220 protein-coding genes, 2 tRNA genes, 2 pseudogenes and 1 riboswitch (2 of these 225 running past the window's edge) are annotated in these 216292 nt (G+C 61.6%); of the genes and pseudogenes, 136 read left to right on the forward strand and 88 right to left on the reverse strand.

What is annotated here, in order from left to right; translation table 11 throughout:
* The 4 genes in view from QMO80_RS14480 to QMO80_RS14495 are tightly spaced (at most 9 nt apart) and all read left to right on the forward strand, a layout consistent with a single transcriptional unit that may run on beyond the window.
* A protein-coding gene (locus QMO80_RS14480; protein ID WP_283197193.1) for an NAD(P)H-dependent glycerol-3-phosphate dehydrogenase crosses the window boundary here: on the forward strand, positions 1-76 show its 3' end. Its footprint begins 908 nt before the window's first position; only the last 76 of its 984 coding nucleotides appear in the window; the start codon falls outside the window, past its left edge; the stop codon is at positions 74-76.
* 9 nt (positions 77-85) lie between these two features.
* Positions 86-379, forward strand: a complete 294-nt coding sequence (locus QMO80_RS14485; protein ID WP_283197194.1) for a YciI-like protein — start codon at positions 86-88, stop codon at positions 377-379.
* 3 nt (positions 380-382) lie between these two features.
* A complete protein-coding gene (locus tag QMO80_RS14490; RefSeq protein WP_049733437.1) occupies positions 383-814 on the forward strand; it encodes an EVE domain-containing protein in 432 nt (143 codons plus the stop codon).
* On the forward strand, positions 811-1464 hold the full coding sequence (locus tag QMO80_RS14495; protein WP_283197195.1) for a methyltransferase: 654 nt from the start codon (positions 811-813) through the stop codon (positions 1462-1464). The genes QMO80_RS14490 and QMO80_RS14495 overlap by 4 nt, the downstream gene beginning before the upstream one ends.
* Here QMO80_RS14495 and QMO80_RS14500 read toward each other — a convergent pair.
* The gene (locus tag QMO80_RS14500; RefSeq protein ID WP_283197196.1) at positions 1461-1967 is read right to left on the reverse strand and encodes a hypothetical protein; all 507 of its coding nucleotides are present in this window, start codon (positions 1965-1967) and stop codon (positions 1461-1463) included. The genes QMO80_RS14495 and QMO80_RS14500 overlap by 4 nt on opposite strands.
* 313 nt (positions 1968-2280) lie before the next feature.
* On the opposite strand from QMO80_RS14500, the gene sdhC reads away from it, so the two are divergent.
* The 18 genes from sdhC to QMO80_RS14590 all read left to right on the forward strand — a co-directional run bounded on the left by sdhC (position 2281) and on the right by QMO80_RS14590 (position 20685).
* A complete protein-coding gene (sdhC, locus tag QMO80_RS14505) occupies positions 2281-2676 on the forward strand; it encodes a succinate dehydrogenase, cytochrome b556 subunit (protein ID WP_064841476.1) in 396 nt (131 codons plus the stop codon).
* 10 nt (positions 2677-2686) lie between these two features.
* Entirely contained in the window at positions 2687-3067 is a 381-nt protein-coding gene (sdhD, locus tag QMO80_RS14510) for a succinate dehydrogenase, hydrophobic membrane anchor protein (RefSeq protein ID WP_003567272.1), read from the forward strand.
* Positions 3068-3074: 7 nt separating this feature from the next.
* Complete coding sequence (gene sdhA / locus QMO80_RS14515; RefSeq protein ID WP_283197197.1) at positions 3075-4916, forward strand: succinate dehydrogenase flavoprotein subunit; 1842 nt, start codon at positions 3075-3077, stop codon at positions 4914-4916.
* Positions 4917-4934: 18 nt separating this feature from the next.
* A complete protein-coding gene (locus tag QMO80_RS14520; protein ID WP_049733450.1) occupies positions 4935-5714 on the forward strand; it encodes a succinate dehydrogenase iron-sulfur subunit in 780 nt (259 codons plus the stop codon).
* 337 nt (positions 5715-6051) lie between these two features.
* Positions 6052-6564, forward strand: a complete 513-nt coding sequence (locus tag QMO80_RS14525; RefSeq protein WP_012559213.1) for a protease inhibitor Inh/omp19 family protein — start codon at positions 6052-6054, stop codon at positions 6562-6564.
* A gap of 80 nt (positions 6565-6644) precedes the next feature.
* Positions 6645-7808, forward strand: a complete 1164-nt coding sequence (gene zapE, locus QMO80_RS14530; RefSeq protein ID WP_283197198.1) for a cell division protein ZapE — start codon at positions 6645-6647, stop codon at positions 7806-7808.
* 178 nt (positions 7809-7986) lie between these two features.
* Entirely contained in the window at positions 7987-8949 is a 963-nt protein-coding gene (gene mdh / locus QMO80_RS14535) for a malate dehydrogenase (RefSeq protein ID WP_003543522.1), read from the forward strand.
* A 36-nt stretch (positions 8950-8985) separates the two neighbouring features.
* Positions 8986-10179, forward strand: coding sequence for an ADP-forming succinate--CoA ligase subunit beta (gene sucC / locus QMO80_RS14540; protein ID WP_283197199.1), 1194 nt, complete (start codon positions 8986-8988; stop codon positions 10177-10179).
* A gap of 19 nt (positions 10180-10198) precedes the next feature.
* Positions 10199-11101, forward strand: coding sequence for a succinate--CoA ligase subunit alpha (gene sucD, locus QMO80_RS14545; protein ID WP_064840977.1), 903 nt, complete (start codon positions 10199-10201; stop codon positions 11099-11101).
* A gap of 168 nt (positions 11102-11269) precedes the next feature.
* Positions 11270-14254, forward strand: a complete 2985-nt coding sequence (locus tag QMO80_RS14550) for a 2-oxoglutarate dehydrogenase E1 component (RefSeq protein WP_283197200.1) — start codon at positions 11270-11272, stop codon at positions 14252-14254.
* 15 nt (positions 14255-14269) lie between these two features.
* Entirely contained in the window at positions 14270-14578 is a 309-nt protein-coding gene (locus tag QMO80_RS14555; protein WP_283197201.1) for a YciI family protein, read from the forward strand.
* 40 nt (positions 14579-14618) lie between these two features.
* On the forward strand, positions 14619-15884 hold the full coding sequence (gene odhB / locus QMO80_RS14560) for a 2-oxoglutarate dehydrogenase complex dihydrolipoyllysine-residue succinyltransferase (RefSeq protein WP_283197202.1): 1266 nt from the start codon (positions 14619-14621) through the stop codon (positions 15882-15884).
* 79 nt (positions 15885-15963) lie between these two features.
* Positions 15964-16713 carry a DUF4241 domain-containing protein gene (locus QMO80_RS14565; RefSeq protein ID WP_283197203.1) on the forward strand — a complete coding sequence of 250 codons (750 nt, stop codon included), beginning with the start codon at positions 15964-15966 and terminating at the stop codon, positions 16711-16713.
* Positions 16710-17240, forward strand: a complete 531-nt coding sequence (locus QMO80_RS14570; RefSeq protein WP_283197204.1) for a hypothetical protein — start codon at positions 16710-16712, stop codon at positions 17238-17240. The genes QMO80_RS14565 and QMO80_RS14570 overlap by 4 nt, the downstream gene beginning before the upstream one ends.
* Positions 17237-17989, forward strand: coding sequence for an SDR family oxidoreductase (locus QMO80_RS14575; RefSeq protein ID WP_283197205.1), 753 nt, complete (start codon positions 17237-17239; stop codon positions 17987-17989). Before QMO80_RS14570 ends, QMO80_RS14575 begins: the two co-directional genes overlap by 4 nt.
* A gap of 19 nt (positions 17990-18008) precedes the next feature.
* Positions 18009-18647 (forward strand): LysE family transporter, encoded by a 639-nt coding sequence (locus tag QMO80_RS14580; protein ID WP_283197206.1) that lies wholly within the window; start codon positions 18009-18011, stop codon positions 18645-18647.
* A 26-nt stretch (positions 18648-18673) separates the two neighbouring features.
* On the forward strand, positions 18674-20080 hold the full coding sequence (lpdA, locus tag QMO80_RS14585; RefSeq protein WP_283197207.1) for a dihydrolipoyl dehydrogenase: 1407 nt from the start codon (positions 18674-18676) through the stop codon (positions 20078-20080).
* A gap of 104 nt (positions 20081-20184) precedes the next feature.
* On the forward strand, positions 20185-20685 hold the full coding sequence (locus tag QMO80_RS14590; RefSeq protein ID WP_283197208.1) for a cytochrome b: 501 nt from the start codon (positions 20185-20187) through the stop codon (positions 20683-20685).
* Positions 20686-20697: 12 nt separating this feature from the next.
* Here QMO80_RS14590 and QMO80_RS14595 read toward each other — a convergent pair whose 3' ends face one another.
* The 3 genes from QMO80_RS14595 to QMO80_RS14605 form a co-directional block, all read right to left on the reverse strand.
* Positions 20698-21780 carry a TraB/GumN family protein gene (locus QMO80_RS14595; RefSeq protein WP_283197209.1) on the reverse strand — a complete coding sequence of 361 codons (1083 nt, stop codon included), beginning with the start codon at positions 21778-21780 and terminating at the stop codon, positions 20698-20700.
* 165 nt (positions 21781-21945) lie between these two features.
* Entirely contained in the window at positions 21946-23022 is a 1077-nt protein-coding gene (locus QMO80_RS14600) for a TraB/GumN family protein (RefSeq protein WP_283197210.1), read from the reverse strand.
* Positions 23023-23168: 146 nt separating this feature from the next.
* Positions 23169-24104 (reverse strand): tyrosine recombinase XerC, encoded by a 936-nt coding sequence (locus QMO80_RS14605; RefSeq protein WP_283197211.1) that lies wholly within the window; start codon positions 24102-24104, stop codon positions 23169-23171.
* Between the two features lie 139 nt (positions 24105-24243).
* Here QMO80_RS14605 and QMO80_RS14610 point away from each other — a divergent pair, with 139 nt between their 5' ends.
* Both QMO80_RS14610 and QMO80_RS14615 read left to right on the forward strand, forming a co-directional pair.
* Positions 24244-25194 (forward strand): GNAT family N-acetyltransferase, encoded by a 951-nt coding sequence (locus tag QMO80_RS14610; RefSeq protein WP_283197212.1) that lies wholly within the window; start codon positions 24244-24246, stop codon positions 25192-25194.
* Positions 25195-25207: 13 nt separating this feature from the next.
* Positions 25208-25690, forward strand: a complete 483-nt coding sequence (locus QMO80_RS14615) for a GNAT family N-acetyltransferase (RefSeq protein WP_283197213.1) — start codon at positions 25208-25210, stop codon at positions 25688-25690.
* A gap of 6 nt (positions 25691-25696) precedes the next feature.
* Here the strand turns inward: QMO80_RS14615 and QMO80_RS14620 are convergent.
* Positions 25697-26626: pseudogene (locus QMO80_RS14620) on the reverse strand (dihydrodipicolinate synthase family protein); the annotation flags it as partial.
* Positions 26627-26839: 213 nt separating this feature from the next.
* Here QMO80_RS14620 and QMO80_RS14625 point away from each other — a divergent pair.
* From QMO80_RS14625 to QMO80_RS14660, 8 genes are all read left to right on the forward strand, one after another.
* A complete protein-coding gene (locus QMO80_RS14625) occupies positions 26840-29056 on the forward strand; it encodes a primosomal protein N' (RefSeq protein ID WP_283197214.1) in 2217 nt (738 codons plus the stop codon).
* A 78-nt stretch (positions 29057-29134) separates the two neighbouring features.
* Entirely contained in the window at positions 29135-29524 is a 390-nt protein-coding gene (locus QMO80_RS14630; protein WP_283197215.1) for a DUF4345 family protein, read from the forward strand.
* A gap of 255 nt (positions 29525-29779) precedes the next feature.
* Complete coding sequence (locus tag QMO80_RS14635) at positions 29780-30346, forward strand: F0F1 ATP synthase subunit delta (RefSeq protein ID WP_283200189.1); 567 nt, start codon at positions 29780-29782, stop codon at positions 30344-30346.
* Positions 30346-31875, forward strand: coding sequence for a F0F1 ATP synthase subunit alpha (gene atpA / locus QMO80_RS14640; protein WP_003589851.1), 1530 nt, complete (start codon positions 30346-30348; stop codon positions 31873-31875). Before QMO80_RS14635 ends, atpA begins: the two co-directional genes overlap by 1 nt.
* Before the next feature lie 28 nt (positions 31876-31903).
* Positions 31904-32788 (forward strand): F0F1 ATP synthase subunit gamma, encoded by an 885-nt coding sequence (locus tag QMO80_RS14645; protein WP_283197216.1) that lies wholly within the window; start codon positions 31904-31906, stop codon positions 32786-32788.
* Between the two features lie 23 nt (positions 32789-32811).
* Positions 32812-34248, forward strand: coding sequence for a F0F1 ATP synthase subunit beta (gene atpD / locus QMO80_RS14650; protein WP_283197217.1), 1437 nt, complete (start codon positions 32812-32814; stop codon positions 34246-34248).
* Positions 34248-34487 carry a hypothetical protein gene (locus QMO80_RS14655; protein ID WP_283197218.1) on the forward strand — a complete coding sequence of 80 codons (240 nt, stop codon included), beginning with the start codon at positions 34248-34250 and terminating at the stop codon, positions 34485-34487. Before atpD ends, QMO80_RS14655 begins: the two co-directional genes overlap by 1 nt.
* On the forward strand, positions 34487-34894 hold the full coding sequence (locus QMO80_RS14660; RefSeq protein WP_283197219.1) for a F0F1 ATP synthase subunit epsilon: 408 nt from the start codon (positions 34487-34489) through the stop codon (positions 34892-34894). The genes QMO80_RS14655 and QMO80_RS14660 overlap by 1 nt, the downstream gene beginning before the upstream one ends.
* Before the next feature lie 142 nt (positions 34895-35036).
* Here QMO80_RS14660 and QMO80_RS14665 read toward each other — a convergent pair whose 3' ends face one another.
* From QMO80_RS14665 to QMO80_RS14690, 6 genes and pseudogenes are all read right to left on the reverse strand, one after another.
* On the reverse strand, positions 35037-35774 hold the full coding sequence (locus QMO80_RS14665) for a sugar transferase (RefSeq protein WP_283197220.1): 738 nt from the start codon (positions 35772-35774) through the stop codon (positions 35037-35039).
* Positions 35775-35941: 167 nt separating this feature from the next.
* The gene (locus tag QMO80_RS14670) at positions 35942-37162 is read right to left on the reverse strand and encodes an acyltransferase (protein ID WP_283197221.1); all 1221 of its coding nucleotides are present in this window, start codon (positions 37160-37162) and stop codon (positions 35942-35944) included.
* Positions 37163-37228: 66 nt separating this feature from the next.
* On the reverse strand, positions 37229-38239 hold the full coding sequence (locus QMO80_RS14675; protein ID WP_283197222.1) for an ABC transporter substrate-binding protein: 1011 nt from the start codon (positions 38237-38239) through the stop codon (positions 37229-37231).
* A gap of 68 nt (positions 38240-38307) precedes the next feature.
* Positions 38308-39120 (reverse strand): ABC transporter ATP-binding protein, encoded by an 813-nt coding sequence (locus QMO80_RS14680; RefSeq protein WP_283197223.1) that lies wholly within the window; start codon positions 39118-39120, stop codon positions 38308-38310.
* Entirely contained in the window at positions 39117-39923 is an 807-nt protein-coding gene (locus QMO80_RS14685; RefSeq protein WP_283197224.1) for an ABC transporter permease, read from the reverse strand. Before QMO80_RS14685 ends, QMO80_RS14680 begins: the two co-directional genes overlap by 4 nt.
* A gap of 11 nt (positions 39924-39934) precedes the next feature.
* Positions 39935-40051: pseudogene (locus QMO80_RS14690) on the reverse strand (HMP/thiamine-binding protein); the annotation flags it as partial.
* Positions 40042-40155, reverse strand: a riboswitch (TPP riboswitch). It overlaps the preceding pseudogene by 10 nt.
* Positions 40156-40419: 264 nt before the next feature.
* On the opposite strand from QMO80_RS14690, the gene soxR reads away from it, so the two are divergent.
* The 10 genes from soxR (at position 40420) to QMO80_RS14740 (ending at position 51549) form a co-directional block, all read left to right on the forward strand.
* A complete protein-coding gene (soxR, locus tag QMO80_RS14695; protein ID WP_283197226.1) occupies positions 40420-40896 on the forward strand; it encodes a redox-sensitive transcriptional activator SoxR in 477 nt (158 codons plus the stop codon).
* A 95-nt stretch (positions 40897-40991) separates the two neighbouring features.
* The gene (locus QMO80_RS14700; protein ID WP_283197227.1) at positions 40992-41762 is read left to right on the forward strand and encodes an SDR family NAD(P)-dependent oxidoreductase; all 771 of its coding nucleotides are present in this window, start codon (positions 40992-40994) and stop codon (positions 41760-41762) included.
* Positions 41763-41865: 103 nt separating this feature from the next.
* A complete protein-coding gene (locus tag QMO80_RS14705) occupies positions 41866-42207 on the forward strand; it encodes a helix-turn-helix transcriptional regulator (protein ID WP_283200190.1) in 342 nt (113 codons plus the stop codon).
* A gap of 68 nt (positions 42208-42275) precedes the next feature.
* The gene (locus QMO80_RS14710) at positions 42276-43169 is read left to right on the forward strand and encodes a LysR family transcriptional regulator (RefSeq protein ID WP_049733485.1); all 894 of its coding nucleotides are present in this window, start codon (positions 42276-42278) and stop codon (positions 43167-43169) included.
* A gap of 135 nt (positions 43170-43304) precedes the next feature.
* Positions 43305-43784, forward strand: a complete 480-nt coding sequence (locus QMO80_RS14715; protein WP_283197228.1) for a formate dehydrogenase subunit gamma — start codon at positions 43305-43307, stop codon at positions 43782-43784.
* Positions 43781-45337, forward strand: a complete 1557-nt coding sequence (locus QMO80_RS14720; RefSeq protein WP_283197229.1) for an NADH-quinone oxidoreductase subunit NuoF — start codon at positions 43781-43783, stop codon at positions 45335-45337. Before QMO80_RS14715 ends, QMO80_RS14720 begins: the two co-directional genes overlap by 4 nt.
* A 162-nt stretch (positions 45338-45499) precedes the next feature.
* Positions 45500-48379 (forward strand): formate dehydrogenase subunit alpha, encoded by a 2880-nt coding sequence (fdhF, locus tag QMO80_RS14725; RefSeq protein ID WP_283197230.1) that lies wholly within the window; start codon positions 45500-45502, stop codon positions 48377-48379.
* Positions 48380-48647: 268 nt separating this feature from the next.
* Positions 48648-49475: a formate dehydrogenase accessory sulfurtransferase FdhD gene (fdhD, locus tag QMO80_RS14730; RefSeq protein WP_283197231.1), complete on the forward strand. Its 828-nt coding sequence runs from the start codon at positions 48648-48650 to the stop codon at positions 49473-49475.
* The gene (locus QMO80_RS14735; RefSeq protein WP_283197232.1) at positions 49465-49710 is read left to right on the forward strand and encodes a formate dehydrogenase subunit delta; all 246 of its coding nucleotides are present in this window, start codon (positions 49465-49467) and stop codon (positions 49708-49710) included. The genes fdhD and QMO80_RS14735 overlap by 11 nt, the downstream gene beginning before the upstream one ends.
* Positions 49711-49890: 180 nt before the next feature.
* Positions 49891-51549 (forward strand): OFA family MFS transporter, encoded by a 1659-nt coding sequence (locus QMO80_RS14740; protein WP_283197233.1) that lies wholly within the window; start codon positions 49891-49893, stop codon positions 51547-51549.
* Positions 51550-51634: 85 nt separating this feature from the next.
* On the opposite strand, the gene QMO80_RS14745 is transcribed toward QMO80_RS14740, so the two are convergent.
* The 4 genes from QMO80_RS14745 to rocF all read right to left on the reverse strand — a co-directional run bounded on the left by QMO80_RS14745 (position 51635) and on the right by rocF (position 56540).
* Positions 51635-53413 carry a PAS domain-containing methyl-accepting chemotaxis protein gene (locus QMO80_RS14745; protein ID WP_283197234.1) on the reverse strand — a complete coding sequence of 593 codons (1779 nt, stop codon included), beginning with the start codon at positions 53411-53413 and terminating at the stop codon, positions 51635-51637.
* 289 nt (positions 53414-53702) lie between these two features.
* Complete coding sequence (locus QMO80_RS14750) at positions 53703-54179, reverse strand: chemotaxis protein CheW (protein WP_003567163.1); 477 nt, start codon at positions 54177-54179, stop codon at positions 53703-53705.
* Positions 54180-54375: 196 nt separating this feature from the next.
* Complete coding sequence (gene rocD / locus QMO80_RS14755) at positions 54376-55575, reverse strand: ornithine--oxo-acid transaminase (protein ID WP_283197235.1); 1200 nt, start codon at positions 55573-55575, stop codon at positions 54376-54378.
* Positions 55576-55604: 29 nt separating this feature from the next.
* Positions 55605-56540, reverse strand: a complete 936-nt coding sequence (rocF, locus tag QMO80_RS14760) for an arginase (protein ID WP_088936545.1) — start codon at positions 56538-56540, stop codon at positions 55605-55607.
* Positions 56541-56662: 122 nt separating this feature from the next.
* On the opposite strand from rocF, the gene QMO80_RS14765 reads away from it, so the two are divergent.
* On the forward strand, positions 56663-57100 hold the full coding sequence (locus QMO80_RS14765; RefSeq protein WP_172599238.1) for an Lrp/AsnC family transcriptional regulator: 438 nt from the start codon (positions 56663-56665) through the stop codon (positions 57098-57100).
* Between the two features lie 195 nt (positions 57101-57295).
* On the opposite strand, the gene QMO80_RS14770 is transcribed toward QMO80_RS14765, so the two are convergent.
* The 3 genes from QMO80_RS14770 to QMO80_RS14780 all read right to left on the reverse strand — a co-directional run bounded on the left by QMO80_RS14770 (position 57296) and on the right by QMO80_RS14780 (position 65807).
* Positions 57296-63397 carry a translocation/assembly module TamB domain-containing protein gene (locus QMO80_RS14770; RefSeq protein WP_283200191.1) on the reverse strand — a complete coding sequence of 2034 codons (6102 nt, stop codon included), beginning with the start codon at positions 63395-63397 and terminating at the stop codon, positions 57296-57298.
* A gap of 54 nt (positions 63398-63451) precedes the next feature.
* Positions 63452-65380, reverse strand: coding sequence for an autotransporter assembly complex family protein (locus tag QMO80_RS14775; RefSeq protein WP_283197236.1), 1929 nt, complete (start codon positions 65378-65380; stop codon positions 63452-63454).
* Between the two features lie 169 nt (positions 65381-65549).
* A complete protein-coding gene (locus QMO80_RS14780) occupies positions 65550-65807 on the reverse strand; it encodes a YMGG-like glycine zipper-containing protein (RefSeq protein ID WP_064840936.1) in 258 nt (85 codons plus the stop codon).
* A 91-nt stretch (positions 65808-65898) separates the two neighbouring features.
* Here QMO80_RS14780 and QMO80_RS14785 point away from each other — a divergent pair, with 91 nt between their 5' ends.
* The 8 genes from QMO80_RS14785 to QMO80_RS14820 all read left to right on the forward strand — a co-directional run bounded on the left by QMO80_RS14785 (position 65899) and on the right by QMO80_RS14820 (position 74841).
* Positions 65899-66084 (forward strand): hypothetical protein, encoded by a 186-nt coding sequence (locus tag QMO80_RS14785; RefSeq protein ID WP_283197237.1) that lies wholly within the window; start codon positions 65899-65901, stop codon positions 66082-66084.
* A gap of 50 nt (positions 66085-66134) precedes the next feature.
* On the forward strand, positions 66135-67349 hold the full coding sequence (hemA, locus tag QMO80_RS14790; protein ID WP_283200192.1) for a 5-aminolevulinate synthase: 1215 nt from the start codon (positions 66135-66137) through the stop codon (positions 67347-67349).
* 321 nt (positions 67350-67670) lie between these two features.
* Positions 67671-68663 carry a LacI family DNA-binding transcriptional regulator gene (locus QMO80_RS14795; RefSeq protein WP_283200193.1) on the forward strand — a complete coding sequence of 331 codons (993 nt, stop codon included), beginning with the start codon at positions 67671-67673 and terminating at the stop codon, positions 68661-68663.
* Between the two features lie 47 nt (positions 68664-68710).
* Complete coding sequence (locus tag QMO80_RS14800) at positions 68711-69949, forward strand: sugar ABC transporter substrate-binding protein (RefSeq protein ID WP_283197238.1); 1239 nt, start codon at positions 68711-68713, stop codon at positions 69947-69949.
* 74 nt (positions 69950-70023) lie between these two features.
* Positions 70024-70941, forward strand: a complete 918-nt coding sequence (locus QMO80_RS14805) for a carbohydrate ABC transporter permease (protein ID WP_283197239.1) — start codon at positions 70024-70026, stop codon at positions 70939-70941.
* Positions 70938-71801, forward strand: coding sequence for a carbohydrate ABC transporter permease (locus QMO80_RS14810; RefSeq protein ID WP_283197240.1), 864 nt, complete (start codon positions 70938-70940; stop codon positions 71799-71801). The genes QMO80_RS14805 and QMO80_RS14810 overlap by 4 nt, the downstream gene beginning before the upstream one ends.
* Positions 71802-71821: 20 nt before the next feature.
* Entirely contained in the window at positions 71822-73744 is a 1923-nt protein-coding gene (locus QMO80_RS14815; RefSeq protein WP_283197241.1) for a glycoside hydrolase family 127 protein, read from the forward strand.
* Between the two features lie 11 nt (positions 73745-73755).
* Positions 73756-74841 (forward strand): ABC transporter ATP-binding protein, encoded by a 1086-nt coding sequence (locus tag QMO80_RS14820; protein WP_283197242.1) that lies wholly within the window; start codon positions 73756-73758, stop codon positions 74839-74841.
* Between the two features lie 3 nt (positions 74842-74844).
* On the opposite strand, the gene dxr is transcribed toward QMO80_RS14820, so the two are convergent.
* Positions 74845-76035, reverse strand: coding sequence for a 1-deoxy-D-xylulose-5-phosphate reductoisomerase (gene dxr, locus QMO80_RS14825; protein ID WP_283200194.1), 1191 nt, complete (start codon positions 76033-76035; stop codon positions 74845-74847).
* A gap of 352 nt (positions 76036-76387) precedes the next feature.
* Between dxr and QMO80_RS14830 the strand changes: the two genes are divergently transcribed.
* Both QMO80_RS14830 and QMO80_RS14835 read left to right on the forward strand, forming a co-directional pair.
* Positions 76388-77038: a hypothetical protein gene (locus tag QMO80_RS14830; protein WP_283197243.1), complete on the forward strand. Its 651-nt coding sequence runs from the start codon at positions 76388-76390 to the stop codon at positions 77036-77038.
* Positions 77039-77113: 75 nt separating this feature from the next.
* Positions 77114-77404 carry a BON domain-containing protein gene (locus tag QMO80_RS14835; RefSeq protein ID WP_283197244.1) on the forward strand — a complete coding sequence of 97 codons (291 nt, stop codon included), beginning with the start codon at positions 77114-77116 and terminating at the stop codon, positions 77402-77404.
* Positions 77405-77437: 33 nt separating this feature from the next.
* Here the strand turns inward: QMO80_RS14835 and QMO80_RS14840 are convergent, their stop codons facing one another.
* Positions 77438-77590 (reverse strand): hypothetical protein, encoded by a 153-nt coding sequence (locus tag QMO80_RS14840; RefSeq protein ID WP_165503973.1) that lies wholly within the window; start codon positions 77588-77590, stop codon positions 77438-77440.
* A 105-nt stretch (positions 77591-77695) separates the two neighbouring features.
* Positions 77696-77959: a hypothetical protein gene (locus QMO80_RS14845; RefSeq protein ID WP_283197245.1), complete on the reverse strand. Its 264-nt coding sequence runs from the start codon at positions 77957-77959 to the stop codon at positions 77696-77698.
* A 166-nt stretch (positions 77960-78125) separates the two neighbouring features.
* On the opposite strand from QMO80_RS14845, the gene QMO80_RS14850 reads away from it, so the two are divergent.
* On the forward strand, positions 78126-78644 hold the full coding sequence (locus tag QMO80_RS14850) for a DUF2937 family protein (protein ID WP_283197246.1): 519 nt from the start codon (positions 78126-78128) through the stop codon (positions 78642-78644).
* Positions 78645-78692: 48 nt separating this feature from the next.
* Here the strand turns inward: QMO80_RS14850 and QMO80_RS14855 are convergent, their stop codons facing one another.
* From QMO80_RS14855 to QMO80_RS14875, 5 genes are all read right to left on the reverse strand, one after another.
* Positions 78693-79640, reverse strand: coding sequence for a hypothetical protein (locus QMO80_RS14855; RefSeq protein ID WP_283197247.1), 948 nt, complete (start codon positions 79638-79640; stop codon positions 78693-78695).
* On the reverse strand, positions 79637-80713 hold the full coding sequence (locus tag QMO80_RS14860) for a DUF3696 domain-containing protein (RefSeq protein ID WP_283197248.1): 1077 nt from the start codon (positions 80711-80713) through the stop codon (positions 79637-79639). The genes QMO80_RS14855 and QMO80_RS14860 overlap by 4 nt, the downstream gene beginning before the upstream one ends.
* Complete coding sequence (locus tag QMO80_RS14865) at positions 80710-81897, reverse strand: DUF262 domain-containing protein (RefSeq protein ID WP_283197249.1); 1188 nt, start codon at positions 81895-81897, stop codon at positions 80710-80712. Before QMO80_RS14865 ends, QMO80_RS14860 begins: the two co-directional genes overlap by 4 nt.
* Before the next feature lie 451 nt (positions 81898-82348).
* A complete protein-coding gene (locus tag QMO80_RS14870) occupies positions 82349-83584 on the reverse strand; it encodes a site-specific integrase (protein WP_283197250.1) in 1236 nt (411 codons plus the stop codon).
* Complete coding sequence (locus QMO80_RS14875) at positions 83585-84124, reverse strand: Arc family DNA-binding protein (protein ID WP_283197251.1); 540 nt, start codon at positions 84122-84124, stop codon at positions 83585-83587. It lies immediately after the preceding gene.
* 119 nt (positions 84125-84243) lie between these two features.
* Between QMO80_RS14875 and QMO80_RS14880 the strand changes: the two genes are divergently transcribed.
* The 10 genes from QMO80_RS14880 (at position 84244) to QMO80_RS14925 (ending at position 88166) form a co-directional block, all read left to right on the forward strand.
* Positions 84244-84435 carry a DNA-binding protein gene (locus tag QMO80_RS14880; RefSeq protein WP_283197252.1) on the forward strand — a complete coding sequence of 64 codons (192 nt, stop codon included), beginning with the start codon at positions 84244-84246 and terminating at the stop codon, positions 84433-84435.
* Positions 84436-84509: 74 nt separating this feature from the next.
* Positions 84510-84767 (forward strand): hypothetical protein, encoded by a 258-nt coding sequence (locus tag QMO80_RS14885; protein WP_283197253.1) that lies wholly within the window; start codon positions 84510-84512, stop codon positions 84765-84767.
* A complete protein-coding gene (locus QMO80_RS14890) occupies positions 84764-85015 on the forward strand; it encodes a hypothetical protein (protein WP_283197254.1) in 252 nt (83 codons plus the stop codon). Before QMO80_RS14885 ends, QMO80_RS14890 begins: the two co-directional genes overlap by 4 nt.
* Entirely contained in the window at positions 85012-85233 is a 222-nt protein-coding gene (locus QMO80_RS14895; protein WP_283197255.1) for a hypothetical protein, read from the forward strand. Before QMO80_RS14890 ends, QMO80_RS14895 begins: the two co-directional genes overlap by 4 nt.
* Positions 85234-85247: 14 nt before the next feature.
* The gene (locus QMO80_RS14900; RefSeq protein WP_283197256.1) at positions 85248-85556 is read left to right on the forward strand and encodes a hypothetical protein; all 309 of its coding nucleotides are present in this window, start codon (positions 85248-85250) and stop codon (positions 85554-85556) included.
* Positions 85556-86296, forward strand: coding sequence for a hypothetical protein (locus QMO80_RS14905; protein WP_283197257.1), 741 nt, complete (start codon positions 85556-85558; stop codon positions 86294-86296). Before QMO80_RS14900 ends, QMO80_RS14905 begins: the two co-directional genes overlap by 1 nt.
* A 151-nt stretch (positions 86297-86447) precedes the next feature.
* The gene (locus tag QMO80_RS14910; protein WP_283197258.1) at positions 86448-86894 is read left to right on the forward strand and encodes a hypothetical protein; all 447 of its coding nucleotides are present in this window, start codon (positions 86448-86450) and stop codon (positions 86892-86894) included.
* Positions 86891-87328 (forward strand): hypothetical protein, encoded by a 438-nt coding sequence (locus QMO80_RS14915; RefSeq protein WP_283197259.1) that lies wholly within the window; start codon positions 86891-86893, stop codon positions 87326-87328. Before QMO80_RS14910 ends, QMO80_RS14915 begins: the two co-directional genes overlap by 4 nt.
* Positions 87325-87615 (forward strand): hypothetical protein, encoded by a 291-nt coding sequence (locus QMO80_RS14920; protein ID WP_283197260.1) that lies wholly within the window; start codon positions 87325-87327, stop codon positions 87613-87615. Before QMO80_RS14915 ends, QMO80_RS14920 begins: the two co-directional genes overlap by 4 nt.
* 2 nt (positions 87616-87617) lie before the next feature.
* Complete coding sequence (locus QMO80_RS14925; RefSeq protein WP_283197261.1) at positions 87618-88166, forward strand: hypothetical protein; 549 nt, start codon at positions 87618-87620, stop codon at positions 88164-88166.
* Positions 88167-88205: 39 nt separating this feature from the next.
* Here the strand turns inward: QMO80_RS14925 and QMO80_RS14930 are convergent, their stop codons facing one another.
* The 3 genes from QMO80_RS14930 to QMO80_RS14935 form a co-directional block, all read right to left on the reverse strand.
* Positions 88206-88778 (reverse strand): hypothetical protein, encoded by a 573-nt coding sequence (locus QMO80_RS14930; protein ID WP_283197262.1) that lies wholly within the window; start codon positions 88776-88778, stop codon positions 88206-88208.
* Between the two features lie 1135 nt (positions 88779-89913).
* On the reverse strand, positions 89914-90006 hold the full coding sequence (locus QMO80_RS33005; protein ID WP_303659926.1) for a YHYH domain-containing protein: 93 nt from the start codon (positions 90004-90006) through the stop codon (positions 89914-89916).
* Between the two features lie 213 nt (positions 90007-90219).
* Entirely contained in the window at positions 90220-91122 is a 903-nt protein-coding gene (locus tag QMO80_RS14935; RefSeq protein ID WP_283197263.1) for a hypothetical protein, read from the reverse strand.
* Positions 91123-91322: 200 nt separating this feature from the next.
* Here QMO80_RS14935 and QMO80_RS14940 point away from each other — a divergent pair, with 200 nt between their 5' ends.
* The 23 genes from QMO80_RS14940 (at position 91323) to QMO80_RS15050 (ending at position 114108) form a co-directional block, all read left to right on the forward strand.
* Positions 91323-91559: a hypothetical protein gene (locus QMO80_RS14940; RefSeq protein WP_033182850.1), complete on the forward strand. Its 237-nt coding sequence runs from the start codon at positions 91323-91325 to the stop codon at positions 91557-91559.
* 114 nt (positions 91560-91673) lie between these two features.
* On the forward strand, positions 91674-92147 hold the full coding sequence (locus tag QMO80_RS14945; protein WP_283197264.1) for a terminase small subunit protein: 474 nt from the start codon (positions 91674-91676) through the stop codon (positions 92145-92147).
* Complete coding sequence (locus QMO80_RS14950; RefSeq protein WP_283197265.1) at positions 92113-93684, forward strand: terminase; 1572 nt, start codon at positions 92113-92115, stop codon at positions 93682-93684. Before QMO80_RS14945 ends, QMO80_RS14950 begins: the two co-directional genes overlap by 35 nt.
* Positions 93684-95768, forward strand: coding sequence for a hypothetical protein (locus tag QMO80_RS14955; RefSeq protein WP_283197266.1), 2085 nt, complete (start codon positions 93684-93686; stop codon positions 95766-95768). Before QMO80_RS14950 ends, QMO80_RS14955 begins: the two co-directional genes overlap by 1 nt.
* Before the next feature lie 18 nt (positions 95769-95786).
* Entirely contained in the window at positions 95787-96098 is a 312-nt protein-coding gene (locus tag QMO80_RS14960; protein ID WP_130707573.1) for a hypothetical protein, read from the forward strand.
* A 35-nt stretch (positions 96099-96133) separates the two neighbouring features.
* Positions 96134-97210, forward strand: coding sequence for a hypothetical protein (locus QMO80_RS14965; RefSeq protein WP_283197267.1), 1077 nt, complete (start codon positions 96134-96136; stop codon positions 97208-97210).
* Positions 97211-97229: 19 nt separating this feature from the next.
* Entirely contained in the window at positions 97230-98204 is a 975-nt protein-coding gene (locus QMO80_RS14970; RefSeq protein ID WP_283197268.1) for a phage major capsid protein, read from the forward strand.
* Positions 98205-98226: 22 nt separating this feature from the next.
* The gene (locus tag QMO80_RS14975) at positions 98227-99012 is read left to right on the forward strand and encodes a hypothetical protein (RefSeq protein ID WP_283197269.1); all 786 of its coding nucleotides are present in this window, start codon (positions 98227-98229) and stop codon (positions 99010-99012) included.
* A gap of 10 nt (positions 99013-99022) precedes the next feature.
* On the forward strand, positions 99023-99187 hold the full coding sequence (locus QMO80_RS14980; RefSeq protein ID WP_283197270.1) for a hypothetical protein: 165 nt from the start codon (positions 99023-99025) through the stop codon (positions 99185-99187).
* Positions 99188-99247: 60 nt separating this feature from the next.
* Positions 99248-99814 (forward strand): hypothetical protein, encoded by a 567-nt coding sequence (locus QMO80_RS14985; RefSeq protein ID WP_283197271.1) that lies wholly within the window; start codon positions 99248-99250, stop codon positions 99812-99814.
* Between the two features lie 15 nt (positions 99815-99829).
* Positions 99830-100528, forward strand: a complete 699-nt coding sequence (locus tag QMO80_RS14990; protein ID WP_283197272.1) for a hypothetical protein — start codon at positions 99830-99832, stop codon at positions 100526-100528.
* On the forward strand, positions 100525-102348 hold the full coding sequence (locus QMO80_RS14995; protein WP_283197273.1) for a hypothetical protein: 1824 nt from the start codon (positions 100525-100527) through the stop codon (positions 102346-102348). Before QMO80_RS14990 ends, QMO80_RS14995 begins: the two co-directional genes overlap by 4 nt.
* A complete protein-coding gene (locus QMO80_RS15000; RefSeq protein WP_283197274.1) occupies positions 102345-102743 on the forward strand; it encodes a GNAT family N-acetyltransferase in 399 nt (132 codons plus the stop codon). The genes QMO80_RS14995 and QMO80_RS15000 overlap by 4 nt, the downstream gene beginning before the upstream one ends.
* On the forward strand, positions 102727-103734 hold the full coding sequence (locus tag QMO80_RS15005) for a tail fiber domain-containing protein (RefSeq protein ID WP_283197275.1): 1008 nt from the start codon (positions 102727-102729) through the stop codon (positions 103732-103734). Before QMO80_RS15000 ends, QMO80_RS15005 begins: the two co-directional genes overlap by 17 nt.
* Positions 103734-106148, forward strand: coding sequence for a lytic murein transglycosylase (locus QMO80_RS15010; RefSeq protein ID WP_283197276.1), 2415 nt, complete (start codon positions 103734-103736; stop codon positions 106146-106148). Before QMO80_RS15005 ends, QMO80_RS15010 begins: the two co-directional genes overlap by 1 nt.
* Positions 106149-108170 carry a hypothetical protein gene (locus tag QMO80_RS15015; RefSeq protein WP_283197277.1) on the forward strand — a complete coding sequence of 674 codons (2022 nt, stop codon included), beginning with the start codon at positions 106149-106151 and terminating at the stop codon, positions 108168-108170.
* Positions 108171-108441: 271 nt separating this feature from the next.
* A complete protein-coding gene (locus tag QMO80_RS15020) occupies positions 108442-109797 on the forward strand; it encodes a hypothetical protein (RefSeq protein ID WP_283197278.1) in 1356 nt (451 codons plus the stop codon).
* A complete protein-coding gene (locus tag QMO80_RS15025) occupies positions 109797-110153 on the forward strand; it encodes a hypothetical protein (protein ID WP_283197279.1) in 357 nt (118 codons plus the stop codon). Before QMO80_RS15020 ends, QMO80_RS15025 begins: the two co-directional genes overlap by 1 nt.
* Positions 110154-110724: 571 nt before the next feature.
* Complete coding sequence (locus tag QMO80_RS15030; RefSeq protein ID WP_283197280.1) at positions 110725-110979, forward strand: hypothetical protein; 255 nt, start codon at positions 110725-110727, stop codon at positions 110977-110979.
* Positions 110954-111418 carry a lysozyme gene (locus QMO80_RS15035; protein ID WP_283197281.1) on the forward strand — a complete coding sequence of 155 codons (465 nt, stop codon included), beginning with the start codon at positions 110954-110956 and terminating at the stop codon, positions 111416-111418. Before QMO80_RS15030 ends, QMO80_RS15035 begins: the two co-directional genes overlap by 26 nt.
* Positions 111419-111586: 168 nt before the next feature.
* Entirely contained in the window at positions 111587-111793 is a 207-nt protein-coding gene (locus QMO80_RS15040; protein ID WP_283197282.1) for a hypothetical protein, read from the forward strand.
* A 6-nt stretch (positions 111794-111799) separates the two neighbouring features.
* Positions 111800-113659 (forward strand): hypothetical protein, encoded by a 1860-nt coding sequence (locus tag QMO80_RS15045; RefSeq protein ID WP_283197283.1) that lies wholly within the window; start codon positions 111800-111802, stop codon positions 113657-113659.
* Between the two features lie 20 nt (positions 113660-113679).
* Entirely contained in the window at positions 113680-114108 is a 429-nt protein-coding gene (locus QMO80_RS15050; protein WP_283197284.1) for a DUF1515 domain-containing protein, read from the forward strand.
* Positions 114109-114633: 525 nt separating this feature from the next.
* On the opposite strand, the gene QMO80_RS15055 is transcribed toward QMO80_RS15050, so the two are convergent.
* Together QMO80_RS15055 and QMO80_RS15060 are read right to left on the reverse strand one after the other, a co-directional pair.
* The gene (locus QMO80_RS15055; protein WP_283197285.1) at positions 114634-115008 is read right to left on the reverse strand and encodes a thermonuclease family protein; all 375 of its coding nucleotides are present in this window, start codon (positions 115006-115008) and stop codon (positions 114634-114636) included.
* Positions 115009-115035: 27 nt separating this feature from the next.
* Positions 115036-115536: a hypothetical protein gene (locus QMO80_RS15060; protein ID WP_283197286.1), complete on the reverse strand. Its 501-nt coding sequence runs from the start codon at positions 115534-115536 to the stop codon at positions 115036-115038.
* Positions 115537-115704: 168 nt separating this feature from the next.
* Here QMO80_RS15060 and ligD point away from each other — a divergent pair, with 168 nt between their 5' ends.
* On the forward strand, positions 115705-116778 hold the full coding sequence (ligD, locus tag QMO80_RS15065; RefSeq protein WP_283197287.1) for a non-homologous end-joining DNA ligase: 1074 nt from the start codon (positions 115705-115707) through the stop codon (positions 116776-116778).
* 16 nt (positions 116779-116794) lie between these two features.
* Here ligD and QMO80_RS15070 read toward each other — a convergent pair whose 3' ends face one another.
* The 3 genes from QMO80_RS15070 to QMO80_RS15080 all read right to left on the reverse strand — a co-directional run bounded on the left by QMO80_RS15070 (position 116795) and on the right by QMO80_RS15080 (position 118603).
* A complete protein-coding gene (locus QMO80_RS15070; protein ID WP_283197288.1) occupies positions 116795-117124 on the reverse strand; it encodes a hypothetical protein in 330 nt (109 codons plus the stop codon).
* A 537-nt stretch (positions 117125-117661) separates the two neighbouring features.
* Positions 117662-117940, reverse strand: a complete 279-nt coding sequence (locus QMO80_RS15075; protein ID WP_283197289.1) for a CopG family transcriptional regulator — start codon at positions 117938-117940, stop codon at positions 117662-117664.
* A 366-nt stretch (positions 117941-118306) separates the two neighbouring features.
* Positions 118307-118603: a hypothetical protein gene (locus QMO80_RS15080; RefSeq protein ID WP_283197290.1), complete on the reverse strand. Its 297-nt coding sequence runs from the start codon at positions 118601-118603 to the stop codon at positions 118307-118309.
* 212 nt (positions 118604-118815) lie between these two features.
* Between QMO80_RS15080 and QMO80_RS15085 the strand changes: the two genes are divergently transcribed.
* On the forward strand, positions 118816-119670 hold the full coding sequence (locus QMO80_RS15085; RefSeq protein ID WP_283197291.1) for a hypothetical protein: 855 nt from the start codon (positions 118816-118818) through the stop codon (positions 119668-119670).
* Positions 119671-119759: 89 nt separating this feature from the next.
* Here the strand turns inward: QMO80_RS15085 and QMO80_RS15090 are convergent, their stop codons facing one another.
* The 3 genes from QMO80_RS15090 to QMO80_RS15100 form a co-directional block, all read right to left on the reverse strand.
* Positions 119760-119978: a hypothetical protein gene (locus tag QMO80_RS15090; RefSeq protein ID WP_283197292.1), complete on the reverse strand. Its 219-nt coding sequence runs from the start codon at positions 119976-119978 to the stop codon at positions 119760-119762.
* Positions 119979-120154: 176 nt separating this feature from the next.
* A tRNA-Arg gene (locus QMO80_RS15095) sits at positions 120155-120231 on the reverse strand.
* Positions 120232-120284: 53 nt separating this feature from the next.
* Positions 120285-121448, reverse strand: coding sequence for a M20 aminoacylase family protein (locus QMO80_RS15100; protein WP_283197293.1), 1164 nt, complete (start codon positions 121446-121448; stop codon positions 120285-120287).
* Positions 121449-121621: 173 nt separating this feature from the next.
* Between QMO80_RS15100 and QMO80_RS15105 the strand changes: the two genes are divergently transcribed.
* The gene (locus QMO80_RS15105) at positions 121622-122755 is read left to right on the forward strand and encodes a D-alanyl-D-alanine carboxypeptidase family protein (protein ID WP_283197294.1); all 1134 of its coding nucleotides are present in this window, start codon (positions 121622-121624) and stop codon (positions 122753-122755) included.
* Between the two features lie 24 nt (positions 122756-122779).
* Entirely contained in the window at positions 122780-123988 is a 1209-nt protein-coding gene (locus QMO80_RS15110) for a GTP-binding protein (protein ID WP_283197295.1), read from the forward strand.
* 40 nt (positions 123989-124028) lie between these two features.
* Here the strand turns inward: QMO80_RS15110 and QMO80_RS15115 are convergent, their stop codons facing one another.
* From QMO80_RS15115 to QMO80_RS15140, 6 genes are all read right to left on the reverse strand, one after another.
* A complete protein-coding gene (locus tag QMO80_RS15115; RefSeq protein ID WP_283197296.1) occupies positions 124029-124988 on the reverse strand; it encodes a hypothetical protein in 960 nt (319 codons plus the stop codon).
* Between the two features lie 87 nt (positions 124989-125075).
* Positions 125076-125300, reverse strand: coding sequence for a sulfurtransferase TusA family protein (locus tag QMO80_RS15120; RefSeq protein WP_049732413.1), 225 nt, complete (start codon positions 125298-125300; stop codon positions 125076-125078).
* Between the two features lie 5 nt (positions 125301-125305).
* Positions 125306-126553, reverse strand: a complete 1248-nt coding sequence (locus tag QMO80_RS15125) for a murein L,D-transpeptidase family protein (protein ID WP_283197297.1) — start codon at positions 126551-126553, stop codon at positions 125306-125308.
* Positions 126554-126789: 236 nt separating this feature from the next.
* Positions 126790-127743 (reverse strand): acetyl-CoA carboxylase carboxyltransferase subunit alpha, encoded by a 954-nt coding sequence (locus QMO80_RS15130; RefSeq protein WP_283197298.1) that lies wholly within the window; start codon positions 127741-127743, stop codon positions 126790-126792.
* 62 nt (positions 127744-127805) lie between these two features.
* A complete protein-coding gene (xerD, locus tag QMO80_RS15135) occupies positions 127806-128759 on the reverse strand; it encodes a site-specific tyrosine recombinase XerD (RefSeq protein ID WP_283197299.1) in 954 nt (317 codons plus the stop codon).
* Positions 128760-128764: 5 nt separating this feature from the next.
* The gene (locus tag QMO80_RS15140) at positions 128765-128941 is read right to left on the reverse strand and encodes a hypothetical protein (RefSeq protein WP_167347748.1); all 177 of its coding nucleotides are present in this window, start codon (positions 128939-128941) and stop codon (positions 128765-128767) included.
* A 148-nt stretch (positions 128942-129089) separates the two neighbouring features.
* Here QMO80_RS15140 and QMO80_RS15145 point away from each other — a divergent pair, with 148 nt between their 5' ends.
* From QMO80_RS15145 to QMO80_RS15155, 3 genes are read left to right on the forward strand one after another with little or no spacing between them, the layout of a single operon-like run.
* Complete coding sequence (locus tag QMO80_RS15145) at positions 129090-129680, forward strand: shikimate kinase (RefSeq protein ID WP_283197300.1); 591 nt, start codon at positions 129090-129092, stop codon at positions 129678-129680.
* Positions 129677-130807 carry a 3-dehydroquinate synthase gene (gene aroB, locus QMO80_RS15150; protein WP_283197301.1) on the forward strand — a complete coding sequence of 377 codons (1131 nt, stop codon included), beginning with the start codon at positions 129677-129679 and terminating at the stop codon, positions 130805-130807. Before QMO80_RS15145 ends, aroB begins: the two co-directional genes overlap by 4 nt.
* Complete coding sequence (locus QMO80_RS15155) at positions 130807-132117, forward strand: HlyC/CorC family transporter (protein WP_283197302.1); 1311 nt, start codon at positions 130807-130809, stop codon at positions 132115-132117. Before aroB ends, QMO80_RS15155 begins: the two co-directional genes overlap by 1 nt.
* Before the next feature lie 42 nt (positions 132118-132159).
* Here the strand turns inward: QMO80_RS15155 and QMO80_RS15160 are convergent, their stop codons facing one another.
* The gene (locus QMO80_RS15160) at positions 132160-132444 is read right to left on the reverse strand and encodes a BolA family transcriptional regulator (RefSeq protein ID WP_283197303.1); all 285 of its coding nucleotides are present in this window, start codon (positions 132442-132444) and stop codon (positions 132160-132162) included.
* Between the two features lie 102 nt (positions 132445-132546).
* Between QMO80_RS15160 and QMO80_RS15165 the strand changes: the two genes are divergently transcribed.
* From QMO80_RS15165 to QMO80_RS15185, 5 genes are all read left to right on the forward strand, one after another.
* Positions 132547-133164: a J domain-containing protein gene (locus QMO80_RS15165; protein WP_283197304.1), complete on the forward strand. Its 618-nt coding sequence runs from the start codon at positions 132547-132549 to the stop codon at positions 133162-133164.
* A gap of 309 nt (positions 133165-133473) precedes the next feature.
* Positions 133474-134466 (forward strand): cobaltochelatase subunit CobS, encoded by a 993-nt coding sequence (gene cobS, locus QMO80_RS15170; RefSeq protein WP_283200195.1) that lies wholly within the window; start codon positions 133474-133476, stop codon positions 134464-134466.
* A gap of 12 nt (positions 134467-134478) precedes the next feature.
* Complete coding sequence (gene cobT / locus QMO80_RS15175; protein WP_283197305.1) at positions 134479-136380, forward strand: cobaltochelatase subunit CobT; 1902 nt, start codon at positions 134479-134481, stop codon at positions 136378-136380.
* Between the two features lie 16 nt (positions 136381-136396).
* Positions 136397-137407, forward strand: coding sequence for an esterase-like activity of phytase family protein (locus tag QMO80_RS15180; protein ID WP_283197306.1), 1011 nt, complete (start codon positions 136397-136399; stop codon positions 137405-137407).
* Between the two features lie 54 nt (positions 137408-137461).
* Entirely contained in the window at positions 137462-138028 is a 567-nt protein-coding gene (locus QMO80_RS15185) for an adenylate kinase (protein ID WP_283197307.1), read from the forward strand.
* Positions 138029-138034: 6 nt separating this feature from the next.
* Here the strand turns inward: QMO80_RS15185 and QMO80_RS15190 are convergent, their stop codons facing one another.
* From QMO80_RS15190 to QMO80_RS15200, 3 genes are all read right to left on the reverse strand, one after another.
* A complete protein-coding gene (locus tag QMO80_RS15190) occupies positions 138035-138670 on the reverse strand; it encodes a VUT family protein (protein WP_283197308.1) in 636 nt (211 codons plus the stop codon).
* 110 nt (positions 138671-138780) lie between these two features.
* The gene (rpmB, locus tag QMO80_RS15195) at positions 138781-139080 is read right to left on the reverse strand and encodes a 50S ribosomal protein L28 (protein ID WP_003589938.1); all 300 of its coding nucleotides are present in this window, start codon (positions 139078-139080) and stop codon (positions 138781-138783) included.
* A 7-nt stretch (positions 139081-139087) separates the two neighbouring features.
* The gene (locus QMO80_RS15200) at positions 139088-139324 is read right to left on the reverse strand and encodes a hypothetical protein (RefSeq protein WP_283197309.1); all 237 of its coding nucleotides are present in this window, start codon (positions 139322-139324) and stop codon (positions 139088-139090) included.
* Between QMO80_RS15200 and QMO80_RS15205 the strand changes: the two genes are divergently transcribed.
* Both QMO80_RS15205 and QMO80_RS15210 read left to right on the forward strand, forming a co-directional pair.
* Positions 139323-140099, forward strand: coding sequence for a DUF3108 domain-containing protein (locus QMO80_RS15205; RefSeq protein ID WP_283197310.1), 777 nt, complete (start codon positions 139323-139325; stop codon positions 140097-140099). The genes QMO80_RS15200 and QMO80_RS15205 overlap by 2 nt on opposite strands.
* A gap of 31 nt (positions 140100-140130) precedes the next feature.
* Positions 140131-141018 carry a DMT family transporter gene (locus QMO80_RS15210; protein ID WP_283197311.1) on the forward strand — a complete coding sequence of 296 codons (888 nt, stop codon included), beginning with the start codon at positions 140131-140133 and terminating at the stop codon, positions 141016-141018.
* Positions 141019-141020: 2 nt separating this feature from the next.
* On the opposite strand, the gene QMO80_RS15215 is transcribed toward QMO80_RS15210, so the two are convergent.
* Both QMO80_RS15215 and gloB read right to left on the reverse strand, forming a co-directional pair.
* A complete protein-coding gene (locus QMO80_RS15215; RefSeq protein ID WP_283197312.1) occupies positions 141021-141443 on the reverse strand; it encodes a cupin domain-containing protein in 423 nt (140 codons plus the stop codon).
* Positions 141443-142213 carry a hydroxyacylglutathione hydrolase gene (gloB, locus tag QMO80_RS15220; RefSeq protein ID WP_283200196.1) on the reverse strand — a complete coding sequence of 257 codons (771 nt, stop codon included), beginning with the start codon at positions 142211-142213 and terminating at the stop codon, positions 141443-141445. Before gloB ends, QMO80_RS15215 begins: the two co-directional genes overlap by 1 nt.
* Before the next feature lie 53 nt (positions 142214-142266).
* On the opposite strand from gloB, the gene QMO80_RS15225 reads away from it, so the two are divergent.
* The 4 genes from QMO80_RS15225 (at position 142267) to QMO80_RS15240 (ending at position 145583) form a co-directional block, all read left to right on the forward strand.
* Positions 142267-143043: a class I SAM-dependent methyltransferase gene (locus tag QMO80_RS15225; RefSeq protein WP_003589943.1), complete on the forward strand. Its 777-nt coding sequence runs from the start codon at positions 142267-142269 to the stop codon at positions 143041-143043.
* A gap of 90 nt (positions 143044-143133) precedes the next feature.
* A complete protein-coding gene (gene hisC / locus QMO80_RS15230) occupies positions 143134-144231 on the forward strand; it encodes a histidinol-phosphate transaminase (RefSeq protein WP_283197313.1) in 1098 nt (365 codons plus the stop codon).
* A complete protein-coding gene (locus QMO80_RS15235) occupies positions 144228-145154 on the forward strand; it encodes a prephenate/arogenate dehydrogenase family protein (protein WP_283197314.1) in 927 nt (308 codons plus the stop codon). Before hisC ends, QMO80_RS15235 begins: the two co-directional genes overlap by 4 nt.
* A gap of 9 nt (positions 145155-145163) precedes the next feature.
* A complete protein-coding gene (locus QMO80_RS15240; protein ID WP_283197315.1) occupies positions 145164-145583 on the forward strand; it encodes a GNAT family N-acetyltransferase in 420 nt (139 codons plus the stop codon).
* Between the two features lie 12 nt (positions 145584-145595).
* Here the strand turns inward: QMO80_RS15240 and QMO80_RS15245 are convergent, their stop codons facing one another.
* Complete coding sequence (locus tag QMO80_RS15245; RefSeq protein WP_283197316.1) at positions 145596-146612, reverse strand: DUF2125 domain-containing protein; 1017 nt, start codon at positions 146610-146612, stop codon at positions 145596-145598.
* A 50-nt stretch (positions 146613-146662) separates the two neighbouring features.
* On the opposite strand from QMO80_RS15245, the gene QMO80_RS15250 reads away from it, so the two are divergent.
* The gene (locus QMO80_RS15250) at positions 146663-147193 is read left to right on the forward strand and encodes a gamma-glutamylcyclotransferase (RefSeq protein ID WP_283197317.1); all 531 of its coding nucleotides are present in this window, start codon (positions 146663-146665) and stop codon (positions 147191-147193) included.
* A gap of 2 nt (positions 147194-147195) precedes the next feature.
* On the opposite strand, the gene QMO80_RS15255 is transcribed toward QMO80_RS15250, so the two are convergent.
* The 4 genes from QMO80_RS15255 to ftsE all read right to left on the reverse strand — a co-directional run bounded on the left by QMO80_RS15255 (position 147196) and on the right by ftsE (position 150641).
* Complete coding sequence (locus QMO80_RS15255; RefSeq protein WP_283197318.1) at positions 147196-147993, reverse strand: 1-acyl-sn-glycerol-3-phosphate acyltransferase; 798 nt, start codon at positions 147991-147993, stop codon at positions 147196-147198.
* Between the two features lie 198 nt (positions 147994-148191).
* A complete protein-coding gene (locus QMO80_RS15260; RefSeq protein ID WP_183855654.1) occupies positions 148192-148908 on the reverse strand; it encodes a YdcF family protein in 717 nt (238 codons plus the stop codon).
* Between the two features lie 67 nt (positions 148909-148975).
* The gene (locus QMO80_RS15265) at positions 148976-149989 is read right to left on the reverse strand and encodes an ABC transporter permease (protein WP_097629648.1); all 1014 of its coding nucleotides are present in this window, start codon (positions 149987-149989) and stop codon (positions 148976-148978) included.
* Positions 149982-150641, reverse strand: coding sequence for a cell division ATP-binding protein FtsE (gene ftsE, locus QMO80_RS15270; protein WP_003567051.1), 660 nt, complete (start codon positions 150639-150641; stop codon positions 149982-149984). Before ftsE ends, QMO80_RS15265 begins: the two co-directional genes overlap by 8 nt.
* Positions 150642-150847: 206 nt before the next feature.
* Here ftsE and QMO80_RS15275 point away from each other — a divergent pair, with 206 nt between their 5' ends.
* The 3 genes from QMO80_RS15275 to QMO80_RS15285 all read left to right on the forward strand — a co-directional run bounded on the left by QMO80_RS15275 (position 150848) and on the right by QMO80_RS15285 (position 152738).
* A complete protein-coding gene (locus QMO80_RS15275) occupies positions 150848-151498 on the forward strand; it encodes a hypothetical protein (RefSeq protein WP_283197319.1) in 651 nt (216 codons plus the stop codon).
* Positions 151499-151633: 135 nt separating this feature from the next.
* Positions 151634-152176 (forward strand): hypoxanthine phosphoribosyltransferase, encoded by a 543-nt coding sequence (hpt, locus tag QMO80_RS15280; protein ID WP_003567049.1) that lies wholly within the window; start codon positions 151634-151636, stop codon positions 152174-152176.
* Between the two features lie 202 nt (positions 152177-152378).
* The gene (locus tag QMO80_RS15285; RefSeq protein ID WP_003567048.1) at positions 152379-152738 is read left to right on the forward strand and encodes a response regulator; all 360 of its coding nucleotides are present in this window, start codon (positions 152379-152381) and stop codon (positions 152736-152738) included.
* Between the two features lie 459 nt (positions 152739-153197).
* On the opposite strand, the gene QMO80_RS15290 is transcribed toward QMO80_RS15285, so the two are convergent.
* The 4 genes from QMO80_RS15290 to argH all read right to left on the reverse strand — a co-directional run bounded on the left by QMO80_RS15290 (position 153198) and on the right by argH (position 159045).
* Positions 153198-155873 (reverse strand): TIGR02302 family protein, encoded by a 2676-nt coding sequence (locus QMO80_RS15290; protein WP_283197320.1) that lies wholly within the window; start codon positions 155871-155873, stop codon positions 153198-153200.
* Between the two features lie 165 nt (positions 155874-156038).
* On the reverse strand, positions 156039-157307 hold the full coding sequence (gene lysA, locus QMO80_RS15295) for a diaminopimelate decarboxylase (RefSeq protein ID WP_283197321.1): 1269 nt from the start codon (positions 157305-157307) through the stop codon (positions 156039-156041).
* Positions 157308-157318: 11 nt separating this feature from the next.
* Positions 157319-157513, reverse strand: a complete 195-nt coding sequence (locus tag QMO80_RS15300) for a lipoprotein (RefSeq protein WP_003543301.1) — start codon at positions 157511-157513, stop codon at positions 157319-157321.
* A 131-nt stretch (positions 157514-157644) separates the two neighbouring features.
* Positions 157645-159045, reverse strand: coding sequence for an argininosuccinate lyase (gene argH, locus QMO80_RS15305; protein WP_283197322.1), 1401 nt, complete (start codon positions 159043-159045; stop codon positions 157645-157647).
* Between the two features lie 38 nt (positions 159046-159083).
* On the opposite strand from argH, the gene QMO80_RS15310 reads away from it, so the two are divergent.
* Complete coding sequence (locus tag QMO80_RS15310; protein ID WP_283197323.1) at positions 159084-159746, forward strand: TlpA disulfide reductase family protein; 663 nt, start codon at positions 159084-159086, stop codon at positions 159744-159746.
* Between the two features lie 182 nt (positions 159747-159928).
* Here the strand turns inward: QMO80_RS15310 and QMO80_RS15315 are convergent, their stop codons facing one another.
* From QMO80_RS15315 to QMO80_RS15345, 7 genes are all read right to left on the reverse strand, one after another.
* Entirely contained in the window at positions 159929-160810 is an 882-nt protein-coding gene (locus QMO80_RS15315; RefSeq protein WP_018069239.1) for a 3-hydroxybutyryl-CoA dehydrogenase, read from the reverse strand.
* Between the two features lie 207 nt (positions 160811-161017).
* Positions 161018-161947, reverse strand: a complete 930-nt coding sequence (locus tag QMO80_RS15320) for an electron transfer flavoprotein subunit alpha/FixB family protein (protein WP_283197324.1) — start codon at positions 161945-161947, stop codon at positions 161018-161020.
* Positions 161948-161970: 23 nt separating this feature from the next.
* The gene (locus QMO80_RS15325) at positions 161971-162732 is read right to left on the reverse strand and encodes an electron transfer flavoprotein subunit beta/FixA family protein (RefSeq protein WP_283197325.1); all 762 of its coding nucleotides are present in this window, start codon (positions 162730-162732) and stop codon (positions 161971-161973) included.
* Between the two features lie 164 nt (positions 162733-162896).
* Positions 162897-163694 carry a rhomboid family intramembrane serine protease gene (locus tag QMO80_RS15330; RefSeq protein WP_283197326.1) on the reverse strand — a complete coding sequence of 266 codons (798 nt, stop codon included), beginning with the start codon at positions 163692-163694 and terminating at the stop codon, positions 162897-162899.
* Between the two features lie 32 nt (positions 163695-163726).
* On the reverse strand, positions 163727-164305 hold the full coding sequence (locus QMO80_RS15335; RefSeq protein WP_283197327.1) for a cob(I)yrinic acid a,c-diamide adenosyltransferase: 579 nt from the start codon (positions 164303-164305) through the stop codon (positions 163727-163729).
* A gap of 583 nt (positions 164306-164888) precedes the next feature.
* Positions 164889-165092, reverse strand: a complete 204-nt coding sequence (locus QMO80_RS15340; RefSeq protein ID WP_064840887.1) for a twin transmembrane helix small protein — start codon at positions 165090-165092, stop codon at positions 164889-164891.
* Between the two features lie 14 nt (positions 165093-165106).
* On the reverse strand, positions 165107-165940 hold the full coding sequence (locus QMO80_RS15345; protein WP_283197328.1) for an SDR family oxidoreductase: 834 nt from the start codon (positions 165938-165940) through the stop codon (positions 165107-165109).
* Positions 165941-166016: 76 nt separating this feature from the next.
* On the opposite strand from QMO80_RS15345, the gene QMO80_RS15350 reads away from it, so the two are divergent.
* Positions 166017-166940, forward strand: coding sequence for a YihY/virulence factor BrkB family protein (locus QMO80_RS15350; protein WP_054182497.1), 924 nt, complete (start codon positions 166017-166019; stop codon positions 166938-166940).
* On the opposite strand, the gene gluQRS is transcribed toward QMO80_RS15350, so the two are convergent.
* On the reverse strand, positions 166905-167786 hold the full coding sequence (gene gluQRS / locus QMO80_RS15355; protein ID WP_283197329.1) for a tRNA glutamyl-Q(34) synthetase GluQRS: 882 nt from the start codon (positions 167784-167786) through the stop codon (positions 166905-166907). The genes QMO80_RS15350 and gluQRS overlap by 36 nt on opposite strands.
* On the opposite strand from gluQRS, the gene QMO80_RS15360 reads away from it, so the two are divergent.
* On the forward strand, positions 167785-168477 hold the full coding sequence (locus tag QMO80_RS15360; RefSeq protein ID WP_283197330.1) for a DNA-3-methyladenine glycosylase: 693 nt from the start codon (positions 167785-167787) through the stop codon (positions 168475-168477). The two genes, gluQRS and QMO80_RS15360, sit on opposite strands and share 2 nt — an antisense overlap.
* A 111-nt stretch (positions 168478-168588) precedes the next feature.
* Complete coding sequence (locus tag QMO80_RS15365; protein ID WP_004671754.1) at positions 168589-169146, forward strand: HNH endonuclease; 558 nt, start codon at positions 168589-168591, stop codon at positions 169144-169146.
* 10 nt (positions 169147-169156) lie between these two features.
* Here QMO80_RS15365 and QMO80_RS15370 read toward each other — a convergent pair whose 3' ends face one another.
* Positions 169157-169672: a disulfide bond formation protein B gene (locus QMO80_RS15370; RefSeq protein WP_283197331.1), complete on the reverse strand. Its 516-nt coding sequence runs from the start codon at positions 169670-169672 to the stop codon at positions 169157-169159.
* Between the two features lie 145 nt (positions 169673-169817).
* On the reverse strand, positions 169818-170408 hold the full coding sequence (locus QMO80_RS15375; protein WP_283197332.1) for a YqaA family protein: 591 nt from the start codon (positions 170406-170408) through the stop codon (positions 169818-169820).
* Between the two features lie 251 nt (positions 170409-170659).
* On the opposite strand from QMO80_RS15375, the gene QMO80_RS15380 reads away from it, so the two are divergent.
* Positions 170660-170944, forward strand: a complete 285-nt coding sequence (locus QMO80_RS15380; RefSeq protein ID WP_283197333.1) for a hypothetical protein — start codon at positions 170660-170662, stop codon at positions 170942-170944.
* 174 nt (positions 170945-171118) lie between these two features.
* On the opposite strand, the gene QMO80_RS15385 is transcribed toward QMO80_RS15380, so the two are convergent.
* Entirely contained in the window at positions 171119-172867 is a 1749-nt protein-coding gene (locus QMO80_RS15385) for a cation:proton antiporter (RefSeq protein ID WP_283197334.1), read from the reverse strand.
* A gap of 213 nt (positions 172868-173080) precedes the next feature.
* Between QMO80_RS15385 and QMO80_RS15390 the strand changes: the two genes are divergently transcribed.
* Together QMO80_RS15390 and QMO80_RS15395 are read left to right on the forward strand one after the other, a co-directional pair.
* Entirely contained in the window at positions 173081-173365 is a 285-nt protein-coding gene (locus QMO80_RS15390) for a hypothetical protein (protein ID WP_064840878.1), read from the forward strand.
* Positions 173366-173533: 168 nt separating this feature from the next.
* A complete protein-coding gene (locus tag QMO80_RS15395) occupies positions 173534-173821 on the forward strand; it encodes a hypothetical protein (protein WP_085738536.1) in 288 nt (95 codons plus the stop codon).
* 196 nt (positions 173822-174017) lie between these two features.
* Here the strand turns inward: QMO80_RS15395 and QMO80_RS15400 are convergent.
* Together QMO80_RS15400 and QMO80_RS15405 are read right to left on the reverse strand one after the other, a co-directional pair.
* Positions 174018-174102 (reverse strand) — tRNA-Leu (locus tag QMO80_RS15400).
* Positions 174103-174226: 124 nt separating this feature from the next.
* Positions 174227-175522, reverse strand: coding sequence for an MFS transporter (locus QMO80_RS15405; protein WP_283197335.1), 1296 nt, complete (start codon positions 175520-175522; stop codon positions 174227-174229).
* Between the two features lie 127 nt (positions 175523-175649).
* Between QMO80_RS15405 and QMO80_RS15410 the strand changes: the two genes are divergently transcribed.
* The gene (locus QMO80_RS15410) at positions 175650-176228 is read left to right on the forward strand and encodes a TetR/AcrR family transcriptional regulator (RefSeq protein WP_283197336.1); all 579 of its coding nucleotides are present in this window, start codon (positions 175650-175652) and stop codon (positions 176226-176228) included.
* Between the two features lie 83 nt (positions 176229-176311).
* Here the strand turns inward: QMO80_RS15410 and QMO80_RS15415 are convergent, their stop codons facing one another.
* Entirely contained in the window at positions 176312-177292 is a 981-nt protein-coding gene (locus tag QMO80_RS15415; RefSeq protein WP_283197337.1) for an aldo/keto reductase, read from the reverse strand.
* Between the two features lie 235 nt (positions 177293-177527).
* On the opposite strand from QMO80_RS15415, the gene QMO80_RS15420 reads away from it, so the two are divergent.
* Positions 177528-179159: an AMP-binding protein gene (locus QMO80_RS15420; RefSeq protein WP_283197338.1), complete on the forward strand. Its 1632-nt coding sequence runs from the start codon at positions 177528-177530 to the stop codon at positions 179157-179159.
* On the opposite strand, the gene QMO80_RS15425 is transcribed toward QMO80_RS15420, so the two are convergent.
* The 3 genes from QMO80_RS15425 to secA form a co-directional block, all read right to left on the reverse strand.
* Positions 179156-180433, reverse strand: a complete 1278-nt coding sequence (locus QMO80_RS15425; protein ID WP_283197339.1) for a GNAT family N-acetyltransferase — start codon at positions 180431-180433, stop codon at positions 179156-179158. The two genes, QMO80_RS15420 and QMO80_RS15425, sit on opposite strands and share 4 nt — an antisense overlap.
* Positions 180434-181849 (reverse strand): lipopolysaccharide biosynthesis protein, encoded by a 1416-nt coding sequence (locus QMO80_RS15430; RefSeq protein WP_283197340.1) that lies wholly within the window; start codon positions 181847-181849, stop codon positions 180434-180436.
* A 179-nt stretch (positions 181850-182028) separates the two neighbouring features.
* Positions 182029-184746: a preprotein translocase subunit SecA gene (secA, locus tag QMO80_RS15435; protein WP_283197341.1), complete on the reverse strand. Its 2718-nt coding sequence runs from the start codon at positions 184744-184746 to the stop codon at positions 182029-182031.
* 245 nt (positions 184747-184991) lie between these two features.
* Here secA and QMO80_RS15440 point away from each other — a divergent pair, with 245 nt between their 5' ends.
* The 4 genes from QMO80_RS15440 to mutT all read left to right on the forward strand — a co-directional run bounded on the left by QMO80_RS15440 (position 184992) and on the right by mutT (position 188546).
* Positions 184992-185873 (forward strand): peptidylprolyl isomerase, encoded by an 882-nt coding sequence (locus QMO80_RS15440; protein WP_012559103.1) that lies wholly within the window; start codon positions 184992-184994, stop codon positions 185871-185873.
* Positions 185874-186092: 219 nt separating this feature from the next.
* A complete protein-coding gene (gene argJ, locus QMO80_RS15445) occupies positions 186093-187334 on the forward strand; it encodes a bifunctional glutamate N-acetyltransferase/amino-acid acetyltransferase ArgJ (protein WP_283200197.1) in 1242 nt (413 codons plus the stop codon).
* Positions 187315-188121 carry an N-acetyltransferase gene (locus tag QMO80_RS15450; RefSeq protein ID WP_283197342.1) on the forward strand — a complete coding sequence of 269 codons (807 nt, stop codon included), beginning with the start codon at positions 187315-187317 and terminating at the stop codon, positions 188119-188121. The genes argJ and QMO80_RS15450 overlap by 20 nt, the downstream gene beginning before the upstream one ends.
* Positions 188118-188546 carry an 8-oxo-dGTP diphosphatase MutT gene (gene mutT / locus QMO80_RS15455; protein ID WP_283197343.1) on the forward strand — a complete coding sequence of 143 codons (429 nt, stop codon included), beginning with the start codon at positions 188118-188120 and terminating at the stop codon, positions 188544-188546. Before QMO80_RS15450 ends, mutT begins: the two co-directional genes overlap by 4 nt.
* Before the next feature lie 107 nt (positions 188547-188653).
* Here the strand turns inward: mutT and QMO80_RS15460 are convergent, their stop codons facing one another.
* The 5 genes from QMO80_RS15460 to QMO80_RS15480 form a co-directional block, all read right to left on the reverse strand.
* Positions 188654-189613, reverse strand: a complete 960-nt coding sequence (locus tag QMO80_RS15460) for a sugar phosphate isomerase/epimerase (RefSeq protein ID WP_283197344.1) — start codon at positions 189611-189613, stop codon at positions 188654-188656.
* Positions 189610-190614, reverse strand: a complete 1005-nt coding sequence (locus QMO80_RS15465; RefSeq protein WP_283197345.1) for a Gfo/Idh/MocA family oxidoreductase — start codon at positions 190612-190614, stop codon at positions 189610-189612. Before QMO80_RS15465 ends, QMO80_RS15460 begins: the two co-directional genes overlap by 4 nt.
* A gap of 109 nt (positions 190615-190723) precedes the next feature.
* Positions 190724-191647, reverse strand: coding sequence for a sugar ABC transporter substrate-binding protein (locus tag QMO80_RS15470; protein WP_283197346.1), 924 nt, complete (start codon positions 191645-191647; stop codon positions 190724-190726).
* A 101-nt stretch (positions 191648-191748) separates the two neighbouring features.
* A complete protein-coding gene (locus tag QMO80_RS15475; RefSeq protein WP_283197347.1) occupies positions 191749-192759 on the reverse strand; it encodes an ABC transporter permease in 1011 nt (336 codons plus the stop codon).
* Positions 192759-194333, reverse strand: a complete 1575-nt coding sequence (locus tag QMO80_RS15480; RefSeq protein WP_283197348.1) for a sugar ABC transporter ATP-binding protein — start codon at positions 194331-194333, stop codon at positions 192759-192761. Before QMO80_RS15480 ends, QMO80_RS15475 begins: the two co-directional genes overlap by 1 nt.
* Before the next feature lie 160 nt (positions 194334-194493).
* Between QMO80_RS15480 and QMO80_RS15485 the strand changes: the two genes are divergently transcribed.
* A complete protein-coding gene (locus QMO80_RS15485; RefSeq protein ID WP_369685911.1) occupies positions 194494-195528 on the forward strand; it encodes a LacI family DNA-binding transcriptional regulator in 1035 nt (344 codons plus the stop codon).
* A 104-nt stretch (positions 195529-195632) separates the two neighbouring features.
* On the opposite strand, the gene QMO80_RS15490 is transcribed toward QMO80_RS15485, so the two are convergent.
* The 3 genes from QMO80_RS15490 to QMO80_RS15500 all read right to left on the reverse strand — a co-directional run bounded on the left by QMO80_RS15490 (position 195633) and on the right by QMO80_RS15500 (position 198089).
* Entirely contained in the window at positions 195633-196541 is a 909-nt protein-coding gene (locus QMO80_RS15490; RefSeq protein ID WP_283197350.1) for an MBL fold metallo-hydrolase, read from the reverse strand.
* Positions 196542-196664: 123 nt separating this feature from the next.
* Positions 196665-197273, reverse strand: coding sequence for an NAD(P)-dependent oxidoreductase (locus QMO80_RS15495; protein ID WP_283197351.1), 609 nt, complete (start codon positions 197271-197273; stop codon positions 196665-196667).
* A gap of 30 nt (positions 197274-197303) precedes the next feature.
* Complete coding sequence (locus tag QMO80_RS15500) at positions 197304-198089, reverse strand: DsbA family protein (RefSeq protein WP_283197352.1); 786 nt, start codon at positions 198087-198089, stop codon at positions 197304-197306.
* A 59-nt stretch (positions 198090-198148) separates the two neighbouring features.
* Here QMO80_RS15500 and QMO80_RS15505 point away from each other — a divergent pair, with 59 nt between their 5' ends.
* The 3 genes from QMO80_RS15505 to QMO80_RS15515 all read left to right on the forward strand — a co-directional run bounded on the left by QMO80_RS15505 (position 198149) and on the right by QMO80_RS15515 (position 199703).
* Positions 198149-198949: a LysR family transcriptional regulator gene (locus QMO80_RS15505; RefSeq protein WP_283197353.1), complete on the forward strand. Its 801-nt coding sequence runs from the start codon at positions 198149-198151 to the stop codon at positions 198947-198949.
* Between the two features lie 198 nt (positions 198950-199147).
* On the forward strand, positions 199148-199465 hold the full coding sequence (locus tag QMO80_RS15510) for a hypothetical protein (protein WP_003582564.1): 318 nt from the start codon (positions 199148-199150) through the stop codon (positions 199463-199465).
* Positions 199466-199535: 70 nt separating this feature from the next.
* Entirely contained in the window at positions 199536-199703 is a 168-nt protein-coding gene (locus QMO80_RS15515) for a Flp family type IVb pilin (protein WP_283197354.1), read from the forward strand.
* 54 nt (positions 199704-199757) lie between these two features.
* On the opposite strand, the gene QMO80_RS15520 is transcribed toward QMO80_RS15515, so the two are convergent.
* Positions 199758-200642: a methyltransferase domain-containing protein gene (locus QMO80_RS15520; RefSeq protein WP_283197355.1), complete on the reverse strand. Its 885-nt coding sequence runs from the start codon at positions 200640-200642 to the stop codon at positions 199758-199760.
* A 77-nt stretch (positions 200643-200719) separates the two neighbouring features.
* On the opposite strand from QMO80_RS15520, the gene QMO80_RS15525 reads away from it, so the two are divergent.
* The 4 genes from QMO80_RS15525 to QMO80_RS15540 are packed head-to-tail and all read left to right on the forward strand — an operon-like array spanning position 200720 to position 203079.
* On the forward strand, positions 200720-201496 hold the full coding sequence (locus QMO80_RS15525; RefSeq protein ID WP_283197356.1) for a ComF family protein: 777 nt from the start codon (positions 200720-200722) through the stop codon (positions 201494-201496).
* Positions 201497-201528: 32 nt separating this feature from the next.
* A complete protein-coding gene (grxC, locus tag QMO80_RS15530; protein ID WP_003590021.1) occupies positions 201529-201786 on the forward strand; it encodes a glutaredoxin 3 in 258 nt (85 codons plus the stop codon).
* Between the two features lie 10 nt (positions 201787-201796).
* Complete coding sequence (locus QMO80_RS15535; protein WP_283197357.1) at positions 201797-202654, forward strand: carbon-nitrogen hydrolase family protein; 858 nt, start codon at positions 201797-201799, stop codon at positions 202652-202654.
* The gene (locus QMO80_RS15540) at positions 202651-203079 is read left to right on the forward strand and encodes a DUF1178 family protein (RefSeq protein ID WP_283197358.1); all 429 of its coding nucleotides are present in this window, start codon (positions 202651-202653) and stop codon (positions 203077-203079) included. The genes QMO80_RS15535 and QMO80_RS15540 overlap by 4 nt, the downstream gene beginning before the upstream one ends.
* Before the next feature lie 4 nt (positions 203080-203083).
* Here QMO80_RS15540 and QMO80_RS15545 read toward each other — a convergent pair whose 3' ends face one another.
* The 3 genes from QMO80_RS15545 to ubiG all read right to left on the reverse strand — a co-directional run bounded on the left by QMO80_RS15545 (position 203084) and on the right by ubiG (position 204461).
* Entirely contained in the window at positions 203084-203383 is a 300-nt protein-coding gene (locus QMO80_RS15545; protein ID WP_283197359.1) for a type II toxin-antitoxin system RelE/ParE family toxin, read from the reverse strand.
* A complete protein-coding gene (locus QMO80_RS15550; protein WP_283197360.1) occupies positions 203380-203652 on the reverse strand; it encodes a type II toxin-antitoxin system ParD family antitoxin in 273 nt (90 codons plus the stop codon). The genes QMO80_RS15545 and QMO80_RS15550 overlap by 4 nt, the downstream gene beginning before the upstream one ends.
* A 62-nt stretch (positions 203653-203714) precedes the next feature.
* Positions 203715-204461, reverse strand: a complete 747-nt coding sequence (gene ubiG / locus QMO80_RS15555) for a bifunctional 2-polyprenyl-6-hydroxyphenol methylase/3-demethylubiquinol 3-O-methyltransferase UbiG (protein WP_283197361.1) — start codon at positions 204459-204461, stop codon at positions 203715-203717.
* Positions 204462-204759: 298 nt separating this feature from the next.
* Here ubiG and QMO80_RS15560 point away from each other — a divergent pair, with 298 nt between their 5' ends.
* From QMO80_RS15560 to clpB, 6 genes are all read left to right on the forward strand, one after another.
* Complete coding sequence (locus QMO80_RS15560; protein WP_283197362.1) at positions 204760-206034, forward strand: aspartate kinase; 1275 nt, start codon at positions 204760-204762, stop codon at positions 206032-206034.
* 89 nt (positions 206035-206123) lie between these two features.
* Positions 206124-208391: a phosphoenolpyruvate--protein phosphotransferase gene (gene ptsP, locus QMO80_RS15565; protein ID WP_283197363.1), complete on the forward strand. Its 2268-nt coding sequence runs from the start codon at positions 206124-206126 to the stop codon at positions 208389-208391.
* Positions 208392-208420: 29 nt separating this feature from the next.
* Complete coding sequence (gene prfA, locus QMO80_RS15570; protein WP_283197364.1) at positions 208421-209500, forward strand: peptide chain release factor 1; 1080 nt, start codon at positions 208421-208423, stop codon at positions 209498-209500.
* Positions 209497-210357, forward strand: coding sequence for a peptide chain release factor N(5)-glutamine methyltransferase (gene prmC, locus QMO80_RS15575; RefSeq protein WP_283197365.1), 861 nt, complete (start codon positions 209497-209499; stop codon positions 210355-210357). The genes prfA and prmC overlap by 4 nt, the downstream gene beginning before the upstream one ends.
* Positions 210358-210700: 343 nt before the next feature.
* Entirely contained in the window at positions 210701-211432 is a 732-nt protein-coding gene (locus QMO80_RS15580; protein ID WP_283197366.1) for a DUF4167 domain-containing protein, read from the forward strand.
* Positions 211433-211680: 248 nt separating this feature from the next.
* The gene (gene clpB / locus QMO80_RS15585; protein ID WP_283197367.1) at positions 211681-214281 is read left to right on the forward strand and encodes an ATP-dependent chaperone ClpB; all 2601 of its coding nucleotides are present in this window, start codon (positions 211681-211683) and stop codon (positions 214279-214281) included.
* A gap of 82 nt (positions 214282-214363) precedes the next feature.
* On the opposite strand, the gene QMO80_RS15590 is transcribed toward clpB, so the two are convergent.
* Positions 214364-216292: the 3' portion of a M23 family metallopeptidase gene (locus QMO80_RS15590; protein WP_064840847.1), read on the reverse strand. 12 nt of this gene lie beyond the right edge of the window; only the last 1929 of its 1941 coding nucleotides appear in the window; its start codon lies beyond the right edge, outside the window; the stop codon is at positions 214364-214366.

The following is a 216292-nucleotide window of genomic DNA, read 5'->3' on the forward strand; positions in this document are numbered from 1 at the left end:
CGCCATCATCGACGGCAGGCTCGATATAGCAGAAGCGATCGAGCAGCTGATGACGCGCCCAATCACCACCGAATAGGAGACAGACATGCTTTTCGCCCTTCTCTGCAAGGACAAGCCGGGCCATCTGAACGTGCGCATGGAGACGCGTCCGACGCATCTCGACTATCTGAACGGGCTGAACGCCGCGGGCACGCTGAAGATCGCCGGCCCGTTTCTCGATGACGAGGGCAAAGCCTGCGGCAGCCTGATCATCGTCGAAGCGGAGACGAAGGAGGCGGCGCGGGCGCTTGCCGATGCCGATCCCTATGCCAAGGCCGGGCTGTTCGAAAGCGTCGAGGTCAAGGCCTATAACTGGGTCTTCAACAAGCCGGAGGCGTGAGGCATGGCGCACTGGCTTTATAAATCCGAACCCGCCTCCTGGTCCTGGGAGCAGCAGAAGGCTGCCGGCGAAAAGGGCACGGAATGGACCGGCGTACGCAATTATCTGGCGCGCAACAACATGCGGGCGATGCAGATCGGCGACAAGGGCTTCTTCTATCATTCCAATGACGGGCTGGAGATCGTCGGGATTGTCGAAGTTTCCGCCCTGTCGCAGCCCGATTCCACCGCCAAGGGCGACCCGAAGTGGGATTGCGTCCATATTCGCGCCGTCATGGACATGCCGAAGCCGGTGACGCTGAAGGATGTCAAGGCGAGCGAAAAACTCGCCAAGATGTCGCTCGTCACCTCCATGCGCCTTTCCGTGCAGCCGGTGACGGACGACGAATGGGCCGAAGTCTGCCGCATGGGCGGGCTGGACAATCCGCCGCGTTGAAAACCGATCCCGAAGCCTTCATCCGCGCCAATACCAGCGTGATGGCGCCGCCGCATGTTCCGGAGATTTCGCTGCATCTGGCAAGCGAAGCCCATGAACTCTGGCTGAAGACGGAGGAGGAGCTGGAGGCGATCGGCCTGCCGCCGCCCTTCTGGGCTTTTGCCTGGGCGGGCGGCCAGGGACTGGCGCGCTATATCCTCGATCATCCTGAGATGGTGCGCGGCAAGCGCGTGCTGGATTTCGCCAGCGGCTCCGGCCTCGTCGGCATAGCGGCTGCGATGGCCGGCGCCCTTGAAGTGACGGCCGCCGATATCGATCCCTGGACGGAGAGCGCGATCCGGCTGAATGCCGAAGCCAATGGCGTTTTCCTCGGATTTACCGGCGCCGATCTGATCGGCAGGGTCGTCGATGCGGATATCGTGCTTGCCGGCGACGTCTTCTACGACCGCGCCTTTGCCGACGCCCTCATTCCCTGGCTGTCGCGGCTGACGGCGGAGGGCAAGCTGGTTCTGGTCGGCGATCCCGGCCGCAGCTATCTGCCGCGGGACCGGCTGGAATTCCGCGCGGTTTACGAGGTGCCGGTGACGCGGGCGCTGGAAGACAGCGAAATCAAGAAGACGACGGTGTGGCGGTTCGGCTCAAGATCTTAGGGCCGGATGACGCAGACATTGGCCTCGTAGGTGCAGGGGTCGTCCTGGACGGCCACGTCGATGACCTTTGCCTTCGGGGCCGTCGGCTCGGGCCGTGCCGCCGGATAATATCCGTATCCATTGCCGCCGACATACGTCCCGCCATCGACCTGATAGGCATAGGAGCCGGCATAGGTGTCGCCGCCGTCGCCACCCGGCGGCTGGGGTGCGATGATGATCAGGCCGCTGCGAGAGACGCGATTGGTCGCCGCCGACGAAAACTGCTTCAAGAACGGCATCCGCTCTCTGTGGTGCCCGCGGCCATAGGCGCTGTCGAAACGGATGCCGCGATCGCGCCAGCCCATATGTCGGCCGAGAAACAACCCGTTGTGAAAGGCGTGGCGATGGCCAACGACGCGTTGATCAGCGAAGCGATGATCAAAACGGCGCTCGCCGGCAGTGGCGGGGAACACGGCAAGTGCAGACAGGGCAAGCAGGGCGACTGCGGATAGACTGCGAAACATGGACGCCGGCCTCCGGAATTCCGATCGTTAACAAATCGTTAACGCCAGATTGCGCCAAAAGCGGCAGCTTGTCCATGCGGCTCGGAAGAACGGCATAAATATTGAGCTGAAAACACCAGTTTCGCTGGCCTGCAAATTTCGTGGTAACCCGAATCGATTAAATTAAGGCAAGACAGCGATTGTGCTTGTCGTCGGCGTTTTCGGTGATTAAACGTCGCAATTGATGCAACGCACACAGAGAATTTGTCGTTCGTGTGGTTGACTGAGCATGCTCCGAAATCCGGGAGCGCAGAGAAGCCGCCGCGAGGTTCTGATGGCGAACGTGACAAATAACCGGCCCCTGTCGCCGCATTTGCAAATCTACAAACCTATTCCCACCATGGTCATGTCCATCGTCCACCGCATTACCGGCGGTGCGCTCTATGTCGGCACGCTGCTGGTCGCCTGGTGGCTGATCGCGGCGGCAAGCGGCCAGGGCTCCTATGACTGGGCCAACTGGGTGCTCGGCAGCCTTCTCGGCAAGCTCGTGCTGCTCGGCTATACTTGGGCGCTGCTGCACCACATGCTCGGCGGCTTCCGCCATTTCATGTGGGATCTCGGCTACGGCTTCGGGAAGGAATTCTCGACCAAGCTCGCCATCGCCAACATCGTCGGGTCGCTCTGTCTGACCGTGCTGGTCTGGGTGATCGGCTTCCTCATTCGCTTCTGAAGGTCCTCTCATGGATATGCGCACCCCCCTCGGCAAGGTTCGCGGGCTCGGCTCCGCCAAGGACGGCACGGACCATTTCTGGCGCCAGCGTCTGACGGCCGTCGCCAATGTTCCGCTCATCCTGTTCTTCCTCTTCTTCATGATCGCCTATGCCGGCGCGCCCTATGCGGATGTGGTCCGCGCGCTGTCGAACCCGTTCGTCGCGGTCGTCATGGGGCTGATGGTGATCTCAGGCGTCATCCACATGAAGCTCGGCATGCAGGTCATCATCGAGGATTATGTGCATGGCGAGTTCGGCAAGATCGCTCTACTAATGCTGAACACCTTCTTTGCGATCCTGATCGCCGGCCTCTGTCTCTTCGCCATTCTGAAAATCGCATTCGTAGGATAAGCTCGCTATGGCACCGACTTCACCCGCCCAGAACGGCAAGGCCTACAAATATGTCGATCATTCCTACGACGTGATCGTCGTCGGCGCCGGCGGCGCCGGCTTGCGCGCCACGCTCGGGATGGCCGAGCAGGGTTTCCGCACGGCCTGCATCACGAAGGTATTCCCGACCCGCTCGCACACGGTCGCGGCCCAGGGCGGCATCGCCGCGTCGCTGCGCAACATGACGCCCGACAGCTGGCAGTGGCACCTTTACGACACCGTCAAGGGGTCCGACTGGCTCGGCGACGTCGATGCCATGCAGTATCTGACCATGGAAGCGCCGAAGGCGGTCTATGAGCTCGAACATTACGGCGTGCCGTTCTCGCGCAACGAGGAAGGCAAGATCTACCAGCGCCCGTTCGGCGGCCATATGCAGAATTACGGTGAAGGCCCGCCGGTGCAGCGCACCTGCGCCGTTGCCGACCGCACCGGCCACGCCATCCTGCACACGCTCTACGGCCAGTCGCTGCGCCACAACGCCGAATTCTTCATCGAGTATTTCGCGCTCGACCTGATCATGTCGGAAGACGGCAGCCGTTGCACCGGCGTCGTCGCCTGGTGCCTCGACGACGGCACGATCCATCGCTTCGCCTCCAAGATGGTGGTGCTGGCGACCGGCGGCTACGGCCGCGCCTATTTCTCGGCGACCTCTGCCCACACCTGCACCGGCGACGGCGGCGGCATGGTGGCGCGCGCCGGCCTGCCGCTGCAGGACATGGAATTCGTCCAGTTCCATCCGACCGGCATCTACGGTTCGGGCTGTCTGATCACCGAAGGCGCACGCGGCGAAGGCGGTTACCTCGTCAACTCCGAGGGCGAGCGCTTCATGGAGCGGTACGCGCCGTCGGCCAAGGACCTTGCCTCGCGCGACGTCGTTTCGCGCTGCATGACGCTGGAGATCCGCGAAGGCCGCGGCGTCGGCAAGAACAAGGACCACATCTTCCTGCATCTCGACCACCTCGATCCGGCCGTGCTGCATGAGCGGCTGCCGGGCATTTCCGAGAGCGCCAAGATCTTCGCCGGCGTCGACGTTACCCGCGAGCCGATCCCTGTTCTGCCGACCGTTCACTACAATATGGGCGGCATTCCCACCAATTATTGGGGCGAAGTGCTGAATGCCGACAGCGCCAATCCGGAGCGGATCATTCCGGGCCTGATGGCTGTCGGTGAGGCCGGCTGCGCCTCGGTGCACGGCGCCAACCGCCTCGGCTCCAACTCACTGATCGACCTCGTGGTCTTCGGCCGCGCCGCTGCGATCCGCGCCGGCGAAGTCATCGACCGCGCGGCGCCGATCCCGCATCTCAACGTCGCTGCCTGCGACAAGATCATGGACCGCTTCGACGGATTGCGTCACGCCAGCGGCGGCACGCCGACGGCGGAACTGCGCGAGAAGATGCAGCGCGCCATGCAGGAAGACGCGGCCGTCTTCCGCACGCAGGAATCGCTGGAATCCGGCTGCCGGCGCATCTCGGCGATCTGGCAGGAAATGCGCGATATCAAGGTCACCGACCGCTCGATGATCTGGAACTCGGATCTTGTGGAGACGCTGGAGCTGCAGAACCTGATGGCCAACGCCATCACCACGATCTACGGCGCCGAAGCCCGCAAGGAGAGCCGCGGTTCACATGCCCGCGAGGATTACACCGAGGGTGCATTCGCCGGCCGCGACGACGTCAACTGGCGCAAGCACACACTTGCCTGGGTCGGCGAAGCCGGCGACGTCAAGCTCGACTACCGCCCGGTTCACACCCAGCTGATTGCCGAAGGCATCGATCCGTACAAGATCGAGCCGAAGGCTCGCGTGTACTGATCTCAAGAGGAACCTGGTATGGTTGAACTCGCTCTCCCCAAGAATTCTCAGATGCGCGAAGGCAAGGTCTGGCCGAAGCCGGCGGGTGCGACGAACACCCGCGAATTCCGCGTCTACCGCTGGAGCCCGGATGACGGGCAGAACCCGTCTATCGATACTTTCTATATCGATGTCGACGATTGCGGCCCGATGGTGCTCGACGGTCTGCTCTACATCAAGAACAAGATCGACCCGACGCTGACGCTGCGCCGTTCCTGTCGCGAGGGTATCTGCGGCTCCTGCGCGATGAATATCGACGGCACCAATACGCTCGCCTGCACCAAGGGCCTCGACGATATCACCGGCGCGGTGAAGATTTATCCGCTGCCGCATTTGCCTGTCGTCAAGGATCTGGTGCCCGACCTCACCAACTTCTACGCCCAGCATCGTTCGATCGAACCCTGGCTGAAGACGGTGTCGCCGGCGCCCGCCAAGGAGTGGAAGCAGAGCCATGAGGACCGGCAGAAGCTCGACGGCCTCTATGAATGCATCCTCTGCGCCTGCTGCTCGACCTCCTGTCCGAGCTACTGGTGGAACGGCGACCGCTATCTCGGTCCGGCCGTGCTGCTGCAGGCCTATCGCTGGCTGATCGATTCCAGAGACGAGGCGACCGGCGAACGTCTCGACAATCTTGAGGACCCGTTCCGCCTCTATCGCTGCCACACGATCATGAATTGTGCGCAGACCTGCCCGAAGGGTCTCAACCCGGCCAAGGCAATCGCCGAAATCAAGAAGATGATGGTCGAGCGCCGGGTCTGATCAGCATGCATGCCGATGGTTGAAGAGACGGCTTCGATCCCGGAGGCGTTTCGGAGACCAGGCCGCGCAGCGCCTCGGTGCCGGTGCGCGCGATATTCCGGGATATTGCGGGAGTTCGACCGGGATCCGGACAGAGATCGGCGCGCGCAACACCTTGCTGACAAATTCTATGTGCAGGAAGTTTTGCAGCGGGACAGTTGAACTGTATCGTTTTTCGGTTAGTTGTTGTCACGGGCAATTTATGCCGTCCGACTTGATTAACCAAAGCGAGTTACGATAATCGGACTTGTCTCACGCCGGTTTCTCTGCGGCGCTGGCCGAACTCAGGAGTATGATGATGCAATTGCGATATGCGATGACAGGTCTGGTGGTGGCTCTCGCGCTAGCCGGTTGTCAGCGTACGGCATATGATTACAACTCCAGCCCGAATGCCGGGCCGGCGCCGTTGACGGCGCAGCCGGTTCCCTCGGTGCAGGGCGGGCAGCTTCCGCCGGTCAACAATTCGCAGTTCCCGGCGGCGCCGGCCTCGACGGCACCGATGCCCGGTGCGCAGTCCGGTGCAATGGCCGCGAATGCACTCGATGTCACCAAGGAATCGATGGTCGGAAGCTGGCGCGTCAATGGCAGCTGCGACATGTTCCTGACGCTGACCAATCTCGGCAGCGGTTCGCGCGGCGGTACGCGCGGCTGCGTCGGCGAGCTGACGGCGATGGGCTCCTGGGAGGTTGCCGGCAAGCAGGTGCTGCTCAAGGACCGCTCGGGCAACCAGCTCGGCAGCGTCTACAAGACGGCCGACAACCGCTTCGAGGGCCAGACCAGCACGGGCCAGCAGATCAGCCTCAGCCGGTAAACCAACCGGCGGTAAAAGAAACCGGCGCGGTAAACGATCCGGCGGGCCTCCGCCGATGACTGACAGGCGGACATGCCCTCATGCAACCCATGCCGGACTACGCGCTCAGCGTCTGCGAACAGCTTAAAGCGCTGACCGCCTCGGGCGCGCTGCAGGTCGATTCCGCCCAGATGGACGTGGCAAAGAGCCTCGACCGGGTGCTGGCCGGGCTGAAGCAGCGGCGGCCGGCGGCAAAATCGAGCGCGCTCGGCTGGCTGTTCGCCGCCAAGAAGAAATCCGCCGTTGGCATCAAGGGGCTTTATATCCACGGCAGCGTCGGGCGCGGCAAGACCATGCTGATGGACATGTTCTTCTCGATGGCGCCGTGCCGGAAGAAGCGCCGCGCGCATTTCCACGAATTCATGGCGGATGTGCACAATCGCATCGCGGCGCACCGGCTGAAGCTCAAGAACGGCGAGACGAAGCAGGCCGATCCGATGCCGCCGGTTGCCGCAGCCCTTTACGAGGAAGCGGAACTGCTCTGCTTCGACGAATTCACGGTCACCGACATCGCCGATGCGATGATCCTGTCGCGGCTGTTTTCCGAGCTATTCGCGCGCGGATGCGTGCTGGTCGCGACCTCGAATGTCGAGCCCGACAATCTCTACACGGATGGTCTCAATCGCGGCCTGTTCCTGCCCTTCGTCGCTCTTCTCAAGCAGCATGTCGACGTCGTCACCCTGGATTCGCCGACCGATTACCGGATGGAAAAGCTGAGCAGCCAGCCGGTCTATCTGGTGCCGATCAACGACCATAACGACATGGCGATGGATGCGTCCTGGACGCAGGCACTGCACGGGCGCAAGGCGCAGCCGCTCGATATTCCGATGAAGGGGCGCGCCATCCATGTGCCGCTCGCCGTCGATCGCATGGCGCGGTTTTCCTTCGCCGATCTTTGCGACAGACCGCTCGGGGCGGCCGATTTCCTCGCCATCGCCGAGCGCTTCGATATGGTCTTCCTCGATCACGTTCCCTTGCTGGGGCCGGAAAAGCGCAACCAGATCAAGCGCTTCATCATTCTGGTCGACACCTTCTACGATCATGCGGTGCGGCTTTACATTTCTGCGGCGGCGATGCCGGAGGAGCTTTTGGTGCACCGACGGGGCACCGAGGGTTTTGAATTCGACCGCACCGCATCGCGGCTGTTTGAGATGCGCAGCGCCGAATATCTTGCGCTGCACCATGAGAAGCGCGCCGCAGAGTAACAATCCGGTGACATAATATCTTACGTTTACGTAAGAATTTTTATATCTAAACGATTGAAAATGCTGCATCAAAAATAATGGATTGCCATTTTTAGGCTTTGGGTCTATGCGATTGCGTCATTGAGCGGTGCCTTGCTGCGTGTCGCTCGACGAATTTGATCGCAAAGGAAACAGCGAAATGGCGCGTAACAAGATCGCACTCATTGGTTCTGGCATGATTGGTGGCACGCTGGCGCATCTCGCCGGCCTGAAGGAACTGGGCGACATCGTCCTCTTCGACATTGCCGACGGCATCCCCCAGGGCAAGGGTCTCGATATTTCCCAGTCCTCGCCGGTCGAAGGCTTCGACGTCAACCTGACGGGCGCCAGCGACTATTCCGCGATCGAAGGCGCTGACGTCTGCATCGTCACCGCAGGCGTTGCCCGCAAGCCGGGCATGAGCCGCGACGATCTTCTCGGCATCAACCTCAAGGTCATGGAACAGGTCGGCGCCGGCATCAAGAAATATGCCCCGAATGCCTTCGTGATCTGCATCACCAACCCGCTCGACGCCATGGTCTGGGCGCTGCAGAAGTTTTCCGGTCTTCCGGCCAACAAGGTCGTCGGCATGGCCGGCGTTCTCGACTCCTCGCGCTTCCGGCTTTTCCTCGCCAAGGAATTCAACGTGTCCGTCCAGGACGTCACGGCCTTCGTTCTCGGCGGCCACGGCGACACGATGGTGCCGCTCGCCCGCTACTCGACGGTCGGCGGCATTCCGCTCACCGATCTCGTCACCATGGGCTGGGTCACCAAGGAGCGCCTCGAAGAGATCATCCAGCGCACCCGTGACGGCGGCGCCGAGATCGTCGGCCTGCTGAAGACCGGCTCGGCCTATTACGCCCCGGCCGCCTCGGCGATCGAGATGGCCGAATCCTACCTCAAGGACAAGAAGCGCGTTCTGCCCTGCGCGGCTCACCTCAGCGGCCAGTACGGCGTCAAGGACATGTATGTCGGCGTTCCCACCGTCATCGGCGCCGGCGGCGTCGAGCGCATCATCGAGATCGATCTCAACAAGACCGAGAAGGAAGCCTTCGACAAGTCCGTCGGCGCCGTCGCCGGTCTCTGCGAAGCCTGCATCAACATCGCGCCTGCCCTCAAGTAGTTGCTGGGCTGAAGTAATCGAAACAGGGATACACCCATGAACATTCATGAATATCAGGCCAAGGCTCTGCTGAAGGGCTATGGCGCGCCGGTTGCCGAAGGTGTGGCTATTCTCAAGGTTGAAGAAGCCGAGGCTGCCGCCAAGTCGCTTCCCGGTCCGCTTTACGTGGTCAAGAGCCAGATCCATGCCGGCGGCCGCGGCAAGGGCAAGTTCAAGGAACTGGGCCCCGATGCCAAGGGCGGTGTGCGTCTCGCCAAGTCGATCGACGAAGTGGTCGCCCATGCCAAGGAAATGCTCGGGAATACGCTGGTGACGGCGCAGACCGGCGAAGCCGGCAAGCAGGTCAACCGCCTCTACATCGAAGACGGCGCCGACATCGCTCGCGAGCTCTATTGCTCGCTGCTGGTCGATCGCTCGGTCGGCCGCGTGGCTTTCGTGGTGTCCACCGAAGGCGGCATGGATATCGAGGCTGTCGCCCATGACACGCCGGAGAAGATCCAGACGATCGCCATCGATCCTGAGACCGGCGTGACGGCTGCCGACGTTGCTGCGATCGTCAAGGCGCTCGCGCTCGATGGCGCTGCCGCCGAAGATGCCAAGTCGCTCTTCCCGGCGCTTTACAAGGCCTTCAACGAGAAGGACATGGCGCTGCTCGAGGTCAATCCGCTGATCGTCATGAAGGACGGCCGCCTGCGTGTTCTCGACGCGAAGATGTCCTTCGACGGCAATGCGCTCTTCCGTCACGACGACGTCAAGACGCTGCGCGACGAAACCGAAGAAGACGCCAAGGAAATCGAGGCCTCGAAGTGGGACCTCGCCTATGTCGCGCTCGACGGCAACATCGGCTGCATGGTCAACGGCGCGGGCCTTGCCATGGCGACGATGGATATCATCAAGCTCTACGGCAAGGAGCCGGCCAACTTCTGCGACGTCGGCGGCGGCGCCGGCAAGGAGAAGGTTGCTGCGGCTTTCAAGATCATCACCGCAGACCCCAAGGTCGAAGGCATTCTCGTCAACATCTTCGGCGGCATCATGAAGTGCGATGTCATCGCCGAGGGCGTCATTGCCGCGGTCAAGGAAGTCGGCCTCAAGGTTCCGCTCGTCGTGCGCCTTGAAGGCACCAATGTCGAGCTCGGCAAGAAGATCCTGAACGAGTCGGGTCTGGCGATCACGGCGGCTGACGACTTGGACGATGCGGCCAAGAAGATCGTCGCGGCGATCAACGGCTAATTTTGAAGGATCTGAAAGAATGTCTATTCTCGTCAATAAAGACACCAAGATCCTCGTTCAGGGTCTGACCGGCAAGACCGGCACGTTCCACACCGAACAGGCGCTCGCCTATTACGGCACGCAGATGGTCGGCGGCATCCACCCGAAGAAGGGCGGCGAAACCTGGACCGGCGCAAAGGGCGAAAGCCTGCCGATCTTCGCGACCGTTGCCGAGGGCAAGGAAAAGACCGGCGCCGACGCGACCGTCATCTATGTTCCGCCGGCCGGTGCTGCCGATGCGATCATCGAGGCGATCGACGCCGAGATCCCGTTCATCACCTGCATCACCGAAGGCATCCCCGTCATGGACATGGTGCGCGTCAAGGCGCGCCTCGACCGCTCCAAGTCGCGCCTGCTCGGGCCGAACTGCCCGGGCATCATGACGCCGGAAGAATGCAAGATCGGCATCATGCCGGGCTCGATCTTCCGCAAGGGTTCGGTCGGCATCGTCTCCCGTTCGGGCACGCTGACCTATGAAGCCGTGTTCCAGACCTCCAATGAAGGCCTCGGCCAGACGACGGCCGTTGGCATCGGCGGCGACCCGGTCAAGGGCACCGAGTTCATCGACGTGCTGGAAATGTTCCTGGCCGACGCAGCCACCCAGTCGATCATCATGATCGGCGAAATCGGCGGCTCGGCAGAGGAAGACGCGGCGCAGTTCCTCAAGGACGAGGCCAAGAAGGGCCGCAAGAAGCCGATGGCCGGCTTCATTGCCGGCCGCACGGCGCCGAAGGGCCGCACTATGGGCCATGCCGGCGCCGTGGTTTCCGGCGGCAAGGGCGACGCGGAATCGAAGATCGCGGCGATGGAATCGGCAGGCATCAAGGTGTCGCCGTCTCCGGCCCGCCTCGGCAAGACGCTGGTTGAAGTCCTCAAGGGCTAAACCAACCTATACCCCGGGCGGAGGAGCGGCATCTGCGCTTCCGCCCGGTCTTCGGCACGAGACAGGCAGATGCGCCGCGGACAGGCGGCAATGGGAATGCGGCAGCCGGCGATCGAGCCGGCAAATTCATCAAAGTCAGGAGGCGGACGGAAGCGTCCGCATATCACCATGGCACGGCAAGAAGCCAACGAGCAGTTTCAGATCACCTCGTTTCTGGATGGCGCCAACGCTGCCTATATCGAGCAGCTTCACGCGCGCTACGAAGAGGACCCGGCATCGGTCGACGATCAGTGGCGCGCCTTCTTCAAGGCGCTGGAGGAAGATCCCAGCGATGTGAAAAGGGCGGCCAAGGGGGCTTCCTGGCGCAAGAAGAACTGGCCGATCCAGGCCGGCGGCGACCTGGTGTCGGCTCTCGACGGCGATTGGGGCATCGTCGAAAAGGTCATCGAAACCAAGGTCAAGGCCAAGGCCGAAGCGCAGGGCAAGCCCGCCGACGGCGCCGATGTGCTGCAGGCGACGCGCGATTCCGTGCGCGCCATCATGATGATCCGCGCCTACCGCATGCGCGGCCACCTGCATGCCAAGCTCGACCCGCTCGGAATCGCCGCTTCGGTCGACGACTATCGCGAGCTGTCGCCGGAAAATTACGGCTTCACCTCAGCCGATTACGACCGCAGGATCTTCATCGACAACGTGCTCGGCCTGGAATACGCGACCATCCGCGAGATGATCGATATCCTCGAGCGCACCTATTGCTCGACGCTCGGCGTCGAATTCATGCATATCTCCAATCCTGAGGAGAAGGCCTGGATCCAGGAGCGTATCGAAGGGCCTGATAAGGGCGTCGCCTTCTCGGCTGAAGGCAAGAAGGCGATCCTCGCCAAGCTGGTCGAAGCCGAAGGTTACGAGCAGTTCCTCGATGTCAAGTTCAAGGGCACCAAGCGTTTCGGCCTCGACGGCGGCGAGTCGCTGATCCCGGCCTTGGAGCAGATCCTCAAGCGCGGCGGCCATCTCGGCCTCAAGGAAGCCGTGTTCGGCATGGCCCATCGCGGCCGCCTCAACGTGCTGTCCCAGGTCATGGGCAAGCCGCACCGGGCGATCTTCCACGAGTTCAAGGGCGGCTCCTACGCACCCGACGAAGTCGAAGGCTCGGGCGACGTCAAGTACCATCTCGGCGCCTCTTCCGACCGCGAATTCGACGGCAACAAGGTCCACGTCTCGCTGACGGCAAACCCGTCGCACCTCGAAATCGTCGACCCTGTCGTCATGGGCAAGGCCCGCGCCAAGCAGGACATGAGCGCCACGGTATGGGATGGCGACATCATTCCGCTGTCCGAACGCGCCAAGGTTCTGCCGCTCCTGATCCATGGCGACGCCGCCTTCGCCGGCCAGGGCGTCATTGCCGAAATCCTTGGCCTTTCCGGCCTGCGCGGCCATCGCGTCGCCGGCACCATGCACGTCATCATCAACAACCAGATCGGCTTCACCACGAACCCGGCCTTCTCGCGTTCGTCGCCCTATCCGTCCGACGTCGCCAAGATGATCGAGGCGCCGATCTTCCACGTCAACGGCGACGATCCGGAAGCGGTGGTCTATGCGGCGAAGGTCGCGACCGAATTCCGCATGAAGTTCCACAAGCCTGTGGTGGTCGACCTGTTCTGCTACCGCCGCTACGGCCACAATGAAGGCGACGAACCGTCCTTCACGCAGCCGAAGATGTACAAGGTGATCCGTGGCCACAAGACCGTGCTGCAGCTCTATGCGGCCCGCCTCGTCGCCGAGGGCCTGCTCACCGAAGGCGAAGTCGAAAAGATGAAGGCCGATTGGCGCGCCCATCTTGAGCAGGAGTTCGAGGCCGGCCAGCACTATAAGCCGAATAAGGCCGACTGGCTGGACGGCGAGTGGTCGGGCCTGCGCGCCGCCGACAATGCCGACGAGCAGCGCCGCGGCAAGACCGCCGTGCCGATGAAGACGCTGAAGGACATCGGCCGCAAGCTGTCCGAGATCCCGGCGGGCTTCACCGCACACCGGACGATCCAGCGCTTCATGGAAAACCGCGCCAACATGATCGCCACCGGCGAGGGTATCGACTGGGCGATGGCCGAAGCGCTCTCCTTCGGCGCGCTCTGTGTCGAAGGCAGCAAGATACGCCTGTCCGGCCAGGATTGCGAACGCGGCACCTTCTCGCAGCGCCACTCGGTTCTCTACGATCAGGAAACCGAGGAACGCTATATCCCGCTCGCCAATCTTTCACCGACGCAGGGGCGCTACGAAGTCATCAATTCGATGCTTTCGGAAGAAGCCGTACTCGGTTTCGAATATGGTTACTCGCTGGCCCGCCCGAATGCGCTGACGCTCTGGGAAGCGCAGTTCGGCGATTTCGCCAACGGCGCGCAGGTGGTCTTCGACCAGTTCATCTCGTCGGGCGAACGCAAGTGGCTGCGCATGTCGGGCCTCGTCTGCCTGCTGCCGCATGGCTATGAGGGCCAGGGTCCGGAACACTCCTCGGCCCGCCTCGAGCGTTTCCTGCAGCTCTGCGCTGAGGATAACATGCAGGTCGCCAACGTCACGACGCCGGCGAACTACTTCCACATCCTGCGCCGGCAGCTGAAGCGCGACTTCCGCAAGCCGCTGATCCTGATGACGCCGAAGTCGCTGCTGCGCCACAAGCGGGCGGTCTCGACGCTTGCCGAAATGGCCGGCGAATCCGCCTTCCATCGCCTGCTCTGGGACGATGCCGAGGTGATCAAGGACGGCCCGATCAAGCTGCAGAAGGACAACAAGATCCGCCGCGTCGTCATGTGCTCCGGCAAGGTCTATTACGATCTTCTCGAAGAGCGTGAAAAGCGCGGCATCGACGACGTCTATCTGCTGCGTGTCGAGCAGCTCTATCCGTTCCCGGCAAAGGCGCTGATCAACGAGCTGTCGCGCTTCCGCAATGCCGAGATGGTCTGGTGCCAGGAAGAGCCGAAGAACATGGGCGCATGGTCGTTCATCGACCCCTTCCTCGAATGGGTGCTCGCCCATATCGATGCGAAGTACCAGCGCGTCCGGTACACCGGCCGTCCGGCCGCCGCCTCGCCGGCGACGGGCCTGATGTCCAAGCATCTGTCGCAGCTCGCCGCATTCCTTGAGGATGCACTGGGCGGCTAATACAAGGGGGGCGCAATGGCTTATTTCTTTCTGAGACTGCTGCCGCCGCGCCCCACTTTCCCGCATGACGGAACGGACGAGGAAATGGCGGCGATGAAACGCCATGTCGAATACTGGCACCGGCACGCCCTTGCGGGAACGGCGATCGTCGTCGGCCCCGTCTTCGAGGGTGAAGGCGCCTTCGGCATGGCGATCGTCGAAGTCGAGGATCAGGCGGCGGCGCGGGGTCTTGCCGATGGCGACCCGATCATCGCTTCCGGTTTCGGCTTCCGTTTCGATATCCTGCCGATGCCCTCGATCATCTTGCGGCCGCCCGCCGTCTGAAACGCTTAAAACGAACACACACGAAATCAGGATCTGAACAATGGCCACAGAAATCCGCGTTCCAACTCTCGGTGAATCCGTCAGCGAGGCAACCGTCGGCACCTGGTTCAAGAAGGTCGGCGACGCCATCAAGGCCGACGAGCCGATTCTCGAGCTTGAAACCGACAAGGTGACCATCGAAGTTCCGGCGCCTGTCTCCGGCACGCTTTCGGAAATCGTCGCTGCCGCCGGCGAGACCGTCGGCCTCGGCGCCCTGCTCGGCCAGATCGCCGAAGGTGCCGTCGCTGCCGCTGCGCCCGCTGCTGCGGCACCCGCCGCCGCTCCTGCCCAGCCGGCCGCGGCTGCTCCCGTTCAGCCGGCACCGGTTGCTGCTGCTGCCGCATCGTCGTCGAGCGCCTCCGTCTCCACCATGCCGCCGGCGCCGGCGGCTTCGAAGATGCTCGCCGAAAGCAATCTTTCCGCCGATCAGATCGACGGCAGCGGCAAGCGCGGCCAGGTGCTGAAGGGCGATGTCATCGCCGCTGTTGCCAAGGGTATTTCCGCTCCGGCAGCCGCACCGGCGGCAGCGCCCGCTGCTGCGCGCGGCCCGTCGACGGTCGAGGATGCCTCGCGCGAAGAGCGCGTGAAGATGACGCGCCTGCGCCAGACGATCGCCAAGCGCCTCAAGGACGCGCAGAACACCGCCGCCATGCTCACCACCTATAATGAGGTGGACATGAAGGCGGTCATGGACCTGCGCAACAAGTACAAGGACATTTTCGAGAAGAAGCACGGCGTCAAGCTCGGCTTCATGGGCTTCTTCACCAAGGCGGTGACGCATGCGCTGAAGGAACTGCCGGCGGTCAATGCCGAGATCGACGGCACCGACGTCATCTACAAGAACTACTGCCATGTCGGCATGGCCGTCGGCACCGACAAGGGTCTCGTCGTTCCCGTCATCCGCGATGCCGACCAGATGTCGATCGCCGAAGTCGAGAAGGAACTCGGCCGTCTTGCCAAGGCAGCCCGTGACGGCTCGCTCTCCATGGCCGACATGCAGGGCGGCACCTTCACCATCACCAATGGCGGCGTTTACGGCTCGCTGATGTCGTCGCCGATCCTCAACGCACCGCAGTCCGGCATTCTCGGCATGCACAAGATCCAGGAGCGGCCGGTGGCGATCGGCGGCCAGGTGGTCATCCGTCCGATGATGTATCTGGCGCTGTCCTACGATCACCGCATCGTCGACGGCAAGGAAGCGGTCACCTTCCTCGTGCGCGTCAAGGAAAGCCTGGAAGATCCGGAACGCCTGGTTCTCGATCTCTAGAGTATTTGTTTTCACGCAATTCCGGACGCAAAAACCGCTGCACACTTTTGCTGGAATTGCTTTAAGGGGAGCGCTTTCGATGCGGAACCGGATCATGCGAGCGGCGCGCCTTCTTCTCTGCGCTGCCGCCGCGCATGCACCGGTCTCGGCGTCGGCGGCCGGCTTCGATATCAGCAAGGCAAACAGCAATTTCGAGCTGGTGGCGCTCAGCGACGCCGAACTCTCCGGACGGTCGATCAACGCGATCCACATGGGCAATGTCGAGCTGACCTCCGGGCGCATCGTCGCGGCCGATCCGCTCGCCCAGCCCGATCGGCCGGCGCTGGCAAGAACGGTTGCGCCGGGCGACTATCCGGTGACGCTCTACCAGGCGTTCGGGCGCATCGCCGCCGCCAGCATGCGGTTTGGCGAGGGCAAGCCGGATCATTGGGAGCTTGCGGTCGTGCCCGGCCAGGACGTCGCGACGCTGAAGGACGGCGAGATTTTCGGCTATCCGGTCGATGCCGGCCTCGGCTGTTACATGGATGCCGATACGCTTGAGCTGATCGGGGAGCGTGAAGCGCAGGCGCAGGCGCAAAAACCTGACGCCGATGTCAATTATTACGACGATGTGCTGGCCGCGGATCTCGATGCCAACAAGGGCCATTATGCGTTGCATCGGCCGGTCGCCGGCAAGAGAGGCAATGTCGCGGTGTTCTGGAGCGGCTGGGGCGACGGTTTCTATCCGGTTTTCTGGGGGCTCGACCGGGATGGCCGGGCGCTGGTGCTGCTGACGGATTTCAACGTTGTCGAGAATGCCGACGGGCGGAAGGAATCGAAGCTGCAATGAGCGGGAGTGTCGGGATCACGGCGAAGCGGAAAGGCGTGGCTGCAATCGCCGCCGCTGCGTTTTGCGCCGTTCCGGTGTCCTTGCTCGGGGCGGAATGCAAGCAGGAACGGGCCGTTTATGTCGATCGTGATGGCGCCTATGAATTGCGCTTTGCACCGCTGAATTCCGCCTCGGCTGCCGCCAGCAACCAGTTCAAGGTGAGTGCCCTCAAGACGCCGGTCGTGATGGAAGGCTATGTCATGCCGTCGGAAGATCCGGTGCGCGCCATCGGCATTCTGATGTTCAATTGCCCAGAGGGTGATGCGACCGGCGCCGATCTCGATGCCTGCACGGTCTGGCAGGGCGCCGTCTATGGCGTGGACGCCAAGGGCGAGATGGACAATCTGCAGCCGGAAGGGGCTGCGGCGGCCGAAAGGCTGGTGCTTCCCGGCCTTGGTCCTGCCATCCGCGAATCCAGCGCCTGGGGCGAGGGCAAGGCTTCCGTGGCGCCATGGGACGTGCTGACATTCAAGGAGTGTGCGACATGAGCGATAGCCCTGTTGTTCTCGTGACCGGCGGAAGCCGGGGCATCGGCGCTGCCGTCTGCCGCCTCGCTGCGCGCCGGGGCTGGCGCGTCGCGGTAAATTACGCCGCCAACCGCAAGGCCGCGGATGCTGTCGTGGCGTCGATCGTCGAGAATGGCGGCGAGGCGGTGGCGATCGAGGGCGATGTCGGCAAGGCTGCGGATATCACCGCGATGTTTGCGGCGGTCGACCGCCATTTCGGCCGGCTCGACGGTCTCGTCAACAATGCCGGCATCGTCGACTATCCGCAGCGGGTCGATGAGATGTCGGCGGAGCGGATCGAGCGCATGCTGCGCATCAATGTCACCGGCTCCATCCTCTGCGCCGCAGAGGCCATACGCCGCATGTCGAGCCGATACAGCGGGCGGGGCGGGGCGATCGTCAATATCTCGTCGATGGCGGCGATCCTGGGTTCGGCGACGCAATATGTCGATTATGCCGCCTCGAAGGCGGCAATCGATACGTTCACGGTGGGGCTTTCGCGCGAGGTCGCCGCAGAGGGCATTCGCGTGAATGCCATCAGGCCCGGCGTCATCGAAACGGATCTCCATGCATCCGGCGGGCTGCCGGAGCGGGCGCGCGAAATGGCGCCGTCGATCCCGATGCAGCGGGCCGGCACGGCCGAGGAGGTGGCGGATGCGGTCCTCTATCTTCTGTCACCCTCGGCTTCCTATATCACCGGCGCGATCCTCAATGTGAGCGGCGGCCGCTAAGAGACAGGGCGAAAACAGCATGCAGTATATTCTCGAATTCCTCGGCCTGATGGCGGTTTTCTCGATCTTCATTGTCGTGCCGGGCGCCGATTTCGCCGTCATTCTGCGCCAGAGCATCGTGCATGGGCGCCGCGCCGCTGTTATGACCGGGCTCGGCATGGGTTTCTCGCTGCTCTTTCATATCAGCTACACGATCCTCGGCCTCGGCCTGATCGTCTCCAAATCGCTGATGCTGTTTGCGATGATCAAATGGGCGGGTGTCGCCTACCTCGTCTATCTCGGCATCAAGTCGTTCCGCGAGCCGGGCTTCAACGTGCAGGAAATCGAAGTGACGGCCGAGGACCGCAAGCCGGTCTCGATGCTGACATGCCTCGGCATGGGCTTCATCACCAATGCGCTGAACCCGAAGCCGGTGCTGTTCTTCCTGTCCTTGTTTTCGACGCTCGTCCATCACGACACGCCGGCGCTGATCCAGTTCTCCTACGGCATCGGCATGGCGACGGCGCTGGTCGCCTGGTTTGCCGGCGTCTCCTATTTCTTCACGGTCAAGGCGATCCGTGACCGCTTCATCGCCAGCGGCAAATGGTTCAACCGCATTACCGGAGCAGCACTCGTCGGCTTCGGCTTTCGCCTCGCGCTGTCGCGCGCGGCCGACTAATTGAAAAATCCAAAGGGAAAGAAGCAATGTCCTACGATGTGATCATTATCGGAACCGGCCCGGGCGGCTATGTCTGCGCCGTCAAGGCGGCCCAGCTCGGCCTCAAGGTCGCCGTCGTCGAAAAGCGCGCGACCTATGGCGGCACCTGCCTGAACGTCGGCTGCATTCCGTCGAAGGCGCTGCTGCATGCCTCCGAAATGTTCCATCAGGCCGGCCATGGCATGAGCGCGCTCGGGATCGACATTCCCGCGCCGACGCTCAATCTCGGCAACATGATGGCCCACAAGGACGCGACGGTGAAGTCGAATGTCGACGGCGTCGCCTTCCTGTTCAAGAAGAACAAGATCGATGCCTTCCAGGGCAGCGGCAAGATCGTCTCGGCCGGCAAGGTTGCCGTCACCGCCGCGGACGGCACCGTGCAGGAGATCGAAGGCAAAAACATCGTCATCGCCACCGGCTCCGACGTCGCCGGCATTCCCGGCGTGCAGGTCGAGATCGATGAGAAGACCATCATCTCCTCCACCGGCGGCATCGCGCTGGAAAAGGTGCCGGAAACGCTGATCGTCGTCGGCGGCGGTGTCATCGGGCTCGAGCTCGGCTCTGTCTGGTCGCGGCTCGGCGCCAAGGTCACCGTCGTCGAATATCTCGACACCATCCTCGGTGGCATGGACGGCGAAGTCTCCAAGCAGTTTCAGCGCATGCTCGCCAAGCAGGGCATCGATTTCCATCTCGGCGCCAAGGTCACCGGCGTCGAAAAGGGCGACAAGGGCGCCAAGGTCACCTTCGAGCCGGTCAAGGGCGGCGACAAGGTGGTGCTCGATGCCGAAGTCGTGCTGATCGCCACCGGCCGCAAGCCCTATACGGCGGGGCTCGGCCTCGAAGAAGCGGGTGTTGCGCTCGACAATCGCGGCCGCGTCGAGATCGACGGTCACTTCAAGACCAATGTCGCCGGCATCTATGCGATCGGCGATGTGGTCAAGGGCCCGATGCTGGCGCACAAGGCGGAAGACGAGGGCGTGGCGCTTGCCGAAATCCTCGCCGGCCAGCATGGTCACGTCAATTACGAGGTCATTCCGAGCGTCGTCTATACCCAGCCGGAGATCGCTTCGGTCGGCAAGACCGAGGAAGAGCTGAAGGCGGCGGGTATCGCCTATAAGGTCGGTAAGTTCCCGTTCACGGCGAACGGCCGCGCCCGCGCGATGCTGGCGACCGACGGTTTCGTCAAGATCCTCGCCGACAAGGACACCGACCGGGTGCTCGGCGGCCATATTGTCGGCTTCGGCGCCGGCGAGATGATCCACGAGATCGCCGTCCTGATGGAATTCGGCGGCTCGTCGGAAGATCTCGGCCGCACCTGCCATGCGCATCCGACGATGTCGGAAGCGGTGAAGGAAGCAGCGCTCGCGACCTTCTTCAAGCCGATCCATATGTAATCTTACATATTGGTAACGAAGCATTCAGCCGCTTGCCGCGAGGCAGGCGGCTGTTTTAGTTGTTCCACAGGGCAAAGTTTTACGCATCTGGTGGAAATCAAGACATGCAGCAGCCGTCCATCACGGGTTACAGTGTCAGCCAGCGGCTCCTGCACTGGGCGGTGGCGCTGCTGATTTTCTTCAATCTGCTGTTTCCCGATGGCATGAATGTCTGGCACCGGCTGATGCGCAGGGGCCAGGTGCCGACGCCGGAGCAGATTGCGTCGGCGAATATCCATGCCTATGTCGGCTTCGCCATCCTGCTGCTTGCCGTCGTCAGGCTCGGGCTGCGTTTCATCAACGGCGTGCCGGCCGAGGCGGCGCAGGAGCCGGCGATCTTCCGGCTTGCGGCGAGGCTTGCCCATGCCGGTCTCTATATCCTGATCTTCGCCATGCCGCTGACCGGCATCGCCGCCTACTATTTCGGCATCAATCCTGCGGGATCGTTCCACGCGGATATCCTGAAAATCCTTCTCTGGGCGCTGATCGCGGCACATGTCGCGGGCGCGCTTGTCCATCAGTTCTATTGGAAAACCAATGTGCTGCGCCGCATGACGCTCGGCTGAGTGCCTGCCGGTTCAGTTCACGGCGGTGACGGTAAACCCCTGCCGGCGCAGCAGTTCAACCAAACCGTCGCTGCCGGGCAGATGCGCCGCTCCGACGGCAACCATGGTGCGCCCTTTGTCGAGATAGGGCTTTGCCCGTTCCGCCATGACCTTGTTTCGATCCGTTATCACACGGTTCTCGAATGCTTTTGCAGCAGCCTGATCTGTCGAAACGAACTCCATCAGCGAGAAGATCATTCCGACTTTGCCTTGATCATATAAATCGATCATCGTCTCGGATATGTCATCCATGCCATTGGGAAGTGCCAGAAGCTCCCGCAGATTTTGAAGCATGAAATTGTCCGGGACATCCGAGATGGCTTCAAATTGCTCGGCCGGCGTTTCCAAGCCGACCAGACGGATGCCATCATTGAGTGCGTCGAGAGCAAGAGACTGGTCCAGTACTTTAAAGCCCTTTGCGCTGCGCTTGACGTCGCAACTTCCTGCCTGCAGCCCCATGTAGATGAACCATGGCCGCATCTTCGCCATCAGGTTCATACTGATTCCCTTTTTCTTCAAACCGGCAGCGACGTCGCTGGTAGCATCGGGGGGCAGGATATGATCGAGCGTTTTGTCCCCCTGAAGCGTCGTCAGTTCGGGATGCTTCAAGATTTCCATCGCAAGTTTTTCCGGCTTTGCGACCTCCGCTAACTCGACGGTTAGAGTGTCGATAGTCTCATAGGCATCGTAAAATCCTTCCGGCATATCCAAAACACGGGGATCGCTCACATGCATCGTGCCGAGCAACCAGGAAGGCTCAAGACCTGATTTTTCGATTTTCCAGAAGATCGCATTGCCGTTCGGTATCGTCTCAGCTCTCTCAACTGCTTTTCTGAAACGAACGGGATCTTCCTTTTCCAACTGGGTGAAAAGGTTCTGACCCGGGCAGGCCAGTTCGTCATCCGCCAAGGCATGCGAAAAGGAAAATATCGTCAGCACCGCCGCCATGATGAGCAGTGCGCCGTTCCCGAACGTGGAAAGACCTGTCGAGGCTGCTCTCGAGGCGAAAGCCATATTGTGGCTGAGCATTGAAACTCTCTTGGCGAAAAGGGTCATAAATGCCGCCATGTGACGTATGCAAACTGAGGTTGTCAATCTCGGCGAGACTAACTACCGGGTTTGGACCTGAAGCATGTCGCGCAAAAGTGTTCAGCGGTTTTGCGGCAGCGACATGCGTAAACAAAGAGCGCAAGGAGCGAAACTGAAAGATCACGACGCGCTTTAGTTCACCGCGGTCACCGTAAACCCCTGCTGGCGCAACAATTCGATGACGCCAGCCTTGCCCGGCAGGTGCAGGGCGCCGACTGCCATAAAGACGTTGCCGCCGTCGAGAATGGGGGCGGCGCGCTCGGCCATCACCTTGTTGCGGTCGAGGATGACGCGCTGTTCGAAGGCGGCGTAGTCGCTATCTTCGCCCTGCTTCTCCGGCGTCACGGTCTTCAGCATCGGCATGGTCAGGCCGATATCGCCGGAGAGATAGAGGTCGGTCATCGTCTCGACGACGTCGCTCATCTTGTCGCCGAGCTCCAGCGTCTCGATCAGCGACTTCAGGTGGAATTCGATCGGCAGGTCGGCCATGGCCTGGATCTGCTCGGCAAGGGTTTCCAGCCCCTTGACCTGTTTGCCCTGAGCGACGGCATCGGTGGCGATCTTCTGGTCGAGGAACTGCACGCCTTTGGCCTTGCGGGCGATTTCGCAGGCCGGCAGGGCGACGGCGCTCGAAATCATCCAGGGCCGCATGCGGGAGACGGCACCGAGCGGAATACCGCGCTGCTTCAGGCCGGTTTCGAGGCGTTTGTAATCCTCGGGTGAGAGCAGCTTGTCGATCGTCGTGCCGTCGGTGAACATCGTCAGCTCCGGCCTTGCGAGCAGGGCGGCGGTGGCCTTGCGCTCATCGAGGATCTCGTCGGATTCGATGATGATCGTATTGGCGGCGTCGTGGGCAGCCTGGGCGCGCGGCGGCAGGGCCAGCACGCGCGGATCGGTGACATGCATGCTGCCAAGCAGCCATGAAGGCTGAAGTCCTGCTTTTTCGATCTTCCAGAAAATGCCCTTGCCGTTCGGCGTTGCATCGGCTTCCTTGACCGCCTCGGCGTAGCGGGCGGGATCATTCTGCTGCAGCTCGACCATCAGGTTGCGGCCGGTGCAGGCAGCCGCGTCTTCGGCTGCCGCCGGCCTTGCAGCCAGGAAGGCGACAAACAGGGCGGCAAGAAGCAGCATATGAAAGGCCGCAATCAGCCAGAGCAGCAAATTGCCGGATGCTGCGAGAAAAGTCCGGCGGCCGATTGATGTCGTCATGATGGTGTTCCGGTCACATGCCTTTGGTTTCATGCTCTACGCCCGGCTTGCGCATAATCCTTTAAGAGAATGCGTTAACGAAAGGTTGACGCTGTCACTATCCATGTCGTTGCCCCAAGATCGCTGCGCATTTTGGGCGACATGCATTACGCCCGCGGGTGCGCCCGATCATACACCTCAAGCAGCCGCGACGCATCGACGCCGGTATAGACCTGCGTCGTCGACAGGCTGGCATGGCCGAGCAGTTCCTGAATGGTGCGCAGATCGCCGCCGCCGGCAAGCAGGTGGGTGGCGAAGGAGTGGCGCAGCGCATGCGGTGTCGCCGTCTCCGGCAGGCCGAAAGCACTGCGCAGTTTCTGCATGGCGCGCTGGATGATTGCCGGCTGCAATTTGCCGCCGCGGGCGCCGCGAAACAGCGGTTCGCCGGGCTCGAGATGATAGGGGCAGAGCATGCGATATTTCTCGACCGCGTCGAACACCACGGACAAAAGCGGCACCAGCCGCGTCTTGTTGCCCTTGCCGGTGATGCGCAGCGCGGTGGCGCCCTGCTGCACCTCGGAGGGAATGAGATCCAGCGCTTCGGAGATGCGCAGGCCGCAGCCGTAGAGCAGCGTCATGACGGCCGCATCGCGGGCGGCGATCCAGGGTTCGTCGTGGAGCTGGGCTTCGTTGCTGACGACGGTGATCGCCTGCGTGTCCGACAGCGGCTTGGGCAGCGATTTCGGCTGTTTCGGCGAGCGGATCGCGGCAGCGCCCGCGGCATTGACCAGACCCTTTTTTTCCAAGTGACGCAGCAGCGAACGAAGGCCGGCGAGATTGCGGCCGAGCGAACGGGCGCCGGAGCCCTGCTTGCGCCGGGCAGCCAGGAAGGCGCGGAAGTCGGCAGGGCGCAGCTCCCTGATATCGCCGAGCGTCGCCGGGCCGGCGAGATGGCCGGTCAGGAAGGTCAGGAACTGGCGGGTGTCGCGCTCATAGGCATCGAGTGTATGCTCGGAAAGACGACGCTCGCGGGCGAGATTTTCGAGCCATGCGGCCCGTTCCGCCATCAGGCGCGGATCGGCGATTACAAGCAGTTCGTTCACGTCGCTGGCCTTGAATTTGCCTTCAAGTCCGCCAATTTGAAACAGGAACGGTTATGGAATTGCTAATGCCCGCCAAGCCTTTGTCATCCTTAGATCATATTCCACTGCGATAGCTTATAGCCCATAGACAGGATCTTTCATGGCACGGCGCGACTCCATGACGGCTTTCGGACAGCTCGCGGAAGCGATCGCTCTCGTTTCACAGGGAAAGCCGGGTCATATCGTCGATACGCTGATTGCCGAACGTGGCCAGAGGATCGTAAAAAATCCGCTCTGGCCGGTCATGCGGCCGTTCCTCTACACGCTGCTGCGCTACAACAAGGCGATCGAATTCGCCAATGCCGTCGCCAAGATGCCGGGTTTCCAGTCGTTCGAATATCTGAGCGACGTGCTGAAACTCGATATCGGCATCACCAACGGCGAACGCATTCCCGATGCCGGCGGCTTCATTCTCGTCAGCAACCACCCGACCGGCATCGCCGATGGTGTCGCCGTGTTCGACCTCCTGAAAACGCGCCGGCCGGATATGATGTTCTTCGCCAACCGCGATGCGATCCGGGTCAATCCGCGGTTTGCCGAGATGATCATTCCCGTCGAATGGCGGGAGGAGCATAAGAGCAAGCTCAAGGCGCGCGAAACGCTGCAATTGACCAATCACGCGGTCAGGGAGGGCAAGGCGACCGTGCTCTTCCCGTCAGGCCGCATCGCCTATTGGGCCAACGGCCGGCTGAACGAACGCCCGTGGAAGACCTCGGCGGTCGGGCTAGCGCGCAAATACAATCTGCCGATCCTTCCCGTCCATATGACGGCACGCAATTCCGGCCTGTTCTACTGGCTGGCGAAATGGTCGACGGAACTTCGCGACATGACGGTCTTTCACGAACTCTTGAACAAACGCGGCGACCGCTTCGATTTCGTGATCGGCAATCTCATTCCGGCCGAACATCTGGACGGCGACCTCAACGAGGTGACCAAGGCGCTGGAGAACCATACGGTGCACGATATGGCGGCGGATGGCGATGCGAGTTTCGTGCCGGTCAGCCTGCCGGCCGCAGCAACGCCTCGCGAGCTTCCCGTTCCCGCGGTCTAAATTAGGTTTTGCCATGACGGTCGATATCCGCACGATCCGCGATCGATTGCCGCGGGAGGTCGCAGACCTCGAAAGCGAGGCCCGACAAGAGGGCCATCTCCATATCTCCCGCCTTATCGACGAATGGTCGGCCGGCACCGTCAGGTTCGACCATCACGGCGAAAGACTGCTCGGCGCCTATGTCGGTGAGGCGCTCACCGGCATCGGAGGCCTAACCATCGAATCCGCTGTATCCGGAGCGTTGCGGATGCGGCGTTTCTACATCCGTCCCGAGATGCGCGGGCACGGCATCGGCCGGCTGCTGGCCCTCAATCTGCTCAATCATGCGCGGGATTTCTGCAGCGTGATCACCGTTCATCCGGGCAATCCCGGCGCGGCCAAATTCTGGGAGGCTTTCGGGTTTCAGCCTTGCGGACCGGACGGCGATACACATTGTCTCGAAATCGCCCGCATTTCCGCCGGTCGGGATATTTCCGGCGCGTCCTTCACGCTTTAAGCATCGCGCCTCGATCTCCTCGAGGCGGGCGGCCTGGCGCGCCAGCAGTCGTTCGACATCGGCAATATCGAGCGCCGAGAGCTTGGCGCCCGGCTTGCGCAGGGTGGCGGATTTGATCACGCCGCGCTTGGCAAGAACGTATTTGCGGCAAGCGAGGCCGATGCCCTGCTGCTGTTCGTAGCGGGCGAGCGGCAGATAGGCATCGAAGATGTCATGGGCGCGATCCGGATTTCCGGCCGCATAGGCCACGACGACGCCGACCATCATCTCAGGATAACAAAAGCCGGTCATCGCGCCATCGGCGCCGCGGCCCATCTCTTCGGGCAGGAACAGTCCGCCATTGCCGCAAAGGATGGAGATGCGCCGCATGGCGCCCTTGTCGCTGGCGGCACGGAGCGCCGATATCTTGGCAAGGCCCGGCCAGTCCTCGTGCTTGAGCATGACGCAATTTTGCACCTCGTTGACGATGCGTTCGATCACCTTGGGCGCGATCGTCACATTGGTGGTGAGCGGATAATCCTGCAGCACGAAGGGCGTATCGCCGAGGGTTTCGCCGACCGACTGGTAGAAGGCGAAAGCCTGGTCATCGGTCTTGACGGTCCAGGGCGGCGCGACCATGACGCCGGCCGCACCTTCGCCCATGACCGCTTCGGCAAGTTCGCGCATCGGTGCAAGCCCCGGCGCCGAGACGCCGACGACGACGGGCAGGCGCCCGTCGAGGCGCCTCAGCACACGCTCGACCACGGTCCGCGATTCCTCGGCGGTCAGCTTCGGGGCCTCGCCGAGCTGGCCGAGCACCGTCAGGCCGCTGACGCCGGCGCCTTCGTAGAAATCGACCATGCTGTCGATGCTGTCGAGATCGAGCGCGCCGTCATCGGTGAACGGGGTTACGGCGATCACATAGACACCCTTGGCGTCTTCGGTCAGTCTGGCCATTTGTTCGCTCCAATTCAGCGGCCGAAGAACAGCGCTTCGGCATTTCCAATTGAATCTTTCCGGCAATCTATGCGGCCAATCGTTCGTCCGGCAACCCTTTCTTAAGGGTATAGGCAATCCTGGCGAAGCCGTCGCAATCCGCACCCCTCGTAAGACGCACCGCCTTGTCTTTGCGGTTCCAATTGCATCGATTTGCGGGCATGGTCTCGCCCGATGAGCACAGATTCGTCCGATCTCTTTGGCGCGCTTTTCGAGGCACCGCCCGCGAACCGAACGGTTCCCGTGCTGGTGCCGATGCCGGCGCCCAAACCCTATTCCTATTCGGTGCCGGAGGGCATGGCGGTCGAGCCGGGCTCGGTCGTGCAGGTGCCGCTCGGGCCGCGGCAGGTAATCGGCGTCGTCTGGGACGGCGGCGAGGATGGTGTCGACCCGAAGAAGCTCCGGCCGATCAGCCATGTCTTCGACTGCCCGCCGCTGTCCCGGGAGATGCGCGATTTCATCGATTGGGTCGCGACCTATACGCTTTCGCCGCCCGGCCTCGTCGCCCGCATGGCGCTCCGGGCGCCGAACGCCTTCGAGCCGGAACCGATGGTGGAGGGGCTGAAATTCGTCGGCGGCGAACCGGAGCGGATGACGCCGGCGCGCACCCGCGTGCTGGACACGGCCTCCGACGGTCTGTCCTGGACGCGCAGCGGCCTGGCGCATGCGGCGGGGGTCTCGACCAGCGTCGTCGACGGGCTGATCACGCTCGGCATCTTCGAGACGATATTCCTGCCGCCGCCGCCGGTCGTGGCGATGCCGGACCCCGAATTTGCCGCCGCCCGCCTCGAAGGGCCGCAGAAAGAGGCGGCCGCAGAGATCGTCTGCGATGTCCGCAAGGGTGAATTTTCGGTGTCGCTGATCGATGGGGTGACCGGATCGGGCAAGACCGAGGTCTATTTCGAGGCGATCGCCGAGACGCTGAAACGCGGCAAGCAGGTGCTGATCCTGCTGCCGGAGATCGCGCTGACGGCAAGTTTCCTGGAGCGTTTCCAGGATCGCTTCGGGGCAAAACCGGCCGAATGGCATTCCGATCTCGCGCCGCGCATGCGCGAAAAGGTCTGGCGCCAGGCAGTGACCGGCGAGGTCCGCGTCGTCGCCGGCGCCCGCTCGGCGCTGTTCCTGCCCTTCGAGGACCTCGGCCTGATCATCGTCGACGAGGAGCACGATCCGGCCTACAAGCAGGAGGATCGCGTTTTCTACAATGCCCGCGATATGGCGGTGGTGCGCGGCCGGATCGGCGATTTTCCCGTCATTCTGGTGTCGGCGACGCCGTCGGTCGAAAGCCAGGTCAACGGGCAGAGCGGGCGCTACAGCACCGTGCATCTGCCGACGCGTTTCGGCGACGCGGCGCTGCCGGACCTGCATCTGGTCGACATGCGCCGGCACGCGCCGGAGCGCGGCGGCTTCCTCTCGCCGGTGCTGATCCGGGCGATCGGCAAGACGGTGGAGAAGCGCCAGCAGGCGCTGCTCTTTCTCAACCGGCGCGGTTATGCGCCGCTGACGCTCTGCCGGGTCTGTGGCCATCGTTTCCAATGCCCGCAATGTTCGAGCTGGCTGGTCGAGCATCGTTTCCGCAAGCAGCTGCAATGCCATCAATGCGGTCATGCCGAGCGCACGCCGGAGGCATGCCCGGAATGCGGCACGCTCGACCATCTCGTTGCCTGCGGGCCGGGCGTCGAGCGCATCGCCGAGGAGGTGGAGCGGCATTTCCCGCAGGCGCGGACGATCGTTCTCTCCTCCGATATCATGGGCGGGGTGAAGCGGCTGCGGCTGGAACTGGAGGCGATCGCCAAGGGGGAGGCCGATATCGTCATCGGCACCCAGCTCGTCGCCAAGGGCCATAATTTTCCGCTGATGACGCTGGTCGGCATCGTCGACGCCGATCTCGGTCTTGCCAATGGCGACCCGCGCGCCGCCGAGCGCACCTTCCAGCTTTTGTCGCAGGTGACCGGCCGGGCCGGGCGCACCGGTCTGAAGAGCCACGGGCTGCTGCAGACCTATCAGCCGCAGCATCCTGTCATGCAGGCGATCGTCTCGGGCGATTCCGACGCCTTTTATGAGCGCGAGATCACCGAACGCGAACGCGCCATATTGCCGCCCTTCGGCAGACTGGCCTCGATCATCGTTTCGGCCGAAACCCGCCATGATGCCGAAAACCATGCGCGCGGCATGCGCAACGCCGCACCGCAGGTCTCCGGCATTTCGGTGCTCGGCCCGGCCGAAGCCCCGCTCGCATTGGTGCGCGGCCGCCACCGCTTCCGCCTTTTGGTGCATGGCCGGCGCAACTCCGACATGCAGGGGTTTCTGCGGGCTATGCTGTCGCAATCGCCGAAAGAGCGCGGATCGGTGCAGGTGCAGCTCGATATCGACCCGCAGAGCTTTCTCTAAAACACGCCTCCGCCATTCCCTCCCTTTTCGGCCCATGTCATAAAACACTGATTCTTCCGGGTGATTTGGAGCTGATGCATGGAGTTTTATTTTCCGAACGAGTTCGGCGAGCAGCTGGCGTTCTGCTCCGCCGCCTTCACGGCGCTCGCCGGCTTCATCATGATGTTTGCGCCCGGCCACACCTTCCGCCTTCTTGGCCTGCAGGCGCAGGAGGGGCGGCCGGAAGGATATGGCGAGGGCCGCTCGATGGGCGGTTTCTATCTCGGCTTCGGCCTCTCGGCGATCATGCTCGCCCAGGACTGGATTTACATGGCGCTCGGCGCATCCTTTGCGATGGCGGCCTTTGCCCGTATCATCTCGATCCTGTCCGATAAGGGGAGTAATATCGTCAACTATTTACTCCTGGTTGTGCAGATCGCCTTAGCGGCGCTGCCGCTGCTTTATGTTTTCGGCTTCACCCAGACGTGAATCTCGCGGCCGGCCGGCTGCTTCCCCGGCCGGCTTTCAGGCCGTTGCGCAATTTTGCGGACAGAAATTCATGTGAAAGGCGTATTCGGGCATTACGCGTGTTGCGAGTCCGAACATCCTATGTTAGACGGACCCCGAATTTCGGAAGAAGCAAGAGGCTTCTCTTGTGATTTCTGGGGGAAATCAAAACGAATTCAAGATCATAGGTTCGGCGCCCGCCGAGAGCCGGATTTTGGGTTGAAATCAGGGAAATTTGTGCCAGTGGCAGACACGTCCCAGCTTACATCTGGTGTTGCCGAGCGCTATGCCTCGTCGCTTTTCGATCTGGCGCTCGAGCAGGGCGCCGTCGATAGCGTAACCGCCGATCTTGACCGTTTCCAGGCGATGCTGGATGAGAGCGCCGATCTGAAGCGCTTCGTCGCAAGCCCGGTTTTCTCGGCCGAGGACCAGCTGAAGGCGATCGTCGCCATCAGCGAGAAGGCCGGAATCAGCGGCTTCTTCGCCAATTTCCTGAAGGTCGTGGCGCGCAACCGCCGCCTGTTTGCCCTGCCGGGCATGATCAAGGCCTTCCGCATCATCGCCGCGAACCATCGCGGTGAAATCGCCGCCGAGGTCACCTCGGCGCATGCGCTTTCGCAAGCGCAGGAAACCGAATTGAAGGTGGCACTCAAGAGCGTTACCGGCAAAGACGTGACGATTTCAGTCACGGTTGATCCGTCAATTCTTGGTGGTCTGATCGTCAAGGTCGGGTCTCGCCAGATTGATACGTCTCTTCGTACCAAACTCTCCACTCTTAAGCTCGCATTGAAAGAGGTTGGCTGATGGATATCCGCGCCGCGGAAATTTCCGCAATTCTCAAAGACCAGATCAAAAATTTCGGCAAAGAGGCAGAAGTCTCGGAAGTCGGCCAGGTTCTCTCCGTCGGTGACGGTATCGCCCGCGTCTATGGTCTGGACAATGTCCAGGCCGGTGAAATGGTCGAGTTCCCGGGCGGCATCCGCGGCATGGCGCTGAACCTCGAATCCGACAATGTCGGCGTCGTCATCTTCGGCTCCGACCGCGACATCAAGGAAGGCGACACCGTCAAGCGGACCGGCGCCATCGTCGACGTTCCGGTCGGTCCGGAACTGCTCGGCCGCGTCGTCGACGCGCTCGGCAATCCGATCGACGGCAAGGGCCCGATCAACGCGACGCGCCGTTCGCGCGTCGACGTCAAGGCTCCCGGCATCATTCCGCGCAAGTCGGTTCATGAGCCGATGTCGACCGGCCTCAAGGCCATCGACGCGCTGATCCCGGTCGGCCGCGGCCAGCGCGAGCTGGTCATCGGCGACCGCCAGACCGGCAAGACCGCCATTCTTCTCGATGCCTTCCTCAACCAGAAGGCCATTCACGACAACGGCCCCGAGGGCGAGAAGCTTTACTGCGTCTACGTCGCCGTCGGCCAGAAGCGTTCGACCGTTGCCCAGTTCGTCAAGGTGCTCGAAGAGCGCGGCGCATTGAAGTATTCGATCATCGTTGCCGCCACCGCTTCCGACCCGGCGCCGATGCAGTTCCTGGCTCCGTTCGCCGGCTGCGCCATGGGTGAATATTTCCGCGACAACGGCATGCATGCGCTGATCGGTTACGACGACCTGTCGAAGCAGGCCGTGTCCTACCGCCAGATGTCGCTGCTGCTGCGCCGCCCGCCTGGCCGCGAAGCCTATCCGGGCGACGTTTTCTACCTGCATTCGCGCCTGCTCGAGCGCGCTGCGAAGATGAACGACGACAAGGGCGCCGGTTCGCTGACCGCTCTGCCGGTTATCGAAACGCAGGGCAACGACGTGTCGGCCTTCATTCCGACCAACGTGATCTCGATCACCGACGGCCAGATCTTCCTTGAAACCGACCTGTTCTACCAGGGTATCCGCCCGGCCGTGAACGTCGGTCTGTCGGTCTCCCGCGTCGGCTCGTCGGCGCAGATCAAGGCGATGAAGCAGGTTGCCGGCTCGATCAAGGGCGAACTCGCCCAGTATCGCGAAATGGCCGCCTTCGCCCAGTTCGGTTCGGATCTCGACGCTGCGACGCAGCGCCTGCTGAACCGCGGCGCGCGCCTGACCGAACTCCTGAAGCAGCCGCAATTCTCGCCGCTGAAGACGGAAGAGCAGGTCGCGGTGATCTTCGCCGGCGTCAACGGCTATCTCGACAAGCTGCCGGTCGCATCGGTCGGCAAGTTCGAGCAGGGCTTCCTCTCCTATCTGCGTTCGGAAGGCTCCGCCATTCTCGACGCGATCCGCACGGAAAAGGCAATCAGCGACGATACCAAGGGCAAGCTCACCGCTGCTCTCGATAGCTTCGCAAAGTCTTTCTCGTAATCAGGCCCTAAGTTAGGACGGATCACGGATGCCTTCACTTAAGGATCTGAAAAACCGGATCGCCTCCGTCAAGGCGACGCAGAAGATCACCAAGGCGATGAAAATGGTCGCCGCGGCGAAGCTTCGGCGTGCGCAGGAGGCGGCCGAGGCCGCCCGGCCTTATTCGCAGCGCATGGGTGCGGTTCTGGCGAACATCGCCAAGGCCGTCACCGATGCGGACGGCGCACCGACGCTGATGACCGGCACCGGCAAGGACCAGGTTCATCTGCTGGTGGTCTGCACGGCCGAACGCGGCCTTTGCGGCGGCTTCAACTCGCAGATCGCACGCTTTGCGCGCGACCACGTGCGCAAGCTGGTTGCCGAAGGCAAGACGGTGAAGATCTTCACCGTCGGCAAGAAGGGTTACGACATCCTTCGCCGAGAATATGCTTCGCTGATCATCGAGCGCAAGGAATTGCGCGACGTCAAGCGCATCGGCTTCGAGAATGCGGACCAGATCGGCAAGCGCATCATCGAGATGTACGGGGCAGGCGAATTCGACGTCTGCACGCTGTTCTATTCCGAATTCAAGTCGGTGATCAGTCAGATCCCGACGGCGCAGCAGCTCATTCCGGCTTCGACCGGCGCAGTGCAGGCCGAAGATGCGGCACATGCCGGCGCAGTCTACGAATATGAGCCGGATCCGGCGTCGATCCTCGAAGACCTGATCCCGCGCAACATTTCCGTCCAGATCTTCCGCGCGCTCCTTGAGAACGTCGCCGGCGAAATGGGCGCGAAGATGAGCGCCATGGACAATGCGACGCGTAATGCCGGTGAGATGATCAACAAACTGACGCTGAGCTACAACCGCCAGCGTCAGGCGCAGATCACCAAGGAACTCATTGAAATCATTTCGGGCGCGGAAGCGCTCTGAGGCTAGGAAAAGAGGGTCAGAAAATGGCTGAGGCAGCTACCCCCAAGATCGGCTCTGTCGGCAGGGTCACACAGGTTATCGGCGCCGTCGTCGACGTTGCTTTCGAAGGCGAACTGCCGAAGATCCTGAACGCGCTGGAAACCACCAACAACGGCGTCCGTCTGGTTCTCGAAGTTGCACAGCACCTTGGCGAGAACGAAGTTCGTACGATCGCGATGGACTCGAGCGAAGGTCTGGTCCGCGGCCAGGAAGTCACCGATACCGGTGCTCCGATCATGGTTCCGGTCGGCAACGAGACGCTCGGCCGTATCATGAACGTCATCGGCGAGCCGGTCGACGAAGCAGGCCCGCTGGTCACCACGCACAAGCGCGCCATCCACCAGGATGCGCCCTCCTATGTCGAGCAGTCGACGGAAGCGCAGATCCTCGTCACCGGCATCAAGGTCGTCGACCTTCTGGCGCCTTACGCACGCGGCGGCAAGATCGGCCTGTTCGGCGGCGCCGGCGTCGGCAAGACGGTTCTGATCATGGAACTGATCAACAACGTCGCCAAGGCGCATGGTGGTTACTCGGTTTTCGCGGGCGTCGGTGAACGCACCCGCGAAGGCAACGACCTCTACCATGAAATGATCGAATCGAACGTCAACAAGCATGGCGGCGGCGAAGGCTCGAAGGCCGCGCTGGTTTACGGCCAGATGAACGAACCGCCGGGCGCCCGCGCCCGCGTCGCTCTGACCGGCCTGACGGTCGCCGAACACTTCCGCGACCAGGGCCAGGACGTGCTGTTCTTCGTCGACAACATCTTCCGCTTCACCCAGGCAGGTTCCGAAGTGTCGGCTCTGCTCGGCCGCATCCCGTCGGCCGTCGGCTATCAGCCGACGCTCGCAACCGACATGGGTCAGATGCAGGAGCGCATCACCACGACGACGACCGGCTCGATCACCTCGGTCCAGGCCATTTACGTTCCGGCCGACGACTTGACCGACCCGGCGCCGGCAACCTCGTTCGCGCACCTTGACGCGACGACGGTTCTGTCGCGCTCGATCGCCGAAAAGGGCATCTACCCGGCCGTCGATCCGCTCGACTCGACCTCGCGCATGCTCGACCCGATGGTCGTCGGCGAAGAGCATTACGAAGTCGCCCGTAAGGTCCAGTCGACGCTGCAGCGCTACAAGGCCCTGCAGGACATCATCGCCATCCTGGGCATGGACGAACTGTCCGAAGAGGACAAGATTGCCGTTGCCCGCGCCCGCAAGATCGAGCGTTTCCTGTCGCAGCCGTTCTTCGTCGCCGAAGTCTTCACCGGCTCGCCGGGCAAGCTGGTTGCGCTCGAAGACACGATCAAGGGCTTCAAGGGCCTCGTCAACGGCGAATACGATCACCTGCCGGAAGCTGCCTTCTACATGGTCGGCTCGATGGAAGAAGCGATCGAAAAGGCCAAGAAGCTCGCAGCTGCTTGATGAGCGACGCGCTAAACGAGATATTCTGCTGCGATTCCCTGAAGGGGGTCGTGGCGGATCTTCCGGAACCTGCCGCGCCGACCATCTATCGCGCCGATAACGGCGTGCTGATGATGGTGGTCGGCCTGGTCCAGAGCGAGGAAGGCCTCGGTTATCTCGACCAAGCGATAATGCACTGCCCGTTCTGCGGGACCCAATTGCAAGATGCGAAAGCCATAGCCGAGAAGGTAAGTCACTGATGGCTGACAATTTCAACTTTGAGCTCGTTTCGCCCGAGCGTCTGCTGCTGTCGGAAATGGTGACCGAGGTCGTCATTCCCGCGACGGAAGGCGAAATGACCGTCATGGCGCACCATGCGCCGACGATGACGACGGTCAAGCCGGGTCTCGTGAGCGTGCGTTCGGCCTCCGGCAAGAAGCAGGACTATGTCGTATTCGGCGGTTTCGCCGATATCCTGCCGACCGGCTGCACATTGCTTGCCGAATCCGCCGTACCGGTCGAGGAACTCCACAAGGACGAGCTGACCCGTCGCATCGAGGCCGCCCGCAGGGAACTCGAGCATGCCGAGCTGCACGAGCATAAGTCGAAGCTCGAGCACTTCATCATGGAACTGACGCATCTGAGCGGCATCGTCCAACAGGATTGATCGCAATCGATTTTGCAACGATGAAAGGCGGCTCAAGAGCCGCCTTTTTGTATTGTTCATCTCTCGGGATGCGCAGGCAAGGTGGGCGGTTTCAAACGAGAAAGCGGCGGCTATGGCCGCTTTGCCGACATGCCGGATCGGCTCAGAAGCCGGTGCCGCCGCGCAGCTCGATGACGAGCGTCTTCAATAGAATCTTCAAGTCGAGCAACAGGCTGAAATTCCTGACATAATAGATATCGCAGGCGATGCGGGCGCGGGCTTGCAGCGGTCGCGCCGTCGGGCCGCGCCAGCCGCGCGTCTGCGCAAGGCCGGTGATGCCGGGGCGCATGATGTGGCGCTGGTGGTAGTCCGGCACCAGTTCCTCATAGAGCCTGCCGGCTGCGCGCATATTGATCGCATGGCAGCGCGGACCGACCAGCGACATCTCGCCGATAAGGACGTTGAAAAGCTGCGGCAGCTCGTCGATGTTGGTCCTTCGCAGCACAGCGCCGATGCCGGTCATCCGGCTGTCGCCCTTGACGGTCTGCCGAATGCCGCTCGGATCACAATCTTCGGCCCGCATCGAGCGGAACTTGAAGACCATGATCTTCCGGCCGTTCAGTCCCCAGCGGATCTGGCGGAAAAATACCGGACCGCCATCGTCGAGTTTGATGAAGAGAGCGATCGCCAGAAAAAACGGCGCCAGCACGATGAGGGCGCTGACGGAGGCGACGATGTCGAACAGCCGCTTTACGCCCAGTCGCATAGCCATCTTTCTTTCGACAGGCGAAAAGCTGTTCGGCTGGCGAATGTTGGAGTTCGCGACAACCAAGGTCCTGGTTTTGTCCTGACGCTGAGACGGATCGAAGCGTGAATTCTTCTTCGAAGTAAAAGCATTCATTACGCAAGGTCCACAAGTTTAGCTGCGATACTGAACTACAGGGAGACAGATACATGCTCATCTACCGTTTGTCATCGGTATAAATAAGAATCCCGTAACCCTAAAGAAGCCAAAAATGGGAGTATCTCGCGGTTAACCTTAACGCCTTAGTTGAAATGACTGGAAATTTATACTTTAAAAGGAGTAGCCCGATTGGGTTGGTGGGGTGTCAGGCGGTTGCCGAGATCGATCGCCGGTTTCTCCAGCAGGTGGTAGCTGAGGCTGGCGACGAGAAGGACGAGCGCTGCCGCCAGTCCGCAAGACTGCAGCCAGCCGGTGACGACATTTTCCGTGGAAGCGCCGAACGAACCGGGCTCGAGCCTCTGGATCGATATCAGGATGATCTCCTGCCAGATATAGATGCCGAAGGAGATCTTGGCGATGTAGCGGATGGGTGCATTGTCGAGCAGCCTGCCGAGGTGTTGCGAATGGCAGAGCGAAACGAGCGCCGTTGCGATCGCCAGCGGAAAGACCGGAAAGCCATAAGGGATTTCGAGCCAGCCGTAGGCTTCAGGGGTGCCGCCGGGCGATATGACTAGGCGGTAGCCGGCAACGGCGAGGGCCAGCAGCGCTGCGGCATCGAACCAGAAGGAGGGCCGTCTTCCGAGCATGACCTCGACGCCGGCGGCGAACGCACCAAGGGCGAAGACGGAAAAGAAGCCGATCGGATTATATCGCGGCATCCACTCCTTCGCCCCGCCCTGGAGGCCGTATTGCCAGCCGCGCCCGATGTCGTCGAGCGGAAAGACGATGAGGATCAGCACATGGGCGAGGAGGACGCCTGCGATGACGCAAAGCCAGGCGAAGCGGGCAAGCGGCGGACGCTGCCTGAGCAGGGGCAAACGAAACAGCAGGAAAAAGCAGACCGGCAGCAGCACATAGCTGGTGACCTCGAAGGGAATCGACCAGAGCGGGCCGTCGGCTTCGACGGGAAAAAATGTGCGCCAATGCCATTGGCTCATGAACAGCAGCCCGGAGACGTAGCGGAGCGTCAGCTCCGGCGTCAGCGGCAGGGCAAGCAGCGTCAGGCTGAGGGTGAAGCTGACGGTTGCGGCCACCCAGAAGCCCGGCGCGATGCGCGCCGCCCTGCGGATCGCGTAATGGCGCAGGCTCGGCATGGCGCGGCCGTCGTCGAGCGCGCGCCAGAAGGGATGGGCGAGAAGAAAGCCGCTGAGCACGAAGAAGATGGCAACGCCGAAATTGCCGAAGCGGAGGATCTGCGCAGCCGTTCCCAGTTCGTCGGGAATTCTGCGCATATCCAGCCGGAGCGCGAGGTGGTGGGCGAGCACCAGCAGACAAGCCGTCGCGCGCAGAAAGTCCGCTCCGGCCAGTCTTCCCTGTTGTCGCATCCTGTCCCTCGCCCTACCCGGTGACTTTGCCGCGGAACGCGGCGGCGGGCAAGGCCGGGGCTGGGCTCAGGCCAAGAGATCGTTGGTATAATAGGTGGAAAAGTCCGGCTTCTCCTTGAGCGCGGCGCCATTCGCATCGACCAGAATGCCGTTCTCGAGCAGGAAGCCACCGATGGCATCGGCCTTTGCCGGATCGAGCGTGCCGATCACGCCGGCTTCGGACTTCAGGAAGTGACCTTCGATCAATGCCTTCTGCGAGGCTTTCACCAGTTCGGTGTTCATCAGCGCGCCATTGCTTTCGGATATCAGCAGCGCGCAGGCCTCGTCGGGATGATCGACGGAATAGGCATAACCCTTCAGCGTTGCCTGAATGAAAGCGCGGGCATTGTCCCGATTGGCCGAGAGATAGGCGTCGCTGGAGACGATGACCGTCGTCTGCTCGTCGGGAATGCCGTAGTCGGAATAGTGGAAGCGGCTGATTTTCCGGTTTTCCAGTTCGGCGGCAACGCCTTCCCAGGTATAGATCTCCAGGGTGAAATCGATCGAGCCATTGTCCAGCGCCTCGTAGGCGGAGGTGCCGAGCGTGACGGTCTTGACCTCGCCTTTGCCGCCATCGTTGCGGATCATCGCCGAGATCAGCGCGCTCTCCCAGGTGCCGCCGAAGCCGCCATAGGTCTTGCCGTCGAGATCCCTGGGGCTCTTGATGTCGTCGCGTCCGCCCTTGAAGATCAGCCGCGCTGTTTCGGTCTGGACGACGCCGTAGACCATCTTCACGTCGCCGCCGGCGGCGCGCTGGGTGATGGCCTCGATCTCGCTGCTGATGCCGAAGTCGGCGACGCCGTTCGATACCAGCGTTCCGGCGCTGGTATCGGTAAAGGGAAGAATTTCGACATCGAGGCCGGCAGCCTCATAGAAGCCCTTCGCCTTGGCGACATAGATGCCGATATGGTTGGTGTTGGGCGTCCAGTCGAGGGCGATGCGCGCCTTTGCGGGCGCCGACTGGGCGAAGGCCGGGCGGCCGGCAAGGCTTGCCGCGATGGCGGCGAAGATCGTCTGGCGACGGGTGAGAAGCAGCATGGTGACCTCCTCGGGTCTCTAGAGCATGATGTTGAAAAGTGTGAGCGATTTTCTCATGGCATCATGCTCTAACTCTTTAAATTGGAACGGGATTCAGATTTTAGGCCGACAGGCCTGAAATCATCCTGTTCCAGCGGATGAAGCAGGGTTTGCAGGATTTCGGTTTCGATCGCCTGGGCCGCCGGCGAGCCGAGATCGGCAATGCTTCTCGGACGGGGCAGGGGAACGTGGAATTCGCGGATGATACGCGCCGGTCGGGCCGAAAGCACGTAGATGCGGTCGGAGAGGAACACCGCCTCGCGGACATCATGGGTGATCAGCAGCGCCGTCCAGCGGTGTTCGGTCCACATGCCCTGCAGCCATTCCTGGATCTGCGTGCGCGTCAGCGCGTCGAGCGCGCCGAACGGCTCGTCGAGCAGCAGCATGTCCTGGGTCTGGACGACGGTGCGCAGCAGGGCGGCGCGCTGACGCATGCCGCCGGACAGTTCGGAGGGATAATGGTGTTCGAAACCGGCAAGACCGAAGCGCTCGAACAGCGGCGCCACCGCGGCGCGGGCCGCCCGGCGGCTCATGCCCCGCACCTCGAGGCCAAGGGCGGCATTGTCGATGATCCGGCGCCAAGGCATCAGCGCATCGCGCTGCGGCATGAAGGCGAAGGAGTGCGGCGCCTCTTCCAGCGGCGTGCCTTTGAAAAGCACGGTGCCGGAATTGGGCCGAAGCGCCTGCGTCAGCAAGCGGAGCACCGTCGATTTTCCGGAGCCGGACGGGCCGACGATCGAGACGAACTCGCCGTTTGCGACGCTGAGCGAGATATCGCCCAGCACCTTCATGCCGTCGAAGGATTTGGCGATATTGCGCAGTTCAACCATTCTATCGCTCATCGGCGCCGCTCCCCGGATGGCTGCCAGGGCATGAGGAGGCGCTGGATCACGAGCGTCAGGCCGAAGAGGCAGAGGGTGAGCACGGCGCTGACGACGACGGCGGCGAGCACGAGATCGGGACGGAAATTGTTCTTGGCGTTGAGGATGTAGATGCCGAGGCCGCGGGCGGCGCCGGCATATTCGGCAAAGATCGCCCCGACGACGGCATAGGTGATCGAAATTCTGAGGCCGGCGAAGAAATAAGGCAGCGCGGAGGGAAGCCGTGCCAGGCGGAAGATGCGCCAGCGGCTCGCCTTCATCGAGTTCAAGAGTTCGGCGATGTCGCGGTCGGTCGATTCATAGCCCTGCAGCAGGGCGACGAGCAGCGGGAAGAAGGTGACGAGCGCCACCAGCAGGATCTTCGGCAACAGGCCGAAACCGAACCAGAGGACGACAAGCGGCGCGATCGCCACCAGCGGCAGGGTCTGGCTGGCGATGAAGATCGGCAGCAAGGCCCGGCGCATGAAGGGCATGAAATCCATGAGGATCGAAGCGGCGAAGGCGAAGGCAAGCGACAGCGCGAAACCGCCGAGCGTCGCGCCGAGCGTCGGCCAGGTGTTCGATATCAGCGCCTCGCGGTTCAGCCAGCCTTGGATGAGAATGCGCGAAGGCGCCGGCAGGATGGAAGGTTTGATGCCGGAGAGATCGACATAGACTTCCCATGCCGCCAGAAAGGCGCAGCCCGCGAGCAAGGCGGGTATTGCCCGGTACAGGGCAGTGCCGAGCGCGGCAAGGCGCGAATCCTGAGGTCGTGGCAGTGTCATCAGCGTCTGATTTCAGTCTCGATGCGCAGCCGGTCGTGATCGGGATCGAGCGCCTCGACGGCATCGAGAATGATGCCGGCGACATTGCCGGATATCGGATAGAATGACACTTGTGCGCGTGAGAACATCTGAACCTCGCTCCGCTGGCATTACCCAGATCAGCTTTGAAGGGTCCAGAGGCTTGCGCCTCACATCTCAGCCCCGGCGATACGGAGCTCCCCTGTATTTCGGCGGAAACTATCACCCGGGTTTTTTTCCCGCAACCGCAAAATTGCGACCCCGTCCGTCCTGTCGGAGTGGATCTGATGTCAGGGAAACACCCGAGCGGAAGTCCCGCTCGGGTGTTCCTCGGTGGGCCCGTACCTGCCGGGAACGGGACCGCAGCTTGCTGCCTCAGGCGGCGGTATCGGCATGCGTAAGGGCGCGCGCCCGATCGGCTTTACGATTGCAGGAACAGGGGTTATAAAACCTCAACTAATATTGAGGTCAAGAGGCGATGGATCGGATTTCGGCAGCGCAGCCCGGCAGGCTGCTGACGGTCGGCGAGGTGGCGGAGCGCAGCGGCCTTGCCGTTTCGGCGCTGCATTTCTACGAGACCAAGGGTTTGATCTCGAGCATCCGCTCCCGCGGCAACCAGCGGCGCTACGGGCGCGACGTGCTTCGCCGCCTCGGCATCATCAAGGTGGCGCAGCGTGTCGGTATTCCGCTTGCGGAAATTCAGGCGGCGTTCCAGTCGCTGCCGCAGGGGCGCACGCCGACGGCCGCCGATTGGCAGACGCTGTCGGCACGATGGAAGGACGATCTCGACCAGCGAATCGGCCAGCTCAGCCTGCTGCGTGACCGCCTGGCCGGCTGCATCGGCTGCGGCTGCCTGTCGATCGAAAGCTGTCCGCTGCGCAATCCCTGCGACCGGCTCGGCAGGCAAGGGCCGGGTGCGCGGCTGCTGGAGACCGAAAACGAGCCCGTTGTTTAGTCCTGGCTTTCCCCGGAAAGATCGATGCCTGCCTTTCTTTCGGCCGCGGTGCTCATATGTTAAGGGCAAGTGAAGCAACCGAGGAGGACGGCTTCGTGTTTCATCCCAGACTGTTCGAAAATCGCAATGTCGTCGTCACCGGCGCCGGTCGCGGCATCGGCCTCGAAGTCGCTCGGCAGTTTCTGGATTGCGGCGCGAAGGTCATCGTTCACACCGGGCGCAAGCCGGGGCGGGACCTGCCGGATTTCCTGCTGACAGCCGAATCGGAAAGACGGGCGCTGCTGCTGCATGCCGATTTCTCCGCCGCTGGCGGGGCGGCGCAATTTGCCGAAGATGTTCTCGCTTTCTTCGACAAGGTGCATGTGCTCGTCAACAATGCCGGCACCATGCTCGGCCGTTTTCCGGCCGCGACGCTGACCGACGCGGAATACGAGGCGGTCGTCCGGCTCAACCAGACATCGGTGGTGGCGCTGACGCGGGCATTGCTGCCGGCATTGAAGGCGGCCGAGGGTGCTGCCGTCGTCAACACCGTTTCGATCTCGGCGCTGACCGGCGGCAGCCCCGGCTCCTCGATCTATTCGGCCTCGAAAGCCTTCGTCGCGACCTATTCCAAGGCGCTTGCCCGCGAGCTTGCCCCGGATGGCATCCGCGTCAACTGCGTCTCGCCGGGAACGATCGAGACGGATTTCCACGAGCGCTATTCCTCCAGGGAAAAGCTGGAGCAGACCCGGAAATCCATCCCGCTGCAGCGGCTCGGCACGGCGGAGGATTGCGCTCCCGCCTATCTGTTCCTGGCCGCTCCTTTACTCTCGGGATACATTACCGGCCAGGTGATCGAGATCAATGGCGGACAGCTTATCTGCTGATTTACTTGGACCTTTTTTGGCATTTCATCACTATTGACCAATTCGCTTGTGCGAATATGCTATTGTGCTGATCTACCACACCGCCTCCCTTCCGAGATATCGAATGCCGTTGCCTAAACCGGAGCCGGGAATGACCGGCCAGGACTTGCACATACTCGCTGGAAAAGCCCATGAAGCGAGCGATTTGCTGAAAGCTTTGGCGCATCACACCCGACTTCTGATCCTCTGCATCTTGGCGAAACAGGAGCGGACGGTCGGTGAAATCGAAAATATTCTCGGCATACAGCAGGCGATGGTGTCGCAGCAGCTTGCGCGTTTGCGGCTCGAAGGCCTGGTCAATACGCGCCGCCAGGGCAGGCTGGTTTATTACAGCATCGGCAATGTCAGCGTGCTTGCCTTCCTCGAATCGCTGTTCGATCTTTTTCCCATTGCGGAAAACTGTTAGCGCCGCCTTGCGGAGCACTACTGCTAAGTCGAAGATGAGGCCGGACGCGAAATGTCGCGGGAGACCGGATGATCGACAAGCTGGAATTCTTCATCGCCCTTGCCAATGAAAAGCATTTCGGCCGTGCCGCCGAGGAGTGCGGGATTTCGCAGCCGACGCTTTCGGCCGCCATCCGCCAGCTCGAGGATCAGCTCGGCGTCATGCTGGTGCAGCGCGGCTCGCGGTTTCAGGGGCTGACGCCGGAAGGGCAGCGCGTGCTCGAATGGGCCCGGCGCATCGTCGGCGACGCCCGCACCATGCGCGAGGAGATGCGCGCCGCCCGCCGCGGCCTTTCCGGCCATATCCGCCTCGCCGCCATCCCGACGGCGCTTGCCATGCTGTCGCGCATCACCACGCCCTTTCAGGAACGGCATCCCGGCGTGACCTTCTCGATCGTCTCGCGCAATTCGCTGCAGGTACTGAGCATGCTCGAAAACCTCGAAATCGATGCCGGCATCACCTATCTCGAAAACGAACCGCTCGGCCGTGTCACCAGCGTTCCGCTTTATGCCGAGCGTTATCATCTGATCACGGCTGCAGGCAGCCCGCTATCCGATCGCGACAATGTGACCTGGAAGGAGGTCGGCGATCTTCGGCTTTGTCTATTGACCGCCGACATGCAGAACCGCCGAATCATCAATCGGCACCTGACGGAAGCAGGCGCGAGTGTGCATCCGACGCTCGAATCCAATTCGATGATCGTGCTGTTTTCGCATGTTCGAACCGGACGCTGGGCGAGCATCATGCCGCGCAATGTCGCCAAATCTTTTGGTTTTCCAGTGGAAATCCGGATGATTCCGATCGTCGAGCCGGAAGCGCATCATCTGGTCGGGCTTGTCGCGCCTTACCGTGAACCCTTCACGCCGCTCGTCTCGGCTTTGCTGCACGAAGCGCGGGTGCTCGTGAGGGACGAGGAACTCTGATAGGAAAAACCTATCGATCCACAGGATAGCTTTATTGATCGCGCTCGGCTTCCCTGAGATGCTGGTTATGGAATGGTGATTGGCTGGGGGAGTCTGCCATTCCTGTAACGAGCAAGCGGCTGGGAGGGCTGCCTTATGACCATTCATATCGCCGAAGGCGATATCACAGCGCGCACTCGTGCCATCATCGCCGAGCTTCGCTTCCTTGAAGGGCCGCTGCTTCCCATTCTGCATGAGGTTCAGGACGAATTCGGCTATATCCCGCAGGAAGCCGTGCCTGTAATCGCGGAGGAACTGAACCTTTCCCGCGCCGAGGTGCATGGCGTGGTGACCTTCTATCATGATTACCGCGACCATCCGGCCGGCCGGCATGTGCTGAAGCTCTGTCGGGCCGAGGCCTGCCAGTCGATGGGCGGCGATGCGGTGGCTGAGCGCGTCAAGACGCTGCTCGGCATCGATTTTCACCAGACGACGCTCGACGGCAGCGTGACGCTGGAGCCGGTCTACTGTCTCGGGCTCTGCGCCTGCGCCCCGTCGGCGATGCTCGACGGCGAGGTCTATGGCCGGGTCGACGATCAGATGGCGGCCGAACTCGTTGCGGAGGCACGCCGATGAGCATCAGGATTTATGTTCCGCGCGATGCCGCTGCGCTGGCGCTCGGGGCCGAAAAGGTGGCAAAGGCGATTGCCCAGGAGATCGCCGCCCGCGGCCTCGATGCCGAGATCGTGCGCAACGGCTCGCGCGGAATGTTCTGGCTGGAGCCGCTTGTCGAGGTCGAGGTCGCCGGCAAGCGGATCGGCTACGGGCCGGTGAAGGCGAGGGATGTGCCTGCATTGTTCGATGCGGGCATCGTCGATGGCGGCGATCACCCACTCTGTCTCGGGGAGGTTGAAGACCTCCCGTTCCTGAAGGAACAGACCCGCCTGACCTTTGCCCGCTGCGGCATCACCGATCCGCTTTCGCTGGCCGATTACGAGGCGCATGGCGGCCTTGCCGGCCTTCGCCGCGCCGTTTCGATGACATCAGCCGAAGTCGTCAAGGAAGTCACCGATTCCGGCCTGCGCGGCCGCGGCGGCGCGGGTTTCCCCACAGGCATCAAGTGGAAGACCGTTCTCGATGCGGCCGGCGACCGCAAATATATCGTCTGCAATGCCGACGAGGGCGACAGCGGCACCTTTGCCGACCGAATGATCATGGAGGGTGATCCCTTCGTGCTGATCGAGGGCATGGCGATCGCAGGCCTCGCCACCGGCGCCACGAAGGGCTTCGTCTACACGCGTTCGGAATATCCGCACGCCATCGCCGCGATGACCGAGGCTGTCGGCATCGCGCGCCACGCGGGGATACTCGGCTCGTCGGTGCTCGGCTCGGGCCGCGCCTTCGATATCGAGGTGCGCACCGGCGCCGGCGCCTATGTCTGCGGCGAGGAGACGGCCCTGCTGAACAGCCTCGAAGGCAAGCGCGGCGTCGTGCGCGCCAAGCCGCCGCTGCCGGCGCATAAGGGGCTGTTCGACTGTCCGACCGTCATCAACAATGTGATCTCGCTCGCTTCGGTGCCTGTGATCATGGAGAAGGGGGCGGCCTTCTATCGCGATTTCGGCATGGGCCGCTCGCGCGGCACCATCCCGCTGCAGATCGCCGGCAATGTCAAATATGCCGGTCTTTACGAAACAGCCTTCGGCCTTTCGCTCGGCGATATCGTCGACAGGATCGGCGGCGGCACGGCGACGGGGCGGCCGGTCAAGGCCGTGCAGGTCGGCGGGCCGCTTGGCGCCTATTTCCCGCGGGCGCTGTTCGACACGCCGTTCGATTACGAAGCCTTCGCCGCCCAGGACGGGCTGATCGGCCATGCCGGTATCGTCGTCTTCGATGATACCGCCGACATGCTGAAGCAGGCGCGTTTCGCCATGGAATTCTGCGCCGTCGAAAGCTGCGGCAAATGCACGCCCTGCCGCATCGGCTCGACGCGCGGCGTCGAGACGGCCGACAAGATCGCCCATGGCATCGAGCCGGAGAAGAACCGGGCGCTGCTCACCGATCTCTGCAATACGATGAAATTCGGCTCGCTCTGCGCGCTCGGCGGTTTCACGCCCTACCCCGTCATGAGCGCCATGACGCATTTTCCGGAGGATTTTTCGCCGGCACCGATCGCGGAGGCGGCTGAGTGATGGTTTTTTATTCGAAGTTGCCCCTCACCCTAACCCTCTCCCCGCTTGCGGGGATCCGAAGGACGGGTCGAGACGCGTGGCTCGACCCCGGGCGGTGCCGGCAGGCGGATGAGGGGCATCCCTCGACACAACCGACACAGAAATCTAGCGGAGGAGCAAGCCATGTCTCTCATCCATGAAATCGACTACGGCACTCCCGCTTCGACATCCGAGGTGATGGTGACGCTCACCATCGATGGGCAGCAGATCAGCGTGCCGGAGGGCACCTCGATCATGCGCGCTTCGATGGAGGCCGGCATCGAGGTGCCGAAGCTCTGCGCCACCGACATGATCGATGCCTTCGGTTCCTGCCGGCTCTGTCTCGTCGAGATCGAGGGCCGCGCCGGCACGCCTGCCTCCTGCACGACGCCGGTGGCGGCCAACATGGTGGTGCACACGCAGACGGGACGGCTGAAGGATATTCGCCGCGGCGTGATGGAGCTTTATATCTCCGACCACCCGCTCGACTGTCTGACCTGTGCGGCCAACGGTGATTGCGAATTGCAGGACATGGCGGGCGCCGTCGGCCTGCGCGACGTGCGCTATGGCTATGACGGCGACAACCATGTCAGGGCGCGCAACAATGGCGAGATCAATCTGAAATGGACGCCGAAAGACGAGTCCAATCCCTATTTCACCTTCGATCCTTCCAAATGCATCGTCTGTTCGCGCTGCGTGCGCGCCTGCGAGGAGGTGCAGGGCACCTTCGCGCTGACGATCGAGGGGCGCGGTTTCGGCTCCAAGGTTTCCTCGGGTGCACATGAAGCCTTCATCGATTCCGAATGTGTCTCCTGCGGCGCCTGCGTCCAGGCCTGCCCGACGGCGACGCTGACGGAAAAGTCGGTGATCGAGATCGGCCAGCCCGAACATTCGGCCATCACCACCTGCGCCTATTGCGGCGTCGGCTGTTCCTTCAAGGCGGAAATGCGCGGCGAGGAATTGGTGCGCATGGTGCCGTGGAAGGACGGCCAGGCCAATCGCGGCCATTCCTGCGTCAAGGGCCGTTTCGCTTACGGCTATTCCACCCATAAGGACCGTATCCTCAACCCGATGATCCGCGAAAAGATCAGCGATCCCTGGCGGGAGGTGAGCTGGGACGAGGCCTTCGCGCATGTGGCGTCGGAGTTTCGCCGCATCCAGTATCAATATGGCCGCGACGCAGTCGGCGGCATCACCTCGTCGCGCTGCACCAATGAGGAAACCTACCTCGTGCAGAAGCTGGTCCGGGCCGGCTTCGGCAACAACAATGTCGATACCTGCGCCCGCGTCTGCCATTCGCCGACCGGCTACGGCCTCGGCCAGACATTCGGCACGTCGGCCGGCACGCAGAATTTCGACAGCGTCGAGCAGTCCGATGTCGTCGTCATCATCGGCGCCAACCCGACCGACGGGCATCCGGTATTCGGCTCGCGGCTGAAGAAGCGGCTGCGCCAGGGCGCCAAGCTCATCGTCATCGATCCGCGCCGCACCGATATCGTCCGGTCGCCGCATGTCGAGGCCTCCTATCACCTGCCGCTGAAGCCCGGCACCAATGTCGCCGTCATGACGGCGCTGGCGCATGTGATCGTCACCGAAGGGCTCTATGACGAGCGCTTCATCCGCGAGCGCTGCGACTGGTCGGAATTCGAGGATTGGGCTGGTTTCGTCGCCGAACCGGCGCACAGCCCCGAACAGACCGAGATCTTCACCGGCGTGCCGGCGGCGGATCTGCGCGGTGCGGCACGGCTCTATGCCAAGGGCGGCAACGGCGCGATCTATTACGGTCTCGGTGTCACCGAACATAGCCAGGGTTCGACCACCGTCATCGCGATCGCCAATCTTGCGATGGCGACCGGCAATATCGGCCGTCCGGGCGTCGGCGTGAACCCGCTGCGCGGCCAGAACAACGTGCAGGGCTCCTGCGACATGGGCTCCTTCCCGCACGAACTGCCGGGCTACCGGCACATTTCCGATGATGCGACGCGCGATATCTTCGAAAAGCTCTGGGGCGTGAAGATCAACAACGAGCCGGGCCTGCGCATTCCGAACATGCTGGATGCGGCGGTCGACGGTTCCTTCAAAGGCCTCTATGTCCAGGGCGAGGATATTCTCCAGTCCGATCCGGATACGAAACATGTCGCGGCAGGCCTTGCCGCGATGGAATGTGTCGTCGTGCAGGACTTGTTCCTCAACGAGACCGCCAATTACGCCCATGTCTTCCTGCCGGGCTCGACCTTCCTGGAGAAGGACGGCACCTTCACCAATGCCGAGCGCCGCATCAACCGCGTGCGCAAGGTGATGACGCCGCGCAACGGTTATGGCGACTGGGAAGTGACGCAGAAGCTTGCCCAGGCGATGGGGCTCGACTGGAATTACAGCCACCCGTCGGAGATCATGGACGAGATCGCCGCGACGACGCCGAGTTTCGCGCTTGTAAGCTACGACTATCTCGACAAGATGGGCTCGGTGCAGTGGCCCTGCAACGAGAAGAACCCGCTCGGCTCGCCGATCATGCATGTCAACGGCTTCGTGCGCGGTAAGGGCAAGTTCATCCGCACCGAATACGTAGCGACCGACGAACGCACCGGTCCGCGCTTTCCGCTGCTGCTTACCACCGGCCGGATCCTCAGCCAGTACAATGTCGGGGCGCAGACGCGGCGGACCGAGAATGTCGTCTGGCATGCGGAAGACCGGCTGGAAATCCATCCGCACGATGCCGAGCAGCGCGGCGTTCGCGACGGCGACTGGGTGAAGCTCGGCAGCCGCTCCGGCGACACGACGCTCCGGGCGCTGATCACCGATCGTGTGGCGCCGGGTGTCGTCTACACGACCTTCCATCACCCCAATACGCAGGCGAATGTCATCACCACCGACTTTTCGGACTGGGCGACGAATTGCCCTGAGTATAAGGTCACGGCGGTGCAGGTCTCGCCCTCCAACGGGCCCAGCGACTGGCAGATGGAATATGACGAGCAGGCACGGCAATCGCGCCGCATCGCCGGCAAGCTCGAGGCAGCGGAGTGACGATGGGGGAGGGGGCTGGCGTCGGCGAGGCTTCCCCTTCTCCCCAGCGGGGAGAAGGTGCCCGAAGGGCGGATGAGGGGGCCTGTGCGCCAAACGGTGCTGCCCCTCGCCTGCGCTCGGTGCGCTCGCTCCTGTCGTCGCTCGCTCCCCTCATCGCCTCGCCTTGCTCGGCACTTCTCCCCGCTGGGGAGAAGGGGGCGCAGGCCGCCGACGTTCTCCTCCATATAGACCGCACTGCGGAGGAGGGTGTCTTTCATCCTGTCGCCGCATGGTAGATTTCTCCACCACCGCCCATGCTCCCGAAACCGCCCGCCGCAACGGCATCATACAGACCGGCTCTCGCATCGTGCCGGAAGAAGTGCCGGTTGCCTTTTCCTATGGCGGCAGCTCGCATGCGGTGATGATGGCAACGCCCGCCGATCTTGAGGATTTTGCCGTCGGCTTCAGCCTGACCGAAGGGATCATCGCGAAGCGGGCGGAGATATCCGGCATCGAGGTCGTCGCGGGCGAGCAGGGGATCGATGTGCAGGTGAGCCTGGTCGACGACGTCGCCGATCGGCTGCGGGCACGCCGCCGCAGCATGGCGGGGCCGGTCGGTTGCGGGCTCTGCGGCATCGAATCGATCGAGCAGGCGGTGCGGCCGGTGCCCGATGTCTCCGCCTCGCCGCTGGCGCTGTCGCATGCCGATATCGTCCGCGCCGTTTCGCTGCTGAACGAAGCGCAGCCGCTGCATCGGGAGACGCGGGCGGTGCATGGCGCCGGCTTCTATATTCCCGGCCAGGGACTGGTTGCGGTGCGCGAAGATGTCGGCCGGCATAATGCGCTGGACAAGCTTTGCGGCGCCGTCATCGGCCTTGGCGAAAGAGGCGGGGACGGCGCCGTCGCCGTGACCAGCCGGCTCTCGGTCGAGATGGTCCAGAAGGCGGCGATCCTCGGCAGTCCCGTGCTGATCGCCATTTCAGCGCCGACCGCTCTTGCCATCCGCACGGCCGAAACGGCCGGCATGACCCTCGTCGCGCTGGTGCGCGGCGAAGATTTCGAGATTTTCACCCACCCGCACCGCATCTCGCCCGGAAGCATCGCCGATGTCGCATGATACCAAGACCAAGCTCGTTTATATGGCAAACCAGATCGCCACCTTCTTCAAGAGCCAGCCGGCAAGCGAGGCGGTCGAGGGGGTCGCCAATCATATCAACAAATTCTGGGAGCCGCGCATGCGGCGGCAATTGTTCGAAATTCTCGAAAAGGAGGAAAACGGCCTGGATGCCCTCGTGCTGCAGGCCGCTCCGATGATCCGCAAACCGGAGGCGGAAGCACAGCAGATCCGGTAATCCGAAGTCGCATGCCGCAGGGGCAGCAGCACGGCTGCCTGCGCCTATGCCATCGCTGGAATTTAAATCGATTTAAATACAGACAAAGCGGAAATTTAAAGTGTTACAGCGTCCTTTGCGCTCCTGAAAAGACGGCAGCGCTCCAATCACAGCAAGGTCTGAAACAAGGAGGAGTTGTTCATGACTTCGGCGGAAACACGTACGGACGGAGCGGTGGCGGGCTCGGGCCTGCTCGATCGTGAAAGGATCGTCGCAAGACCCGGTTTCAACAGGTGGCTGGTACCACCGGCCGCGCTCGCCATCCATCTCTGCATCGGCATGGCTTATGGTTTCAGCGTCTTTTGGCTGCCGCTGTCCAAGTCGCTCGGGATCACCGGCCCGACCGCTTGCCCCGATCTGACGCTCGCCTCGGCGCTGTTTACCACCACATGCGACTGGCGCGTTGCCGACCTCGGCTGGATCTATACGCTGTTCTTCGTCCTGCTTGGGTCGTCCGCCGCCATCTGGGGCGGCTGGCTCGAGCGGGCCGGCCCACGCAAGGCGGGCGTCGTTTCCGCCTGCTGCTGGTGCGGCGGCATCATGCTTGCCGCCATTGGTGTTATCACCCATCAGCTCTGGCTGATGTGGCTCGGCGCCGGCGTGATCGGCGGCATCGGTCTCGGACTCGGTTACATCTCACCGGTCTCGACGCTGATCAAATGGTTTCCCGACCGGCGCGGCATGGCGACCGGCATGGCGATCATGGGCTTCGGCGGCGGCGCGATGATCGGCGCTCCGCTTGCCAACCTGCTGATGAATGCCTTCAAGACCGAGACGTCGATCGGCGTCTGGCAGACCTTCATCGCCATGGCGGCGATCTATTTCGTCTTCATGATGGGCGGCGCCTTCGGCTATCGCATTCCGCCGGCCGGCTGGCGGCCGGAAGGTTGGACGCCGCCTGCGGCCAAGAGCACGATGATCACCACCAGGCATGTGCACCTGCGCGATGCCCACAAGACCAAGCAGTTCTGGCTGATCTGGGCGGTGCTTTGCCTCAACGTCTCGGCCGGCATCGGGGTTATCGGCATGGCCTCGCCGATGCTGCAGGAAATCTTCGCCGGCTCGCTGATCGGCCTGCCGGATGTCGGTTTCGCCCAGCTCGACGCCGGCCAGAAGGCGTCGATCGCGACGATTGCCGCCGGTTTTGCCGGCCTGCTGTCGCTCTTCAATATCGGCGGGCGGTTCTTCTGGGCGTCACTCTCCGACAAGATCGGCCGCAAGAACACCTATTACTGCTTCTTCATCATCGGCATCGCGCTTTATGCGCTGGCGCCCAGCCTTGCCGGCATGGGCAATAAGGCGCTGTTCGTTCTCGCCTTCGGCGTCATTCTGTCGATGTATGGCGGCGGTTTTTCGACGATCCCAGCCTATCTCGCCGATATTTTCGGGACCCAGTTTGTCGGCGCCATCCACGGACGGCTGCTGACGGCCTGGGCAACGGCTGGCATCGTCGGTCCCGTCGTCGTCAACTATATCCGCGAGGCGCAGATCGCCGCCGGTGTTGCTCCCGGTCCGAGCCTCTATACCGGCACGATGTACATCCTCGCCGGCATGCTGGCCCTCGGCCTTGTTGCCAATTCACTGATCAGGCCGCTTTCGGATAAATGGTTCATGTCCGATGGTGAGGTCGCTGCGCTGCAGGCGAAGTCGGCGGCCGTTAATGCCGGGCCGACGGGTTCCTTCGGCATTGGTACAGGCGGACTGGACGCCAAGGCGGTGCTTGCCTGGGCCGTCGTCGGCATTCCGCTGCTCTGGGGTGTCTGGGTAACGCTGAAGGCGACCTTCGCGCTGTTCGGGTAAGATAACAAAGCGCGCCGCATGGGCCTCATGCGGCGCGCTTCTTCCTCGCTCTACGCAGAAACAATCGCGAGCTATGGGGCGTGGCTCAGAACTCTTCCCAGCTCTGCGCCGTTGCAGCGGCAGCGCCGTGCGCTTTGGCGAGACGGGAAACGAGATGCAGCGCCGGCGAGCCTGTCTGTCGTGCTTCCAGCCTGCCGGCGGTCTGAGGCCCGGCCTGGGTCCGGGTCTGACCGGGCAGGCGGAATCGTGCCAGCAGGACCCGCAGCGTTTCGGCTTCCTTTGCCAGGCTGTGGCTGGCGGCGGTGCTCTCCTCGACCATGGCGGCATTCTGCTGGGTTGCCTGGTCGAGCGAATTGACCGCCTGGTTGATTTCCTTGAGCCCGGTTGCCTGTTCCCGTGAGACTTCGACGATGGCAACGACGTTGCCGTTGATATCGCCGACCTGGGTGACGATCTCCTCGAGCGCCTTACCGGTCTGGCCGACGAGGCCGACACCGTTCTTGACGAGGTCGCTCGACGTATTGATCAGCGCCTTGATCTCCTTGGCCGCCTTGGCGGAGCGCTGGGCGAGTTCGCGGACTTCCTGGGCTACCACCGCAAAGCCCTTGCCGGCTTCGCCGGCGCGGGCGGCTTCGACGCCGGCATTCAGCGCCAGGAGATTGGTCTGGAAAGCGATATCGTCGATGACACCGATGATATTGGTGATTTCGCGCGAGGACTGCTCGATCTGGTCCATGGCGGCGACGGCGTTGCGAACCACCACGCCCGACTGCTCTGCGCCCTGCTTGGTCACGGCGACAAGGCGTCCCGCCTCATCGGCGCGGCTACTGGAATCGTTGACGGTGGTAGTGATTTCCTCCAGCGCGGCTGCGGTCTCCTCGATCGATGCGGCTTGCTGTTCCGTCCGCTTGGAAAAGGAATCCGCCGATGTGCCGATCTGGCTCGAACCGGCGGCGATCGCAATGGCATTCTCGCCGATCGTCTTCATCGTATCGGCAAGACCTTTGACCGCGGTGTTGAAATCGTGGCGCAACTGCTCCATCGAGGGGACGAAGGGCGTGTCCACCGTCCTCGTCAGATCACCTTCGGAAAGCTGGCGCAGCGCGCCGCCGAGCTGGGAAATCGCGCTCATCCGCTGGGTGACGTCGGTTGCGAACTTCACGACTTTGTAGACTTTGCCGTCGGCATCGACGATCGGATTATAAGCCGCCTGGATCCAGATTTCGCGGCCACCTTTGCCGAAGCGGACGAATTCGTTGGCAATGAATTCGCCATTGCCAAGACGCTGCCAGAAGCTGCTGTATTCCTCGGTGCGGGTGTGGGCCGGGTCGCAGAACATGCTGTGATGTTTGCCGGCGATTTCGGCCAGCGAATATCCCATGGCCTGGCAGAAATTCTCGTTCGCGGTCAGGATCTCGCCCTTTGGGGTAAATTCGATCACCGCCTGCGAGCGCGAGATCGCCTCAAGCTTACCGGAATCCTCGACCGCCTGCTTCTTCGCGGCTGTGATGTCGGCGGCGAATTTCACCACCTTGAACGGCTTTCCGCCTTTGGAAACGGGATTATAGGACGCCTGGATCCATATTTCCCTGTTGCCTTTGGCGAAGCGCTTATAGGCGCCGGCGTCATATTCGCCGTGTCCGAGCCGCGCCCAGAAGGCGCGATATTCGGGCGTCGCCGCATAGGCCGGCTCGCAGAACATGCTGTGGTGCTTGCCGACGATCTCGTTGAGGCGATAACCAAGCGCCTTGCAGAAATTCTCGTTCGCCGTGAGAATATTGCCGTTGAGATCGAATTCGATGATCGCCTGCGACTTGGAGATGGCGTCAAGAATGTAATTCGAATCGGAGGCTAGACCAAACATTCTTGTCCCTTTGAGATGCACAGCTTGCGCTGTTTCGGCTGGAGAAGCGAAGGGGCTGGCGAGGTATGCCGGTGCAGGGGACAACCGGTCTCCGGTTATCACTCCTCTGTACCGGAGACTTATCATCCGTATGCTTCTCGACCATACTGAGGGAGCGTGGTTAATTTAGCGTATAAAAGCTATTGCTAATAATATGATGTGATGCGGATGAACGCGGCGATTTACCTGAGACGCGCAAAAAAACCGCCCGGGACGGACGGTCTAACTCTTCAAATTGTCTTGATGGCGATCAGGCCGCCAGTTCATCTGTCTCGTTTTCCTTGAACATCTTGGCGAGGTTCAGGAAGCAGATCATGCCATTTTCCGAAGCGATGATGCCTTCGCAATAGGCGCGGTCGAAGGAGGCTGTCACTTCGGGCACCGGCTGGACCTGGCTGGAGGAGATGGTGAGAATATCCGAGACGCGGTCGACGAGCATGCCGATGACCATGCTGTGAACTTCGGCGACGACAATGGCGCTGCGTTCGTTGGCGACGGTGCTCTTCATGCCGAGCTTATAGGCAAGATCGATGATCGGGATCACCGAGCCGCGCAGGTTCATGACGCCGATGACATCGGCCGGCGCATGCGGGATCGGCGTCGACGGCGCCCAGCCGCGAATTTCGCGGATGGTCGTGGTCTTGACGCAGAATTCCTGATCATGCAGGCGGAAGGCAATGATCTCGAGCGTATCGCCGCTGAAGCTAGTGGAATTGATCGTGGTCATAGAATTCTTCCCAACTGTCGTAAGCCAGGGCAGAAGCGGGCGCGCCACCATTGGCGCGGACGAGCTTTGCCTTCACACCACGCGATGGCTTTGCGCTCGGCCCAGCATCGTTACGGTTACGACGACATTAGCGAAAGAGTGTTGCCCAAATCTAAATCGGGAGCGGGATTGCGAAGGTTTTCAGCCCCTATTTACGTCAGCCTATGGTCTTTTCGATCTGCGAGACCGCCCAATCCACCTGTTCCCTGGTGATGACCAGTGGTGGGGCGAGGCGAATCGTATGGTCGTGCGTATCCTTGGCGAGCAGGCCGCGTTCCTTCAGCGCATGGCAATATTGCCGCGCGCCGCCGGCTTCGGGCTCCAGCTCGATCGCCATCATCAGGCCGCGGCCGCGCACGTCCCTGACGATGTTCGAGCGGATCGACCTCAGGCCTTCGAGAAAATAGTCGCCCATAGCAGCGGCGTTCTCGATCATGCCCTCTTCCGTCAGCACCTTCAGCGCGGTGCGCGCCACCGCGCAGGCAAGCGGGTTGCCGCCGAAGGTAGAGCCGTGCTGGCCGGGCTTCAGTACCCCCAGTACCTCGGAATTCGATAACACGGCGGACACCGGATAGAAGCCGCCGGACAGCGCCTTGCCGATCAGCGTCACATCGGCCTCGATGCCTTCATGTTCCTCCGCCAGCAGCTTGCCGGTGCGGCCGAGACCGGTCTGGATCTCGTCGAGGATGAGGGTGACGTTGTTATCAGTGCAAAGCTCGCGGATGCGGGTAAAATAACCGGCCGGCGGGATGATGACGCCGGCTTCGCCCTGGATCGGCTCGATCAGCGCGGCGACCGTATTGCCGTTGATGGCCGCCTCGAACGCTTCAGCATCACCGAAGGGAATGGTTCGAAAGCCCGGCGTGTAGGGGCCGAAGCCGGTGCGGGCGTCGGGATCGGTGGAGAAACTGATGATGCTCAGCGTCCGGCCATGGAAATTATCGGCGCAGACGATGATCTCCGCTTGGCCTTCCGGCACGCCCTTGACCTCGTATCCCCATTTGCGCACCGCCTTGATGGCGGTCTCCACGGCTTCGGCGCCTGAGTTCATCGGCAGGATCTTATGCGAGCCGGTCAGCGCCGCAAGCTCTTCATAGAGATAGGCGAGCTGGTCGTTGCGGAAGGCGCGGGAGGTGAGCGTCAGCCTGCCCGCCTGCTCGACCATGGCGGCAAGAATCCTCGGATGACAATGGCCCTGGTTGACGGCCGAATAGGCCGAGAGGCAATCGAGATAACGATTGCCGTCGGTATCCCAGACATGAACACCTTCGCCACGCGTCAGCACCACGTCGAGCGGCTTGTAGTTGTTGGCGCCGAGCCGCTGTTCGGTGGCGATCAGTTTTTCCGAGGTGGTCATGGTTCTTCCCTCTTTTGCAGCGCGTGCCTTTATGCGGCGCGGGTTGGGCGATCGAAGATGCGGCGGCCGAAGAGGCTTGCCGTCAACTCCACCAGGACGCGGGCGCTCTTGCCGCGATCGTCGAGAAACGGATTGAGTTCGACGAGATCGAGCGACGAAACGAGGCCGCTGTCGGACAGCATTTCCATCACCAGATGCGCCTCGCGGAAGGTTGCGCCGCCGGGTACCGTGGTGCCGACGCCCGGCGCAATGTCGGGATCGAGGAAATCAAGATCAAGGCTGACATGCAGCAGGCCGTTGGCCTTGGCGACGGCCTCGAGGATCTCACGCATGATGGCGCCGATGCCCTGCTCGTCGATCGCCCGCATATCGAAGACGTTGACGCCGTGTTCGTGGATTTCCTCGCGCTCACGCGCATCGACCGAACGGATGCCGACTTGAAAGACATGTTTCGGGTCGACGAAGGGACGGTCTTTCGGCAGAATCTCGGCAAACTCCGCCTCGCCGCAGAAGAAGGCGACGGGCATGCCGTGGATATTGCCGGAGGGCGAGGTGGCGGGAGAGTTGAAATCGGCATGGGCATCGAGCCAGAGCACGAAAAGCGGCCGGCCTTTGCCGGCGGCATATCGCGCCATGCCGGAGACGCTGCCCATGGACAGGCTGTGGTCGCCGCCGAGAATCAGCGGGAAACGGCCGGAAGCGGCGACGTCGTAGACGCTGCTTTCGAGCGCACGGGTGAAGGCGCCGACGATTCGGAGATTATGAGCCTTCGGATGATTCGGCAGGTCCATCGCCGGCACGATCCTGAGATCGCCGAGATCGGCGACGTCATGGCCGAGCTCGATCAGCGTCTGGTCGACGCCGGCGATACGCAGCGCCGCGGGTCCCATGGCAGCGCCCCTGCGGCCGGAGCCTTCTTCCAGCGGTGCGCCGATGAGGGTGACAGATCGCGATTGGGCATTCATTCGAGGGCTCCGCGGTTAGGCCTGTTTCGGCCGATAGTGGGATAAAGGGCTGACGGCAAAAAGATGGAAAAGTGTCAGAAATGGATTATGATTGCGCAAAATGATAAACCTAATTTGACAAAGTGATCAGCGTGGACGATCTCGATACCGAGCTTCTGAGTGCCCTTCGCCATAATGCCCGGATTTCCGTCTCCTCGCTCGCGGCGATGACGGGCGCCTCGCGGGCAACGGTTGCCGCGCGGATCGACCGGCTGGTCGCCGCCGGCACCATCGTCGGCTTCACCATCCGCACCGGTCATGAGACGCGGTCGGCCGGCGTGCGCGCCATCGTCATGATCGAGGTGCTCGGCAAACTCGCCGACCGGGTGGCCGACCAGCTGCGCGGCCTGCCGCAGGTGCGCGCCCTTCATAGCACCAACGGCAAATGGGATTTCGTCGCCGAACTCGAGGATCGCGATCTTGCGGCCTTCGACGAAACGCTGCGCCGCATCCGGCTGATCAACGGGATCAATTCGACGGAGAGCAATATTCTGCTGAAGACGAGCAAGACGGGTTTTTAGCAACGCGACACCCGCCTAGGAAATCGGCGAAGCCGGCGCCTCATCCGCCTGCCGGCACCTTCGCCCCGCACGCGGGGCGAAGGTGGAATAGCCGCAACCTCCCGTCTCTTCTCCTACCTTTCGCATGGCACGTCCCCTCGCCCCGTTTACGGGGAGAGGGTTAGGGTGAGGGGCAGCCGCAGACGATAAGCCGGCTCAATATTCCCGTTCGTAGACAATACCCGCTTCGCCGGCACCATTGCCGCCGGCAGCACCGCGCAGTTTGACGCCGCGGCCGACGTCGAGGTTGATGATCGCCTTGGCGCCGGCCGCGCCGCCCTGCTGCAATTCGAAATAGGTGCGGTCGTTGAGATAGCGGCCGACGCTGACGCTGGTCTGGCCCTTGGAATCGGTGCTGATGTCGAGATCGTCGACGCCGAGCTGATTGCGCAGGCCTTCGAATAGCGAGGTCGAGCGGTTGCCGGCCAGCTGGCTGACGGCGTCGGCCAGCTGGGCGATTTGCACCGGCGAGAGTTTCGACATCGACTGGCCGAAGATCAGCTGCGCCAGCACCTCGTCCTGCGGCAGCTGCGGCGAGGAGGAAAAGGTGATTGCCGGGTCAGTGGCAAGGCCCGCGACATCGACGGTCAGCGTCGTCGAGCCGGAGGTCGAGGTCGCTTCCATATCGAGCGCCGGCGTCAGGTCGCCGGCAAAGGTGATCCGGCTCTTGTCGGTGAAATCCAGGCGGCGGTTGAGAATGGTCAGCCGGCCGCGGCGCATGGTGAAACCGCCGGTGACGATCGGCGCCGCCGCCGTTCCGCGGATCGTCACCTTGCCGCCAAGCTCGGCATCGATGCCGCGGCCGCGTGCGAAGATATGCGAGGGGGCGTCGATTTCCAGATCGAGGGTGATCGTGGAGGATTTCTCGGCGGGTTTCTGCTCGCCGTCGTCGCGCAGCTGCGCCAGCACCGCGCGCGGCGCATTCTTATGGCGGATGTCGATTTCCCTGAGCGAGGTCGGCAATTTTTCCGGGACGGTGATCGAGGTCTTGTCCAGCCGAAGCTTGCCGCTCAGCGTCGAATTCATGATCGGCCCGCGCAGGCCGAGCGTGCCGTTGACGGTGGAGACGACGAGGGTTCCATCGACATAGACCGCCTTATCCAGCTTGATCGAAAGATCGGCGGGAAAACCGCCGGCCGGCTGTATGCCGATGGTGCCGCTTGCCGAAATCGTGCCGCCGCCGCCAAGGTTGCCGCTGAGGCGCGAGATCACGGCTTGGCTGCCGTTGAAGCTCACGGTTGCCGCGAGATCGTTGACGGCGAGATTGCGCCGGACGTCGACGAGCTTTGCGCCTGATGTCGAGACGGTGCCGTTGATAACAGGTGCCGCGGCCGTTCCGCCGATCTGCAGGTTGACGGTGGCGACGCCGTCGGCGACGAGGCCCTGCTGCGCCAGTGGTGCGCCGAGCACGGCGAAAGGCAGATTGCCGTTGAAGCGCATGTCGAGGGCGCGATTGCCTGTGATCACGACGCTGCCGCCGCCCTTCAGCGACATGCCGGCGTCGCCGGCAAGGCTGGTGTCGATCGTCAGCCGGTCGCCGGCAAGTTTGCCTGATGCGCCGATGGTGAACGGCGAAAGGCCGGCGCCTTTTGTCTGGCTCGTCGCTGCGTTCTTCCAGTCGACCTTGAAATCGACCGAGGGCGCCGATAGCGCGCCGGCGGCCTTTGCGGTCGCGGTGACCGCACCTTCGGCGCCTAGACCGGGCACAAAGCCGTTGGCGATGCCGGCCGGGACATTGGTGGCATTCGCCGTGACATCGACCGCGCGGATCGAGGTGCCGGCGATCGAAAGATTGCCGGCGGCTTTCAGCGCAATGCCGCCGCTGCCGCTGAGATCGGCATCGAAATCGAGCCGGTCACCGGCGTATTTTCCCGTCGCCGCCAGTGCCAGGCGGGAGAGGCCGGCAGCCTTGGTGTGGCTGGTTGCGGCATCCTTCCAGTCCAGCTTGAAATCGACGATCGGTTTTTCAGGCGTTCCCGACGTGACGGCGTTGGCCGAAACTGTGCCTTCGGCACCGAGGCCGGGCACGAAGGCATTGGCGATATTGGCCGGAAGGGCGGGAATATCGGCATTGATCGAAAGATCGCGGATGGCCGTTCCGGCGATGGTGACGCCGCCGGTCGCCTTGGCCAGCACCCCGTCCTTGCCGGCAAGGTTGGCATCGAAGTCGACCCTGTCATTGGCGTATTTTCCGGATGCCGTCGCACTCAGGCCGGAAAGGCCGCTGCTTTTGGTCTGAGCGGTTGCGGCGTTTTTCCAATCGAGCTTGAAATCGACGGCGGGTTTGGGCAGGGCGCCGGAGGCCGATGCCGTTCCCGATACCGTACCCTCGGCGGCAAGACCGGGGACGAAGCCGTTGGCCAAGGCTGCCGGCAGGTTGGCAAGATCGGCCTTGACGTCAAGGTTGCGGACCGACGTGCCCGATGTGGCGACATTGCCCTTGGCTTTCAGCGAGAGGCCGTCCTTGCCACCAAGATCGGCATCGAAATCGAGCCGGTTGTCGGCGAAATGACCCGACGCGGCAAGCGCCAGTCCCGAGAGGCGGGTGCTTCTGGTGTGGCTGGTCGCGGCATCGGTCCAGGCGAGCTTGAAGTCGGCATTCGGTGCGGCGGGGGTGCCGGCGGCCGACAGCGTGCCCGATATCGTGCCGCCGGCCGCCAGATCCGGGACGAAGGCATTTGCGAGGCTGGCCGGAATCCTGGCGATCTCGGCATCGACCTTGATGTTTTCGACCGTCGTGCCGGCGAGGGCGACATTGCCGGTGCTCTTCAGCGAGAGGCCTTCGCCGCCGCTGGCCGCCGCGGTGAACTCGAGCTTGTTGTCGGCAAATTTTCCCGATGCGGCCAGGCCGAGAGCGGCAAGCCCGGCACGCTTCGTGTGGCTGGTCGCAGCACCTTTCCAAGCAAGGTCGAAATTGGCGGTCGGAGTGGCAAGCGAGCCTGCGGCCGAGACCGTTCCGGAGATCGCGCCTTCGGCGGCGAGATCGGCGACGAAGCTGTTTGCGATGCCCGCCGGGATATTGCTGAGCGTTGCGTCGACCTTGACGTTGTTGACCGTCGTGCCGGTGACGGCGACATTGCCGTTTGCCTTCAGCGAGAGGCGGTCGGCGCCCGATATCGCCGTGTCGAAATCGAGCTTGCTGTCGGCGAATTTACCGGATGCCTTCACCGCGAGATCAGCAAGGCCGGCCCGTTTCGTGTGGCTGGTCGCAGCACTTTTCCAATCGAGATCGAAATCGGCGATCGGCGCGGAGAGGGGGCCAGTCGCCGAGAGTTTGCCGGTTATAACGCCTTCGGCGGCAAGATCGGGAACGAAACCATTGGCGATGCGGGCGGGCAGGTTGAGGATATTGGCGTTGATATCAAGCACGGGCGCTTTCGGGTCAGCGAGTACCACATTGCCGGCGGCCCTGAGGGCCAGGCCGTCACCGCCGCTGATCGTCGTGTCGAAAGCAAGCTTATTATCGGCGAATTTGCCGCCGGCGGTGATGCCGAGCGGCGCCAGCCCGGCTCCCTTGGTCTGGCCGGTCGTCGCATCCTTCCAGTCGAGCTTGAAGTCGGCGACGGGTGCGGCCGGTGTTCCGGTCACGGCAATCTTTCCGGAGATCGTGCCGCCGGCCGAAAGGTTCGGCACGAAACCGTTGGCGAGTGCTGCCGGCAGTTCGTGAATGTCGGCATCAAGCTTCAGCGTCTCGCCGGCCGATCCGGTGACGCTTACCGAGCCGGTGCCGGTTTTCAGCGTCAGCCCGGTCAGGCTGGCGGTGCCGCCAGCGATTTTGACCTGCGTCGGTGCCGCGAGTTCGACCGGGATATTGCGCGGGCTTGCCGAGAAACGATCGAGGTTGAGGTCGATCGCGCCGCCCGCCATCTCGATATTGCCGGCGGCCAGCACCGGATTGCCGTCATAGGCGGCATTGAGATCGAAGTCGGTCTGGTTCTGCTGTCTCGTAAAACCGAGCGCAAGGCCGGCAAGCTTGTTTGCTCCCGCATTCAGTTCCTCAGCCTTAACAGTGCCGTTTGCCGCGAGAGTGGAGAGATCGCTGACCGTGACGTCGATATCCGGCTTGACGATAGCAAGCGTATCGCGGCGGATCGAAGCGCCTGATGCACGCAGCTTGAGCGCGATCTTGCCGCCATCGCTTGCGACGCCGAGCGACCCTTTGAGATCGCCCTCGGCCTTTTGTCCGCCGAGTGCCGCCAGCAGGCCGATATTGGGGAAATCGAAGGTGAGCGCACCCGTCGGCTCCAAGGCGGGCGAGAATTCCAGATTGCCGGTCAGCCGGTTGCCGCCGATATCGGCGGTCAGCGCCGGAATACGCATCCTGCCGTCCGCAGAGCTTATGTCGCCATTGATGCTTATCGGCTGGCCGTCGATCGTGCCGGTGGCGGCCACCTTGCCTTGCGGTGCTTTGGGATCGGCAAGACCCGACAGGTCGATATTGAGATTGCCGAGCGTACGGTCGGCCATTTCAAGGCTGGGGGCCTTGAGATTGGCCGTCACCGAGATCGCCGGCAGCTCGCCGCCCACTCTCAACGCATAACCCACCCCGCCGCGGGCGCCTGTCATGAGTTTGCCGATGTCGGGCAGCCGGCCGGAAAGATCGGCATTCACCTTCGAGCCGTCGAGCGCGACGTTGCCGGCGGCCTCCAGCGTGCCGGAGCTCAAGACGAGGTTGGACAGTGCGAGTTTCGACGGGATGGTGCCGACCAGCTGGCTTTCGAGCGTGATCGGTCCGTCGAACCTGCCCGAGACCGCAGCCGGCAGGGCTGCCGGAGCGACGGCGAGCTTGACGTTGCCCGTCAGCGCCTGGTCGGCCAGCCGGTAGGAACCGTTGAGGCTGCCGTTGATATTGGCGCTTTCGACGGTGGTGCCGTTGAAGCCGATGCTGCCGGGCGTGATCTGCAGCGGCGAGGCGATCGTGACCGGGCCCTGGACGGCGCGATTGAGGTTCGGCTCCGCAAATGTCATGTCGCCGGCAACGAGGCGCAGCTGGACGCTGCCGGAACGGGCGGCGAGATTGAAGGCGTCGCTCTTTGCCGTCAGCTTGACATTGCCTATATCGGCCTGCGGCAGGGTCGCGGTGTCGAGCGAGCCGCTGACATTCAGTCGGGCCGCCTGGGCATCGCCCGTCAGCGCCAGGTTGAGACCTGATATCAGGAAGCGCGCCTCGCCTTCGGCGAGCGGCCAGCGAAAATCGACAGGTCCCGATGTGCCGAGCAGGTTGGCGTTCAGGCTGTTGTTGCCGGCCGGATCGAGGGTGCCCGAGGCGGCGATGACGACGCTGCCGGTGGCAATATTGCCGGTCTGGATGTCGATCTTGCCGCGGTTATCGAAAGTGGTGGCAAGATCGATATTGGTCTGGCCTGAGAAAAGCGGCCGGAATGCCGAAGGAAGCAGCGAGCTCAGGTCGCCGCCACCTTTGAGGTCGAGGTGGTGCAGCCCGTCGGCGCCGATCTGATGCCGGGCCTCGATTGCGGCGCGCTGCTGTCCGTCGAGCGCGGCCTGCGCTTTGCCTTTCCAGTCGGATATCGGTCCCTGGCCGTCGAGATCGATATTGACGGCGGGGCTGTCCGGCAGGCCGAGAAAGCCTGCCAGCAGCCCACCCTTCGGTTCGGCAAGCTGCGCCTTCAGCTGCAGCCGGTTTTCAGCCGGCGCATAGGCGATGTCGGCGGCAAGCCGCGCATCGGGCACCGCGTGGCGGCTGACATTGACGATCGCTTCGCCGCCATCGCGGTTCGCCGACAGGCTGCCTTCGGCGGCGAGCGCGAAGGCGCGCCCGGCAAAGAGTTCGGACAGTTTGATGTCAGGAAGCGCGACGCGGTCGATATCGACCTTGATCGGAAGGCTGAAGCCGCCGGAACTTTCCGCTTCGGGCCGCGAGGGCAGGGTGCGCACCGGCTTGCGCAGCACGTCGATCGCTTCGATCTCGAAGCGTTTGGCATGGAAGGTTCCCGTCAGCAGCGCCAGCGGGTTCCAGTCGATGGCGATGCCGTGGATTTCCGCAAAGACGCCCCTGGTGTCGGAGATCGAGATCTCGGCGGCGCGAAGCCCGCCGGTCAAAAGACCCTGCGGTTCACGCACCGTAATCGTCATGTCGCGGTTGGACAGCGTCGAGGCTATCTTTTCGGTGACGATGCGGGCGCCAAAGGCGGTGAAGCCGAAGATCGCCAGTGCCAGGACGGCAAGAATCAAGGTGGCGCCCACGCCATAGGCGGTGAGCCGCAGGAACCAGTTGACGATTTTTGCCAGCATTTGCATCGGCGCGGACACTACCCCGTTTTCACGATGGTTCACAAATCGACACCGGCCATTCTAGAAGGATTGGCCGATGCCGGCGTAGATTCCATAATCTGTGCCATCTTCGTACTTGTTCAGCGGCATGGCAAAATCAAGCCGCAGCGGGCCGAAAGGTGTGGCATATCGAATTCCGGCGCCGGCGCCGGCGCGGATATCGGAAAAACCGGGAAAGGTGCTGTCCGATACGGTGCCGACATCGAGGAAGGGCACGATGCCGATCGTATCGGTGATCTTGATGCGGGCCTCCAGCGAAGCCGTGACATAGGAGCGGCCGCCGGTCGGGTCGCCATTGTCGTTATAGGGCGAGATTTCCTGATAGCTGTATCCGCGCACCGAGCCGCCGCCGCCGGCAAAGAAGCGCTGCGTGGCCGGAATATTCTCGATGCCGCCGCCGCCGATCAGCACCCCGGCGGCGACCTTGCCGGCCAGCACCAGGCGATCCTCGGCGCCGAAGGGCAGATAGCCGGAGACCGAGCCCTGGAAGGCCGCATAGGGCGTGGCATTGAAGATCTCGTAGCCGGGCTTGGCCGAAAATGTCGCGCGATAGCCCTCCGTCGGATTGAACTTGTCGTCGCGGGCGTCGCGGTCATATTGCAGCGGCATGGTGAAGGTCAGATAGTCGTTGGTGCCGAAGGCGTCGTCGTCGCGCTCCCAGCTGACCTCGCCGCTCGCCGAGACGGTGTCCCGGTCGGTCAGCTCGTAGGAGAGGCCGAGCGAGGCGGTGACGAGCGTCGCATTGTAGGCATCCGGATTTTCGGTCTTGGCGACGATGCCGGCCTTCAGTGTGGCGGCGGGGAAGAAGGCGCCGGGCTTGGTGAAGAGGATGCCGGCGGAATAGTCGAGGCTGCCGACATCGGTGGTTTCGCCAAGCCGCGACACCGATCCTTCGATCCGCAGCGTTTCAGCTTCCCCGAACAGGTTGCGATGGCCCCAATAGCCCTGAACCCCGAAGCCGTCGGTGGTGGAATATTGGGCGCCGACGCCGAAATAACGCCGCTTGCCTTCGGACACCTCGATCGTCATCGGCAAGGTGCCATCCGGCGCCAGCGCATCGCCTTCGTGAATGGTGACGCTCGAAAAGACGCCGAGGGCGCGAAGCCGCTCGCCCGCCTTCTTCAGCGCCTCAGGAGAATAGGCTTCGCCCTTGTCGAGCCGGGAATAGCGCTGGATGAACCCGGGTTTGACGGTCTTTTCGCCGGTGACGCCGACATCGCCGATCGGAGCGACCGGGCCGCCTTCGGCTGCAAGCACGATATCGACGGTGTCACTCCTGTGGTCGGCGACGACCTTGCGTTCGGTCAGCTTGGCGAAGGGCCGGCCCTCGCTCTTCAGCTGCTCGACGATCTTGTCGCCGGCCTTGATGATGACGAGCGAGCCGGCTTCGGCGCCGGGGGCCAGATCGTAATCGGCGGGGTTGTGGTTTGCGGCATCGCCGCCGAACTGGACCTCCCTGACCTTGAAGACCGGGCCGGGCGCGATGTCGACGGTGACGGGGACCGGCCCGGATCGGTCGAAGCTCGGATTGGGCGGCAGGTCGTCGATATTCTTGCCGTCGACGGTGATCGTCACCACGCCGCCATACCGGGCCTTTTCATACAGGGTGGCGATCAGCCGTTCGCGGTCGTCGCGGGCCTTGACGACGATGCCGAGATCGCCGGACACCGGCTGCTTCTGGTCGCCCACAAGCCGGGAACTGTTCTGCAGCGCTTCTTTGAGGTCGGGATCGGCGGTGTCGGCTTTGAGGTTGACGCTATAGCGCACCGGATCGGGCACCTGCTGCGTTTCGTCCTCGTCCTTGCCGAAAATGGTGATGCCGAAAAGCTTGAAGGCGTAAGCGTCGCCGATCAGGACCGGTGAGAACGCAGCTGCCGCTGCGACCACCATCATGGTGCCTGTTCGCCGATACGCAGTACCTGTTTTCGGGCCTGTCCCTCTAATCCGCATACGCCGCTTTTGGTTCGGTCTACAATGAAGCTTCGTTGCCCAGCCGTGAACAGCTTAGCGGCAAAATCGCGCGGGGTGTACCATTTTAAATTGCCAGCGCGCTAATTTAGCACAAAAAATCCCGGAGCTGTGTCCGGGATTTCCTGTTTTTGCGATTTTGCAACCGCCCTCAGCGCGGGCAGGTGTCGATGTAGCGGCGGCCGTAGCGGTCGCGATAGTAGCACTGGCCGGGCTGTTCGGCGACGCTGCCGATGAGAGCGCCGGACACACCGCCGATCGCGGCCCCGACGGCTGCGCCGCGAACATCGCCGGTGACCGCGCCGCCGATGACGGCGCCTGAGGCAGCACCGATACCGGCTCCCTGCTGGGTCGGCGTGCAGCTTGCGACCGACAGGCCGATCAATGCGAGTATGACAGCTTTTTTCATCTCTTTTCTCCTGGGTTGTCGCCCGATGGGCATAGGCCGTCCCTAGTCTTTTTTTGCCACGCTAGTGCGAAAACTATGTCGGAAGAAAGGGTTGTCCACTCTTGTGCCCATTTTTTTGCAATATGGAACATTGTCGCCGCCGGACGGTTTTCGCCAATTTCACGCGTCTCTGCCGCATCGATTCGTTGATCCGCGCTTGCGTATTTTTTTATCTGGAATCATTCAAAAAACTGGGCCTTTTGCCGCAGTTGATGTTAAAGCAAAGGGTAAGCATTGACGCGCGGACGTCCGGTCGGCAAGAACGGCCGCGCGATACTGGAGCAGATGATGGATTTCGAAGCGTTTTTCAAAAACGAGCTGGACGGGCTTCACGCCGAGGGCCGTTACCGCGTTTTTGCCGATCTCGAGCGCCACCGTGGCAATTTTCCGCGCGCAACGCGCCATACCGCCGATGGCGAAAAGGAAGTCACGGTCTGGTGCTCCAACGACTATCTCGGCATGGGCCAGAACCCGAAGGTGATCGAGGCGATGAAAAACGCCATCGACCACTGTGGCGCGGGTGCGGGAGGCACCCGGAATATTTCTGGCACCAACCACTACCACGTCATGCTCGAGCGTGAGCTTGCCGATCTGCACGCCAAGGAATCGGCACTGATCTTCACCTCGGGCTATGTGTCCAACTGGGCAGCACTCGGCACGCTCGGCGCCAGGATCCCCGGCCTGGTCATCTTCTCCGACGCGCTGAACCATGCCTCGATGATCGAAGGCATCCGCCATGCCAAGTGCGGCAAGGTGATCTGGAAGCACAATGACGTCGCCGATCTCGAAGCCAAGCTTGCGGCCGCCGATCCCAAGGCGCCGAAGCTGATCGCCTTCGAGAGCGTCTATTCGATGGATGGCGACATCGCCCCGATCAAGGAAATCTGCGACCTCGCCGACAAATACGGCGCGATGACCTATCTCGACGAAGTGCATGCGGTTGGCATGTACGGCCCGCGCGGCGGCGGCATTGCCGAGCGCGAGGGGTTGATGGACCGGCTGACCGTCATCGAAGGCACGCTCGGCAAGGCTTTCGGCGTGATGGGCGGCTATATCGCCGCGTCGGCCGCCCTTTGCGATTTCATCCGTTCCTTCGCCTCCGGCTTCATCTTCACCACGGCGCTGCCGCCGGCGCTTGCCGCCGGTGCGGTCGCCTCGATCCAGCACCTGAAGGTCAGCCAGTTCGAGCGCGCCCGCCATCAGGACCGGGTGCGCAAGCTTCGGATGCTGCTCGATCAGAGCGGCATTCCGCATGTGCCCAATCCAAGCCATATCGTGCCGGTGCTGGTCGGCGATGCCGCCAAGTGCAAGTGGATCTCCGACCTGCTGCTCGACAATTGCGGCGTCTACGTCCAGCCGATCAACTATCCCACCGTGCCGAAGAAGACCGAGCGGCTGCGCATCACCCCGACGCCGCTGCATTCGGATGCCGATATCGCCCATCTGGTCGAGGCGCTCCATTCGCTCTGGTCGCGCTGCGCGCTGGCCAGGCACGTCGCCTGATTTTTCGGTGACCGCGCCATTCAGGACCTCCATCGGAGGTCCTGACGGTGATCCGCCGTGCGCCTCCGCGGCCGGCCAATCTTCTTGCCCTGACTCCGCGATCATCCGCTCGGCGCCGCTCGATGCCGCCGATGCGCGTGGCTCCTTCTCTGCATTTAGGCCTTGCCGCCGACCGTCCTCCCGCTGACAACGCCTGAACTATATGGGAAAACCTTTTCTCACTTGACACAGCGGTTGGTAAAAGCTTTTCTCAAGCCACTTCAGAAGGAGGATAGTCTGAACATATCGGGAGGAAAAAGAGGCAGGATCACCATCCATGAGGTGGCGGCGGCTGCCGCGGTGAGCATATCGACCGCGTCGAAGGCGCTTAACGACACCGGCCGGATGGGCGCGGAAACCCGCGAGCGGGTGAAGCGGATCGCCGGCGAAATCGGATATCGGCCGAATGCGCTGGCAAGAGGTCTTCTCAGCAAGCGCAGCTTCACCATCGGTCTCTTGACCAACGACACTTACGGCCGTTTCACCCTGCCTGTGATGGCGGGTATCTCGGACGCGCTGGTCGACCATGGGGTTTCGGTCTTCCTCTGCGCCATCGAAGACGATCCGGCGCTCGCCCAGATCCATGTCGATGCGATGCTCGACAAGCAGGTCGACGGCATCATCGCCACGGGAAAGCGGCTGGACAGGCGCCTGCCGGTCGATCTGTCGAATTTGCATGTGCCTGTCGTCTACGCCTTCACCGAGGGGACGCAGAACAGCGTGACCTTTCGTTCGGACGACGAGCAGGGTGCGAGGCTGGCGGTGGAATGGCTCGCCAAGATCGGACGGCGGCGGATCGCCCATATCACCGGTCCGGAGGATTTCTTCTCGGTGCGGGAACGCGCCGGCGCCTATCACGAGGTGGCAGGTCACCGCGAGCCGGTGCTTTACGGCGTCTGGTCGGAAAGCTGGGGCCATGAGGCGGTCGAGAAGCTTTGGAAGCGGCCGGGAGAAAAGCCCGACGCGCTGTTCTGCGGCAACGACCAGATCGCCCGCGGTGCCGCCGATGCGCTGCGCGAGCGCGGCGTCAAGGTGCCGCAGGATGTCTCCGTGATCGGCTTCGACAATTGGGAGATTGTTGCGGCCCAGACGCGGCCGCCGCTGACGACGGTAGATATGGAGTTGAAGGAGCTCGGGCGGCAGGCCGGATTGACGGTGCTGGCGCTTGCGGAAGGACGGCCCGTCGAGCCGGGAGTGAGGAAATTGCCGTGCCGGCTGATCGTCCGGCAGTCATGCGGGGGCAAAACCTCGGATGATCAAGGGAATGAGATCTAGGGAATGAGCAAAGGCGCAGGGAGATGCGCCATATCGGGAGGAGTGTCATGATCAAGCGTCTTTTGGCGGCGACCAGCATCGCTACCTTGTGCCTGTTTTCGGCTGCGTCGGCGGCTGAAAATGTCGAAATGTGGGTTCGTTCGGGCATCGGCGACGCCTTCAAGAAGGTCGTCGAAGCCTATAATGCCGGCCATGAGAACAAGGTCGTGATGACCGAGGTGCCGTTCTCCGAGCTGGTGCAGAAATATGCAACGGCGATCGCCGGCGGACAGGCACCCGACGCCCTGTCGATGGATCTGATCTATAATCCCGCCTTTGCCGCGGCCGGCCAGCTTGAGGATCTGACGGACTGGGCGAAATCGCTGCCCTATTTCAATTCGCTGTCGCCTTCGCATGTCCGCCTCGGCACCTATCAGGACAGGATTTACGGCCTGCCGCTCTCGGTGGAGACATCGGTCTTTGCCTGGAACAAGGATCTCTACAAGAAGGCCGGCCTCGACCCGGAAAAGGCGCCGACCAATTGGGACGAAATCACCGCCAATGCCGAGAAGATCCGGGCGCTCGGTGACGATACCTACGGCTTCTATTTCTCCGGCGGCGGCTGTGGCGGCTGCATGATCTTCACCTTCACGCCGCTCACCTGGGGTGCCGGCGCCGATATCCTGTCGGCCGACAGCAAGACGGCGACGCTCGATACGCCTCAGATGCGCAAGGCCGTCGACATCTACCGCAACATGGTCAAGAAGGACCTGGTGCCGGCGGGGGCGGCCAGCGACACCGGCGCCAACTTCCTGACCTTCACCAATGGCAAGATCGGCCAGCAGAGCCTCGGCGCCTTTGCCATCGGCACGCTGGTGACCGAGCATCCCGACATCAATTTCGGCGTGACCCTCATTCCGGGCGTCGACGGCAAGCCGTCGTCCTTTGCCGGCGGCGATAATTTTGTCATCACCAAGGGCACGAAGAAGATCGACGCGGTGAAGGGCTTCCTCGAATATGTCTATTCGGAGGACGGCCAGAAGATCATGGCGAAATACGGCAGCCTGCCGACGCGCGGCGATATTGCCGACAAGGTGCTGGAAGGTCTCGATCCGCGCATGCAGGTCGGCCTCAAGGCGATCAGTGTCGCCAAGACGCCCTATACGCTGCAGTTCAACGACCTGATCAACAGCGCCAACGGCCCGTGGGCAAGCTTCACCAACGCTGCGATCTTCGGCGACGATGTCGACGGCGCGTTTTCGAGCGCCCAGTCGGAAATGCAATCGATCATCGATAGCGGCCAGTAACTCTCCCCCGGCCGCGGCCGGGGAGCGGTGGCAGCTTCCCGGCCAATCCCAACCGACAGATGCGGAGCGTTTCGATGACCGGTTCCGGTTCAGAGACCCTATTGCCTCGGCGCAGGCGACGGCGCCAATCGAATTGGCGCGGCCTTGCCTATATCGCCCCGGCCATGGCGCTGGTCATCGTCTTCTTCATCATGCCGGTGCTGTTCACCGGATGGATGAGCCTGCACAACTGGCCGCTGATGGGAGCATCGCGCTGGATCGGCTTCAACAATTATTACCGCATGGTCAACGACACGCGCTTCGTGACGGCGCTGAATTTCACCGCCTATTATACGGTGATCGTCACTATCGCCATCTTCGCCGTCGCCTTTCCGCTGGCGATCTTCGTCGAGAAGGAACGGCAGTTCGTCAGCGCCTATCGCACCGTCATCTTCCTGCCGGTCGTCGTCGGCCTCGCCACCGCCTCGCTGCTCTGGGTCTGGCTTGCCAATGTCGATAGCGGCTTCATCGGCCCTGCCCTGAGGGCGCTCGGCCTTGTCGAAAAGAGCCCCAATCTGCTGGCGACCTTCGACACCGCCTTCCTGACCATCGTGGTGATGGTCGTCTGGAAGATCGCCGGCTTCACCATGATCATTCTTCTGACCGGGCTGCAGGCCATCCCGTCCGAACTGACGGAGGCCGCCCGCATCGACGGCGCCGGCCGCTGGCAGCGTTTCCGGCATCTGACGCTGCCGCTGATGCGCAAGACGATCGCTTTGGCGCTGATCGTCTCCGTCACCGGCTCGATCCTCGCCTTCGACCAGTTCTACATCATGACCTCGGGCGGGCCGCAGAACAAGATGATCTCGGTGGTCTATTACATCTTCAACCAGTCCTTCGTGTCGTTCAATCTCGGTTATGGCGCGGCACTGTCGATCGTGCTGCTCGCCATCCTGGTGGCGATCAGCATCGTGCAGCTCTGGTTGCTGCGCGTCGGGGAGGAGCGGCCATGAGCACCTCGAGGGAACGCCGCGCCCGCAAGGCCTTCCGCGTGAAATCGGCCTATCATCTCACCGGCATCGCCATCTCGATCTTCTTCCTGGCGCCGTTTGCAATCACGCTGCTCGCCTCCTTCCGCCAGGGGACCGAAGCCAGCCTGCCGCCGCTGCCGCCATGGCCGACATCGGGCGTCAGCTTCGATGCCTATGCGCTGCTCGATACGTTCGGCGCCGGCATCTGGCGGCACATGATCAATTCGCTGTTCGTCTCGGTCGCCACCGTGGTGCTGACCGTCGGCGTCAGCCTGCTCGCCGGCTACGGCTTCTCGCGCTATCGCTTCCCGATGAAGAATGCGCTCTTCGTGCTGATCATCGCCACGCTGATGATCCCGTTCCAGTCGATCCTGACGCCGCTCTTCATCATCCTGGCAAAGCTCGGCCTCAACAATTCGCTCATCGGGCTGACGCTCGTCTATGTGACGCTGCAGTTGCCCTTCTCCGTCTTCATGATGCGCAACGCCTTCGATGCGGTGCCGAAGGAAATCGAGGAGGCCGCCCGCATCGACGGCGCCCGCGATCTCAGGCTTCTCGCCCGCGTTTTGCTGCCGCTGGTGCTGCCGGGCGTGGCGACGGTGGCGATCTTTGCCTTCCTCAATGCCTGGAACGAGTTTCTCGCCGCCCTGGTACTGCTCTCCAGCAATGAGAAATACACCCTGCCGGTGCTGATGACGGCGGTGCGCGCCGGGCGGCTCGGCGCCATCAACTGGGGAGCGGTGCAGGCCGGTGTTGTCGTCATGACGATCCCTTGCCTGATCGTCTTCCTGCTCCTGCAACGCTACTACATGCGCGGGCTGATGGCCGGCGCGGTGAAATAACCACAGGGAAAGTCGAACCCATGACCAAATCAAGCAACGACCGCCAGTTTCGTCCCGTCGCCGTTCCCGACGTGGAGCTCGGCGGCTTCTGGGGCAAATGGCAGGACGCCGTCTGCAATTCCACCGCCGAAACCCTGCTCGACCGCTGCGTCGAGGCCGGCATGCTGAAGGCGATCGATGTCGACCAGCCGAGCCCCGGCGTCGTCATTCCCATTCAGCCCTGGGGCGGGACGACGCAGATGTTCTGGGATTCCGATCTCGGCAAGTCGATCGAGACCATCGCCTATTCGCTCTATCGCCGGCCGAACCCGAAGCTGGAGGCCCGCGCCGATGAGATCATCGACATGTATGAGAGACTGCAGGATAAGGACGGCTATCTCAACGCCTGGTTCCAGCGCGTCGAGCCTGCCCGCCGCTGGACCAACCTGCGCGACCATCACGAGCTCTATTGCGCCGGCCATCTGATGGAAGCCGCGGTCGCCTATTACCAGGCGACCGGCAAACGCAAGCTGCTCGATATCATGTGCCGTTTTGCCGATTACATGATCACTATGTTCGGCCATGGCGAAGGCCAGCTCCCCGGCTATTGCGGCCATGAGGAGGTCGAGCTTGCGCTGGTCAAGCTCGCCCGCGTCACCGGCCAGAAGAAATATCTCGAACTGTCGAAATTCTTCATCGACGAGCGCGGCACCGAGCCGCACTTCTTCACGGCGGAAGCCGCTCGCGACGGCCGGAGCGCCGCCGACTTCCATCAGAAGACCTATGAGTATGGCCAGGCGCATCAGCCGGTGCGCGAGCAGACCAAGGTCGTCGGCCATGCCGTGCGCGCCATGTATCTCTATTCGGGGATGGCCGATATCGCCACCGAATATAAGGACGACAGCCTGACGGCGGCGCTGGAAACGCTATGGGACGATCTGACCACCAAGCAGATGTACATCACCGGCGGCATCGGCCCGGCCGCCTCCAACGAGGGCTTCACCGATTATTACGACCTGCCCAATGCCACGGCCTACGCCGAGACCTGCGCCTCGGTCGGCCTGGTCTTCTGGGCAAGCCGCATGCTCGGGCGCGGCCCGGACCGGCGTTATGCCGACATCATGGAGCAGGCGCTTTATAACGGCGCGCTGCCCGGCCTTTCCACCGACGGCAAGACCTTCTTCTACGACAATCCGCTCGAAAGTGCGGGCAAGCATCATCGCTGGAAATGGCACCATTGCCCCTGCTGCCCGCCGAATATCGCCCGGCTGGTGACCTCGATCGGCTCCTATATGTATGCCGTTGCCGACGACGAGATCGCGGTGCATCTCTATGGCGAAAGCACTGCGCGGCTGAAGCTTGCCAACGGCGCCGAAGGCGAGTTGCAGCAGACCACCAACTATCCCTGGGACGGTGCGGTGGCGTTCACGACCAGGCTCAAGACCCCGGCGAGATTCGCGCTGTCGCTGCGCATTCCGGATTGGGCAGAAAGGGCCACCCTCAGCGTCAACGGGGAGATGCTCGATCTCGCCGCCAATATCCGGGATGGATATGCCAGGATCGATCGTCAATGGACCGACGGCGATCGTGTCGCCCTCCACCTGCCGCTGGCGCTTCGTCCGCAATATGCCAATCCTAAGGTGCGCCAGGATGCCGGCCGCGTCGCTCTGATGCGCGGGCCCCTGGTCTATTGCGTCGAAACGACCGACAATGGCAAGGATCTCAACGCCATCGTCCTGCCCCGCGAGCTTCCGATCGCCGAAACGGTGGTGCTGAAGGATCTCAACGATGCCGTCGCCCTTGATCTCAAGGTCGAGCGCGAGGAGACGTCGAACTGGGGAACACCGCTCTACCGCAATGCGCCGGCCGAAAGGCAGGTCGCCACCGCGCGTTTCGTGCCCTATCATCTCTGGGACAACCGCGCGCCCGGAGAGATGCTCGTCTGGGTCCAGTCGGACAAGTAGGTCGTTTGGGGATGACGAACGGTATGGCTAACAAGAGCGTCGTGCTCCAGGACGTGCGCAAAAGCTATGGCAATCTGCAGGTGGTCCACGGGATCGACCTGACGATCGAAGAGGGTGAATTCGTCGTCTTCGTCGGCCCGTCCGGCTGCGGAAAGTCGACGCTGCTTCGCATGATCGCCGGCCTCGAGGACGTGACCGACGGCGAGGTCGAGATCAAGGGACGCATGGTCACCGATCTCGATCCCTCCGAGCGCGGCATCGCCATGGTCTTCCAGTCCTATGCGCTCTATCCGCATATGAGCGTGCGTGACAATCTGGCCTTCGGGCTGAAGATGGCGCGCACCCAGCCGGCCGAGATCGAAACCCGGGTGAAGGCCGCCTCCGCCATCCTGAAGATCGACCATCTTCTCGACCGGCGGCCGGGGCAGCTTTCGGGCGGCCAGCGGCAGCGCGTGGCGATCGGCCGGGCGATCGTGCGCAAGCCCGATGTCTTCCTGTTCGACGAGCCGCTGTCCAATCTCGATGCGGAACTCAGGGTGTCGATGCGCATCGAGATCGCCCGCCTGCACCGCGAACTCGGCAATACGATGATCTATGTCACCCACGACCAGACCGAGGCGATGACGCTCGCCGACAAGATCGTCGTGCTGCGTGACGGCCGCGTCGAGCAGGCCGGAACGCCAAGGCAGATCTACGAAGATCCCGCCAATACCTTCGTGGCGGGCTTCATAGGCTCGCCCCGGATGAACCTCTTGAACGCCCGCTGGGGCGAGGGAGGCGTGGTCGAGGTCGCCGGCTCTCGCATCGAAACCGCCTTGGTCAGCACGGCCCGGCCGGCCGGAGGCGCGGTGACGCTTGGCCTGCGGCCGGAACATCTGAAGGTGGCATCCGACCATGCGGGCAGCCTGACGGCAAAAGTCGATTTCTCGGAATATCTCGGCGGAACGCAATATCTCTATTGCCAGCTCGCCGACGGCCAGTCGCTGACCGTCGAGCACCGCTCACCGATCAGCATCGCGGCGGGCGAGCAGGTCGGCCTGCTGTTCGAACCGTCGGATTGCCGGTTGTTCGATGAGGCCGGCAACCGGCTGCGGTAAGCTTCAGCCCGCGATTTCCAGTTTCATGAGGTCTGCGGCCCTTTGCCGGGCCTGCCGGTCGGCGGCGAAGACATCGTCCATCTCGGCGGCCGGCGGCAGGCCGGCCAGATCGTCCATGACCCTTTCGGTAATCTCGGCCATGGCCAGGAACGGCAGCCGCCCTTCGATGAAGGCTTCGAGCGCCACTTCCTTGGCGCCATTCAGCACCGCGCCTTGAACGCCGCCGCGCGTCATCGCCAGGCGGGCGAGCCGCAAGGCCGGAAACCGCAGCTCATCCGGCGCCTCGAAATCCAGTCTGGCGAGCCTGGCAAAATCCAGCCGCTCGATCGGCAGGTTCGGCCGGCGCGGAAAGGACAGGGCATAACCGATCGCGGTGCGCATATCGGGGGCGCCGAGCTGGGCCAGCACCGATCCGTCGGTATAGCCGACCATCGAATGGATGATCGATTGCGGATGGATGATGACCTCGATCTGCTCGGGCGTGAGGCTGAAAAGATGACGGGCTTCGATCATCTCCAGCGCCTTGTTGAACATCGAGGCGCTGTCGATCGAGATCTTCAATCCCATCGACCAGTTCGGGTGGGCGCGTGCGGTTTCCGCCGTCACGCCGGCCATTTCCTTCAGCGAGGCGGTGCGGAAGGGCCCGCCCGAAGCCGTCAGCACGACCCGTTCGATGGCATGGCGCTGGTTTTCCTCAAGCACCTGGAAAATCGCATTGTGTTCGCTGTCGACAGGAAGCAGCCTGCCGCCGCCCTTGCGGATCGCGCCGATGAACAGGTCGCCGGCCGAGACCAGGCATTCCTTGTTGGCAAGGGCGATATCGGCGCCGCGCTTTGCTGCGGCCAGCGTCGGCGCCAGGCCGGCGGTGCCGACGATCGCCGCCATCACCCAGTCGGCCTCGCGGTCGGCCGCTTCCATCAGGCCGGATTTTCCGGATGCGACTTCGATGCCGCTGCCGGAAAGCGCGCTTTTCAGCGATTGGTAATGCCGGTCGCTTGCCGTCACCGCCATCCCAGCGCCTGAGGCTTTCGCCTGCCGGGCCAGCAATTCGACATTGCCGTTGCCTGTCAGCACGGAGATTTCGAAATTCTTCCGTCCGCCCAGGTGATCGACGACATTGAGGGTGTTCTGGCCGATCGAGCCGGTCGAGCCGAAGATGCTGAGGCGCCGCGGCGCGGTTTTGCCGGTCATTATCTGCAATTTCGCGAAAATTTTTCTCGTAGGCTCAGGCTCTACTAGGCTTTGCAGGGGGCGGCAAGTGTGCGGTGCAGCAGATTTCGACCTTGAAGGGGTTTACAGTGCGACGGTTGGATGTGATCCTTGCACCGTTGCTGGCGGATTCGAAATTCGTCGCGCCGTTCACGGTCGCATGGCAATTCAGGACGCCGCGGCGTCCTTCGGAAACGGGCACCGAAGTGCCGTTAGCTTTCCGGCAAACAAATCGAGGATGAACCGGGATGGGCGGCTTGGCCGCAATCCCTCATCGCGTCGCTGCGGGCGCATTCATGTGCGCTGCAGCCCTGTGTCCGTGGAAATGTTGGATTTCATGACGATATTCAAAACAGCTTGCCTTCTCTTCGCCATCCTCTTCTCGCTCGCCTCGGCGGCGAGGGCCGATGACCTGCTGATCTGGGCGCCGGCCAAACTCTCCGACCGGTCCTACAAGGCGACGATGGGTTTCCGCCTGCCGGCGGAATGGGAAACCAGCGCCGGCGCCGATATCGCGCTCGCCTCGACCAAAGGCGGGGCGCCGCTGCCCGATTCCGAGCAGGCAATGCTCTGGGGCAGGATCGTCAGGACAAACGTCACGCCATCAGGCCAATCGCAGCGGGGCGCAAGGATCAGTGTCGATACGCTGCGCGGCAGCGGCGCGCTGACGCTCAGCCGTTCACGCAGCTGGATCCTGTCGGATTCGCTCGATATGCAGTCGAGCCGGTCCATCAGCGTCCAATACGACGCGGTCGATATCAAACGGGCCTCGGTGACGGCGTCGCAGGCGCTGAAGCTGATTCATCCCTGGACGGGCACCTCGCTTTCGGCAGGCGCCGGCATCAGCAATGCCAGCGGCGATTTTTCGAGTTCGGTTGCCGTCAACCAGGCAATCCTGCCCAACCTCAATCTCGATGCATCGGTCAGCAATCCGTTTTCGGCAGATGAGGCCGGCAGCGTCAATCTGCGCTATCGCCTCAACTGGTAGCCGCCCTGCAACCAAAACCGGCCGACGGGCGTTTCCTCCGCAGGTTTGACGCTCGGATATGAGGAGAAACGGATCATGGTTTTCAAGGAGCAGACATTTCACGGGCTCGAGCCCGAGATGGAAGCGGAAATTGCCAATCGCGCATCGGTCGAAGCGGCCGTCGCCAACGCGCTGGCGATTGCCGGCGGCATCGATGCATCAGATGTCGAAGTGACGATGGAAAACGAGCACATCGTGCTGACCGGTACGGTCGGCACCGTCGGCGAGATCGAACGGGCGACCGCGGTTGCCAGGGCCGTCGAAGGCGTGCATGCGGTGCAGAACCGGATCCTGCTCGGCGGGCCTCCGCTTAACGAGCGGCATTGATGCGTCGTCGTCTCTCACTCAGCGCTCAGCCGATCAACCGGCGAAGCGCTCGACGAGGAAGGACGAACCGGCCATGCGATCCGTCTTCTGCAGGGCCACCGGCCCGTGCGGCTGATAGGCGATGGCAAGCAGCACGGCGCTGACGGCGACATAAGCGATTGCCAGAAGAGTCATCTTGATACGCATGACGCTTACTCCTTTCGCGAATAACGCGGCCGATATGGCGAAGTTCCGCGTGACGAAATCGGATGAAAAGCCCGGCCGATCAGCCGGGCTTCGTGCGTGGATCGCCTATCGGCAGACCCTGGTTTCCTTGATGACCGTATGGCCATGGCGGCGTATTTTTTCCGTCTTGTTAAAGCAGTCGCGGGAAACGTAACGCCGACGCATGTCGTGGCGGTAATAGGGGCTGTGATGGCGGTAATAGGGACGTTCCGAATCACGGTAGTACGGGCGTTCATCACCCGTGGTGATCGTCACACTGGCCGCCTGGGACGGCATTGCGGAAAAGATGGATGCGGCAGCGAGTGTGCAGGCAAGGATAATCTGTTTCATGACAAGCCTCTCTTTCTCAGTTGCTCATAGGAGCAACTCATTGGTCACGGGAGCAACTCGCCGGAAGCGCTGTCGGTTCAATCACATAGCGTTACGGATTGTGTCGAAGAGAAACCTTTGCGGCCACGGATCGTTACTTCTGGAGAGCGCCGGAGGCATCGAGAGAATGAGATCGATTGCAAGGATCATCGCCATCGTCGCCGGGCTTGCCGGCGGCACGGTCTTTTCGCAGGCGCCGGAATTTGCCCAGCAATACCGCCAGCGGATCGGCGGCGCGATCGACGAATTGCGCGTCATCGTCGAGGATTTCAACAGACAGGCAGCCGACCACCACCTCGATCGCCAGCAGGCGCTGAACACCTACGCGCACTCCTCCGACGATTTCCTCCGCGACCGCGGCGTCTCGATGCAGAGCACGATCACGCGCTACGAGACGCTGCTGGCGCAGCAATTGAAACTCGGCACTGCGGACCCGGTCGCCAAGCCCCTCGTGCTGATGCGGGAACCGGATGATGTCGTTTTCGCCAATACCTGGCGCGATTTTGTGCCGAGTGTGCCGGTCAGCTTCGCAGGTCTTGTCTGGGGTGCGATTGGTTTTGTCGGTGGGTGGGTTGTGGCTGTGTTGCTCGGGGTGGGGGCGCAGCGAGTTGTGCGTGGGCGACGGGCCTATCGTCAGGCGTCGTAAGTACGGTGGCATTTTTGCGCTATTTGCTGCAGGCAATTCCTTTAGTTTTCAAGTCGTTAGATGGCGGCAAAAAATGCCAACTGTTATTTTGCCGCCGCCCGGGACCTCATCTGGCCAGATATGAATCCGGTTCTGATGCGGCTCCAGCTTAGTATGCCACCAAAAAAAGCGCTCCTCGCCGGCTATTATGATACAACGTTCCTGGCGAGCCGTCCCATTTTGCTTGGTTCCGCCGGTTTCGTCGGAAATCTCTATACCCAATGACCCAAATTCGGCCGGAGCCTGTTGCCAAGACCCTCCAAAAATACGCTGTCCCTCATCAGACAAAGTACCCAAGTGCTTCACGATCACTCGCGCCAAATCGCGATACTGTCCGGTCATTGCGCGGATACCGGTCCAGCAGCCATCCGCAAAATTCAAATTCTTAAACGACGCAAGCGCAAGTTCGGCCATCCCTGCGGGGGAGCCTGAATGTTCGGAGCTTATCCACCTGTAGAAAAGCTCGGCGTCCCGGTCCGTTTCTATAAACCATATCGGCCTCGAAACCGCACCGCTTAGTACGTCACGAAGGCCGGTATATCCTCGTGTTGAAGACGATATGCATGCGACAAGCTCCGTGTTGGGGTTCGCATTACGGAAATGCGCCCACGCAACCGAAGGAAGATTCTGAACAGCCTGTCCATCAACGGACACATCGAAGTTGTCTGGCCATTCACCAGTTTCGTCCCATCGTGCTAAGGGGCCAAATGCTGCCGCAGCTCGCTCTTGCAGATGCTTCGGGAGGACGATTGGTGCTGTTGGGTCGCATAAATCCCAAAAACACAAGTCACCAAGGATGGGTGTCTCAAAGAACTCGCTTGAATAGAGTACGTCCTTGCCCGCGAGGGCGGCATCGTCGACACGATCGAGAAACTGTTCCAGTACCTCAATACCGTTCAGCGGTGTGAGCCCATCAAGCCCTAGTGATGTTTCGTCCATAACGAAGCGGATCGTCATCGAGATCTTCGGACCCGGTTCAGGCGAGCTACGTCGAGTTGATATTGATCAAAAAATCCCGTGGGCCAATTCGAGAAACCACCCGAAGGAGTGAAAACAAGTGATTGGGCCGGTTTGTCTGCATTCTCAAAGAAATGAATGATGCCGTCATCGGAGTTTAGGATTCGTTGCTCACCCACAGCGCGTCGAATACCATTTAAGACGTGATCCGAATGGGTTTCTAGCAAGATTTGGACTCCAGCCGCCGCCATTCTCGCAAGGAAAATACCGATCTCCGACTGACCCGCAGGATGGAGATGTGCTTCAGGATTCTCGACAATCAACAGCCCGCCCATAGAGGCACTCAACGCGGCTACAACAATTGGGAGAACGTAGGTTACCCCAAAGCCCATGTTTGTAGGCCTTACAAACTCGCCTCCTGGCGCCCGGAACACGATTCCCGCAACTCCAGTATCCGGGAACGTCGAGGTGTCGATTTGAACGGACGTCACAATGGCCGATAGCCATTGCTCTATTTGTGCCTTTAGTAGGGGCGGATTTTCTTCACCGCCCGGAAACCGCCGACCCCTATCTACAACTGTGCTGCCCAATTTGTCGATGACTTGCGCCGTATACTGCCCCTGCCAACCAACTTGGAGCTTCTCACGGGGAAGGGCTGCCGACGATTGAACGATTCGAGGACCGAGTCGTTCAGCACCCAGATACTGAAAACCCAGCGCGTCAGAAAATGCTCCCTGAAGGGGCAGCCTTACGGAGGCGTAGAGTTCAGTGTCCCCTTCCTCGAATTTCCATGAAGCGCTTTCCGTTGCGTCCAGTTCAATCTCAACAGAGAATGAATTTTCTACTGAGCTTGTATTGACAAGACTGCCAAACCACCCAAGCTCAAGTCCGAATGGACCATTCAGTTCGGCTACACCATCGCCACGTTGGCTTGCCGCGAAGGCAAGGAGGAGGGCGTGGATTGTAGAGGTTTTTCCTGAACCGTTACGGCCTGCAAGAATTGTCAGTGGACGAAATTCAAGTTTCTCGGACCTGAATCTTTTGAAACCATGAATTGACAGAGAGGTGATCATTGCACGATTGCCTCGACACACTTCCGAGTCATGTTCAAACGGCGCTCTACCTTTCTAACATCACCCGTGCCAGCTCGAACGGCACTGTCATAATTGGGGTCGTCGAATAGGTCTCGAAAAGCACCAACGATTTTTTGCTTATGAGGGAGCAGGCTCTCAACATCGTAATCGGCCAAGGCAAGTGCTTGAGCCTCAAAGATTGCCCGGTTTATCGGGCCGCGTCGTGCCGCGTTAGGTGGCCATCGACGAAACGCTGCTTCTTCAAGAATGGCCGCACAATTCTGCATCGATCTCTCGAACGCAGCTTCCAGCCAGATAAGGTTCAGTGGTGACAGAAGGTCGCTTCTGGTAGTGTCTATTTGCCGAGTAAAGTCGAGCAAAAAACCATCAAGACTCGCGGCCTTTTCGTATTCTGCAATTGGCACTGTTCGAAATGCGCAAAACCTGAGCGCCATCTCACGGTCGGCCATTCTCTGATTGTCTCGAACAGGTGTTCCGTTTGGGTCTTTCGTCCAGAACGCAAAGCTGGTCGCTCTATCAAAGCTGCCTCGCTCAACCAGCGACTTCAAGAAATCCCGAGATTCGGTCTTGCTCATGCAATGGCGAATCTCCTGGGCGGTCAGCGGACTTCCCCCGGTATTTACCCTGTTAAAGATATCGTATTTTACCTCGTCTGGGGTTTGAGGTTCAATCACGTGAGCAACAATCTGCGTGCTGGCAAACCGCCGCCGAACGGGTGCGTCCAAGGTATCGTAGGTCTGTCCTTCAAGATCTTTCAGATACTCAAGATGTGTATTGTGAAGCGATAAAGCATTAGACATAAAGAGCTTCACAGTCGTTAATCGTTGTACGCCATCAATGACCTGGTGGGCGCCTTGGCTGTCTTGGTTGAAATAGAAGGCGGGCAGTGGAATTCCGAGCAGAACAGATTCAATTAGTCTGATCTGCTGGCGATCCTTCCAGACAAAGCTACGCTGAAAATCCGGCGCCAAGTCGAGTTCGTCATGTTCGATCTGACTATAGATTTCTCGAATCGTGAAGTTTTTTGTGGTGATCCGTATCTGCTTTGGATCCCAAGGCTTTACGCCTTCGGTCTCCGTTTCTTCCGGTTCAACGGCGACCTCAATTTGGGTCATCAACGGGGCGAACAAATCATTTGCGTTTTCGGGATGCGCTCCGCTCATAATATCTCTTCTCGATTGCTGAAGCTTTGTATTCTGGATTCCAGGACCCTACAAGATAAGGCTTCGTCTCATGTATGCTAAACCTTCCAAATTATGCGTGCGTCTTGCGTGTGAGCGCCGTCTCATTTTCCTCAATGCCCAGTTCAGTTCTTCGACGACAACGCCGAGAGCCGCGACAATTGTTCTCCTTGCTCTTGGCATCACTGTAATAAGTGGCAGCTTGCGTCACCGATTTGTGCAGCGATTGCCGCATGGCAACTACTGACCCAAATATGGATCAGCAAGGCCGCCTAAAGGGAGCACCATAGCAAAGGCAATATTTGGCAATTGAAATTTTCAATCTTCATGGTGATCCCGGCGCGATTCGAACGCGCGACCCCCAGATTAGGAAACCGCTACAAATCCATATAGCACACGGCGTTCCGCGTTCCTTGTCGCATCCATGTTGCAGTCACGCCATGAATGCCTTCTCCGCGGCCGCCAATTCGTCGGCGTCATTGTCTTTCGGAAACAGATGTCCGTAGGTATCCATCGTCATCGCAATGGTTGAGTGGCCCATGCGCTCCTGAACCATCTTCGGCGTCAGGCCAAGGCCGCCGTCTTCTTTTCGGTTGATGCACCAGGAGGCATAGAAATGTCGTAAGGCGTGCATGCCCGTATATTTGGGCGCGAGGATCGCCTTGCCCTTCTTGTCGACTCTGCCACTGTCCACGGCGATGCCGGCGGCAACCCAGGCCGGGTGCAGACCGCGCCGCAGGATGTTGTTCAGCTGTTCGACTCTGCCGGTGCCATTCGGGAATACGAGATCGAGCACCAGGATCGGTTCGCCGACTGCGTCCTTCTTGCCGGTATTTCGCTTCGGGCAGGCGAGCTTCCATTCTTTCAGGGCGTTGATGACCATAGGTGGCGCTGGAACCGTCCGCTCGCTGGATTCCGACTTCGGCCGGCCGATGTCATTGAACCGATCGGCACGCTGGCGGACGTGGATCTCGCGTTTGTCGAGGTCGACATCCGGCCACCTCAGCCCTCGCAACTCCGATGCACGCAGACCGCAGAAGATCGCCATCATGATCATTGGGCGCCAACGGCCCACCAGAACGGCTAGGATCGCCTTGACGTCCTGGCGGGTGGGAATATCCACTCCGACCTTCAGTTTGCCCTTCTGACGCTTCTCCTGCTTCTTGTCGCCCGAACCTCGCCGCCGCTTCATGTCCCGCGCCACGTTTCTCGCAACAAGACCAAGTTCCTGAGCGTCAGTAATGAGTGTGCCGAGGCTCACCAGAACCTTCTTAATCATTGCTGGCGATCGGCTTGCCTCCCTCAGGTCATCCTCGAATGCGCGCACCTTGGCGATCGAGAGGCTGGGCAGTTTCGTCTTGCCGATGAAAGGATTGATGTGCAGCCTGAGGTGGCGCTCGTAGTCTTCGATGGTCGCGCGCTCGAGCCCCGCCGCCTTGGCGCTGACTATCCAGAGCTTCCCAGCCTCCTCGACGGTGACGCTGGCGCTCTCGGCTACATGCACCCCCTCCCGGATTTCGACTGACGCCGTTGCTGCAAAAGAATCGGCAGCTTTCTTTTTTTTAAATGTTTTCAGCCTGCGTTTGCCGGCGGAGTCTGTATAGTCCACTACCCAGGCCGACTTTTGAATGCCTTTCGGCGTTGTCCACTCGCGTTTGCGGACGCTCATCTATTCCTCACGAGTTTGAGCTTTGTGTTTCCTTGTCTGCTCCTGATACCAGCGTACAAGCCGCGCGTACTCCCGATCCCTATCGCCACCGCTTTGCCTGTCGGCGTCGAATACAGCGACTCGGAAGCTTACGGTCTCAACACCGGCGGCCTTCGCGGTACGGTGGATATGCGCGGCAATCTCTGGCCACGAGATTGGATGCCCTTTGGCGTCTAAAACCATGTTGAATATTGGTTCTTCTTGAGATGGAGCGTGATCCTGGCGGGCTTCGTCCGCCCTATCTAGTCGTTCGATCAGATCAGCTTTTAGAGCTTCGAGATATTCATTCACGCCGATAGCTTCGTCCAGTTTTGCCTGAAGCGATTCAATCAGAGCATTGGCTTCTTTTTGTCCGTCTTCCTCCCATTGCAGAGATCTATCGAGGCGGTGAAGGATCTCTGCATTCATAGAGCGACCAGAAGCGTCGCTGGCTTCCTTTAATTCGTCTCGCAGTCCTTCGGTGAGCCGAAGTGTGATTCTTACTTCGTCGTTTTCAGCCATTGCCATCGGGTTCCAATTAACGTTTGTGAATGCCGATACCACCATTTTGACACCATGTCTTGACACCAAAATGGTGTGACACTAAGATGGTGTCGTTAACCTTAACGGAGTCGCAGGGAATGACAACAGAGAAAGAGCCTAAGCTCGATTTGATCTGGGAGGTGTCGGAGATCGCGAAACTCATCGGCCGCACTGAACGACAAACATTCCACCTTCTCAGCGGCGGCCAGCTGCCGGCCAAAAAGGTCGGCGGTCGCTGGGTGGCAGAGCGTGGCAAGCTCATCGCCTTCTTCATGGACTCAGCAGCATGAACCGGAAAACGAAAGGCTCGGCAGAGGCTGCAACCTCTCCGAGCCTGGTCCAATCAACCTTGGAAGGATTTGATATGAACGAGACCATCAATAACACGGACGGCGGAGCGACGCCAAGCGTAAACGCGCCAAGGCCTCTTAGGCTCCAACTCGGCTACATTTCCGATCTGGCCAGCAATATCGGAAGTATGGTCGATGTAATCGACATGGCGGTTCGCGACATTGACGACAGCCGGCAGCGGAATGCCATGGCAACTGTATGTGACGTCGTCATGGACAAAATGGACGATCTGAAAAGACAGATTAACGCCGTTCGGGAGGAGCTGAGATGACCGCCACCCTCCTGCAATCCCGCAATCGGATCGAAGAACAGATCGAAGCTCTTATCGGTCTCCTCGATTTCCTCGACGATGACCCGGACCTTGAGCCAGACAATGACAACGAGCCATCGTTAGGCGCCCCGGAACATGTCGTTCAAAGCCACTGGTATGCGCCCGTTTCTGCCGAGGTCTGTGACACAGAACTCGAAAACGAGAACGACGAACAAAATGGTGACGACGAACCGGAGGATTTCGAATGAACCGGCGAACATTCCTTGGCGGCGTCGCTGCCTCAACCGTACCCACGCAGGCTGCTCCTCCCGTTGTCAAGTCGGCAATAGAGATCAGGCGGGACGAGGACGCCTTCATTATCGGCTCTTACGTGATGATGAGCCCGGATAAACGGGCGTTCTTTCGCAAATCGTTGGAACTGATGGGCGAAAAAAGGCTCGCCGACGCGTTCGCGAGGCTCGCCTGATGGAGAACCGAGCAATGACAAGAACAGACCATCAGCACGCTGAGGCCGTCATACTGGCGGCCCAGGCGACTGGCGCGCAATCAGAGCTTCCAGGCCTCACGTCTGCCAAGTCGGATCAGGAAGAGAGGTTCGACTGGAAAGGGTCGGACGTCATCATTGATGCACAGCCGACAACGGCGGTCTATCGCAATACTCGCAACGGCATTGTGATCCGACAGGAGATGACTGGCCTCGATGACGAAGATCAGTACGTTTTCTTCTCAACCGTTGACGACGTCCGCACCCTCATAAACGCGCTCAAGCGCGAGATCGGGGATTCGTGATGAGAAAATTCGCATCCATCCCGCCCCGTGTCTGGCAGGCTGACCTGAAAGCCGTCCGCGGTAATCTCGAAGCGCTCGCTGTCCACTATCACCTCACCACGTCTGGGCATGCCAACATGCTCGGGCTGTACTACGTTCCGGTAACATACATCGCGCACGAGATCGGTTGCCCTCAGGAAGGGGCTTCGAAGGGGCTTCTGGACCTCATAGAGGCGAAGATTTGCTCATACGATCACCAGCGCGAACTCGTGTGGGTGCACGAGATGGCCGCAGACCAGATAGCGCCTCAGCTTGCACCAAAAGATAAGCGCGTAAAGGGAGTAGCCGATCAACTAGCAATGCTACCTATATGCCCGGTAACATTGGGTTTTTACCAGCGGTATCGACTTTCGTTCCATCTATACGACGAGAGGAATCTTGAGGAATTCGAGCTGTTGATGCCCGAAGATGCGGAAGCCCCTTCGAAGCCCCTTCGAAGCAAGGAGAAGGACAAGGAGAAGGACCTAGGAAAAGGAGAAGGAACATCTGGCTCTAGAGGGTCAGGAGTATCCCCCGCAGCTTCAGAAACAATGTTCACCCCTTACCCGATCCCGACGTCATCTGCGGAAGCTAAGACGTTCCTGCTAGGCAAGGGAGTTCCCGCGGACCAGATAGATGCCTGCCTGCGAAATCTGCTCGGCGGCAATTTCACTCCATACGACCTCGAAGGCGTTCTTTCGGACGCAAGGAGCGCCGCTTGACCCAGTTGCCACCATTTATTCGACATCCATCCCAGCTCCCGCCGAACGTTATCGACGTGATGCCGGCGATCATTCGCAAGATCGCATCTGAGACGATCTGGCCCCCCACGCCAAAGGCTGGCGAGCTGGTGCAACTCAAGAGGAGGGTGGCATGAGCGTGTTCATCGACATCAAGCCCGGTCAGTGGGTGCTCGCCTTCGCCGAGCCCTATGGGCCGTATATGCGTTCGATGAAGGAGCAGTTGGAGATGTTTCGCAACCGAGGTGGCGGGTGGGATAGCCACAGCGCAGCGGAGATCTTCCACGTCTATCAGGTCACGGTCGTGAATCCCAAGACGTACTTCGTCGGCGAATCCGTCACGCTTCCCAACGCATACGTGAAAGAACGTCAACCCCGCACCCATGTCATCGCGACCGGCGCCAGTAAGGAAGAGATGACCAACCTCAGGGACCGATTCTTCGCGATCGGTGAGGAGGCCTCAGACAAAATCGAAGCCGAAATGTATCGGCGCATCGAGAAGTTTTCAGCCAGGGAATCCGCGAAGGCTGAAGTCAAGATCCATCGGCTTTTGCCTCATCACTTCAGGAGCGAGCCATGACCCAGATCCTCAATGTCACCAGGAACGCTGACGGCCAGTACGAAGTCACCGATGTCGGCGGTCGCCTCGTCGACGGACCGTTCGAAACAAATGCTGCGGCATGGAAGGCGCTCGATCGGCTCGACAATCAGGATGCCAATGTCCCGGACAAGCGTCGATCTAAGAGGCTCGTGCTTTGGGGGCAGCCGGAGAAGGGCAAATCCAAAAAGCAGGTGAAGCGGGAGAAGAAAATTGCCGCGAAACAGGAGCATCGGATGAAGGTCAACGCTGCAAAAGCGCCTGGCTGGGTTCGAACCGTCGCTGCAGTCAAGTTTGACCCGGCCGGCGAACGCAAGTTCCGGGATCACAAGCTCGGCACGTTCGGCGCAGCCTCCGAGGTGAAGCGAATTGATCCAGCAACGTACCTGGCAGAGAAAGCAGCGAGGGGCGAATGACCATCAGGGAAAGGCAGGAACGGGAAGCGCACGACCAAGAAAACCCATGGCGCCCGATGGCAACAGCCAAGGCCGACGGGTTGATCTGCGATCTGCTGTTCGACGACATGGCCGGCCACTACCCGACCGATGGTCTCCAGTATTTCCTCGATGCCGACGGCAACTGGTATCCAATCAATCCGCCAGTCCAAATGATTTTTATGAAGAAGCCCATTAATTGGCGCCCGTCCTACGTTCGGATGACTCCCGAACGCCGGGCGCTAATCAAGAGAAAGGCAAAGGGTTGAATATGACGGCAAAGCGGAAGAAGCCGACGGGGGAACTCGAGTGGCAGCCCAAGATGAAGGTCGAAAAGGTTACCATCGACAATCCGTTCTATTCCAAGGCTCACCAGGGCGTCGAAGCGAACCCGGTGAAGATCCAGGCGCAGATGAACATCCGAGAGAGCGCTATTGTCACGCTTGCCGCCAGGAAGCAGATCAATGAGGCCCAGCTTGCCGCCGCAACGCGCTTCAGGGCGCTCTACGAGGCCATGGGCGGGGCAGGGGCAGGATCGTTCGACTACAGCCGCGAGCCGGTCGACGGTGGCGGATCACGCGAGCCTCTGAGTGAGCAGCAGATCCGGGCAGGCCAGGAGCTTAAGCGCTGCCGCGAGATCCTCGGCGTTCGAGCCTATGACATCATGAGCAAGGTCGCCGGCCAGGGCTATGCAATCGGCGAGCTTGCAAAGTCGCATCGAGAGCGCACCACCCTTGCAGATTATCTAAAGGATGGTCTCGACGAATTGGCCCGCAACTGGGGCTATGAAAACCGTGGAGACAGGCGCAAGAGCGCGTAACTACACTTGCGCCGTTACAACGAATCGGGTATAGCTTATCTATAGTGGAGAATCTGGTCGAATGCGTGGACCGCCTGCCGCTACCTGCTGCGTAGTGGCAACACGCTGCACGAAGGACCCGATGAACGCACCCAACGTCAGTTTTGTGAGATCCATAAACCCTGAGCCAGGCTTATAGAGTTCCAGGGCGGAAAACACGAGAGTCAACGCGACCGTCAGCAGGGGAAGCCCCGTCAGTCCGAGCTTTGTCGCGGTACCCGTCGTGCCAGATAAGCTGCTCAACCGTACATACTGATCAATAGCCTTCTCATCGCCGGCCTGGATTAAGGGCTCAAGCAGGTCGCGGTCCAACGACGGAATGACGTCTTTGCGCATGGAAACAGTTGAGATGAGGATGCGCGTACCCATCAGCAGCAGTACGCCTACAATAGCCGTGGCGAAACCATAGATAAGAAGAGCGCCCTCAGCTTGCGGTTTGATGCCCGCAACCATGAACCACCAAGCACCGTATGTCGCTGCCCCGATCATTCCAATACCGGCAAGCATACCAACAAGCTCGCGGGAACGCCTAGAAAGATTACTTTGGAACCCTTGATTGTCATCAATAGCCATCTAAGTCTCCCCCAGCCTTTGAAAGGAATTCAACAATCACCGCTTGCAACGCAAAGCCTGTCCACAGGCGGTGGCCTGTATATCAAACGGGACCTTCGTCCCCTTGGCGAGATGTCACCTCCGAATCCTCGGGAACGGTCTTATTTGGTTTGCGAATCCTCAACCATACCCAGGCTCCAGCACCTATTAAGGTAGCGCCCACGCCTGCTACGGTGCCGTGTACGGCCGATATATTTGTTGAGAGATGGACCGCACGGTCCCAAAGGCCGACATCGACCGGGATCTTTTCGCGAAGCACGATTGGGTCCGCTGGTGGGAGCGGCTTCCCCTCTCGCTCAAGGATGGCAGATATTTCGAGGACGAGCATCCGGTCAGGACCGTACGCAATGGGCCGGACATTCCATGCCCATCTAGTTGCCCGGTCTGGCAAGATAGTCCGCTCCTGCAACCCCGATGGGGTTATTTCAAAATCGGGGCCTGACAAGCTAGCTTGCATCCGCACGGCATAGGGAACATTTGCGAGCTTGCGGACATCGCCCTCAAGGTCGCTGCTCAGCTTGGTGACCGGATCGACTCCCGATTTCTCCGGGGCGAGCGCCAGTTCGATAGGAGTATCTGCGTGATACGTCATCCGGCTCGGTCGATTGAAAGCCACAGATGATTTCTCGAGTTGCTTACAGAGGTCGCACGAGTGGAATATTGTTTGAGAGCTGGAACAGACGCCAATCACTTGCCCATCGGAATTCTTTATAGTCGTGCACTTCGGTTCGGAGTCAGGCCCGGGCTTCGGTTCAACGAGAATTCCACTCAGAGTGATCTCGCGGTGAATGGGTGGTGGTGGCTCATTCGGCGGCCCCGTGCATGCACCAGAGGCGATGATAACAACCATCACAGCAAACCAGAGCATACTTTGGTGCCACCTGCTAAGCCCGCAAAGCATTTGCAAACCCCGCTTCGTTGGCTCGTCACACGCGAATGTTGTGACTTGCCGGGAGTGCACCATAGCACGCAGTCTGGTACCTGTCTTTAAGGTTTGCCTAATGTAATGGCGCGCATCAGTACCGGGAACGGCAACTTCTGCTGTGTGTCCGACCTGTCCTAGCCTGAACTTAACGGCTTACTCCGAGAGCCAGCGTCAATGGCAGTGATAGCCGCCTGTCTTGTGATTAGTATGGCAGCCGCTGCCATCGGTTCCGCCGCTATGGGCAAAAGAGCTGATTGCAGACATAGCGAATACGGTCGCTGCGAGAGCGATCCTGACGGTTTTCACTGGTTGAGTTCCCCATCCCTTTGTACTCTGAGTAGAGCATGCGCGGGTACTGGAGTCGAGCGACTTTCAACTAGAAGTCTGCATTTGTGTTGACAAGGTAAACGACGGATAAGTCCAATCCGCTAATTGGGTATATTTCTTGTGGCGTCCAGATATCACGCTACCCGCGTTTCAGTTAGTCAAGTTAGGGGCGTCGATCTTTAACGGTGTCATTGTCGGCTCCGTCCGCTGTCGCGCAGGCTCCCCCGGAGTTCTAAAGGAGCGGTTGTCCGCCCCATTAAACGGTCCGGCGTAGGTGAAGTTTGAACGAAAGTTATGTTCGGCGCCTGGACTGTTAAAAACTTTGAATACGCAACCTAGTTCTGTTCTATATATCTGGTCGGACTCAACGCCTTCGTACTCAACCCAGCTCCACACAAGTAGTGTCGCCTGCTTGTCGATAATACGTTGCAGGTCAGCAACTGAAATGTACGGCGTCGACGTGGAGAATGAGCCTTCGCGACCAAATACCCCAGATTTTGAGTTTCTAGTCCAGTCTGGATAGTCAAAATCGTCTGGAAGACTCCCGCGAGGGCCGTCGACGATCAAGCAGTTTGTCACTGATCGGGCATTAATCGCCAAAGATACTCCAGTATTTTGCCACGAAATATCGATGCTCCAATTCGTGATGTTCTCGGCATCGTCTGTGTAATACATGAACCTGTAGGACTTATAAGTTAGATAGGGCCTTAGTTCTCGGATTGAGGTTTCCCGAGCATGAGCTAAGGAAACATTGGCAGCATCAGCTGCGGCGACGGCAGCTTGTGTTGCCTTCGACGAGAGACCTATCGTTATAACCAGGGCGAAGGTACCAATGGCGGACAACGATATCCCACTCACGGTCGCAATCTGCTGCCACCTGTTGTTCGCTGTCTGCTGGATCTGGAGGCAGCTATCTGTTCCATCCGTACAGGGGGGAGCGCTAAATCCCCCCGCAATCGCGAACAGAGCTACACCCAAAATAGTGGCAAGCACGGCCACTCCCGCGAATGCGCAAAACCATTTAAATATAGTGAGCTTGTCAAATCCAGCCATCGCGCGAGTGCCTCCAGAAATGATCGAAACATGCGTCATGTAAACACGAGAGTCGATAGAGCTGCGAATTGATCAAGGCGTAATCACGCGGCCGCAGCGTTTGCACATGTTGCACCAGATTTGTTCAGAGTTGGCGCCGCATACCAGATTGGTCTCCGCCAAAGGTTGTCAGGCCAGATTAGACCTCAAGGAAAACAGACATGGACCCTTCGATTGCTCCGGCCTCGCGGGCCGCGGTGGTGACCCCGAACGATACCGCCATCGTCGGCGCGCGCGCGCTCTATATCGGTACGGCGGGCGACGTTGCTATCGCTCCTCGCCGGGACATGGATCCGGTCATCTTCAAGAGCGTGCCGGCCGGGACGATCCTGCCGGTTCATGCCGCCATCGTGGCGCTGACCGGGACCACGGCATCCAACATCGTCGCGCTGTTCTAGTGGACGACGGCAAGAACGTCCCGCTGAACGAGATCGGGATACTGGGTAACGCCGCCAAGGTGTCGCCGCCCATTTTCATCACCACCCATCCAGCCGATCAGAAGGCAGGGGACCATGACAGGCAGACCCACCAAGTTCACGCATTCCCTTGCCGACATCATCTGCGAGCGCATTGCTGACGGCGAAAGCCTCCGATCGATCTGCAGGGATGATGCCATGCCGGCAAAGTCGACGGTGTTGGCCTGGCTGGCTGATGACGACAAGACCGCTTTTCGGACCAAGTATGCGCAGGCGCGCGAGATCCAGGCCGACGGCTTCGTCGACGAGATGGTCGAGATTGCCGACGACGGCACGAACGACTGGATGGAAAAGAAGAACGCCGACGGCGAAACGACCGGCTGGCAGGAGAACGGGGAGGCGCTTCGACGCTCGCAGCTCCGCATCTCGACGCGGCAGTGGATTGCCGAGAAGCTGAAGCCCAAGAAATACGGCGCCAAGGTCGAGCTGGAACACGGCGTGACCGGCGAGGTGTCGCAGCTGCTGGAAGCTATCAATGGCAAAACCCGCGGACTTCCAAGCGGCGGTTGATCAGTTCTCGGACTGGCGCTGGCGGCTCAACAACCTCTACTGGATCACGGACAAGGAAGGCAAACGCGTCCGGTTCGAGATGAACTGGGCTCAGATGACGTTCTTCGAGCAGATGCACTATCTGAACGTGCTGCTGAAGGCGCGCCAGCTGGGGCTGACGACGTTCATTCAGATATTCATGCTCGATGCCTGCGTCTTCAACCGGGATATTCGCGCCGGCACCATCGCTCACACGCTCGGCGACGCGCAGACCATCTTCCGGGACAAGGTAAAATATCCTTACGACAACCTGCCAGAGGGCATCCGGGAAGCGGTGCCGATCGTCAGGGATAACCAGACTGAATTGCTCTTGGCGAACAATTCGAGCATCCGCGTCGGAACGTCTCTTCGATCGGGAACGCTGCAGTACCTGCACATCTCGGAATATGGGAAGCTCTGCGCCAAGTATCCGGAGAAGGCGAGGGAAGTTCGGACCGGTGCCCTCAATACCGTCCAGGCTGGACAGCTGGTGTTTATCGAGAGCACCGCCGAGGGGCAGGAGGGGCATTTCTACAACCTCTGCGAAGACGCTCAGGTAAAGCATCGCCAGGCATCAGCGCTGACGCCGCTCGATTTCAAGTTCCATTTCTTTCCGTGGTGGAAGGAGCCGCAGTATTCGATCGCGCCCGAGGGCGTCATCATCTCGGAAGCGTTCGCCAAGTACTTCCGCACACTGGCCGACCAAGGCATCGAGCTGACGGACGGGCAAAAGGCCTGGTACGTCAAAAAGGCTGAAACGCAGCTGGGCGACATGAAACGGGAATATCCGTCGTCGCCGGCGGAAGCGTTCGAAGCCAGCGTAGAGGGCGCATACTATTCGGATCAGATGGCGGTGGCCGATGCCGAGGATCGGATAGGCATCTATCCGCATGTGGCCGGCTACCCGGTGCACACGATATCCGACATTGGCATGGACGACACGAACAGCGTCTGGCTCTTCCAGGTGCTCCCGAGCCGGGTTCGGATGATTGGCTACTTCGAACACACTGGCACCGGCATGGACGGCATGCTCGACGAGCTGGAGCGGCGCGGCGGCGAGCACGGATATGTCTATGGCGTGCATAACATGCCGCATGACATCCGCGTCAGGGAGTGGACCCGCGGCGGTCTAACGCGCATCGAGGTGATGCTGGCGGAGGTCAAGGCGAGAAACCTGGGAACGGTGCGCAAGATCGAACGCGCCTATGTTCACGACCGCATCAACGGTACGCGGCGCATCCTGGCAAAGATCGAGTTCGACCAGGCGGGATGCACTCAAGGCATCAAGTGCCTCAGGAACTACCGGAAAGAATGGGATGAGGATCTGAGCGTTTTCCGCGATGTGCCGCTGCACAACTGGGCATCCCACGGCGCCGACGCTTTTGGAGGCCTGGCGATCATCTTCACCGGATTGGCGGCCGAACCGCTCAAGCCTGAACCAAAGCCGCTGCGGACATTCCAGACCATGACGTTCAACGATTTCGTCAACTCGACACCGACCCAAAGCGAGCACGTTTGATGGACGACGAAGCCACGACATTGCCAGGCGGTGAGAATTACGACCTGGCAAAGGTTGGCGCGCACTGGCAGCAGGAGCTTGAGCGCGGACAGCGGTATTTCAAGTCATGGGTGGATCGCTGCACCAAGATTGAGAAAATCTATCTTCAGCAGGCTGACCAGGCGAATGCGGCCAAGCGCCGGTTCCCGATGCTCTGGGCAAACATCTCGGTTCTACAGCCGGCCGTCTATGCCCGTGTCCCGCAGCCCGTCGTTGAGCGCCGCTTCAAGGATTCTCAGCCAGTGGCGCGCATGGCGTCCGAGCTGGTCGAGCGCAATCTTGCGTTCACCGCCGATGACGCGGATCTGGATTCGCTGATGAGGGCAGTGCGAGACGACTTCCTGCTCTGCGCTCGCGGCACGGTCTGGCTGCGGTATGAGGCAGATTTCGAGCCGCTCGACATCGGCGTAGAACCTTCGAATGCTCCGGCTCTGGACATGCAGGGCGATGATGGCGGCCCGACACCTGAGCAGATTACCGATGAACGGGTCTGCATGGACTATGTGCACTGGTCGGACTTCCTGCACTCGCCGGCACGCCGCTGGAAGGATGTAACGTGGGTAGCGCGTCGCGTTCCCATGACAGACGAGGAGTTCGACAAACGCTTTCCCGAGGGACGGGCAAGGCTGGCAGCGAACGGCGCCGGCTCCAATCACGGGACCAACCAGACCGAACGCGCTCAGAACGAGGGCAAGACGTACGTCTGGGAAATCTGGTGCAAGAGCGAGAACTATACGGTCTGGATCGCCGAGGGATCGCCTGTAGCTCTGGAGGTCTCGGAACCGCCGCTGAAGTTGACGAGGTTCTTTCCGTGCCCGCGGCCGGCGTTCGGAACACTGTCGACCAGCTCGCTAATTCCTGTCCCGGACTACGTCTATTACCAACAGCAGTGCGACGAAATCGACATGCTGACCAAGCGCGTCAACAAGCTGACCGATCAGCTGCGCCTGAAGGTGTTCTATCCATCGGGTGACGGTTCGGTATCGCCTGCGATCGAGAAGGCCATGCGGCCGGAAAACGACACCGTGATGGTGCCAATCCCGGAATGGGCCGCCTTCACTGACAAGGGCGGTTCCAACGCTATCGTGACACTGCCGATCGACGAGGTTCAAAAGGTCATCGTTGCCTGCATCGAGGTGCGCAAGCAGCTTGTCGAGGACGTCTATCAGATCACCGGGATCTCGGACATCGTCCGCGGCGATACCCAGGCGTCGGAGACGGCGACGGCGCAGCGGATCAAAAGCCAGTGGGGTTCCATCCGCATCCGCGACCGCCAGGCCGAACTGGCGCGGTTTGCGCGCGATATCGTCAACCTCGCGGGAGAGATCATCTGCGATCAGTTCCAGCCGGAAACGCTGATGCTTGTCAGCGGTATTCAGCTTCCGACCGCGGCCCAGAAGCAGCAGGCGCAGATGCAGATGCAACAGCAGCAGATGGCACAGCAGCAGGCAGCGATGCGCGCCCAGCAGATGGGGCAGCCCGCGCCGCCGCCGCAGCCACCTCAGTTGCCGCCTGAAATGCAGAAGATGATGGAGCAGCCGACGATTGATGAAGTCGTGCAGTTGCTCCGCAATGACAGCGTGCGCGGCTTCAGGATCGACATCGAGACGGATTCGACGATCGAACCAGACGAGGATGCCGAGAAGCAGCGCCGTATGGAATTCGTCCAGATGGTCGGCGGCTTCATGCAGCAGGCCGGCGCCATAGCGCAGCAGACGCCAATGCTTGTGCCCGTCATGGTCGAGACGTTGCTGTTTGCCGCACGCGGCTTCAGGGCAGGGCGCCAGCTCGAAAACACACTGGAGCAGGTAGGCGCGCAGCTCTCCCAGTCGGCGACCGCTCCCAGGCCCCCGCCGGAACCCACGCCCGAGCAGATGATCAATCTGAAGACGGCGCAGGTGAAAGCCGGCGCCGAGGAAAAGAAAGCCCAGCTTAGCGTCGCCCAAGCGCAAATCGAGCATCAAACCACGTTGGAGCAGGCGCGTAGCGACATGGCCGCCCAGGCGCTGCAGCAGTTCCAGCAACAGCCACCAGCCTACCAGTAAATATTTAGGGGTCAGACCATGAGAGAACGCTTTTGCAGGATCTGCGGCGGCTGGCACCAGCTCGACAAGTGGCCGCACAACTGCATGCCAGCGGAGAACCCGGCGCAGTCCGATCTGCCGGCGCCGCATTTCGTCAGCGACAGCATCGATATCCAGTCGATGCATGACGGCCGGCATTACACCTCGAAAGCCAAGCTGCGCTCGGCCTACCGGGCGGCCGGCGTGGTCGAGATCGGCAACGAAAAGCCGCAGCCGATCGAGAAACCGAAAACGGATCGCAACGAGATCCGAAACGAACTGCGGCGAGTTCACGCCGAATACAACGCCTGAACGGGCATCAATCCCCGAAATAGGAAGCATCCGACATGGAAGATCTGATTAACGACGCCGGCAACGGCAGCGAAGACCTCGGCACGTCCACCGAAAAGCCGATCAGCATCCGCGACAGCCTCAGGGCCGCGATCGATAGCTCTGACGGAAATGTCTCGGCATCCGGCAACGTCGATCGCCAGCGCGACGAGCACGGCCGCTTTGCCCCGAAGGAGGCAGACAAGGGAACCCCGGCCGCAGCGGCAGTGCCGAAGCCTGTAGATGTGCCAGCAGCAGCCAACGCCGCCACGGCAGCCCCACAGACGCCAGCAGTAGCGCCCGAACAGCAGCCGGCCGCAACGACGCATCGCGTTCCGCCTGGCTGGGCGCCAGAGGCAAAGGCGCAATTCGGAGCCCTTCCGCCCGAGGTGCAGGCTGCCATCTCGAAAAGAGAACTGGAGGTCGACAATGGCTTCCGGGTTCTGCAGGACTACAAGGGCCTGGAAGAATTCACGCCTATCGTCAGGCAGGCCGGCACGACACATGCCGATGTCATGCGGAAGGCGATCGACTGGGAACGCTCCCTGCAGCAGGACCCGATCAACACCGTCATTCACGTCGCCAGGATGGCCGGCGTCAATCTTCATGCCCTTGTCGCCGGGCAGCAGGACCAGATCCTGCAGCGCCGGCCGCAACAGGCCCAGCAACAGCCAACGCCTCAGCCCGTCAACGTGGAGGCTACGGTTGAACAGGTACTTCGGAAACGAGACACTGAAACTCAGGTCAATGCCTTCATTTCCGACGCAGCAAACGTGCACGCCGAAGCAGTTCTCGATGACATGGTCGCCCTTATCAGCGCGGGGCGCGCATCGTCACTCAAGGATGCTTACGACGCTGCCTGCTGGATGCGCCCCGATATTCGCCAGCAGCTGATCAGCCAGGCTGCTCCATCGAACCCAGTTCAAGACCAGACGTCCCAAAAGGCAGCAGCGGCAGATCAGGCCCGACGCGCCTCGCGATCGATTTCCGGCTCTTCCGCGCCTGGACCAACCCAGGGCACCGGCGCCGGCCAACCAACCTCAATCCGCGATTCCCTCCGCAGTGCATTGCACGCCGCGAACGGTCGCGTTTGATCCAAAAGGAAAGTGATCCATGCCCGTTTCCCCCAACCTTTCTGAAATCGTGACCACGACGCTGCGCAACCGCAGCGGCACGGTCGCCGACGACGTGACGAAGAACAACGGTCTTCTCTCTCGTCTGAACAGCCGCGGCCGCAAGAAGCCAATCTCCGGCGGCCGCACCATCGTTCAGGAGCTGCAATATGCCGAAAATTCGACCTTTCGCAGATATTCCGGATACGACATTTTGAATGTGCAGCCGTCCGATGTGATTACCGCTGCCGAATACGACCTCAAGCAGGCCGCGGTCGCCGTCTCCATGTCCGGCCTCGAACAGCTGCAGAACTCCGGCGAGGATGCGGTCCTCGATCTGCTTGAGCAGCGCATCGAAAACGCCGAAACGACCCTGAAGAACAACATCGCGCTCGACTGCTATTCCGATGGCACGGCCGATGGCGGGCGTCAGATCGGCGGATTGCAGCTCTTGATCTCGACCTCTCCGACCTCAGGCACTGTTGGCGGCATCTCGCGCGCCACCTGGGGCTTCTGGCGTAATCAGAAGTTTTCGGCGACAGCCGATGGCGGTGCGGCCGCCACGAGTGCCAACATCCAGAGCTACATGAACCGGCTCTATATGTCGTGCGTTCGCGGCTCCGACGCGCCGGATCTCGTAGTAGCCGATAACAACTTCTTCCGCCTCTACTGGGAATCGCTGCAGGCGATCCAGCGCATAACCTCGGCGGATAAGGGCATGGCCGGCTTCCAGTCGCTCCAGTACATGGGCGCCGACGTGATCTTCGATGGCGGCTTCGGCGGCGGTGCGCCGCTCAACCAGATGTTCTTCCTGAACACCAAGTACCTGTTCTATCGCCCGCACCGTGACCGCGACATGGCTCCGATCGGCGACGAGCGCATGAACACCAACCAGGATGCCTTCGTCCAGCTCATGGGCTTCGCCGGCAACCTCACCATGAACAACGCCTTCCTGCAGGGCGTGCTGTTCGCCTGATCGATCGAAAGGATCAACTCCAATGACCATCGCAATTTCCCAGACCGATCGTCTTGGCGCGAACCCGTTCGTCGTCGAAGGCCCGATCGTTTCCGGCTCCGGTATTCCAGGCCCGAACTTCTCCCTCGGCACTGTTGCCGGCGGAGACCGCGAATCCGAATGGGTCTATTGCCAGCTGGTGCTGGCCTCGCAGACGACCCTTCAGCCCGGCCAGTGGTTCCAGTGGACCAGGGATTATGTCGCCTCACTGCTGACCACGGCCGCTGCCGTCGTTGGCAATCGTTGCGGCGTCTTCGCCGGGGCAAGCCAGGCGCCGACTCAGTCCGGTGGACCCGCACAAGCCATCAGCCTTGCGGCCGGCACCTATTACGTCTGGCTGCAGCGCAATGGCCAGGCTCCGGCTCTGGTGACCACGGCAACGGCGGCGCTCGTCGTCGCGGAAACCACTGCGACGCCCGGCCTCGCCAATGCTCCGGCATCGGCCACGGCAACCACCAAGGCAATCGCGAATGTGAATTTCGCGGCAGCCAACCAGACCTTCACGGCAACCACGGTCAACGGCTCCAACCAACTGACCGCACTCGGAAACGTCAGCCCCGCAGGTGGCCCGTTCATCGGCGCCGCCATCTCGGGTACCGGCATTCCGGGTGGCACTACAATCAGCGGGATCACCTACACCCCCTCGGGCACGATCCAGAGCATCACCATGTCCGCCAACGCAACGGCCAATGGCACCGCCATCACGGTCACAGCGACGGGCGTGCTCGAAGCCACGCTGATGCGGCCCTTCCTGTCGAAGGTGAACTAAGGAGGCTGAAATGTCCTTGACGAATGAGCTTCAGAAGAAAATCGCTGCCGACCGCCAGGCCGGCCGCGACATCTCTCCGGTGATCGAGGAACTCATCCTGATGATCGCCGAAAAGGTCGAGCAGCCGGCCGCCAGGAAGGCCGCCCCCGCAAAGTCGACCGATACCAGCAAGTGATCAACGGCGGGCGCTTCGGCGCCCGTTTCCTTTCCCCGCCATCAACAGCGAGACAGCACCATGGCCGATAGCAACACCGGAATTTATGCCTCCTTCAGCCTCGAACCGGTCGAACAGACCTTTCTGACGGAGAAGGAGGGCCGCCCGATCTTCGCCGACAAGGAATTCATCCGGATCTTCATCGCCGGCGACAAACACACCGAAGTCTATCGAGAGGTTACGGAGAACGACAAACAGCGCTTTTCCGATGCCTACAAGCGTTTCAAGGAAGGAGCGGCCGCCCGTGAGCAGCTGACCGGCACACCGCTGGCGCAATGGCCCTATCTCAAACCCAGCCAGATCAAGGAGCTGGAGGCGGTCAACATCTATACCGTCGAGCAGCTCGCAGCACTCTCCGATACCGTCAAGCAGAAGATCGGCATGGGGGCGAACGAGCTCGTCGCCGCCGCCCGGGCCTATCTGGCCACCGCTGAAAACTCCAGTGCTGCCTCGGCCTTTGCCGCCGAAAACGAGCGGCTGAAGGACGAGGTGACGCGGCTGCAGGAGCAGATGAAGGAGATGGCCTCCCGCTTCGAGGCAATGGAAAAAGAGCGCCAAGGTGGCCGCGGCCGCGCAGCAGCAGCCTAAGCCGGAGATCCGCGCATGTCGATTTTGACGATAATCCAGAACGTGTGCGCGGAAATCGATCTCGATCCGCCGACGGCCGTCGTGTCGTCGGCTGACCCGCAGATAAGGCAGCTGCAGATCCTGTCCTATCGCGCGGGCCGCGATCTGCTGAAAGACCATGATTGGTCGGTACTGATGACGACGCGGAATTTCACAGCGACCGGAGCAATTCCGGAGCCAACCGAGCCGCCGGCGGATTTTCAGCGCTACGTCGCCAATTCAGTGATCTGGAACACGTCGCGCCTCTGGCAGCTTAACGGCCCTGTCGAGCCTCAGACATGGGAACGGAACACCATCCTCAATTCCAACCCGGTCCCGCAGATTTACCGCATGCTGGGCGGCAAGCTGGCGTTCTTTCCGAATGATGTCGGCGAGACGCTTCGCTACGAGTACGTTTCGAAATATTGGATCGCGGTCATGGGTGGCTCGACCTATGCCGAAAATTGGGCGAATGACACCGACACGGCGCGTTTCCCGGAAGACCTTCTCGAGCTTTCGCTAATCTGGCGATGGAAGCGTGCGAAGGGGCTGGACTACGGCGAAGAGCTCGAGAACTACGAGCGGGCCAAGGAGGCAGCAGTCGGCGCCGATCGCGCCGCGCAGCCGGTCAGTCTCTCGATGCCCAACCGCGGCGAAGTCCCCGAAAACTACTGGCCTGGCACCATCACAGTATGACGAGAAAACCCGTTCCCCCAAATGGCCGTACCGGCCGCGTCTCGCCAAGCAAAGACTGGATCGCGCCCATCGGCGGCTGGCGAACCGATGTCGAAATGGCTGACATGCCGAAGGACGCGGCGTTTCAGCTCGACAACTTCTTTCCTGAGGCGAACCGGGTGCGCGCCCGCTATGGCCATGGCGCCTTCGCGACGGGTTTGGGCGCGCCTGTTCAGACCGTCATTCCCTATGTCGGCGTGAGCAACAGGCTATTCGCTGCGGCGGGGAGTAAGATTTTTGACGTGACCGCCGGCGGCGTGGTAGGGGCCGCGGCGGTATCGGGGCAGTCCAGCGCGCGCTGGTCGGTCCAGCAGTACACCAACCCGGCCGGCCAGGAATATCTGCGCCTCGTCAACGGCCTGGATCTGCCGCTGCTATACAATGGAACGACCTGGACGAATAACATTCTGGTCGGCACTGCAACGCTCGCCACGCAGAACGTCGCCGTCAAGGCGGTCCAATATACCTTGAGCTTCTTCGGGACGGGTTCAGTGACCTTGTCCGGCGCGTTCGCGGGCGTCTTGAACGGGACCGGCGTCGGCAACCGCGTCACCCTGACATTCACGCCCGTCGCCGGCACGCTGACCCTGACGGTGGCCGGCTCTGTCACCAATGCCCAGTTGGAAACGGGCGCCGTCGCCACGCCCTATGTCTCGTCGACAATGATCACCGGCATTTCGGATTCGTCGCTGCTGATCGCCGTGACGGCCTACCGGTCTCGGCTGTGGTTCATCGAGAAGAACTCGACAAACGTCTGGTATCTCGCCACTGATGCCGTCAGCGGCACGGCCACGGTCCTGCCGGTCGGCGGCAACATGAAGTACGGCGGCACACTTATCGCCATCGGTGTCTGGACAATCCCGGTTTCCACGGGACTGCAGCAGTGCCTGGTGCTCATGTCGTCCGAAGGCGAGGTGATCGTCTATCAGGGCTCCGATCCCTCGAGCGCGAGCAACTGGGGACTTATCGGTACGTTCAAGCTTGGCCGGCCGCTCGGAACGGAAAGGTGCTTCCTTTCGGTCGGTGCGGATCTGGCGATCATGACGACAGACGGCATCGTGCCGATCACGAAAGCCGTGCAGCTCGATCGAGGGGCAACCAGCCTTGGCGCCATCACCGCCAAGATTGGCCCGACCTGGCGCGAGACAGTCGCGACGGCCGGCACAACATCGAATGAGTGGCAACTGGCGAGCTTTCCGGCACGGCAGATGGCTATCGTCAACCTGCCGTCTTCGCTGGGGCCATATCAGTACGTGATGAACACCGAAACCGGCGCCTGGTGCCGGTTCGTCGGGCTTGCCGCATCCTGCTGGGGAAACTGGCAGGATCGGCTGTTCTTCGGCGCCGCCGACGGGACGGTCTATGAAGCAGAGATGGGGGCAAACGACAACGGGGCGGCGATCGACGCTCTCATGGTTGGTGCATGGAACCGCTACGGCGAAGACATGGCATCCAAGTTCTCGAAGCTGATCGGGGTGACGGCGCAGATCGGCGTCTCGACGCTGATGTATGCCGGCATGTCGTTTGATTATCAGACCAAGATCCCGACAGCGCTCCTGTCGACAGTCGAGAACAACGCAGCGGCGACGTGGGGCTCCGCAATCTGGGGCGTCTCGAAATTCCCCGGTCTGTCGATAGTCAGGAAATTCGCCTCAGCAGGCGGCTCGGGCTCAGCGCTGGCGCCGACGATCCGGGCGTTGATTTCCGGCGCGTCCGGTTCGGTATCTGAAGCGGCTGTTATCGGCGGATCGGTTCTCTACGAAAAAGGTTCCCCGATTTGATCGTGTCCGAGCCCCGCGAGGATATCGCGGCATGGGTCGGGGGCAAGATCGGGGTGAGGTTCCATCCACCGTTCACGGCCATGGCGCAGGTCCAGGGCGGCCGGATCATCGCCGCTTACGTCTTCAACGTCTGGACGGAGCATGACGTCGAGGTCTCGCTTGCTGCCGATCGGCTTTCGGCAACCTTGATGCGTGCGGTGTTCCGCTATGTTGTCGCTACGCTTGGTTGCCGCCGGGCGACATTCAGGACTCGTGCCGACAACATCGCTGCTCAGCATGCGCTCGAAAGACTCGGCGCGCGCCTGGAAGGCCGACAGACAGCTTACTTCGGCGACTGCGACGCGCTGCTCTATGGAATCTTGAAAGAGGACTTCCCCTATGGTCTCCACGCCTAAGGCGCCGAAAGCGCCCGACCCGACACAGACCGCGGCGGCGCAGACAGCGACGAACGTGGATACCGCCATCGCTAACTCCGGCCTGAGCTATGTCAACCAGTACACGCCTGACGGCTCGCTGGAATACAAGGTCACCGGCAATCAGACGATGACCGACCAGAACGGGAAGACATACCAGATCCCGATCCGGTCAGCCTATCAGACCTATTCGCCCGAGAACCAGGCGATCTACGACCAGACGCAGCAGACGCAGCTGGGCCTTGCCAAGCTCGCCAACGACCAGACCGGCAAGATTTCGGGTGTGCTCGGCACCAATGTCGACTTGAGCGCCGGCAATGTGGACAAATACGTCAACGACCACTGGCAGGGCGGCTTCAACAACCAATGGGATCGCGATCAGAAAAGCCTCGATCAGAGCCTCGCCGACAAGGGCATCTCGATGGGTTCCGAGGCCTATAACAACGCGCTGCGTGATTTCTCCACTCGCAAGCAGGCGGCGTCGGATCAGTATCTCGGTGACATGTATTCGAATGCCCAAAATTCGATCCTGACCGAGCGAAACCAGCCGCTGAACGAGATTTCGGCGCTGATGTCGGGCTCGCAGGTCAATCAGCCGAACTACGTCAATTCGCCGACGACGCAACTGCCGACGGTCGATCAGGCCGGATTGATCAATGAAAACTACAATCAGCAAATGGCCGGTTACAACCAACAGCTCTCGGCAAGCAATGCGGCTATGGGCGGTTTGTTTGGCCTCGGTTCCTCGCTGCTGGGTGGCTGGGCGATGAAATCGGATCGCCGGCTGAAGGACGAGATCAAGCGGGTCGGCACGCTCGACAATGGCCTACCTGTCTATTCCTTCCGGTACAAAGATGGCGGTCCAGTTCAGATCGGGCTTATGTCGGACGACGTGCGCGATACCCATCCCGATGCTGTCTTCGAGGCCGCCGACGGCTTCGATCGCGTCGATTATGAAAGGGCGGTGGCATAATGGGTTTCCTGTTCGGCGGCGATACCGGCCAATCGCAAGAAAGCGTCACCGACGCCCGCAAGCGTCTCGCTGCGGCGATGCTTCAGAAGGGCACGGATACAAGCCCCATTCAGTCGCCTTGGGAAGGTGCGGCACGCATGGCGCAAGCCCTCATGGGAGGCCTGGCGATCAAGCAGCAGGGAGAGGCAGAACAGGCAGGCTTGGCCGAAGGGATGGCAGCGCTGACGGGCCAGCCGTATACCCCGCCTGAGAAGCCGGCCGGATTCTTGTCGTCGATCTTCGGAGGCAACAAGGCAGCCAATCCCGGCGCCACCGGCTCGTCCATGCCGAGTGTGGATGCATCAGGGAATATAGCCGCCACTCCGACAAATAGCGCGTTGCCTGGATCGTTCCTGGCGGCAGTCGACAGGACGGAAGGCGCCGGGGATTACGACACTCTCTTCGGCCACGCTCAAAAGAACGGTCCCTTCGCCGGCACCTCCGTCTCCAGCATGCCGATCAGGGATGTCATCGCATTCACCGATCCGAGCGGACCCTATGCCCAATACGTCAAGGGTAAGGTTGGCCGTGTCGCAACGCCAGTTGGGAAGTATCAGACTGTCGGCACGACGTTGCGCGGCGCGGTGGGTGCGCTCGGGCTTGATCCCAACTTGCCGTATGACCAAGGCACTCAAGATCGGGTCGCATCCTATCTCGCCCGCCAGCGCATCGCGTCGGCCGATACACTGCAAGGAAAGATCAGTGCTCTGCGGTCAGAATGGGAGGGCTTCAAGAACGTTCCCGACGCCGAAATGGCGCAGATCGTGGCGGATCTGCAATCCGCTCCGTCCGCTGGCACGGAAGTAGCGAGCCTCGGCACGCCCCCCGCATCGCGGACGATGCCGCCGCCTGTCAATCCTCCTGCACCAGCTCCGACGCCTGGCTACGTCGATCCGATGGTTGCGCCGAACGCCGCGCCTCCCATGCCGCAAGCGTCTGCCCCCGGCGAAGTCGCAAGCCTCGATCCGTCGATCGGCATCCCCATGCCAGGTGCAGCAGGGCAGATGCGTGCATCAGATCCGGCACAGCCCATGCCACAGGGTGCCTCTCAGGCGGGGCTGTCGCCTCTGCCGTCGTCCTCGGTCGGCCCGACGCCGAACGTCGCCAGCGTGCCGCCTGTGAGCCAAATCCCACCTGAGTTTCAGGGCAGCCAGCAGCTCATGAATGCGGATCCCAACAAGGGCATTATGCCGGCGCTGCTTGGCGGCACTCCTGCATCTCCAGAGCAGGTTCAACAGGCGCAGCAGTCCGGCCAAGCGCGTCTCGCTCAGGCATTGGACGGTGCTTCTCCTCCGCCGTCAGCAAACCCGATGGCGAATCCGCGCGCCCAAGCCCTCGTCAAAGTGCTCAGCAACCCGAACGTCCCGGCGCCGATGAAGCAGATGGCCGCGCAGTCATTGCAGACGCTGATGAAGCCGCCAGAATATGGTTTCCAGACCCTGCCGGATGGAACCGTCTTGCGCAGCGACCCGCGCACCGGGACCGTACAGCCGATCTATCAGAGCACGCCGAAGCCGACAGAGGTGAACGGTCGCCTCGTCGGCGCCGACGGCAAGGTTATCGCCGATTTCAGCAATGGTCAGTGGGAGCGACTGAGCGACGGCACGCTCTACAACAAGAGCACCGGTGAATTCAGGCAAGCTCCTGGAGGCGCCGGCGGCGAGAAATATTACGGCTCGACCGTCCCTTACTACGACAAGGATGGGAACCTGCGATATCGCCAGCTGAGCGACAAGGGCGGCGGCAAGGATCTTGATTTCGGGCCCGGAGCGACAGCGGCGCCGACGACGCGCACCGTCGACACAGGAACGGAACTGATCACGATCGGCCCCGGTGGTCAGGAAGTGAAGCGGACCACAAAAGAGAATTATGAAGCAGCGAAAGACACGGCGCAGGGCAGCACTGAAGGCAAGGCTGCTGGCGAAGCAGTCTCGTCGCTCCCTGCTGATCTGATGCAGGCTGACCAGACAATCAAGAACATCGACCAGTTGCTGACCAGCAAGGGGTTGGATTCGATTGTCGGTTCGGTCGACCAGTTCCGGCCTTCCTGGACGATGGGGGCTGATGGTCGCGATGCTCTAACACGCCTCAAGCAGCTTCAGGGCGGTGCGTTCCTGCAAGCTTATGGGCTTCTCAAAGGCGGCGGCCAAATCACCGAAGTCGAGGGCGGCAAGGCCCAGGACGCCATGGCGCGCATGGATCGCTCACTTGATGAGACTCATTTCCGGGCTGCGCTGAAGGACTTCCGTGATGCTGTCGAGCAGGGCGTTGCCAAAATGAAGGAGCGGGCAAAGGTGGCTGCACCATCAGCGCCTGCCGACCCGGCCGTTGTCCCGACTGATGTCCCGGGCGTCACCATTCGAAGGAGACAGTAAATGCCAACATACACTGTCGAGGTGAACGGCGAGACCTTCGATATCGATGCTCCCAATGATGACGCTGTGCGCGCTGCGGTACGCCAGCTTCAGGGACAACAGCCGGCCGCAGCTGCGGCGCCACAGCCGCTGAGCGCCACGCCACAGCCCGAGAAATCCACACTTGAGAAGGTGAAAGGCAACATCAACTCGTTCGGTCAAGGCATCGTCGACATGGTCGGGATGGGCTATGCCGATGAGATCGGTGCCGGCATCGACTATGCGGGCTCCCACGTTCTGCCGTGGCGCGACGCGAAGACCTACGATCAAGCTTTGGCGGATACCCGTGGAGAGCAGGAACAGGCCTACGAGGAGCATCCGGCAGCCAACATCGCAGGCAAGGTAACAGGCGCTCTATGGGGCGCCAGCCGCCTAGCCAAGGCTGGACTTTCTCCAACTGCCAACGCCATCAAAAACGAGGTAGGGCTCGGGAGGGTAACGGCAGCCTCATCCAAGGAAGGAGCGATTCTGGGCACCATCTCAGGATTCGGGAATGGTGAGGACGGCTTTGTTAACAGGCTTGCCAACTCCGGGGTTGGCCTCGCCTTGGGGGCAGGTATAGGCGCCGTTGCGCCTGCGGCAATTGCCGGCGGTACGCAGCTCGTCAAATCCGCCGCTGCGCCATTGATAGCGCCGTTTGCACCGAATGGATATGTGCGGGATGCGCTCGCTACGGCTCTGCGCCGCGCTGGAATGACGCCCGAACAGGTCGAAACTAACATGCGTGCCGCCGCCGCTGACGGCCAGGACATGTTCAACGTCGCTGACGCCATGGGGTATACCGGCGAGCGGCTGATGTCGACTTCCACGCGTGTTCCGCATGATAACCGGCAGCCGCTTGCTGAAGCTTTGATGGCGAGGCAGGCAGGACAGGGCGAGCGGCTTGCGAACAATCTCGCTGAAGGCTTCGATACCTTTGATACAGCTGGGCGCCGCATCGCTGACCGCACGACGCAGCGCACCGCGGAGGCAAACGAACTCTACCCAGCCGCCCGCGCTAATGCCGGCCCCGTAAACGTCACGCCCGTCCTCGACGAGATCGACAGGACGATCCGCCCAGGCGTCAACCAGATGGTCAATCCCCGTGATCGAATTGCTAACGACTCGATCGAAGGAGCTTTGACGCGGGTTCGTTCCATGCTGTCAGATGGCAATTCCCAAGTGACCGACTTCGACACCTTATTCAGGGCAAAGTTGGACCTGGATGACATGATCCAACGAGCAGAAGCACAGGGGGCCGGCAATCGTGCGCACTACCTGTCTCGCGTTCAGGGGCTGGTCGACCAAGCGCTAGCCGATGCTTCCGAGGGATATGTAGGAGCCAGGGACGCATTTGCCCGTGCCTCGCGCCGGATCGACGCCGTTGACGCGGGCAGCGCGGCAAGCCGCATTTCCCGCAGAGCCCAGGACACGATTCCTGAATTCGAGGCAATGCCTCCCGGCGAACAGGTGGATTTCCGCGCCGGCTACATCGACCCGCTGATCGCTCGCCTGGAAGGAGCGTCTTCGTCTCCGACGACGAACAAAGCTCGGATGCTGCAGACACCGAAGTTTGAAGCCGAACTGCCCGCGTTTGCTGCTCCGGGGCGAGGAGAGCAGCTCACAGACCGCATCGCGCGGGAACAGACGATGTTTCGGACTGCAAACGCAGCGCTAGGCAATTCGAAGACGGCCGACAACCTAGCGGATGCCGCGGACATGAATCAGTTCGACCCGGCGGTTATCGGGCGTCTGGTGCGGGGCGACCCGATCGGCGCGATTACAACAGGTCTTTCGAAGATGCTCGGAACCGTGACCGGGCAGCCGCCGTCCGTGGTGGAGCGACTATCTCGCGTGCTGATGGAGACGAACCCCGACGTTGCGCTGGATGTATTGCGGGCAGGGACACAGCAGCTTTCGCGAAATGATCAACTAAGGGCGCGCCTCGTTTCAGCGCTGGTCGAGTCCGGAGCGGCGGGAATGCCCCGACTTACCGCGCCATGAGTCGGGGACTTTGTTCCCGGTAATCTCAATTGCCCAAGCAACAACGCATCCGCCGATCGCGGCGCCCAGCGAGAGGGATACCCAGTCAACCGACCTCGTGAAAAGGTTGATGAAAAATCCCACCAGCAAAACAACGAACAGCGATTTCCACGGACCAGGTCCGCGGTCAACTTTCGGCTCTTCAGGGTCGTGATCGATCTGCATCGGCAACCAATACTACACCATTAATGGCCTCGCAATTCGCGGGGGCGCTTCTTTTTGGAGAAGGTGAATGCCCAGAAACCCATCCACCGGCGTCTATTCCAAGGCCGCCGGAACAACGCCTTCGGTCGGCCAGGTCATCGACCCCGTGCCGTGGAATGCACTGACCACCGACCTCGGCAACGAAATCACCAACTCGCTACCGCGCGACGGCTCGGCGCCGATGGTCGCACCGCTAAAGGCGGCAAGTGGGACAGTGTCCGCCCCGGGCGTGGGTTTCGCGTCGAACCCGCAGACCGGCATGTATCTGAAGGGCGGCGGCCTGCTCGGGTTCACGCAGAACGGCGTTGATGTCTCCTTTGACCAGGCAATGATATATGCGGCCAAGGCGGGTGATTACACGGCGCTCGCGTCGGACAATAATGCCGTTCATCGCTTCACGGCCGCCGCTATCGTCACCCTGACGGTCGCGGCAACGCTCGGTGCGAACTGGCACTATACCGTCATCGCAGACGGCGCCGATGTAACGATCGATCCCAACGGGGCGGAGACAATCGACGGGGCGGCAACGCTGATTGTCCCGAACGGGTATTCCGCATTCATCATCTGCAGCGGGACGGCGTTCTTCACCAACAAGCTGATGACGAGGCTCCTGGCGAAAGCTGACAGCACGGCGGTGGGCAGCTTCATTGACGGGCTGCTGCTTTCCAACAACAGCGGCAGCCCAACCACACATGTCGATTTCGCGGCCGGAACTGCCAGGTCGGGATCGTCGTTCGTCTCCAGCGCCAGCACCATGACGAAGCGGTTGAACGGCACATGGGCAGTAGCAACCGGGAATGGTGGCCTCGATACCGGCTCCGTTGCGGCAAGCACGAGCTATTTCGCCTATGCCATCCGCAAAGATTCGGATTTGTCCTTCGACGTCGTTCTATCGACTTCGGCAACGATCGGAGGAGTCAACACGACGCTGCTGACCGGCTACACCATCGTCAAACAAATCGGAGTGGTGATTACGGATGCGAGCTCGCTTATCCGGCCATTCGTGATGTATCCACGCGATGAATATACGTTCGTAACGCCGGTCGTGGATGCAGCCAGCGTCAGCATATCAACAACATCGAACTTGCTCGCGCTCACTGTTCCGAACGGGGTTAAAGCAAAGGCCAAACTGCGCTTTTTCTACACATCAGGTGCAACCACCGCTTCGGCGCTTCTTAGCGACCCAGCACAAGGTGTTCTGGTCGCCGGCCTTGGAGGTGATGGCGGCAACGTGGGCTCTATCCAGGTTGCATCGAGCTATGCCGTCGGGTCTGGCGAGATCTGGACAAACACAGCCAAGCAGATCCGCCGCGTCGCCGGCGCCTCCGGCAACTGTTGGGTCTGGACTGATGGCTTCCACTATCCATGCGGGAGGAACGCGTAATGCCCTACGTTTCACGATCGGCCGGCGGCGCTATCGATGGTCTCTACGAGCAATTGCAGGAAGGGGTAGCGGAAGAATTTCTGTCAGATGACGATCCCGCTCTTGTGGCCTTCCGGGATGCCCCGCCCGAAGTGTTTTCGGTTTCCGCGCGTCAGTTTCGGCTGATGCTTCGGCGCTCCGGTCTGCTCGACCAGGTCAAGGCGTGGGTGGCTCAACAGGACGGCGAGACGCAGGATGCGTTCGAATATAGCGGCACCTTCGTCAAGGACAGCCCGATGATGGCGGCCGGCTTTGCGGCCATGGGCTTCGCGTCGCAGCAGATCGATCAGTTTTTTGCGGCCGCAGCTTCTCTCTAACCGTCAGGGGGTCAAATAGCCGGCGTGTATACCGTATCGAATGGCTATCAAAAAAGCGCCCCCGATGCCGACGGCGAGGAGAACTGCCACACGTGTTTCGTCCTTCAGCAATTTTAACTTCCACAAAAAACGATGAAGTAGGCCTTCCAGGCCGTCAGTATCGGGTAAGGACATACTTGCGTGGATGGCAGATGGTAACAATCTCCGTGTGAGGACGGTACGGCGGGCGGTATTCCACCAATAGCTGACCGCACTCGTGAAAGGTCTTCCTGACATACACCTTTTTAGGGTGGTAAACGACGTGGCGCGTAGCCGGTGGTGGGCGATAACCCTCGATTATGTCAGCTGCAAAAACCGGCTGGCACAGGATAGCTGTGGCACTGACAGATAGAGAAACGGCTAGTGCTCGAAACATATTTCGCTCCTTGATGGTGTTAAGGAAATATGGCGAAGGGCGAAGATGTCGAGTCTTGGCTACCCCACCTCCCTGACATCATTTGATGCGCTGCCGCGCTAAAAAGCCAAGCCGCCTCCGAGCGGCATTTTCACATCCAAAATCGGAGAACTCTCCATGCTCGTCCGTAACTGGCGCGAGGTGCTTAAGCGCGCCTGGTCGGTGCGCCTGATGGCCTTGGCGTTCCTCTTCATCATCCTTGAGCCGATCTACAATTTTGTGGCCGCCACCTGGGTAGCGAAGAACCTCTACATCCAACTCGCCATGTCGGCGATCACGGGCCTTTTGGCCGTTGCGGCGATCATCGCCCGCATTTTCGTTCAACAGAAAGTTTCAGGAGATCTGAATGGCAAACCGCCTGCAGAAGGGTAGCGCCGCGGCTGCAATGGCCGTGGCGCTCGTCGGCAGTTTCGAGGGGCTTCGGCAGAATGCCTATCCAGATCCGGCCACACAAGGCCAGCCGTGGACGATCTGCTACGGGTCCACCAACGGCGTGAAGCCCGGAAATTACAGGACGGTCGCCCAATGCAAGGCGCTGCTGTCTCTGGAGCTGCAAACCTATGCGGCCGGCATTGAGCGCTGCGTCACGGTCCCACTGCCGGATGCGCGCTTCGTGGCGTTGACCTCATTCGGTTACAACGTCGGCATCAAGGCCGCCTGCGGGTCCAGCGCGGTAAGGCTCATCAATCAGGGCAAGACCGCCGAAGGCTGCGAAGCTCTCCTCAAATGGAACCGCGCCGCGGGGATCGTCTTCCCAGGCCTGACCCGGCGCCGGCAGAAAGAACGCCAGTTCTGCCTGGAGGGTATCTGATGCTCTCCCTAATCCCCGACGTCATCAAGCTGCCAGTCGCCGTCGCCCTCGGCGCCATGCTCGCTTTCTACCCGGCTCGTTGGCTCGGGCAGTCGGAAGGCAAGCAAATGGCCGCAACAGCCGCCCTCACGAAATCCGTCCAGGTTCTGCGCGAAAGGAACACAATCGATGACGAAGTTTCCACTTCTGATGCTGCCGCTTTGTGCGCTGATCTCGGGCTGCCAGACGACCAGCAAGCAGAATGCGTGCGACGGGTTCTCTCGCCTGACGCCGAGCCTGCAGACGTCGGTCATCGTCCTGAAGACGGATCGGCCGTTCGCAAACCAGATTGCCAGCCACAATAAATTCGGCGCCGCTCAAGGCTGCTGGGAGTAGACGCCGATGATGAATGCAATTTCACTCGCCTTGACGAACCCGATGTTGAATGCCGGGGGCGGAAGCGGCGGAGATCCCGACCGCTTCATGTTCTTTGCGACGCGCAACCGAATGCCATCAGGTAACATCGTCACCGCGGCGTCCGGCACTGAATATGTGTGCACCAAGATGGTCATCAACACGCCGTCTTATAAAACGCGGATGTTCAAGTTTCACCTGTCCGGCTTTGCCTCGACGGAAGGCGGGAACTCGCCACAGGAAACCATCGTCACCGGCACGATCGGCGCGCCTGGCAATTCCGTTGTCGTCGATGCGATGTTCGCCCGGGTCGCAGGCGTCTTCTACCAGTTGCAAGTCGCAGCCTCGAATACGGTAACCATCGCCGACCAGACGAATGGCGCCTGGACGGACGAACTGACCACGCCGGACGTCGCGGCCGAAAGCGAAATTGAGCTGTGGGTGTTCTATCATACCGCTGTCGCTGAAAAGATTTGGCCGGTGTTCCGCATTCAGAAGCATCGCGGTGAACGCGTGTGGGGTGCTTCCGATCACGCAACCTTGCTGGCATTCAAGGATACGCCGAACGCCGACAGCACAGTCGCGCTCGATACCGGCTACGGAACGCTGGCACAGCCGCAATATTACGGGTTCGACTTCATGGTCGCCAAGGGTGACTGGGATGGCCGTCCGATCGCCCTTGGCTTCGTCGACAGCCTGGGTGAAAGCCGGCAGGAATTCAGCGCTGCGGCTGATACGCGCGGCAATCTTGGCTGGTTTCGCCGCTGGCTCGACAAGAATGGTGGTATCGGTCGAATCCCCCATTGCTTGGTTGGTTTGCCCGGCGCGGGATCTGTCCGCGAATATACCGGGACTGGTTCAGCCATTGCGACCAGGCGCCGGGATATCATCCGCGAAATCTACGCATTCAACGGCAACCGGTGGCCTTTCACCGTCATCGCAAACCAAATGGGGCAAAACGATACATCCACGTCGTACAACACGTGGTTCAACACCAACTATCGTTCACTGGTCACCCGCATCCGCGCCGAATACCCTGGCGTTCGCATTGTCGCGTTCCCCCCGTTGGGTCGCACCACGATTACCCGAAGCGTCACCATCACATCGGTGGGCACCACGGCAACAGCAACCATGACCAGCGGTCTCAATGGTTTGGTGACCGGACAGACCGTCAGCATTTCAGGGGCGACGGGTGTGACTGCCTACAATGGTAGCTACGTCATTACGGTCACTGGCGCGGATACCTTCACATACACCTTCGCTGGCGGCGCATCTCCGGCCACAGGAACCATCGTCGTCAACGAACAAGGGCTTCATACCTCCTATCAGGTATTTGGTGCCAACAATACATGGCCGGCAGATGGCACGGATGCTTCCGGCAAATGGCGCTTGCGTAACGATATTCTCGCACAGACATCATCTTGCTGCGATGCTGCTATCGACACCTATGCTGCTTGGGTATCGCCTACCGTTGATGGCATGTGGCCCGGCATGCTGGAGTTGCCAAGCACGACCCTGACAGTCCAGTCGGGAACGGACGGGGTGACGCCATATAATACGATCACCGTCGCTGACCCGAGCATCTTCCGACCTGAACAGAACATCCATATCTATAGCGGCCCTGACGGCATCGCGCGTCTCAGTTCGCAGGTGGTCGGTAGTGTTTCGGGGAATGTGATTACCTATCAGGGATCGAGCGCCGTTATCCTACCTATCGGCTCCGTCGTAAGGGCCGCCGCGTCCATCGGTGAGTTGACGCCAGTGTCTTTCGTGCATCCGCAGGGCATCATGATTGACCGCATCGCCAACGGCATTTCCCAATCCGAAAAGTTGAAGTTCAACCCATAGACAGGCAGGCGTCGACATAAATGGCATCCAATGACGACATCCTTCGCGCGCTCGGCCGTGTCGAAGGCAGACTGACCGGAATCGAGGATAGCGTTTCTCACCTTCGCGAGGAGGTCAGCGACGAGAAAGATAGTGCCCATGAAAGTCGTGCTGTCATCCACAGACGGCTCGACGAGCAGGCCAAGCAAATCCATCTCCTCGACATGACGATAACGGTCAGCAGTGGCGTTGATGGCCAGATCCGCGAGGAGATCAAAAGCGTCAAGGAGACCGTCGAGAAGAACCACGAGGTGGTCGCACCCACTCTCGAGGAGTGGAAAAAAATGAAGACCCTCGGCTACGGGGTCTCAGGGCTTATCGCCTTCGCCGGCCTGACGATCGGCGGCATCATTGCCTATGCCAGCGATGGTGCAGTTGCGGCCTTTCGGCATTGGTTGAAGATCAACTGATTAGTGAACCGTGATCCACGCCAAGGAAGTCACCGCCTACCGCGCAGTCGATTGATGTATAGGGATTTCGCAGCTTTTACAGCGATACCTGAAAGCCGCCGCACGGGAGGATGTATTTCTGCGCTGGGACTCGAATACTTCGTTAAGTTGTGTCACCATTGGTGAATCTACAACGGGGCGCTGACAGCTTTATGAATACAATCGCAACATTGATATCGAATGCACAGACACCGACGGGCGGCGTCTTTGTTCTTTCAGCCATTATGCTGATCGGCTTCATTTTCTTCGCTCCAAAGATAACGCCCGGCAGTCCATATGCTCCGTACGCTCTGCCTTTACTTGGCGTTATGGTTGTCGTGCCGGCGACCATGTTTCTAGGAGTTGCCAAGATTGTGCAATCTGACGCCGTTTCAGCGGTCCTAGGGGCAGTAGTTGCTTACATTTTCACTTCGCGAGCACAGCAGCCTCCTGGCTCCAACTAACAGTCCGTTTATCCTTGTCTGACCTAGCGACGACGTGAACTGGTCAATCGCACCAGTCGTTTCGCCGCTTTGGGCTCCATGTTCGTGCAAACCCTTCCTTCAGCAGCTTCTTGCCGATTTCTTCACCATTCTTTCGGTAGATGTTGACCAACGGCCGGTGCGTTTGTGTCTTGTCCACCGCGCCGCTGAACACGACGCGCAGTCCCTTTTCAGCCAGCAGCTCTTTCAACCTGCCCTTGGCGATCAACGCCAGGTTCCGTTCTTTGATGCACTTCGCGTGCGATCCGATCTCCGGCGTATCGACGCCCGAGATAAACGGAACTCCTTCCCCCAGTAGTCGCATGTTCTGCCCATCGCATTTCACTGTGTCGCCATCGACGACGGTCAGCGATGCGCAGATGATCAGCCCAGCAATCATTTATCATTCCCTTCTTGTGTTCCGAGATCACCGCGAAACATAGCCGATGACGATGTTGGCACCGCGGTGACCGCATTTGCATTTCAGGCGCGGACCTATTGCCGAAATCTTCGTATCTTTGCCGAGCCGCTTCTGCAGTGCCCACCGATCAAGTGGCTGTTTCCGTTTGCAAGCCGCGTTCCTGCAAAAGGCCACTAACCCCTCCCACTCGGGCAGATCGCCAAAGGTGCGGTCTTCGGCCTGGATCTCGTCGCGAGGCACGTAGCCCATCTTCCGGGCCCAGACGTCCGGCTTGTGGTGGTATGTCATCCTGCAGCGTTCGTAGAAACTGTTCTCTGTGCGCTCGCACCCACGCTCTTTCGCGAGCTTCGGCAGCAGCGACGGCATATTGATGTTGTCATATTTCTCGAAGAGCTCGCTACCGTCATAGAAACGCAACAACTCACAGTCCTCGCAGATCACGCCGACTTTCTTTCCGCGATGCCAGCCGAGGAACTGCTCGGTATCAGTCGAATTCTTATCGCTCATCTTCCAAGGCTTCGCCGATCGGCTGCTCGCGCATATCCGTTTTCCACATCTTCTGTTTTCAGATTGGCGGCCGCAGCGCCGATGTTCTTATTATGTTCGCATGCGCTTGCGAGTCAATAATCAATCTAGGTCAATTGCTTTTTAAGGTGATGCTGATGAACTGCCGGCATGACGAAGCCGCCTCGCAAGTCTCCCAAACCGCTGCTCGGTGAAGCCGACGCGCTGCTCCGCAGTCGCCCACGTCGGCGCCGAGATCCCGACCAGCCCAGCCTTCCGTTAGATCTCATGCCGGACCGTATCGAGCCCTGCCTTGCTTTGCTGAAGCCAAAGCCACCGAAGGGTGATGACTGGGTTTATGAGGTCAAGTGGGATGGCTATCGCCTGTCGGTTCATGTCGGGCCGACAGGCATTCGCATCCTGACGCGCGGGGGCCACGATTGGACAGATCGTTTCCCGGCGATCCAACAGGCGGCGTTGTGGCTTCCTGTTGGCACGGCAATCCTCGACGGCGAGGCGGTGGTTCTCGACGAGCAGGGCCGGCCGGATTTCGGCCTGCTGCAACAATCGCTCGGCGGCCGTGGCGGCAAGAAGAGCTCAAGCGACGCCATCTTCATGGCTTTTGATCTGCTCTATTTCGACGGCCATGATCTCAGAAATTCCGAACTCAGCATGCGCCGGCATCTGCTCGAGGATCTGGTGCCGGCTGGCGAGCAGGGCGATATCCGGCTTTCCGAGGAGATCGAGGCTGATGGCGATCTGTTGCTGGCAAGCGCCTGCGAGCATGGCCTTGAGGGCATCATCGCCAAGCGTAGGAGTGCGCCCTATAGCTCCGGCCGCCTTGGCGATTGGGTGAAGATCAAATGCGTCCAGAGCGACAGCTTTGTGATCGTCGGCTATGAGCGATCCACAGTCGCGCGTGCCGGGATAGGCCGGCTTCTGCTCGCCGCGCGCAAGAGCAAGACGCTGGTCTACGTTGGCGGGGTCGGGACGGGCTTCAACGAGCGCAACGCTCATGAGCTTCGTGAGAATCTCGACGGCCTCATCACATCCACGCCGGCTGCGGTCGTCGATCGCAAGGGAGCAATTTTCGTGAAGCCAAAGCTCATTGCCGAGATCGAGTATCGGGCGTGGACCGGCGACGGCAAGCTGCGGCACGCCTCTTATAAGGGGCTGCGGGAGGAGCAGGATAACGCCGCGGTTTATGACTTGGATGAGCAAAGATTGTCGTCGTCGAGCCGTTGATCCGACTGCAGCATTATTAAGCGCCGGCGCTCGGCTCCTTCAATACTTGGGCGGCATCGACACCCCGCCCGAGGCGGTCCAAGAATAGCGGTGCGCTGGCGCCCATATAAAGCGCGGTCAATGAGTTCGCTGCGTCGAGAAATGCAGGAATAGCCCCGGCGACCAAGATCATCAGCACACGGATTATTATGTAGAAAGGCCGCAGGTAGCGTTCCGGGCAGCGGCCGTCTAGATCGACGGATGCTTTCAGCGCCGCGCCAATTTCCACTGCGATACTGCCGAAGCATCCTATGAAAAAGGTCGTAGGAACCGCACCAAGATAAGGAACTACTACGACCGATTGCACCGATTATGCTTTCCACTGATCTCGCATATCGCGGCCCGACTTACCCCCAAGCAAAAGGTACGACGTTGCAGGTGCGAGCAAGCGCGCAACCCTACGGGCTGCGCCTGCGCGGTGCTGATACTTAAGGACAAGCATGACGACATTCGCAGCAAACATCGCAGCCGCGACGCCTGCAAATACAGAGAACAGAACCTCAGTCAGATGTGTCATCGATAACCTGCTAAAATAGCCCGACGGAACCGTCGGCAATTGATACGGGCACGCGACGCGAATCGCCTCAGCGAAAACGTCGTCCTACCCCTCGCAGGCCGCAATACGTGCAAAGCTCATCTTATGCCCCCCAAGACTACGAACCATGCTGCCAATTTACTCTCCGCCAATTAACGGCGGTTTAAGGAAATTGTTGCATCGCTCGCAACATGATTTTCTTGCCAGACTATAAGGGTAACTGTCAATACACCTTATCGTAGCATTGAATAGTTACCCGTGCGTACCAGTGAGATATGCAGGTAAGCCCAGGACTTCAAGCGTCACCGGCTACACCGCGCCGTCTTCATCGAGATTGTGCACCGGCAGATAGGTGTTTTTCTCCATCCACTCTCGGACGATAAACCTGATCATGTCGTTACGCGTCATGCCAAGCTCGCTGACCAGGTCGCGCAAGGCGTCCTCGACGTCATCCTCCATCGAGACGGTGCCGGCATTGCGCAGCCGTAGCGCCGCCCGACGAAGCATGATCTGCAGATCAGCTCGCGAGATATCTGCGATCCGATCGGCGGCGTCCTCAAGTAGGGTGGCGGTGTCAGGCGAGGTCATGGCGGCGGTGCTTCCGTGTGAGCGAGTCCTTGAGCGACTAATGTGTTCGGTGCCGAGCTATCTCCAGGCCTGCCAGCCCGGAGCGAAACAAAAGGCTGGCGCTGCGATGAGATTGCCAGAATAGCAGGCGCCGACGCGTCTATATCCTACTGCCGCCATGCATGTGTCATGGTATGCTCCAGTGTCTTCCGCTGCGATATGATGATCCATGCGACGCACCGTGCATTCATAGGAGGCGCGTTCGGTGTTGGATTCCGACCATCCGCCCAAAACTGCGAGTATCAGGCCAAGGGATACTAACGTGACCAGAATCGCGCCCAAGGCCTTTGCGAGTATGCCAAGTGCCGTGAAAAGCCTTTCCATGCGTCAATTCGGTTTCTGATCAACCGGTTTCAGAGCCGTAGCGATGATCTCACCAAGTACTCCGTGCAGTATCTGAGCAAAACCGAGATCCATGCGCAGACGCGTTGAAACATCGATGACGGGTCCGTTCGCCCCGTCGGCGTGAAGCGCGCCGAGGGATATGCAAACTGTGTTGTTACTGAGACGATTTTCTGAAAAGAAATCAACAAAAACCGTGCGCGCATCGGCATCCCGAATTTCAGCATCATGGTCGCCAATCTTAGTGGTTCTTCCAGACCTAATGACAACATCGTTGCTCACTGCAATATCCTCCCCGTTGAGCGGCACGTTCTGCGAGCAACGTGGAATAGTCAAGGGCCCCAAGTTATCCACATTGTGCTTCAAAACGACGCCATGAAGTGTGGATGTTAGAGCTTCGGAAAGCGTGTCGACACCAAGCGTTAAACGGTTCTCTGCGCGCTCCGTAGAAGACAGCGGCCGGCTGCCGCTGGCGAATGCCAGAGGAGCCATAAATGCAAAACAACGTGAGACCGATAGCGCCGGTCAGCATCGCAGGCCTGAATCCACAGATCCCGCCCACAGGCATGCCCATTTTCGAGCTCGTCAATCCAGTCGATCTTTTCGTTGATCCAGCCTATCAGCGAAACATCAGCGAAAAGGGTACTCGCCAGATTAGGCGCATTATCGAAGGTTTTGATTGGGTTAAGTTCAAGGCGCCCATTTGCGCTTACGCTGAATGCGACGGACAGACGATCCTCAAGGTTCTGGATGGTCAGCATACGGCGATTGCCGCTGCGTCGAACCCGCACATTGAGAAGATCCCGGTCATGATAGTCGAGGCGGAGAGCACCATCGCTCAGGCAAAGGCATTTATCGGCCAGAACACAGACCGGCTCGGTGTGACGACGCTGCAGCTTCACCAGGCAGCGCTGGCGGCTGCAGACGAGGACGCCCAGACATTGGAACTCGTCTGCACCAGAGCCGGCGTGAAGGTTTTGAAGACCACCAACGCGTATACCGGAACCGGTAGCCGTCAGACGATTGCGATCAAGCAGATTGAGGCACTCGTCAGCCGGCGCGGTCCGAAGCTCGCGCGTGAAATCTTGGAGGTTTTGGCGAGCGCAGAACGTGGTCCCCTCACTGCTCCGCAAATCAAGGCTGTGGAGATGCTCCTTACAGACGAGGAATACTGCGACAAGATCACGCCCGAGGACCTGACTGACGCCATAGTCGACTTGCTATTCACGGCCGAGGATGAGGCGAAGCTCTTTGCCGCTACGCACAAGGTGCCGTTTTGGAGGGCGCTCGGGATCACGTGGTTCAGAAAGTGCAAAAAGCGAAGGGCGATCGTCAAGCAGGCTGCCTAACGACCGCTTTGTTCACCCCTACTTGCCGCGGCGGCGTCGTTGTCTGCCGCGGCAGCTTTCCTAGGTCACGGCAATAGCCGATATTCCTGCTAACCTTCTAAACGGGTTTCATCAGCAATCATGCGGTCAACAGCTTCAATCTGGTCTTGGATCGATAACAATGACGACTGGCCGACGCGTCGGCTCAAGGACTGACTCGATGCTTCGATTGACTGCACGTCGATGTTCTTCGCCTCCGAGCGGCGCTGCTCAACTAAGGCAGCTCGGATTTCATCAAGCTTTGCAAGCGGTGACTGGGAATCGGTCATATGTGTCCTCCATCTGATTGGGTGCTGCCAGACATGAAAGCTCCCGCGACATGTTGCATAGCTTGTCGCATGGATTCGCCGCTGGCTAATTGAAATCCTTGGAAATCAAAGGAAATAGTTGCAACACGAATGCGACATGCAGCAACTTACTTTGCGCCATAAGCGCTTGATTTTATTGGTGATCCCGGCGCGATTCGAACGCGCGACCCCCAGATTAGGAATCTGGTGCTCTATCCTGCTGAGCTACGGGACCACTTGAAGCCATGCATACAAAAGGCTTGGCGCGAAGCCAAGCCTTAATTGTTGTCAGACGCCCAGGCGTTGTTCGGCGAGGCGGACCCAGTAGGAGATGCCGTGGGCGATGGCTTCGTCGTTGAAGTCATAGGCCGGGTTGTGCAGGCCGGCGCTGTCGCCGTTGCCGATGAAGATGAAGGCGCCGGGGCGGGCGTTCAGCATGTAGGAGAAATCCTCGCCGCCCATCATCGGATCGATTTCGGCGTTGACGTTGCCCTCGCCGGCAATGGCGCTGGCGGTGGCGACCGCATGCTCGGTTTCATCTGGATGGTTGATGGTGACGGGGTAGTTGCGGTTGAAGCCGATCTCGGCCTCGGCGCCGTGGGCGGCGGAGATGCCCTCGACGATCTGGCGGAACCGGGTCTCGGCCAGCGTGCGCACCTCGGGGTCGAGGGTGCGGACGGTGCCGGCGAAGGTCGCGTCGTTCGGGATGACGTTATGGGCGAAACCGGCATTGAACTTGGTCACCGAGACGACGACCGAGCTGATCGGATCGGCGGTGCGCGAGGCGATCATCTGCAGGTTGGAGACGATCTGGGCGCCGATGGCGATCGGGTCGATCGTCCGGTGCGGCTGGGCGGCGTGGCCGCCGCGGCCCTTGATGGTGACGGTGAATTCGTCGGTCGCCGCCATGATCGCGCCCTTGCGGGTGGCGAACTGCCCCACAGGCAGGCCCGGCAGATTGTGCATGCCGTAGACCTCTTCGATGCCGAAGCGCTCCATCATGCCGTCCTTGACCATCAGGTTGCCGCCGCCGCCGCCCTCTTCGGCGGGCTGGAAGATGACGGCGATATTGCCGTTGAAGTTGCGGGTTTCGGCCAGGTATTTCGCAGCGCCGAGCAGCATGGCCGTGTGGCCGTCATGGCCGCAGGCATGCATCTTGCCCGGCGTCTTCGAGGCCCAGGGCTTGCCTGATATTTCGGTCAGCGGCAGGGCGTCCATGTCGGCGCGCAGGCCGACGGTGCGGCGGCCTTCGCCCTTGCCCTTGATCAGGCCGACGACGCCGGTGCGGCCGATGCCGGTGACGATCTCGTCGACGCCGAATTCCTTGAGCTTTTCAGCGACGAAGGCGGCCGTATTCTCAACCGCGAAGAGCAGCTCGGGCCGGGCGTGAATATGACGGCGCCATTCGGCGACCTCGTCCTGCAATTCGGCGGCTCTGTTCAAAATCGGCATGTTGGCGTTCCTGTTATGAAATCCCGGCAATCGTTCATCGCATCACAAGGACGTGAGGCGGCTGAGGCGTGAGCCTGTGGAAATTACTTAGTCAATGACCTTTGCCATGTCATAGCCATATAGGCTAAATAGGGGAAGGTTTCGAGATTTTCCTGATATCCGAAGGACAAAGCGTGTCGACGAGCCACTTCCGTTTGTTTGCCGCCTTGCGGCCGCTGAGTTTCGCGGTCGCCGCGACGGCTGGTTTTCTTGCCTCGGTTCCGCTCGCCGCGGCCAATCCGCATATTCTCGTCGATGTGCAGACCGGCCGTGTGCTCGAGCATGAAGAAGCCTTCCGCAAATGGTATCCGGCGTCGCTCACCAAGCTGATGACCGTCTATACCGTGTTCGACGCGATCCGCGCCGGCCAGATCAGCCTCGATACACCCATCGTCATGAGCAAGCGCGCCGCCGCGCAGCCGGCCGCCAAGATGTATTTCAAGCCGGGCCAGAAGCTGACGCTCGATAGCGCGCTGAAGATCCTGATGGTGAAATCGGCCAACGACATCGCCGTCGCGGTCGCCGAAGCCATCGGCGGCACGCAGGAAGGCTTCGTGACGCGGATGAACGGCGAGGCGCTGAAGCTCGGCATGACGGATTCGCATTTCGTCAATCCGAACGGCCTGCCGGGCAAGGGGCAATATACGACGGCGCGCGATCTTGCGGTGCTGACCGTGGCGCTGCGCCGCGATTTTCCGCAATATGCCAGCTATTTCGCGCTTGAGGGTTTCACCAACGGCCAGCAGAACGTGCCGAGCCTCAACATGCTGATCGGCCGCTTCGCCGGCGCCGACGGCATGAAGACCGGTTTCATCTGCGCCTCGGGCTTCAACCAGATCGGTTCGGCGACCCGCAACGGCCGCACCATCGTCTCCGTCGTGCTCGGCACCGACAGCCTGGCGGCGCGCGCCGATGCAACGGCGAACCTGCTGCAAAAGGGCTTCACATCGCAGTTTCCCGGCAATGAAACGCTGGGGTCCCTGCGGCCTTACGGGCAGGGGCAGGACCAGGTGACCGACATCTCCGCCGATATCTGCAGCGCCAAGGGCGCCAAGATACGCAGCGAAACGCGCGACGAAGTCGGCCGCATGAAGGTGCAGTCGCCCTATATCCTGGAAATGGACCACGATCCGCGCTTCGTCTTTGCCGGCCTCATTCCCGGTCAGGACCCGCAGCCAGCTCAGCAGCCGGAAAAGGTGGCGACCGGCGATACGGCGGGAGGCATCGCCAACGTGCCGGTGCCGATGCCGCGCCCGACATCTTTCTAAGATCAGCTTCTAGGGTCAAACGACATGAGCGCGCTCAACGACAGGATTCCGGTCACCATCCTGACCGGCTTTCTCGGTGCCGGCAAATCGACGCTGCTCAACCGCATCCTCAAAGATCCCGCGATGAAGGATGCGGCCGTCATCATCAATGAATTCGGCGATGTCGGCATCGATCATCTCCTGGTCGAAAGCTCCGGCGATTCGATCATCGAACTGTCAGACGGCTGCCTCTGCTGCACCGTGCGCGGCGAGTTGGTGGATACGCTGGCAAACCTGATGGATGCCGTGCAGACGGGCCGGGTCAAGCCGGTGAAGCGCGTCGTCATCGAGACGACGGGCCTTGCCGATCCCGCTCCGGTCATGCAGGCGATCATGGGCAATCCGGTCATCGCCCAAAATTTCGAACTCGACGGCGTCGTGACCGTGGTGGATGCAGTGAACGGGCTGCAGACGCTCGACAATCACGAGGAAGCCCGCAAGCAGGCGGCGGTCGCCGACCGGCTGATCGTCTCGAAGAAGGCGATGGCTGAGGCAACGGACAAGCTGGAACAGCGCCTGCGCGCGCTCAATCCGCGCGCCGCGATGATGGACGCCGACAGCACTGAGGCCGGCAGCGCCGCGGTGCTTGTCAACGGGCTCTACGATCCGGCGACGAAGATCGCCGATGTCGGCCGCTGGCTGCAGGACGAGGATGCGCACGAGGCGCATCACGACCACGGCCACGGTCGTGATGGAGATCACGACCACGGTCATCATCATGATGGCGATCACCATGGCCACCACCACCATGATCACCACCATCATGATCATGATGGCGATCACGCGCATCAGGACCCGCACGACGTCAACCGTCACGATGCCTCGATCCGCTCCTTCTCGATCATCGAGGAGAAGCCGATCGATCCGATGGCGCTCGACATGTTCATCGATCTGCTGCGCTCCGCCCATGGCGAGAAGCTGCTCAGGATGAAGGCGATCGTTTCCGTCTCCGACCGGCCGGAGCGGCCGCTGGTGCTGCATGGGGTGCAAAGCATCTTCCATCCGCCGGTGCGGCTTGCCGCCTGGCCGGATCCCAGCGACCGGCGCACGCGCATGGTGCTGATCACCAAGGATCTGCCTGAGGCCTTCGTGAAGGATCTGTTCGACGCCTTTCTGGGCAAGCCGCGCATCGACATGCCGGATCGCGCGGCGCTGTCCGACAATCCGCTCGCCATTCCCGGCATGCGAATCTAGCCAGAAGCTTATTTATAATCGGGAGCAATCGATTCAGTCATCAAAGTTCTCCCGAAAGCAAAATCACGCTAAGAGGGGTGTCCCGATATTTCTCACCCCAGCTTGCTCTAAGTTTCTTGTAAACCCTAAAGCGTGCAAACCGGTCAGCTCTTGCTCTCGTCTCATCGGCGATAGAAGATATAGCCCCGTCGACAGATGCCCTGAGAGAGTTCGGCGACCAAGGAGTGTATAACACAGTAGAACAAAAGGTTTTTTGGCCTATTGTTTCTGAAACCTCCTGATAGTTGTACGTGAACTCAAGGCCATCGAAGATGACGCTAAACGAAGGAATGTCTTCAATTCGCGGAGCGCGGAACTTGACGGCGAAATTATTGTCGGAGGCAAAATCATATAGGTCTCGCCAACCTTCTTTGAAAAAGCTATCTATACCTTCCATTTGGCGCTCCGCGGATTCAACGTCCCACGCGACTTGCGTCGTCAACGTGAGAAAAGACGCAACTTGCCGATTCGGATTGTTCCACCTTTCAACGATCTCAATGGGGGCGGCCGTTTGCAGCGGAAAATCCCGGAATGCCATGCGGTGATAGTCGGGCAGCATCTTCCGCAAAATGCGCGACAACATCTGGCAATCGGCCTTTGTGATCGCGGCATCCGCCTTGTGATGGAGACAAGTCACATTTATCGCTTCGACAGTATAGCGAAAGCGCATGTCCGCCGGGGCGTTGGAGAGGCGCCGGAAATGCTGCGCTACAGCGCAGACGATCGTGCGTCCTTCGATTTCGAAACTCCACAACATCAACTCAATCGGTGACAGCCCGTTGGACAGACCATATTCACGGTCCTCGACCTTCAAATTGAACGTTCCATAGCCCTGCACACCATCATTGGTTCCCTCGAACAGAAAGGCGCGTCCTTTCAACTTGAAAATATTTTGGTAGAAGTCCTGGTTCGGCGGGACGAGTTCTGAGTAATCCTTGCGAAATGACGCGGCGGCGCTCATCGTTTTTTCCTTCAAGATCGATGTCGATGCAAAGAGGATCTGTGGGGCTGCGTCCTTGGCGAGCAACGCCAAAGCAAGCCGTGCTAGTTAGCCCTTTCGAATCAGAAAGCGGTGGCCGGTTTCGGTCTTTTCGGTCTCGACCAGCTCGTGGCCGTCCTCATTGCAGAAATGCGGCATGTCGATCACCGCCAGCGGATCGGTGGTGTCGACGCGAATGAGCGTTCCGCTCGCCATGGCGGCAAGCTTCTTGCGTGTCTTGATCACCGGAAATGGGCATTTCAGGCCGCGAAGATCGTAGAGAACGGGGCTCAAGCCGTTCAGTTCCGCGCCCAGAATTTCCAGAACGGCTTCTTTGCCGCGGCTTCCGCGGTTTCCTGCGGTTCGGGCGCCGCAAAGGCCAGCGGGTTCTGCGTCGGGATGGGCACGACCGCCGGTGTCGCGGCAGCGACTGCGGTTGCCTGCGGCTGGGCCGAGATTGCCTGCGGTGCGGCAGGCATTGCCGGCGTGGCGCCCGGCGCGGTCTTGGCGGCCAGCCCCTGCGCGGTGCGCTTGGCCATCAGGTCTTCGAGTTCGGCGACCTTGACCATGCGGCCGGCTTCCAGCGAGGTGCCGGTCGGGGCATAAGCCAGTTCGCGGCCCTTGCGCGTCTTGGCGACGACGGCCTTGCGCTCGGCCTCGGAGGGGTCGTACCAGGCCATGCCGTCGAATTTGCTCATCGCCTTGGCATAATCGGCATCATAGGTCTTGCCGTAGGAGGCAAGAGCGGCCGTCAGCGCCGGCGGCGTCGACATGGCAGGGCATTTGCCGGCGGCATTGAAGGCGCCGCCATCGGTTACCTGCTGATTGAAGACGTATTTCTTCTCGCAGACGGCCACCTCGGGCGGGCGCTTCGTCACTTCGAAATTGTCGTAGCCGACCTTCAGCATTTTCCAGAAGTCGTAATTGCTGTCGAGGCGATGCTTGACCATGTTTTCCGCCGTCATGCGGAAGGGGAAGGCCTGAAGCTGCACGGTTGCCTGACCGCCCTTGAAGGCGTCGCGGGCAAAGGCGTAAATTTCAAGCACCTGCTGGTCGGTCATCGAATAGCAGCCGGAGGACGAGCAGGCGCCATGGATCATCAGATCGGAGCCGGTGCGGCCGTTCGCCGCGTCATAGCGGTTCGGGAAGCCGGTGTTGATCGCCAGATAATATTTGGAATTGGGGTTCAGGTTGGCGCGCGTCAGGTCGTAGAAACCTTCCGGCGCCTGCCGGTCGCCGGTCTTGACCTTCGGGCCGAGACGGCCGGACCAGGCGCAGATCTTGTAGTCGGCGATCTTGTCGAAACGGTTGTCGGTCTTCGCCTTCCAGATCTCCATGGCACCCTCTTCCTTGAAGATGCGGATCATGATCGGCGAATTGCGGTCCATGCCCTTGGCGGACATGGCGGTGAGGATATGGGGAGGAAGCGGCTGCTCGACCTTGTTCTTGACCTTGGAGAGATCGACCTGCGCGGATTCCAATGCGTCATTGCAGCCGGTCAGAGCCAGCGCCATGAGGGAAACATAGGCAAAATAACGTATGCGCATCCAAACTAGCCCATAAAGATAATGCGACCCGGTCCGCCTATGGAGTTCGGGCATCAGACGGAATCATAGGCGGCTTATACTTTACAAATCCTTACCAGCCTATGACGTGCCCTGAACATCCCCGCAAGCGCGAATGTTACAGATAATATCAATGTGGCCAAGATTTGGCCCCAATCGGTGAAAGCCGAACTTGTCTCGGACGTGATGCGGAAAAGTATCAGCGCTTTTCCGCGGTTTTAGAGATTGCGGCCGATATTGAGGAATTTCTGGCGGCGCTCGTTGCGCAGCTGTTCGCCGGAACGGGAGGCCATTTCGCCGAGCGCATTGGCGATCATGTCGCCGGTCGCGGCAATGACGCTGTCGGGATCGCGATGCGCGCCGCCGAGCGGCTCGGAAATGATGCCGTCGATGACGCCGAGCGATTTCAGGTCTTCGGCGGTGATCTTCATGTTGGTCGCCGCTTCGCGGGCGCGGGTGGAATCGCGCCAGAGGATGGAGGCGGCGCCCTCAGGAGAGATGACGCTGTAGATCGAATGCTCGAGCATATAGACCTTGTTGCCGGTGGCGATCGCGATGGCGCCGCCCGAGCCGCCTTCGCCGATGACGACGGAAACGAGCGGAACCTTGACGCCGAGACACATTTCCGTCGAGCGGGCGATCGCCTCGGCCTGGCCGCGCTCTTCGGCGCCGACGCCGGGATAGGCGCCTGCCGTATCCACCAGCGAAATCACCGGCAGGCCGAAACGATCGGCCATTTCGAGGATGCGGATCGCCTTGCGGTAGCCTTCCGGGCGGGGGCTGCCGAAATTGTGCTTCAGGCGGGTCTTGGTGTCGTTGCCCTTTTCCTGGCCGATGACGGCGACGGGCTGGCCGCGGAAGCGGGCGAGGCCCGCCTGGATCGCGGCATCCTCGGAAAATTTGCGGTCGCCGGCGAGCGGCGTGAATTCCTGAAACAGCGTCTTGGCGTAATCGACGAAATGCGGGCGCTGCGGATGGCGGGCGACCTGGGTCTTCTGCCAGGGATTGAGCTTGGAATAGATTTCGACGATCGCCTCGCGGACGCGAACCTCCAGCCTGCCGATCTCATCGGTGGTGTCGATGCTCTCGTCTTCCGTTGCGAGCTTCTTCAGCTCGATGATCTTGCCTTCGAGGTCGGAGATCGGCTTTTCGAAGTCGAGATAATTGTGCATGAGGTGCGTTTCCGTTCCTTGTGCCCGGGGCGTTTTCCTGGCTCCGCCCTTTGTCGCCGGTCCTATTCGTGCTTTTTCGCCTGTTTGGCAAGGGGGTGATGCGTCTGGACGAGCTGCTGCAGCCTCTCTTCGAGCACATGCGTATAGATCTGTGTGGTCGAAATGTCCGAATGGCCGAGGAGTTCCTGCACGACGCGCAGGTCGGCGCCATTGGCCAGCAGGTGGCTGGCAAAGGCGTGGCGCATCACATGCGGCGAGATCATCGATGGCGTCAGGCCGGCGCGGATCGCCAGGTTCTTCAGGTCGCGGGCGAAAACCTGACGCGGCAGATAGCCCTCCTTCGAGGCGGCCGGAAACAGCCATGGGCTTTCCTGCGGGGCCTTGGCCGCGGCATTTTCCGCCGCCAGCAGGCGCCCATAGGCTTTCAGCGCGGCTATCGCCGATTGCGACAGCGGCACCAGCCGCTCCTTGTTGCCCTTGCCGCGGATCATCAGGAAACGGCCTTCCTGATCGAGCACGCGGGCGGGAAGAGAAACCAGTTCGCTGACCCGCATGCCGGTGGCGTAGAGCAGCTCCAGCAGCGCCAGCATGCGCAGGCGCTGCAACTGGCCCGGGCCCGCATCGCCCGCTTCGGCCTCGGCCTGTGCAAGCAGCTTGCCGACCTCCTCGACGCCCATCGTCTTCGGCAGCGGGCGGCCCTTCTTCGGCGCGTCGAGAATGCCGGTGGGATCGTCGGTCCTCAGGCCCTCGGCATAGAGGAACTTGTAGAACTGCCGCATGGCGGCAAGCCGGCGCGCCTGGGAAGAGGGTTTGAAACCCTTTCGGGCGAGCGAGGCGAGATAGGCGGAAAGATCGGCGGAGGCGGCTTCGGTCAGCCGCACGCTGCGCCCGGTCAGGAACGAATGAATATCCTCGAGGTCGCGCTCATAGGATTGCAGCGTGTTGGCGGCCGCACCGCGCTCGGCGCTCATCATCTCCAGGAAGGATTCCACATGGGCGCGGCTCAGATCCACCATGCCGGTCACTTCCTGGTCGTGCCGATCGCGCCCGTCGCCGGCGGATTGACCCGCTCAGACGGAATGCGGATCGTCACGTCGCGCGGCTCGGGCTCGACGAAGGTCACAAGCGCCCACATCGCTCCGTAGACCGTCCCGGCGAGGATCGCGCAGACGAACAGAAAACGGAACAGCGTCGGCATCCGGCAACTCCTTCATGCTCTGCTTCTGTTATAAGAAGCGTATCTGCAAGTGCAAGAAGCGCTATTCAAGCCATGATTCCCTTGTCCGCGACTTGACGCTCCACCTGCATTTGTCGATACGGTTTGCAAACAAAGTGTGAATGGACCGATGAGTGAACCACTGCTGACCGTTGCTGACAGCCTGAAAGACAGAGCTCGCGCCGCGCTCGGTTCACGCAATCTGATCCTGGTCGGGCTGATGGGCGCGGGAAAATCCGCCGTCGGCCGCATCGTCGCCAGCCAGCTCGGCATTCCCTTCATCGACAGCGACCATGAAATCGAGCGGGTGTCGCGCATGACGATCCCCGAACTTTTCGCCGCCTATGGCGAGGAAGAGTTCCGGGCGCTGGAAACGCGGGTGATGAAGCGGCTCGTCAGGAGCGGGCCACGGGTCGTGTCCACAGGCGGCGGCGCCTTCATCAACGAGCGGACGCGCAGGCACATCAAGAAGGGCGGCGTTTCCGTCTGGCTGAAGGCGGACCTCGACGTGCTCTGGGAGCGCGTCAACAAGCGCGACAACCGGCCCTTGCTCAAGACCGAAAACCCCAGGCAGACGCTCGAAGGCCTGATGAATGCGCGCTACCCGATCTATGCGCAGGCCGACCTCACCGTGCTCTCGCGTGACGTGCGCAAGGAAATCATGGCCGACGAGGTGCTGCAGGCGCTGATCGAAGCCCAGAAGGAAAATGCAGCCTCATGAATGCGATACCCTCCGCCGCCGCCGTCCAGACGGTGCATGTGCCGCTCGACGAGCGCGCCTACGACATCCTGATCGGGCCGGGGCTGATCGCGCGGGCCGGCGCCGAAATCGCCTCCCGCCTCAAGGGCCGCAAGGCGGCTGTCGTCACCGACGAAAATGTCGCGCCGCTCTATCTCAAGGCGCTTGTCGCAAGCCTTGATGAAGCGGGCATCGCCTCGGCCGCGGTCGTCCTGCCGGCCGGCGAGAAGACCAAGAGCTTCGAACATCTGATGACCGCCTGCGACAAGGTGCTCGAGGCCCGCGTCGAGCGTAACGATTGCGTCGTCGCGCTCGGCGGCGGCGTCATCGGCGACCTCTCGGGATTTGCGGCAGGGATCGTGCGGCGCGGCGTGCGCTTCGTGCAGCTGCCGACCTCGCTGCTGGCGCAGGTCGATTCCTCCGTCGGCGGCAAGACCGGCATTAATTCCCGCCACGGCAAGAACCTGATTGGCGTCTTCCATCAGCCGGATCTGGTTCTGGCTGATACCGACGTGCTGAATACGCTGAGCGAGCGCGAATTCCGCGCCGGCTACGCCGAGGTCGCCAAATACGGGCTGATCGACAAGCCGGATTTCTTCGCCTGGCTTGAGGCCAACTGGCAGGCGGTTTTTGCAGGCGGCTCCGCCCGCATTGAGGCGATTGCCGCCAGCTGCCAGGCGAAGGCCGATGTCGTCGTTGCCGACGAGCGCGAGAACGGCCAGCGGGCGCTGCTCAATCTCGGCCATACGTTCGGCCATGCGCTGGAGGCGGCGACCACCTATGACAGCGCCCGCCTCGTGCATGGCGAAGGCGTCTCGATCGGCATGGTGCTGGCGCATGAATTTTCCGCACGGATGAACCTTGCAAGCCCCGACGATGCGCGGCGCGTCGAGCGGCATCTGCAGGAGGTTGGCCTGCCGACCCGCATGTCCGATATTCCGGGCGAGCTGCCGCCGGCCGAGATGCTGATGGATGCAATCGCCCAGGACAAGAAGGTCAAGAGCGGCAAGCTCACCTTCATTCTGACGCGCGGCATCGGCCAATCCTTCGTCGCCGACGATGTTCCGGCCTCCGAAGTGATCAGCTTTCTCAGGGAAAAACACCCCTGATGACCGTCGAAGGCGCTCTGGCATTTCTTGCGACATATTGGCCGGAGATCCTTTCGATCACGGCGCTGGTGCTGATGTCCGCCTTCTTTTCCGGCTCGGAAACGGCGCTGACCGCGGTTTCGCGCAGCCGCATCCATACGCTTGAGGTCAACGGCGACGAACGCGCCGGCATCGTCCGGCAGCTGATCGAGCGGCGCGACCGGCTGATCGGCGCGCTGCTGATCGGCAACAACCTCGCCAACATCCTGTCGTCGTCGATCGCCACCAGCCTGTTCCTCGGGCTGTTCGGCAGTTCCGGCGTGGCGCTGGCGACGCTCGCCATGACCGTCATCCTGGTCATCTTCGCCGAAGTGCTGCCGAAGAGCTGGGCGATTTCTACACCCGACCGTTTCGCGCTTGCCGTTGCCGTTCCCGCCAGGCTCTTCGTTCTCGTCGTCGGCCCGATTTCCTCCTTCGTCAATGCGATCGTCCGGCGGATCCTGGCCCTATTCGGCATCAACCTTTCGCGCGAGGTATCGATGCTGACGGCGCATGAGGAGCTGCGCGGCGCCGTCGACCTGCTGCACCGCGAGGGATCGGTGGTGAAAGCTGACCGCGACCGGCTGGGCGGCGTACTCGATCTCGGCGAGCTCGAACTCTCCGACATCATGGTCCACCGCACGGCGATGCGGGCGATCAACGCCGACGATCCGCCTGAGGCGGTGGTGCGCGCCATTCTCGAAAGTCCCTATACGCGCATGCCCTTGTGGCGCGGCACGATCGACAACATCATCGGCGTCGTCCATGCCAAGGATCTGCTGCGCGCGCTGGCCGAGCCGAACATGGAACCGCAGAACCTCGACATCGTCAAGATCGCGCAGAAGCCGTGGTTCGTGCCCGACAGCACCAATCTCGAAGACCAGCTCAACGCCTTCCTGCGCCGCAAGCAGCATTTCGCCGTCGTCGTCGACGAATACGGCGAGGTGCAGGGCATCGTCACGCTGGAGGATATTCTCGAGGAAATCGTCGGCGATATTTCCGACGAGCACGATATCGAGATACAGGGCGTGCGCCAGGAGGCCGACGGTTCCGTCGTCGTCGACGGCGGCGTGCCGATCCGCGACTTGAACCGCGCCCTCGACTGGCACCTGCCCGACGAGGAGGCGACGACGATTGCCGGCCTGGTTATCCATGAATCGATGATCATCCCGGAAGAGCGCCAGGCCTTCACCTTTTACGGCAAGCGTTTCATCGTCATGAAACGGGAAAAGAACCGCATCACCAAGCTGCGCATCCGCCCCGCCGGAGAAGACGGCGCAAAACCGGCGTGATCCGGCTTGGATCGCGGGTGATTGTTCTCCATATAGGCGCTGCTACCAGCGTGTCGGCTCGCCAGGTGCTGCCGGCTCGACGGCCAGTGCATGCAGGCCGGCATCGAGTTCCGGTTTCAACAGGTCGGTGATCGCCCGGTGGCGCGCCAGCCGCGACAGGCCGGCGAACTTGGCCGAGACGATTCTCACCCGCATATGGGTTTCGCCGGTTCCGGTGATGTCGGGCTGATGGCCGGCATGCAGATGGCTTTCGTCGACGACGCTCAGGCGCTCCGGCGCGAAGGCTTCGACTAGTTTTTCTTCGATGCGGGTTCGCAGGGTCATCATTCGGTCTTGCTGCTTCGCGAAAAGGGTTCCCACCAAGCCAGCAACAAACCCGTTTGTCAATTCTTGTTGTCGCCTCGCGACAGCCTCATAATTAGCGCCGCTATGAGACTTGATTCCAAATATTTCGATCGCATCCGAACACGCCGCAAACGCGAGCAGGAGACAGAACAGGCACCGCCTACCTGTCAATGGGACGGTTGCGACAAGAAGGGCTCGCATCGCGCTCCTGTCGGGCGCAATGCGGAAGGCCAGTTCTTTTTGTTCTGCTTCGAGCACGTCAAGGACTACAACAAGGGCTATAATTATTTCTCCGGTCTGTCGGACGGCGAGATCGCCCGCTACCAGAAAGAGGCGATCACCGGCCACCGGCCGACATGGACCGTCGGCGTCAACAAGTCGGCGAAGGACAGCCCGCTGCATTCGGAGGTGCGCTCCGGCGCCTATACCCGCGTTCGCGATCCCTTCGGCTTCGTCAAGGAAGGCGGCAAGGGCAGCGGGCCGCGTTTTCCCCAGGCGCGCAAGCTGAAGTCGCTGGAAAGCAAGGCCTTCGATACGATGGGTCTCGACGCCAATGCGACGTCGGCCGAGATCAAGAGCCGCTACAAGGAACTGGTCAAGAAGCACCATCCGGATGCCAATGGCGGCGACCGCGGCTCGGAAGAGCGTTTTCGCGCCGTCATCCAGGCCTATCAATTGTTGAAGCAGAACGGTTTTTGTTAATTCCCGTCCTTGCTCTTGGGCTTCAATCGGGTATGGTCCAAATCGGCTGAGGCCGCAGGCAAACGCGGCTCATATTTGTGCGTTTTCCCGACATCGCCTCCGCCGACCTTCCGGACGCGGCGTTTCTTGTCCGGGACTCTTTCAAGAATGCTCGCACGCGGACATCATCCCGCCGAGGTTTCGTTTCAGTCCCGGAGAAGCATCGCCGACGTTCCGACCTGGACGGGCGCGGAATTAGATCGCGGCGTCACGGTTGCGACATGGCCTGAGACAGTATGGCCGGGTGGCATCACCCGCCTTGGAGACATGATGAGCAAGATCGACCTTGATATAGCAGAACTGCCCGATACCACCGTTTCGGTCCGCGAGACCTTCGGTATCGATTCCGACATCCGCGTTCCCGCCTACAGCAAGGGCGACGCCTATGTGCCGGACCTCGACCCCGATTACCTGTTCGACCGCGACACGACGCTCGCCATTCTGGCCGGCTTCGCCCATAACCGCCGCGTGATGATCTCCGGCTATCACGGAACGGGCAAGTCCTCGCATATCGAGCAGGTGGCGGCGCGCCTCAACTGGCCCTGCGTGCGCATCAACCTCGACAGCCATGTCAGCCGTATCGATCTGGTCGGCAAGGACGCGATCGTCATCAAGGACGGGCTGCAGATCACCGAATTCAAGGACGGCATCCTGCCCTGGGCCTATCAGCACAATGTCGCGCTCGTCTTCGACGAATATGACGCCGGCCGTCCCGATGTGATGTTCGTCATCCAGCGCGTGCTGGAATCCTCCGGCCGCCTGACGCTGCTCGACCAGAGCCGCGTCATCCGGCCGCACCCGGCCTTCCGCCTGTTTGCGACCGCCAATACGATCGGCCTCGGCGACACCACCGGCCTTTATCATGGCACGCAGCAGATCAACCAGGCACAGATGGACCGCTGGTCGATCGTCACGACGCTGAATTATCTGCCGCATGATCACGAAGTGGGCATCGTCGCCGCCAAGGTTAAGAGCTTCGGCAAGGACAGGGAAGGCCGCGAGACCGTGTCGAAGATGGTCCGTGTCGCCGACCTGACCCGCGCCGCCTTCATGAACGGCGATCTCTCCACCGTCATGAGCCCGCGTACCGTCATCACCTGGGCCGAGAATGCCGAGATCTTCGGCGATCTCGCCTTCGCCTTCCGCGTCACCTTCCTCAACAAGTGCGACGAGCTGGAGCGTCCTCTGGTCGCCGAGCACTATCAGCGCGCCTTTGGCGTCGAGCTGAAGGAGAGTGCCGCCAATATCGTTCTCGGAGCCTGAGACCGACCGATCATGGCAGCTCGCGGTGACAATTCGAAAGCAAAGCCCGGCGCGCCCGTCGACGTCGAGCCATTGCGCCGGGCAATATCCGGCTGCGTGCGCTCGGTCGCCGGCGACGGCGATGTCGAGGTAACCTTCGCCAATGAACGGCCGGGGATGACCGGCGAGCGCATCCGGCTGCCGGAGCTTTCCAAGCGGCCGACGGCGCATGAGCTGGCGGTCACCCGCGGGCTCGGCGATTCCATGGCGCTGCGCCTTGCCTGCCATGACGAGAAGATGCATGCGACGATGGCGCCGCAGGGCTCTGACGCCCGCGCGATCTTCGATGTCGTCGAGCAGGCGCGCGTCGAATCGATCGGCGCGCTGCGCATGGAGGGCATGGCGTCGAACCTGCGCTCCATGACCGAGGAGAAATATTCCAAGGCGAATTTCACCGGCATCGAGCGTCAGGAAGACGCACCGGTCGGCGAAGCCGTCGCGATGATGGTGCGCGAGAAGCTGACCGGCCAGCGCCCGCCTGAAACTGCCGGCAAGGTGCTCGACCTCTGGCGCGGCTTCATCGAGGACAAGGCGGGGGCCGAGCTCGACAATCTGTCGGGCGCGATCAACGACCAGCAGGCCTTCGCCAAGGTCGTCCGCAACATGCTGTCGGCCATGGAAATGGCCGAGGAATACGGCGACGACGACAGCGACGCCGACAATGACGACCAGTCGGATCAGGAAGACCAGCCGAGCGGCGACGAGCAGGATCAGGACGAGGTCGACGAGGATGCCGGCACCGATGCCGCCCCGGTCGAGGACAGCGAAGTCGCCGACGAGCAGATGGAGGACGGCGAGACCGAAGGCGCCGAAATCTCCGACGACGACATGATGGAAGAGGGCGAGGACGATTCGGAGACGCCGGGCGAGACCCGCCGTCCGAACACGCCTTTCGCTGATTTCAACGAGAAGGTCGATTATCACGTCTTTACCGAAGAGTTCGACGAGATCATCACCGCCGAGGAACTCTGCGATGCGGCCGAGCTGGAGCGCCTGCGCGCCTTCCTCGACAAGCAGCTGGCGCATCTGCAGGGCGCCGTCGGCCGCCTCGCCAACCGGCTGCAGCGCCGCCTGATGGCGCAGCAGAACCGCTCCTGGGATTTCGACCTGGAGGAAGGTTATCTCGATCCGGCCCGGCTGCAGCGTATCATCATCGATCCGATGCAGGCGCTTTCCTTCAAGATGGAGCGCGATACGCAGTTCCGCGACACGGTCGTCACCCTGCTGATCGACAATTCCGGCTCGATGCGCGGCCGGCCGATCACGGTTGCCGCCACCTGCGCCGATATTCTCGCCCGCACGCTGGAGCGCTGCGGCGTCAAGGTCGAGATCCTCGGCTTCACCACCAAGGCCTGGAAGGGCGGGCAGGCACGGGAAAGCTGGCTTGCCGGCGGCAAGCCGCAGACGCCGGGCCGCCTCAACGACTTGCGCCACATCATCTACAAATCGGCCGATGCGCCGTGGCGGCGGGCACGCGCCAATCTAGGGCTGATGATGCGCGAGGGGCTGCTCAAGGAAAATATCGACGGCGAGGCGCTGATCTGGGCGCATAACCGCCTGCTCGCCCGTCGCGAGCAGCGTCGCATCCTGATGATGATCTCGGACGGGGCGCCGGTCGACGATTCGACGCTGTCGGTCAATCCGGGCAATTATCTCGAGCGGCACCTGCGCGCCGTCATCGAACGGATCGAGACCCGCTCGCCTGTCGAATTGCTGGCGATCGGCATCGGTCACGACGTGACGCGCTACTATCGCCGCGCCGTCACGATCGTCGATGCCGACGAGCTTGCCGGCGCGATGACCGAGCAGCTCGCCTCGCTGTTCGAAGATCAATCCGTCCAGCCGCGCGGCGGCCGGCTCCGCCGTGCCGGCTGACGCCGCTGAAGGAAAAATGACTGGCAAGCGCGTTCGCCGCGCGGCGTTGATCGCTTTCTGCGTTGCCGCCGGCGCTTGCCCTGCATGGGCGGGCGACGTGCCGGTCATTAGCCGGCAAATCTCCGATTTCAGGATCGGCTCTTCGCAGACGACATTCGGGTCGCTGGAATTTCTCGGCGGCCTGGAGATGGTCTCCAGCAGGGCGCTGTTCGGCTCGCTCTCCGCCATCCGCTTCCGGCCGGACCAGAAACATTTCGTCATGGTGCTCGATACCGGCCAGTGGCTGACCGGCAGTGTCGAACGCGACATCAAGGGCAGGCTTTCCGGCCTTGCCGATGTCGAGATCACCCCGATGAAAAACAGCGCCGGGCGCAGCTTCGAGGGCAAGGGGCATATGGATGCCGAGGGTCTGGCGCTCGACGGCGACCGGATCCTGGTCTCCTTCGAGCAGGATCACCGCGTCGATGTCTATCCCGATCCAGGTTTTGCCCAATCCGGCGCGATCGGCACTTTGCCGATCCTCATCCCGCGCAAGATGCTGAGCGACAATCGCGGCATCGAGACCATCACCGTGGCGCCCGCATCGGGCCCGCTCAAGGGCGGCGTGGTCATCGTCTCCGAGCGCGGTCTCGACAATGACGGCAACCGGTTGGCGGCGATTCTGAGCGGGCCGCTGAAAGGGCAGTTCGCGGTTGCCCGCGACGGCAGCTTCGACGTCACCGACGGCGCCTTCCTGCCGAACGGCGACCTGCTGCTCCTGGAGCGCCGCTTCAATATGGCCGAAGGCATCGGCATGCGCCTTCGGCGCGTCAAAGGCGCCGATATCAAGCCCGGGGCCGTCGTCGACGGCGACTTGCTGCTCGAAGGCAACTTCAATTCTCAGATCGACAATATGGAAGGGCTGGACGCCTTCCAGGCCGCCGACGGCACGACCCATATCATTCTCGTGTCGGACGACAATCATTCGCTCCTGCAGCGCAATCTGATGCTGGAATTCCGGCTCGCTGAGCGACCGGCGTCAAATTGACGTCATATGCCTCGGTTATCCCGCTGCATCGGTTTGCAGCTTTCGGAGACGATCATGGTGCATATTCACGTCATGGGCGCGTCCGGTTCCGGCACGACATCGCTCGGCCTTGTGCTCGCCGAGAGGCTCGATATCGCCCATCTCGACACCGACGATTTCTTCTGGCTGCCGACCGATCCGCCGTTCACGACGCCGAGGGATGCCGGTGAGCGCATCCGGCTGCTGCTCGAGGAGACGGGCCGGCCCGGCGGCTGGGTTCTATCAGGATCGGCGCTGAAATGGGGCATGCCGCTCGAGCCGCTCTACGATCTGATCGTCTTCCTCAGGATCGAGCCCGAGCTTCGGATGGCGCGCATCCGCGCCCGGGAGACCGCCCGATACGGAGACAGGATCGGGCCGGGCGGCGACATGGAAGTGAAAAGCGGGCAATTCCTGGAATGGGCGGCGAGCTACGATACGGCCGGTCCCGAGCGCCGCAGCCTGGCGGCGCATGAGCAATGGCTGGAAACCCAGACGGCACCGGTGCTGCGGCTTGATTCATCGCTTGAGATCGACGAACTGGCGGCGCAGGTTGTTCTGCATCCTGCCATCGCCGCCGGCGCGGTCCGGCGGCGTCGGTGAATTCGCTCAGCTGGCGCGGGCCGCCTGCATCGGCCGCAGCACGTTCATCAGTGCGCCATAGGGCAGCAGCATGACGAGGCCGACGATCATCTTGACGGCGAAATCGCCGATCGCCCAGGAGATCCAGCGCGGCGCCTCGGCGGCGAAGACACCGAGGACGGGGGCTGCTTCGAGCGCGAAGGGTTCGTTCGGGCCGAGGAAGACGAAAAACGCGGCGAAGGACAGCGAGAAGAACATCACCGTGTCGAGCGCCGAGCCGATCAGCGAGCCGACGAGCGGCGCGCGCCACCAGGCCTGGCGGCGAAGGCGGTTGAAGACGGCGATATCGAGCAGCTGGCCGGCGAGATAGGCCGAGCCGGAGGCGATGGCGATGCGCGGCACCGAGGTGAAGAAGGACAGCGTCACGCCGACGACGAAGCCGGCAAGGACGACCTTGCGGGCTGCCTGCGGGCCGAACTGGCGGTTGGTCAGGTCGGTGATCAGGAAGGCGACCGGATAGGAGAAGGCGCCCCAAGTCAGGATGTCGGCAAGGTTGATGCCGGCGACTTCGGCGTTCAGCGGAAACTGCACGAGGAAGTTGGAGGCGACGACGACGAGCGTCATCAGCGCGACATAGGCAATGGTATAGCGGGTCTTCAGCATTTTTTTATCCTGGGTGATGCCACCAGTTGGAGTGGTCAGGCAAAACAAAAGGCTTGACCGGAGGTCATCCGTGCAAGCCTTTCGAAGCCGTATGAAAGAAGAGCAGAAGCTTAGGCAGCAACAGCCGCTTCGGCAGTCTTCTTGACGATCTGGCGGCGCAGCAGGCGTGCGCGCATCGACAGTTCGGTTTCGCTGGCCTTGAGCAGGAAGGCATCGAGGCCGCCGCGATGCTCGACCGAGCGAAGGGCAGCAGCCGAAACGCGAAGACGATAACGCTGGTTGAGAGCGTCGGAAATCAGCGTCACCTGGCACAGGTTCGGCAGGAACCGGCGCTTGGTCTTGTTGTTGGCATGGCTGACATTGTTACCAGTCAGGACGGCCTTGCCGGTCAATTCGCACACGCGGGACATGGAACACCTATTCTTGTTTTTCTCGGGCCATCGAATTGCCATTCCCGGCAAAACCGGGCGCGCAATCCAACGGGCATGATTGGAAAGTTGCGGTTCTATAGTCAGGCAGGCCGCCCGCGTCAAGCCAAACCTTGGGCTTTCCCGCAATTCTGTCAAAAAGCTGCTGTTTTCTTCCCTTCACGGCAGGAGTATAGAGCGCTCCGGCAAAGGCTGCCGGCGCGCCGCAGGACAAGGCTTCACTCATGGCTCATTCGGGCAGACGGATTTTCATTTCGGCCATCGCAGCGCTGCTTGCCATACCGGCATCGGCGGCCGAAATCCAGCATCGGACGGAATATAGGGTGACGCTTGCCGGCCTGCCGATCGCACGCGCCGCCTTCCTGACCAAGATCGAGGACGATCACAGCTATAAGATCGCCGGCAGCATCAATTCGGCCGGTCTTGCCGATCTGGTCACGACGATTTCGGCCAAAACCAGCGTCACCGGCGTCGTGCGCAACGACAGGCTGCAGGCGCAGAATTATTCGCTCTACTACAAGAGCGGCAAGAAGGCCCGCGTCTACGAGGTCAGCTACCGCAACGGCGACATCGTCTCGGCGACGACGACACCGCCGCCGAAACGCCCGAAGAACTGGATCGACGTGACGCCGCGCGACATGCGCTCGGTGCTCGATCCGATCTCCGGCCTGGTCTTCACCGGCGACACCAAGGTCTGCTCGCAGACGCTGCCGATCTTCGACGGCGAGACGCGCATGGATCTGGTGCTGTCGCCGAAGGGCGACGAGGATTTTTCGACCAACGGCTTCAAGGGCAAGGCCACCGTCTGCGGCGTGCGCTTCGTGCCGCGCTCGGGCTATAAGAAGGGCCGCAAGGATATCGACTATCTGAGCAAGAGCGACCGGATGGAAATCTGGTTTGCCAAGTCGGACGCGGCAAATGTATACGCTCCCGTCTATGTGCGCATTCCCACAGAATATGGAATGGTGACGATCACTGCCGTCAAATACGGCAGCAGCTGACGGAGTTCATGCCTCCGTCAAAGGGGGACGGGTGAGGCTTCGCGCGACGTTGATCGGTTTTACCGCCATTTTGATGTGGTCGTTCCTGGCGCTGTTCACGGCCGCCTCCGGCCAGATGCCGCCGTTCCAGCTTTCGGCCGTCTGCTTTGCGATCGGCAGCCTTCCCGGCCTCGCGGTGCTTGCCCTCAACCCCGCACGGCTGGCGCTGCTGAAGCAGCCGGCCAAGGTCTGGATCACCGGCATCTCAGGCCTGTTCGGCTATCATTTCCTCTATTTCACCGCGCTCCGGAACGCCCCGGCGGTGGAGGCTGGGCTGATCGCCTATCTCTGGCCGCTCTTGATCGTCGTCGGCTCGGCGCTGCTGCCGGGCGAGCGGCTGCGCTGGTATCATGTTACCGGCGCCCTTGCCGGGCTTTGCGGCACCTTCCTGATCGTCGGCCGCAACGGCATCGATTTCAACGGCGCCTATTCCGTCGGCTACGGCGCCGCTTTCCTCTGCGCCTTCACCTGGTCCGGTTACTCGCTGCTGACCCGGCGTTTCGACGCCGTCTCCACCGATGTCGTCACCGGCTTCTGCCTGGCAACCTCGATCCTGTCGCTCTTCTGCCATCTCGGCCTGGAGACGACCGTCTGGCCGGCCACGGCTTTCGAATGGCTCGCCGTCGCCGGGCTCGGCCTCCTGCCGGTCGGCGCCGCCTTCTATGCCTGGGATTACGGCGTCAAGAACGGCGATATCCAGATCCTCGGTGCGGCGAGTTATGCCGCACCGCTGCTGTCGACGCTGATCCTGACGCTGTTCGGCTTTGCCGAGCCGAGCTGGCGCATCGCGCTCGCCTGCCTGCTCGTCACCGGCGGGGCGGTGCTGGCCGCCCGGGACATGTTCCGCCGCAAGATCCAGCCAGCCGTTGCGGCAGAATGATCTCAGCCGCCGGGCTTCCAGCCTGGCGGCGCCATCTCGAAGCTCGAAAATTCGAAACCGGGCGAAACCGTGCATCCCACAAGGGTGAAATCGCCGAGGCTTTCGGCCGATTGCCACCAATTGGCGGGAACGATCGCCTGCGGCCGCTCGCCGGCCGCAAGATCGGTTCCGAGCGTCAGGCTCTCGCTTGCCGTGCCGTCTTCAGAGCGGTGCAGCGAAAGCGGCGCGCCGGCGTAATAATGCCAGACCTCCACCGCGTCATGGACGCGATGCCAGTGCGAGCGCTGCCCCCTGGTCAGGAGGTAATAGATCGCCGTCGAATGGCCGCGTTCTCCGCCTGCCGTGTCGCGGAAGGTCTGCACATACCAGCCGCCTTCCGGATGCGGCTGCATGGCGAGTGCGCGGATGATGTCCTCGGCAGACATCAGAAATTGTCCTTGCGCTTGCGGATCTCGGCAAAGACTTCCTCATTGGTCTTGCCTTCCATCAGCAGATTGCGGCGGATCGCCGGATCGGCGGCGCGCAGGAACGGGTTGGTTTCCTTTTCCAGCCCCAGCGTCGTCGGGATGGTGAATTTGCCGTCGGCGCGCAAGGCCTCGATCTCGGCGGCACGGCCCTTCAGCCGCTCGTTGCCGGGATCGACCGTCAGTGCGAAACGGGCGTTGGAGAGCGTATATTCATGACCGAAATAGACGGCGGTCTCATCCGGCAGCACGGCAAGCTTCTGCAGCGAATGCCACATATCGGCGGCGGGGCGTTCGAACAGCCGGCCGCAGCCGAGCGCAAACAGCGTGTCGGCGGCAAAGAGCAGCTTGTCGTCGACGAAGTGATAGCAGATGTGGCCGGCGGTGTGGCCAGGTGTCTCGATGACGTTGATCGTGTGATCCCCGAAAAGGAAGCTGTCGCCATCGGCCATCGTCCGATCGAGGCCGGGAATGGCAATGGCCTCGTTGATCGGGCCGATGATCTCGCAGCCGAACTGCTCCTTCAGCGCCAGATTGGCGGCGACATGGTCGGTGTGGTGGTGGGTGGTGAAGATATGGGTGATCTTCCAGCCGCGGCGTGTCGCCGCTTCCAGGATCGGCGCCTCCTCCGGCGCGTCGATCGCTGCGGTAAATCCTGTTTCCGGGTCGTGGACGAGAACGCCGAAATTGTCGGTGCGGCAGAGAAAAACGTCCAATTCCAAAGATTTCATCGTGCAATAGTCCCTTGTCATGCGAGTCTCGCGGAAATGTAGAGGGTCCGGCCTTGAAGTCCAACCGCCCGCTGATAACATTTGTCGCAATGCACGCCGATATCGTCGACCTACGCCAGTTCTATCATTCCGAGCTCGGGCGTCTTGCCGAGCAGTCGATCGCCATGGCGCTTTCGTCGCTCTGGGTGCGGCTGCCGCAGGAGCGGCTGGTCGGCCTCGGTTATGCCGTGCCTTTCCTCGACCGCTTCCAGGCCGACACCGAGCGGACCTTCGCCTTCATGCCGGCCGGGCAGGGGGCGGTGAACTGGCCGATGGGCTCGCTCTCGTCGACGACACTGGTCTTCGACGAGGAATTGCCGCTGCCGGATTCCTCGATCGACCGGGTGCTGATGGTGCATTCGCTGGAATTCGCCGAAAGCCCGCGCGAGACGCTGAAGGAGCTCTGGCGGGTGCTGGCGCCAGGCGGACGGCTTGTCATCGTCGTGCCGAACCGGCGCGGCGTCTGGGCGCGGATGGAGCATACGCCCTTCGGCTCGGGCCGGCCCTATTCCCGCGGGCAGCTGACGGCTCTGCTGCGCGAGACGAATTTCACGCCCGGCGCGACCGCCGAAGCGCTGTTCTTCCCGCCCTCGAAGCTCAGAACCATCCTGCGGCTCCGCCGCGCCTTCGAGCGGATCGGCCGGACGCTGTGGCCGGCTTTTTCAGGCGTCATCATCGTCGAGGCGCAGAAGCGGCTCTACCAGGGGCTGCCGGTCGCCGCACGCGCCTCCCGCCGCGTCTTCGTGCCGGTTCTGGCACCCCATGGCGTGCCGACAACGCGCAACCGCTGACGCCGTCCCGGCTCTCGACAAGAACGGCATTCCGCTTTAATGCCACGTGGTCATTTCCGGCAATTCCAAGGTCGACCCATGAGCGTTGAGATGAGCAAGCCCGTTCCGCGTCCCGGTATTCTCGATATCGCATCCTATGTGCCGGGCAAGGAACATGCGCCGGGGGTTGCCCGCGTCTACAAGCTTTCGTCCAACGAAACGCCGCTCGGCGCCAGTCCGAAGGCGGTCGAAGCCTTCAAGACGGCTGCCGACAGTCTGGGGCGTTATCCTGACGGGCAGGCGGTGGAATTGCGCGAAGCGATCGCCGCCGTACACGGCCTCAACCCGGCCAACATCCTCTGCGGCAACGGTTCCGACGAGCTGCTCGGCCTGCTTTGCCATGTCTATCTCGGCGCCGGCGACGAGGGCATCATCACCGAGCACGGTTTCCTGGTCTACAAGATTCAGATCCAGGGCGCCGGCGCCACGCCCGTCGTCGTGAAGGAAAAGGATCACACCGTCGATGTCGATGCGATCCTTGCCGCGGTGACGGAGAAAACGAAGATCGTCTTCATCGCCAATCCCGGCAATCCGACAGGCACCTATGTCCCGGTCAGCGAAATCCGCCGCCTGCAGGCCGGGCTGCCGAAACATGTCGTCCTGGTGCTCGATGCGGCTTACGCCGAATATGTCCGCCGCAACGATTATGAAGCCGGCATCGAGGTCGTGTCCTCAAACGCCAATGTGGTGATGACCCGCACCTTCTCGAAGGCCTATGGACTGGCGGCGCTGCGCGTCGGCTGGATGTATGCGCCGGCCGAGATCGTCGACGCGGTGAACCGCGTGCGCGGGCCGTTCAATCTGAACGCGCCGGCAATCGCCGCCGGCGCGGCGGCCATCCGCGACCAGGCCTTCGTTCAGCAGGCCATCTCCTTCAACCAGATGTGGGTGGAGACGCTCACCCAGGCACTCGAAGCGATCGGCCTGAAGGTGACGCCATCCGTCGCCAATTTCGTTCTCATCCATTTCCCCGATATCGACGGCAAGCGCGCCGCCGATGCCGACGAGCTGCTGACGAGCCGCGGCTATATCCTGCGCGCGGTGCGCAGCTACGGCTTTTCCAATGCGCTGCGGATGAGCATCGGCCCCGAAGAGGCCAATCGCGGCGTCATTGCCGCACTCAGCGAATTCATGGGACACAAAGCATGAACGTGCAGTTCGATCGTATCGCGCTGATCGGCATCGGTCTGATCGGCTCTTCGCTTGCCCACGATATCCGGCGGCTCGGCCTAGCAAGAGAGATCGTCGTCGCCACACGCAGCGCCGATACACTGAAGCGGGCCGAAGAACTCGGCCTCGGCGACCGCTACACGACCTCTTCGGCCGATGCCGTCAAGGGTGCCGATCTGGTAATCGTCTCGGTGCCTGTCGGCGCTTCGGAAAGTGTGGCGAAGGAGATCGCGTCCAGCCTGAAGCCCGGTGCAATCGTCACCGATGTCGGCTCCACCAAGGCCTCCGTCATCGCGCAGATGCAGCCGCATATCCCGGCCGGCGTGCATTTCATTCCCGGCCATCCGCTGGCCGGCACAGAGAAATCCGGCCCGGATGCCGGCTTTCCCGGTCTCTTCGAAAGCCGCTGGTGCATCTTCACGCCGGTCGCCGGCACCGACGAGACGGCGCTGAAACGGCTGCGCAGCTTCTGGCAAGCGCTCGGCTCGAAGGTCGACGAGATGGATGCGGAGCATCACGACAAGGTGCTGGCGATCGTCTCGCACCTGCCGCATATCATCGCCTACAATATCGTCGGCACCGCCGACGATCTGGAGACGGTGACCGAGTCCGAGGTTATCAAATATTCGGCCTCCGGCTTTCGCGACTTCACCCGTCTTGCCGCCTCCGACCCGACCATGTGGCGCGACGTCTGCCTGCACAATCGCGATGCGATCCTCGAAATGCTGGCGCGGTTCTCGGAGGATCTCGCCTATCTGCAGCGGGCGATCCGCTGGGGCGAGGGCGATAAGATCTTCGAACTCTTCACCCGCACGCGCGCCATCCGCCGCTCGATCGTCCAGGCCGGCCAGGATGTTGACGCGCCGGACTTCGGCCGCCCCCACCCGCTGGACAAGAAGTAGCCGCATCCGATGGCGGAGGTGGCGAGCGCAAGCCGAGCCGATATCGACTGGCTGGCTCGCGAGGATGCCAGTGCCGGCAAGGCATGGGTATCGCGATGCGTGGCGCTTGGCGAATATCTCGTCGCCCGGGAGGCTGGCGAGATCATCGGCTTCCTGCGCTTCTCCCGCTTCTGGGGCAGGGTTCCCTATATGGAAATGATCCGGGTCCTGCCCGGCCACCGCCGGTCGGGCGTCGGGACGGCGCTGTTTCTCGCCTGGGAAGCGGCGATGCGTGGCGACGGCGCCCGCCTGCTGATGACCTCGAGCGAATGCGACGAGAGCCGGCCGCAGGACTGGCATCGCCGCAACGGGTTTTTCGAGACAGGCGCGATCGAGCTGCCTGGACTCCAGTCCGTGCCGGAAATCTTTTTCATCAAGCGCTTAACCTGAAAGGCGAGAGGCTCAGATCGGCGGAATCCGGCCGAGCGGGATGAAACCGCTGACGGTGGCGTTGCCGCGATCGACGACGAGATCGACCGAGACCTTGTCCTTGCCGCCGGCCAGCGATTTCAGGAGCTTCGTCGCCGTGTTGACGGTCGGGGCGATATCCGGAAAGGTCTGTTTCAGGCTGTCGCCCCAGGGGCCGAGCTGTTCGATCTCCAGCTTGAATTTTCCCGAGAGGAGACCTTGATCGTCGAAGGAGAAGGGGCCGGTCAGCGTCATCACCTTGCCGTCGCCGATGTCGGCGACGATGCGGCGCAGTTCGCCGGAGGCACCGTTGAGGCCGCTCGGGTCACTGCCGTCGATCAGGCCGGCTTTGCCGGCGATGGTCAGATCGATGCTGGCGGAGAGTTTCGGGAAGATCTGCGGCCAGTCCTTGATCGCCGTATTCGCATCCTGCACGGAGATCGCGCCGTCGAGATCGGCTCCGTTCTGGCGCAGATGGATTTCGGTGCGGGCGGCATCGAAGCTGATGGTCTGGCCGGTGTAGGAGGAAACCGCCGTCGCCTTCAGGCCCTCGATGACGGTCGAGCTGCGATTGATGCCCTGCAGTTTGGTCGCCAGACTCGCCTCCAGATTTGCCCATTGGGCCGAGATCGAAAGGCCGTTGCTGGTGCGGATCTCGGCCGGCGAATCGAGCTCCCAGACGATATTGCCGGGCGCATAGACCTGGGCTGCCGAACGCAGCGCGCCGAAGGTGGCGGAGACGCCGTTGGCAGTATCGTCGACATCGATCTTGGAGCAGAACAGGCCGATCCGGAAAGGATAGCCGCGGAATTCGATATCGGAGCATTCGCCGCTGACGCCCGCCTGGTCGCGCGGCGCGATCGCCTTCAGGACCGTGGTCTTCAACGCCGAGGCGGCATAGAACCAGCCGCCGGTATAAAGCGCGATCACCAGGAGGATGCCGCCGCCCAGCAGCCAGAATTTCTTACCGATGCCGGATTGGCTGCTACCGGATTGGCTTGACGCTGCCATGATGTTCTCCAATGGTGAATCGCAAATGTGATTCCGGTCTGGCGTGCGATATGGACGAATTTTGGGTATTTGGCTACGGTTCGCTGATGTGGAATCCGGGCTTCGAATTCATGGAGCGGGAAGAGGCTCTGATCTACGGCTACAGGCGCTCGCTCTGCGTCCGCTCCTTCGTCCATCGCGGCACGCGCGACAATCCGGGCTTGGTTCTCGGCCTCGACAGGGGCGGCGCCTGCCGCGGCATGGCGTTCCGCATTTCCCCGGAAAAATGGGATGAGGTGATCGATTATCTCCGCGCCCGCGAGCTGGTGACCAATGTCTACCTGGAGCGCCGGGTGCAGCTGCAGCTTGCCGGCCGGCGCCGGATGGAGGCGGTGACTTACATCGCTGATCGCGACCACGAGCAATATGCCGGCACGCTCGACGCGCTTGCGGCGGCGCGGGTGGTGAACGAGGCCAAGGGTCAGTCAGGCCCCAACGACGCCTATGTCTTCAACACGCTGGCGCATCTGCGGCAGATGGGCATTCGCGACCATTGGCTTGAACAGGTCGTCGGCGAAGTGGAACGGCTGCGCGCCGTGTGACTTCAGGCGGTCGCCGCCTTCAGCTTACGAAGCTCCGCTACCCTTTCGACCGCAGTCGGCGGCAGCGGCACATGCGGGTTAGCCTCGACGGTTTCGAGCAGAAGCTCGTCGCTTGCCCGCTCCGATACCTCGATCAGTTGGGCGAAAAACGCGTCCGGATCCATTCCCGGCATGATCGGCGGCAGGATTCTCACCTTGAAATGGCCGGGATAACGACGAATGCTCCGGCGCGGCCAGAACAGACCGGGATGCATGACGATCGGCACCACGGGGATGGCGAGATCGCGATACATGCGAGCGATGCCGTATTTATAGACCGGCTCGGCGCCCGGCGGACGGCGGGTGCCCTCGGGATAGATGATCAGCTGGCGGCCGGTCGAAAGCTCTTCCTTCGTGCGCTTCAGCACCTCCACCATCACCTTGCCGCGGGCTCCGCGATCGACCGGGATTACCCGCTGCTTCTTGGCATACCAGCCGAACAGCGGAATCCACATCAGTTCGCGCTTGAGAATGTAGACCGGGTCTTTGAGCCAGGGCAGCAGGGCATAGGTATCCCAGAAGGACTGGTGCTTCGGCGCCAGGATATAGCTGCCTTCCGGCAGGTTCTCCAAGCCTTCGATCTCGAAGGTGGTGCCGACGATCACCCGCATCAGCCAATGGTTGGAGCGCGCCCAGTTTTTCGGGATCGCATAGGCGGTCAGGCGCGGCGCCAGGAAATAATAGGGCGAGAGCACGATCATCCTGATGATGAGGTTGGCGTAGAAGATCGTGTTGAAGAGGACGGAACGCAGGGCGATCATGAAACTTTCCCGAGGCATGCTCACGCGACCGGCCTACACGATATTGCCCGTCATAAAAAGCGTTTGATGATGCTGCAGATCAGGATTCAGATTTTAAGCCCGGCCTGAAATCTGAATCCTGTTCTGGATTAAAGAGTTAGAGTATGACGTCACGAGAAAACCGCTCATGCTTTTCGGCATCATGCTCCAGCAAACGCGTCAATTCTCGCCCGACGCGCTGGCCGAGCGTAATCCGGTGTGGCGGCCGAAGCCGGTGATGTTGCGGGCGCCGGTCAACAGCACTTTGGCATATTCGGCCAGCATGACGCGCATTGCATTCGGGTCGGTGAACCAGTTTCGGCTCTTCAAATCCGAATTGACCACAGGGTAAGCGATGAACTCGATATCGGGGTCGACATAGGAGAGTTCGGCAAGGCTGCGCGGCATGTGGTAGTTGTTGGTGACGATCAGAACGCTGCGATATCCCTTGGCGTGGATCCAGTTCGAAGCTTCTTCGGCATTGCCAATCGTGTCGATCGCATCGTAGCCGATATCGACACAGCAGGAGAAAAGATCGGCCGAACCCTGCGTCATCCTGCGGATTTGCGCCGGGGTCGTCGTCGGGTGGACGCCGGAGATGAGCAAGCGCTTGCCGGCGCCTTTCTGCAGCAGTTCCACGGCCTGGTCGATGCGCTGGTAGCCGCCCGTCAGCACGACGATCGCATCGGCCTTCGGCTCGGCCGGCGGCTTCAGCGTCGTGACCGAATCGGCAAAACGCAGGAAACCGCCGAACACCAGCGCGATCGCCAGCACGCAGGCAAAACCGCCCCAGCGCAACAGGCGCCGGATCAGCCCGCGCCGCGGCGGCAACGCCACCGGGCGGTCAAGCCCCGGGTCCTGATGAATCGGGTTGGGTGTCGTATCTCCCATCGTCATGAATCGTGACTATACGCTGATTGCGGCGCGGAACAGACGCTTTCATCACAAAACGGCATGGTCACGATCAACTCGCAATGCCGTCGGTGCGTGTCGGGTCCGAGCGCAATGTATCGATTTCATAGATCGTCCGCATGACGGTCAGGCGCGCGGTGAAGGTCGTCAGAAGGGCAATGACGATCATCGTTGCGAAGATGCCGGCATAACCGAGCACGCCGACGGAGAAGGTGCCGAACAGTGCCGTCGCCTGATCGGTTTCCGGGGTGGCCAGCGTGCGGCTCTGCCAAAAGCCGGCGGTGGCGAAGAAGAGAGCGGCAAGGGCGCTGCCGATCGCCGAGCCCTTGAGGCTGATCTTCAGGAAATGCTTCTGAAATTCGGTGGCGACGAAGGAGCTTTCGGCGCCGACGAAGTGCAGAACTTCGACGATGTGGCGGTTGCCCGACAGCGCGCCGCGCGTGGCGAAGACGACGGTCAGCACCATCGCCGAGAAGACCAGGAGCAGGATGCCGGTGCCGATCATCACGGTCGTATGGGCCATGGACACCAGCCGGTCGACCCAGGTGCGGTGATCGTCGAGGGTGGCCTGCGGAATACTGTCTTTCAGCAGCGCCCGCATGGAATCGAAATCCGGCGGATTGCTCTCGTCGATGGTGATGATGACGAGGCGGGGAACGGGCAGGTCCTTGAGATCGAGACCGGGGCCGAGCCAGGGTTCGAGCAGGCGGGCGGTGGCCGCCTCGTCGACGATCTGGCCGCTCTTGGTGCCGACGAAGGTCAGCGCCAGGTCACGCGCCTGAGTCAGCGCCTTTTCCATGTCGAGATTGTCGTCCGGCTTGATCTGGATGGTGATCTCGCGGGAGATCTGGCTCTCCCAGCTCGCCGCCGTCGAGCGGACCATGCTGACGCCGCCGAGCGTCAGGCAGGCGAGAAAGGCCATGATCGATATCACCACCATCAAGGCGCTGCCCTGGATGTTGGACGGCGGCAGGATCGGCGCCGTCGGGCGCACGCGCATTTCCGGCCGCTTCTGCTCAGTCTTGGCCGGCGCCTTGTCCGGGTTTCTGGATGGAGGCTCAGTCATAGATATCGAGATGCCCCCCCGAGAGGATCATACGGCGGGCTTCCACCTGTTCCATCAGCGCCAGGTCATGCGTGGCGATCACAACGGCTGTGCCGAGGCGGTTCAGCTCAAGGAAAAGATTGAGCAGGCGCTTGGCCATCGGCGGGTCGACATTGCCTGTGGGTTCGTCGGCAAGCAGCACTTCCGGCCGGTCCATCAGCGCCCGGGCGATTGCGGCGCGCTGTTTCTCGCCGCCGGAGAGCACCGGCGGCAGCACGTTGATGCGTTCGCCGAGGCCCACCCATTTCAACAGTTCCAGGACGTCGGTCTTGTAGGAACTCTCATCCTTGCCGCGCACGCGTAAGGGCAAAGCCACATTCTCATAGGTGGTGAGATGATCGAGCAGACGGAAATCCTGGAAGACGATGCCGACGCGGCGGCGCAGCAGTGGCAGTTCGGGGCGGGGGATTTCGGAAATGTCGCGCCCGAACATGCGGATCAGGCCGCGCGTCGGCTGCAGCGACATGAAGAGCAGCCGCAGCAGCGACGTCTTGCCGGCGCCCGATGGGCCCGTCAGGAACTGAAAGGATTTCTTCGGAATGTCGAAGGTCAGGTCCCGGAGGATTTCCGGGCCCATGCCATAGCGCAAACCGACATTCTCGAAGTGGATCAACGGGCAGCTCAGTCTGTTGTGGGTTTCACCGCGTGACTTGTTAACCAACACCGTTAACAGCCGGTAAATTTTGCCGGAAAGACGCCCGTTTGATGGCGATCTTTGCGAAGCATTAACCATTAAAATTTACGACTGAGCAGGATTCGTTTCAATGCCAAGATTAGCCCTGGCAGCGAAACCATGTGGACATCTGCGAGGCAGTCACCATGGAAGCATCCTCCTTCAGCCGCCGGACGCCGGGCCAGGCCTATGATTTCCTGCCGCCGGAGCCTGCCGCCCGCCAAAACCGTGCGGCGCGTCCCGCCGATATTTCCGACGCCGAATTCGTGACGCTCGGCAAAGCCCGGCCGACGGAATTTACGGCAAGGACCTATAACGACAACCGCAAGCGCGCGGCGGGCGCTCAGGCGGCACAGGCGCTGCCGACGACCGCGATGGTAACCGTTCTGCGCGACGTGGAAGCCTTCCTGCAGCGCGCCTCGATGCGGAGCTTCGCAGGCTTGGTGCTGGCGCTCGCCGTGCTCGCCTTCGGGCTTGCGGGGGGCTTTTCCGGCCTTTCCGCCAAGCCTGCTTATCCCGGAGCGCCGCTGCATTTCACCCATGTGACGGTGGCGCCGCGCGACGCCAACGGCATGCGCGTGCTTGATATCAACGGCATCATCGAAAACGACAGCGGCACGACGCAGACGGTGCAGCCGATCCGCGCCGATCTCGTCACCGACGAGCGGCTGACCGCCAGCATCGTCATCAATCCGCCCTCCGATGTCATCTATGGCGGCCAGAGCCGGGGCTTCTCGGCCCGCGTCCAGCATGCCGGCGGAAAACTGCCGGAGGTCCGGCTCTCGTTCCTGCCGTAGAGAGCGACTTGATACGGAATGGCTGACTTTCCCGCCGCAGGTCGCGCCAATCCGATTAATTTCATGGCTGGCGAGGCTGTTTCAAGCTCGCATATGTGCTAACGGCTTACCCTTCTTTTCATGGAGCAAGCCCTTATGCCTGTCGTGCGCGGAAAAAATATCGAGCCGCTCTTCACTGCCGAGCAGATCGCCGAGCGCAATCATTCGATGGCGCGGGAGATCGCCAACGGGCCGACCAAGGACCTGCTCGTCATCGCCGTGCTCAAGGGGTCGTTCATCTTCGCCGCCGACCTGATCCGCGCCCTGCATGATAGCGGGCTTGCCCCCGAGGTCGAGTTCATCACGCTGTCGAGCTACGGCATCGGCACGGTCTCGCAGGGCGTGCGCATCGTCAAGGATATCGACAGCGACGTCCATGGCCGCGACGTCCTGTTGATCGACGATATCCTCGAATCCGGCCGGACGCTGCTCTTTGCCAAGGAATTGCTGTTCGAGCGCGGCGCGCGCAACGTCACCATCGCCGTGCTGCTCGACAAGCGCGTCAAGCGCAAGGAAAAGCTGGAGGCCGATTATGTCGGCTTCGAATGCCCCGATTATTTCGTCGTCGGCTACGGCATGGACGTCGCCTACGCCTTCCGCGAACTGCCCTTCGTCGGCGTGGTGACCGGCGACGCCTGAGCTGCCGCACAATTCCTCAGTCGCAAAACTATGCAGTGATTCAAAATCTTACAGCGTCCTTGCGCGTTTTGTCAGACGCGCGGCGCTGTCATGCGGTCGAGACGGCTTGTTAACCATTCCGCCCATCGCTTCGATATCTTTACCGATCGAAAAGGAAAGTCTGGTGATTTCCGTCGTGGGCTGAAGACGGAGCAATGCACATATGGCAAGAATTCTGATTACGGAAGACGAGGACTCCCTGCGGTCTTTCGTAGCCCGGGCGCTCAGGCTCGATGGTCATGAGACCGATGAAGCCGCCGATGGCGCCGAGGGACTGGAGAAGCTGAGGGACGGGGCCTACGACCTGCTGCTTTCGGATATCCGCATGCCCGTGATGGACGGGATCGAACTCGCCCATCAGGCAAAAGATGCCTTTCCCGGCCTGAAGATCCTGCTGATGACCGGCTATGCCGAACAGCGCGAACGGGCCGACGATCTTGCCGAAAAGATCATCGACGTCGTCGCCAAGCCATTCGCGCTTCCCGATATACGCAAGGCGGTCGCCCGGGCGCTCGTCGCCTGAAGCACGATGCCGAAAGCCTGAGCCGGTCTCGGGCGACGTCATGCACGGTTTTGCGTGACATATCGCTTAGAGCCTTTCCTGGTTAGATTGCAGCATTCTGTTGGCTCAAACGGGGTCGGATGGTCGACCGGCCAGCGCGCGTCGTAGCCCAGTTCTACGGCCAAGCCGGCCGGTCGACCATCCGACCCGTTTCAGCCAACCCTCCCGCAGATTTGCCTGGCAAATCTGCAAGACTTAGGAATCGCCGGACGCACTTATCGCTTCGCCACGGCGAAGCGGCGCGGCCGGTGGGCCGGGCATCTTTCCGCCAGGATCAGAGGCGATCGGCTCGGACGTACCAAGGGGTATGCCCTTCGCCAATCGCCTCTGCCCTGACGAAAACCTGCTCCGGCAGAATGCTTCAATCTGACCAGGAAAGGCTCTAGCGCGCCGCCGATCCATTATACGGCGGCGTAAGCCTTACTGAATATCCAGCAACCGTTCGAGATACCGCCGTTCCATTTCCTGCGGCGGATTGTTGCCGAGCTTTTCGCGGATCGCGTCGAGGATTTCCCGGGCGCGCTGAACGTCGATCTCGTCGGGCACCTTCACGCTGTTGTCGCCGAAATCCGGCCCTTGGACCCGGCGCGGACGGCCGAGCGGGTCGCGGCCGTTCTGATCCCCCTGGCCCACCTGGCCGTTCGGACCTTGGCCCTGCTGGCCCTGTTGCGCCTGCATCATCTGGTTCATCATCTCGCGGGCGCCCTGGCGAAGCGCTTCGAGCGCGCGGCCCTGGCCCTCGATGGCCGGCTGGCCGCGGCCCTGGCCGAGCTCACGGCCCGCACCTTCCATCTCGCGTTGCGCCTGGCCGAAGCCGGGGCCGGGCTTCATGCCCAATTCGCCGAGGCTCTTTTGCAATTCGCCGAGCTGCTTGCCGAGCGCATCCTGCTGGGTGCGCAGCTGCTTCAACGCCTCGCGCAGCTGCTCGGCGGTCATCTGGTCGGAGGGCTGCTGCCCGTCTTTGCCTTGCTGGCCCTGCTGTTGATCCTGCGGCTCGCCGTTCTCTCCAGGGTTCATCTCGTCGAGCAGCGGATCGTTCTCGCCCATGTCGCCGCGCTGCATGCGGTCCCTGAGCTGCTGATCGAGGCGGAAGGTCTGTTCCATCAGCTTCTGCTGGTCGCGCAGGATCTCGCCGAGCTTGTCGATCTGCTTGCGGGCCTCGCTGTTTTCCTGGCTCTGCTGGCCGCGCTGCGGCCGGCCGGCCTGCAGGTTGTTCATCATGCGCTGCAATTCCGACAGCATCTGCTGGGCTGCGTCGCGATTGCCGGAGCGGGCGAGATTCTCGATCTGGTCCATCATCCGTTCCAGATCCTGTTGGCGCAGGATGTTCTGGGCGTTCTGGTTCGGCTGCATCGGCGCGTTCTGCATGCGTTGGGCAAGCTCGCTCATATAGTCCTGCATCGCCTTGCGCAGCTCATCCATCAGCTTCTTGATCTCTTCGTCCGGCGCGTTGCGGTCCAACGCGTCGGCAAGTTTCTGCTGAGCCTCGCGCAGCTTGCGCTCGGCAAGCGAAAGATCGCCGTCCTCCATGCCGAGAGCGATCTCCCACAGATACTGAGCCGTATCCTTCAGCGCTTCGTCGCTTTTTGCGAGCTTCATGCGCGTCAAGGCGGATTCCAGCAGCAGATAATTGGTGAGCTTAGGGATGGTCTCCTCGGGACGGATGGTCAGCGCCTCGTTCAGTGCGATCGCCTGCGGCATCTTGCGGGTGTCGAGCGCGAAAACCTGCCGCTCCTCGGCGACGGCCGCGGCAAGCGGCTCGTTGAAGGGCCGCGACGGCAGGACCATCTCATGCGGCGGGCTGCGGCCGGTCTGGCCGGCGCCATCCTTGGCGACGAGCGTCACGCGCACGCGCTTGCCGGCAAGCGGATGTTCGGTCAGGTTGCGGCTGGTCACGCCCTTGGCGTCGCGGGCGTTGCGGCGGGGAATATCCAGCCGGTATTCCGGCAAGGGATAGAGCGGCGTCGCCGTCGGATCGTTTTCCAGAGGAACGATCTCCGCATGCGCCTCCTGGACACCGTAATCGTCCTTGACGGTAAAGCCGATTTCGAGCGCGCCATTGATGCTGGGCTTCGGCAAACCGTCGAAGGCGATCTCCGGCGCCTTGTCGGGGAGGACATCGAAACTCCAGCGGCGGCCGTTGACTTCGAGGGCGCCATTCTCTTCGAGCTTCATCACATGCGTCTGCGCAACAAGTGCCCGGTTGGCGGGGGGCTGGCCGGTGGAGGCCTGGCCGGCCGGGGCCGTCTTCGGCTGTTCGCCGCCTGCCGCCGTCTGCTGCGGCTTGGTGTCCGCCTGCACGGCGATATCCTGCGCCTGGCCGTTCGCCTTGCGGAATACGACCTTTTCGGCTGTCTTTCCGCCGCTGACACGAACGGTGAGGCCCGAAAACTGCGGAATGCCGATCGGCGCCTGCTCGCTGCCGTCGGCGGTCAGGTAGACCGGGGCGCGGCCGGTATAGGCGGGCGGCGTCACCCAGGCGTCGATGCGCACCGCCGGATCGACCGTTACCTGCTCGGGTGCTGCCTGAAACGCGTCGCCGAGCGCGCCGCCGTTGATGGAGAGCGAATAGGCAAAGGCGGTGACCAGCAGCAGCGCCGGCACGGCGCGCAACGCAAAACGGTCATGCGCGGCGATATCCGGCCGCGGCAGTCCGGCATCGAGGGCGGCGATCTTTTCGGCCATGCGGGTCTGGTGCTCGCGCCAGAGCGCCCGGGCGAAAGGCGTATCGAAGGCCGGTTCGTCTTCCTGGACGGTGACCGGCTGGTGCGGCAGGCCGTTGCGCTCTTCCAGCATGCGGTCGGCTTCGGCGACGCCCGGCCAGCGCAGGCTGCGCAAGGGCAGGAGCGAGACGAGAAAGGCGGCGGCAAAGGCAATCAGCAGCAGGATGCGCAGCCAGTCCGGCACGCTGCGGAAGACCCCGAACCAGGAGGCCGAGAGATAAAAGGCGACGACTGCCAGGACCGGCACCAAGGGCGGCAGCAACTGCTCGAAAAACAGCACCACGCGCGCCAGCAGGCGTTTTGTCGTCACCAGCCGGGCAAGCGAGGGGCGGAGCGCAAACGCACCTTTCCTCTGCCTTGAGGGGCTTGTCATCGGTCCGGTCTCCGCGATCTGGCGTTCTGGAACAGAGGGCGCTTCCGGCGATTGCAGGGCAATACGCTCATGGCTGACAAGGATAACACTCTTTGTGGCGAAGGCGAGGGCGAGCGGCCGGCAATACCGGCTTTTCACGTTTATTCGCCAAAAAGTGATGGCTGCTTAGTCGAGCCAGGCGGGAACGGAGTCGAGGCCGATCAGCTCTGCATAGGTTCTGCGCGGGCGAATCGTATGGAAATCGTTGCCCTTGACCAGAACCTCGGGCACCAGCAGCCGGCTGTTATAGGTGCCGGCCTGCACCGCGCCATACGCGCCGGCCGTGCTGACGGCCATCAGGTCGCCGGGCTTCGGCATCGCCATCTCGCGGTCGAGGGCCAGGTAGTCGCCGGTCTCGCAGACGGGGCCGACGACGTCGGCGCGGATGCGCGGGGCGTTCGCCGCCGAAATCGTCACCGGGCGGATCTCGTGATAGGCCTCGTAGAGGGTCGGGCGGATCAGATCGTTCATCGCGCCGTCGACGATGACGAAGGTCTTCTCGCCGCCGTCCTTCACATAGAGGACTTCGGTCACCAGGATACCGGCATTGCCGACGATCAGGCGGCCGGGCTCGGTGATGATCTTGCAGTTGAGGCCGCGCAGCTGGTTTTTGACGATCGCCGCATAGGCGTCCGGCAGCGGCGGCGGATTGTTGTCGTCCTTATAGGGGATGCCGAGGCCGCCGCCGATATCGACGTGATCGATGGTGTGGCCGTCGGCGCGCAGCGTCGCGACAAGATCGTGCAGCAGCTTGAAGGCGTCGTCGAAGGGCTGCAATTCGGTGATCTGGCTGCCGATATGCATGTCGATGCCGGTGACCTCGATGCCCGGCAGTTTGGCGGCATGGGCATAGATGGCGCGGGCACGCTCCCAGGAGATGCCGAACTTGTTTTCCTTCTTGCCGGTCGAGATCTTCGAATGCGTCTTCGCATCGACATCGGGATTGATGCGGAAGGAGACCGGCGCTTTCGTGCCGGCCTTGACGGCGCGCTGGTTGAGGATTTCAAGCTCGGGCTCGGATTCGACGTTGAAGCAGTAAATGCCTGCCTCGAGAGCGAAATCCATCTCCTGCGGCGTCTTGCCGACACCCGAAAACATGATGCGGCTGGCCGGGATGTCGGCGGCGAGCGCGCGGCGCAGCTCCCCTTCGGAGACGACGTCGATGCCGGCGCCGAGGCGGCCGAGCGTCTTCAGCACCGCCTGGTTCGAATTGGCCTTCATCGCGTAGCAGACCATGGAGTCCATATCGGCGAAGGCTTCGGAGAAGACCCGGAAATGGCGCTCCAGCGTCGCTGTGGAATAGATGTAGAAGGGCGTGCCGACCGCCTTGGCGATCTCGGGAACGGGGACGTTTTCGGCATGCAGGACGCCGTCGCGGTATTCGAAATGGTTCACGGGTTCACGCCTTAAAGAAGAGGATCGAGAAGGAAGGGCTTGTCGACGGTTCCCGGCTGTTTCGTCGGCTTGGAAACGTCACCTTCCTTGGTTGCCGCAGCACTCGGCGGATCGAGATCGCCCTTGCGCCCGCATCCGGCAACGGCAAGGCCGATGACGGCGAGAACCGCCGTCAGGCGGACGAGGTGCGGCAAGCTCTTCTGCATGGATATCCTCTTCGGCGGCATTTTGATGGACATTGTCATAGCGAAGTTTATCCGCCTTGTGCACCCTGATTGTTGGACGGTCTTTGCCGCCTATGCGGCAAGCCGCGGCGGCTTGCGCCGCCCGATATCTCTCAGTTGCGGGCGCGCCAGAAGGCGATCTGCCGGCGGACTTCGGAGGGTGCGGTACCGCCGAAGCTCTTGCGGCTGGCGACCGAGGCTTCGACGGTCAGCACGTCGTAGACCTTGTCGGTGATATCAGGATGGATCGCCTGCAGGTCGGATAGCGGCAGTTCGGCAAGGTCGCAGCCTTTGCTTTCGGCAAGCGCCACGGCCCGGCCGGTGACGTGATGGGCATCGCGGAAGGGCAGGCCCGCTTCGCGCACCAGCCAGTCGGCAAGATCGGTCGCCGTCGAAAAGCCGGAGCCGGCCGCCGCCTTCATGCGCGCGGTGTTGACGGTCAGGTCGCGCACCATCCCGGTCATGGCGGCGATCGCCAGTTCCAGACTCTCGGCCGCGTCGAAGACCTGTTCCTTGTCTTCCTGCATGTCCTTGGAATAGGCGAGCGGCAGGCCCTTCATGATCGTCAAGAGGGCGACCAACGAACCGTTGATGCGGCCGGTCTTGGCGCGCACCAGTTCGGCGGCGTCCGGGTTCTTCTTCTGCGGCATGATCGACGAGCCGGTCGAAAAGGCGTCGGAGAGGCGCACGAAACCGAATTGCGGCGTCGACCAGATGACGATCTCTTCGGCCAGGCGCGACAGGTGCATGCCTGCGATCGCGGCGATCGACAGGAATTCGATGGCGAAGTCGCGGTCGGAGACGGTGTCGATGGAGTTGCGGGTCGGCTCGCGGAAGCCGAGCGCCTTGGCGGTCATATGGCGGTCGATCGGATAACCGGTGCCGGCAAGGGCCGCCGCGCCGATCGGGCTTTCGTCCAGATGTTCGATGGCGTGGCGCACGCGCGAGCGGTCGCGGCCGAACATTTCGACATAGGCCATGCAATGATGGCCGAAGGTCACGGGTTGGGCGGTCTGCAGATGGGTGAAGCCCGGCATGACGCTTTCGGCATGCTCTTCGGCACGGTCGAGGAAGGCGGCGATCAGGCCGGTCAGCATCTTCTCGGTCTTCTCGAGTTCTTCCTTCACCCAGAGGCGGAAGTCGAGCGCCACCTGGTCGTTGCGCGAGCGGGCGGTGTGCAGCCGGCCGGCCGCCGGTCCGATCAGCGTCGCCAGGCGCGCTTCGATATTCATATGGATGTCTTCGAGCCGGCGCGAGAATTCGAAATTGCCGCTTTCGATTTCTGACAGGATCGTGTTTAGCCCGTGAACGATCTTGTCCTTATCGTCGGCCGATATGATCCCCTGATGGGCGAGCATGGTCGCGTGGGCGATCGAACCGCGGATATCCTGCGCGAAAAGCTTCTTGTCGAAACCGATCGAGGCATTTATCTCCTCCATGATCGCGTCCGGGCCGGAGGCGAAGCGTCCGCCCCACATCTGGTTTGAAGATTTGGTATCCGTGGTGTCGGCCATGAAGGTGCCCGCCTTGAATGCATGTCCTGGAGAATGAAATGACGACAAAGAAATCCCTCGGGCTGCCATCCGTGAAATGGATCGCGATAGCGGCCGTTGCGGGCGTCGTTGCCGGTGCGGCAGCGGTATACGTGAAGGAGACGGGGATTGGCAATGGTGGCGGTGAAACGGCGTCGGCCGAATGCAAGCTGACCCGGGATCGCATCGCCAGCGTCACGCCGCTGATGAAGGGGCAGGTGGCCGCCATGGTCGCCGCTTATGAGCCACGCAAGCTGACCGCGGTCTCCTTCAACGGCCCGGACGGCAAGCCGCTGACGCTCGATCATTTCGCCGGCAAGACCGTGCTCCTCAATCTCTGGGCGACATGGTGCGTGCCCTGCCGTGAGGAGATGCCGGCGCTGAACGCGCTGGAAAAGGAGATGGGCAGCGACAAGTTCCAGGTCGTGCCCGTCAATATCGACAGCGGCGATGACGAGAAGCCGAAGACCTTCCTGGCCGAGACCGGCGTCGATGCGCTGCAGCTCTATCGCGACAATACGATTGCGGTGTTCAACAGCCTGAAGAAGGAGGGCCTCGCCATGGGGCTGCCGGTGACGCTGTTGCTCGACGACAAGGGATGCCTGATTTCGGCGATGAACGGCCCGGCTGCCTGGGACAGCGACGATGCCAAGGCGTTGATCAAGGGCGTGATTGGGTCGTAAGGCTATCGCTCAGGAGTCGCCATCTCCTCTGATGAGGAAAACGCCGGCAAGTCCGATAAGCACGCAGCATTGCAGCAGGAACATCGGTGTTTCAGTCGACATGGCGTTTCCTCCCGTTCACGGCAAGGAAAGCACGTCACGGGCGTGGGGTCCATTCGCCCTTTCTGGTGATGCTTGCTTACTTACCGCGTCGGGACCGGCACTTCGCCGCGATAGTCGTAGAAGCCGCGGCCGGATTTGCGTCCGAGCCAGCCGGCTTCGACATATTTCACCAGCAGCGGGCAGGGGCGGTATTTCGAGTCCGCCAGGCCGTCATGCAGCACCTGCATGATCGAGAGGCAGGTGTCGAGGCCGATGAAATCGGCAAGCTGCAGCGGTCCCATCGGATGGTTGGCGCCGAGCTTCATCGCCGTGTCGATGGCGTCGACCGTGCCGACGCCTTCATAGAGCGTGTAGATCGCCTCGTTGATCATCGGCAGCAGGATGCGGTTGACGATGAAGGCCGGGAAATCCTCGGCGACGGTGATGGTCTTTTCCAGCGTGCCGACGAATTCCTTGGCGGCGGAGAAGGTCTTCTCATCGGTGGCGATGCCGCGCACCAGTTCGACCAGCTTCATCACCGGCACCGGATTCATGAAATGAATGCCCATGAAGCGTTCGGGGCGGTCGGTGGCGGCAGCAAGCCGGGTGATGGAAAGGGAAGAGGTGTTGGTCGCGAGCAGCGCTTCCGGCTTCAGGACCGGACAGACCTGCGCATAGATCTTGCGCTTGACCGTCTCATCCTCGGTGGCCGCCTCGATGACGAGATCGGACGGGGCGAGATCGTTGACATCGGACGAGCCTGTGATGAGCGACAAGGTCGACTTGCGTTCCTCTTCGGTCATCTTGCCGTTCGTCACCAGACGGGCCAGGTTGCCATTGATGGTGGCAAGGCCGGACTCGATGCGATCCTGCGAGAGATCGTAGATGTGAACCCTGTAACCTGCGGCGGCCGAAACATGCGCGATGCCGCAGCCCATCTGGCCGGCACCGATAATCCCAATATTCTTCAACACCGCATTCATCTCCAAACCCCCGCACGGCATTCGCCCCCGCGCTGCCGCATTTTTTAGCATGCTGCCGGACGAAGGATCGCCCGGCAGCAGTAGTAGACCGATAAAAGATAATTTTCCAGTCATTCGCAAGTGCGAAAGAAAGGCATTTGGCGCGTTTGAAGCGCGCCGCGATCTTTTAGATTCGCTTCTCGCGCTTTCGGTCTTCGCGCGACGTGTTCAGAGCGCCTTTTCCAGTTCCGGCAGGGCCTCGAACAGATCGGCGACGAGGCCGTAGTCGGCAACCTGGAAGATCGGCGCCTCCTCGTCCTTGTTGATGGCGACGATCACCTTACTATCCTTCATGCCGGCCAGATGCTGGATCGCCCCGGAGATGCCGGCGGCAATATAGAGCTGCGGCGCGACGACCTTGCCGGTCTGGCCGACCTGCCAGTCGTTCGGCGCATAACCGGCATCGACGGCCGCACGGGATGCACCGACGGCAGCGCCGAGCTTGTCGGCAAGCGGCAGGATGACCTCCCTGAACTTCTCGGCAGAACCGAGCGCCCGGCCGCCGGAAAGGATGATCTTCGCCGAGGTCAGCTCCGGACGGTCGGAGGCCGACAGCGCATCGCCGACGAAACGCGACAGACCCGGATTGGAGATTGCCGGGATTGCCTCCACCGTCGCCGAACCGCCTTCAGATGCCGAGGCAAACGAGGCGGTGCGCACGGTGATGACCTTCTTGGCATCGCTTGCCTGCACCGTCTGGATGGCATTGCCGGCATAGATCGGCCGCTTGAAGGTATCGGATGAGATCACTTCGATGATCTCCGAGACCTGGGCGACATCGAGCAGGGCGGCGACCCGCGGCAGCACGTTCTTGCCGACCGAGGTGGCGGCCGAGAGGATCGTGTCGTAGCTGGCGGAGAGCGAGACGATCAGGTCGGCAAGCGGTTCGGCCAGATTGTTGGCAAGTTCGTCGCTTTCGGCCAGCAGTACCTTGGAGACGCCGGTGAGTTTGGCGGCGGCATCGGCCGCAGCCTTGGCGCCCTTGCCGGCGACGAGAACATGAATGTCGGAGCCGATCTGGGTCGCTGCCGTCAGCGCCTTGGCGGTCTGGTCGGAAAGGCTGACATTGTCGTGGTCGGCCAGAAGAAGAATGGTCATGATGGTGTTCTCTCTTTCCTGCCTTAAAGCACGCCGGCTTCGTTCTTGAGCTTGTCGACCAGCTCGGCCACAGACTTGACCTTGACGCCGGCCTTGCGGCCCGACGGTTCCTCGGTCTTCAGCACCTTCAGCCGCGGCGTCGTGTCGACACCGAAATCGGCCGGGCTCTTCTTGTCGAGCGGCTTCTTCTTCGCCTTCATGATGTTCGGCAGCGAGGCATAACGCGGTTCGTTGAGACGCAGATCCGAGGTGATCACCGCCGGCAGCTTGATCTCGATCGTCTGCAGACCGCCATCGACCTCGCGGGTCACGGTTGCCTTGCCCCCAGAACCTGAGGTTTCGATCTCGATCTTCGAGGCGAAGGTCGCCTGGGCGGTGCCGAGCAGGGCCGCCAGCATCTGGCCGGTCTGGTTGCTGTCATCGTCGATCGCCTGTTTGCCGACGATGATCAATCCCGGCTGTTCGGCATCGGCCACACCCTTGAGGATCTTGGCGACCGCCAGCGGCTCGACGGCATCGTCGGTCTCGACCAGGATCGCCCGGTCGGCACCCATGGCAAGCGCCGTGCGCAGCGTCTCCTCGGCCTTCGCAGGGCCGATCGACACCACCACCACTTCCTCAGCCTTGCCGGCCTCCTTCAGACGCAGCGCCTCTTCCACCGAGATCTCGTCGAACGGGTTCATCGACATCTTCACATTGGCAAGCTCGACACCGGAACCATCCGGCTTCACCCGGATCTTCACGTTGTAGTCGACGACGCGCTTGACGGGCACGAGAATCTTCATGGGGGTCCTTCCTTCGGGAGAAACTGGCTTCAGCGAAAATGCGCGTTCGGGCGCCATTTCATTTGTCGAATGGCGACATGGATACGCGCTTTTCCTCCAAATTCAACGCTTCCCTGTCGCCGGCGAGCGATTTGCCGGGCAATATATGAACGTTTACGTTCACGTCAATATTCTTGTCGGCGCCGCCCCCAGGGAAGGCGTTGAATCCTCCGCCCGGCGGCGTCGGCGCTGATGGCCGGACCGGTGCCGGCATCACTTTTCACAGCCCGGGGCGTGACGATTTCCCGGTCGAAGAGCGGCACACCTTGTCGGCGCAGCACCAGGATCAGGACAGCCCCGGCAAGGATGCCGCCGACATGGGCGCCCCAGGACACGTCGCCGTCGGGTGCGATCGCCAGCATGAAAAACTGCTGGCCGATCCATAAAAGCAGCGGCACGAAGGCCGGCAGGGGCAGCGGCAGACGGAAGAATACCAGCACCCAGACCCTGACGCGCGGATGCAGCATGACGTAGGCGGCAACCACGCCGGAGATCGCCCCCGAGGCGCCGACCAGCGGCGCTTGCGAGGTCATGGTCAGCAGGCCGTGGCAGAGCGCGCCGGCGGCCGCGCAGAGCAGATAGAAAATCAGGAAGCGCAGATGTCCCATCGCGTCCTCGACATTATCGCCGAAAACCCAGAGGAAGATCATGTTGGAGGCCAGATGCCAGAAGCCGGAATGGACGAAGGCATAGGTGAGGTAAGTCAGCGGCTCCGGCACGATTTCCAGCCCCTGCGCCAGCACCGCGTCGCCAAAGGCGATCGCCGGGATATAGCCGAGCCCGACGATCGTTGCCTGGGCTGCCTGCTCGCTCTCCAGGCTGGTCAAGAGCCAGACCGCGACATTCAATGCGATCAGCGAGAGCGTCACCCACTGGACCTTGATATGTTTCAGCGTATTGGCGTCGTGAAATGGTATGAACATCCGGCCCCCCGGCGATCGTGATCGCGGCAAGCCTATCTGTTTTTTCCCGGAACCCAAAGCACATCCGCTTGGCCCCGGTCATTTGCATGACGTGCGGCGACGAAGAGGAAATCGGAGAGCCGGTTGACATATTTTCTCGCCGGTTCGCTGACGATTTCGCCGTCGGTGCGGGCCAGCGCCACCATCAGACGTTCGGCGCGACGCGCAATCGTGCGGGCCAGATGCAACTGCGCGGCGGCCGGGCTGCCGCCCGGCAGGACGAAAGATTTCAGCGGCTCCAGGCCGGCGTTCAACCGGTCGATATCGCGCTCCACCCGGTCGATCTGCGTCTCGACGATCCGCAGCGGTTCATAGGCCGGCGGCTCGCCGGTATCGGGGGTGGCAAGATCGGCACCGAGATCGAAGAGATCGTTCTGGATCGACATCAGCATGGCGTCGAGTTCGGGCAGGCCTGATGTGTGCAGCCGCGCCAGGCCGATCGCGGAATTGGCCTCGTCGATCGTGCCATAGGCCTCGACGCGCAGATCGTCCTTCGTCCGGCGCGGGCCGGCAACCAGCCCGGTTGTGCCGTCGTCGCCGGTTTTGGTGTAGATCTTGTTGAGCTTTACCATGCTGCACCGCCGGTGGTCGGGAGGGCTGAACCACCCCATCCTCCGTCATGCTCGGGCTTGACCCGAGCATCCACACCGCATGCGTCAGCGGCCGCGGCGTGGATCCTCGGCTCAAGGCCGAGGATGACGGAAGGTGGGGTTGGCATTTTCGCCAAATTTGCCCGTGCGTAGAGAGCAACCGCGTCGGGCGGCGTCTCACCACGCCCCTCATCCGGCTGCCGCCACCTTCTCCCCGTAAAACGGGGAGAAGGGGACATGCCGCAGCCTCTCCGTCCCTCGCCAACGTCTCGCAGGGCGCGTCCCCTCTCCCCGTTTTTTACGGGGAGAGGGTTAGGGTGAGGGACAGCCGTTGGTACGAACCGGACAGCCTCGGGCCTGACCCGAGCATCCACACCGCATCCATCAGCGGCTACGGGGATGGATCCTCGGGTCAAGCCCGAGGATGACGGAGGGTGGGGTTGGCCTTTTAGCCAAACTCGCCCCGGCATACTGACGCACACCGCGTCGAGGTGCTTCCTCAAGCCGGCGCTCACCTTTCCTCCTTCATTTCTGTCCATCATCAAAAATGCCCTCCCACGGTTCCTCACGTCGGCCGGCCGCCGCCGGTGATCCAGAGTGTCAGCATGATCAGGATGACGGCGATGGCCTGTAGCAGGACGCGAAGCTGCATCAGTTTGTTGGAACGGTTGGCGTCGCCGCCCTTCATCATGTTGAAGAGGCCGCGGATCAGCACGAGGGCGACGAGGCCCATGACGATGATCGCAAGGATATAGGTGACCGTGGACATGGCATTCAGCTTTCTCAGTCCGTCCAGCGCATCAGGCGGTAGAAGAGGTCTGCCGGAAGCAGCCGCTTCAGGAACATGCCCTGTTTAGCCGGTGTCGTTACAGGATAATGTGGCCTTGGATTTTTCGAGTTCAATGCGTGCTTCAAGACGGAATAGACCGCTTCCGGGCCGAGCTTGTGGCGGCTGACTGGGCCGGATCCATCGAGTCTTGCCAGTTGCCTGACATAGTCGGCCGCGTGCGGCGAATTCTCAAGGTCGATATGCTCCTTGATCTTTGCGAGCGCGTTGGCGGTGAAACGTGTGGCGATCGGCCCCGGCTCGATCAGGCTCACATGGATGCCGCTGCCCTGCAGCTCCATGCGCAGCGTGATGCTGAGGCCTTCGAGCGCGAATTTGGAAGCGGTGTAGGCGCCGCGATAGCGATAGGGCACGACGCCGAGAATGGACGAGCATTGCACGATCCGGCCCCGGCCGTGCCTGCGCATCGCCGGAATCACCTGCCGCGTCAGTTCATGCCAGCCGAAGAAATTCGCCTCGAACTGGGCGCGCAGCGCTGCCGTCGAAAGATCCTCGACGGCGCCCGGCTGGCCGTAGGCGCCATTGTTGAAGAGCGCATCGATGCGGCCGCCGCTGCGTTCCAGCACCGCGCCGACGAGATCGGAAATCGTCTCGCTCCTGGCATAGTCCATCAGCAAGGCTTCGATGCCGTCCGCTTCCAAGCCCGGCAGGTCTTCCGGTTTGCGCACCGTCGCGAAGACGCGCCAGCCGTCGGCTTTCAGCGCCCGCGCACAATGAGCGCCGATACCGGACGAGCATCCGGTCACGACGATGCTGCGCTCTGCCGCCATGGAATGATTCCTGTACAAAATGGGACTCGTTTCCCATATTCGGCCAGATGATACAATCTGGAAAGCCGGGGACGGAATGCCGAAGGCGCTGCGCACGATCTACGACGTGGTCTATGACGCGATCTGTCACATGGTCGAGGATGACGGCTTCGCCATGGCGAGCCATGTGGCGCTGTCGAGCCTGCTTGCGGTTTTCCCCTTCCTGATCTTCGGCACGGCGCTGGCAAGCTTCCTCGGCGCCGATCAATTTTCCTCGACCGCCATCCATCTGATCTTCGACACCTGGCCGGAAGCGATCGCCAAGCCGCTCGCCGACCAGGTGCTGCAGGTGCTGACCATTCCGCGCGGCGGGCTGCTGACGATCTCGGTGCTGGCGGCCGCCTATTTCGCCTCGAACGGCGTCGAGGCGCTGCGCATCTCGCTCAACCGCGCCTACCGGGTGCAGGAGACGCGGCCGTGGTATTTCACCCGCCTCGCCAGCCTCGGCTATGTGCTGATCGCGGTGATCATCTTTGCGGCAATCAGCATCCTGCTGGTCGCCGTGCCGCTGGCGCTCGATTATGCCAGGAATTGGTTTCCGCTGTTTGCCGATACACTCGAGATCGTTTTCAGCTGGCGCATCTACGGCACGCTTGTGGTGCTGACCGTCGGGCTGCTGGTCATGCATCTCTGGCTGCCGGCCGGCAAACGGCGGGTCTTCGACGTCATTCCGGGCGTACTGCTGACCCTGCTGCTCTGGCTTGCCGGGGCGCTGATCTTTGCCTATTATCTGGCGACCTTCGCCAACTACACCGCAACCTATGCCGGTCTCGCCTCGGTCATGATCGTGCTGATCTTCCTCTATATGGTCGGCGTCATCTTCATCATCGGCGCCGAGATCAATGCGGCGCTGATCAAATTCCGTGTTTTCCGGATGTTTTCCCACACGCTTTCGATTGTCGGCAGGCAGCGGGTCGAAAGGCCATCAGAGCCCGACAAGGCGGCGAATATCGGGCCCTGACATGCCGCGGGCGCGCAGGTCGCCAAGCCCGCTGTCGCCGTCGCTTTTCGAAAGCTTGCGGCCGGCAGCATCGAGAATGAGGCGATGATGATGATAGACAGGCTGCGGCAGGCCGAGCAGCACCTGCAGCAGCCGGTGCACCGATGTCGCGTGGAAGAGGTCGAGCCCGCGCACCACATGGGTGACGCCCTGGAGCGCATCGTCGACCACCACGGAGAGATGATAGCTCGACGGGGCGTCCGAGCGCGACAGGATGACGTCGCCCCAGACTTCCGGCTCGGCGGCGATCTCGCCCGATCTGCCGTCGCCGGTTTCGGTCCAGAACAAGAGCTCGCCGATCAGGTCGAGCGCCTTGCGCATATCGAGCCGCCAGGCATGTTTCTTTCCCGAGGCCAGCATCTCTAGCCATTCGTCTTCCGGCCGCTCGCGATCGTTGGCGGGATAATGCGGCGTGCCGTCGGGATCGCGCGGCCAGGATTTACCGGCCGCCTCATAGGCGGTGACGCGCGTCTTCACCTCGCCGCGCGTCAGGAAGGCCGGATAGACCAGTCGGCGGTCGATCAGCGTGTGCAGTGCCGCCTGATATTCGGGGAAATGTTCCGACTGCCGCCGCACCGGGCTTTCCCAGCCGACCCCCAGCCAGTCGAGATCCCTGAGGATGCCGGCCTCGAACTCGGGCGTGCAGCGCGTCTGGTCGATATCCTCGATGCGCAGCAGCAGGCGGCCATGCTCGGCCTCCGCCATGTCGCGGTTCAGGAGGGCCGAGAGGGCATGACCGAGATGCAGCTGCCCGTTGGGGCTCGGCGCAAAACGAAAGACAGGTTTTTGACGCTCGCTCGTGGTCATGCTTTCTTCTGCCATGGATTTGGGTTTCGAACCACTGCGAGGCGATGTGCAGATCATCCGCAACGAAGACGACGTCAGGCAAGGGCTCGAAGCGCTGCTCCGTCTCGATCCGCGGCTTGTGCCGATCGCGGCGGAGGCCGGGCCTGTGCCGCTGCGGCTGCGCGAACCGGGTTTTGCCGGCCTTGCCCACATCATCGTCTCGCAGATGGTGTCGCGCGCCAGCGCCGAGGCGATCTGGCGGCGGATGCAGCCGGCCGACGGCCTCTTGACCGCCGAAGGCTACGCGCTGCTTCACGCCGAAGCCTGGCGCGACTTCGGCCTGTCGCGCGCCAAGGCCGATACCCTGTCGCGGATCGCCGAAACCGTTGCCTCCGGCCAGCTCGATCTTGCCGGGCTCTGCCTGAAGCCGCCCGAAGACGCGCTTGGCGAACTCACCGCGCTGAAGGGCGTCGGTCCGTGGACGGCGGAGGTCTATCTGATGTTCTGCGGCGGCCATGCCGATGTCTTCCCGGCCGGCGACGTCGCGCTGCAGAGTGCCGTCGGTGCGGCATTCGGTCTCGCGGCACGGCCCGAGGCAAAGGCGCTGACCGCGCTGGCGGAAGCCTGGTCGCCATGGCGCTCGGTGGCGGCACGGCTTTTCTGGGCCTATTACGCCACGAAAACGCGCCGCGACATGGTGCCGACCGGCTGATCGGCGATACTCTTCAAATTGCCTTTATCCTCTGAATTTATTGGACTTCACAATCCTGTAACAACCGGCCTAATATACAGGTGCAGATGCCGAATCGATCAGGAGAGTCCCTTGACGATTGCAGTCTCCCCCCAGGCCCTGCCAGCGCTCGTCCTGAACGCTGACTACCGGCCGCTGAGTTATTACCCCTTGTCGCTGTGGTCCTGGCAGGACGCGATCAAGGCGGTATTTCTCGACCGTGTGAACATCATCGCAGAGTATGAACATTCGGTTTCCTCACCGAGTTTTTCGATGCGGCTTCCGAGTGTCGTGTGCCTCAAGACCTATGTTCAGCCGTCCCGCAATCCCGCTTTCACCCGGTTCAACGTCTTCCTGCGCGACCGGTTCGAATGCCAGTATTGCGGCGCCCATGACGATCTGACCTTCGATCACGTCATCCCGCGCGCCCATGGCGGCGAGACGACCTGGGAGAATGTCGTGGCCGCCTGCTCGCCCTGCAATCTGCGCAAGGGCAGCAAGCTTCCCAAGCAGGCAGGCATGTTCCCGGCGCAGAAGCCCTATCAGCCGACGGTGCAGGATCTGCACAATAACGGCCGGCTGTTTCCGCCGAACTATCTGCACGACAGCTGGCTCGACTATCTCTACTGGGATACCGAACTGCAGCCCTGAGCAAGCCGTCTTAGGCCGCCTTGCGAACGCCGACAAAAGCGAAGGCGGCAAGCAGGATTCCGGCAATCACGTTCCAGCCGGCAAAGGACAGGCCGAGCACCCGCAGCGCCGCATCGGTGCAGGACGGGCCCTTGATCGTGTTGAGCTCGCCGAGCAGATCGCCGGCATTGGTCGTCATGCTGCTTGCGGTGGTCGAGCAAGTGGACGGGCCGGGCCAGAAATGCCATTCGACGCCGGCGTGATAGACGCCCATGCCGGCCGTCACCAGCATCAGCATGCCGGCGGCGAGAATGAGCGCGCGGGTGATCCAGTTCGGCAGGCCGACGAGCTCGGAAATAGCGGCGAGGATGGCGATCGGGATGGCGTAATAGTAAGGCTGGCGCTGCAGCAGGCAGAGCGCGCAGGGAATATAGCCGCCGATATATTGGAAACCAAGCGCCGTGCCGACTGCCGCCGCCATGCCGATGGCGAGCAATATGGAATAGACGAAGCCGGGGCGGGCGAGAGGCGAGGCGGTGGCAGTCATGGCGGAACTCCGCGAGAGTTTGGCTTAAAGCGCGTCGCGATCTTTCAGATTCGCTCCTCGCGCTTTAGCTCTTTGTTTTTGCGTCCGGAATTGCATAAAATTACAGAGATAGAGCATTTCGGTATTCGAAGAAAAACGAAATGCTTTAGTGAGCGAAAGAGCGGTAGCCGACATATAGCACAATCACCGTAGTGGCGCCGATGCCGACGATCTGGCCGAGGCGCTTCTCGATGAAATCACGGATCGGCTCGCCGTAGCGGCGCAGCAGCCAGGCGAGGAAGAGGAAACGCGCGCCGCGTGCAACAATCGCCGAAACAATGAAAAGACCCAGATTGACGTGAATGACGCCGGAGAGAATCGTGACGATCTTGATCGGCGGCAGATGCGCAAGACCCGATGTAACGAGCAGCAGCAGGATCCACTCGTAGGTGACATAGGCCTTCATGTCTTCGAAGGCGTCGAGCTTGCCGTAGAATTCGAGAACCGGCCGCGCCACCGTCTCAAAGGCGTAAAAGCCGAGCGCCCAGCCGGCGATGCCGCCGAGCACGGAAGCGATGGTCGCGATCAGCGCGTAGCGATAGGAGCGTTCCGGCTTGGCAAGCGCCATCGGCAGGAACAGCACATCGGCGGGGACGAGAAAGACGGAGCTTTCGACGAAGGCGATGACGGCGAGCCAGACTTCGGCCGATTTGCGCGCGGCCAGAGACATGGTCCAGTCGTAAAGTCTGCGAAGCATTCCATTCCCTTCCTGTTGCGGTGCAAAAAGCTTTAGGGGCCATGCGTGGCGCTGTAAATGCTCGCCCGTGTCCTTCGTGCCACCCGCCGCCTAAAAATTTCGTGATGCGGGGCCTCGCCGCCTCTCCCAAGATTTCACGGGATGGCGAATCGGCCATTCTGCAGCAAGCTGTCTCAGAGCATGATGCCGAAAATGTGGGCGGACGACATCATGCGCCAGCTGATGTGGGGCGACGTGCAGGGTGGCGTGAAATGTTCAAAGTGATCGAAGGCGGCCGCGGGCAGGCCGCGCAGATGGCTGAGCGGCCCGAAGAGGGCGGCAGGCCGAGCCGGGACGATGTGCGCCGCGAGGCGGCGCGGCGGCTGAGCGAGAGCGGCTATCATCCGTCGCGCATCCGGGAATTTGCGACCGGCGTGCCGATGCTGGCGTCGCTTAAATATCTGTCGCTGCAGATCGATTTCGCAGCCGAGAGCCTGTCGCGGCTCGACCCGATCCCGGAGGATTTCCGCGCCGACGGCTATTGGCCGGCCGGCTGAGGCGATCGCGCTAAAGCGCGTCGCGTCAAACTTGATTCATGCGACGCGCTTTAGGCCTTTGTTTTCAAGCATGTCGTTGCGGCAAAAGCGCTTCCCGCTTTGCCTGGGAAAAACCGCGGCACACTTTTGCGCGACATGCTTTATCGCAATTCCGAGACATGCATCGGTGTTGCGTCAGGAGAGGTCCATCGACTTTTCCCACTGCTGACGCAGGTCGTTCATTTCAGTGCGCTTCTGGGCCATTTCGCTGACGGCGGCGCGCAGATTGGGATGACGCGACATGAACATGTTGAAGTCGCGCCGTTCGAGCACCTCGAACTGGCAGAAGTCGACGGCGATGACGTCGGCGGTGCGCCGTCCGCCGCTCAAGAGCGCCATTTCGCCGAAGAAGGCGCCGGGTTCCAGGCGGATCGCGCCGCTCGCGAGCCGGACTTCCACCGCCCCCGAAGAAATGAAATACATGCCGTCGCCGCGGTCGCCGCGGCGGATAACGCGTTCGCCTGGTGGAGCGGATTTCGCCTTGAACAGCAGCAGCAGTTCCTCCTGCGCGTCTTCGTCGACCTCGGAGAACAACGGAAAAGTCTCGATCAGCTGCTGCATTTTAAGCTGATGCTCGCGCTCGCGCTCCTCGCCGAGCGCCCTGATCTTCTCCAGCTCCTTGCCGAGCGCTTTCTGCCGCTTCCTGCCGTAGCTTTCCCAAAGGGAGGGCCATTTTGCATGGGCAAATTTCTTCAACCCGTCGGTCGCCAGGATCACGATCGGGTTGAGCGTGATCGACAGGATCGCGGCGGCAAGGATCAGATCCTGGCCCTCATGCGGCAGCAGCCCGAGCGAGACGCCGAGGCCGGCGAGGATGAAGGAGAACTCACCGATCTGGGCAAGACCGCCGGCCAATGTCAGCCCCAGGCCGATCGGATAGCGCAGCAGCATGACGATCGCGAAAGTGATGATGCCCTTGCCGAGGATGACGAGCGCCAGCGCGCCGATCACCGCCAGCGGCTGGCGCACCAGGATAGACGGGTCGAAGAGCATGCCGACGGAGACGAAGAACAGCACGGAGAAGGCGTTCTGCAGCGGCAGCGAGTCGGCCGCCGCCCTGTGGCTGAGCTGGGATTCGCTCATGACGACGCCGGCAAAAAAGGCGCCGAGCGCAAAGGAGACGCCGAAGATTGCCGCCGAGCCGAAGGCGATGCCGAGCGCGATCGCCAGCACCGTCAGCGTGAACAGTTCGCGTGAGCCGGTGCGGGCGATCATCGTCAGCAGCCAGGGCACGATGCGCGGACCGAGGAAGATCGCCATGGCGGCGAAACCCGCCACCTTCAGGAGCGTCAGGCCGATCGTCAGCGCCAGGGAAAGTTCTCCGAGGCCGTGATTGGTGGTCGCGGCGGCGTTGCCGCCGAGAAGCTCGGCGAGCGCCGGCAGCAGCACCAGCGCCAGCACCATCACCAGATCCTCGACGATCAGCCAGCCGACGGCGACGCGCCCGCTTGGCGCGTTGACGAGATTGCGCTCCTCCAGCGCCTTCAGCAGAACGACGGTGCTGGCCACCGACAGGCTGAGGCCGAGGACGATGCCGGCGCCGAGGCTCCAGCCCCAGAGTTTGCAAAGGCCAATGCCCAACAGGGTGGCGAGGATAATCCGCCCGATCGCGCCCGGCACGGCGATCCCCCGCACGGCGAGCAGGTCGGAGGCGGAAAAATGCAGGCCGACGCCGAACATCAGCAGAATGACGCCCATTTCGGCGAGCTGGCCGGCAAGGGCGGTATCGGCGACGAAGCCCGGCGTGAACGGCCCCATCAGGATGCCGGCCATCAGGTAACCGACCAGCGGCGGCAGCCGCAGCCGGTCGGCGCCATAACCCAGGATCGCCGCGAAAACGAAACTGACGGCAACCGTCGCGATGAGCCCTACTTCCTGATGCACGTCCGACCCTTCCTGTGATAGCGGCGGCCACTCTGTACGAAGTGCAGGCAAAATTAAACAGTCGATTTGGCGGATGGCGGTGCGTTGTTCTCAATCGTTGCGATGAGGCGCAGAACTCGTCTGCTGTCGTCTGCGGCACGGTCGGGCGGCCGATGATGTTGGAACCAGTTGCGTCTTGTCTCGTTGGCCTTTCATCCAGAAAGGAGAAACGACATGCGGAAGATCATCCTGAATTGTACTGTGGCGGCCCTTGCCGCCTGCTCGTTTGCAGCGCCTGTTCTCGCCGACAGCGTCTATGTCAGGGAACGTTCCTATGATGACGGTTATCGTCATGAGCGGGTCAGACCCGGCATCACCATCAGCGAGCGTGGCGTTACTTTCGGCGCGGTGCGCGAACGCGAACACCGCCGCTATCGCGACAATGGCTGCGAAACCAGAAGCGTGACCCGCCAGACCGACGACGGCGAAGTGACCAAAACCGTCCGGCGTTGCAACTAACGAACAATCCGAAACAAAGACGAAGCCCGGTTCAAAGAGCCGGGTTTTCGCCTTTCATGGCGCCTATGGCCTCATTGCAGTGGTGAAACGCGTCCGTCGGTGTTATGAGCACGCCTTTGGTAGAAGCGCATTCCCAGCGCAAACACCGCCTGCACAGGATTTTCGAGTATGATTGAACTTACGCCGTCCCAGATCGCCGCACTGAAACTCGCCAGGGATGGAGACCTTTACCCTCAGCCGGCCAATAAATGGACGCATCAGAACGCGACGGTAACCTACGCGAAAAACGACCGTTGGAAAGAGCGGCCCCAGAAAATCAAATCGGTCACCGCCAAGACGCTGGGCGAGCTGAAGGAACCGGGTTTCCTCGAGCGGCGGCATCTCGATGACGACGGCGCAAAAGACGTCTACGGCATCACCATGGCCGGCAAGATGTGGCTGCTGAAGAACAAGTAGTTTTTTCGGATGCGAATTCGTTGCGAGCCTCCGCGTCAGTTTGCCGATGCGGAGGCACAGCTCAATTTCGAGATGATGGTGTTGCTGACCGGAGCGCCATCGAACCAGTCCGCCTTCGTTCCTGACGGAACTGCGGCGCGACAGCCTCCGCTCTGTGAGCTTCGGCTCGCCGAGCCGAAGCTCACAGAGCGGAGGCTGGTGCCCCATGCCGGGGTCGAACCAGCACTTCTTTCGAAACTCGATTTTGAGTCGAGCGCGTCTACCAATTCCGCCAATGGGGCAACGGAGTGAACGGGCGGCTGTCTAACATGCGAGCGCCCGCACGCGCAAGACGGGCAAGCGAAGTTATCAGACTGATCCGGTAGAGAGATCCGGCCTCGTGTCGAGGCCGGACGCTTTCTAATGTCAATGGGCGCCAGCAGGCGCCGGGGCGCTCAGGCCGGATTTCTTCAGCGTGATCGCCAGGATCGAGGCCAGCAGGCAGAAGGCGCCGGCGGCGAAGAAGGCGGGCAGATAGCTCGAAAGCTCCGTGCGCGACAGGCCGGCGCCATAGGCGGCGGTAGCCGCGCCCAGCTGATGGCCGGCAAAGACCCAGCCGAATACGAGGCCGGCCTTTTCGCGGCCGAAGCGGTCGGCGGCGATCTTGACGGTCGGCGGCACGGTGGCGATCCAGTCGAGGCCGTAGAAGACGGCAAAGATCGAGAGGCCGTAAAAGCTGAAGTCGCTGAAGGGCAGGTAGAGCAGCGACAGGCCGCGCAGACCGTAATACCAGAACAGCAGCCAGCGATTGTCGAAGCGGTCGGAGAGCCAGCCGGAGCCGATCGTGCCGAAGAAATCGAAGATGCCCATGACGGCGAGCACGCTGGCGGCGGCCACCGGCACGATGCCGAAATCGCCGCAGAGGGTGACGAAATGGGTCTGGATCAGGCCGTTGGTGCTGAGACCGCAGATGAAGAAGGTGGCAAACAGGATCCAGAAGGTCGATGTCCTGGAGATTTCCCTGAGCACAGTGATCGGCGTCATCAGCGCGACGCCGAGAGAGGTGCCTGCCGGCGGCGGCGTTACATGCGTTTCGCCGAGGGCGGGCAGGTTGAGGTCGGCCGGCCGGTCGCGCATGAAGGCCAGCACGGCAAGGGCTGCGACCATGATCATGGCGCAGACGAAAAACACCGTCGAGCGCCAGCCGTAGCGCTGCGTCAGCTCCGCCATCAGCGGCAGAAAGACGAGCTGGCCGGTGGCCGAACTCGCCGAGAGCATGCCGACGACAAGGCCGCGATGCTTGGTGAACCAGCGGGTGGAGATCGTCGCGGCGAGCACCATGGCCGTCAGGCCAGTGCCGAAGCCGACGACGATGCCCCAGAGCAGCAGCAGCTGCCACAGCGTGGTCATGAACAGCGAACCGATAAAGCCGGCGCCGATCAGCGCTAAGGCGAAGACGATGACCTTGCGCACGCCGAAATAATTCATGAAGGCGGCGGCGAACGGGCCCATGAAACCGAACAGGATCAGGCGGATGGCAAGGGCCGAGGAAATCTGCGAGGTCTCCCAGCCGAACTCGTCCTGCAGCGGCTTGATGAGCACGCCGGGTGCGCCCATGGCGCCGGCCGTGACCAGCATGGTGAGAAAGGTTGCGGCGACAACGACCCAGCCGTAGTGGATGTTACGCCGGGCAAGGGTAGAGGCAAGGGCTGTAGAGACCATGGGCGAAATTCCGTTGGATTCGGTTTCGGGAGAATAGAGGCCTGATTTACATGATGGTCATCATATTTCTTGCGTATTCATGATGGACGTCATATATTTTGTCAAGTGACTATTTCTGGAGATGAAAATGCGGGTCAGCCGCGAGAAATTTGCCGAAAACCGAGAGAAAATCCTGGGCGTTGCCGGCGTGCTCTTTCGCGAGAACGGTTTCGACGGGGTCGGCGTCGCCGACATCATGAAGGCGGCGGGGCTGACGCATGGCGGTTTTTACGGGCATTTCGCTTCGAAGGACGAGCTGGCGCTGGAGGTCAGCCGTAAGCTGATCGACAAGGTCGAAACGCGCTGGAAGGAGCATATCGCCAATTCTCCCGACCGGCCGCTGGAATCGCTTCTCGATCATTATATCCACTGGCGCACGGTCGACGATCCGGGCGGCAGCTGCGTCTTTGCGACGCTGATCCAGGAGGTGAGCCGCAGCCGCGGTGCGGTGCGCGCGGTCTTCAGCGACGGGCTCTCCGTGCTGGTCGACACGCTCGCCGATATCGTTCCCGGAAAGAGCGAAGAGGAACGCCGCGCCAATGCCGCCACCACCCTCTCCTCGATGATGGGCGCCGTCATCCTCGCCCGTGCGGTCGAGGACCGGGCGCTTGCCGAGCAGTTTCTGGTGACGATGCGCCGGCAGCTCGATCCCGGAAGCCGGACATAATTTCGGGAAGTTGCGGTTTCGATATCCCTCTCCGCGTCGACGGAGAGGGAACTGATTTGGCAAATGCCGGAACCCGCCGGCGACTATTTGAAGCCGGCGACGGCGTGCGGGATGTAGGGTGCTTCCAGTGCGGCCACTTCTTCGGTGGTGAGCTTGACCGAGAGCGAGGCAACCGCGTCGCTGAGGTGGTTGGGTTTGGAAGCGCCGATGATCGGGGCGGTCACGGCACTCTTCTGCAGGATCCAGGCGGTTGCCACCTGGGCGCGGGAGATGCCGCGGGCCCTGGCGATCTGGGCCACCGCCTCGACGATTCTGCGGTCGGCATCGACGGACTGTGTGTAAAGCGTCTTGCCGAATTCGTCGGTTTCGCTGCGCGCCGTCGCCTCGTCCCAGTCGCGGGTGAGGCGGCCGCGGGCAAGCGGGCTCCATGGGATGACGGCGATCTTCTGATCCTCGCAGAGCGGCAGCATTTCACGCTCTTCCTCGCGGTAGAGCAGGTTCAGGTGGTCCTGCATGCTGACGAATTCGCTCCAGCCGTTCAGCCTGGAGACGTAGAGCGCCTTGGCGAATTGCCAAGCATACATGGAGGAGGCGCCGATATACCGCGCCTTGCCCGATTTGACGACGTCGTGCAGCGCCTCAAGCGTTTCCTCGATCGGCGTCGTATAGTCGAAGCGATGGATCTGGTAGAGGTCGACATAGTCTGTGCCGAGGCGGCGCAGGCTGTTGTCGATCTCGTCGAAGATCGCCTTGCGCGACAGGCCGGCGCCATTCGGGCCCGGCCGCATGCGGTTGAACACTTTCGTCGCCAGCACGATGTCCTCGCGCTTGGCGAAATCTTTTATGGCGCGTCCGACGATCTCTTCCGAGGAACCGTTGGAATAGGTGTTGGCGGTGTCGAGGAAATTGATGCCGAGGTCGATCGCCTGCCGGATCATTGCCCGGCTTTCTTCTTCGCGCAGGCTCCAGGCATGATTGCCGCGGCCGGGATCGCCGAAGGTCATGCAGCCGAGGCAGATTTTCGAGACTTCGAGGCCGGTCTTGCCAAATTTTGCATATTCCATGAAACGACTCCGTGATGAATTCGATGATCCAATCCAATGCCCCCGGGCGGCTTTCCATGATCTAGCGCGGAAACCGGCAAAGTCGCAGGGCGCCCGGCGAAGAATCGGTTCTGCGATGCGCACAACAATGCGTGATGGGCTTTGAAACCGGGTCTGTCATCGCCTTCAGGACCGGTCGCTTGCGCAATTGCAGCACAAGGTGTTAGCTGGTGCAGCATTTCATTGGATTTCGACTATGATACTGCCGTCCCATGATCGCTACGACGATCTCTATCGCGATTTCTCGTGGCGGATTCCCGAGGATTTCAATATCGGCCGCGCCGTCAGCGACGACTGGGCGGCGAGGGCGCCCGATCAGGTCTGCCTCGAACATTTCAGCCCGGATGGCGATCACCGCAGTCTGACCTATCGCGCCCTCGCCGACCGGTCCTCGGCCTTTGCAAATGCGCTGGTTTCGCTTGGGATTAAACGCGGCGATCGGGTCGCGCTGCTCTTGCCGCAATCCTTCGAAACGGTGATCGCGCATGTGGCGATCTACAAGACCGGCGCGATCGCGCTGCCGCTGGCGCTGCTCTTCGGTGTCGAGGCGCTGGAATACCGGCTGAAGGCGGCAGGGGTCACCGCCGTCGTCACCAATGGCTTCGGTCTCGAACGCATCCGCCGGATCCGCGAGCGCCTGCCGATGCTGAAGCATGTCGTCAGCATCGACGGGGCGAGCACCGATGCGGCCGGCTTCGGCGAACTGGTGGACGGCCATTCCCCGGCCTTCGACACTGTCGAGACCGGCCCGGACGATCCGGCGTTGATGATTTTCACCTCGGGAACGACGGGGCCGCCGAAGGGTGCGCTGCATGGCCACCGTGTCCTGCCCGGCCATATTCCCGGCATGCAGTTTGCCCATGAGGGTTTTCCGGAAGCGGGCGACAAGGTCTGGACGCCGTCCGACTGGGCTTGGGCGGGCGGGCTGCTCAACGCGCTGCTGCCGAGCCTTCTGCTCGGGGTTCCCGTCGTCTCGTCGCCGGCGCAGAAATTCGATGCCGACATGGCCTACCGCATCATGGCCGAGATGAAGGTGCGCAACGCCTTCATTCCGCCGACGGCATTGAGGCTGATGCGATCGGTTGCCGATCCGCGCTCGAAATACGATCTGGTGCTGCGCACCATCGGCTCGGCCGGGGAGGCGCTCGGCCGCGAGACCTATGAATGGGCGCAGCGCGTGCTCGGCATCACGGTCAATGAATTCTACGGCCAGACGGAGTGCAATTTCGTGCTCTCGTCGAGCGCTGCCTATGGCGTGACCGAGGCCGGTGCCATCGGCCGGGCGGTGCCGGGGCATCGCGTGGCGATCGTCGATGAGGCCGGTGTCGAATTGCCAGTCGGCGAACCGGGCCAGATCGCCATCGCCAGTCCCGATCCCGTCATGTTCCTCGGCTATTGGGATGATGCGGCGGCGACGGCGCGAAAATTCGCCAAAGGCTGGCTGCTCACCGGCGATATCGGCCGGCAGGATGCCGATGGTTACGTCACCTTCGAAGGCCGCGACGACGACGTCATCACCTCGTCGGGATATCGCATCGGCCCGGCCGAAATCGAGGATTGCCTGATCGGCCATCCCGCCGTGCAGCTTGCCGCCGCCGTCGGCAAACCCGATGCCGTGCGCACCGAGATCGTCAAGGCCTATATCGTGCTGTCGCCAGGCCATCAGCCAAGTCAGGCGCTGGCCGCCGATATCAGGGAATGGGTGAAGACACGGCTTTCAATGCACGAATATCCGCGCGAGGTAGAATTCATCGATGCCTTGCCGCTGACGACCACCGGCAAGGTGATCCGCCGGCTGCTGCGCGAGAGGGCGGCTGGCGAAGTTTAACCCCGGCCGGCGAGCGACATGATCTTTTCGCGCAGCATCTTCGCCATGTTGCGGGTGCTGCGGTACATGTGAAGCTGGGCTGAGACCTGGCGCATGTCGCGGTCGCTGTTCTGCGTCAGGCCGATCACCAGCGTTCCCATCTCCTCGCGCTCCTGCCAGAAGCGGCTCATGATCGGATGATCCGAGACGGCGCAGGAATCGGAGCGGACGATATTGGCGTCGTCGAGGTGCCATTCGGTGAGTTCGCTCATCAGCAGCTTGCCCGGCGAATAGCGGGCATAGTTCTCGTCATAGGCGGTTTTCCAGGTATAGGCTTCGCCCCCCATCATCAGCACGACGATGGCGGCGATCGCCTTGCCGTTGAGATCGATCGTGTGAATACGCACGGCGTCGACGGCGGCAAGGTTGGACACCGCCTCGCGGGCGAAGGCGGTATGATAGCGATCGGTGACGAGGGCGCTGCGCCGCTTGCCCTTCCAGCCGCCGGCTTCCATCGCCAGGAATTCCTCGAAGCGGATATGGATTTCGCGGGGCTGGCGGGCGACGGCGTAAACCGCCGTTCCCTGTTCCTCCAGCAGACGCCATTGGCGGCGCATCTCGCGCATATGCGAGGAAGAGATGGTGCGGCCGAGATAGGCCGGCGCCTCTTCGTCGCTCTGCAGCATCGGGCGCAAATAGGGATTGGTGACGGTGACGGGGAGATTGCGGCTGAGCGCCACCGCCTTGACCATGCGCACGAAGATACCGTTCAGCCTCAGATCCGGCAGAACCACGATGCCGGGCAGATTGAGGTCGCGCGCCGTCAGTCCCTCGAAGAGATTGTCGAGTGTCTCGGCGGCATCCTCGCTGTCGACGAGCGGCGTGCCGAGCGGGCCGAAGCTGTTCGACCAGCCGCGGATGATCGACGGGCCGACGGCAAAACCGGGCTTGTCGACCGAAAACGGCAGCAGAAAACGCATGCGGCTGCGGCCCGCATTGTGGTCGCGGATCAGGGCGAAGTTCACCTGCCGGTCTTCGAGCCGCGGCATGGCGGGCGCCAGGAAACGGCCGGAGAAAAAGACGTTCGGCTCCATCGCCCGGTTGGAGAGAAAGTCGAGCTCTTCCTGAAGGTCATAGCCGAGCTTGCCGGGATAGAGGCAGAGTTCGCGGCCCGGCCGGCCGACCTCGGCGCGCGCCTCGGCTCGCGGTGCTTCGAAATGCAGCGCGGCGAGATCATGCACCATGCGGTTGGCAATGCTGTCGGTGCTTTCGGTAACGGGAGGAATACGCACCATCTATCGAACTCTCATTTCTGGCGTTGCGGCGGAGGGGCTGGCGAAGGCAAAAAGGACGATGCCGAGCGAGCGGCGAACGGCAAGATGCAGCAGGATTGCCTCGACCGCCATGGCCGAAGCCGTGGCGATCGCGGTGCCTTCGATGCCGTAATGCGGGATCAAAGCAAGGTTGAGGCCGACATTGGCCGCCAGCGCGCCGGCGTAGAGCGCGACGCAGAGATTCTGCTTGCCGGCCATCATCAGCAGCGTTTCGGCCGGGCCGACCAAAGACTTGGCGAGGATGCCGGCAAGCAGGATCGCCATGACCAGATAACCCGATGTAAAGGCGCCGCCGAAGAGCGACAGCAGAAGATGGCCGGCGGCAAGCACCACAAGGCCGACGCCGAGTGCGGGCCAGAAGGTCCAGCGGGCGGCGTCGATCGCAGCAGTCGCCAGCTGCGCATGGTCGCCTTCGGCGATGATCGAGGAAAAGCGCGGGCCGGAGGCGGCCTTGACCGAGAAATTGATGAAATGCACCAGCGCCATCGTCTTGGCGGCGGCGAAGTAGATGGCGACGTCGTGCGGCTCGAGGAAGATGCCGACGACGACGACATCGGAATTGGTGAGCAGGAAGCTCACGCCCTCGATCAGAAAAATCGGAAAGGCGACGCTGAACCAGGCGAGGAAATCGACCTTGCGCGGGCCTTCGTCATAATGCCGGCGAAGGCGGTAGAGCGTTACGGCATACTGGCCGAGCGCGGTGACGAAGGTCGCGGCGAGCGCTGCCTGCATGGCGGTGACGGCCGTATGCTCGGCGCCGATGGCAATGGCGATCAGCATGAAGAGGATGATCAGGATCGGCCGGACGATATAGACCGGGCCAAGCGCCATCACCGGCCAGTGGTTTGCCCGCGACGTGCCTTCCAGAATGTCGCCGAGCGCGATCATCGGCATGGCAAGCAGGCCGAGGAAGATCGGGACGAGATAATAGACCTGGATCATGTCGCCGAAGAAATGCAGCCCGAGCATGCCGGCGGCGAGCACCGCCGTGCCCGAAAGCAGCGCGAAGATGCGCGCCGTGCCGGTGAGGCCGCGGATTTCCTCAAAAGCGCCGGCTGCCCTGTATTGCGGCAGGAAGCGGATGATCGCCGTGTGGAAACCAAGACATGAGAGATCGCCGAAGACGACGACCAGCACCCAGACGAAAACGAAGATGCCATATTCATATTCGCCCATCAGCCGGGCAAGCACGATCTGGGAGATGAAGGCGAGGGCTGCGCTGAGGATGCGGATCGAAAAGGCGGTCAGCGCCATGCGCTGAGCGGCCGCCTTCTCACCACGTTCGGTGAGCACGGCCGCAAGCATGCGCAGCGTGCGGCCGCCGATCGGGCGCAGGCCCGCGGGCAGCATCTTTTCCGCTGTTTCTATGACCGCCATGATGAACACGCAAAACTCTGAAGGTCAGGCAAATCGTCCCGAAGTCTTGACAGAACAGGGTTAAGAAACGGTTCCGGATCGGGCTTGTCACCGACGCTGAAATCGCGGTTTTCCAGCGTTGCCGCGGAAAAGAAAAATGCCGCCCGAAGGCGGCATTTTCACGATCTTTTCGGCTTGCTTCAGACCTGCTCGAAGGCGCCGTGGCAATGCTTGTATTTCTTGCCGGAACCGCAGGGGCAGGTCTCGTTGCGGCCGACCTTGCCCCAGGTGGCCGGGTCATCCGGATTGCGGTTCTCAGGCGAAACGATGACTTCCGATGCCTGGTAGATCGCCGGGGCGAAATCATCCTCGCCGGTGGTCGGATCGAGGTGATGGGCCTGCATCAGCGGCGGTTCCGGTTCGGCAGGGGCCTGCTGCACCAGCTCGACGCGCATCAGCTGGGCGGTCACGGCCTCGCGCAGATTGTTGAGGAGGCCCGTGAACAGCTCGAAGGCTTCCGACTTGTATTCCTGCAGCGGATCCCGCTGGGCATAGCCGCGGAAGCCGATGACGGAGCGCAGATGGTCGAGATTGACGATGTGCTCGCGCCAGAGATGATCGAGCGTCTGCATGACGATCGAGCGTTCGACATAATGCATGATGTCGTCGCCGAAACGCTCGGCCTTTTCGGTGAAAGCGGCGTTGGTGGCTTGCGTCAGGCGCTCGCGGATATCGTCTTCGCCGATGCCTTCTTCCTTCACCCAGTCGTCGATCGGCAGGTCGAGATTGAGTATGTTCAAGGCACCGGTCTTCAGGCCGGCGGCATCCCATTGTTCGGCATAGGCGCGCTCGGGGATATGCTTGTCGACCATGTCCTCGATCACCTCACGGCGCATATCGGAAACGGTCTCGGAAATATTGGTCGATTCCATCAGTTCGAGGCGCTGCTCGAAGATCACCTTGCGCTGATCGTTGAGAACGTCGTCATACTTCAGGAGGTTCTTGCGGATATCGAAGTTGCGGGCTTCGACCTTCTTCTGGGCGCGCTCCAGGGCCTTGTTGATCCAGGGATGGACGATCGCCTCGCCCTCCTTGAGGCCGAGCTTGGTCAGCATGCTGTCCATGCGGTCGGAGCCGAAGATGCGCATCAGGTCGTCCTGAAGCGAAAGGTAGAATTTCGAGCGGCCGGGGTCGCCCTGACGGCCGGAGCGGCCGCGCAGCTGGTTGTCGATGCGGCGGCTTTCATGGCGTTCGGTGGCGATGACGTAGAGACCGCCGGCGGCGAGCGCCTTCTGCTTGAGTTCCTTGATCTCCTCGACGATCGCCTGGATCCGGGCTTCCCGCTCCGGACCGGCTTCGACTTCGCCGAGTTCGCGCTCGATGCGCATGTCGAGGTTGCCGCCGAGCTGGATGTCGGTACCGCGGCCGGCCATATTGGTGGCGATCGTGATGGCCCCCGGTACGCCGGCCTGGGCGACGATATAGGCTTCCTGCTCGTGATAACGGGCATTCAGCACCTGGAAGTCGTCGAAGCCCTGCTTGCGCAGGCGCTCGGCGAGCAGTTCGGATTTCTCGATCGAGGTGGTGCCGACCAGCACCGGCTGGCCGCGTTTATGGGCGTCGAGGATCTCCTCGATGATCGCCTTGAACTTTTCGTCGAAGGTCCGGTAAACCTCGTCGTCCTCGTCGATACGCTTGATCGGCAGGTTGGTCGGGACCTCGATGACGTCGAGATTGTAGATATTGCCGAATTCTTCCGCTTCCGTCTGCGCCGTGCCGGTCATGCCGGCGAGCTTGGCGTACATGCGGAAATAATTCTGGAAGGTGATCGAGGCCAGCGTCTGGTTTTCCGGCTGGATCTGCACCTTTTCCTTGGCTTCGAGCGCCTGGTGCTGGCCCTCCGAATAACGGCGGCCCGGCATCATGCGGCCGGTGAACTCGTCGATGATGACGACTTCGTCGTTGCGGACGATATAGTCCTTGTCGCGCTGGAAGAGCTTGTGGGCCTTCAGCGCGTTGTTGACGTGGTGGACGATCGCGACATTCTCGATGTCGTAGAGCGCGTTGCCCTTCAGGAGGCCGGCCTGGCGGAGCAGGTTCTCCAGCTTCTCGGTGCCCTCTTCGGAGAAGTTGGCCGAGCGCTGCTTCTCGTCGATCTCGTAATCGCTGGGTACGAGCAGCGGAATGAAGGCGTCGATCGTATTGTAGAGTTCGGAGCGGTCGTCGAGCGGACCGGAGATGATCAGCGGCGTGCGCGCCTCGTCGACGAGGATCGAGTCCACTTCGTCGACGATTGCGAAGTTGTGGCCGCGCTGGACCATCTGGTTCTTCTCATACTTCATGTTATCGCGCAGATAATCGAAGCCGAGTTCGTTGTTGGTGGCGTAGGTGATGTCGCAGGCATAGGCCGCGTGGCGTTCCTCGTCGGACAGGCCGTGGACGATGACGCCGGTGGTCATGCCGAGGAAGCCGTAGATGCGGCCCATGGTCGCGGCATCGCGCTGGGCGAGATAATCGTTGACGGTGACGACGTGCACGCCCTTGCCGGAAAGCGCGTTCAGATAGACCGGCAGGGTGGCGACGAGGGTCTTGCCTTCGCCGGTCTTCATTTCGGCGATCGCATTCGAATGCAGGATCATGCCGCCGACCAGCTGTACGTCAAAAGGCCGCAGGCCGAGAACGCGGCGCGAGGCTTCGCGCACGACTGCGAAGGCCGGGATCAGAATGTCGTCGAGCGTCTTGCCCTCGGCGAGCAGAGCGCGAAACTCCACGGTCTTTGCCGCGAGCTGCTCGTCCGTCAGGGCCTTGGTCTTCTCTTCGATAGAGTTGATGGCAGCGACGTTCGGCTGGAAAGACCGCACGCGGCGGTCATTGGAGGACCCAAATAACTTGCGGGCTATACCGCCAAAGCTGACCATATGACTGGTCCTTTCTCAATATTCATCCCCGGCGTTTGTTGTTCGCGGCCCAGCCGAAAATCAGGCGCGCGCCTTAAAACGCCCGGAAACTGTTCTGGACGCGAGGTTGCGTGACAGATAAGAGGGGGGTCGAATGATGTCAACGGATTTGGCGGATACAGAAAGGCCACAATCCGGTGTTGATGGCTATTTTGGGCCGATTCAGGCGATGCTGAAAGCGGCGATGTAACTGTGAAGGGTATTTCATGTTGAGCACCAACAAACTTGCCGTTCTGGCGTTCGCAACTTTTGTTGCGCTCCAGGCCCCGGCCTATGCCGATGACGCCGTCATCGCCAAGGTCGGCAATCTGGAGATTCACCAGTCGGAACTCGACCTTGCCGTCGCCAATCTCGATCCGCAGCTGGCGCAGCTTCCCGATGATCAGAAGAAGGTCGCAGCCCTTTCCGCCGCCATCGACGTGAAGCTGCTCGCCGCCGACGCTGCGGCCGAGAAGCTCGATCAGACCGACGAATTCAAGAAGCGCATGCAGTATCTCACCGATCGCGAGCTGCACAACGCCTACTTCAAGAAGCATGTCGTCGACATCGTGACGCCTGAAGAAGTCAAGGCCCGCTACGACAAGGAAGTCGCCGCCCTGCCGAAGCAGGAGGAAGTCCACGCCCGCCATATCCTCGTCAAGACCGAGGACGAAGCCAAGGACATCATCAAGCAGCTCGACGCCGGCAAGGATTTCGCCGAACTCGCCAAGGAAAAGTCCACCGATCCGAACAAGTCGGAAGGCGGCGACCTCGGCTATTTCTCGCGCGGCCGCATGGTCAAGGAATTCGAGGACGCGGCCTTCGCGCTTGAAAAGGGCACCTATTCCAAGACTCCTGTTAAAACCGATTTCGGCTATCACGTCATCAAGGTCGAGGATAAGCGCGACGCCCCGCCGCCGCCCTTCGAGCAGGTGCAGGATCAGGTTCGTCAGCTCGTCATGCGCGACAAGTATCTTGAGCTTCTGAACAAGGCAAAGGCCTCGGCCAAGATCGAAATCAGCGACGAGACGCTGCGCAAGGGTTACGACCAGGCCAACAAGCAGCCGGAGCCCGGCAGTGAGCCCGTCGCGCCGGCGCCGAAGCAGTAATAATCGCACAGGGGCCCGGTTTTTCCGGGCCCTTTACTGCATAATTCCTTAAATCGGAATCGATTTAAGGGCAAAATTATGCAGCAATTTTAAAGTGTTACAGCGTCCTTTGCGCGTCTGAAAAGACGCGCGGCGCTGTAATATCGTTGTTGTTGTCGCATTTCCGGACGGCGAGCCGCTGCCGATTTCGCCTGGAAATGCCCATTGGCAGGTTTCATCATGTCCGGTCCCGTCTCTCCGCTCGCCCCGAAATCCTTCGTCTCGATGCCGTCGCTGCGCGGCGTGCGCATGGCAACGGCTTCCGCCGGCATCAAGTACAAGAACCGCACCGACGTGCTGATGATGGTCTTCGACAAGCCGGCGGCCGTTGCGGGCGTCTTCACCCGCTCGAAATGCCCGTCGGCGCCGGTCGATTTCTGCCGCGCCAACCTGCCGCATGGCAGCGCCCGCGCCGTCGTCGTCAACTCAGGCAATGCCAATGCGTTCACCGGCCTGAAGGGCCGCCAGGCGACCGCGCTGACGGCGAAGTCGGCCGCATCAGCCGTCGGCTGCGGTGAAAACGAAGTCTATCTGGCCTCGACCGGCGTCATCGGCGAGCCGCTCGATGCCACCAAGTTCTCAGGCGTCCTGGACAAGATGCAGGCTGAAGCGACCGGCGATTTCTGGTTCGAGGCCGCCAAGGCGATCATGACGACCGACACCTATCCGAAGGTTTCGACCCGCAGCGCCGAGATCGGCGGCGTTGCCGTGACGATCAACGGCATTGCCAAGGGCGCCGGCATGATCGCGCCCGATATGGCGACCATGCTCTCCTTCGTCGTCACCGATGCCGACATCGCGCCCGCCGCGCTGCAGGTGCTGCTGTCCGATGGCGTCGGCCCGACGTTCAATTCCATGACCGTCGACAGCGACACCTCCACCTCCGATACGCTGATGCTGTTTGCGACGGGGGCTGCGGCCGAGGACGGCCAGGCCCGTATCGAACGCGCCGACGACCCGCGCCTTGCCGCCTTCCGCGCCGCGCTCAACGAGGTGCTGAAGGATCTGTCGCTGCAGGTGGTGCGCGACGGCGAGGGCGCCACCAAGATGCTCGAAATTACCGTGACGGGCGCCGAGAGCGATGCCGCCGCCAAGCGTATCGGGCTGTCGATCGCCAATTCGCCGCTGGTCAAGACGGCAGCCGCCGGCGAAGACGCCAATTGGGGCCGCATCGTCATGGCCGTCGGCAAATCCGGCGAGATGGCCGACCGCGACCGGCTCGCCATCTGGTTCGGCGACGTCAGGGTCGCCGTCAACGGCGAGCGTGATCCCGATTATTCGGAGGAAGCCGCCTCGAATGTCATGAAAGCCCAGGATATCCCCGTCAAAGTCGATATCGGCCTCGGCACCGGCACGGCAACCGTCTGGACCTGCGACCTCACCAAGGAATATGTTGCGATCAATGGCGACTATCGGAGCTGATCGTTCGTTGGTGCAGGCATCCATATCTTCACAGAATCTGCCGCTGGTGCGCAGGCTGGAAGCCGTCGGCTTTCGTGCCTGGCCGGCGGCGTCGGTGCAATATGACGGTAGCTGGCAGGTGCGGCTGACGGCCGGCCACCCGTCCAACCGGCTGAATTCCATCGTGCCGCTCGATCCCTCGGATTATCGCGACGTCGAAATCCGCCTGGAAAAGGCGAGCCGGAAATTCGAGGCCTATGGCCGCGCCGCCGTGGTCCGCCAGACGCCGCTTGCCTCGCCGGTGCTGATCGATCTTCTCCGGGCGCAGAACTGGAAGCAATTCGACGAGACGGTGGTGATGACCTGCGATCTTGCGGAGGCGGAGCTGCCGGATACGCTCGATCACCTGCCGACCCATGATGTCGGCCGTTTCGTCGACGCCAATCTTGCCGTCGAGCGGGCGCCGCTCAGCTTGAAGCCGGCGCTTGCCGAAATCATTTCGGCGATCAAGCCGCCGTCGGGCCTGTTCATGATCGAGAATGCGGCGGACGGGCCGCTGGCGACCGTGCTCTGCGTCCAGGACAACGACCTTGCCGGCATCATGTCGCTTTCGGTCTCCGAGACGCGGCGGCGCGAGGGGCTCGGCACCGAGATCCTGACCTCGGCGCTGCGCTGGGCGCGCATGCGCAGCGCCCGTTCGGCCTGGCTGCAGGTAAAGCTGTCCAACCGCCCGGCCATCGCACTCTATGAACGCCTCGGTTTTCGCGACGCCTATCACTATTGCTATTGGCAGCAGGAGTCGCGATGAGCGAGCCTCTCATACGGTGCAATGGCCGGAAGATATTGCTGGTCGCTGCCTGTGCGCTGATCGATGCCGACAGGCGTATCCTCCTGGCACAGCGCCCCGAGGGAAAGTCGCTGGCCGGATTGTGGGAGTTTCCCGGCGGCAAGGTCGAGCCCGGCGAGACGCCTGAAGAAACGCTGGTACGTGAACTCGAGGAAGAACTCGGCATCAAGACGAAGATCGCCTGCCTGGCGCCGCTGACTTTCGCCAGCCATTCCTACGAGACCTTCCACCTTTTGATGCCGCTTTATATCTGCCGGCGCTATGAGGGCATTCCGCAGGGCCGCGAGGGCCAGGCGTTGAAATGGGTGCGTCCGCAGGCGCTGCGCGATTACCCGATGCCGCCGGCCGACGAGCCGCTGATTCCCATGCTGCAGGATTTGCTTTAGCAGGCTGCCGGAAAACAGGCTGGCTTTGTACGGAAGCGCGGAACCTCTAGCCTTTACGCAATTCCAGGAGGACCGCTTCGCGCTTTTCCTGGGATTGCTCTCGCTGGCTAGATCGCCTGCGGCTTGAAATCGCTTGATGCGACGGGCATTACGCCCTGCAATAACGCAACGGATTTCTCCAGCCCTTCGAGGCTGTTCAGAAGCACGTCTTCATGCTCGATCGAGAGCCAGCCGTCGTAACCGGCCATTTTAAGCCTGTAGCAGAATTGCCGCCACCATTCTTCGCCATGGCCGAAGCCCAGCGTGATGTAGGACCAGCTACGTGCCGGGATGTCCATCAGGCTGCCGTTCTCCAAAAGGCTTGTGACGGCCTGCTTCGAAGCGTTGAGGAAAGTATCCTTGGCATGAACGTGGTATATGGCGTCGCCGAGCGCTTCTGCGGCCACAAGAGGATCGGCGCCCATCCAGAAGAGATGTGACGGGTCCAGGTTCGCGCCGACGACCGGGCCCACGGCTTGCCGCAGCTTCAACAGCGAAGGCACATTGTAGACGCATTGGTTGCCGTGCAGTTCGAGCGCAATGCGTTCCACACCGTGATCCCTGGCGAGTGCCACGATCTTGCTCCAGTAGGGGAGGAGTTTCTCCTCCCACTGGTAACGAAGGATCGCCTGCGTTTCCGGCGGCCACGAGGAAACCACCCAGTTCGGCATGGTGTCGGCGGCATTTCCGGCCGGAAGTCCCGACATCGCGCAAACGGTCTTGATGCCCAGTTCGCCAGCCGCGCGGATCGTATCCTCAAGACCCTGTCCCTGGACAGGATCGGTCGGATGCAGCGGATTTCCGTTGGCGTTCAGACTTATCACTTCCAGTTCGCGATCGGCGAAAGCGCCCAGGAATGACTTCTGCGCATTCTTGTCCCGCAGGATCGTCGGCAGATGGAAATGCGGCGCCGTCGACCAGCCGCAGGTATTGACCTCGACGCCGGAGACGCCCAGCCTTTGAGCGTGATCCAGCATCGCCTCGAACGGCAACCCGCCAAGGCTGTCTGATACGAATCCAAGCTTCATGCGTAAAACTCCGGTTTGGCAATCATTTCGACGGGGATCTTGCGGCCGTCGTTCAAGGCTCTGACGCCGGCTTCGGCGACCTTTGCGGCGCAGTATCCATCCCAACTGCTCGAAGCGATGTTCGGGAATACCCCTGTTTCGACGAACCGGACAAAAGCGCGGTTCTGACGGCGATAGGCCTCGGCATAGCGGCCGCGCCAATCCGCCTCGTAGCTTGTGCTCTGGCCGAGTTCCCGGTCGACGCGGGTGTAGTTGACGGCGTTCATGGCGATGGTGGCCTTCTCGCCCACCAGTTCCGCGCGAACATCGTAGCCGTAGGCAGCGTTGTTGTTGATCTCGATATTGACGAGTTGGTCATCCGCCGTTTCGAGCACCATATAGACCGGTGCGACCAGCGCGTCGGAACGCTTGGGCTGGAAGGCGGAGATCGACACGTATTCGGTGTCGAGGACGTGTCGGACGACATCGAATTCGTGCGGGGCGGAATTGGTGATCGCCATCGCTCCGGTGAAGTCCGACGCGGGAGTTGCGACATTGCGATGAAAATTGTGCATCATCAGCGCGCGGCCAATCGCACCATGCTCCAGAGCCCGTTTCATTTCGACATAGGACTGGTCGAAGCGGCGCATGAAGCCGAGCATGATGAACCTCGATCCCGCGGCTTCTTCCGCCAGCATGATCTCCACGCATTCTTGCGAGGATTGCGACAGCGGCTTTTCGCAGAGAGCCCGTTTGCCGGACTTTATGCAGGAGAGCGATAAGGGCGCGTGCGTGAAATCGGGGCTTGCGATGATCACTGCATCCACATCCGGACGACCGGCGACCCGGCCGGGGTCGGAGTCGACATCATGAGCACTGTAGGCGTCTGCCACCTTGCGGGCGCGGTCCGCATCCATGTCGCAGACGACCTGGAGGCTTGCTCCTGGCAGATCTTCGGCGATGATCCGCGCGTGATCGGCTCCCATTAGTCCCGCCCCGATGACGGCGATCCTTACTGTCATTTCGATATTTCCTGTCGTTTGGAGAACCAGCGATTTGCGGCTTGCAAGCATTACCCCTGGTGGGAAACGCGTGCCGGGAGCCCCATCCCGGCACGCACCTTGGGAGGGCTTACTTCTTTGCGTACTGGTCTACGTTGTCCTTGGTGATCGAAGCGAACGGCACCAGCTTTTCGGCCGGAGCATCCTCCCCCTTTTTCAGCCCTTCCACGACCTCGAAGGCGGTCTTCGCCTGGCCTGCAGCGTCCTGGAAGATCGTTTGGGACATGGTGCCGGCCTTGATCGCATTCAGAGCATCGGCCGTGCCATCGACACCTGAAATCATCACGCCCTTGAGACGGTCAGCGCCCTGAAGTGCTTCCAGCGCCCCCAGCGCCATCTGGTCGTTGGCTGCGACGATCGCATCGAATTTCGGAAAGCTCTGGATCCAGTCTTCCGTAACCTTCATGCCTTCCGCGCGGTCGTAATTGGCAGAGAGGCTGGCGAGAGTGGCCACGTCGGAACGGCCGAGCGCATCCTCGAAGCCCTTTTTGCGCTCCTGCGTGTGGGAGAGCCCCGGCGTGCCTTCGAGGTAGAGGATCTTGGCGTCCTTCGGCAGGTGTTCTTTCATATACTCGCCCTGAAGGCGGCCGGCGTCGATATTCTTCGAGCCGACGAAGGTGTACTTGCCGCCTGCCGATTGGATGCCGAGAGCGATGACCGGAATGCCGGCCTGGTTCGCCTTCTCGACGCCCGGTACGATGCCTTGATAGTCGACCGGCACGACGACGATCGCGTTGACTTTCTGCGCTATGAAGTTGTCGATCTGATCGAGTTGCTTGCTGACGTCGTTGTTGGCGTCGGAGAAGTTCACTTCGACTGCCGGATCGGATTTCGACGCTTCGATGAAGGCGTTCTTGCGCGCCATGACAAAGACGTCCGTATCCGCCATGTTGGCGTATCCGACGACGAATTTATCCGCGGCGAATGCGGCGCCGGTGGAGATGGCAGCAAGGGATACGGCGCAGGCGAGAGCGAGTTTGGAAATGGCTTTCATAGGGTCCTCCCATAGAGTTTCAGGTTCATTCCGGATGCGGGAAATCCCCGCCGACAAAGAGGTGGTTCCGCAGCAGGCGCCGGCCTGCCGAAGAACGTCGGTCATGCCTTCTTCTTGCTGCGGGCAGATTTGGTCCAGACATCGAGGATCACGGCGATCGCGATGATCAGGCCCTTGATGATCTGCTGCCAGTACGAGCTGACATTCATGAGATTGAGCATGTTGTTGATGACGCCGATAATCATCGATCCGATGATCGTGCCGGTGATGGTTCCGGTGCCGCCCATCAGGCTGGTGCCGCCGACGACCACCGCGGTGATCGCATCAAACTCGTAGCCGACGCCGCCGGCCGGCTGGCCGGAATTGATGCGGGACATCAGGACGATGCCTGCGACGGCGCACAGAATGCCGTTGAAGATGAAAGCCTTCACGACGATGCTGTCCGGGTTGATGCCGGAAGCGCGAGCGGCGCGCTCGTTACCACCGACCGCATAGACGTACCGGCCGAACTTGGTCTTGTTGAGAAGAATCCAGGAGATGACGACGACGGTCGCGAGAATGATCACGGAAATCGGCACCGGGCCGAGCGAGCCCTGGCCGATCACTTTGAAGTCGCCCAGTCCCGTCACTGGCGAGCCGCCCGTGTAAAGCAGCACAGCGCCGCGTGCCACCGTCGTCATGGCCAAAGTCATGATGAATGATGGGATGCGGAAAAAGGTGATGACGAAGCCGTTGATGATGCCGGTGACGATCCCGACCGCAACACCGGCGGCGACCGCAAGAATGACGCTTCCGGTTATCGCCATCACGCTGGCCGCCAAGACGCCGCAGAGGGCCAGGACAGATCCCAGCGAGACGTCGATATGCCCCAGAATGATGATAAAGGTAACGCCGCATGCAAGCAGGCTCACCACGACGACCTGACGCAGGACGTTGGTGAGGTTGGCTTCTGTCAGAAATGTCGGGCTCAGGATCGAGGCAAGGACGCAGATGCCGACGAAGATCAGGATTGTGCCGTACTTGCGGTAGATCTGAGAGAAGCCCATATTGCCCGAGCCTAAAATCCCCTGGCCGTCTCGTTTCACAGCCGCGTCTGCGCGTTCGATGCTCATCAATGTCCTCCCGTGGCGAGGCGCATGATGTTTTCCTGAGTGGCCTCGGCTCTTGTTAGTTCGCCGGTGACCCGGCCTTCGCTCATCACCACCACGCGGTCACTCATGCCGAGGATCTCGGGCAGTTCGGATGAGATCATGACGATCGCGAGCCCCTGACGCGCGAACTCCGTCATCAGTCTGTGAATTTCGGATTTCGACCCGACGTCGATGCCTCGTGTGGGTTCGTCGAGAATGAGCAGCTTCAGATCACCCAGCAGCCACTTGGCGAGAACGATTTTCTGTTGATTGCCGCCGCTGAGGTTCTCCACGATCATTGCCGTATCGGGCGTCTTGATCTGCAGCATCTTGATCATGCGCTGCGAGGCTGTCTCTTCCTGCCGCTCGCTGATGAAAAGGCCGGACGCGAATTTCTTGAGGTTCGCGAGCGAAATGTTCTCGCCGACGGACCGGCAAAGCACCAGGCCTTCCGCCTTGCGATCTTCCGAGACCATGGCGATGCTGTTGGCAATGGCATCCTTCGGCGACGTGAGCTTTAGCGGTTGTCCATTCAGGCGGATCACCCCGGCGTCCCCGGCGTCCAAGCCGAAGATCACCCGGGCTACCTCCGTCCGCCCGGCGCCGATCAGGCCGGAAAGGCCAACGATCTCGCCGGCACGCACCTCGAAGCTGACATTTTCGAAAACGCCGTCACGAGAGAGGTTCTCGACGGAAAGGACGATCTCGCCGATCGGCACGTCCTCTTTCGGAAAGATGCTGGAGATCGTGCGGCCAACCATCTGCGAAATCAGCTTTGCCGGCTCGTATTCGCTCGCCGGGGCGGCCGCGACGAACTGGCCGTCACGCATCACCGTGATGTCGTCGGCGATCTGGAAGATCTCGTCCATCTTGTGGGTGATGTAGATGATCGCGACGCCTGCCGCTTTCAGGTCTGCGATCTGCCTGAAGAGCATCGCGACTTCCGTGTCGCTGATCGCCGACGTCGGTTCGTCCATGATCACCAGAGAGGCCTCGCGCGAAATCGCCTTGACGATCTCGATGAGCTGCATCGTCGCGATGGACAGGTCTCGCATCTTGGTCTGGGGGCTGTATTTCAGCCCCAGACGATCGAGCAGCGTCTGCGTATCTGAATTCATGCGATCGAAATCGACGAACCGGGACAAAACGCCCGTCCTGACATAAGTGGGTTCGCGGCCGAGAAAGATGTTTTCGGCGATGGTCATGTCGAGCACCGGGCTGAGTTCCTGATGGATCATCGAGATCCCTCGCTCCAGCGCGGCTGCGGCGCTCTGGTGGTCGAGTTTCTCGCCCCTGAAAAGGATTTCGCCACCGTCGATCGCGTAGATGCCGCTCAGAATCTTCATGAGCGTCGACTTGCCGGCACCATTTTCCCCGACGAGGACGTGGACCGTGCCGGCACGCACCTTCAGGTTCATGCCATCGAGCGCGAGAACACCAGGAAACGCCTTGGTGATTGAGCGCATTTCAAGAACGAAGCCGGCTCCGCTATCCATAGGCGTGCGGGGACCTTCGCCGCCCGAAAGCGGCGCCACCTTTTGAAGGGTCGCAGACATGAGAGTATTTCCTCCAGATGAGAGAGCTCTCCCAAGCCCTCCTGCCAAACTGGCTTTTACTGGAAGATGAAATTGCGAAAATTCCACAAAGTGTCAACGAACTGGTAGATTTTTCTCCCAGAAACTCTCATAAATAACATCAGATAATGAGAGGTTCGCGATGTCTCGTCCAACGATCCCTGACTTGGCAAAGGCCGCAAATGTGAGCATTTCAACGGTCGATCGTGTGCTGAATGGTCGCGATCCCGTCCGTCCACAGACGGCGGAACGGGTTCTCAGCGCGGCCCGCCAGATCGGCTTTCACGGGGTGACCGCCATCGCCCGCCGACTTGAGCACGACAAGCCGGTGATCAAATTCGGTTTTCTTCTCAAGCAGTCTCACCGCAAGCTCTATCAAATGTGGAGCGACGTCCTCGTTGCAGCGACCGAGGCGTTTCCCGACGCTCATGGACGAGCAATCGTCAGATTCATGGATGACCTTGCGCCCGACAAGGCTGCCGAGGCGATCTACGCTCTCAGTCGCGAAGCCGATGTCGTGGGAATGATCACCTCTGACCACCCGCAGGTGAACCACGCCGTCGATGGTCTGGCGGCGGAAAACATTCCTGTTGTGACCATGATTTCCGATATTTCCACTGCCTCGCGTGCAGCCTATGTCGGTAACGACTGCGTCAAAAAGGGCCGCACGGCCGCTTGGTTCATAGCTGGGCTGAATGGCAGCGGCGGCAAGGTTTCCGTTTTCGTCGGAAGCCACCGATATCTCGCTCAGGATCTGAACGAAATGGGCTTTCGGTCGTATTTCCGGGAGAGCGCGCCGGGCTTCCAGATGCTGGAGACAATTGCCACGCTTGAAGAGCCAGATATCGCCTATGACGCCACGCGCCGCCTTCTGCAGCGCGAGCCGAATTGGGTCGGACTCTACGTTGCCGGCGGCGGCATCACGGGCGTGATGCGAGCCCTGCGGGAGGACGGCGGGCCAGCAGCCAGACGGCTTGTTGTGATAGCACACGAACTCACGAACGAAACAAGAGCCGGTCTTGCCGAGGGGCTAATCAAGGTCGTCCTATCCCATCCCGCAAAACTGTTGGGCGAGACTCTGGTCCGGGCAATGGCGGAGGCGCTCGATACCGACCGATCATCCACCGTTTCGCAGCACATTGTCCCGTTTGAATTTTACAATGCTACGAATATATGAAGTTTCTCTGCACTCGCGGCGCCGGATATCGCGGGCGTTCTAGCCACGCGCGCCGGCGCGACCGGCCCTCGCGGCCTGGATAGCCGCGAGTCTTGCCGCTCTTCTCACTGACCCCAGGTCATTTCGCCCTTGGCGACTTTCGCGCCCAGTTCCAGGGAAATCGGCATAGCGGCATTGGGGTAGAGTTTCTTCATGGCTGCGATCAATGCTTTGGAGTCCGTGGCCTTGGCTGCTTCGGCGTCAAATGCGATCAGGTAATCGCGGGTGAAGCTGACGCCGGAAACATCCGTCGGCCACGTGGTCGTGCCGTGACCCGGTACGACGATCTTGGGCTTGCGGGCGAGGATGTCGTCAAGCGCCGCGCGCCAAGCCTTTCGTTCCTCGATTGTCGGAAGGTCGGCTACCCAGGGATACATGCCGCCGAAGACCGCCACGCCGCCGAACACGGCATTGAGGGACGGAACCCAGATATAGCGACCACGATCCTTGACACCCGGCGCGGTGACGATTTCGAGTTTCTCGCCATCGACGGACAGCGTGTCGATGTCGCTCGCTTCCGGGAAAATGAGATCGGAGACCGACTTCGGACCGTTGTCGCCCAGAACCGGCGACCAGGCCTTGATCTTGCCTTCGGCCTTCTTCCGCATCAGCGCAACGGTGTCAGGAGCAGCGAGGATGCGAGCATCCGGAAAGGCCTGATGCACGGGCGCGAGGCCGAAATAGTAGTCGGGATCGTTGGTGGTGATATAGATCGTGGTCAGGTGCTTGCCGCTGGCCTTAATGGCATCGGCGACGACCTTGCCGTCCGAAAAGCTGAAGCTCGAGTCGATGAGGACGGCTTCCGTCTTGCCGGTTACAAGGACCGGAGCGCGCAGGAAGCCCGCTTCGCCGGCCTTGAAGGCCGTCCATGACAGGGCAGGCTTCTCCTGCTGCGCGACACCTGATGTAGCGAGCGGGATCATGAGAGCCGCGGCTGCGGCGATCGTCTTGAGGGTGGTGCGTCTGTTCATCATGTTCTCTTCACGTGGTTGTGGGGCGAACCGTCCTGCCCCCAAGGCAGGAGGGTCCGGCGGCGGTCGACACCCTGACGATGTCGGCCACGCTGCAGTGGGCGATTGAGATTTGGAGGGATCGGGTTAGTAGCCGACGGTGAACCGTTGCCTGACGTGGGCCGGGGCTTCGATCTCGTCAACGAGTGCAACGGCGAAGTCCTCGAAGGAAATGCTGCTGCCGTTTTCGTTCGTCAGCAGTTCGTCCTTGCCGAGGCGGAAGCTGCCGGTCCGCTCGCCGGGGACGAATGCGGCCGAAGGCGACAGGAAGGTCCAGTCGAGGTCGTTTTCAGCCCGGAGCTTGGTGAGGTAGTCGACGCCGCCCTGCGCTTCAGATTTGTAGATATCAGGGAACTCGGGCGTGTTCACCAGGAGGACGCCTGGAGCGACTTCGAGGCTGCCCGCCCCGCCCACCACATAGTAGCGACGAACGCCGGAGGCCTTGACGGCGCGAAGCAGCTTGTCCGGATCGCTGGCGGAGAAATGCACCGAACTGATGACTGCGTCATGCCCTTCCAGAATCCCTGCCAGAGCTTCAGGTGCCTCGATGTCGCCCGAGGCGGCGGTGATGTGCGGGAGGGATGCGACCTTGGAGGGATCTCGGGCAATCGCGGTGACGGTATGGCCGCGCGCTGACAATTCGGACAGGATGCGGGAGCCGGCCTGACCGGAAGCTCCGATAAGAGCGATTTTCATGCTATTACTCCTAGTGTTGGGATTGATGTTTCATGCGTCTGCGCAGAGCGCGTCGAGCGCTGCGATGAGGTGAGCCGGACCGTGATACAGGGCCTCGCCGCTGAGGATGCGGGCCTCGCCGTCGATGAGGGCGACGAGCTGTGGGACCCCGCGAATGCCGAGGATGTTCATCTGACGCTGCGTATCTTCCATCCGCTCCAGCGTGCGCTCCTGAAGGGCGGAGTCGTTCTGGAGCCTTTCGGCAAAGATCTCGGCAGTCAGTTCGATGTCATGCTCGGCAGCGACCTCAACGGCGACCGTCACTACCTCCTGGATGTTGGAAGTGTCGCGCCCCTTGAGATAGCGGGCGATTTGGATGGCGTGCAGGAAACGAGGCTCGAGCATCGCATCATGTTCCCCAAGTGCGGTGAGGGCGCGCGTCGCAGGTCCCGAGTCGAAAACGCCGTTCGGTGCCAGTAGGACGTTCTGGAGGTATTCTTCAGAGAAACGCTGCCCCGTCAGAGCCTGAATTCTCTGATCGTTGCGCCAGGCATGGTCTGATATCGAGGAGATCGGCCTGCCTCCGACGAATAGGCCGGAGGGAAGCATCTTGAGTTGACCCGGAAAATTCTCGGCAACACCGGCCAGCGCGGGGGCGCTTGCGTAGCACCAGCCGCAGAGGGGGTCGAAATAATACTGAAGCTCGATGTCGTTTTTCATGTCATGTCCTTTTGTTAAGGCGAAATGTAATGTTGCGAAAATCGAAGATAAAGGACAATGTGCGCCAGAGAATGTTGCATGAATCGAGCGAATAAATGGATCGAGTGGTCGCGGCACAAGTTCTCCTAAAGACAGTCGAGCGAGGGAGCGCCTCTGCCGCGGCTGAAGAACTTGGTATGTCCAGGGCGATGGCATCGCGCTATATCGCCTCTATGGAAGACTGGTCCGGCACGCGGCTGCTTCACCGAACGACGCGACAGCTCAGCTTGACGTCTGCCGGAGAACGCGTTCTCGAATTATGCCGGGAAATAGTGCGTGTCGCCGACGCAGTGACGGAAGTCGCAAGCCGCGCCGATACCCCTCACGGACTGCTCCGGGTGACGGCGCCAAGCATCCTGGCGGAGGCACAGCTTATCCCGCTCCTTTCAAAGTTTGCAGACCTCTATCCGCGCATCAGGATCGATCTGCAGATTTCAGATCGCACCGTCGACCTCGTGCAAGACCGCATCGATGTGGCGATCCGGATCGCCAACCACCTGGACCCGTCGTTGATTGCAAAACGCCTGGGACAGTGCCCGTCGCGGCTCTATGCTTCGCCGCGCTATCTGGCGGAGCACGGAATGCCAACCAGACCAGAGGACTTGAGCGCCCATAGGTGTCTCACCTACACACACCTTGGAGGGACGGAATGGACTCTGAAAAATCATGAAGCACAGGTTGTCATTCCCGTGCTGGGAGGCTTCCAAACCAATGACGCTCTCGCCCTGAAGTGCGCGGCGCTGTCCGATCTCGGCATCGCAATGCTGCCGCGGTTTGCCGCCGATCCGGAGGTTCAGACGAACAAGCTCGTGGTGGTCTTGCCCGATTGGGAGCCGAACACGCTCGGCATCCATGCACTCTATGTGTCCCGAAGGCACCTCCCAATGGCCGCTCGGGCACTCATCGACTTCCTGGCGACGCGGCTACGGGACAAGTAACCCGAACCTTATGTCCTCAATTTTGAGCGTATGTCGTCGAACGGGAACCACTGCAGCCGATGATATGTATTAGCGTTACCTGATTATTATCACGCTGCAGCGTTTTCGGCTGTGGATATTAATGGATCGTTTAACACCTTCTGCCAAAGATCGGCCTCAATCAAGCATCTGGCGTGCGTGTATTAAAAGGCTGACGTCATGGACGATGATTTCTGGAAAGCTGTCCGGGAAAAGGAACGGGTTTCGTCTGCCTCGCGCAGGACAGGTGCGCTCAATATCGCCCTTCTGTTCGGCACGGCGGTGGTCGCCCTGACGCTTATCCTGACGCCGATGCTTGCGGATTCCTCGAAGAAGAGCGTCTTTGCCAGCGCGCCGGCGGAATTCGATACGATGACGACGGGATCGATCCCGAAGAGCGAAAGCGGCAAGCGTTATACGATCCGCCGCAGCGTCCTACAGGATACGCCCGGCTCGGTCTGCGTCGTCCAGGGCTACGGCGTCGGCGCCGGTTGCTGAAAATGCCGGCCATCGCCAGATGGCCGTAGAATGCTGGTTTGCTGTCGGTTCGCGCTAAAGGGTTGGGGTAATGCGTCTTTTAAAAGCATTTCTTGCGGACGACGCAGGAGCGACGGCGGTCGAATACGGCTTGATCGCCGCCATCATTTGCACCGCGCTCGTCTCCGGTCTCGGCTTCTTTACCGGCGCCCTGCAAAACGTCTTCAACGTGATCAACAACAATATAACCGTCAACTGAAGCAGCAGCCGGCTCAACTGTCCGGAAACCGCTCGCAGCTTTCGGCATCATGCTCTATTGCCTGAGCTTTTGCTCATCCACTTTCAGCGCATCGGCAAGGCGTGCCTTGGCCGAACCCGGCTGAAGTGGCTTCTGCTGGCTCTCGTGGGGAGCCCACCCGGAGACATAGATGATCGAAAAGGTCGCGCGGATGCGTCCGTCGGGGTCAGAATAGCGCTCGGCGTAGATCTCTGCTGCGCGCAGGAAGAAGGCGCGCGTCAGCGGTAACCGGCCGCGGGCCGCAAGCGGATTGCTCATGCCCATGGCTCTCAGATCCCGCATCAGCGGAAACAGCGAATCATAGCGTACCGTGTAGTTTTCCGTGTCGATCACCGGCAGCGTGAAGCCGGCGCGCTGCATGAGGCTGCCGATATCGCGCACATCGGCAAAGGGAATGACGCGCGGGCTTGCACCGCCCGTCATCTCGACCTCGGCGGCCAGCAGCACCTCGCGCAGTTCCTGCAGCGTGCCGGCGCCGGGGATCGCAGCCAGGAACAAGCCGTCCGGCTTCAGAGCGCGGCGGATCTGAATGAAAACACCCGGTGTATCGTTGGTCAGGTGCAGGCTGAGCGGCGCAAGGATGAGATTGGCCGATTGCGGTTCGAGCGGCACGTCCTCGAGCGGCGCTTCGATCACGGTTTCGCCCGGGCCGGCATAGGCCTTCTCGCTCTCCACGCGGATCATCGTGCCGACCTTGCCCGTCGCCAATGCGGCGCGGGCGGCCACCCCAGTTGCGCCATGCAGTTCGACGGCTGTTTCGAAGCGCCGCTCGACGACGGCAAGCCTCTCGGCCATTTCCTCGGCGGCGATGTCGAGCAGAAAGGCGGCTTTCGGGTCGTTATTGGCAAGCGCGCGATGGCGATGCGCGGCGATCAGGGTCTTGTCGAAGATCGTTTCCATGACGATGTCCTTAGTCCCGCGCCGTAGCGGCAGCAAGGCGATTTTCCTTTGGAGGAGAACAGGCTAATCTCCTTTGCATGGGACCGATCCATTTCGAAAGACCGGCAGAATTCTTGCGGGCGCAGCTCTTGCGGCCGTTTTCGGCGCTTGCCGATTTTCTCTATCCGCCCACCTGTTCCGTCTGCGGCATTTCCACCGGCGGTCATCGCGGGCTCTGCGCAAAGTGCTGGTCCGGCATCCGTTTCATCGAACGGCCCTATTGCGAAGTGCTCGGCATTCCCTTCTCGCACGATCTCGGCGCCGGAATCCTCAGCGCCGAGGCGATCGCCAACCCGCCGCCCTTCGATCGGCTGCGCTCGGCCGCGACCCATGACCACGCGGTTCGCGACCTCGTTCATGGGCTGAAGTATCGCGATCGCACCGATCTGGCGCCGATGATGGCCGCCTGGATGCTGCGCGCTTCCGACGGGACGGTCGAAAGCTGCGATGCGCTGATCCCGGTGCCGCTGCACCGCACCCGCATGCTGGCGCGCAAATTCAACCAGGCAGCCGAGCTCGCCCGCCACATGGCACGGCTCTCGGGCAAGCCGCTGCTTGCCGCCACGCTGGTGCGCGTCAAGCGCACCAGCCAGCAGGTCGGCCTTGGCGCGAAGGCGCGCGAGGACAATGTCAGGGGCGCTTTCGCGATTGCCAAAGGTTGCGAAAACGACATTTTCGGCAAGCGCATCGTCCTCGTCGACGATGTCTATACGACAGGGGCGACGGTCGCCGCGGCAAGCCGGACGCTGCGCAAGGCGGGTGCCGCCGAGATAACGGTTTTGACCTTTGCAAGGGCTCTCTCCGAGCTTATATGACAGAAATACCCCGGCATCGGTCTGGAGAGATTATGGTACCCGTCACCATCTATACACGGCAATTCTGCGGCTATTGCACCCGCGCCAAGTCCCTTCTCGAAGAAAAGGGTGTCGACTACGTCGAGCATGATGCGACATATTCACCGGACCTTCGCCAGGAAATGATCGGCAAGTCGAACGGCCGCACCACCTTCCCGCAGATCTTCATCGGCGCCGATCATGTCGGCGGCTGCGACGATCTCTTCGCGCTCGATCGGGCCGGCAAGCTCGATCCGATGCTGGCGGCGTGAGGACGAACCGATGAGTTTCAAGGCTGCCGCCGTCCAGATGTGCTCCGGGGTCGACCCGGTGAAGAATGCCGCCGCCATGGCGCGGCTGGTGCGCGAGGCCGCCGCCCAGGGTGCCACCTATGTGCAGACGCCCGAAATGACCGGCATGCTGCAGCGTGATCGTGCGGCGGCGCGCGCCGTGCTTGCCGATGAGGCGCATGACATCATCGTCAGGACCGGCTCCGAGCTTGCCAGGGAATTGGCGATCCACATGCATGTCGGCTCGACGGCAATTGCGCTGGCCGACGGCAAGATCGCCAATCGCGGTTTCCTGTTCGGTCCCGACGGCAGGATCCTCAATCGCTACGACAAGATCCACATGTTCGACGTCGACCTCGACAATGGCGAGAGCTGGCGTGAAAGTGCGGCCTATACGGCCGGCTCGGAGGCGCGGGTCCTGTCGCTGCCCTTTGCCGAAATGGGCTTTGCGATCTGCTACGACGTGCGTTTTCCAGCACTCTTCCGTGCCCAGGCGGTTGCCGGCGCCGAGGTGATGACGGTTCCGGCCGCCTTCACCAAACAGACCGGCGAGGCGCATTGGGAGATATTGCTCAGGGCGCGCGCGATCGAGAACGGCGTCTTCGTCATCGCCGCCGCGCAGGCCGGCCGGCACGAGGACGGCCGGGAGACCTTCGGCCATTCGATGATCATCGATCCCTGGGGCACGGTGCTGGCATCGGCCGGCGCCACTGGCGAGGCGGTCATCGTTGCCGAAATCGATCCCGCCGCCGTCAAGGCCGCGCATGACAAGATCCCGAACCTCAGGAACGGCCGGGAATTCTCGGTCGAGAAGATTGCGGGGGCAGTCGCAGGAGGCGTCGCCGCTTGATCCGCTATTCCCTCACTTGCGACAATGCCCATGAATTCGAAGGCTGGTTTTCCGAAAGCGCCGATTTCGATCGTCAGGTCGCGACCGGTTTCCTGACCTGCCCCGTCTGTCATTCCGCTGCCGTCTCCAAGCTCCTGATGGCGCCTTCGGTATCGACGGCGCGCAAGAAGGACGAGAGGCAGACGCTGGCGATGGATGCCATGCGCCAGGAGGCGCTGCAGAAGCTCAAGCAAGCGGTCGCCGCGGTCAAGGCCAATTCCGAGGATGTCGGCACGCAGTTTCCCGAGGAAGCCCGCAAGATCCATTATGGCGAGGCGGATGCCCGCGGCATTATCGGCCAGGCGACGGTCGACGAGGCGCAGGCGCTGCTCGAAGAGGGCATCGAAATCGCCGCCATTCCGGTGCTGCCCGAGGATGTGAATTAAGATTTCAAGTCATCCGTCGAAGGATGCGGGCGTAATCGCGCGCGCCATGCAGGATGCGCATCACCTGCACGGTCGAATCTTCAATTCGATAGAAGATAAGGTAGTTTCCGAAAGGACGCCTGCGAACTCCTGTCAGCCGTGGCAACCGGAGTTCGACAAAGGCATGCGGCATGTCTGCAATCTCCACACATGCGGAGTGCAATTCGTCCATGAATGGCAAAGCGCGTGCCGGATTTTGTTCAAGAATATACCGGCCAATTGTGAGCAGATCGGCGCGGGCAGCTCGGGAAAATGCAACCTTCATCGGGTGCGGAGTTTGTCCAGACCAAGTTCTGCGTAGGCACTGTCGAACGCCTCGTCGAGGGACATGACTTGTCCCGCTTCCAGATCGTCGATGCCTTTTTGTAACTCGTCTTCCAGTTCGTGAACGCGCCGATCATCATCGTAGCGCTCGCGGAGCACACTTTCGATATAGTCGCTGCTCGATTTATAGGCGCCGCGGGCGACCTCGTCGCGCACATATTCTTCGAGACGAGGCTCGAGAGTAACGGTAACTTTTGCGGCTTCGCCCATCGGTTTTCCCTTCGGATGACCGGATCACCTTATCACAATTTTCCAGGCGTAAGGACGTTGCTCTACACCCCGCGCTTGGCCACCAGCATGTAATTGACGTCCATATCCTTGGACAGGTTCCACTGGTTCGACAGCGGATTGAAGAAGACGCCGGTGCGGTCGGTGATTTCGAGGCCGCTTGCCGCCAATGGCTTTTCCAGCTCTTCCGGACGCACCAGTTTTTCATACTGATGGGTGCCGCGCGGCAGCCAGCGCAGAATGTTTTCGGCAGCGAAGATGGCAAGCGCTGCCGCCTTCATCGTGCGGTTGATGGTGGCGACGAAGATCAGGCCGCCGGGGCGGACCATTTTCGCGCAGGTCGTCATGAAGAACTCGACGTCGGCGACGTGTTCGACCACTTCCATGTTCAGGACGATGTCGAAGGTTTCGCCGGCGTCCGCCAGTTCCTCGGCGGTGGCGGCGCGGTAGTCGACCGAAACGCCGGAGGCCTTGGCATGGGTCGAGGCGATGCCGATATTCTTTTCGGACGGATCGGCGCCGGTGACGGAAGCGCCCATGCGGGCGACGGGTTCGGACAACAGACCGCCGCCGCAGCCGATATCGAGGACGCGGAGACCGTCCAGCGGGCGGGCGCTCTTCGGATCACGACCGAAATTCTCGCAGGCCTTGTCTCTTATATAGGCGAGGCGGACGGGATTGAACTTGTGCAGCGGCCGGAACTTGCCGGTCGGGCTCCACCATTCCGCCGCCATCGCCGAGAAGCGGTCCACTTCGCCCTGGTCGATCGTGCTTCTGGCGCCTTCCGTCATCGTCCACTCCTTGCGTTCCTGACACGTGAAGTCGGACGATCGGGGGCATAAGTCAAGGGGCGCAGACCAGAGGACCGATCAGCGCCGAGCCGCGCGCCAACCGCTTTTATCGCGCGCGCTTGCCTCCCCCCGCCAAACTCGCTAAGAGACGCCGCAACTTGGGGCCTTGGGGACCCGGGCTTTTAGAGCGGTTCCAGAAATCGGGAGCCGGCTCTCTGGCCAAGCGCTCCGCCCCAGAGCTTTCGTGATGCCGGGTCCGGTTTTCCGCTTTCCCCGGCGCCAGTCGTGGTAGAGGCATATGGCACGCATCGTAATGAAATTCGGCGGCACGTCCGTCGCTGACCTGGACCGCATCAAGAATGTCGCCCGCCATGTGAAACGCGAAGTCGACGCCGGCCACGAGGTGGCGGTGGTGGTCTCGGCCATGTCCGGCAAGACCAATGAGCTGGTCGGCTGGGTGCAGGGCATGCCGAAGGTGATCGGCGCCAATTCGCCGTTTTACGATGCGCGGGAATATGATGCGGTGGTCGCCTCCGGCGAGCAGGTCACCTCGGGGCTGCTGGCGATCGCCTTGCAGGCGATGGACATCAATGCGCGCTCCTGGCAGGGCTGGCAGATCCCGATCTGCACCGATAATGCGCACGGCGCGGCGCGGATCATGGAGATCGACGGTTCCGACATCGTCAAGCGGATGGGCGAGGGGCAGGTTGCCGTCATCGCCGGCTTCCAGGGACTGGGACCCGACAACCGGCTCGCGACGCTTGGCCGCGGCGGATCGGACACCTCGGCCGTCGCGATCGCGGCGGCTGTCAAGGCGGATCGCTGCGATATCTATACAGATGTCGACGGCGTCTACACAACCGATCCGCGCATCGTGCCGAAGGCGCGCAGATTGAAAAAGATCGCCTTCGAGGAAATGCTCGAAATGGCCTCGCTCGGCGCCAAGGTGCTGCAGGTGCGCTCGGTCGAGCTGGCCATGGTGCACAAGGTGCGCACCTTCGTGCGCTCGTCTTTCGAAGATCCCGATGCTCCGGGCATGGGCGATCTGCTAAACCCGCCCGGAACGCTGATTTGTGACGAGGATGAAATCGTGGAACAGGAAGTAGTCACCGGCATCGCCTATGCCAAGGATGAGGCTCAGATCTCGCTTCGCCGTCTTGCCGACCGGCCGGGCGTCTCCGCGGCGATCTTCGGGCCGCTCGCCGAATCCCATATCAATGTCGACATGATCGTCCAGAATATCTCCGAGGACGGGTCGAAGACCGACATGACCTTCACGGTGCCATCGGGCGACGTCGAGAAGGCGATCAAGGTGCTTAGCGACCATAAGGAGAAGATCGGCTACGATGTCGTGCAGAACGAATCGGGGCTGGTGAAAGTCTCGGTCATCGGCATCGGCATGCGCAGTCACGCCGGCGTTGCTGCTACCGCATTTCGTGCACTTGCCGAAAAAGGCATCAACATCAAGGCGATCACGACCTCCGAGATCAAGATTTCCATCCTGATCGACGGTCCTTATGCAGAACTCGCTGTCAGGACTTTGCATTCCTGCTACGGTCTGGATAAGAATTGATTCCCAGTGGGCGGCCTGCCCCTTCAGGTTGAGGAGACGAGGGCCGGCCCGCCGGGACTGAGTGCGTTGTTTCGGGAGCTTGAGACGCCATGAGAGACCTTTCCGGCGGTCCGCGCGTGCTGCTCAGGCGGCTGCGCGAGTTGATGGCGGAGCCGCTGGAGCCGCAGGATCGTCTTGACCGGATCGTCCGCCAGATCGCCGGCAACATGGTGGCCGAGGTCTGCTCCGTTTACGTGCTGCGCGCCGACGGCGTGCTCGAACTCTATGCGACCGAAGGCCTCAACCGCGAGGCCGTGCACCTGGCGCAACTGAAGATGGGTCAGGGCCTGGTCGGCACGATCGCCGCTTCGGCGCAGCCGCTGAACCTTTCCGATGCGCAATCGCATCCTGCTTTCCGCTACCTGCCGGAAACGGGCGAAGAAATCTACCATTCCTTCCTCGGCGTGCCGATCCTCAGGACCGGGCGTTCGCTTGGCGTTCTGGTCGTGCAGAACAAGGCGAGCCGCAACTATCGCGAAGAAGAGGTGGAAGCGCTCGAGACGACGGCGATGGTGCTAGCCGAGATGATCGCCACCGGCGAGCTGAAGAAGATCACCAAGCCGGGCCTCGAACTCGACTTGACGCGCTCGGTGACCGTCGACGGCGACACCTATAATGACGGCATCGGTCTCGGTTACGTCGTGCTGCACGAGCCGCGCATCGTCGTCACCAATCTGCTGAACGAAGATGCGGAGAAGGAAATCCGGCGGCTGGCCGAAGCCATGGGCTCGCTCAGGATCTCGATCGACGACATGCTGTCGCGCCGCGACGTGTCGATGGAGGGCGAGCACCGCGAGGTACTCGAAACCTATCGCATGTTCGCGCATGACCAGGGCTGGGTGCGCAAGCTCGAGGAGGCGATCCGCAACGGCCTGACGGCGGAAGCGGCGGTCGAGAAGGTGCAGAGCGACACCAAGGCGCGGATGATGCGGTTGACCGACCCCTATCTGCGCGAACGCATGCATGATTTCGAGGATCTGGCGAACCGGCTGCTCAGACAATTGACCGGGTATACCGGGCGGACGACCGCCGAAGGTTTCCCCAATGACGCGGTCATCCTGGCGCGCGCCATGGGGGCTGCCGAGCTGCTCGACTATCCGCGTGCCAATGTGCGCGGGCTGGTGCTGGAAGAAGGCGCGGTGACGAGCCATGTGGTGATCGTCGCGCGCGCCATGGGCATTCCAGTCATCGGCCAGGCGGCCGGTGTCGTCGCGCTCGCCGAGAACGGCGATGCCGTGATCATCGATGCCGACGAGGGGCATGTGCATCTGCGGCCGATGGCCGATCATCGGCGTTCCTACGAGGAAAAGGTTCGCTTCCGCGCCAGGCGGCAGGAACAGTTCCGGGCGCTGCGCGCCGTCGAGCCGGTGACCAAGGATGGACAGCGGATCGCACTGATGATGAATGCGGGGCTGCTGGTCGACCTGCCGCAGCTTTCGGAATCGGGTGCCGAGGGCATCGGCCTGTTCCGCACCGAACTGCAGTTCATGATCGCCTCCACCATGCCGAAGGCGGAGGAGCAGGAGCAGTTCTATCGCAATGTGATAAAGCAGGCGGCGGGCCGTACCGTCACCTTCCGCACGCTCGATATCGGCGGCGACAAGGTCGTACCCTATTTTCGCGGCCATGAGGAAGAAAATCCCGCACTCGGCTGGCGCGCCATCCGGCTGTCCCTCGACCGGCCGGGACTGTTGCGCACCCAGCTGCGCGCCCTGCTGAAGGCATCGGCCGATACCGAGCTGAAGCTGATGGTGCCGATGGTGACCGAGGTTTCCGAGCTGAAGATTGTGCGCGAGCTGCTGCAGAAGGAAGTGCAGCATCTCTCGCGCTTCGGCCACGGGCTGCCGCGCAAGCTGCAATTCGGCGCGATGCTGGAAGTGCCTGCCCTGCTCTGGCAGCTCGATGAACTGATGGAGGCGGTCGATTTCGTCTCGGTCGGTTCGAACGACCTTTTCCAGTTCTCGATGGCGGTCGATCGCGGCAATGCGCGGGTTTCGGACCGGTTCGACCCGCTCGGCAAACCGTTTTTGCGCATCCTGCGCGATATCGTGCGCGGCGCCGACCGGAACAAGACGCCGGTGACGCTCTGCGGCGAACTCGCCAGCAAACCCATCTCGGCGATGGCGCTGCTCGGTATCGGTTTCCGCTCGATCTCGATGTCGCCGGCCTCGATCGGGCCGGTGAAGGCGATGCTGCTCGGGCTCGATGTCGGGGCGCTGGCAACGGCGATGAACGAGGTGCTGGACGATGTCCACGCCGTGGTGCCGATGCGCGAGGTGCTTGCCCGCTTCGCCGAGAGCCACAATATTCCCCTTTAGGCAGACGTTAAGAAGAATCGGAGTGAAGGGTGGCGAAGCTTCCCGTTGAAAAGATGCGTGAGCTGGAACGCCGTTTCGGCGAGATCGAGGCGCGCATGTCGGCCGGCCCGGCCGCCGACGTCTATGTGAAGCTCGCATCCGAATATTCCGAGCTGCAGCCCGTCGTGACGAAGATCCGCGCCTATGAGAAGGCGAACGCCGAGCTTGCCGATCTCGAAACGCTGCTCGAGGACAAGACGGTCGACCGCGAGATGCGCGACCTCGCCGAGCTGGAGCTGCCCGAGGTGAAAGAGCAGATCGAGGCGCTCGAGCAGGAGATGCAGATCCTGCTTCTGCCGAAGGACGCAGCCGACGAAAAGAGCGCGATCCTCGAAATCCGCGCCGGCACGGGTGGATCGGAAGCGGCCCTTTTTGCCGGCGACCTCTTTCGCATGTATGAGCGGTTCGCGGCGGAGAAAGGCTGGAAGGTGGAAGTGCTCTCGGCAAGCGAGGGCGAAGCCGGCGGCTACAAGGAAATCATCGCGACGATCACCGGCAGGGGCGTCTTCGCCAAGCTGAAATTCGAATCCGGCGTGCATCGCGTGCAGCGTGTGCCCGAGACCGAGGCGGGCGGGCGCATCCATACGTCGGCTGCAACGGTGGCGGTGCTGCCGGAGGCCGAGGAGATCGACATCGAGATCCGGCCAGAGGATATCCGCATCGACACGATGCGCTCTTCGGGTGCCGGCGGCCAGCACGTCAATACGACGGACTCGGCGGTGCGCATCACCCATCTGCCGAGCGGCATCGTCGTCACCAGCTCGGAAAAATCGCAGCACCAGAACCGCGCCAAGGCGATGCAGGTGCTGCGCTCCAGGCTCTACGACGCCGAGCGGCAGAGGGCCGACAGCGAGCGCTCGGCCGACCGCAAGAGCCAGGTCGGTTCCGGCGACCGCTCGGAACGCATCCGCACCTATAATTTCCCGCAGGGGCGCATCACCGATCATCGCATCAATCTGACGCTCTACAAGCTCGATCGGATGATGGAAGGCGAGATCGAGGAGGTCGTGGATGCGCTGATGGCCGATTACCAGGCAAGCCAGCTGGCGCAGCTTGGCGAACAGCAATGAGGCCGACGGTCGCCGATACGCTTGCCGAAGCGCGCCGCCGCTTTACCGAAGCTGGTATCGTCGACCCGGCGACCGATGCACGGCTGCTTGTCGCGGGCCTTCTGAAACTATCGTCGACCGAGCTGTTGACGCGATCGGCCGAGAGACTTTCGCCTGAGCAGGCCGATGTGGTGTCCGAGGCATTCGAGCGGCGGCTCGGCCATGAGCCGGTGCATCGCATTCTCGGCGAGCGGGAGTTCTACGGCCTGCCGCTTCGGCTGTCGGCGGAAACGCTGGAGCCGCGGCCGGATACGGAAATCCTGGTTGATACGGTGCTTGCCTGTCTCAAGGACCTTGCAAAGGCGCAAGGCCATCTCCATATCCTTGACATGGGAACCGGGACCGGGGCGATATGCCTTGCGCTGTTGAGCGAATGTCCTGATGCGTCGGGTGTCGGCAGCGACATATCGGCGGATGCACTTCGCACAGCAAGATCGAATGCGGAAAGCAACGGGTTGCAGGATCGTTTTCAGGCCGTACAGTCGAGATGGTTCGAGAGCATCCAGGGTTCGTTTCACGCGATTGTCTCAAATCCGCCCTATATTGCTTCCAATGTCATTCACGATCTTGCTCCCGAAGTGACGAAATTTGATCCGGTCGCGGCACTGGATGGCGGTCCGGATGGGCTTGACGCCTACCGCGCCATCGCCAAGGATGCGGCAAGGTTCATGAGGCCCGATGGGGTCGTCGGGCTGGAAATCGGTTACGATCAGCGGAACGATGTGACGGCGATCTTCGAAGCGAAAGGCTTCAAGTGCCTCAAATCCGTAAAAGATTATGGTCAGAACGATAGGGTGCTCGTGTTCGCGCTCGCGTGACAGGCGATAATTGCTGCATTGAACGGGACATTATTGTTATTGCGAAGAAAAGGCTTGGATTTCCCAGGGAAGCAATATAGGTTGCGGACACGTGTTGGGCAGATAGGAATGAACGAGATTCGTTCGGTACTTGGTTTGCCTCGGGGGTCCGCTCTTTTAAACGAGAGTTTCAACGGTTGAACACGACCCAATGCGTGAATCAGTCAAACTGACTTGAGAACCAAGCGGCAGGTCGGCGCAAAGGCGCAGTATGCTCGCGGCACAAAGGTCCTGACCCGGTTTTCCGGTCATGGCGGTTGGTGCCATGTATCCATCACAAACAGAGAATTCAGGTGAACGATCTATGAGGCCAGGACAGCAGAACAAGCGCGGTCGAGGGCGTGGCAATAATAACAACGGCGGCGGCGGCGGAAATAACAATAACAACAATTTCAACCGCAAGGGCGGCAATCCGCTGACCCGAACCTATGACAGCTCCGGCCCCGATGTGAAGATTCGCGGCACTGCCCAGCATATCGCCGAAAAATACGCGCAGCTCGCCCGCGACGCTCAAAGCTCCGGCGACCGCGTGATTGCCGAGAATTATCTCCAGCACGCCGAACACTACAATCGCATCATTGCCAGCGCCCAGGCGCAGATGCAGGAGCGTTTCCAGCGCGACGATCGCGGCGAATACAATGACGCCGCAGACCGCGACGGCGACGAGATCGATAACAACGACAATGACGGTGATGATGTCGTCGTCGTCCAGCCGCCGCAGAACAGGCAGCATCAGCCGCGGCCGCGACCTGAGTCGCAGCCCCAGCCTCAGCCGGCTCCTGCCCAGACGCCGGTGGCGCCCCAGGCCGAGGTCATCGACGGAACCGGCCCGCAGCCGGAGATCGAAGGCATTCCGGCCGAAGTCGCCATGGACGAGGAAGGTTCCGGCGGTCAGCCGCGCGAACGCCAGCCCCGCCGCCGCAGCACCGGCAGCCGTCCCCGTCGCCCGCGTCGCGGCGCAGAAGGGGAAGCCGCCGGCGAAGGCGAAGGTGCTTCTTCCGAAGCGCCCGTGCTGGCGGACGCAGCATCGGAATGAGGATCCGGCGTCTCCTTCCGCGGAGGCGCGAGGTTCATGCCATCTGTTAGAATTGCAACGAAAATCCCCGGCCTCGCGCCGGGGATTTTCATTTTATCGGCTCTTTAAACTCGCAGAAAAGGCCACCATATTCTCCTCGACTGCTTCGCCCAAATCAGAGATGGGCCAGGCGCGGCCTGCCTTTTCAGGGGGTCGATCCCAATCATCGGTCTGCGCCGTCAGGGCAGGGCGATCCATGGAGGTAGAATATGAATATCGAGAAATATTCCGAGCGGGTGCGCGGCTTCATCCAGTCGGCGCAGACCTATGCGCTGGCGCAGGGTCACCAGCAATTCACACCCGAACATGTGCTGAAAGTCCTGCTCGACGACGACCAGGGCATGGCGGCGTCGCTGATCGAGCGCGCCGGCGGCGATGCCAAGGCTGCGCGCCTCGCCAATGATGCGGCGCTGGCCAAACTGCCGAAAATTTCCGGCGGCAACGGCAACATCTATCTGGCGCAACCGCTCGCCAAGGTGCTTTCAACCGCCGAAGAGGCGGCGAAGAAGGCGGGCGACAGCTTCGTCACCGTCGAGCGCCTGCTGCAGGCGCTGGCGATCGAATCTTCGGCCTCAACCTTTTCGACGCTGAAGAATTCAGGCGTGACGGCCCAGGGCCTGAACCAGGTGATCAACGACATCCGCAAGGGCCGGACGGCGGATTCGTCCAATGCCGAGCAGGGGTTCGATTCGCTGAAGAAATTCGCCCGCGATCTCACCGCCGAAGCCCGCGAAGGCAAGCTCGACCCGGTGATCGGTCGCGACGACGAAATCCGCCGCACCATCCAGGTACTTTCGCGCCGCACCAAGAACAATCCGGTGCTGATCGGCGAACCGGGCGTCGGCAAGACGGCAATCGTCGAGGGGCTGGCGCTGCGCATCGTCAATGGTGACGTGCCGGAATCGCTGAAGGACAAGAAGCTGATGGCGCTCGACATGGGCGCGCTGATTGCCGGTGCGAAATACCGCGGCGAATTCGAGGAGCGGCTGAAGGCCGTGCTCAACGAGGTCCAGGCTGAAAACGGTGAGATCATCCTGTTCATCGATGAGATGCACACACTGGTCGGCGCCGGCAAGGCCGACGGGGCGATGGACGCCTCCAATCTGTTGAAGCCCGCCCTTGCCCGCGGCGAGCTGCATTGCGTCGGCGCGACCACGCTCGACGAATACCGCAAACATGTGGAGAAGGATCCGGCGCTTGCCCGCCGATTCCAGCCCGTGGTCGTCGAGGAGCCGACGGTCGAAGACACGATCTCGATCCTGCGCGGCCTCAAGGAAAAATACGAGCAGCATCACAAGGTGCGCATTGCCGATGCAGCGCTGGTGGCGGCTGCGACGCTTTCCAACCGCTATATCACCGACCGTTTTCTGCCCGACAAGGCGATCGACCTGATGGACGAGGCGGCGGCGCGGCTGCGCATGCAGGTGGATTCCAAGCCGGAGGAACTCGACGAACTCGATCGCCGCATCATCCAGCTGAAGATCGAGCGCGAGGCACTGAAGAAGGAAACCGACGTCGCCTCGGCCGACCGGCTGAAGCGGCTGGAGACCGAATTGACCGGCCTCGAAGAGGAGGCCGATGCGCTGACGGCCCGCTGGCAGGCGGAAAAGCAGAAGCTCGGTCTGGCCGCCGATCTCAAGAAACAGCTCGACGATGCTCGCAACGAACTGGCGATCGCCCAGCGCAAGGGTGAATTCCAGCGCGCCGGCGAGCTGACCTATGGCGTCATCCCGGATCTGGAAAAGCAGCTGGTCGACGCCGAAAAGCAGGATGGCGAACGCGGCGCGATGGTGCAGGAGGTGGTTAGCCCCGACAACATCGCCCATGTCGTTTCCCGCTGGACCGGTATTCCGGTCGACAGGATGCTGGAAGGCGAGCGCGACAAGCTGCTGCGGATGGAAGACGAGCTGGCGAAATCGGTGATCGGCCAGGGTGATGCGGTTCAGGCCGTGTCGCGGGCGGTGCGGCGCGCCCGCGCCGGCCTGCAGGATCCGAACCGGCCGATCGGCTCATTCATCTTCCTCGGCCCGACCGGCGTCGGCAAGACGGAGCTCACCAAGGCGCTCGCCCGCTTCCTCTTCGACGACGAGACGGCGATGGTGCGCATGGACATGTCGGAATATATGGAGAAACACTCCGTTGCCCGGCTGATCGGCGCGCCTCCCGGCTATGTCGGTTATGACGAAGGCGGGGCGTTGACGGAAGCGGTGCGCCGCCGGCCCTATCAGGTCGTGCTGTTCGACGAGATCGAAAAGGCCCATCCCGACGTCTTCAACATCCTGCTGCAGGTGCTGGACGACGGACGCCTGACCGACGGTCAGGGCCGGACGGTCGATTTCCGCAACACGATGATCATCATGACCTCGAACCTCGGCGCCGAATATCTGACGCAGCTCAAGGACGGCGACGACAGCGATACGGTTCGCGAACAGGTGATGGAGGTCGTGCGCGGGCATTTCCGGCCGGAATTCCTGAACCGCATCGACGAGATCATCCTCTTCCATCGCCTGAAGCGTGAGGAGATGGGCGCGATCGTCGATATCCAGCTGAACCGCTTGGTGGCGCTGCTTTCCGAGCGCAAGATCGTCATCGATCTCGACGAGGAAGCCCGCCATTGGCTGGCGAACAAGGGTTACGATCCGGTCTACGGCGCAAGGCCGCTGAAGCGGGTGATCCAGAAATTCGTGCAGGATCCGCTCGCCGAGCAGATCCTGTCCGGCCAGGTGCCGGACGGATCGACGGTGAAGGTGACGAGCGGTTCGGACCGGCTGCAGTTCAGGACGCGGCAGACGGTGAGCGAAGCGGCATAGGCCGGCCTGATCGACAAATGAGAAATGGCGGCTTCGGCCGCCATTTTTGTCTGGTGGGGACGAACGGCGCGAGGCTTGGGGATTACTTGCTCGCCACCTGATCCGAGGTCTGGTTGTTCAGCAGCGTATCGATGCGCTTGCGTTCGTCCTCGAATTTCGCCAGCGCCTCGCCTTGCAGCGATTTGCCGCCCGGCAGGCGGATGCGCAAGGGATCGACTTTGGTACCGTTGACGATCAGCTCGTAATGCAGATGCGGCCCGGTGGACTCGCCCGTCGTGCCGACCCAGCCGATCACCTGGCCCTGGCGGATCTTGGCGCCGGGGATAACGCCCTTGGCGATGGCGCTCTGGTGGTTGTAAGAGGATTCATAGCCATTGGCATGGCGGATGATCGTCTGGTTGCCGTATCCGCCGGAATCCCAGCCGGCTTTTTCCACCGTACCGTTGCCGGCGGCGATGATTGCGGTGCCGCGGGGTGCTGCCCAATCGACGCCGGTGTGCATGCGGGCGAAACCGAGGATCGGGTGCCGGCGCATGCCGAAGCCCGATTTGAAGATGCCGTTCGGGACCGGGTTGCGCAGCAGGAACTGGCGGATGCTCTTGCCGTTCTCGTCGAAATAATCGACCGTGCCGTCGTCCGGATCCTGGAAGCGGTAGAAGCGCGTCTGCGTGTCGCCGAAACGGGCGTTGACGTAGAGCAGTTCGGAATCCTCGGTCGCCTGGCCGGCACTATCGGCGACGGAGAAGAAGGCCTCGAGACTGTCGGTCGGCCTCAGTTGCGCCTGGAAATCGACATTGCTGGCGAGCAGCTTGATGATCAGCGCCGTCATATCCTTGGTCATGCCGTAGGAAAGGGCGGCGCGATAGATACCGTCATAGACGCGCGGCAGGTTCTGGCCGGGCGGCGGCGCGAAGGAATTGTCATCGAAGGCGGTGGCGATGGCATCCAGCATCGGCGGCTCGCTGCCGGGCACGTATTTGCCCTTGTCGTCGACGGCCACGGTGACGAGATGGCGTGTGCCGCGATAGACGCTGGCCCGGATGATCTTTGCCTGTTCGCCTTTCTGAATGATGCCGATGCGCAGCACGTCGCCCTTGTCGAGATCGGTGGAGCCCAGTTGCTGCGAGATAAAACCGGCAATGCCATCGGCATATTGCTGCGGATAGCCTGAATCCGTCAGTGCCTTGGCGATCGGCGTGTCGGCGCGGACAGGCAGGATATCGTCGGCGAATTCCTCGGTCTGCGGCGTGATCGATTCCGATGCGGAGACGGTCATGTTCTGTTCGAGCACGCGCGCGGAGAGGCCGGCAGTCAGATCGACATCGGCATCCTCGTTGGAGAAACGGCGCGGATCGACATAATAGAGAGCGGCAAGCTGGGTGTTGCCGTCCGTCAGCACCGAGCCGTTGGAGCGCACATTCTCTTCGACTTCCTCGAGCGACAGGCCGGACGCCATCTTCATGCTGGTCTTGCCGGTCGGGAAGGAAATGGTCTTCAGGCTGACTTCGGATTCGACATCGGAGCCGTAAATCGCGCCGGTGCGGCTTTGCGGGGCGGGCTGCGGCTCGTCGGCGGAAAAGATCGCCAGGGGATCGAAGTCGGGATAGTCTTCGGTCGCCACATGGTTGGCGGCCAGCGTCATCTTCACATGCGCGAAGGGCTGGCGGCGCACGACTTCCTTTTCGCCGTCGTGGACGACGGTCGAAACTTCCATGATCGCCCGGTCGGAGGGTTTTGCGGCGATGGCGGGTGCAATCAGCCTTCCGCCGCGCACCACCGTCGTATCCTCGTGCGCGTCTGCTGCAGCACTCGCATAGGCCTCGGCCGGGATTGCCAATTGCTGGCGGCCGTCAAGGGCGGCAAACAGCGCGACGCCCATCAGGACCGAGGATGTAATGCCGGTGAGGAACGTACCCGAGAGCCAGCGCAGAGACACTTCGCGACGGTCGGGCGCACGCCTGCCGTCGGCCAGAAGCGGAGGCTCGTTGCCCAACGAGCGGATCATCATTTT

Origin of the sequence: Rhizobium sp. BT03 (assembly GCF_030053155.1) — a bacterium.
Classification (GTDB): Bacteria; Pseudomonadota; Alphaproteobacteria; order Rhizobiales; family Rhizobiaceae; genus Rhizobium.

What these genes read in the sequence shown, in the direction of transcription:
- cobT (WP_283197305.1), top strand. Translation starts at nt 134,479, where the DNA reads ATGGCAGCTCGCGGTGACAATTCGAAAGCAAAGCCCGGCGCGCCCGTC.
- mutT (WP_283197343.1), top strand. Translation starts at nt 188,118, where the DNA reads ATGAGCGAGCCTCTCATACGGTGCAATGGCCGGAAGATATTGCTGGTC.
- atpD (WP_283197217.1), top strand. Translation starts at nt 32,812, where the DNA reads ATGGCTGAGGCAGCTACCCCCAAGATCGGCTCTGTCGGCAGGGTCACA.
- QMO80_RS14870 (WP_283197250.1), bottom strand. Translation starts at nt 83,584, where the DNA reads ATGAGCGTCCGCAAACGCGAGTGGACAACGCCGAAAGGCATTCAAAAG.
- QMO80_RS15075 (WP_283197289.1), bottom strand. Translation starts at nt 117,940, where the DNA reads ATGACCTCGCCTGACACCGCCACCCTACTTGAGGACGCCGCCGATCGG.
- QMO80_RS14735 (WP_283197232.1), top strand. Translation starts at nt 49,465, where the DNA reads ATGTCGCATGATACCAAGACCAAGCTCGTTTATATGGCAAACCAGATC.
- sdhC (WP_064841476.1), top strand. Translation starts at nt 2,281, where the DNA reads ATGGCGAACGTGACAAATAACCGGCCCCTGTCGCCGCATTTGCAAATC.
- QMO80_RS15240 (WP_283197315.1), top strand. Translation starts at nt 145,164, where the DNA reads ATGGCGGAGGTGGCGAGCGCAAGCCGAGCCGATATCGACTGGCTGGCT.
- QMO80_RS15125 (WP_283197297.1), bottom strand. Translation starts at nt 126,553, where the DNA reads ATGCGCATACGTTATTTTGCCTATGTTTCCCTCATGGCGCTGGCTCTG.
- gluQRS (WP_283197329.1), bottom strand. Translation starts at nt 167,786, where the DNA reads ATGACCACGAGCGAGCGTCAAAAACCTGTCTTTCGTTTTGCGCCGAGC.
- QMO80_RS15465 (WP_283197345.1), bottom strand. Translation starts at nt 190,614, where the DNA reads ATGACAGTAAGGATCGCCGTCATCGGGGCGGGACTAATGGGAGCCGAT.
- QMO80_RS15525 (WP_283197356.1), top strand. Translation starts at nt 200,720, where the DNA reads ATGGGACCGATCCATTTCGAAAGACCGGCAGAATTCTTGCGGGCGCAG.
- QMO80_RS15245 (WP_283197316.1), bottom strand. Translation starts at nt 146,612, where the DNA reads ATGGCAGCGTCAAGCCAATCCGGTAGCAGCCAATCCGGCATCGGTAAG.
- hemA (WP_283200192.1), top strand. Translation starts at nt 66,135, where the DNA reads ATGGATTTCGAAGCGTTTTTCAAAAACGAGCTGGACGGGCTTCACGCC.
- QMO80_RS15335 (WP_283197327.1), bottom strand. Translation starts at nt 164,305, where the DNA reads ATGGTAAAGCTCAACAAGATCTACACCAAAACCGGCGACGACGGCACA.
- lpdA (WP_283197207.1), top strand. Translation starts at nt 18,674, where the DNA reads ATGTCCTACGATGTGATCATTATCGGAACCGGCCCGGGCGGCTATGTC.
- QMO80_RS14645 (WP_283197216.1), top strand. Translation starts at nt 31,904, where the DNA reads ATGCCTTCACTTAAGGATCTGAAAAACCGGATCGCCTCCGTCAAGGCG.
- zapE (WP_283197198.1), top strand. Translation starts at nt 6,645, where the DNA reads ATGCAACCCATGCCGGACTACGCGCTCAGCGTCTGCGAACAGCTTAAA.
- QMO80_RS15510 (WP_003582564.1), top strand. Translation starts at nt 199,148, where the DNA reads ATGGACGATGATTTCTGGAAAGCTGTCCGGGAAAAGGAACGGGTTTCG.
- QMO80_RS14555 (WP_283197201.1), top strand. Translation starts at nt 14,270, where the DNA reads ATGGCTTATTTCTTTCTGAGACTGCTGCCGCCGCGCCCCACTTTCCCG.
- QMO80_RS15205 (WP_283197310.1), top strand. Translation starts at nt 139,323, where the DNA reads ATGGCTCATTCGGGCAGACGGATTTTCATTTCGGCCATCGCAGCGCTG.
- QMO80_RS15140 (WP_167347748.1), bottom strand. Translation starts at nt 128,941, where the DNA reads ATGCCGACGCTGTTCCGTTTTCTGTTCGTCTGCGCGATCCTCGCCGGG.
- QMO80_RS14885 (WP_283197253.1), top strand. Translation starts at nt 84,510, where the DNA reads ATGAACGAGACCATCAATAACACGGACGGCGGAGCGACGCCAAGCGTA.
- QMO80_RS15040 (WP_283197282.1), top strand. Translation starts at nt 111,587, where the DNA reads ATGACGAAGTTTCCACTTCTGATGCTGCCGCTTTGTGCGCTGATCTCG.
- QMO80_RS14780 (WP_064840936.1), bottom strand. Translation starts at nt 65,807, where the DNA reads ATGAAAAAAGCTGTCATACTCGCATTGATCGGCCTGTCGGTCGCAAGC.
- sucC (WP_283197199.1), top strand. Translation starts at nt 8,986, where the DNA reads ATGAACATTCATGAATATCAGGCCAAGGCTCTGCTGAAGGGCTATGGC.
- argH (WP_283197322.1), bottom strand. Translation starts at nt 159,045, where the DNA reads ATGGCCGACACCACGGATACCAAATCTTCAAACCAGATGTGGGGCGGA.
- QMO80_RS15255 (WP_283197318.1), bottom strand. Translation starts at nt 147,993, where the DNA reads ATGATCGCCCTGCGTTCCGTCCTCTTCAACACGATCTTCTACGCCAAC.
- QMO80_RS14710 (WP_049733485.1), top strand. Translation starts at nt 42,276, where the DNA reads ATGATCGACAAGCTGGAATTCTTCATCGCCCTTGCCAATGAAAAGCAT.
- QMO80_RS14630 (WP_283197215.1), top strand. Translation starts at nt 29,135, where the DNA reads ATGGAGTTTTATTTTCCGAACGAGTTCGGCGAGCAGCTGGCGTTCTGC.
- QMO80_RS14770 (WP_283200191.1), bottom strand. Translation starts at nt 63,397, where the DNA reads ATGCAAATGCTGGCAAAAATCGTCAACTGGTTCCTGCGGCTCACCGCC.
- QMO80_RS14965 (WP_283197267.1), top strand. Translation starts at nt 96,134, where the DNA reads ATGGAAGATCTGATTAACGACGCCGGCAACGGCAGCGAAGACCTCGGC.
- QMO80_RS14980 (WP_283197270.1), top strand. Translation starts at nt 99,023, where the DNA reads ATGTCCTTGACGAATGAGCTTCAGAAGAAAATCGCTGCCGACCGCCAG.
- QMO80_RS14910 (WP_283197258.1), top strand. Translation starts at nt 86,448, where the DNA reads ATGAGCGTGTTCATCGACATCAAGCCCGGTCAGTGGGTGCTCGCCTTC.
- QMO80_RS15410 (WP_283197336.1), top strand. Translation starts at nt 175,650, where the DNA reads ATGCGGGTCAGCCGCGAGAAATTTGCCGAAAACCGAGAGAAAATCCTG.
- QMO80_RS14815 (WP_283197241.1), top strand. Translation starts at nt 71,822, where the DNA reads ATGACCAAATCAAGCAACGACCGCCAGTTTCGTCCCGTCGCCGTTCCC.
- QMO80_RS15045 (WP_283197283.1), top strand. Translation starts at nt 111,800, where the DNA reads ATGATGAATGCAATTTCACTCGCCTTGACGAACCCGATGTTGAATGCC.
- QMO80_RS15250 (WP_283197317.1), top strand. Translation starts at nt 146,663, where the DNA reads ATGGACGAATTTTGGGTATTTGGCTACGGTTCGCTGATGTGGAATCCG.
- sdhD (WP_003567272.1), top strand. Translation starts at nt 2,687, where the DNA reads ATGGATATGCGCACCCCCCTCGGCAAGGTTCGCGGGCTCGGCTCCGCC.
- QMO80_RS15015 (WP_283197277.1), top strand. Translation starts at nt 106,149, where the DNA reads ATGCCAACATACACTGTCGAGGTGAACGGCGAGACCTTCGATATCGAT.
- QMO80_RS14655 (WP_283197218.1), top strand. Translation starts at nt 34,248, where the DNA reads ATGAGCGACGCGCTAAACGAGATATTCTGCTGCGATTCCCTGAAGGGG.
- QMO80_RS15475 (WP_283197347.1), bottom strand. Translation starts at nt 192,759, where the DNA reads ATGAGCATCGAACGCGCAGACGCGGCTGTGAAACGAGACGGCCAGGGG.
- QMO80_RS15420 (WP_283197338.1), top strand. Translation starts at nt 177,528, where the DNA reads ATGATACTGCCGTCCCATGATCGCTACGACGATCTCTATCGCGATTTC.
- QMO80_RS15200 (WP_283197309.1), bottom strand. Translation starts at nt 139,324, where the DNA reads ATGAGTGAAGCCTTGTCCTGCGGCGCGCCGGCAGCCTTTGCCGGAGCG.
- QMO80_RS14960 (WP_130707573.1), top strand. Translation starts at nt 95,787, where the DNA reads ATGAGAGAACGCTTTTGCAGGATCTGCGGCGGCTGGCACCAGCTCGAC.
- QMO80_RS14850 (WP_283197246.1), top strand. Translation starts at nt 78,126, where the DNA reads ATGAGATCGATTGCAAGGATCATCGCCATCGTCGCCGGGCTTGCCGGC.
- aroB (WP_283197301.1), top strand. Translation starts at nt 129,677, where the DNA reads ATGAATGCGATACCCTCCGCCGCCGCCGTCCAGACGGTGCATGTGCCG.
- soxR (WP_283197226.1), top strand. Translation starts at nt 40,420, where the DNA reads ATGGATCGGATTTCGGCAGCGCAGCCCGGCAGGCTGCTGACGGTCGGC.
- QMO80_RS15545 (WP_283197359.1), bottom strand. Translation starts at nt 203,383, where the DNA reads ATGAAGGTTGCATTTTCCCGAGCTGCCCGCGCCGATCTGCTCACAATT.
- QMO80_RS15025 (WP_283197279.1), top strand. Translation starts at nt 109,797, where the DNA reads ATGCCCTACGTTTCACGATCGGCCGGCGGCGCTATCGATGGTCTCTAC.
- QMO80_RS14875 (WP_283197251.1), bottom strand. Translation starts at nt 84,124, where the DNA reads ATGGCTGAAAACGACGAAGTAAGAATCACACTTCGGCTCACCGAAGGA.
- QMO80_RS15580 (WP_283197366.1), top strand. Translation starts at nt 210,701, where the DNA reads ATGAGGCCAGGACAGCAGAACAAGCGCGGTCGAGGGCGTGGCAATAAT.
- QMO80_RS14945 (WP_283197264.1), top strand. Translation starts at nt 91,674, where the DNA reads ATGACAGGCAGACCCACCAAGTTCACGCATTCCCTTGCCGACATCATC.
- QMO80_RS14525 (WP_012559213.1), top strand. Translation starts at nt 6,052, where the DNA reads ATGCAATTGCGATATGCGATGACAGGTCTGGTGGTGGCTCTCGCGCTA.
- QMO80_RS15405 (WP_283197335.1), bottom strand. Translation starts at nt 175,522, where the DNA reads ATGGTCTCTACAGCCCTTGCCTCTACCCTTGCCCGGCGTAACATCCAC.
- QMO80_RS15350 (WP_054182497.1), top strand. Translation starts at nt 166,017, where the DNA reads ATGCCGAAGGCGCTGCGCACGATCTACGACGTGGTCTATGACGCGATC.
- QMO80_RS15535 (WP_283197357.1), top strand. Translation starts at nt 201,797, where the DNA reads ATGAGTTTCAAGGCTGCCGCCGTCCAGATGTGCTCCGGGGTCGACCCG.
- QMO80_RS14950 (WP_283197265.1), top strand. Translation starts at nt 92,113, where the DNA reads ATGGCAAAACCCGCGGACTTCCAAGCGGCGGTTGATCAGTTCTCGGAC.
- fdhD (WP_283197231.1), top strand. Translation starts at nt 48,648, where the DNA reads ATGGTAGATTTCTCCACCACCGCCCATGCTCCCGAAACCGCCCGCCGC.
- QMO80_RS14835 (WP_283197244.1), top strand. Translation starts at nt 77,114, where the DNA reads ATGGTTTTCAAGGAGCAGACATTTCACGGGCTCGAGCCCGAGATGGAA.
- QMO80_RS15490 (WP_283197350.1), bottom strand. Translation starts at nt 196,541, where the DNA reads ATGATGAACAGACGCACCACCCTCAAGACGATCGCCGCAGCCGCGGCT.
- QMO80_RS14720 (WP_283197229.1), top strand. Translation starts at nt 43,781, where the DNA reads ATGAGCATCAGGATTTATGTTCCGCGCGATGCCGCTGCGCTGGCGCTC.
- QMO80_RS15320 (WP_283197324.1), bottom strand. Translation starts at nt 161,947, where the DNA reads ATGACCATTCTTCTTCTGGCCGACCACGACAATGTCAGCCTTTCCGAC.
- QMO80_RS15055 (WP_283197285.1), bottom strand. Translation starts at nt 115,008, where the DNA reads ATGATTGCTGGGCTGATCATCTGCGCATCGCTGACCGTCGTCGATGGC.
- QMO80_RS14715 (WP_283197228.1), top strand. Translation starts at nt 43,305, where the DNA reads ATGACCATTCATATCGCCGAAGGCGATATCACAGCGCGCACTCGTGCC.
- QMO80_RS15560 (WP_283197362.1), top strand. Translation starts at nt 204,760, where the DNA reads ATGGCACGCATCGTAATGAAATTCGGCGGCACGTCCGTCGCTGACCTG.
- QMO80_RS14840 (WP_165503973.1), bottom strand. Translation starts at nt 77,590, where the DNA reads ATGCGTATCAAGATGACTCTTCTGGCAATCGCTTATGTCGCCGTCAGC.
- QMO80_RS14940 (WP_033182850.1), top strand. Translation starts at nt 91,323, where the DNA reads ATGGACCCTTCGATTGCTCCGGCCTCGCGGGCCGCGGTGGTGACCCCG.
- QMO80_RS15190 (WP_283197308.1), bottom strand. Translation starts at nt 138,670, where the DNA reads ATGCTGAAGACCCGCTATACCATTGCCTATGTCGCGCTGATGACGCTC.
- QMO80_RS14800 (WP_283197238.1), top strand. Translation starts at nt 68,711, where the DNA reads ATGATCAAGCGTCTTTTGGCGGCGACCAGCATCGCTACCTTGTGCCTG.
- QMO80_RS14485 (WP_283197194.1), top strand. Translation starts at nt 86, where the DNA reads ATGCTTTTCGCCCTTCTCTGCAAGGACAAGCCGGGCCATCTGAACGTG.
- gloB (WP_283200196.1), bottom strand. Translation starts at nt 142,213, where the DNA reads ATGAAATCTTTGGAATTGGACGTTTTTCTCTGCCGCACCGACAATTTC.
- rocF (WP_088936545.1), bottom strand. Translation starts at nt 56,540, where the DNA reads ATGAATGCCCAATCGCGATCTGTCACCCTCATCGGCGCACCGCTGGAA.
- QMO80_RS14590 (WP_283197208.1), top strand. Translation starts at nt 20,185, where the DNA reads ATGCAGCAGCCGTCCATCACGGGTTACAGTGTCAGCCAGCGGCTCCTG.
- QMO80_RS15100 (WP_283197293.1), bottom strand. Translation starts at nt 121,448, where the DNA reads ATGCCGATTTTGAACAGAGCCGCCGAATTGCAGGACGAGGTCGCCGAA.
- QMO80_RS15090 (WP_283197292.1), bottom strand. Translation starts at nt 119,978, where the DNA reads ATGACCGATTCCCAGTCACCGCTTGCAAAGCTTGATGAAATCCGAGCT.
- QMO80_RS14820 (WP_283197242.1), top strand. Translation starts at nt 73,756, where the DNA reads ATGACGAACGGTATGGCTAACAAGAGCGTCGTGCTCCAGGACGTGCGC.
- QMO80_RS15130 (WP_283197298.1), bottom strand. Translation starts at nt 127,743, where the DNA reads ATGCACAATTATCTCGACTTCGAAAAGCCGATCTCCGACCTCGAAGGC.
- QMO80_RS14880 (WP_283197252.1), top strand. Translation starts at nt 84,244, where the DNA reads ATGACAACAGAGAAAGAGCCTAAGCTCGATTTGATCTGGGAGGTGTCG.
- argJ (WP_283200197.1), top strand. Translation starts at nt 186,093, where the DNA reads ATGTCCGGTCCCGTCTCTCCGCTCGCCCCGAAATCCTTCGTCTCGATG.
- QMO80_RS14685 (WP_283197224.1), bottom strand. Translation starts at nt 39,923, where the DNA reads ATGACACTGCCACGACCTCAGGATTCGCGCCTTGCCGCGCTCGGCACT.
- QMO80_RS15380 (WP_283197333.1), top strand. Translation starts at nt 170,660, where the DNA reads ATGTTCAAAGTGATCGAAGGCGGCCGCGGGCAGGCCGCGCAGATGGCT.
- QMO80_RS15050 (WP_283197284.1), top strand. Translation starts at nt 113,680, where the DNA reads ATGGCATCCAATGACGACATCCTTCGCGCGCTCGGCCGTGTCGAAGGC.
- QMO80_RS15485 (WP_369685911.1), top strand. Translation starts at nt 194,494, where the DNA reads ATGTCTCGTCCAACGATCCCTGACTTGGCAAAGGCCGCAAATGTGAGC.
- QMO80_RS15345 (WP_283197328.1), bottom strand. Translation starts at nt 165,940, where the DNA reads ATGGCGGCAGAGCGCAGCATCGTCGTGACCGGATGCTCGTCCGGTATC.
- QMO80_RS15415 (WP_283197337.1), bottom strand. Translation starts at nt 177,292, where the DNA reads ATGGAATATGCAAAATTTGGCAAGACCGGCCTCGAAGTCTCGAAAATC.
- ligD (WP_283197287.1), top strand. Translation starts at nt 115,705, where the DNA reads ATGACGAAGCCGCCTCGCAAGTCTCCCAAACCGCTGCTCGGTGAAGCC.
- QMO80_RS14855 (WP_283197247.1), bottom strand. Translation starts at nt 79,640, where the DNA reads ATGACGATCCGCTTCGTTATGGACGAAACATCACTAGGGCTTGATGGG.
- clpB (WP_283197367.1), top strand. Translation starts at nt 211,681, where the DNA reads ATGAATATCGAGAAATATTCCGAGCGGGTGCGCGGCTTCATCCAGTCG.
- QMO80_RS15515 (WP_283197354.1), top strand. Translation starts at nt 199,536, where the DNA reads ATGCGTCTTTTAAAAGCATTTCTTGCGGACGACGCAGGAGCGACGGCG.
- QMO80_RS15315 (WP_018069239.1), bottom strand. Translation starts at nt 160,810, where the DNA reads ATGAATGCGGTGTTGAAGAATATTGGGATTATCGGTGCCGGCCAGATG.
- QMO80_RS14575 (WP_283197205.1), top strand. Translation starts at nt 17,237, where the DNA reads ATGAGCGATAGCCCTGTTGTTCTCGTGACCGGCGGAAGCCGGGGCATC.
- QMO80_RS15550 (WP_283197360.1), bottom strand. Translation starts at nt 203,652, where the DNA reads ATGGGCGAAGCCGCAAAAGTTACCGTTACTCTCGAGCCTCGTCTCGAA.
- QMO80_RS14615 (WP_283197213.1), top strand. Translation starts at nt 25,208, where the DNA reads ATGACGGTCGATATCCGCACGATCCGCGATCGATTGCCGCGGGAGGTC.
- QMO80_RS15265 (WP_097629648.1), bottom strand. Translation starts at nt 149,989, where the DNA reads ATGACTGAGCCTCCATCCAGAAACCCGGACAAGGCGCCGGCCAAGACT.
- QMO80_RS14750 (WP_003567163.1), bottom strand. Translation starts at nt 54,179, where the DNA reads ATGACCACGATCAATTCCACTAGCTTCAGCGGCGATACGCTCGAGATC.
- QMO80_RS14860 (WP_283197248.1), bottom strand. Translation starts at nt 80,713, where the DNA reads ATGATCACCTCTCTGTCAATTCATGGTTTCAAAAGATTCAGGTCCGAG.
- mdh (WP_003543522.1), top strand. Translation starts at nt 7,987, where the DNA reads ATGGCGCGTAACAAGATCGCACTCATTGGTTCTGGCATGATTGGTGGC.
- QMO80_RS15370 (WP_283197331.1), bottom strand. Translation starts at nt 169,672, where the DNA reads ATGACTGCCACCGCCTCGCCTCTCGCCCGCCCCGGCTTCGTCTATTCC.
- QMO80_RS15275 (WP_283197319.1), top strand. Translation starts at nt 150,848, where the DNA reads ATGGAAGCATCCTCCTTCAGCCGCCGGACGCCGGGCCAGGCCTATGAT.
- hisC (WP_283197313.1), top strand. Translation starts at nt 143,134, where the DNA reads ATGAGCAAGCCCGTTCCGCGTCCCGGTATTCTCGATATCGCATCCTAT.
- QMO80_RS15085 (WP_283197291.1), top strand. Translation starts at nt 118,816, where the DNA reads ATGCAAAACAACGTGAGACCGATAGCGCCGGTCAGCATCGCAGGCCTG.
- QMO80_RS15325 (WP_283197325.1), bottom strand. Translation starts at nt 162,732, where the DNA reads ATGAAGATTCTCGTGCCCGTCAAGCGCGTCGTCGACTACAACGTGAAG.
- grxC (WP_003590021.1), top strand. Translation starts at nt 201,529, where the DNA reads ATGGTACCCGTCACCATCTATACACGGCAATTCTGCGGCTATTGCACC.
- QMO80_RS14745 (WP_283197234.1), bottom strand. Translation starts at nt 53,413, where the DNA reads ATGTTTGGTCTAGCCTCCGATTCGAATTACATTCTTGACGCCATCTCC.
- ptsP (WP_283197363.1), top strand. Translation starts at nt 206,124, where the DNA reads ATGAGAGACCTTTCCGGCGGTCCGCGCGTGCTGCTCAGGCGGCTGCGC.
- QMO80_RS14520 (WP_049733450.1), top strand. Translation starts at nt 4,935, where the DNA reads ATGGTTGAACTCGCTCTCCCCAAGAATTCTCAGATGCGCGAAGGCAAG.
- QMO80_RS14670 (WP_283197221.1), bottom strand. Translation starts at nt 37,162, where the DNA reads ATGCGACAACAGGGAAGACTGGCCGGAGCGGACTTTCTGCGCGCGACG.
- QMO80_RS14675 (WP_283197222.1), bottom strand. Translation starts at nt 38,239, where the DNA reads ATGCTGCTTCTCACCCGTCGCCAGACGATCTTCGCCGCCATCGCGGCA.
- QMO80_RS14990 (WP_283197272.1), top strand. Translation starts at nt 99,830, where the DNA reads ATGTCGATTTTGACGATAATCCAGAACGTGTGCGCGGAAATCGATCTC.
- QMO80_RS14705 (WP_283200190.1), top strand. Translation starts at nt 41,866, where the DNA reads ATGCCGTTGCCTAAACCGGAGCCGGGAATGACCGGCCAGGACTTGCAC.
- QMO80_RS15450 (WP_283197342.1), top strand. Translation starts at nt 187,315, where the DNA reads ATGGCGACTATCGGAGCTGATCGTTCGTTGGTGCAGGCATCCATATCT.
- QMO80_RS15235 (WP_283197314.1), top strand. Translation starts at nt 144,228, where the DNA reads ATGAACGTGCAGTTCGATCGTATCGCGCTGATCGGCATCGGTCTGATC.
- QMO80_RS15155 (WP_283197302.1), top strand. Translation starts at nt 130,807, where the DNA reads ATGACCGTCGAAGGCGCTCTGGCATTTCTTGCGACATATTGGCCGGAG.
- QMO80_RS15375 (WP_283197332.1), bottom strand. Translation starts at nt 170,408, where the DNA reads ATGCTTCGCAGACTTTACGACTGGACCATGTCTCTGGCCGCGCGCAAA.
- QMO80_RS15390 (WP_064840878.1), top strand. Translation starts at nt 173,081, where the DNA reads ATGCGGAAGATCATCCTGAATTGTACTGTGGCGGCCCTTGCCGCCTGC.
- QMO80_RS14930 (WP_283197262.1), bottom strand. Translation starts at nt 88,778, where the DNA reads ATGGCTATTGATGACAATCAAGGGTTCCAAAGTAATCTTTCTAGGCGT.
- sucD (WP_064840977.1), top strand. Translation starts at nt 10,199, where the DNA reads ATGTCTATTCTCGTCAATAAAGACACCAAGATCCTCGTTCAGGGTCTG.
- QMO80_RS15160 (WP_283197303.1), bottom strand. Translation starts at nt 132,444, where the DNA reads ATGATGACCCTGCGAACCCGCATCGAAGAAAAACTAGTCGAAGCCTTC.
- QMO80_RS15020 (WP_283197278.1), top strand. Translation starts at nt 108,442, where the DNA reads ATGCCCAGAAACCCATCCACCGGCGTCTATTCCAAGGCCGCCGGAACA.
- QMO80_RS15300 (WP_003543301.1), bottom strand. Translation starts at nt 157,513, where the DNA reads ATGCAGAAGAGCTTGCCGCACCTCGTCCGCCTGACGGCGGTTCTCGCC.
- sdhA (WP_283197197.1), top strand. Translation starts at nt 3,075, where the DNA reads ATGGCACCGACTTCACCCGCCCAGAACGGCAAGGCCTACAAATATGTC.
- xerD (WP_283197299.1), bottom strand. Translation starts at nt 128,759, where the DNA reads ATGGTGGATCTGAGCCGCGCCCATGTGGAATCCTTCCTGGAGATGATG.
- QMO80_RS15005 (WP_283197275.1), top strand. Translation starts at nt 102,727, where the DNA reads ATGGTCTCCACGCCTAAGGCGCCGAAAGCGCCCGACCCGACACAGACC.
- QMO80_RS14660 (WP_283197219.1), top strand. Translation starts at nt 34,487, where the DNA reads ATGGCTGACAATTTCAACTTTGAGCTCGTTTCGCCCGAGCGTCTGCTG.
- rocD (WP_283197235.1), bottom strand. Translation starts at nt 55,575, where the DNA reads ATGACCACCTCGGAAAAACTGATCGCCACCGAACAGCGGCTCGGCGCC.
- QMO80_RS14565 (WP_283197203.1), top strand. Translation starts at nt 15,964, where the DNA reads ATGCGGAACCGGATCATGCGAGCGGCGCGCCTTCTTCTCTGCGCTGCC.
- QMO80_RS14970 (WP_283197268.1), top strand. Translation starts at nt 97,230, where the DNA reads ATGCCCGTTTCCCCCAACCTTTCTGAAATCGTGACCACGACGCTGCGC.
- QMO80_RS14900 (WP_283197256.1), top strand. Translation starts at nt 85,248, where the DNA reads ATGACAAGAACAGACCATCAGCACGCTGAGGCCGTCATACTGGCGGCC.
- QMO80_RS14985 (WP_283197271.1), top strand. Translation starts at nt 99,248, where the DNA reads ATGGCCGATAGCAACACCGGAATTTATGCCTCCTTCAGCCTCGAACCG.
- rpmB (WP_003589938.1), bottom strand. Translation starts at nt 139,080, where the DNA reads ATGTCCCGCGTGTGCGAATTGACCGGCAAGGCCGTCCTGACTGGTAAC.
- QMO80_RS15145 (WP_283197300.1), top strand. Translation starts at nt 129,090, where the DNA reads ATGAGTGAACCACTGCTGACCGTTGCTGACAGCCTGAAAGACAGAGCT.
- QMO80_RS15520 (WP_283197355.1), bottom strand. Translation starts at nt 200,642, where the DNA reads ATGGAAACGATCTTCGACAAGACCCTGATCGCCGCGCATCGCCATCGC.
- QMO80_RS15180 (WP_283197306.1), top strand. Translation starts at nt 136,397, where the DNA reads ATGACTGGCAAGCGCGTTCGCCGCGCGGCGTTGATCGCTTTCTGCGTT.
- QMO80_RS14500 (WP_283197196.1), bottom strand. Translation starts at nt 1,967, where the DNA reads ATGTTTCGCAGTCTATCCGCAGTCGCCCTGCTTGCCCTGTCTGCACTT.
- QMO80_RS14920 (WP_283197260.1), top strand. Translation starts at nt 87,325, where the DNA reads ATGACCATCAGGGAAAGGCAGGAACGGGAAGCGCACGACCAAGAAAAC.
- QMO80_RS15505 (WP_283197353.1), top strand. Translation starts at nt 198,149, where the DNA reads ATGTCCAGGGCGATGGCATCGCGCTATATCGCCTCTATGGAAGACTGG.
- QMO80_RS15290 (WP_283197320.1), bottom strand. Translation starts at nt 155,873, where the DNA reads ATGACAAGCCCCTCAAGGCAGAGGAAAGGTGCGTTTGCGCTCCGCCCC.
- QMO80_RS15360 (WP_283197330.1), top strand. Translation starts at nt 167,785, where the DNA reads ATGCTTTCTTCTGCCATGGATTTGGGTTTCGAACCACTGCGAGGCGAT.
- QMO80_RS14625 (WP_283197214.1), top strand. Translation starts at nt 26,840, where the DNA reads ATGAGCACAGATTCGTCCGATCTCTTTGGCGCGCTTTTCGAGGCACCG.
- odhB (WP_283197202.1), top strand. Translation starts at nt 14,619, where the DNA reads ATGGCCACAGAAATCCGCGTTCCAACTCTCGGTGAATCCGTCAGCGAG.
- QMO80_RS15165 (WP_283197304.1), top strand. Translation starts at nt 132,547, where the DNA reads ATGAGACTTGATTCCAAATATTTCGATCGCATCCGAACACGCCGCAAA.
- QMO80_RS14580 (WP_283197206.1), top strand. Translation starts at nt 18,009, where the DNA reads ATGCAGTATATTCTCGAATTCCTCGGCCTGATGGCGGTTTTCTCGATC.
- QMO80_RS14935 (WP_283197263.1), bottom strand. Translation starts at nt 91,122, where the DNA reads ATGGCTGGATTTGACAAGCTCACTATATTTAAATGGTTTTGCGCATTC.
- QMO80_RS14805 (WP_283197239.1), top strand. Translation starts at nt 70,024, where the DNA reads ATGACCGGTTCCGGTTCAGAGACCCTATTGCCTCGGCGCAGGCGACGG.
- atpA (WP_003589851.1), top strand. Translation starts at nt 30,346, where the DNA reads ATGGATATCCGCGCCGCGGAAATTTCCGCAATTCTCAAAGACCAGATC.
- QMO80_RS15330 (WP_283197326.1), bottom strand. Translation starts at nt 163,694, where the DNA reads ATGTTCATACCATTTCACGACGCCAATACGCTGAAACATATCAAGGTC.
- QMO80_RS15010 (WP_283197276.1), top strand. Translation starts at nt 103,734, where the DNA reads ATGGGTTTCCTGTTCGGCGGCGATACCGGCCAATCGCAAGAAAGCGTC.
- QMO80_RS14925 (WP_283197261.1), top strand. Translation starts at nt 87,618, where the DNA reads ATGACGGCAAAGCGGAAGAAGCCGACGGGGGAACTCGAGTGGCAGCCC.
- QMO80_RS14595 (WP_283197209.1), bottom strand. Translation starts at nt 21,780, where the DNA reads ATGACCCTTTTCGCCAAGAGAGTTTCAATGCTCAGCCACAATATGGCT.
- QMO80_RS14890 (WP_283197254.1), top strand. Translation starts at nt 84,764, where the DNA reads ATGACCGCCACCCTCCTGCAATCCCGCAATCGGATCGAAGAACAGATC.
- QMO80_RS15035 (WP_283197281.1), top strand. Translation starts at nt 110,954, where the DNA reads ATGGCAAACCGCCTGCAGAAGGGTAGCGCCGCGGCTGCAATGGCCGTG.
- hpt (WP_003567049.1), top strand. Translation starts at nt 151,634, where the DNA reads ATGCCTGTCGTGCGCGGAAAAAATATCGAGCCGCTCTTCACTGCCGAG.
- QMO80_RS14845 (WP_283197245.1), bottom strand. Translation starts at nt 77,959, where the DNA reads ATGAAACAGATTATCCTTGCCTGCACACTCGCTGCCGCATCCATCTTT.
- prmC (WP_283197365.1), top strand. Translation starts at nt 209,497, where the DNA reads ATGAGGCCGACGGTCGCCGATACGCTTGCCGAAGCGCGCCGCCGCTTT.
- QMO80_RS33005 (WP_303659926.1), bottom strand. Translation starts at nt 90,006, where the DNA reads ATGTCTGCAATCAGCTCTTTTGCCCATAGCGGCGGAACCGATGGCAGC.
- QMO80_RS15425 (WP_283197339.1), bottom strand. Translation starts at nt 180,433, where the DNA reads ATGGTGCGTATTCCTCCCGTTACCGAAAGCACCGACAGCATTGCCAAC.
- QMO80_RS14665 (WP_283197220.1), bottom strand. Translation starts at nt 35,774, where the DNA reads ATGAATGCTTTTACTTCGAAGAAGAATTCACGCTTCGATCCGTCTCAG.
- QMO80_RS15495 (WP_283197351.1), bottom strand. Translation starts at nt 197,273, where the DNA reads ATGAAAATCGCTCTTATCGGAGCTTCCGGTCAGGCCGGCTCCCGCATC.
- QMO80_RS14740 (WP_283197233.1), top strand. Translation starts at nt 49,891, where the DNA reads ATGACTTCGGCGGAAACACGTACGGACGGAGCGGTGGCGGGCTCGGGC.
- cobS (WP_283200195.1), top strand. Translation starts at nt 133,474, where the DNA reads ATGAGCAAGATCGACCTTGATATAGCAGAACTGCCCGATACCACCGTT.
- QMO80_RS15185 (WP_283197307.1), top strand. Translation starts at nt 137,462, where the DNA reads ATGGTGCATATTCACGTCATGGGCGCGTCCGGTTCCGGCACGACATCG.
- QMO80_RS15480 (WP_283197348.1), bottom strand. Translation starts at nt 194,333, where the DNA reads ATGTCTGCGACCCTTCAAAAGGTGGCGCCGCTTTCGGGCGGCGAAGGT.
- QMO80_RS15115 (WP_283197296.1), bottom strand. Translation starts at nt 124,988, where the DNA reads ATGAGCGCCGCCGCGTCATTTCGCAAGGATTACTCAGAACTCGTCCCG.
- QMO80_RS15260 (WP_183855654.1), bottom strand. Translation starts at nt 148,908, where the DNA reads ATGACGATGGGAGATACGACACCCAACCCGATTCATCAGGACCCGGGG.
- QMO80_RS14570 (WP_283197204.1), top strand. Translation starts at nt 16,710, where the DNA reads ATGAGCGGGAGTGTCGGGATCACGGCGAAGCGGAAAGGCGTGGCTGCA.
- QMO80_RS14955 (WP_283197266.1), top strand. Translation starts at nt 93,684, where the DNA reads ATGGACGACGAAGCCACGACATTGCCAGGCGGTGAGAATTACGACCTG.
- ubiG (WP_283197361.1), bottom strand. Translation starts at nt 204,461, where the DNA reads ATGACGGAAGGCGCCAGAAGCACGATCGACCAGGGCGAAGTGGACCGC.
- QMO80_RS14865 (WP_283197249.1), bottom strand. Translation starts at nt 81,897, where the DNA reads ATGAGCGGAGCGCATCCCGAAAACGCAAATGATTTGTTCGCCCCGTTG.
- QMO80_RS15060 (WP_283197286.1), bottom strand. Translation starts at nt 115,536, where the DNA reads ATGAGCGATAAGAATTCGACTGATACCGAGCAGTTCCTCGGCTGGCAT.
- QMO80_RS15470 (WP_283197346.1), bottom strand. Translation starts at nt 191,647, where the DNA reads ATGAAAGCCATTTCCAAACTCGCTCTCGCCTGCGCCGTATCCCTTGCT.
- QMO80_RS14895 (WP_283197255.1), top strand. Translation starts at nt 85,012, where the DNA reads ATGAACCGGCGAACATTCCTTGGCGGCGTCGCTGCCTCAACCGTACCC.
- QMO80_RS14490 (WP_049733437.1), top strand. Translation starts at nt 383, where the DNA reads ATGGCGCACTGGCTTTATAAATCCGAACCCGCCTCCTGGTCCTGGGAG.
- QMO80_RS15110 (WP_283197295.1), top strand. Translation starts at nt 122,780, where the DNA reads ATGAGCGCGCTCAACGACAGGATTCCGGTCACCATCCTGACCGGCTTT.
- QMO80_RS14610 (WP_283197212.1), top strand. Translation starts at nt 24,244, where the DNA reads ATGGCACGGCGCGACTCCATGACGGCTTTCGGACAGCTCGCGGAAGCG.
- QMO80_RS15440 (WP_012559103.1), top strand. Translation starts at nt 184,992, where the DNA reads ATGTTGAGCACCAACAAACTTGCCGTTCTGGCGTTCGCAACTTTTGTT.
- QMO80_RS14830 (WP_283197243.1), top strand. Translation starts at nt 76,388, where the DNA reads ATGACGATATTCAAAACAGCTTGCCTTCTCTTCGCCATCCTCTTCTCG.
- QMO80_RS15460 (WP_283197344.1), bottom strand. Translation starts at nt 189,613, where the DNA reads ATGAAGCTTGGATTCGTATCAGACAGCCTTGGCGGGTTGCCGTTCGAG.
- QMO80_RS15215 (WP_283197312.1), bottom strand. Translation starts at nt 141,443, where the DNA reads ATGTCTGCCGAGGACATCATCCGCGCACTCGCCATGCAGCCGCATCCG.
- fdhF (WP_283197230.1), top strand. Translation starts at nt 45,500, where the DNA reads ATGTCTCTCATCCATGAAATCGACTACGGCACTCCCGCTTCGACATCC.
- QMO80_RS14550 (WP_283197200.1), top strand. Translation starts at nt 11,270, where the DNA reads ATGGCACGGCAAGAAGCCAACGAGCAGTTTCAGATCACCTCGTTTCTG.
- QMO80_RS15430 (WP_283197340.1), bottom strand. Translation starts at nt 181,849, where the DNA reads ATGGCGGTCATAGAAACAGCGGAAAAGATGCTGCCCGCGGGCCTGCGC.
- QMO80_RS14975 (WP_283197269.1), top strand. Translation starts at nt 98,227, where the DNA reads ATGACCATCGCAATTTCCCAGACCGATCGTCTTGGCGCGAACCCGTTC.
- QMO80_RS15030 (WP_283197280.1), top strand. Translation starts at nt 110,725, where the DNA reads ATGCTCGTCCGTAACTGGCGCGAGGTGCTTAAGCGCGCCTGGTCGGTG.
- QMO80_RS15310 (WP_283197323.1), top strand. Translation starts at nt 159,084, where the DNA reads ATGACGACAAAGAAATCCCTCGGGCTGCCATCCGTGAAATGGATCGCG.
- QMO80_RS14775 (WP_283197236.1), bottom strand. Translation starts at nt 65,380, where the DNA reads ATGCGGATTAGAGGGACAGGCCCGAAAACAGGTACTGCGTATCGGCGA.
- secA (WP_283197341.1), bottom strand. Translation starts at nt 184,746, where the DNA reads ATGGTCAGCTTTGGCGGTATAGCCCGCAAGTTATTTGGGTCCTCCAAT.
- QMO80_RS15285 (WP_003567048.1), top strand. Translation starts at nt 152,379, where the DNA reads ATGGCAAGAATTCTGATTACGGAAGACGAGGACTCCCTGCGGTCTTTC.
- QMO80_RS14915 (WP_283197259.1), top strand. Translation starts at nt 86,891, where the DNA reads ATGACCCAGATCCTCAATGTCACCAGGAACGCTGACGGCCAGTACGAA.
- QMO80_RS14905 (WP_283197257.1), top strand. Translation starts at nt 85,556, where the DNA reads ATGAGAAAATTCGCATCCATCCCGCCCCGTGTCTGGCAGGCTGACCTG.
- QMO80_RS14810 (WP_283197240.1), top strand. Translation starts at nt 70,938, where the DNA reads ATGAGCACCTCGAGGGAACGCCGCGCCCGCAAGGCCTTCCGCGTGAAA.
- QMO80_RS14680 (WP_283197223.1), bottom strand. Translation starts at nt 39,120, where the DNA reads ATGAGCGATAGAATGGTTGAACTGCGCAATATCGCCAAATCCTTCGAC.
- QMO80_RS14600 (WP_283197210.1), bottom strand. Translation starts at nt 23,022, where the DNA reads ATGACGACATCAATCGGCCGCCGGACTTTTCTCGCAGCATCCGGCAAT.
- QMO80_RS15340 (WP_064840887.1), bottom strand. Translation starts at nt 165,092, where the DNA reads ATGTCCACGGTCACCTATATCCTTGCGATCATCGTCATGGGCCTCGTC.
- QMO80_RS15395 (WP_085738536.1), top strand. Translation starts at nt 173,534, where the DNA reads ATGATTGAACTTACGCCGTCCCAGATCGCCGCACTGAAACTCGCCAGG.
- QMO80_RS14995 (WP_283197273.1), top strand. Translation starts at nt 100,525, where the DNA reads ATGACGAGAAAACCCGTTCCCCCAAATGGCCGTACCGGCCGCGTCTCG.